The 230,686-nt window shown below is 37.0% G+C and carries 251 protein-coding genes, 1 other RNA gene and 5 other annotated features (2 of these 257 running past the window's edge); of the genes, 45 read left to right on the top strand and 207 right to left on the bottom strand.

Annotation, left to right across the window (positions count from 1 at the left end; translation table 11 throughout):
• The 4 genes from terL to H9635_RS10155 all read right to left on the bottom strand — a co-directional run.
• Nucleotides 1–48, bottom strand: the 5' portion of a protein-coding gene (terL, locus tag H9635_RS10140) for a phage terminase large subunit (protein WP_191700172.1). It extends 1,362 nt beyond the left edge of the window; only the first 48 of its 1,410 coding nucleotides appear in the window; its start codon is at nucleotides 46–48; its stop codon lies beyond the left edge, outside the window.
• A complete protein-coding gene (locus tag H9635_RS10145; RefSeq protein ID WP_225231243.1) occupies nucleotides 45–470 on the bottom strand; it encodes a DNA-packaging protein in 426 nt (141 codons plus the stop codon). The genes terL and H9635_RS10145 overlap by 4 nt, the downstream gene beginning before the upstream one ends.
• 151 nt (nucleotides 471–621) lie before the next feature.
• The gene (locus tag H9635_RS10150; RefSeq protein WP_191700173.1) at nucleotides 622–1,368 is read right to left on the bottom strand and encodes a hypothetical protein; all 747 of its coding nucleotides are present in this window, start codon (nucleotides 1,366–1,368) and stop codon (nucleotides 622–624) included.
• A gap of 106 nt (nucleotides 1,369–1,474) precedes the next feature.
• Complete coding sequence (locus H9635_RS10155) at nucleotides 1,475–2,077, bottom strand: hypothetical protein (protein ID WP_191700174.1); 603 nt, start codon at nucleotides 2,075–2,077, stop codon at nucleotides 1,475–1,477.
• A gap of 628 nt (nucleotides 2,078–2,705) precedes the next feature.
• On the opposite strand from H9635_RS10155, the gene H9635_RS10160 reads away from it, so the two are divergent.
• Nucleotides 2,706–3,335, top strand: coding sequence for a hypothetical protein (locus H9635_RS10160; RefSeq protein ID WP_191700175.1), 630 nt, complete (start codon nucleotides 2,706–2,708; stop codon nucleotides 3,333–3,335).
• A gap of 446 nt (nucleotides 3,336–3,781) precedes the next feature.
• On the opposite strand, the gene H9635_RS10165 is transcribed toward H9635_RS10160, so the two are convergent.
• From H9635_RS10165 to H9635_RS10285, 26 genes are all read right to left on the bottom strand, one after another.
• Entirely contained in the window at nucleotides 3,782–4,360 is a 579-nt protein-coding gene (locus H9635_RS10165) for a sigma factor-like helix-turn-helix DNA-binding protein (RefSeq protein WP_191700176.1), read from the bottom strand.
• Nucleotides 4,361–4,564: 204 nt separating this feature from the next.
• Nucleotides 4,565–4,816 (bottom strand): hypothetical protein, encoded by a 252-nt coding sequence (locus H9635_RS10170; RefSeq protein WP_225231244.1) that lies wholly within the window; start codon nucleotides 4,814–4,816, stop codon nucleotides 4,565–4,567.
• A 22-nt stretch (nucleotides 4,817–4,838) separates the two neighbouring features.
• Complete coding sequence (locus tag H9635_RS10175; RefSeq protein ID WP_191700178.1) at nucleotides 4,839–5,837, bottom strand: phosphoadenosine phosphosulfate reductase domain-containing protein; 999 nt, start codon at nucleotides 5,835–5,837, stop codon at nucleotides 4,839–4,841.
• Nucleotides 5,837–6,343, bottom strand: coding sequence for a Holliday junction resolvase RecU (locus H9635_RS10180; RefSeq protein WP_191700179.1), 507 nt, complete (start codon nucleotides 6,341–6,343; stop codon nucleotides 5,837–5,839). The genes H9635_RS10175 and H9635_RS10180 overlap by 1 nt, the downstream gene beginning before the upstream one ends.
• A 13-nt stretch (nucleotides 6,344–6,356) precedes the next feature.
• Complete coding sequence (locus H9635_RS19395) at nucleotides 6,357–6,491, bottom strand: hypothetical protein (RefSeq protein WP_263617050.1); 135 nt, start codon at nucleotides 6,489–6,491, stop codon at nucleotides 6,357–6,359.
• A gap of 10 nt (nucleotides 6,492–6,501) precedes the next feature.
• Nucleotides 6,502–6,753, bottom strand: a complete 252-nt coding sequence (locus H9635_RS10185) for a helix-turn-helix domain-containing protein (RefSeq protein WP_191700180.1) — start codon at nucleotides 6,751–6,753, stop codon at nucleotides 6,502–6,504.
• Nucleotides 6,725–6,904, bottom strand: coding sequence for a DUF6011 domain-containing protein (locus H9635_RS10190; protein WP_191700181.1), 180 nt, complete (start codon nucleotides 6,902–6,904; stop codon nucleotides 6,725–6,727). The genes H9635_RS10185 and H9635_RS10190 overlap by 29 nt, the downstream gene beginning before the upstream one ends.
• Nucleotides 6,904–7,410, bottom strand: a complete 507-nt coding sequence (locus H9635_RS10195) for a dUTP diphosphatase (RefSeq protein ID WP_191700182.1) — start codon at nucleotides 7,408–7,410, stop codon at nucleotides 6,904–6,906. Before H9635_RS10195 ends, H9635_RS10190 begins: the two co-directional genes overlap by 1 nt.
• A 2-nt stretch (nucleotides 7,411–7,412) precedes the next feature.
• The gene (locus H9635_RS10200; RefSeq protein WP_191700183.1) at nucleotides 7,413–7,805 is read right to left on the bottom strand and encodes a molecular chaperone; all 393 of its coding nucleotides are present in this window, start codon (nucleotides 7,803–7,805) and stop codon (nucleotides 7,413–7,415) included.
• An 18-nt stretch (nucleotides 7,806–7,823) separates the two neighbouring features.
• Entirely contained in the window at nucleotides 7,824–8,162 is a 339-nt protein-coding gene (locus tag H9635_RS10205; RefSeq protein WP_191700184.1) for a hypothetical protein, read from the bottom strand.
• 28 nt (nucleotides 8,163–8,190) lie between these two features.
• Nucleotides 8,191–8,385: a hypothetical protein gene (locus H9635_RS10210; RefSeq protein WP_191700185.1), complete on the bottom strand. Its 195-nt coding sequence runs from the start codon at nucleotides 8,383–8,385 to the stop codon at nucleotides 8,191–8,193.
• Complete coding sequence (locus H9635_RS10215; protein ID WP_191700186.1) at nucleotides 8,382–8,672, bottom strand: hypothetical protein; 291 nt, start codon at nucleotides 8,670–8,672, stop codon at nucleotides 8,382–8,384. The genes H9635_RS10210 and H9635_RS10215 overlap by 4 nt, the downstream gene beginning before the upstream one ends.
• The gene (locus H9635_RS19250) at nucleotides 8,669–9,064 is read right to left on the bottom strand and encodes a hypothetical protein (protein ID WP_225231285.1); all 396 of its coding nucleotides are present in this window, start codon (nucleotides 9,062–9,064) and stop codon (nucleotides 8,669–8,671) included. Before H9635_RS19250 ends, H9635_RS10215 begins: the two co-directional genes overlap by 4 nt.
• 22 nt (nucleotides 9,065–9,086) lie before the next feature.
• Entirely contained in the window at nucleotides 9,087–9,938 is an 852-nt protein-coding gene (locus H9635_RS10225; protein WP_191700187.1) for an ATP-binding protein, read from the bottom strand.
• Entirely contained in the window at nucleotides 9,910–10,761 is an 852-nt protein-coding gene (locus H9635_RS10230) for a DnaD domain protein (RefSeq protein ID WP_191700188.1), read from the bottom strand. The genes H9635_RS10225 and H9635_RS10230 overlap by 29 nt, the downstream gene beginning before the upstream one ends.
• 13 nt (nucleotides 10,762–10,774) lie before the next feature.
• Nucleotides 10,775–11,476: an MBL fold metallo-hydrolase gene (locus H9635_RS10235; RefSeq protein WP_191700189.1), complete on the bottom strand. Its 702-nt coding sequence runs from the start codon at nucleotides 11,474–11,476 to the stop codon at nucleotides 10,775–10,777.
• 2 nt (nucleotides 11,477–11,478) lie between these two features.
• The gene (locus H9635_RS10240; protein WP_191700190.1) at nucleotides 11,479–12,414 is read right to left on the bottom strand and encodes a RecT family recombinase; all 936 of its coding nucleotides are present in this window, start codon (nucleotides 12,412–12,414) and stop codon (nucleotides 11,479–11,481) included.
• Nucleotides 12,414–12,641 carry a hypothetical protein gene (locus tag H9635_RS10245; protein ID WP_191700191.1) on the bottom strand — a complete coding sequence of 76 codons (228 nt, stop codon included), beginning with the start codon at nucleotides 12,639–12,641 and terminating at the stop codon, nucleotides 12,414–12,416. The genes H9635_RS10240 and H9635_RS10245 overlap by 1 nt, the downstream gene beginning before the upstream one ends.
• Nucleotide 12,642: 1 nt before the next feature.
• Nucleotides 12,643–14,670 (bottom strand): AAA family ATPase, encoded by a 2,028-nt coding sequence (locus H9635_RS10250; RefSeq protein ID WP_191700192.1) that lies wholly within the window; start codon nucleotides 14,668–14,670, stop codon nucleotides 12,643–12,645.
• A gap of 72 nt (nucleotides 14,671–14,742) precedes the next feature.
• On the bottom strand, nucleotides 14,743–14,988 hold the full coding sequence (locus H9635_RS10255; RefSeq protein WP_191700193.1) for a hypothetical protein: 246 nt from the start codon (nucleotides 14,986–14,988) through the stop codon (nucleotides 14,743–14,745).
• Nucleotides 14,989–15,111: 123 nt separating this feature from the next.
• Nucleotides 15,112–15,918, bottom strand: coding sequence for a hypothetical protein (locus H9635_RS10260; RefSeq protein WP_191700194.1), 807 nt, complete (start codon nucleotides 15,916–15,918; stop codon nucleotides 15,112–15,114).
• 1 nt (nucleotide 15,919) lies between these two features.
• Complete coding sequence (locus H9635_RS10265) at nucleotides 15,920–16,066, bottom strand: hypothetical protein (protein ID WP_191700195.1); 147 nt, start codon at nucleotides 16,064–16,066, stop codon at nucleotides 15,920–15,922.
• Between the two features lie 30 nt (nucleotides 16,067–16,096).
• Nucleotides 16,097–16,369, bottom strand: coding sequence for a helix-turn-helix domain-containing protein (locus H9635_RS10270; RefSeq protein WP_191700196.1), 273 nt, complete (start codon nucleotides 16,367–16,369; stop codon nucleotides 16,097–16,099).
• Between the two features lie 197 nt (nucleotides 16,370–16,566).
• Nucleotides 16,567–16,800, bottom strand: coding sequence for a hypothetical protein (locus H9635_RS10275; protein WP_191700197.1), 234 nt, complete (start codon nucleotides 16,798–16,800; stop codon nucleotides 16,567–16,569).
• Between the two features lie 15 nt (nucleotides 16,801–16,815).
• Nucleotides 16,816–17,601: a phage antirepressor gene (locus H9635_RS10280; protein ID WP_225231245.1), complete on the bottom strand. Its 786-nt coding sequence runs from the start codon at nucleotides 17,599–17,601 to the stop codon at nucleotides 16,816–16,818.
• 11 nt (nucleotides 17,602–17,612) lie between these two features.
• Nucleotides 17,613–17,861, bottom strand: a complete 249-nt coding sequence (locus H9635_RS10285; RefSeq protein WP_191700199.1) for a helix-turn-helix domain-containing protein — start codon at nucleotides 17,859–17,861, stop codon at nucleotides 17,613–17,615.
• A gap of 149 nt (nucleotides 17,862–18,010) precedes the next feature.
• Between H9635_RS10285 and H9635_RS10290 the strand changes: the two genes are divergently transcribed.
• The 3 genes from H9635_RS10290 (at nucleotide 18,011) to H9635_RS10300 (ending at nucleotide 20,175) form a co-directional block, all read left to right on the top strand.
• Nucleotides 18,011–18,448, top strand: a complete 438-nt coding sequence (locus H9635_RS10290; RefSeq protein WP_191700200.1) for a helix-turn-helix domain-containing protein — start codon at nucleotides 18,011–18,013, stop codon at nucleotides 18,446–18,448.
• 23 nt (nucleotides 18,449–18,471) lie between these two features.
• Nucleotides 18,472–18,900: an ImmA/IrrE family metallo-endopeptidase gene (locus H9635_RS10295; protein ID WP_191700201.1), complete on the top strand. Its 429-nt coding sequence runs from the start codon at nucleotides 18,472–18,474 to the stop codon at nucleotides 18,898–18,900.
• A 102-nt stretch (nucleotides 18,901–19,002) separates the two neighbouring features.
• Nucleotides 19,003–20,175 carry a tyrosine-type recombinase/integrase gene (locus tag H9635_RS10300; RefSeq protein ID WP_191700202.1) on the top strand — a complete coding sequence of 391 codons (1,173 nt, stop codon included), beginning with the start codon at nucleotides 19,003–19,005 and terminating at the stop codon, nucleotides 20,173–20,175.
• 206 nt (nucleotides 20,176–20,381) lie between these two features.
• On the opposite strand, the gene comGF is transcribed toward H9635_RS10300, so the two are convergent.
• The 6 genes from comGF to comGA are packed head-to-tail and all read right to left on the bottom strand — an operon-like array spanning nucleotide 20,382 to nucleotide 24,003.
• The gene (gene comGF / locus H9635_RS10305; protein ID WP_225231246.1) at nucleotides 20,382–20,834 is read right to left on the bottom strand and encodes a competence type IV pilus minor pilin ComGF; all 453 of its coding nucleotides are present in this window, start codon (nucleotides 20,832–20,834) and stop codon (nucleotides 20,382–20,384) included.
• Nucleotides 20,831–21,124, bottom strand: coding sequence for a pilus assembly FimT family protein (locus tag H9635_RS10310; RefSeq protein ID WP_191700204.1), 294 nt, complete (start codon nucleotides 21,122–21,124; stop codon nucleotides 20,831–20,833). The genes comGF and H9635_RS10310 overlap by 4 nt, the downstream gene beginning before the upstream one ends.
• Entirely contained in the window at nucleotides 21,033–21,584 is a 552-nt protein-coding gene (locus H9635_RS19535) for a prepilin-type N-terminal cleavage/methylation domain-containing protein (RefSeq protein ID WP_191700205.1), read from the bottom strand. Before H9635_RS19535 ends, H9635_RS10310 begins: the two co-directional genes overlap by 92 nt.
• An 18-nt stretch (nucleotides 21,585–21,602) precedes the next feature.
• Complete coding sequence (gene comGC, locus H9635_RS10320; protein WP_191700206.1) at nucleotides 21,603–21,914, bottom strand: competence type IV pilus major pilin ComGC; 312 nt, start codon at nucleotides 21,912–21,914, stop codon at nucleotides 21,603–21,605.
• An 18-nt stretch (nucleotides 21,915–21,932) separates the two neighbouring features.
• Nucleotides 21,933–23,006 (bottom strand): competence type IV pilus assembly protein ComGB, encoded by a 1,074-nt coding sequence (gene comGB / locus H9635_RS10325; protein WP_191700207.1) that lies wholly within the window; start codon nucleotides 23,004–23,006, stop codon nucleotides 21,933–21,935.
• Complete coding sequence (gene comGA / locus H9635_RS10330; protein ID WP_191700208.1) at nucleotides 22,987–24,003, bottom strand: competence type IV pilus ATPase ComGA; 1,017 nt, start codon at nucleotides 24,001–24,003, stop codon at nucleotides 22,987–22,989. Before comGA ends, comGB begins: the two co-directional genes overlap by 20 nt.
• A gap of 189 nt (nucleotides 24,004–24,192) precedes the next feature.
• On the opposite strand from comGA, the gene H9635_RS10335 reads away from it, so the two are divergent.
• Nucleotides 24,193–24,891, top strand: coding sequence for a helix-turn-helix transcriptional regulator (locus H9635_RS10335; RefSeq protein WP_191700209.1), 699 nt, complete (start codon nucleotides 24,193–24,195; stop codon nucleotides 24,889–24,891).
• A 117-nt stretch (nucleotides 24,892–25,008) separates the two neighbouring features.
• Nucleotides 25,009–25,251 carry a DUF2626 family protein gene (locus tag H9635_RS10340; RefSeq protein WP_008404362.1) on the top strand — a complete coding sequence of 81 codons (243 nt, stop codon included), beginning with the start codon at nucleotides 25,009–25,011 and terminating at the stop codon, nucleotides 25,249–25,251.
• 76 nt (nucleotides 25,252–25,327) lie between these two features.
• Here the strand turns inward: H9635_RS10340 and H9635_RS10345 are convergent, their stop codons facing one another.
• Nucleotides 25,328–25,972 (bottom strand): MBL fold metallo-hydrolase, encoded by a 645-nt coding sequence (locus H9635_RS10345; RefSeq protein WP_191700210.1) that lies wholly within the window; start codon nucleotides 25,970–25,972, stop codon nucleotides 25,328–25,330.
• A gap of 171 nt (nucleotides 25,973–26,143) precedes the next feature.
• Between H9635_RS10345 and H9635_RS10350 the strand changes: the two genes are divergently transcribed.
• Nucleotides 26,144–26,320, top strand: coding sequence for a DUF2759 domain-containing protein (locus tag H9635_RS10350; RefSeq protein ID WP_191700211.1), 177 nt, complete (start codon nucleotides 26,144–26,146; stop codon nucleotides 26,318–26,320).
• Nucleotides 26,321–26,413: 93 nt separating this feature from the next.
• Here H9635_RS10350 and H9635_RS10355 read toward each other — a convergent pair whose 3' ends face one another.
• The 4 genes from H9635_RS10355 to rpmG all read right to left on the bottom strand — a co-directional run bounded on the left by H9635_RS10355 (nucleotide 26,414) and on the right by rpmG (nucleotide 29,713).
• Nucleotides 26,414–28,312 carry an LTA synthase family protein gene (locus H9635_RS10355; RefSeq protein ID WP_191700212.1) on the bottom strand — a complete coding sequence of 633 codons (1,899 nt, stop codon included), beginning with the start codon at nucleotides 28,310–28,312 and terminating at the stop codon, nucleotides 26,414–26,416.
• Between the two features lie 321 nt (nucleotides 28,313–28,633).
• Complete coding sequence (locus H9635_RS10360) at nucleotides 28,634–28,834, bottom strand: YqgQ family protein (protein ID WP_191700213.1); 201 nt, start codon at nucleotides 28,832–28,834, stop codon at nucleotides 28,634–28,636.
• An 18-nt stretch (nucleotides 28,835–28,852) separates the two neighbouring features.
• Nucleotides 28,853–29,416 (bottom strand): 5-formyltetrahydrofolate cyclo-ligase, encoded by a 564-nt coding sequence (locus H9635_RS10365; RefSeq protein WP_191700214.1) that lies wholly within the window; start codon nucleotides 29,414–29,416, stop codon nucleotides 28,853–28,855.
• A 147-nt stretch (nucleotides 29,417–29,563) separates the two neighbouring features.
• On the bottom strand, nucleotides 29,564–29,713 hold the full coding sequence (gene rpmG, locus H9635_RS10370) for a 50S ribosomal protein L33 (protein ID WP_008408521.1): 150 nt from the start codon (nucleotides 29,711–29,713) through the stop codon (nucleotides 29,564–29,566).
• A 223-nt stretch (nucleotides 29,714–29,936) separates the two neighbouring features.
• Here rpmG and H9635_RS10375 point away from each other — a divergent pair, with 223 nt between their 5' ends.
• The 3 genes from H9635_RS10375 to H9635_RS10385 are packed head-to-tail and all read left to right on the top strand — an operon-like array spanning nucleotide 29,937 to nucleotide 32,137.
• Nucleotides 29,937–30,386, top strand: coding sequence for a hypothetical protein (locus H9635_RS10375; RefSeq protein ID WP_191700215.1), 450 nt, complete (start codon nucleotides 29,937–29,939; stop codon nucleotides 30,384–30,386).
• On the top strand, nucleotides 30,383–30,874 hold the full coding sequence (locus H9635_RS10380) for an MltG/YceG/YrrL family protein (RefSeq protein WP_191700216.1): 492 nt from the start codon (nucleotides 30,383–30,385) through the stop codon (nucleotides 30,872–30,874). Before H9635_RS10375 ends, H9635_RS10380 begins: the two co-directional genes overlap by 4 nt.
• Nucleotides 30,875–30,931: 57 nt before the next feature.
• Entirely contained in the window at nucleotides 30,932–32,137 is a 1,206-nt protein-coding gene (locus H9635_RS10385) for an MFS transporter (protein ID WP_191700217.1), read from the top strand.
• Between the two features lie 20 nt (nucleotides 32,138–32,157).
• Here the strand turns inward: H9635_RS10385 and H9635_RS10390 are convergent, their stop codons facing one another.
• The gene (locus H9635_RS10390) at nucleotides 32,158–33,009 is read right to left on the bottom strand and encodes a DegV family protein (RefSeq protein ID WP_191700218.1); all 852 of its coding nucleotides are present in this window, start codon (nucleotides 33,007–33,009) and stop codon (nucleotides 32,158–32,160) included.
• A 240-nt stretch (nucleotides 33,010–33,249) separates the two neighbouring features.
• Here H9635_RS10390 and H9635_RS10395 point away from each other — a divergent pair, with 240 nt between their 5' ends.
• Nucleotides 33,250–33,720: a glutathione peroxidase gene (locus H9635_RS10395; protein WP_191700219.1), complete on the top strand. Its 471-nt coding sequence runs from the start codon at nucleotides 33,250–33,252 to the stop codon at nucleotides 33,718–33,720.
• Between the two features lie 384 nt (nucleotides 33,721–34,104).
• Here the strand turns inward: H9635_RS10395 and H9635_RS10400 are convergent, their stop codons facing one another.
• From H9635_RS10400 to cymR, 11 genes are all read right to left on the bottom strand, one after another.
• On the bottom strand, nucleotides 34,105–34,968 hold the full coding sequence (locus H9635_RS10400) for a TIGR04104 family putative zinc finger protein (protein ID WP_191700220.1): 864 nt from the start codon (nucleotides 34,966–34,968) through the stop codon (nucleotides 34,105–34,107).
• Entirely contained in the window at nucleotides 34,958–35,452 is a 495-nt protein-coding gene (locus H9635_RS10405) for an RNA polymerase sigma factor (protein ID WP_191700221.1), read from the bottom strand. The genes H9635_RS10400 and H9635_RS10405 overlap by 11 nt, the downstream gene beginning before the upstream one ends.
• A 111-nt stretch (nucleotides 35,453–35,563) precedes the next feature.
• The gene (locus tag H9635_RS10410; protein WP_191700222.1) at nucleotides 35,564–35,935 is read right to left on the bottom strand and encodes a DUF5071 domain-containing protein; all 372 of its coding nucleotides are present in this window, start codon (nucleotides 35,933–35,935) and stop codon (nucleotides 35,564–35,566) included.
• Nucleotides 35,932–36,513 carry an anthranilate synthase component II gene (locus tag H9635_RS10415; protein ID WP_191700223.1) on the bottom strand — a complete coding sequence of 194 codons (582 nt, stop codon included), beginning with the start codon at nucleotides 36,511–36,513 and terminating at the stop codon, nucleotides 35,932–35,934. The genes H9635_RS10410 and H9635_RS10415 overlap by 4 nt, the downstream gene beginning before the upstream one ends.
• Nucleotides 36,510–37,898, bottom strand: coding sequence for an anthranilate synthase component I (trpE, locus tag H9635_RS10420; RefSeq protein WP_191700224.1), 1,389 nt, complete (start codon nucleotides 37,896–37,898; stop codon nucleotides 36,510–36,512). The genes H9635_RS10415 and trpE overlap by 4 nt, the downstream gene beginning before the upstream one ends.
• A 53-nt stretch (nucleotides 37,899–37,951) precedes the next feature.
• Nucleotides 37,952–38,155: a binding site (T-box leader), on the bottom strand.
• Nucleotides 38,156–38,205: 50 nt separating this feature from the next.
• Nucleotides 38,206–39,573, bottom strand: coding sequence for a hypothetical protein (locus H9635_RS10425; RefSeq protein WP_191700225.1), 1,368 nt, complete (start codon nucleotides 39,571–39,573; stop codon nucleotides 38,206–38,208).
• Nucleotides 39,570–40,211, bottom strand: coding sequence for an ATPase (locus H9635_RS10430; protein ID WP_191700226.1), 642 nt, complete (start codon nucleotides 40,209–40,211; stop codon nucleotides 39,570–39,572). Before H9635_RS10430 ends, H9635_RS10425 begins: the two co-directional genes overlap by 4 nt.
• 158 nt (nucleotides 40,212–40,369) lie before the next feature.
• The gene (locus H9635_RS10435) at nucleotides 40,370–41,029 is read right to left on the bottom strand and encodes a tetratricopeptide repeat protein (protein ID WP_191700454.1); all 660 of its coding nucleotides are present in this window, start codon (nucleotides 41,027–41,029) and stop codon (nucleotides 40,370–40,372) included.
• 63 nt (nucleotides 41,030–41,092) lie between these two features.
• Entirely contained in the window at nucleotides 41,093–42,211 is a 1,119-nt protein-coding gene (mnmA, locus tag H9635_RS10440) for a tRNA 2-thiouridine(34) synthase MnmA (RefSeq protein WP_191700227.1), read from the bottom strand.
• A gap of 59 nt (nucleotides 42,212–42,270) precedes the next feature.
• The gene (locus H9635_RS10445) at nucleotides 42,271–43,416 is read right to left on the bottom strand and encodes a cysteine desulfurase family protein (protein ID WP_191700228.1); all 1,146 of its coding nucleotides are present in this window, start codon (nucleotides 43,414–43,416) and stop codon (nucleotides 42,271–42,273) included.
• A 24-nt stretch (nucleotides 43,417–43,440) separates the two neighbouring features.
• Nucleotides 43,441–43,860 carry a cysteine metabolism transcriptional regulator CymR gene (gene cymR, locus H9635_RS10450; RefSeq protein ID WP_191700229.1) on the bottom strand — a complete coding sequence of 140 codons (420 nt, stop codon included), beginning with the start codon at nucleotides 43,858–43,860 and terminating at the stop codon, nucleotides 43,441–43,443.
• Between the two features lie 131 nt (nucleotides 43,861–43,991).
• Between cymR and H9635_RS10455 the strand changes: the two genes are divergently transcribed.
• Entirely contained in the window at nucleotides 43,992–45,284 is a 1,293-nt protein-coding gene (locus tag H9635_RS10455; protein WP_191700230.1) for a replication-associated recombination protein A, read from the top strand.
• A 46-nt stretch (nucleotides 45,285–45,330) separates the two neighbouring features.
• On the opposite strand, the gene H9635_RS10460 is transcribed toward H9635_RS10455, so the two are convergent.
• Nucleotides 45,331–45,825 carry a GTPase gene (locus tag H9635_RS10460; RefSeq protein ID WP_191700231.1) on the bottom strand — a complete coding sequence of 165 codons (495 nt, stop codon included), beginning with the start codon at nucleotides 45,823–45,825 and terminating at the stop codon, nucleotides 45,331–45,333.
• A 147-nt stretch (nucleotides 45,826–45,972) separates the two neighbouring features.
• Nucleotides 45,973–46,377: an aminopeptidase gene (locus tag H9635_RS10465; protein WP_191700232.1), complete on the bottom strand. Its 405-nt coding sequence runs from the start codon at nucleotides 46,375–46,377 to the stop codon at nucleotides 45,973–45,975.
• Between the two features lie 175 nt (nucleotides 46,378–46,552).
• Here H9635_RS10465 and H9635_RS10470 point away from each other — a divergent pair, with 175 nt between their 5' ends.
• Nucleotides 46,553–48,010: a methyl-accepting chemotaxis protein gene (locus H9635_RS10470; RefSeq protein WP_191700233.1), complete on the top strand. Its 1,458-nt coding sequence runs from the start codon at nucleotides 46,553–46,555 to the stop codon at nucleotides 48,008–48,010.
• A 58-nt stretch (nucleotides 48,011–48,068) separates the two neighbouring features.
• Here the strand turns inward: H9635_RS10470 and H9635_RS10475 are convergent, their stop codons facing one another.
• The 4 genes from H9635_RS10475 to hisS all read right to left on the bottom strand — a co-directional run bounded on the left by H9635_RS10475 (nucleotide 48,069) and on the right by hisS (nucleotide 52,421).
• On the bottom strand, nucleotides 48,069–48,830 hold the full coding sequence (locus tag H9635_RS10475; protein ID WP_191700234.1) for a tRNA threonylcarbamoyladenosine dehydratase: 762 nt from the start codon (nucleotides 48,828–48,830) through the stop codon (nucleotides 48,069–48,071).
• 193 nt (nucleotides 48,831–49,023) lie between these two features.
• Nucleotides 49,024–49,223, bottom strand: a non-coding RNA gene (gene ssrS / locus H9635_RS19485) — 6S RNA.
• A 148-nt stretch (nucleotides 49,224–49,371) separates the two neighbouring features.
• Complete coding sequence (gene aspS, locus H9635_RS10480; RefSeq protein ID WP_191700235.1) at nucleotides 49,372–51,138, bottom strand: aspartate--tRNA ligase; 1,767 nt, start codon at nucleotides 51,136–51,138, stop codon at nucleotides 49,372–49,374.
• A gap of 14 nt (nucleotides 51,139–51,152) precedes the next feature.
• The gene (gene hisS / locus H9635_RS10485; protein WP_191700236.1) at nucleotides 51,153–52,421 is read right to left on the bottom strand and encodes a histidine--tRNA ligase; all 1,269 of its coding nucleotides are present in this window, start codon (nucleotides 52,419–52,421) and stop codon (nucleotides 51,153–51,155) included.
• Nucleotides 52,422–52,506: 85 nt separating this feature from the next.
• Nucleotides 52,507–52,742: a binding site (T-box leader), on the bottom strand.
• Between the two features lie 155 nt (nucleotides 52,743–52,897).
• On the opposite strand from hisS, the gene H9635_RS10490 reads away from it, so the two are divergent.
• Nucleotides 52,898–54,502 carry an N-acetylmuramoyl-L-alanine amidase gene (locus tag H9635_RS10490; RefSeq protein WP_191700237.1) on the top strand — a complete coding sequence of 535 codons (1,605 nt, stop codon included), beginning with the start codon at nucleotides 52,898–52,900 and terminating at the stop codon, nucleotides 54,500–54,502.
• On the opposite strand, the gene H9635_RS19255 is transcribed toward H9635_RS10490, so the two are convergent.
• From H9635_RS19255 to H9635_RS10505, 4 genes are all read right to left on the bottom strand, one after another.
• Nucleotides 54,467–54,784, bottom strand: coding sequence for a hypothetical protein (locus tag H9635_RS19255; protein ID WP_225231248.1), 318 nt, complete (start codon nucleotides 54,782–54,784; stop codon nucleotides 54,467–54,469). The two genes, H9635_RS10490 and H9635_RS19255, sit on opposite strands and share 36 nt — an antisense overlap.
• 14 nt (nucleotides 54,785–54,798) lie before the next feature.
• The gene (locus H9635_RS10495; RefSeq protein WP_191700238.1) at nucleotides 54,799–55,998 is read right to left on the bottom strand and encodes an iron-containing alcohol dehydrogenase; all 1,200 of its coding nucleotides are present in this window, start codon (nucleotides 55,996–55,998) and stop codon (nucleotides 54,799–54,801) included.
• 131 nt (nucleotides 55,999–56,129) lie between these two features.
• Nucleotides 56,130–56,915 (bottom strand): vWA domain-containing protein, encoded by a 786-nt coding sequence (locus tag H9635_RS10500; protein ID WP_191700239.1) that lies wholly within the window; start codon nucleotides 56,913–56,915, stop codon nucleotides 56,130–56,132.
• A 176-nt stretch (nucleotides 56,916–57,091) separates the two neighbouring features.
• Complete coding sequence (locus H9635_RS10505) at nucleotides 57,092–57,313, bottom strand: phosphate-starvation-inducible protein PsiE (protein ID WP_191700240.1); 222 nt, start codon at nucleotides 57,311–57,313, stop codon at nucleotides 57,092–57,094.
• A gap of 252 nt (nucleotides 57,314–57,565) precedes the next feature.
• Between H9635_RS10505 and H9635_RS10510 the strand changes: the two genes are divergently transcribed.
• A complete protein-coding gene (locus H9635_RS10510; RefSeq protein WP_191700241.1) occupies nucleotides 57,566–58,399 on the top strand; it encodes a hypothetical protein in 834 nt (277 codons plus the stop codon).
• Between the two features lie 58 nt (nucleotides 58,400–58,457).
• Here the strand turns inward: H9635_RS10510 and H9635_RS10515 are convergent, their stop codons facing one another.
• The 13 genes from H9635_RS10515 to H9635_RS10575 all read right to left on the bottom strand — a co-directional run bounded on the left by H9635_RS10515 (nucleotide 58,458) and on the right by H9635_RS10575 (nucleotide 70,513).
• A complete protein-coding gene (locus H9635_RS10515; protein WP_191700242.1) occupies nucleotides 58,458–59,021 on the bottom strand; it encodes an NUDIX hydrolase in 564 nt (187 codons plus the stop codon).
• A gap of 116 nt (nucleotides 59,022–59,137) precedes the next feature.
• Nucleotides 59,138–59,566: a GatB/YqeY domain-containing protein gene (locus H9635_RS10520; protein WP_191700243.1), complete on the bottom strand. Its 429-nt coding sequence runs from the start codon at nucleotides 59,564–59,566 to the stop codon at nucleotides 59,138–59,140.
• 84 nt (nucleotides 59,567–59,650) lie between these two features.
• On the bottom strand, nucleotides 59,651–60,874 hold the full coding sequence (locus tag H9635_RS10525) for a hypothetical protein (protein WP_191700244.1): 1,224 nt from the start codon (nucleotides 60,872–60,874) through the stop codon (nucleotides 59,651–59,653).
• Entirely contained in the window at nucleotides 60,867–61,364 is a 498-nt protein-coding gene (locus H9635_RS10530; protein ID WP_191700245.1) for a sigma-70 family RNA polymerase sigma factor, read from the bottom strand. The genes H9635_RS10525 and H9635_RS10530 overlap by 8 nt, the downstream gene beginning before the upstream one ends.
• 103 nt (nucleotides 61,365–61,467) lie before the next feature.
• A complete protein-coding gene (gene phoU / locus H9635_RS10535; protein ID WP_191700455.1) occupies nucleotides 61,468–62,121 on the bottom strand; it encodes a phosphate signaling complex protein PhoU in 654 nt (217 codons plus the stop codon).
• A 21-nt stretch (nucleotides 62,122–62,142) separates the two neighbouring features.
• The gene (pstB, locus tag H9635_RS10540; RefSeq protein WP_225231279.1) at nucleotides 62,143–62,886 is read right to left on the bottom strand and encodes a phosphate ABC transporter ATP-binding protein PstB; all 744 of its coding nucleotides are present in this window, start codon (nucleotides 62,884–62,886) and stop codon (nucleotides 62,143–62,145) included.
• Nucleotides 62,887–62,970: 84 nt separating this feature from the next.
• A complete protein-coding gene (gene pstA / locus H9635_RS10545; protein ID WP_191700247.1) occupies nucleotides 62,971–63,849 on the bottom strand; it encodes a phosphate ABC transporter permease PstA in 879 nt (292 codons plus the stop codon).
• 1 nt (nucleotide 63,850) lies between these two features.
• Nucleotides 63,851–64,795, bottom strand: a complete 945-nt coding sequence (pstC, locus tag H9635_RS10550) for a phosphate ABC transporter permease subunit PstC (protein ID WP_191700248.1) — start codon at nucleotides 64,793–64,795, stop codon at nucleotides 63,851–63,853.
• 123 nt (nucleotides 64,796–64,918) lie between these two features.
• On the bottom strand, nucleotides 64,919–65,884 hold the full coding sequence (locus tag H9635_RS10555; protein ID WP_191700249.1) for a PstS family phosphate ABC transporter substrate-binding protein: 966 nt from the start codon (nucleotides 65,882–65,884) through the stop codon (nucleotides 64,919–64,921).
• A gap of 160 nt (nucleotides 65,885–66,044) precedes the next feature.
• The gene (locus H9635_RS10560; protein ID WP_191700250.1) at nucleotides 66,045–66,458 is read right to left on the bottom strand and encodes a response regulator; all 414 of its coding nucleotides are present in this window, start codon (nucleotides 66,456–66,458) and stop codon (nucleotides 66,045–66,047) included.
• Nucleotides 66,459–66,728: 270 nt separating this feature from the next.
• A complete protein-coding gene (locus H9635_RS10565; RefSeq protein WP_191700456.1) occupies nucleotides 66,729–68,927 on the bottom strand; it encodes a peptidoglycan D,D-transpeptidase FtsI family protein in 2,199 nt (732 codons plus the stop codon).
• A gap of 256 nt (nucleotides 68,928–69,183) precedes the next feature.
• The gene (locus H9635_RS10570) at nucleotides 69,184–69,627 is read right to left on the bottom strand and encodes a universal stress protein (protein WP_191700251.1); all 444 of its coding nucleotides are present in this window, start codon (nucleotides 69,625–69,627) and stop codon (nucleotides 69,184–69,186) included.
• Between the two features lie 127 nt (nucleotides 69,628–69,754).
• A complete protein-coding gene (locus H9635_RS10575; protein ID WP_191700252.1) occupies nucleotides 69,755–70,513 on the bottom strand; it encodes an SDR family oxidoreductase in 759 nt (252 codons plus the stop codon).
• 151 nt (nucleotides 70,514–70,664) lie between these two features.
• On the opposite strand from H9635_RS10575, the gene H9635_RS10580 reads away from it, so the two are divergent.
• On the top strand, nucleotides 70,665–71,243 hold the full coding sequence (locus H9635_RS10580; RefSeq protein WP_191700253.1) for a TetR/AcrR family transcriptional regulator: 579 nt from the start codon (nucleotides 70,665–70,667) through the stop codon (nucleotides 71,241–71,243).
• Between the two features lie 244 nt (nucleotides 71,244–71,487).
• Here H9635_RS10580 and H9635_RS10585 read toward each other — a convergent pair whose 3' ends face one another.
• Nucleotides 71,488–72,093 (bottom strand): superoxide dismutase, encoded by a 606-nt coding sequence (locus tag H9635_RS10585; protein ID WP_191700254.1) that lies wholly within the window; start codon nucleotides 72,091–72,093, stop codon nucleotides 71,488–71,490.
• A gap of 208 nt (nucleotides 72,094–72,301) precedes the next feature.
• Nucleotides 72,302–72,781, bottom strand: coding sequence for a DUF456 domain-containing protein (locus H9635_RS10590; protein WP_191700255.1), 480 nt, complete (start codon nucleotides 72,779–72,781; stop codon nucleotides 72,302–72,304).
• A gap of 131 nt (nucleotides 72,782–72,912) precedes the next feature.
• Between H9635_RS10590 and H9635_RS10595 the strand changes: the two genes are divergently transcribed.
• From H9635_RS10595 to H9635_RS10610, 4 genes are all read left to right on the top strand, one after another.
• Nucleotides 72,913–73,419, top strand: coding sequence for a DUF1189 family protein (locus tag H9635_RS10595; protein ID WP_191700256.1), 507 nt, complete (start codon nucleotides 72,913–72,915; stop codon nucleotides 73,417–73,419).
• A 75-nt stretch (nucleotides 73,420–73,494) separates the two neighbouring features.
• Complete coding sequence (locus tag H9635_RS10600) at nucleotides 73,495–73,833, top strand: hypothetical protein (protein ID WP_191700257.1); 339 nt, start codon at nucleotides 73,495–73,497, stop codon at nucleotides 73,831–73,833.
• Between the two features lie 130 nt (nucleotides 73,834–73,963).
• Nucleotides 73,964–75,073 (top strand): flavodoxin-dependent (E)-4-hydroxy-3-methylbut-2-enyl-diphosphate synthase, encoded by a 1,110-nt coding sequence (ispG, locus tag H9635_RS10605; RefSeq protein ID WP_191700258.1) that lies wholly within the window; start codon nucleotides 73,964–73,966, stop codon nucleotides 75,071–75,073.
• 18 nt (nucleotides 75,074–75,091) lie between these two features.
• Nucleotides 75,092–75,667 (top strand): hypothetical protein, encoded by a 576-nt coding sequence (locus H9635_RS10610; protein WP_191700259.1) that lies wholly within the window; start codon nucleotides 75,092–75,094, stop codon nucleotides 75,665–75,667.
• Nucleotides 75,668–75,726: 59 nt separating this feature from the next.
• Here H9635_RS10610 and H9635_RS10615 read toward each other — a convergent pair whose 3' ends face one another.
• The 6 genes from H9635_RS10615 to H9635_RS19400 all read right to left on the bottom strand — a co-directional run bounded on the left by H9635_RS10615 (nucleotide 75,727) and on the right by H9635_RS19400 (nucleotide 80,901).
• Nucleotides 75,727–76,536 (bottom strand): C40 family peptidase, encoded by an 810-nt coding sequence (locus H9635_RS10615; RefSeq protein ID WP_191700260.1) that lies wholly within the window; start codon nucleotides 76,534–76,536, stop codon nucleotides 75,727–75,729.
• 90 nt (nucleotides 76,537–76,626) lie between these two features.
• A complete protein-coding gene (locus H9635_RS10620; RefSeq protein ID WP_191700261.1) occupies nucleotides 76,627–77,724 on the bottom strand; it encodes a dipeptide epimerase in 1,098 nt (365 codons plus the stop codon).
• Nucleotides 77,725–77,736: 12 nt separating this feature from the next.
• A complete protein-coding gene (locus H9635_RS10625; protein ID WP_191700262.1) occupies nucleotides 77,737–78,531 on the bottom strand; it encodes a M55 family metallopeptidase in 795 nt (264 codons plus the stop codon).
• Entirely contained in the window at nucleotides 78,528–79,211 is a 684-nt protein-coding gene (locus H9635_RS10630) for a M15 family metallopeptidase (protein ID WP_191700263.1), read from the bottom strand. Before H9635_RS10630 ends, H9635_RS10625 begins: the two co-directional genes overlap by 4 nt.
• Nucleotides 79,212–79,564: 353 nt before the next feature.
• The gene (locus H9635_RS10635) at nucleotides 79,565–80,605 is read right to left on the bottom strand and encodes a P1 family peptidase (RefSeq protein ID WP_404828850.1); all 1,041 of its coding nucleotides are present in this window, start codon (nucleotides 80,603–80,605) and stop codon (nucleotides 79,565–79,567) included.
• A gap of 167 nt (nucleotides 80,606–80,772) precedes the next feature.
• A complete protein-coding gene (locus H9635_RS19400; RefSeq protein WP_263617074.1) occupies nucleotides 80,773–80,901 on the bottom strand; it encodes a hypothetical protein in 129 nt (42 codons plus the stop codon).
• A 257-nt stretch (nucleotides 80,902–81,158) separates the two neighbouring features.
• Here H9635_RS19400 and H9635_RS10640 point away from each other — a divergent pair, with 257 nt between their 5' ends.
• The 3 genes from H9635_RS10640 (at nucleotide 81,159) to H9635_RS10650 (ending at nucleotide 84,288) form a co-directional block, all read left to right on the top strand.
• Complete coding sequence (locus H9635_RS10640) at nucleotides 81,159–81,653, top strand: 23S rRNA methyltransferase (RefSeq protein ID WP_191700265.1); 495 nt, start codon at nucleotides 81,159–81,161, stop codon at nucleotides 81,651–81,653.
• A 65-nt stretch (nucleotides 81,654–81,718) separates the two neighbouring features.
• Nucleotides 81,719–81,916 (top strand): CsbD family protein, encoded by a 198-nt coding sequence (locus tag H9635_RS10645; RefSeq protein ID WP_191700266.1) that lies wholly within the window; start codon nucleotides 81,719–81,721, stop codon nucleotides 81,914–81,916.
• Nucleotides 81,917–82,107: 191 nt separating this feature from the next.
• On the top strand, nucleotides 82,108–84,288 hold the full coding sequence (locus tag H9635_RS10650; RefSeq protein WP_191700267.1) for a sensor domain-containing protein: 2,181 nt from the start codon (nucleotides 82,108–82,110) through the stop codon (nucleotides 84,286–84,288).
• 24 nt (nucleotides 84,289–84,312) lie between these two features.
• On the opposite strand, the gene H9635_RS10655 is transcribed toward H9635_RS10650, so the two are convergent.
• The 7 genes from H9635_RS10655 to yneA all read right to left on the bottom strand — a co-directional run bounded on the left by H9635_RS10655 (nucleotide 84,313) and on the right by yneA (nucleotide 89,936).
• A complete protein-coding gene (locus H9635_RS10655; RefSeq protein ID WP_191700268.1) occupies nucleotides 84,313–84,960 on the bottom strand; it encodes an alpha/beta hydrolase in 648 nt (215 codons plus the stop codon).
• 14 nt (nucleotides 84,961–84,974) lie between these two features.
• A complete protein-coding gene (locus H9635_RS10660) occupies nucleotides 84,975–85,538 on the bottom strand; it encodes a DNA helicase (protein WP_225231249.1) in 564 nt (187 codons plus the stop codon).
• Nucleotides 85,539–85,753: 215 nt separating this feature from the next.
• Nucleotides 85,754–87,748, bottom strand: coding sequence for a transketolase (gene tkt, locus H9635_RS10665; RefSeq protein ID WP_191700269.1), 1,995 nt, complete (start codon nucleotides 87,746–87,748; stop codon nucleotides 85,754–85,756).
• A 136-nt stretch (nucleotides 87,749–87,884) separates the two neighbouring features.
• The gene (locus H9635_RS10670; protein ID WP_191700270.1) at nucleotides 87,885–88,121 is read right to left on the bottom strand and encodes a DUF896 domain-containing protein; all 237 of its coding nucleotides are present in this window, start codon (nucleotides 88,119–88,121) and stop codon (nucleotides 87,885–87,887) included.
• A 423-nt stretch (nucleotides 88,122–88,544) separates the two neighbouring features.
• Nucleotides 88,545–88,772: a lactate dehydrogenase gene (locus H9635_RS10675; protein WP_191700271.1), complete on the bottom strand. Its 228-nt coding sequence runs from the start codon at nucleotides 88,770–88,772 to the stop codon at nucleotides 88,545–88,547.
• Nucleotides 88,773–88,945: 173 nt separating this feature from the next.
• Nucleotides 88,946–89,602 carry a YneB family resolvase-like protein gene (locus tag H9635_RS10680; RefSeq protein WP_191700272.1) on the bottom strand — a complete coding sequence of 219 codons (657 nt, stop codon included), beginning with the start codon at nucleotides 89,600–89,602 and terminating at the stop codon, nucleotides 88,946–88,948.
• Nucleotides 89,589–89,936: a cell division suppressor protein YneA gene (gene yneA / locus H9635_RS10685; RefSeq protein WP_191700273.1), complete on the bottom strand. Its 348-nt coding sequence runs from the start codon at nucleotides 89,934–89,936 to the stop codon at nucleotides 89,589–89,591. The genes H9635_RS10680 and yneA overlap by 14 nt, the downstream gene beginning before the upstream one ends.
• Nucleotides 89,937–90,098: 162 nt before the next feature.
• Here yneA and lexA point away from each other — a divergent pair, with 162 nt between their 5' ends.
• Nucleotides 90,099–90,722: a transcriptional repressor LexA gene (lexA, locus tag H9635_RS10690; RefSeq protein ID WP_191700274.1), complete on the top strand. Its 624-nt coding sequence runs from the start codon at nucleotides 90,099–90,101 to the stop codon at nucleotides 90,720–90,722.
• 82 nt (nucleotides 90,723–90,804) lie between these two features.
• Here lexA and H9635_RS10695 read toward each other — a convergent pair whose 3' ends face one another.
• The 3 genes from H9635_RS10695 to H9635_RS10705 form a co-directional block, all read right to left on the bottom strand.
• The gene (locus H9635_RS10695) at nucleotides 90,805–91,500 is read right to left on the bottom strand and encodes a gamma-glutamyl-gamma-aminobutyrate hydrolase family protein (protein ID WP_191700275.1); all 696 of its coding nucleotides are present in this window, start codon (nucleotides 91,498–91,500) and stop codon (nucleotides 90,805–90,807) included.
• Nucleotides 91,501–91,618: 118 nt separating this feature from the next.
• Nucleotides 91,619–92,164, bottom strand: coding sequence for a 5' nucleotidase, NT5C type (locus tag H9635_RS10700; RefSeq protein ID WP_191700276.1), 546 nt, complete (start codon nucleotides 92,162–92,164; stop codon nucleotides 91,619–91,621).
• A 77-nt stretch (nucleotides 92,165–92,241) separates the two neighbouring features.
• On the bottom strand, nucleotides 92,242–92,949 hold the full coding sequence (locus tag H9635_RS10705) for a DNA alkylation repair protein (RefSeq protein WP_191700277.1): 708 nt from the start codon (nucleotides 92,947–92,949) through the stop codon (nucleotides 92,242–92,244).
• A gap of 339 nt (nucleotides 92,950–93,288) precedes the next feature.
• Between H9635_RS10705 and H9635_RS10710 the strand changes: the two genes are divergently transcribed.
• The gene (locus H9635_RS10710) at nucleotides 93,289–93,687 is read left to right on the top strand and encodes a gamma-type small acid-soluble spore protein (protein ID WP_191700278.1); all 399 of its coding nucleotides are present in this window, start codon (nucleotides 93,289–93,291) and stop codon (nucleotides 93,685–93,687) included.
• Nucleotides 93,688–93,780: 93 nt separating this feature from the next.
• On the opposite strand, the gene glnA is transcribed toward H9635_RS10710, so the two are convergent.
• The 3 genes from glnA to H9635_RS10725 form a co-directional block, all read right to left on the bottom strand.
• On the bottom strand, nucleotides 93,781–95,115 hold the full coding sequence (glnA, locus tag H9635_RS10715; protein WP_191700279.1) for a type I glutamate--ammonia ligase: 1,335 nt from the start codon (nucleotides 95,113–95,115) through the stop codon (nucleotides 93,781–93,783).
• Nucleotides 95,116–95,177: 62 nt separating this feature from the next.
• Nucleotides 95,178–95,561, bottom strand: a complete 384-nt coding sequence (locus tag H9635_RS10720) for a MerR family transcriptional regulator (RefSeq protein ID WP_191700280.1) — start codon at nucleotides 95,559–95,561, stop codon at nucleotides 95,178–95,180.
• Between the two features lie 248 nt (nucleotides 95,562–95,809).
• Nucleotides 95,810–97,057 carry a methionine gamma-lyase family protein gene (locus tag H9635_RS10725; protein WP_191700281.1) on the bottom strand — a complete coding sequence of 416 codons (1,248 nt, stop codon included), beginning with the start codon at nucleotides 97,055–97,057 and terminating at the stop codon, nucleotides 95,810–95,812.
• Nucleotides 97,058–97,179: 122 nt separating this feature from the next.
• Here H9635_RS10725 and H9635_RS10730 point away from each other — a divergent pair, with 122 nt between their 5' ends.
• Nucleotides 97,180–97,788, top strand: coding sequence for a trimeric intracellular cation channel family protein (locus tag H9635_RS10730; protein ID WP_191700458.1), 609 nt, complete (start codon nucleotides 97,180–97,182; stop codon nucleotides 97,786–97,788).
• 127 nt (nucleotides 97,789–97,915) lie between these two features.
• On the opposite strand, the gene H9635_RS10735 is transcribed toward H9635_RS10730, so the two are convergent.
• From H9635_RS10735 to gpr, 14 genes are all read right to left on the bottom strand, one after another.
• Complete coding sequence (locus H9635_RS10735) at nucleotides 97,916–98,218, bottom strand: rhodanese-like domain-containing protein (protein WP_191700282.1); 303 nt, start codon at nucleotides 98,216–98,218, stop codon at nucleotides 97,916–97,918.
• A gap of 75 nt (nucleotides 98,219–98,293) precedes the next feature.
• Nucleotides 98,294–98,524: an RNA chaperone Hfq gene (hfq, locus tag H9635_RS10740; protein WP_191700283.1), complete on the bottom strand. Its 231-nt coding sequence runs from the start codon at nucleotides 98,522–98,524 to the stop codon at nucleotides 98,294–98,296.
• An 85-nt stretch (nucleotides 98,525–98,609) separates the two neighbouring features.
• A complete protein-coding gene (miaA, locus tag H9635_RS10745) occupies nucleotides 98,610–99,509 on the bottom strand; it encodes a tRNA (adenosine(37)-N6)-dimethylallyltransferase MiaA (RefSeq protein WP_191700284.1) in 900 nt (299 codons plus the stop codon).
• Nucleotides 99,502–100,419 (bottom strand): alpha/beta fold hydrolase, encoded by a 918-nt coding sequence (locus H9635_RS10750; protein ID WP_191700285.1) that lies wholly within the window; start codon nucleotides 100,417–100,419, stop codon nucleotides 99,502–99,504. Before H9635_RS10750 ends, miaA begins: the two co-directional genes overlap by 8 nt.
• Before the next feature lie 22 nt (nucleotides 100,420–100,441).
• Complete coding sequence (mutL, locus tag H9635_RS10755; protein ID WP_191700286.1) at nucleotides 100,442–102,322, bottom strand: DNA mismatch repair endonuclease MutL; 1,881 nt, start codon at nucleotides 102,320–102,322, stop codon at nucleotides 100,442–100,444.
• A 13-nt stretch (nucleotides 102,323–102,335) separates the two neighbouring features.
• Nucleotides 102,336–104,954: a DNA mismatch repair protein MutS gene (gene mutS / locus H9635_RS10760; protein WP_191700287.1), complete on the bottom strand. Its 2,619-nt coding sequence runs from the start codon at nucleotides 104,952–104,954 to the stop codon at nucleotides 102,336–102,338.
• Between the two features lie 180 nt (nucleotides 104,955–105,134).
• A complete protein-coding gene (gene cotE, locus H9635_RS10765) occupies nucleotides 105,135–105,704 on the bottom strand; it encodes an outer spore coat protein CotE (RefSeq protein ID WP_191700288.1) in 570 nt (189 codons plus the stop codon).
• Between the two features lie 120 nt (nucleotides 105,705–105,824).
• Nucleotides 105,825–108,011 carry an EAL domain-containing protein gene (locus H9635_RS10770; protein WP_191700289.1) on the bottom strand — a complete coding sequence of 729 codons (2,187 nt, stop codon included), beginning with the start codon at nucleotides 108,009–108,011 and terminating at the stop codon, nucleotides 105,825–105,827.
• 178 nt (nucleotides 108,012–108,189) lie between these two features.
• Nucleotides 108,190–108,627, bottom strand: coding sequence for a RicAFT regulatory complex protein RicA family protein (locus H9635_RS10775; RefSeq protein WP_191700290.1), 438 nt, complete (start codon nucleotides 108,625–108,627; stop codon nucleotides 108,190–108,192).
• Nucleotides 108,624–110,159 carry a tRNA (N6-isopentenyl adenosine(37)-C2)-methylthiotransferase MiaB gene (gene miaB, locus H9635_RS10780; RefSeq protein WP_191700291.1) on the bottom strand — a complete coding sequence of 512 codons (1,536 nt, stop codon included), beginning with the start codon at nucleotides 110,157–110,159 and terminating at the stop codon, nucleotides 108,624–108,626. Before miaB ends, H9635_RS10775 begins: the two co-directional genes overlap by 4 nt.
• Before the next feature lie 74 nt (nucleotides 110,160–110,233).
• A complete protein-coding gene (locus H9635_RS10785) occupies nucleotides 110,234–110,578 on the bottom strand; it encodes a hypothetical protein (RefSeq protein ID WP_191700292.1) in 345 nt (114 codons plus the stop codon).
• 121 nt (nucleotides 110,579–110,699) lie between these two features.
• Nucleotides 110,700–112,529, bottom strand: a complete 1,830-nt coding sequence (gene lepA / locus H9635_RS10790) for a translation elongation factor 4 (protein ID WP_191700293.1) — start codon at nucleotides 112,527–112,529, stop codon at nucleotides 110,700–110,702.
• A gap of 336 nt (nucleotides 112,530–112,865) precedes the next feature.
• Nucleotides 112,866–113,687: a stage II sporulation protein P gene (gene spoIIP, locus H9635_RS10795; protein WP_191700294.1), complete on the bottom strand. Its 822-nt coding sequence runs from the start codon at nucleotides 113,685–113,687 to the stop codon at nucleotides 112,866–112,868.
• 90 nt (nucleotides 113,688–113,777) lie between these two features.
• Nucleotides 113,778–114,806, bottom strand: coding sequence for a GPR endopeptidase (gene gpr / locus H9635_RS10800; RefSeq protein ID WP_191700295.1), 1,029 nt, complete (start codon nucleotides 114,804–114,806; stop codon nucleotides 113,778–113,780).
• A 164-nt stretch (nucleotides 114,807–114,970) separates the two neighbouring features.
• Between gpr and rpsT the strand changes: the two genes are divergently transcribed.
• The gene (gene rpsT, locus H9635_RS10805) at nucleotides 114,971–115,219 is read left to right on the top strand and encodes a 30S ribosomal protein S20 (protein ID WP_191700296.1); all 249 of its coding nucleotides are present in this window, start codon (nucleotides 114,971–114,973) and stop codon (nucleotides 115,217–115,219) included.
• A 139-nt stretch (nucleotides 115,220–115,358) separates the two neighbouring features.
• On the opposite strand, the gene holA is transcribed toward rpsT, so the two are convergent.
• The gene (gene holA / locus H9635_RS10810; RefSeq protein ID WP_191700297.1) at nucleotides 115,359–116,369 is read right to left on the bottom strand and encodes a DNA polymerase III subunit delta; all 1,011 of its coding nucleotides are present in this window, start codon (nucleotides 116,367–116,369) and stop codon (nucleotides 115,359–115,361) included.
• A gap of 243 nt (nucleotides 116,370–116,612) precedes the next feature.
• On the opposite strand from holA, the gene H9635_RS10815 reads away from it, so the two are divergent.
• Nucleotides 116,613–116,786, top strand: coding sequence for a YqzM family protein (locus H9635_RS10815; RefSeq protein ID WP_191700298.1), 174 nt, complete (start codon nucleotides 116,613–116,615; stop codon nucleotides 116,784–116,786).
• Between the two features lie 158 nt (nucleotides 116,787–116,944).
• On the opposite strand, the gene H9635_RS10820 is transcribed toward H9635_RS10815, so the two are convergent.
• The 12 genes from H9635_RS10820 to H9635_RS10875 all read right to left on the bottom strand — a co-directional run bounded on the left by H9635_RS10820 (nucleotide 116,945) and on the right by H9635_RS10875 (nucleotide 126,745).
• Nucleotides 116,945–119,011 carry a DNA internalization-related competence protein ComEC/Rec2 gene (locus H9635_RS10820; RefSeq protein WP_225231250.1) on the bottom strand — a complete coding sequence of 689 codons (2,067 nt, stop codon included), beginning with the start codon at nucleotides 119,009–119,011 and terminating at the stop codon, nucleotides 116,945–116,947.
• Nucleotides 119,012–119,228: 217 nt separating this feature from the next.
• Nucleotides 119,229–119,804 carry a ComE operon protein 2 gene (locus tag H9635_RS10825; RefSeq protein WP_191700300.1) on the bottom strand — a complete coding sequence of 192 codons (576 nt, stop codon included), beginning with the start codon at nucleotides 119,802–119,804 and terminating at the stop codon, nucleotides 119,229–119,231.
• Nucleotides 119,805–119,888: 84 nt separating this feature from the next.
• Nucleotides 119,889–120,524, bottom strand: coding sequence for a helix-hairpin-helix domain-containing protein (locus tag H9635_RS10830; RefSeq protein WP_318245203.1), 636 nt, complete (start codon nucleotides 120,522–120,524; stop codon nucleotides 119,889–119,891).
• A gap of 139 nt (nucleotides 120,525–120,663) precedes the next feature.
• Nucleotides 120,664–121,401, bottom strand: a complete 738-nt coding sequence (locus tag H9635_RS10835) for a class I SAM-dependent DNA methyltransferase (RefSeq protein ID WP_191700302.1) — start codon at nucleotides 121,399–121,401, stop codon at nucleotides 120,664–120,666.
• Nucleotides 121,394–121,747 (bottom strand): ribosome silencing factor, encoded by a 354-nt coding sequence (rsfS, locus tag H9635_RS10840; RefSeq protein ID WP_191700303.1) that lies wholly within the window; start codon nucleotides 121,745–121,747, stop codon nucleotides 121,394–121,396. Before rsfS ends, H9635_RS10835 begins: the two co-directional genes overlap by 8 nt.
• 6 nt (nucleotides 121,748–121,753) lie before the next feature.
• Nucleotides 121,754–122,314, bottom strand: coding sequence for a bis(5'-nucleosyl)-tetraphosphatase (symmetrical) YqeK (gene yqeK, locus H9635_RS10845; protein WP_191700304.1), 561 nt, complete (start codon nucleotides 122,312–122,314; stop codon nucleotides 121,754–121,756).
• Nucleotides 122,283–122,876 (bottom strand): nicotinate-nucleotide adenylyltransferase, encoded by a 594-nt coding sequence (locus tag H9635_RS10850; protein WP_191700305.1) that lies wholly within the window; start codon nucleotides 122,874–122,876, stop codon nucleotides 122,283–122,285. The genes yqeK and H9635_RS10850 overlap by 32 nt, the downstream gene beginning before the upstream one ends.
• A gap of 11 nt (nucleotides 122,877–122,887) precedes the next feature.
• Nucleotides 122,888–123,193: a ribosome assembly RNA-binding protein YhbY gene (yhbY, locus tag H9635_RS10855; protein WP_191700306.1), complete on the bottom strand. Its 306-nt coding sequence runs from the start codon at nucleotides 123,191–123,193 to the stop codon at nucleotides 122,888–122,890.
• A 5-nt stretch (nucleotides 123,194–123,198) separates the two neighbouring features.
• A complete protein-coding gene (gene aroE / locus H9635_RS10860) occupies nucleotides 123,199–124,029 on the bottom strand; it encodes a shikimate dehydrogenase (protein ID WP_191700459.1) in 831 nt (276 codons plus the stop codon).
• 226 nt (nucleotides 124,030–124,255) lie between these two features.
• Nucleotides 124,256–125,359 carry a ribosome biogenesis GTPase YqeH gene (yqeH, locus tag H9635_RS10865; RefSeq protein ID WP_191700307.1) on the bottom strand — a complete coding sequence of 368 codons (1,104 nt, stop codon included), beginning with the start codon at nucleotides 125,357–125,359 and terminating at the stop codon, nucleotides 124,256–124,258.
• Between the two features lie 53 nt (nucleotides 125,360–125,412).
• The gene (locus H9635_RS10870; protein ID WP_191700308.1) at nucleotides 125,413–125,928 is read right to left on the bottom strand and encodes a YqeG family HAD IIIA-type phosphatase; all 516 of its coding nucleotides are present in this window, start codon (nucleotides 125,926–125,928) and stop codon (nucleotides 125,413–125,415) included.
• A 34-nt stretch (nucleotides 125,929–125,962) separates the two neighbouring features.
• Entirely contained in the window at nucleotides 125,963–126,745 is a 783-nt protein-coding gene (locus tag H9635_RS10875) for a phosphatidylserine decarboxylase (protein ID WP_191700309.1), read from the bottom strand.
• 157 nt (nucleotides 126,746–126,902) lie between these two features.
• Here H9635_RS10875 and pssA point away from each other — a divergent pair, with 157 nt between their 5' ends.
• Together pssA and sigK are read left to right on the top strand one after the other, a co-directional pair.
• The gene (gene pssA / locus H9635_RS10880; protein ID WP_191700310.1) at nucleotides 126,903–127,442 is read left to right on the top strand and encodes a CDP-diacylglycerol--serine O-phosphatidyltransferase; all 540 of its coding nucleotides are present in this window, start codon (nucleotides 126,903–126,905) and stop codon (nucleotides 127,440–127,442) included.
• Between the two features lie 85 nt (nucleotides 127,443–127,527).
• Nucleotides 127,528–128,229, top strand: coding sequence for an RNA polymerase sporulation sigma factor SigK (sigK, locus tag H9635_RS10885; protein WP_191700311.1), 702 nt, complete (start codon nucleotides 127,528–127,530; stop codon nucleotides 128,227–128,229).
• Nucleotides 128,230–128,350: 121 nt separating this feature from the next.
• Here sigK and mtnN read toward each other — a convergent pair whose 3' ends face one another.
• From mtnN to H9635_RS10955, 14 genes are all read right to left on the bottom strand, one after another.
• On the bottom strand, nucleotides 128,351–129,043 hold the full coding sequence (mtnN, locus tag H9635_RS10890; protein ID WP_191700312.1) for a 5'-methylthioadenosine/S-adenosylhomocysteine nucleosidase: 693 nt from the start codon (nucleotides 129,041–129,043) through the stop codon (nucleotides 128,351–128,353).
• Between the two features lie 42 nt (nucleotides 129,044–129,085).
• Nucleotides 129,086–129,748, bottom strand: a complete 663-nt coding sequence (locus tag H9635_RS10895) for a YrrS family protein (RefSeq protein ID WP_191700313.1) — start codon at nucleotides 129,746–129,748, stop codon at nucleotides 129,086–129,088.
• 158 nt (nucleotides 129,749–129,906) lie between these two features.
• A complete protein-coding gene (greA, locus tag H9635_RS10900; protein ID WP_191700314.1) occupies nucleotides 129,907–130,392 on the bottom strand; it encodes a transcription elongation factor GreA in 486 nt (161 codons plus the stop codon).
• Nucleotides 130,393–130,744: 352 nt separating this feature from the next.
• Nucleotides 130,745–131,380, bottom strand: a complete 636-nt coding sequence (gene udk / locus H9635_RS10905) for a uridine kinase (RefSeq protein WP_191700315.1) — start codon at nucleotides 131,378–131,380, stop codon at nucleotides 130,745–130,747.
• A complete protein-coding gene (locus tag H9635_RS10910; RefSeq protein ID WP_191700316.1) occupies nucleotides 131,381–132,658 on the bottom strand; it encodes a peptidase U32 family protein in 1,278 nt (425 codons plus the stop codon).
• Between the two features lie 19 nt (nucleotides 132,659–132,677).
• Nucleotides 132,678–133,610, bottom strand: a complete 933-nt coding sequence (locus H9635_RS10915) for a peptidase U32 family protein (protein ID WP_191700317.1) — start codon at nucleotides 133,608–133,610, stop codon at nucleotides 132,678–132,680.
• Between the two features lie 5 nt (nucleotides 133,611–133,615).
• Nucleotides 133,616–134,248 carry an O-methyltransferase gene (locus H9635_RS10920; RefSeq protein WP_191700318.1) on the bottom strand — a complete coding sequence of 211 codons (633 nt, stop codon included), beginning with the start codon at nucleotides 134,246–134,248 and terminating at the stop codon, nucleotides 133,616–133,618.
• A gap of 537 nt (nucleotides 134,249–134,785) precedes the next feature.
• Nucleotides 134,786–135,877: an endolytic transglycosylase MltG gene (gene mltG, locus H9635_RS10925; protein WP_191700460.1), complete on the bottom strand. Its 1,092-nt coding sequence runs from the start codon at nucleotides 135,875–135,877 to the stop codon at nucleotides 134,786–134,788.
• Nucleotides 135,878–136,099: 222 nt separating this feature from the next.
• Nucleotides 136,100–136,612 carry a DUF1292 domain-containing protein gene (locus H9635_RS10930; RefSeq protein ID WP_191700319.1) on the bottom strand — a complete coding sequence of 171 codons (513 nt, stop codon included), beginning with the start codon at nucleotides 136,610–136,612 and terminating at the stop codon, nucleotides 136,100–136,102.
• A gap of 71 nt (nucleotides 136,613–136,683) precedes the next feature.
• Nucleotides 136,684–136,974: a DUF1292 domain-containing protein gene (locus H9635_RS10935; protein WP_191700320.1), complete on the bottom strand. Its 291-nt coding sequence runs from the start codon at nucleotides 136,972–136,974 to the stop codon at nucleotides 136,684–136,686.
• Between the two features lie 148 nt (nucleotides 136,975–137,122).
• Nucleotides 137,123–137,539, bottom strand: coding sequence for a Holliday junction resolvase RuvX (ruvX, locus tag H9635_RS10940; protein WP_191700321.1), 417 nt, complete (start codon nucleotides 137,537–137,539; stop codon nucleotides 137,123–137,125).
• Nucleotides 137,536–137,808, bottom strand: a complete 273-nt coding sequence (locus tag H9635_RS10945) for an IreB family regulatory phosphoprotein (protein WP_191700322.1) — start codon at nucleotides 137,806–137,808, stop codon at nucleotides 137,536–137,538. Before H9635_RS10945 ends, ruvX begins: the two co-directional genes overlap by 4 nt.
• 117 nt (nucleotides 137,809–137,925) lie before the next feature.
• A complete protein-coding gene (alaS, locus tag H9635_RS10950) occupies nucleotides 137,926–140,598 on the bottom strand; it encodes an alanine--tRNA ligase (protein WP_225231252.1) in 2,673 nt (890 codons plus the stop codon).
• A gap of 66 nt (nucleotides 140,599–140,664) precedes the next feature.
• Nucleotides 140,665–140,872: a binding site (T-box leader), on the bottom strand.
• A gap of 54 nt (nucleotides 140,873–140,926) precedes the next feature.
• Nucleotides 140,927–142,075 carry an MFS transporter gene (locus tag H9635_RS10955; RefSeq protein WP_191700323.1) on the bottom strand — a complete coding sequence of 383 codons (1,149 nt, stop codon included), beginning with the start codon at nucleotides 142,073–142,075 and terminating at the stop codon, nucleotides 140,927–140,929.
• A gap of 105 nt (nucleotides 142,076–142,180) precedes the next feature.
• Here H9635_RS10955 and yeiL point away from each other — a divergent pair, with 105 nt between their 5' ends.
• Complete coding sequence (gene yeiL, locus H9635_RS10960) at nucleotides 142,181–142,849, top strand: transcriptional regulator YeiL (RefSeq protein ID WP_191700324.1); 669 nt, start codon at nucleotides 142,181–142,183, stop codon at nucleotides 142,847–142,849.
• A 69-nt stretch (nucleotides 142,850–142,918) separates the two neighbouring features.
• On the opposite strand, the gene H9635_RS10965 is transcribed toward yeiL, so the two are convergent.
• Both H9635_RS10965 and recD2 read right to left on the bottom strand, forming a co-directional pair.
• Nucleotides 142,919–144,130, bottom strand: a complete 1,212-nt coding sequence (locus H9635_RS10965) for a NupC/NupG family nucleoside CNT transporter (RefSeq protein WP_191700325.1) — start codon at nucleotides 144,128–144,130, stop codon at nucleotides 142,919–142,921.
• 342 nt (nucleotides 144,131–144,472) lie between these two features.
• Nucleotides 144,473–146,968, bottom strand: a complete 2,496-nt coding sequence (gene recD2, locus H9635_RS10970; RefSeq protein ID WP_191700326.1) for an SF1B family DNA helicase RecD2 — start codon at nucleotides 146,966–146,968, stop codon at nucleotides 144,473–144,475.
• 161 nt (nucleotides 146,969–147,129) lie between these two features.
• Here recD2 and hisA point away from each other — a divergent pair, with 161 nt between their 5' ends.
• Nucleotides 147,130–147,894, top strand: a complete 765-nt coding sequence (hisA, locus tag H9635_RS10975) for a phosphoribosylformimino-5-aminoimidazole carboxamide ribotide isomerase (RefSeq protein WP_191700327.1) — start codon at nucleotides 147,130–147,132, stop codon at nucleotides 147,892–147,894.
• Nucleotides 147,895–147,970: 76 nt separating this feature from the next.
• On the opposite strand, the gene H9635_RS10980 is transcribed toward hisA, so the two are convergent.
• The 9 genes from H9635_RS10980 to H9635_RS11020 form a co-directional block, all read right to left on the bottom strand.
• Nucleotides 147,971–148,864, bottom strand: a complete 894-nt coding sequence (locus tag H9635_RS10980; RefSeq protein WP_191700328.1) for a manganese catalase family protein — start codon at nucleotides 148,862–148,864, stop codon at nucleotides 147,971–147,973.
• Between the two features lie 66 nt (nucleotides 148,865–148,930).
• A complete protein-coding gene (locus H9635_RS10985) occupies nucleotides 148,931–149,137 on the bottom strand; it encodes a YuzF family protein (protein WP_225223674.1) in 207 nt (68 codons plus the stop codon).
• A gap of 70 nt (nucleotides 149,138–149,207) precedes the next feature.
• The gene (gene dtd, locus H9635_RS10990) at nucleotides 149,208–149,654 is read right to left on the bottom strand and encodes a D-aminoacyl-tRNA deacylase (RefSeq protein WP_191700330.1); all 447 of its coding nucleotides are present in this window, start codon (nucleotides 149,652–149,654) and stop codon (nucleotides 149,208–149,210) included.
• 21 nt (nucleotides 149,655–149,675) lie between these two features.
• Nucleotides 149,676–151,871 (bottom strand): RelA/SpoT family protein, encoded by a 2,196-nt coding sequence (locus H9635_RS10995; protein ID WP_191700331.1) that lies wholly within the window; start codon nucleotides 151,869–151,871, stop codon nucleotides 149,676–149,678.
• Between the two features lie 199 nt (nucleotides 151,872–152,070).
• Nucleotides 152,071–152,583, bottom strand: a complete 513-nt coding sequence (locus H9635_RS11000; RefSeq protein ID WP_191700332.1) for an adenine phosphoribosyltransferase — start codon at nucleotides 152,581–152,583, stop codon at nucleotides 152,071–152,073.
• A 16-nt stretch (nucleotides 152,584–152,599) separates the two neighbouring features.
• Complete coding sequence (gene recJ / locus H9635_RS11005; protein ID WP_191700333.1) at nucleotides 152,600–154,921, bottom strand: single-stranded-DNA-specific exonuclease RecJ; 2,322 nt, start codon at nucleotides 154,919–154,921, stop codon at nucleotides 152,600–152,602.
• Between the two features lie 171 nt (nucleotides 154,922–155,092).
• Nucleotides 155,093–155,467 carry a LapA family protein gene (locus tag H9635_RS11010; protein ID WP_191700334.1) on the bottom strand — a complete coding sequence of 125 codons (375 nt, stop codon included), beginning with the start codon at nucleotides 155,465–155,467 and terminating at the stop codon, nucleotides 155,093–155,095.
• A 114-nt stretch (nucleotides 155,468–155,581) separates the two neighbouring features.
• Complete coding sequence (gene secDF / locus H9635_RS11015; protein ID WP_191700335.1) at nucleotides 155,582–157,855, bottom strand: protein translocase subunit SecDF; 2,274 nt, start codon at nucleotides 157,853–157,855, stop codon at nucleotides 155,582–155,584.
• Nucleotides 157,856–158,068: 213 nt separating this feature from the next.
• A complete protein-coding gene (locus H9635_RS11020; protein ID WP_191700336.1) occupies nucleotides 158,069–158,377 on the bottom strand; it encodes a post-transcriptional regulator in 309 nt (102 codons plus the stop codon).
• Nucleotides 158,378–158,509: 132 nt separating this feature from the next.
• Here H9635_RS11020 and H9635_RS11025 point away from each other — a divergent pair, with 132 nt between their 5' ends.
• On the top strand, nucleotides 158,510–159,979 hold the full coding sequence (locus tag H9635_RS11025; RefSeq protein ID WP_263617090.1) for a putative polysaccharide biosynthesis protein: 1,470 nt from the start codon (nucleotides 158,510–158,512) through the stop codon (nucleotides 159,977–159,979).
• On the opposite strand, the gene H9635_RS11030 is transcribed toward H9635_RS11025, so the two are convergent.
• From H9635_RS11030 to H9635_RS11065, 8 genes are all read right to left on the bottom strand, one after another.
• The gene (locus H9635_RS11030) at nucleotides 159,959–160,600 is read right to left on the bottom strand and encodes a DUF421 domain-containing protein (RefSeq protein ID WP_191700338.1); all 642 of its coding nucleotides are present in this window, start codon (nucleotides 160,598–160,600) and stop codon (nucleotides 159,959–159,961) included. The genes H9635_RS11025 and H9635_RS11030 overlap by 21 nt on opposite strands.
• 100 nt (nucleotides 160,601–160,700) lie before the next feature.
• On the bottom strand, nucleotides 160,701–160,961 hold the full coding sequence (gene yajC / locus H9635_RS11035; protein ID WP_191700339.1) for a preprotein translocase subunit YajC: 261 nt from the start codon (nucleotides 160,959–160,961) through the stop codon (nucleotides 160,701–160,703).
• A gap of 128 nt (nucleotides 160,962–161,089) precedes the next feature.
• On the bottom strand, nucleotides 161,090–162,247 hold the full coding sequence (gene tgt / locus H9635_RS11040; protein WP_191700340.1) for a tRNA guanosine(34) transglycosylase Tgt: 1,158 nt from the start codon (nucleotides 162,245–162,247) through the stop codon (nucleotides 161,090–161,092).
• Between the two features lie 117 nt (nucleotides 162,248–162,364).
• Nucleotides 162,365–163,402, bottom strand: a complete 1,038-nt coding sequence (gene queA / locus H9635_RS11045; RefSeq protein WP_191700462.1) for a tRNA preQ1(34) S-adenosylmethionine ribosyltransferase-isomerase QueA — start codon at nucleotides 163,400–163,402, stop codon at nucleotides 162,365–162,367.
• Between the two features lie 15 nt (nucleotides 163,403–163,417).
• Nucleotides 163,418–164,422: a Holliday junction branch migration DNA helicase RuvB gene (ruvB, locus tag H9635_RS11050; RefSeq protein ID WP_191700341.1), complete on the bottom strand. Its 1,005-nt coding sequence runs from the start codon at nucleotides 164,420–164,422 to the stop codon at nucleotides 163,418–163,420.
• Nucleotides 164,423–164,439: 17 nt separating this feature from the next.
• Nucleotides 164,440–165,060 (bottom strand): Holliday junction branch migration protein RuvA, encoded by a 621-nt coding sequence (gene ruvA / locus H9635_RS11055; protein WP_191700342.1) that lies wholly within the window; start codon nucleotides 165,058–165,060, stop codon nucleotides 164,440–164,442.
• A 203-nt stretch (nucleotides 165,061–165,263) separates the two neighbouring features.
• Nucleotides 165,264–166,046, bottom strand: coding sequence for a phosphotransferase (locus H9635_RS11060; protein ID WP_191700343.1), 783 nt, complete (start codon nucleotides 166,044–166,046; stop codon nucleotides 165,264–165,266).
• A 50-nt stretch (nucleotides 166,047–166,096) separates the two neighbouring features.
• Nucleotides 166,097–167,116 carry a LysM peptidoglycan-binding domain-containing protein gene (locus H9635_RS11065; protein WP_191700344.1) on the bottom strand — a complete coding sequence of 340 codons (1,020 nt, stop codon included), beginning with the start codon at nucleotides 167,114–167,116 and terminating at the stop codon, nucleotides 166,097–166,099.
• A gap of 124 nt (nucleotides 167,117–167,240) precedes the next feature.
• On the opposite strand from H9635_RS11065, the gene H9635_RS11070 reads away from it, so the two are divergent.
• Nucleotides 167,241–167,768, top strand: coding sequence for a transcription repressor NadR (locus H9635_RS11070; protein WP_191700345.1), 528 nt, complete (start codon nucleotides 167,241–167,243; stop codon nucleotides 167,766–167,768).
• 50 nt (nucleotides 167,769–167,818) lie between these two features.
• Here the strand turns inward: H9635_RS11070 and H9635_RS11075 are convergent, their stop codons facing one another.
• The 40 genes from H9635_RS11075 to H9635_RS11270 form a co-directional block, all read right to left on the bottom strand.
• Entirely contained in the window at nucleotides 167,819–169,111 is a 1,293-nt protein-coding gene (locus tag H9635_RS11075) for an FtsW/RodA/SpoVE family cell cycle protein (RefSeq protein ID WP_191700346.1), read from the bottom strand.
• Nucleotides 169,101–169,496, bottom strand: coding sequence for a helix-turn-helix transcriptional regulator (locus H9635_RS11080; RefSeq protein WP_191700347.1), 396 nt, complete (start codon nucleotides 169,494–169,496; stop codon nucleotides 169,101–169,103). Before H9635_RS11080 ends, H9635_RS11075 begins: the two co-directional genes overlap by 11 nt.
• Nucleotides 169,489–170,034, bottom strand: coding sequence for a sigma-70 family RNA polymerase sigma factor (locus H9635_RS11085; protein ID WP_191700348.1), 546 nt, complete (start codon nucleotides 170,032–170,034; stop codon nucleotides 169,489–169,491). The genes H9635_RS11080 and H9635_RS11085 overlap by 8 nt, the downstream gene beginning before the upstream one ends.
• A gap of 352 nt (nucleotides 170,035–170,386) precedes the next feature.
• The gene (locus H9635_RS11090; RefSeq protein WP_191700349.1) at nucleotides 170,387–170,776 is read right to left on the bottom strand and encodes a thiol-disulfide oxidoreductase DCC family protein; all 390 of its coding nucleotides are present in this window, start codon (nucleotides 170,774–170,776) and stop codon (nucleotides 170,387–170,389) included.
• A 10-nt stretch (nucleotides 170,777–170,786) separates the two neighbouring features.
• A complete protein-coding gene (pheA, locus tag H9635_RS11095) occupies nucleotides 170,787–171,659 on the bottom strand; it encodes a prephenate dehydratase (protein WP_191700350.1) in 873 nt (290 codons plus the stop codon).
• Between the two features lie 136 nt (nucleotides 171,660–171,795).
• The gene (locus tag H9635_RS11100; protein ID WP_191700351.1) at nucleotides 171,796–172,251 is read right to left on the bottom strand and encodes an ACT domain-containing protein; all 456 of its coding nucleotides are present in this window, start codon (nucleotides 172,249–172,251) and stop codon (nucleotides 171,796–171,798) included.
• Nucleotides 172,252–172,268: 17 nt separating this feature from the next.
• On the bottom strand, nucleotides 172,269–173,558 hold the full coding sequence (obgE, locus tag H9635_RS11105) for a GTPase ObgE (RefSeq protein ID WP_191700352.1): 1,290 nt from the start codon (nucleotides 173,556–173,558) through the stop codon (nucleotides 172,269–172,271).
• Nucleotides 173,559–173,563: 5 nt separating this feature from the next.
• Nucleotides 173,564–174,088 carry a Spo0B domain-containing protein gene (locus H9635_RS11110; RefSeq protein WP_191700353.1) on the bottom strand — a complete coding sequence of 175 codons (525 nt, stop codon included), beginning with the start codon at nucleotides 174,086–174,088 and terminating at the stop codon, nucleotides 173,564–173,566.
• 276 nt (nucleotides 174,089–174,364) lie between these two features.
• Complete coding sequence (gene rpmA / locus H9635_RS11115; RefSeq protein ID WP_008405208.1) at nucleotides 174,365–174,661, bottom strand: 50S ribosomal protein L27; 297 nt, start codon at nucleotides 174,659–174,661, stop codon at nucleotides 174,365–174,367.
• A gap of 13 nt (nucleotides 174,662–174,674) precedes the next feature.
• On the bottom strand, nucleotides 174,675–175,016 hold the full coding sequence (locus H9635_RS11120) for a ribosomal-processing cysteine protease Prp (RefSeq protein WP_008405207.1): 342 nt from the start codon (nucleotides 175,014–175,016) through the stop codon (nucleotides 174,675–174,677).
• Between the two features lie 16 nt (nucleotides 175,017–175,032).
• The gene (gene rplU / locus H9635_RS11125) at nucleotides 175,033–175,341 is read right to left on the bottom strand and encodes a 50S ribosomal protein L21 (RefSeq protein ID WP_008405205.1); all 309 of its coding nucleotides are present in this window, start codon (nucleotides 175,339–175,341) and stop codon (nucleotides 175,033–175,035) included.
• 14 nt (nucleotides 175,342–175,355) lie between these two features.
• Nucleotides 175,356–175,432: a sequence feature (ribosomal protein L21 leader region), on the bottom strand.
• Nucleotides 175,433–175,477: 45 nt separating this feature from the next.
• On the bottom strand, nucleotides 175,478–176,089 hold the full coding sequence (locus tag H9635_RS11130; RefSeq protein WP_191700354.1) for a site-2 protease family protein: 612 nt from the start codon (nucleotides 176,087–176,089) through the stop codon (nucleotides 175,478–175,480).
• Nucleotides 176,090–176,629 (bottom strand): hypothetical protein, encoded by a 540-nt coding sequence (locus H9635_RS11135; protein WP_191700355.1) that lies wholly within the window; start codon nucleotides 176,627–176,629, stop codon nucleotides 176,090–176,092. It lies immediately after the preceding gene.
• A gap of 117 nt (nucleotides 176,630–176,746) precedes the next feature.
• Nucleotides 176,747–177,544: a septum site-determining protein MinD gene (gene minD, locus H9635_RS11140; protein ID WP_191700463.1), complete on the bottom strand. Its 798-nt coding sequence runs from the start codon at nucleotides 177,542–177,544 to the stop codon at nucleotides 176,747–176,749.
• Nucleotides 177,545–177,631: 87 nt separating this feature from the next.
• The gene (locus H9635_RS11145; RefSeq protein WP_191700356.1) at nucleotides 177,632–178,300 is read right to left on the bottom strand and encodes a septum site-determining protein MinC; all 669 of its coding nucleotides are present in this window, start codon (nucleotides 178,298–178,300) and stop codon (nucleotides 177,632–177,634) included.
• A gap of 92 nt (nucleotides 178,301–178,392) precedes the next feature.
• The gene (gene mreD / locus H9635_RS11150) at nucleotides 178,393–178,911 is read right to left on the bottom strand and encodes a rod shape-determining protein MreD (RefSeq protein WP_191700357.1); all 519 of its coding nucleotides are present in this window, start codon (nucleotides 178,909–178,911) and stop codon (nucleotides 178,393–178,395) included.
• On the bottom strand, nucleotides 178,911–179,828 hold the full coding sequence (mreC, locus tag H9635_RS11155; RefSeq protein ID WP_191700358.1) for a rod shape-determining protein MreC: 918 nt from the start codon (nucleotides 179,826–179,828) through the stop codon (nucleotides 178,911–178,913). The genes mreD and mreC overlap by 1 nt, the downstream gene beginning before the upstream one ends.
• A gap of 12 nt (nucleotides 179,829–179,840) precedes the next feature.
• A complete protein-coding gene (locus H9635_RS11160) occupies nucleotides 179,841–180,857 on the bottom strand; it encodes a rod shape-determining protein (RefSeq protein ID WP_191700359.1) in 1,017 nt (338 codons plus the stop codon).
• A 380-nt stretch (nucleotides 180,858–181,237) separates the two neighbouring features.
• The gene (radC, locus tag H9635_RS11165) at nucleotides 181,238–181,936 is read right to left on the bottom strand and encodes a RadC family protein (protein ID WP_318245204.1); all 699 of its coding nucleotides are present in this window, start codon (nucleotides 181,934–181,936) and stop codon (nucleotides 181,238–181,240) included.
• Nucleotides 181,937–181,947: 11 nt separating this feature from the next.
• Entirely contained in the window at nucleotides 181,948–182,541 is a 594-nt protein-coding gene (locus H9635_RS11170; protein ID WP_191700360.1) for a Maf family protein, read from the bottom strand.
• Nucleotides 182,542–182,646: 105 nt separating this feature from the next.
• A complete protein-coding gene (locus tag H9635_RS11175) occupies nucleotides 182,647–183,246 on the bottom strand; it encodes a translation initiation factor 2 (RefSeq protein ID WP_191700361.1) in 600 nt (199 codons plus the stop codon).
• Nucleotides 183,247–183,406: 160 nt separating this feature from the next.
• Nucleotides 183,407–184,663, bottom strand: coding sequence for a bifunctional folylpolyglutamate synthase/dihydrofolate synthase (locus H9635_RS11180; RefSeq protein ID WP_191700362.1), 1,257 nt, complete (start codon nucleotides 184,661–184,663; stop codon nucleotides 183,407–183,409).
• On the bottom strand, nucleotides 184,660–185,931 hold the full coding sequence (locus tag H9635_RS11185; protein ID WP_191700363.1) for a bifunctional folylpolyglutamate synthase/dihydrofolate synthase: 1,272 nt from the start codon (nucleotides 185,929–185,931) through the stop codon (nucleotides 184,660–184,662). The genes H9635_RS11180 and H9635_RS11185 overlap by 4 nt, the downstream gene beginning before the upstream one ends.
• Before the next feature lie 97 nt (nucleotides 185,932–186,028).
• Nucleotides 186,029–188,671 (bottom strand): valine--tRNA ligase, encoded by a 2,643-nt coding sequence (locus H9635_RS11190; protein ID WP_191700364.1) that lies wholly within the window; start codon nucleotides 188,669–188,671, stop codon nucleotides 186,029–186,031.
• A 57-nt stretch (nucleotides 188,672–188,728) separates the two neighbouring features.
• Nucleotides 188,729–189,112: a binding site (T-box leader), on the bottom strand.
• A 607-nt stretch (nucleotides 189,113–189,719) separates the two neighbouring features.
• Nucleotides 189,720–190,373, bottom strand: a complete 654-nt coding sequence (locus H9635_RS11195) for an alanine racemase (protein WP_191700365.1) — start codon at nucleotides 190,371–190,373, stop codon at nucleotides 189,720–189,722.
• A gap of 64 nt (nucleotides 190,374–190,437) precedes the next feature.
• The gene (gene hemL, locus H9635_RS11200; protein WP_191700366.1) at nucleotides 190,438–191,727 is read right to left on the bottom strand and encodes a glutamate-1-semialdehyde 2,1-aminomutase; all 1,290 of its coding nucleotides are present in this window, start codon (nucleotides 191,725–191,727) and stop codon (nucleotides 190,438–190,440) included.
• Nucleotide 191,728: 1 nt separating this feature from the next.
• Nucleotides 191,729–192,709 carry a porphobilinogen synthase gene (gene hemB / locus H9635_RS11205; RefSeq protein WP_191700367.1) on the bottom strand — a complete coding sequence of 327 codons (981 nt, stop codon included), beginning with the start codon at nucleotides 192,707–192,709 and terminating at the stop codon, nucleotides 191,729–191,731.
• Nucleotides 192,706–193,449 carry a uroporphyrinogen-III synthase gene (locus tag H9635_RS11210; RefSeq protein WP_191700368.1) on the bottom strand — a complete coding sequence of 248 codons (744 nt, stop codon included), beginning with the start codon at nucleotides 193,447–193,449 and terminating at the stop codon, nucleotides 192,706–192,708. The genes hemB and H9635_RS11210 overlap by 4 nt, the downstream gene beginning before the upstream one ends.
• A complete protein-coding gene (hemC, locus tag H9635_RS11215; RefSeq protein ID WP_191700369.1) occupies nucleotides 193,439–194,371 on the bottom strand; it encodes a hydroxymethylbilane synthase in 933 nt (310 codons plus the stop codon). Before hemC ends, H9635_RS11210 begins: the two co-directional genes overlap by 11 nt.
• Before the next feature lie 18 nt (nucleotides 194,372–194,389).
• Nucleotides 194,390–195,217 carry a cytochrome c biogenesis protein CcsA gene (gene ccsA / locus H9635_RS11220; protein WP_191700370.1) on the bottom strand — a complete coding sequence of 276 codons (828 nt, stop codon included), beginning with the start codon at nucleotides 195,215–195,217 and terminating at the stop codon, nucleotides 194,390–194,392.
• 134 nt (nucleotides 195,218–195,351) lie between these two features.
• Nucleotides 195,352–196,710 carry a glutamyl-tRNA reductase gene (gene hemA / locus H9635_RS11225; protein WP_191700371.1) on the bottom strand — a complete coding sequence of 453 codons (1,359 nt, stop codon included), beginning with the start codon at nucleotides 196,708–196,710 and terminating at the stop codon, nucleotides 195,352–195,354.
• A gap of 296 nt (nucleotides 196,711–197,006) precedes the next feature.
• A complete protein-coding gene (locus H9635_RS11230; RefSeq protein ID WP_191700372.1) occupies nucleotides 197,007–199,964 on the bottom strand; it encodes a VWA domain-containing protein in 2,958 nt (985 codons plus the stop codon).
• Between the two features lie 12 nt (nucleotides 199,965–199,976).
• The gene (locus H9635_RS19490; protein ID WP_191700373.1) at nucleotides 199,977–201,425 is read right to left on the bottom strand and encodes an S-layer homology domain-containing protein; all 1,449 of its coding nucleotides are present in this window, start codon (nucleotides 201,423–201,425) and stop codon (nucleotides 199,977–199,979) included.
• A 79-nt stretch (nucleotides 201,426–201,504) separates the two neighbouring features.
• Nucleotides 201,505–203,199 carry a phosphate ABC transporter ATPase gene (locus tag H9635_RS11240; RefSeq protein ID WP_191700374.1) on the bottom strand — a complete coding sequence of 565 codons (1,695 nt, stop codon included), beginning with the start codon at nucleotides 203,197–203,199 and terminating at the stop codon, nucleotides 201,505–201,507.
• Between the two features lie 180 nt (nucleotides 203,200–203,379).
• Nucleotides 203,380–203,553, bottom strand: coding sequence for a YjfB family protein (locus H9635_RS11245; RefSeq protein WP_191700375.1), 174 nt, complete (start codon nucleotides 203,551–203,553; stop codon nucleotides 203,380–203,382).
• A gap of 168 nt (nucleotides 203,554–203,721) precedes the next feature.
• Nucleotides 203,722–204,303 (bottom strand): ribosome biogenesis GTP-binding protein YihA/YsxC, encoded by a 582-nt coding sequence (gene yihA / locus H9635_RS11250; RefSeq protein ID WP_191700376.1) that lies wholly within the window; start codon nucleotides 204,301–204,303, stop codon nucleotides 203,722–203,724.
• Nucleotides 204,303–206,645 (bottom strand): endopeptidase La, encoded by a 2,343-nt coding sequence (lon, locus tag H9635_RS11255; protein WP_191700377.1) that lies wholly within the window; start codon nucleotides 206,643–206,645, stop codon nucleotides 204,303–204,305. The genes yihA and lon overlap by 1 nt, the downstream gene beginning before the upstream one ends.
• Nucleotides 206,646–206,801: 156 nt before the next feature.
• Nucleotides 206,802–208,073 (bottom strand): ATP-dependent protease ATP-binding subunit ClpX, encoded by a 1,272-nt coding sequence (gene clpX / locus H9635_RS11260; RefSeq protein ID WP_191700378.1) that lies wholly within the window; start codon nucleotides 208,071–208,073, stop codon nucleotides 206,802–206,804.
• 408 nt (nucleotides 208,074–208,481) lie between these two features.
• On the bottom strand, nucleotides 208,482–209,771 hold the full coding sequence (gene tig, locus H9635_RS11265; RefSeq protein WP_191700379.1) for a trigger factor: 1,290 nt from the start codon (nucleotides 209,769–209,771) through the stop codon (nucleotides 208,482–208,484).
• Between the two features lie 109 nt (nucleotides 209,772–209,880).
• The gene (locus tag H9635_RS11270) at nucleotides 209,881–210,873 is read right to left on the bottom strand and encodes a DUF3196 domain-containing protein (RefSeq protein ID WP_191700380.1); all 993 of its coding nucleotides are present in this window, start codon (nucleotides 210,871–210,873) and stop codon (nucleotides 209,881–209,883) included.
• 260 nt (nucleotides 210,874–211,133) lie between these two features.
• Between H9635_RS11270 and H9635_RS11275 the strand changes: the two genes are divergently transcribed.
• The 5 genes from H9635_RS11275 (at nucleotide 211,134) to nspC (ending at nucleotide 215,723) form a co-directional block, all read left to right on the top strand.
• A complete protein-coding gene (locus tag H9635_RS11275) occupies nucleotides 211,134–211,592 on the top strand; it encodes a hypothetical protein (RefSeq protein WP_191700381.1) in 459 nt (152 codons plus the stop codon).
• Between the two features lie 158 nt (nucleotides 211,593–211,750).
• Entirely contained in the window at nucleotides 211,751–212,560 is an 810-nt protein-coding gene (gene proC / locus H9635_RS11280; RefSeq protein WP_191700382.1) for a pyrroline-5-carboxylate reductase, read from the top strand.
• Nucleotides 212,561–212,668: 108 nt separating this feature from the next.
• A complete protein-coding gene (locus tag H9635_RS11285) occupies nucleotides 212,669–213,145 on the top strand; it encodes a hypothetical protein (RefSeq protein ID WP_191700383.1) in 477 nt (158 codons plus the stop codon).
• Between the two features lie 158 nt (nucleotides 213,146–213,303).
• On the top strand, nucleotides 213,304–214,533 hold the full coding sequence (locus H9635_RS11290; protein ID WP_191700384.1) for a saccharopine dehydrogenase family protein: 1,230 nt from the start codon (nucleotides 213,304–213,306) through the stop codon (nucleotides 214,531–214,533).
• Nucleotides 214,533–215,723, top strand: coding sequence for a carboxynorspermidine decarboxylase (gene nspC, locus H9635_RS11295; RefSeq protein ID WP_191700385.1), 1,191 nt, complete (start codon nucleotides 214,533–214,535; stop codon nucleotides 215,721–215,723). Before H9635_RS11290 ends, nspC begins: the two co-directional genes overlap by 1 nt.
• A gap of 40 nt (nucleotides 215,724–215,763) precedes the next feature.
• Here the strand turns inward: nspC and H9635_RS11300 are convergent, their stop codons facing one another.
• The 3 genes from H9635_RS11300 to H9635_RS11310 form a co-directional block, all read right to left on the bottom strand.
• Nucleotides 215,764–216,897 (bottom strand): hypothetical protein, encoded by a 1,134-nt coding sequence (locus H9635_RS11300; protein WP_191700386.1) that lies wholly within the window; start codon nucleotides 216,895–216,897, stop codon nucleotides 215,764–215,766.
• On the bottom strand, nucleotides 216,884–217,381 hold the full coding sequence (locus H9635_RS11305) for an RNA polymerase sigma factor (protein WP_191700387.1): 498 nt from the start codon (nucleotides 217,379–217,381) through the stop codon (nucleotides 216,884–216,886). The genes H9635_RS11300 and H9635_RS11305 overlap by 14 nt, the downstream gene beginning before the upstream one ends.
• A 147-nt stretch (nucleotides 217,382–217,528) precedes the next feature.
• Complete coding sequence (locus H9635_RS11310) at nucleotides 217,529–218,992, bottom strand: protein adenylyltransferase SelO (RefSeq protein WP_191700388.1); 1,464 nt, start codon at nucleotides 218,990–218,992, stop codon at nucleotides 217,529–217,531.
• A gap of 204 nt (nucleotides 218,993–219,196) precedes the next feature.
• On the opposite strand from H9635_RS11310, the gene H9635_RS11315 reads away from it, so the two are divergent.
• Together H9635_RS11315 and H9635_RS11320 are read left to right on the top strand one after the other, a co-directional pair.
• Nucleotides 219,197–219,793, top strand: coding sequence for a biotin transporter BioY (locus H9635_RS11315; RefSeq protein ID WP_191700389.1), 597 nt, complete (start codon nucleotides 219,197–219,199; stop codon nucleotides 219,791–219,793).
• 136 nt (nucleotides 219,794–219,929) lie between these two features.
• Entirely contained in the window at nucleotides 219,930–220,379 is a 450-nt protein-coding gene (locus tag H9635_RS11320; RefSeq protein WP_191700390.1) for a universal stress protein, read from the top strand.
• A gap of 104 nt (nucleotides 220,380–220,483) precedes the next feature.
• Here the strand turns inward: H9635_RS11320 and H9635_RS11325 are convergent, their stop codons facing one another.
• Nucleotides 220,484–223,681, bottom strand: coding sequence for a DEAD/DEAH box helicase (locus H9635_RS11325; protein WP_191700391.1), 3,198 nt, complete (start codon nucleotides 223,679–223,681; stop codon nucleotides 220,484–220,486).
• Between the two features lie 165 nt (nucleotides 223,682–223,846).
• Here H9635_RS11325 and H9635_RS11330 point away from each other — a divergent pair, with 165 nt between their 5' ends.
• Together H9635_RS11330 and H9635_RS11335 are read left to right on the top strand one after the other, a co-directional pair.
• The gene (locus H9635_RS11330; protein WP_191700392.1) at nucleotides 223,847–224,317 is read left to right on the top strand and encodes a DUF2975 domain-containing protein; all 471 of its coding nucleotides are present in this window, start codon (nucleotides 223,847–223,849) and stop codon (nucleotides 224,315–224,317) included.
• A gap of 9 nt (nucleotides 224,318–224,326) precedes the next feature.
• Nucleotides 224,327–224,536, top strand: a complete 210-nt coding sequence (locus H9635_RS11335) for a helix-turn-helix domain-containing protein (RefSeq protein ID WP_191700393.1) — start codon at nucleotides 224,327–224,329, stop codon at nucleotides 224,534–224,536.
• 37 nt (nucleotides 224,537–224,573) lie between these two features.
• Here H9635_RS11335 and H9635_RS11340 read toward each other — a convergent pair whose 3' ends face one another.
• Nucleotides 224,574–225,617 carry an acyl-CoA dehydrogenase family protein gene (locus H9635_RS11340; protein WP_191700394.1) on the bottom strand — a complete coding sequence of 348 codons (1,044 nt, stop codon included), beginning with the start codon at nucleotides 225,615–225,617 and terminating at the stop codon, nucleotides 224,574–224,576.
• 20 nt (nucleotides 225,618–225,637) lie between these two features.
• On the bottom strand, nucleotides 225,638–226,153 hold the full coding sequence (locus H9635_RS11345) for a DUF4242 domain-containing protein (RefSeq protein ID WP_191700395.1): 516 nt from the start codon (nucleotides 226,151–226,153) through the stop codon (nucleotides 225,638–225,640).
• Nucleotides 226,154–226,356: 203 nt separating this feature from the next.
• On the opposite strand from H9635_RS11345, the gene H9635_RS11350 reads away from it, so the two are divergent.
• The gene (locus tag H9635_RS11350) at nucleotides 226,357–226,785 is read left to right on the top strand and encodes a winged helix-turn-helix transcriptional regulator (RefSeq protein ID WP_191700396.1); all 429 of its coding nucleotides are present in this window, start codon (nucleotides 226,357–226,359) and stop codon (nucleotides 226,783–226,785) included.
• A 17-nt stretch (nucleotides 226,786–226,802) separates the two neighbouring features.
• On the opposite strand, the gene H9635_RS11355 is transcribed toward H9635_RS11350, so the two are convergent.
• From H9635_RS11355 to H9635_RS11365, 3 genes are read right to left on the bottom strand one after another with little or no spacing between them, the layout of a single operon-like run.
• A complete protein-coding gene (locus tag H9635_RS11355; RefSeq protein WP_191700397.1) occupies nucleotides 226,803–227,564 on the bottom strand; it encodes an ABC transporter permease in 762 nt (253 codons plus the stop codon).
• A gap of 20 nt (nucleotides 227,565–227,584) precedes the next feature.
• Nucleotides 227,585–228,517, bottom strand: a complete 933-nt coding sequence (locus H9635_RS11360) for an ABC transporter substrate-binding protein (RefSeq protein ID WP_191700398.1) — start codon at nucleotides 228,515–228,517, stop codon at nucleotides 227,585–227,587.
• Nucleotides 228,518–228,535: 18 nt separating this feature from the next.
• Entirely contained in the window at nucleotides 228,536–229,300 is a 765-nt protein-coding gene (locus H9635_RS11365) for an ABC transporter ATP-binding protein (RefSeq protein ID WP_225231257.1), read from the bottom strand.
• 224 nt (nucleotides 229,301–229,524) lie between these two features.
• Between H9635_RS11365 and H9635_RS11370 the strand changes: the two genes are divergently transcribed.
• On the top strand, nucleotides 229,525–230,088 hold the full coding sequence (locus H9635_RS11370) for a GNAT family N-acetyltransferase (RefSeq protein ID WP_191700400.1): 564 nt from the start codon (nucleotides 229,525–229,527) through the stop codon (nucleotides 230,086–230,088).
• A gap of 8 nt (nucleotides 230,089–230,096) precedes the next feature.
• On the opposite strand, the gene H9635_RS11375 is transcribed toward H9635_RS11370, so the two are convergent.
• Nucleotides 230,097–230,686, bottom strand: partial view of a phytoene desaturase family protein gene (locus tag H9635_RS11375; protein ID WP_191700401.1) — the 3' end only. Its footprint extends 859 nt past the window's final position; the window shows 590 of its 1,449 coding nt (coding positions 860–1,449); its start codon lies off the right edge, out of view; its stop codon occupies nucleotides 230,097–230,099.

Below are 230,686 nucleotides of genomic sequence, written 5' to 3' on the forward strand. Positions count from 1 at the left end.
TAGCTGCAATAACATTTCAAGTTCCAGTAATTCTGCATCTGTAATCATTTCAACTTCGCCTTCAATTCTTCAATGCGTTTTTGGCGCTCTTCTGGAGTTAGCTGCTGAATAGTATTTGTAATCTCACCGCTATGCTCAACCTGCTGCTTATCGCGCCATTCAGTTGGTTTACGATTCTTTAACCAAAAGATTTGAGCGGTTACATCAGGTTGTACTTCTTTCGTAACCACTTTGGTTACATCTAATTTCATTCCACCATTCTCTAAATCCTCTACTAACTCCCTTGTAACTTCATCATATCGGTAACCTAATGCGCGTTTAAGCAAAGCGTTTTCCACTTGACGGTCTACAATTTCCTTGCCTCTTTTTAAGGCCTCCGAAATCTCCGAATACCTCTTTTTCCACTCATACAAGGTTGAGGATGTAATTCTTATATTTTTAGCGATTTGTTCATCAGTCAAACCATCCATCGCCCAACCTTCAATCTTTATTAATCCTTCAGGTGTGAGCCATTCTTGGTACTTCCCTTTAGCTCCACCTTTATTTACTTTCCCAATGGCATCACCCCCATTATGCTAATTGCTTTGTGAAACAAAAAAACATCCCGAAGGATGCTTAATGTTATTTATTTTTAAATACGTAAAATTCCCCATCTCTTTCTAGTTTATTTTGTTTAACTAGAACATTAAGTTCATTTTTTAAATTAGCTCTAGTGATATTTAACTCTTCAGTTATCCATAATACATCGGTTAATCTAAACTTTTTAACTCCACTAAGGCTATTTTCTATCAATGATCTTATATTATAAGAAACCAATCTATCATTTTCTAAATCTACACGTGAAGTAATTTTATGGATATGTCCTGATATACTATAATTATTTCTGAATTGTGGTTTTTCATAAACTTTTTGAATTCTTTCGCTTAAATTCTCTAGATCCTTTACAAAATCCTCTGAATCGACAGTTGTTGAACCCCCTTCTTCTTTTTTGTATTTTTCTTTTAATTCAGCAACCTCATCGACTAAAGTTGCATTACTACTGTGAATTAAACTCATTGCATTTAATAATTCTTCTTTAAGCGCGCTAATTTCTTGTATACCATCATTAACAGTTTCTAAATTATCTTGCAATTTTTTTGCAGTGTCTTTTATATCAGATACGGTATCTCTTTGTCCTGCCACATCAACAATTGTCATTACAATAGCTATAACAGATAATATTAAAGACGATACAGTTGCTGCTGTACCCATCACGGTGCTAGCATTTTTTGTACCTCCAAATGCAATTACTAAAAAATTGGATATTATTATCACAGCTAAAATAATTAAATAGTATAAATGCACAACACTAATTTTTTTATCCTTCATTTTCCCACCTCATACCAATCTTAAATCAGAATGGAAGGAAATAACAAGATGGAATTTTGATAACAAAAAGCCACGCTCGAATGAACGTGACTTATATCTATTAGAATTATGCGAATATTTCTTTTAAAAGTTTTTCTTTCTCTAATCTCACCATATCTATGACTTTTTGAACTTCATCTGCATTCATTTTATTTAAATAAAATTTATTAGATTTTATTTCTTGCATATCATATGTGCTTAATTCCATTAATTTGATTTTTCTATAAACCGGTTCGCTTACATTTATAGATATATCAACTAATTTTCTTTCAATTACAAACTTATTTACTTCACGTTTTGCAAAATTAAAGTAATCATGCTTTGGTAGGAACTCTTTTGAAACTAATATTTTTTTCAATTCAAGTAAACTTCGTTCTAACTCTTCTGCACGCTCTAATTTTTTGGGTAATCCATTTTCCCTTTCTTTTACACTAGCGTTATTAATAGTAAAAATTACCCCATATAAAGTTATTAACCCTGAAATAAGACCACCAAAAAGCGCCCCAGCATATGTCGAAAGCGAAGGAATCCATATAATAAAATCACCAGTAACGGGAAACAGCTTTTGATTAAACATTAATAAATTTATTAAAAAAGGTCCAAAAAATAATACTACTCCAAATAAAATCATTCCTAAAATAATATAACGTTTTTCTATACCAATCTGCATTACTTTCACCTCTACTACTATTTTACAAAAAATAGAGTGTAAAATCTTTAACACAATTTTGCTATTCTCAAAATAATGCACAAACTAAACTTAAAACAAACAATATGCACTATTGAAAGTCTACTCCAACATAGGTTTAACTTCTCCTCCGCATGAACAAAAACGCTCATAAACCTTCTTTACATTCAAATGCCCATTCCGTGTCCGTCCAGTAGCCTGCCTCTTTAACTGCGCTGGTCTATCACACTTCTCACATTTTAAAGCTGTCATCATAAGCTCACCCCCATTTTTATGTATAGAAAAAGGAGCACCAACGTCCAGTGCTCCTCAGTAAATCTCGAATATTAGCCTCTCATTTTTATTTTGTGGTAAAAATAAGTGCTCTTATATATAGGGTAATCGTATGGCAAGGAACTCGAGCTATTAAGATTACCTTTAAACCCATAACAGAAAGTGAATTTATTTGTTAAAAATCTGGGGTTTGAATTCCAATTTGACTTTTTCCAATAAACTGGTAAAATGGTAAAAACAGGAAAGGTAGGTGTTCACTTTTTATTAGAGTAACTTTTTAAATCCATTTTAGACATCCTTGTTCAGTCAAAAAAAAAATTAGTAGGAGGAATGATTTATGAAATTTAAGAGTAGAATCAAGTATTTTATTGTTACAATTATTTTCGTTCTCTGTTTTAGTACCTTAGGAAGTTTCCCAACATCCGCTAAATTAATTAAAAACGAACAAGAAACTGAAGCCTATAAGATGATTCAAGATTATTACAATGTTGATGAAAAAGAAGCTATAAGAATATATGAAGAAACACAAAAGGCACAAGAGTTCTACAAATTTGATTCTAGTGGTAACATTTACTTTGATGAAGAAAACGCCTTGAGTAAGGGAGTAGATGAGTCATTAGTAGAAGAGATCACAGTTTCAATGGCTTCGTTGGAGAATGAAATTGGAGACGTGAAAAGTTTAGCTTCGTCATGTGATGGAATAAACGCGCTCACTAGTGTACGAGTGTATTTTGATGATTGTGGTACTGATAAATTAGTGATCGGTCTAGCTGGAGTAGCTACTTTAGTTGCAATAGTCGGTATCACTGCTGTAATTTTGGGGATGCCCGTAGTTGCGGCTATGTATGAAATAGCGGCTCTTATAATAGCATTTGGGGCAACTGTGTTGGGTGTGAAAAATAAAGGTTGCGGAGTATATGTGAATTGGGGAACAACTAAGGGCTTATATTCTCAAAAGTGCGACTGAATAAACAGTTGTGATAAACTTAGTTTATTGTTTTTATACGACCATGAAAAGGAGGTAACGAATGGCTAGAAGACAATTTTTGATAACAAACTTGGCTCTGTTAATTATGATTGTTTTCATCTTTGCATGGGCCATTTTTGAAAAAAACGAACTAAGTTTCACTTTGTTTGGAATTAACTTCATAATCATTGGTTTAATAAACTTACTATTTAGTGTTAAGTACTATAAAGAGACGAAGAGAAGATTAGCTGGTGTATATTTCATAATAGCTTTATCTTTTTGGTTGCTATCACTTGTTTATTTTAATTACTAGTTAAAATACAAGATATTTATGTTTATATAGAAGGGGAACCTGATAGTTAAGCTTTGAAATTTTAAGTCAATTAACCTGAATATCTCTAAACATAATTAAAGCCATCCGAAAAAGGATGGCTTTTTTGCTATCTTCAACTTACAAACAAACTCAACTGGCTTCCATTCTGAACATTATAGTGAATTTTCCTACAAGCGCGCTCATAATAACTCTGTACCGTACTTTTACTAACATCCAGCATCTTTGCTACTTTACTAAACGACATAAGCTCTCCTTTAATCGCCACATACACAGCTCGTTCATCTGCTGTTAATCCTTTCAAAGCACTTTTGATTTTCTCTTTAAGTTCATTAGCTTTTTTAACTGCCACATTCACATCGCGCATCATAAAGGTTACATAACTTTGCCATTCCGGTGCATCAACATCTACATCAATAAAATTAGCCTCAATTTTTTCTTTAATCGGCACCAAAAACTCCGGCATCAACATTTCATCATCATTCACATAAGCCATATAAGTTTGCATATGGTACGGATCCATCGGAAATGCGTCCACACGAGTAGCTGCCCGATACTCTGCAGGGTCATAACCTGTTTCCATCCATTCAATTGCCTGTTTTACTTCACGGTATAAATCACCGCTTGTCACGCCCTCAGACTTCATCTGCTTCAACAACTGCTTGTATTCCTCTAATAACTCTGGAAAATACATAAGTTTGCCCCCTTATGCTATAATTTATTTGTGATGGATAAATTACGCAGTAGAGGAAACCGTACCATGGCGAGTGTTACGGTTTTTATTTGTTTATACAAGAACATACGTGCTATAATGAACTTGTATAATTTTGCTGACTTGAGGTGGAAACTCAGGTCTTTTTTTATGCTCTTTTACTACACAATGTGTTCGAATTGTTGATTAGTTAAATCGAAATTCTTCAACGTCTACCACGTCATAGTTAATGCCATTATCTTGTAACCTTCCAATTGCAAATCCATTTGGAAACATTTCTTTTGCTGCTTCAATTGCTTGTTCTTTAGTATCGAATGGCTCGTTTTCCCAAGCGTATTCAATTAAATCTGCAAAAGTAAATTGGTCACTGTAATCCTTGCCTTCTTCTTCAGCTAACATCTGAATAACATCTTTTAAAAAATCGTTCATTGTAGTCATCCCTCTCCTCCACATTTTGTGCTTAATAATTCACTACTTCACTTTCGTAATCTACAAAACAACCACAACCTCCAATATCCCAAATATCACATTGGATTGGTTTCTTTTCCAACTCATTTAGTGTCATTGTCTTGATGTACGAATACGGTTTATTAATTGGCTTTCCTTTGCTGTCGTTACCAAACAACCTGCGTTCTGAAGACAAATAATCAGCATTAGCTAAGATATTTTTTATCTTGTCGGACTTAATCCCAGTTGAAAGAAATGCATAAACATCTTCGAACAAATAATCTTTGGATTTACCAGCTTTAATATGTGGTTGTTTGGTGTAACGGATATATTCACTAATAATGATTTCTTGTTCTTTCACTTCCTGAAAGGTTTTTTCATCCTTCATCAAGAGATTTTTATAATGTCCTTGCCCAGCCTTTACACAACGCCCTTTGCAATTATTATGAACAAAACCCATATCGTACAGCCGTGGTCTACGTATGCTGTATAATTTTAAAATCTCTTCATTGTCAATCACTTCATCAATTAAAGGCATCTGTACATCAAATGGGGCCCAATTCTTTTTAATAGCTCCTTCTCGGTGCATTTCGTCCCAACCGATTCCAAAGTATACGGATGTATTTTCTTCAAACCCGTTACTTAACGGATCGATTAATGCTTTTAAAAATTGCTTGTTGTGCCATTTTTCAATAGCTGGCTTAATTCCTTTTTTAAAATACTTAGCTGCTGGTTCCATCTTCAATTTCTTTGAACAGTTACCAACGCGACTGTTGTATAAGAACCGTTCTTTTGCCATCAACTGGGGTGGCGTTAGACCTACACAATGATAGAGCATAGGAAGTTGGAGTTTGTCGCTCGCTTCGTATATGAATCTATATAAATCTTCATCCTCCCACAATGTGTCGGTAAAATAGAGAACGATATTGTCATTCGGATATCGCTCTTTTACCAAGTGAGCAACTGTAAAAGACGATTTACCGCCACTGAAGAAAATGATGTGATTTTTCATCAAACCGCCTCCAAATAATGCAGCGCGTAACCATCTTTACTTTTCACCTCATGAGCCATCGTTTCAAATTCCTTATATGCAATTGATTTACGTCCACCATTTTCAGCGCGTTCCCATGCCCATTTAAGCTTTTCAAAAGGTAACATGAAGTATTTGTCATACTTACTGAAATAAACGACTAGGAAGGCGACAGCGCCTTTATTTGCCCACGATTCTAGTAATCTAAATTGATGCTCTGATAGATTCTCAAGTGGAAAATTTGTAAGCGACGTTTGCTTTGCATCGAAAATAATCGCTCTTCCGTTATAAATTCCTGAATAGTCCACCCATGTAGGCTTTTCCGTATGCCCTGTAATTTTGTTGCCTGTTTGCTTTAGGATTTTAACTGGTGTAGGAACTTTTCGAATATCCGCCACACCAGCATTACGGTATTTATTATTAGCCATATCGATGATGCGCTCTAAGAACGCACCTCGATTGGCATATGATTTGTTTTTTTGAATCATTGCCCTATCACTCCTACGCTGCTAACTTTTCTTTAGTCACCACCCGATAACCCTCTGCCTTTAAATAATAAATTTCCTCGTTAGTTAAATGCCCTACGATTATTAACTTTCGCCCGTCTAATCGTTTAACCAGTTCGATGTAACGCATAAGCTCCCTCCTAGGCTGTTTTGCTATAAATCTTGTTAATTAGCATTTGAAATTCCTTGTCTGATCCATACACCAATAAATCAATAGAGACTGCGTACACTTTGCACATCTTGGCGACAAACTCGATATTTGGTTTACAAGTTCCTGCTTCAACTCGCCAAATTTGGTTAGCTGAGTAATTAATTTGAAAAGCAACATCCTCAGCAGTTATGTCTAATGCGTTGCGTAATAATTTAAGCCGTTTTGCGATTTGCTCGATCATGTTGCATCACCTCATCAATCGTTACTTGATTGCGCTCAAATTCAGCGTCTGTTAACTCTTGCTGATGTTTTTTGAAGCAAACTGGACCAAAGCCTAGTTCCAAGCTTTTGCTTGTTTTTAGCTGCCTGTTGCAGCGTCCGCATAGTTGCATTAATAACCACTCTCCTGACGTTCGTGGTTGATTCGATTTTTAGCGAAGTAAGCTTGTTCAACTTCGTCCCACGTGAAGCCTAGCTTTTCTGTTAAAATTGCAAATGTCGTGAGAACATCCCGATATCCTTCATCGATTTCATCGTACTCCCATAAACGAATGAAGTATGATGTTAGCGACAAGATTTGTGACGTAATGTCATCGTATACAAGGCCATTTCTTTCACTATCTCCTTCTGGATAAATAATAAGTGGACCACGATGGTGCAATTGGTTTCCGATAACCAGGATAAAACTTAGTACATCCGCAATTTCATCTAGCAATCCTTCTTTTGGTTGCTTATTCACCTTCCAATCTTTAAAACCGCCCCATTCATTGGACATTTCACCGATCTCTGTAATAACTGCTAAAATCATATTTTTTAAATTAACTTCTTCTAGATTTTGTTTAGTAAGAATAAGAGCATCTAATTCTGCCTGCGTCTCAAATAATTTTTGTAAGTTCATCCTTACACCCCCATTAACTGCGCATAAGCAGCTTCATATTCCCTTGCAAACAGCTCTCGCTCGTTCACTGGCTTGTACATCGGTACAACCTTGCAACGCTTCACAATCTCTTGATAAATTGCTCGCTGTACATCCTCATGCGCTACAACACTAAATACTGAACCACACATCATTTGTCCTGATGCAAATAGGGATTGATCCGTATAAACTACGAAATCGATTGAACGAACAATATTTTGGAATCTCCCATCATGGCTCATTTTCAGTGCCAATGGTTGTATTGACTGAATTACGTTCCCGCGGTATTCAAACTGGATGCCTCCTGCTGGAATTTCAATGACTTTATGGTCTTGATTTTCGAAGATTGCGTCTATTTTTAAGAATGCTAGCTTCATTCTCATTGCCCCCTTTGTTTAATATTCTGTGCTTGCAATAAATCCTGGATAAGAATGAGGATTCTTACGAATAACCCAATCGAAAGTTACAAAATAACAATCACCAAATGGTGAATCTGGATGATGTTCAAAACCTTCATTTTCCATTTCCTTCACATCCACATCAGATGTTTCCCAGTACATTTTGTCTGTTAACGGAATCTCGCCATTTTCTTCAAGTGATTCAATAAGTTCATCCATCGGAACTCCTGTATTTTTGTGATAAAACTCTAATGCCTGTTCCTCCGAATAGTGTGCTACCCATTGGAAATCATCCATGCGAAAAACTTTCATTTGCTTTGTTTCAACTGTGTTCATTTTACTTACTCCCTTCAAATTGGTTAGTTTATGCTGCTTGCTCCCCTAAACCGTCACCCCAACGGTCGAAATAATGACACGCTTCCTCTATTGTTTTAAAGCCCTTAACCTTTTGCAATTGATGCATCCAACGATGGAAATCTGTTTTAAAATGTTCATGGCCATATTTGTGATAGCTGACACCGTTTAGCACGAGCATATCGAGTACGAATTGTTCATTCATCCAATCCACTCTCCTTTCTCGTTATTCAAAATCATTTGGACAATACGAGGTATATTTTCGTAAACTTCGCTAGGTGAGCCGTAGCGCCATAATTCACGAACATGTATTAGCTCTTCACGTAATCGCTCAATCTCTATTCGTGCTTTCGCCTCAGCCAATTCAACCCCATCTAATTTCTCCAGCTGCTTATTTTTATCATCCAAGATACGGTCAATTGCCTCGGCTAACTGCGGATCCATTGAATGTAAGTTGTTATTAAAAATCGTGTAGGCTTCAGTTAGTTTCATTTGCTCGACTCCAATTCCTTGTGTATTTCAGCTAACCGCTGCTTGCAACGTGAAATTTCCTCCTGGTCTCCCTGCTGCATAGCATCATATAAACTAGCAAGCTCATAATCTAATTCCAGTTCAAGCACTAGCTTGTCCGATTCCTTTGGTAGCGGTGCAATGTTAACTGTTCGAATAGCCGTTTTTGGTTCCTGGTCTACCTCACAACCATATTTAAGCGCATGACTTAAAGTAGTAACCGATAACTCATTAAGAGCATTCCACTGTGACCATTCGTGCCCGTTATTTATTACGTTTTGATGCATTTTGACTAAAAAGTCAGCATCTCCGTAATGACTAAGCGCTTTGTTGATGGCATCGATTTGTGACTGAGTGAGTTTCATCTTTTCCATATAAGCCTCCATTCAAGAGCGCCTAAGCGCCCTCATTTTGTCCAAATAATAGATTTTCAAATTCACGGTTTTCCTGTTCAGCTTCTTCATCACGAACGGATTCTTCCGGCATCAGTACCTCATAGCACATTTTCTTCACCCGACTGGCGATAATACCTTTAGGGAAGTGTTCCTTTAATTCATCGATTGTTTTGTTAGATGTAATGATAGTTACAGCACCCTTGTCCATGCGATGATCTAAAATGCGTCCAATTAAATCCTCGGTAAAATCCTTTTCGGTGCTCACAGCTAAGTCGTCTATGATTAATACATCTACATTACGGAATGCTCGCAATACATCTTCTTCCGTACTCTCGGAATCTTTTTTATACGTTTTCCGAACCTGAGGCGAAATGTCTGTAGCCTTTAAGAACAACACGCTTTGTTTATGCAATTTGATTAATCCATTTGCGATGCTGCTAGCTAATCGTGTTTTGCCACTGCCTTTTGTAGTGCTGTATAAATAGAGTCCATTTTTCTTGAAGGTTAAAAGCTCTTTGTATTTCTCCACGTAATTAATGGCCATTTGCTTAGCAATTCGTGCAGCTGTTTTGCTTTCTGCTTTTTTATAGCAATCAATCCCGAACCCATGTACTTTTGCTTTGCTGTACTTAACTGGAACACCTGACGAAGTTACTTTGCGTTCAAATTCAGATTGATCTACACATTTACATTTTTCCGTCCACTCAATTTCGTGGTCTTTCATGTAATATTTTGTAGGGTTTTCAATGGCATCTGCTTTTTTCGTCCAGTTAATAAAATGCAAAACACCACCACCGTCACATTCAGCAAAAGCACATTTCTCATTAGGAACCGTTTGTAGTTGAATCCCCATCTGACTGTAAGAAGCCTTTGAGGCGTTCAGTCTGTTGGCGAAGTCGCTCCTCTGCATCAACTCTTGTAGAGCCTTGTTGTCTTGGAATGCCTCCATTTGATTTGCCACCTTTCGACTCTATTTTTTGCTGCCAATCTGCATAAGTTTTTACGTTAAATTCAAGGCGCCAGTTATCTAAGATTCCGAGAATGTATTTAAATGACCGTGCACTCGATGCGCCAGCTTTTATGGCTTCTAAAATTAATGCTGGTTCATAGATCTCCATAGCTTCATCAATTGCCTGGCAATCTCTGAAAGTAGCAACACGAACATTACTTTCATAGAGCTGTTTGATTTCTAAAAAGTTTGGATCCGATAAGACTGACGACTGTCTGTCTTTGTCTTTATTTGTATTATTAGATGTATTATTAAGACCTGTATTATTATCCTTCGCCTTTTCCGAAGGGGGGGCTTCGACATCCCGAATACCCCCTTCGACTTTCCGAATAGGGTCTTCGGTTTTCCGAACACCTTCATTGAAAGTTTCGTGAGCGTAATTCACTCGAATAATTCGTCGTTCAACTTGTTTACTGTTTTCCTTGTAAATTTGCTGTATCGTAATTAAGCCTTTTTCTTTAAGTTTGTTAATGACTTCTGAACAACGGCTTTTACTAAGTTGGAATAGCTTGCCAAAATGTTCATTAGAAGCAAAACAACCTTGCTCATTGTCTAAACTTTTTATTTCAACAAGAAAGATTTTTTCTTGCATTGTTAATGTTTCTGAAAGCCAAATATTAGCTGGAATCCATATGCCCTCGAATCGCCTGTTGTATTGTTCAGCCATTGCCCTAGCCCTCCTATGGAATGTAAATTAATTTGCCCGTTGCCCTTGCGACTGTGTTAAATATCCGTTCCACATTGCTGTTTGAATCCGATAAATGCAGCAAGTGGATTTCTTCAACTTTCGATAAATCATTTGCTTTAAAAAATTCGATTAAGTTTTCCAGTGAAAAGTGAGAGCGCATCACACGTTTTCGCATAACTGGATGTGTGCGGCCACTTTCAACATTTTCATCAAGTGTCTGCTGATCGTAGTTACACTCAATCATCAAATGTGTTAATCCACTAAACTTGTATTTGATATAGTAGGTGTCTGTTGCAAACAAGAGCTTGTCCCCGTTATCCGACTGCAGAAGGAATCCAAGTGGCTCATTTACGTCGTGCTGCACATCGAATGGAAGTACGGTCCATGTGCCAATTCGGAACTGTTCCTTGCTTTTAATGATGCGAATTTGCGCATTATCTAAACCCATGCCGTCTTTTGTGCCCTGAGACATATAAATTGTCATGCCACGCTTTAAACAGCCTTCAACGCCCTTGCAGTGGTCCATATGTTCATGCGATACCAGGACACCAGCTATTTCAGAAGTTTTAAAATCTAGTCCCTGTTGTATTGCTTTAAAGCTTATCCCCGCTTCTAACAGTAAGGCTGTACTGCCATCACTTACGCGATAGCAGTTGCCTTTTGAACCTGTTGCTAATGTTTGAATTTCAATCATTTTTAGAACCCTGGATCATCATCTGGAAATAGTTGTTCTTGCTGTTGTTCCTCAGCTACATCAATTACAGTTTCTTTAGCAGGCTTTTCTTTTTTCGTTTTTTCTACAGGTGCAACATCTATCAATTCTTGATTAGCATTCTCTTCGATTTCTTGTTGAACCGCTTGAATATCGCCCATAGCACGTGGTTCATCTTCAAATTCGTTCTCAGTTGTACGGTTAATTGCATCAAGTAATAAATCACTATCATCAGAAGTGAATAAGAATGCTTTAGATGCTCGGTTAATTACCGTACGTTTTGCCATCTCCTGCGGATACTTATCTTGAACAGATTTGTTATTTGACTGTGACCATGAAGTTAAAATTTCATCCATCGTCATTACTGTTAAAAACTGTCGACCATCCTCATGCTCTACAATGCAATATGCACCTTCAATGTCCTCTTTCTTACCAGTAGCTGCCTTCCAATTAGCTTTATGTGATTTGAAAGCCAATCGACCTTTTTCGTCGTATTCAACTTCAAAATCTTCGCCTTTCCAAATAACATTGGCCCAAATATCTTTAATTCCAGTGAGGCGTTTAATTACTGCCTGCGTACCGTGATATGAACGTTGAAATTGTAACTTTCCGGCATAGTTGATAAAGTAACCTTGTTTTTTGGCAACTGATAAACCTTGAATCGCCATATCCTGAAGAGCAAATGCTACTGAATCTGGAAGAACCTGTTCAATGATTGGTGTTTTATTTTTGAAGTCCACTGCTGTGAGTGTAAAGAATGCCGCTTGCACTGCGTTCTCTACTGAATAATTAGCCGGTAAACTGATTTGACCTAGTTGTTGCATTTCTGTTAATCTAGCAGCTACTTGTGTAACTACTTCATTTGGTTTTTTCTTTGGTTGAACCACTTGATTATGTTGATTAGCTACGGCGTTTGTCATTACTTAACATCCTCCTTTGTCACTTCTAAAAATCCGACTTTCGTCAATTCGTTGAGAGCATTTCGTAAATCCATTGCCTCTGCAATTGTCATTGTTAGGTTTGGTGTATCTTCATGGAAAGGTAAAGCCATAATGATATAATTTGAGTTTTTACCAGAATTTTTTAATACAACGCAATCCTCTGAATCAAAAAATCCACCTGTAATCTGTACAGTTTTGATAGCCATATTAGATAGCCTCCTTCAATTCAATAGGATCTAATTCAACGCGTAACTGCTTGTCCTTCTCGGAAACTACTAAGCTAATTAATTGAGCATCAACATCAATAAATTTCGTTACTGCCTCGGCATTATCTACAAAAATTGGTGCCAGGATGCCGTAATGCTCCGATAATGTATTGATAATGTCTAAGCCTACATTGATTTTTGCCGCGTTATTTAAACCGCTGCCGTATGGTACGCCCTCATACAATGTTTCGCATACTTCGTTAAGGCCGCCGTTTACTTGTTCTTCGAATAATTTGAAGCGAGCATATTTAAACTTGCTGTTGATGCGCTCTGTAAGCATTTCAACTTTCTTACGAGTGAATGTTTCAATTAGGAATAAGTTGCCCTCTAGCACCTCATATTCAGCGGCTAAACGTTGTTGCTCTGCTTCCAACTCTGTAATTCGTTTACGTTGATTTTCAGCATTGGCAAGTTGTCCCAATTCAGCGTTTATAGTGCGCCTTTCTTCCTCAAGCTGACGGATGTTTGCATCAATATCTGCAACAATTTCATTTGCATTCAATTTTGCTTTTGTAATTCCCTCATTAATAGAAGTGATTTGAGCTGTTAAATGTTTATACTGATCAGCTGTCGTCACATCAGGTACTGCTGATTGTGCATGCTGTAATCGCTCGTTAAATTTGGTAAGTTCTTTTTCTGCAGATGATAATTTTTCGTTTAGCTCCTCTGATTTAGAGATAATTACGGTAGCAAGTTTGTCATTAATCGCTTGTACTTGTTCATTAAAATGTTCATTGTGGCTAGCTAACGATTTGCCCTTTGAAGAAATTTCAGCAAGTTTAGCCGTTTTATTTTCATTAAATTGTGCGAGCGCTTCTGCACGTGCTGATTCAAGCTGTTCAGCTGGCAAGGATTGTTTACAAGTTGGGCATTCGCAATTATCTTCATAAGTAAATTCCGTAGCTTTCACCTGTGCGTATTCTTTGCGTAATTCATTCATGATTTGTTCGTTGTTAGAAATTCCGTCCATCATTGTTTTAATTTCGCGTTCAGCATCATTTTTATCCAAATCATTCATACGAATATCCGATTTAATGATTTGAACATTCCCCTGCAGCTCTTGAATACGAGTTTGAAGTTTATAAACCTCTTGCTTGCTATCAGTTTCAAATGTCCGCTTGAAGTCAGCCAACTGCATTTCAAGCTCTTTTAATTTATGCTGCATGTCCAATACTGCCGAACCGTTCGTGACATGGTAACGTTGGTCTTTTAGTCCGTTAATTTCCATTTCTAGTTTTTCTACTTTGGCTTTTAAAGCAGCATCATCCACTTGTACTTCTGGAATCATTTTATGGATCTCGTCAATTCGCACTGGAATCTTTTCTAATTCATCATTAATGTGCTTTTTACGACTAGCTATAATCTTCTTCATATCCTCGATTGATTTTCCGCTAAGGACATCATTTAATTTTGCTAATGTTGAATCTGATGCAATAACATCTTCATCTGAAATATCACCGCAAACGGCTAATAGAATGTTACGTCGTTCTTGCCATTTCACGTTTTCATTAAAGTAAGTTGGTGAAGTTAAAAGTTTGAACACGTCCTCTTGAACAATGGACTCAACCTTTGCGACATACTCTTTTTTGTTAACTGGCACATCATCTACAAAGTGATCAGTTGTATAACCGCCAAATTCTTTGTGAGCTTGGCCACGTTTTTTTGTCCATTTTTCCTTGTAGATTTTTTTTAGTTGGACCTCGTTACCGTCGACCAAGAAAGTACCTTCAACTGTATGTTCTAGGTTATGAACTTTGAGACCTGAGCCGGTTAATGTTTGGAGTGCAAACTTAGAATCGTTGTTACTGTCCTTGTCAAAAAGCAACCAAAGGAATGCATCAAATACTGTAGTTTTACCTGTGGCATTATCACCATAGATTCGAGCATTTTCACGTTTTAAATCCACATCCAACTTACTAATGCCTTTAAAATTTCGTAATTTGATAAAGATTAATTCGATTTTCTTCATATAAATAAACCTCCTGTGATATAATTTCAGAAATAATGTTTTTCAAGACCACTGTTGCTGCAGTGGTTTTTTTCATGCCACGGTAGATTCGATTTCCAACATTACAAACACCCTTACATCGTCTACCATCGCTAACACTTCTCGCATTTGGTCATGGTCTACAACTTGGCAATCGAAGCCGGTTAATTCTGTTGCATCCGATAAATGAACATTTGCTGTCGTATTGTCAAATTTCGTTGCTTCGATACCGATAATCGATTTAAATCCGTACTTTTCAATTACAGCTATAGCTAGTTTTATCTTTTCAATTGCTGACATTCAATCACCTACTTTCCGACGGAATCCCATCAAGCAACCCTCAATTCTCCATGAGGACCGGCTAACCAACCGATTGAGGACTGCTTGACGAGAGCGAGCTATGGGCTCGCAATGTCAATTGAATTAAATATGAACAACCATTGGATCTGTGATAATCTTTAAATTTTCTAAAGGATTTCTAACTCGTTTACTACCAAAAGGTGTATTAACGTCAACCCATGATTTATCCTTTGCAACACGATTAACAGTTGAAGTATTCGCTGGTGTAGGTTCACTGTTCCAATCGACTCTAAACTGAACAATTGCTCCCTTTTTCAATTCTGTTATTGAAGGTACTTGTTTAACGGGACTGCTTTCTTCCCAAGCAATCGGCATAAATATAGTTCCAATTTGTAGCTTTTCTTTAACGAAAATTGTTGCACCCTGCCCCAACGTTCCAAATAATCCATACGACTTCCAGTCACATTTCTTAATACTTGAACCATCACTGAAATTCACACCGCTATCACATTCGTAAGGATCAGTTGAAATCCCCTTACAATTAGGGCAACGATAACCTTGCTCACCGATACTCGCTTTTAAATCTTCTAAAGTATTGAAAATTCGCACGTTATTATCTTTAATTTCAGGCTGGTTACATTCTTGGTAGTAATTCATGTACCAGTAATTACGTTTTTCTTCCCATGCATTTAAAATTTCTGCTGCGTCCATTCCTGTTTTTTCAGCGTAATGATTAGCTCTATCGATAACCCATTTGAATTTGTCGCAATATTTATGGAAACAACTTTTGAAACCCGGTTCTCCATAAGTCCCAATTGAAGCTCTCTCTAAAGGGCACCCATCCGGATTAAAACAACCGCAACTTTTTCTCTCATTACAATCACTTTCAACTGATGCTTTTAAATTTTCGTAACCTGTTGTTCCAATCATTTCATTCTCCCTTTTCTGTCACGATGTGGTATAATCGTGTTAATAGAATTTTTCTAAACTTGCCGTTGATCGTTGCACCGATTAACGGTTTTTTTGTGCCATAAAATACATAGCTTGTAAGCGTTGTTTGACTGTCATGATTCTCCACACTCTTGGTTTAATGCGCATTTTGTCCCCCCTAAAAAATTGATATAACACGTATAAATGCCGGTACTAGCGATAAAGCTTGTGATACGTTTGCAAAAATATCTGTGCCGAATAAAACTACCATTGCTTGAAATTCACAATTTGTTACTTTAACCCATTCTCTAAAAGTGGCAATATCCGTTAACTTACGATTACTCTCAAATTTACTTATGCAGGAACGGCTGCGGTTTAATAAGTCAGCCAGTTCCTGTTGTGTAAACCCTGCCGTTTCTCTGAATCCTTTCAGTATCTTTCCATAGTCCATTTTCGTTTCTCCCCCGTGTTCCAAAATGGAACGAGCCCTTTGATGTTCCAGCTAAGAACACATTTATTTGTGAAATAGAGATATACTTTAATTAGCAAGATAACTTGCTATTGAGCCATTGCCCTGGCTCTCCTAGTTCTGCCGGTTGCCCCCGGCTAAATGGCTTAAGCTAAAGCACCTGCCCGTGCATATATTTTTTAGCTTGGCCATTCATTTAACATGATTTCACGGATAGCGTTACGCGTTTCTTTAGCTAACCAAACACGCTTGCCCCGTGTTTTGCCTCGACGTTGCCAACGTAATATCCGTGGATCGTGTAAAAAATACTCTTTCAACATATCTTCTTTAAATTTAGTAATACGGATTAAATCCTCAATGTCATAAACGAGTTGTTCGTCTAAACTTTCAAGTTCTTCAAGAATTTGAGTCATGAACGTTACCTCCGTTTAATTTGCTCTTTGTGCAAATTCTTTAATTAAAATATCTGTTAAGGCGATTTGCCCTTTGCCTGTAATTAATGTTGTTCCTGTTTGGATGTCACCATCTGTTCGTGCTACCACTGCTGGACGGACACGGAACCAACCTTGCTCGATATATCGCTGTTTAGGTAAATTTCTTTCTGCCCCGTGCTGCTTAATGAGATAACCTTTCTCTCTCAGCCAGGCAATCAGTTTGTTACGCCCGATGTTTATGCCATGTTTTTCATAAACCATCTTTGCAAAAGTTCCAATATTTACTGCGCTATCCGAAAGCGCTACAACCTTACCGAACTTCGTATATGGAGAATCAGCTTCAATTTGTTTATGAAGTGCTTGGTTTTCACGCTTTTGACGTTCCATCGCTCTTTGTGCTGCAAGTAAACCTTTAGCCATGATGATCGTTTCGTCGTCATCTTCACCAGCATGAACATAAGCGCCGTTTGCTCGAATTTCTTTTAAGATGGATTTGACTTGTTTTTTGAACTGCTTTGCAATTGGTTTTCGTGATTGCATTAAGACTTCATAAAGACCATCTTCAGTTAAAAGCCACATCTCTTGAGGACCACCAAGGGTAGAAACAATGTTTCGAACCTTATCTTCCTCGTCAATGCTTTTTAGCATCATGTGAGTAGCTGAATGTTCAATCCAAGTTGCAACATCTTTTGCTAAGAAAAGTGGATTTTCGAAAGAGCCGTACACTGCCAAATCCTTATTTAATACACGTTGTTGGTGAATAATTGCTAATTGATTCATCTTCATTCCTCCTATGCGCTTTTATTACCTTTTGGTAAATCTGTTTCAAAAATAAAAACCTCGTTAAAGGATAAATCTCTATATTCTGTTAAAACGCCAGAAATAAATTTACCACCAGGATTTCGTTTACCATTTAATACTCGATTAACAGTACTATGTGCTACACCAATTTTCTTTGCAAACTCAGCTTCAGTAATGTGATTTTCCTTTAGATAGTTACGTAAAACGCAACTATCTAAGAATACTGCTTGTTTTGTCATTTCTTTCACCTCTTTACCTTTTGGTAATTACCTTATGGCAATAATATATCATTTGTTTTACCTTTTGGCAACACTTTTACTTAAAAATTTTATATTTTATTTCCTTTTGGTAATAATAGTGCTTAAAATGAAATTTAAGGAGGGGTTTTATGACTGAATTTGGCGCTTATATAAAGAAGATACGTGACTCTAAAGGTATGACTCTGAATCAACTTGCTTTATATGCAGAAATAAGCGCTGCCCAATTATCTCGTATAGAAACAGGAAAACGTGGAACACCAAAGCCTCAAACAATCGAAAAAATAGCGCAAGCTTTAAAAGTAGATTATACGGAATTAATGAAGGTAGCTGGATATGTTGATAGTGAATCAGCGGATATTAAGAAAGATAAAATTGAAAATGACATCGCCAAACGCTTAAAACAATTCGAAAAAGAAATAGAAAACAGCGATGGCTTAGCTTTTGATGGTGAGCCGATGTCAGATGAAGCAAAAGAATCGTTACTCGAATCAATGGAATTATTATTTAGACAAACACAACGAATCAACAAGAAATATACACCTAAGAAGTACCGTGATGATGAATAATATTAGGTAAAGCGAGTGATTGCATGTGGATAAAAGAGAAAACCAATCAGTTAAAACAAAAGTACAACACTAGCTGTCCATATCAGTTGGCAAATCATTTAAAAATACATGTCATGCAGCATGATCTTCATCACGAAATCAATGGCTATTATAAATACGATCGTAGAAATCAGTATATTGTTATCAATTCGAAATTGGAAAAGCATACTCAGAAGGTTGTTTGTGCTCACGAATTAGGACATGCGTTATTCCATAAAAATGTAAATACACCTTTTATGAGTCAAAGTACTTTTTTGTCAGTCAGCAAAATCGAACGTGAAGCAAATTGCTTTGCTGCCGAATTATTAATACCAGACGAATCCTTTAGTGAATATGAAACGATTCAAACTATAGCTTCATTACATAAGGTCCCGATTGAATTAGTCGAGCTGAAATGTGAGAAGCTAATTTAATACCTAAAAAAGAACATATATTCCCATTTAAGGGGGTGAGGTTAATAGATTACCATCATTAAGTTAAAGCACCTGCCCGTGCAAATGAATGGGGTAATCAAAATGGCAAGATATAAAATGACAAAAACAAAAAAAGACAGCATCTATAAATATAAAGATGCTGCCGGAAACACAAAATATGCGTATCGTTATAAATTCTATGATAAGTTTCAAAATCGTCAAGAAAAGTCACAACAAGGATTTTCGACTGAGCAAGATGCAGAAAGAGCATTAATCGAAGTGAAAGCCGACATTCTAGATGGGAATCAAAGTTATGTTACATCAGCTAACTACAAACTAATAGATTGGCTGACTATTTGGATGGATGCCAATAAAACTAACTGGCGCATTGGAACTTATGAATTATACGAACGGCATATTAGGCTTCACATTTCACCGTTGATTGGAAAAATGAAGTTAACTAAGATTACCAACATGGTGATGCAAAGAGATTTAATTAATCCTCTTATCGAAAAAGGTTTATCACAGAGGACATTAAAAAGTGTTGGGAGAATTGTTATTGCAGCTCTCAATAGTGCTGTGGATGAACGTATTATCAGAAATAATCCCGTTACCAAACTAGACTATGGGAAATTTAATGGGAAAAAGGATGGTAACTATTTTTCAGAGGAAGAGTTAAAGTTATTTTTAAACTATGTCTATAAAACCGAGCCAACGAGCTACTACACCATCTTTTTAACCTTAGGTATGTCTGGTATCAGAAAAGGTGAATTGGCTGGCTTACGATGGTCTGATATCGATTTTGAGAATAATACGATTACGATTGAGCGAACTCGCGCAAATAAAAAAGTTGGACCACCTAAATCAGATAATGGCTACAGAACTATTTCGATAAACAAAATACTAATTAATCAACTAAAGAAATATAAAGTTTGGTGCATTCAAAATAAATGGGAAAAACAAATGACTGTCGAAAAAGATAGTTATGTATTTATTGATCGTTACAAATTTACTCCTATCAGTGACACTTATGTAAATGATGCATTGGATTATTTATTAGAAAAGTGCACATATGATTTACCGAGAATCACACCACATGGTTTTCGTCATACTTTTGCATCGATTTTAATAGCGAATAAAATTCCGGTTGTATCAGTTGCAAAAATCATTGGAGATCACCCGACAACAGTTATGAATGTATATGCACATTCGCTCAGTCGTGTCGAAGAAGAAACGGTAGAATTATTCAATCATTTTAATATTGGCGAAGGATAAATATAAGTTCTTTTTTTGTGATTTGGGGTACAGTTTGGGGTACACCCTCTCCTGTGCCCTTCTAAACGTAGGTATACCAACGTTTATTGGGAAATTCCAATGAATTATAAAATTTTAATTGTGCAAAATATGCATTTGTATATAAAATGGCAGATCCAGTTACGATGAATAATAAGAGAATTGCCATTAAAAATAATGCCCCTTTTTCATTTTGGATCCAATGGTAACACGAGGGATCGTTCTCTTTCCGTTCCATCCTGCATCACCACTTTCATATTTAGATTATTGCCATCTCCTTCTAGATGCCATTTATCAACGAATGGCAATAGAATCTCATTGCCCCCTTTATTCGACCTTTTCCGTAAATGCAGCTCTGATTTATCAAATACAAATAACCGGTCGTTTGGGTCATTTTGCATTTCAAGCTGCAGTGTGCTGGAATTATATAATCTGCCAGATGCGGAATTCATATTATATTGATGCAAATCATAGACGAAAAACTCCCAATTCACTTCATCCTTCATCTTATGGATTTGCTGGATATCGTTTACCCGAATTAGGATTAGTAAGCTAATCGAAGCGAATAAACCGAAAACAGTTAACTGGAACAGACTTTCCAACAGTGTAAATCCTGCCTCATTTATCCGAGCTCGTTTCATATACATTGCTCCTTTTCCACCTCGTTGTTATCGAACAGTACACAAAGTTGTTGGCCATTATAGGTCCAATGAAAAACAGTTTGATCGATTTCTTGAGTACCGGCTGATTGACCGTATCTTTTATACTTTAACGCACCCATGAAGGCGACCTCAGCGGCATGGGTCTGTAATTTTTGATCTGCTATTTGCTGTTTCATATTATAAGTGAGTGGAATCATTGTTGAAGTCAGGAAAAATAAAATGACGACTGCCAACAGTGTTTCTACAAGCGTTAGGCCTCTCTGTGTCATGAAAAACCTCCTTTTCCAAAATTCTTGCTTTCCCAATATTCACAGAGAATTGATAGGTCACATTTTCAAAATGGTACGTAATTCGCCCAAACGCATGCGCATTTCCTTTCGTATTAAAGCTGAGCCTTGAGTTCGGGGTCGTTATAAATATTTCAATGTTTTTAGGTACCATCTGCTCGTATATAACGCCCTCTCTATTCATTTCCCTTATACGAATTCTACGGCAATTGACGATTTCAAAACTATGCGGATTCTCTTTATCAATTGAAATCAACTGCGTCATTCTTATTAAGAGTTCATTTTGATTCATTAATTGTTTTTCTGTAAAATCTAACAATGGTTTATGTGAAAAAAAGAGAATTGCTGTACTTACCACCATAAAGATTGAGAGGACAACGAGCATTTCCAATAAAGTAAATCCTTTTGCATTCGTTAAAACTGTTCTTATTTTTAACTTCATTTATTATTACCGTGTTAGCTAGCTACTCGAAGTCGAAGCTATCACTTTACCATTCTCAATTTTAATTTGCGTATTATCAGGGCATCGTAAATCTTCTTCCATAACATAGTTCTCTTCTATTAAGTCTGATATGGAACTTGGATATTCTTTATGGTTCAACTTATATGCCTCCACTTGTCCTTGAAGCATTAAAACATAGGCATCGCAGCCTTTTTCATCAATTGACGCGAAATGTTTGGATACATTAGGAATGGTTACTAAAATCAATATAGAAATAATTAACAATACAACAAGCATTTCAACTAATGTAAATCCTTTTTCATTTTTCATCATTTCTTCCACCTTTTCTTAAATAAAATCAATCACATCATACATAGGAATTAAAATACTTAAATAAGCAGCAATGACACACATGGCAATAATGATGAAAAGTAATGGTTGAACAATTGCCAGTAACCGTTCTATAATTTTCTGCAGCTTTTCATCAAGAAGCTCACAATACAAAATTAGTTCCCGCCCCAGTAAACCACTAGCCTCTCCGTGGGCAATAAAATGTTCAAACTTAGGATAAAAATAACCGACAAGCACAACAGCACGCGATAAAGAATCACCAATAAGAATACGTTCCTGTAACGTTTCGGCAATATATGCTATTTGTTTCTGATGCTGTTGGAATTTTAAATGGTCAAATGCATCTTGAAGAGAAATTCCCGCGACCAATAGATTGCCTAAATGTCTTGAAAATTGTCTTGTTAATATCAATCGCCAAAATAGGCTGAAGAAAGGGAGCTTAAATAGCAGATGGAGTTGTATGTCGATGCGTTTCTTTCTTACATAGAAAATAAACGTTATTAGCAGACAACATAAAAAAACACTAACTGCTACGATATAGTCGGGCATATGGAGGAAAAATGCCGACCATTGGATACTTGCTGATTCCTCACCTTGACCGCGCGAAGCTACGACTGAAGCCATATTCGGCAAAAAATACGTACGGAACGCAAAAAACAGCAGGATTAAAAAGGAAAATAACACTATTGGATAAGAAATTACTTTTAACAATTTTAGTTTCGCTTGTTGTTGGAAGGTAAGTTGCTTCGATACTATTTCTATTGCTTCGCTCAATCTACCGGTTACTTCAGCCATTTCTATTGATACTAAATACTGATTATCCAACCGGAGGAACTGAAAAACCTGCGTCACATTCCCTCCATTGTGCAGGATATTCGAAATTTCCTGTTGTACCGGTTCATATTGCTTCACATGATAAGGAAGCAGCATTTCTATACTATGGGCAAATGTATAGCCTTCACTTAATAATGTTGAAATTCGTTGAAGTAATGTAGGGAACTCGGAAGGCTTAATAATTGTTTTTTGAAATAACGGGGTGGTCGGAAGGTTTTTAATGAGAGGTATATTCATAGCCTTCTCCTTTTAATAGCGCCTTTTGTCCAGCTATTGTTTGTTCATAAGGCAGTGTAAAACGATGGCCTTCTATTATAGATTCTATCGCGCTCTGTAATTGTTTATCTGTCAAAAACTCAAAAACTGCTTTATAGCCCTGTTTATCAGTTTCGATTAGACGCTGTGAAATGACAGCTTTAAGCATTTGCCTCATCTCTTCTAAAGAAACAGACAAATCCTGAAGCCGATATAAACAATTGACAGTATCTTTCGCATGAATAGTAGAGATAACTAAATGCCCTGAAAATGCGGCTTCCATCGCAACCTTCGCTGTTTCCTGATCACGGATTTCCCCCAGCATGATGACTTCAGGTGAATGTCTCAATACTGCCTTCAAACCGGCTGAATACGTTATACCAGCCCGTTCATTAACTTGAATTTGCAACAGATGATCCTGTGTACTTTCCACAGGGTCTTCAATTGATATAACATGTCGTGAAAGATGCTGAGCACAGTATTGCAACATTGAATATAGTGTGGTCGTCTTCCCACTGCCGGTCGCCCCACTTATCAATATTAAGCCGCTATCCATACGAGCCAGCCTATCCAGTTGTCGAACACTCTCATGGAAATGACATAATGTTTTTAAGGGGACCGTATGATTTTGACGCAATAATCGAATCGCCAAGCTCTCTTTGTAAAAACTAGAAGGTAATGTGGAAATTCGGAATGCATACATCAATTGGCCGATAAACTTTTGAAACGCACCACTTTGGGGTTTTCGCCTTTCACTAATATCGAGGGATGACAAAAATTTAAAGTAAGAAATCATTCGTAAGGCGAGATCATTGGGAATTTCATTAGTCTTTTCAAACCGGCCATACTTCCTGAGCAATACATCAAAACACTCTTCTCTTGGAATTAAATGAATATCCGTTGCATCAAGCTTTGCTGCATTCGACAAAAGCTCTAAACATTTTTGTTCAATTATAGATTGCTGTTCGATGTTAATCACCTCTTTTAACTTGATATCCTTTATCTACTTATATTATAAAACCGTCTATACAAAATTAATAGAAATGGTGAAATAATTTCTTTTTAAGGTATTTTTTGTATGAATATTAACAATTTCAATGGCATTTCATGTAGAATAATAGAAAAGTAGGCACTTTTATATTATATTTAGCTTGATGGAGGTGGAAAAATGCTACATCCTATTAAAATCACTAGTACATTGGCAGATGAAACTCGATTTTCCATTTATGAGTATATGTTACAATACAAAAAATTTGTATCGGTTCAGGAAATTGCTGAACGATTTAACATTCATTCAAATGTGGCACGTTTACACTTAACAAAGTTGTCAGAAATCGATGCAATTTCAGCGGAATATCTAAAAACTGGAAAAGGTGGACGACCTGGGCGAGTTTATAAAGTTAATGATGAAGGAATTAACCTAAGCTTTCCTAGACGAGATCCGGCTTCTCTAATCCGATGGTCACTCGAACTTATATATGAACTAGGTGACGAGGCATTGGACAAAGCGCGAGATATTAGTTATGAGGATGGAAAACAGTCCATGCAGGTAATGCTCGATGAAATAAAAAGGAAATTCCCTTTAACTTTCGAAGATAAAATTGCCCTGTTAACAAAAAGCGCCAAATTAATCGGCTATGTTCCTGAAGTTATTGAAAATGAACAAACAAAATCCCTTATATTTTCAATTTTCAACTGTCCGTTCCATAACCAATTAGAAAAATACGGAAATATTGTATGCCAACTTCACGAATCTTACTTAAAAGGACAAGTTGATATATTGTTTGGCAAAAATGAAATTTCTCAAGTAGAAAGTATGATGGATGCATGTTCTTTCTGTAAATATAAAATTGCCGTTCACAATTAATGGCAAAAATCACGCGATTGTCACAACTCTTCCATAACTTCCAGTTTACATTATTAAGAAACTTGATTTATAATGGTTAAGAGATTACTCTATTTTTTTGCAAAAGGAGGGAAATTCATGAGCAATATGTATAAAGTTATGGCATTCTGGACTGCTATTTTCGCCGTTATGTTCTACCTTGGTGGTATGAACGAGGTTTCGCTATTATTCGTAGGTAATACAGGTTTATTCTTATTATTAGGCTTCTTAAATCTTTCAGAACGCATGTACATGTACATTTTCGGAGCATATTTAACAGTATTCTTCGCCGGATTCACATATTATACAACTTTCATCCACACACCTGGTGGTGGACACTAAAAAAAACGACCTGCTCTTATTTTAAGAGCGGTCGTTTTTTTATATTAAACTAAATCATACTATATAGAAAATACGCTTAAAATCCGTTTAAAAAAGGATTCGAATTCATTTCTGCTGCAGGAGTCGTATACTCTCCATGCCCCGGATATATAATCGTATCTTCCGGTAACGATAATAATTTCTCATGTATCGATTTAAGCAATACTTCCATTGAACCACCAATTAAATCTGTTCGACCGATACTTTGCTCAAATAACGTATCCCCAACAATAGCAAAGCCATCTTCTTTAAATATAAAAGAAATACTACCTGGTGAATGCCCTGGTGTATGTACAACGTCAATTTTAAATTCGCCAATTGCCAGCTCGCCTTCTTTACGAATAACGTGCGCTTCATCAGGTTTCCCCACTATATAATTTGGTAACTCCGCATATTTCCCTGAACCGTTTTTCAATGGATCTGCTAACCAATCAACTTCCTTTACGTGTACATATAGCGGTATATTATACTTTTCTCTTATAGCATCCACTGCACCAATATGATCAAAATGTGTATGCGTCAATAAAACAGCTAAAGGTCTTAATCCGTTTTTTCGTACCTCACCAATAATGCGTCCTGCTTCTTCACCCGGATCAAAAATCAGACAATCTTTCTCCTTATTGCTTACAATGTAACAATTTGTTTGAACTGGCCCTAAACTATATTTTCTTATATTTAACATCTAATCACCTCAATTCTCATTATACATTTTTTCTTCCTACTAGATAGTGAAAACTAACGTTCAAACAAACGTCATTTTTAGTCCTCGACAAACGAATTGGAAACCTTTACAATAAAAGAGGAATATTGTTGCGACATTTTTTGGAATGTCTTAAAGGAGTGTCAATTTTTTATGAACTTATTAATGGTTATTTTTGGTCTAGTTGCAATTCTTGGCGTAGTTGGCATATTCCAATCAATCAAAGAAAAAAATCTTTTAGCTGTAGCATTCAATGCTTTAGCAGCAGGAGTATTTGGTTGGTTTGTTATCATGACAGTTTTAAATCAAGGCTATCCACCAACACACTAATTGCAATGGGAAAACGTGTCGCTATCTAAGCGATGCGTTTTTTTCTGTAAAGTAAAAAAAGCTGTTCTTGAAATGTTCAAGAACAGCTTTTTGTTATTTATAATTTTGATCTGTTAGTAAATTACCTGTTTCAGAATCATAGAAGCGTAATAAATCGCCATTGATAATCTGATCGGAATACTCTAACTCCTGGGTAGCTCTGTCAATATATGGTTGACAAGCATCGATTTCAATTGATTCGCCTGTAGCACGGTCATAACATACTTCCCCTGCGTAAACTACTTTATCCGTAATAAAACGTCCATCACGGAAGATAACGAAATCTTCATGTTCCTCTGAAAACAAATCTGCACCAAGCTGCATATCTTTAGATGTTTCGATACCTAGAAGGTGCAATAGTGTCGGACGAATATCCAGTTGCCCAGATACATTATCCATCACTTGTCCCTCATTGTCGCCCGGAATGTGAATATATAATGGGACAGCCTGTAATAATGCGCTGTCATAAGGTGTAATTTCTTCTTTATTTAAATACTTTGCCATCGCCTTATTATGGTTTTCCGAAATTCCGTAGTGGTCACCATACATAACGATAATTGAGTCTTCATATAAGCCCTGTTCTTTTAAATCATCGAAGAATTCCTTCACTGATTCATCCAAATAGCGAACCGTTTGGAAATAGCGATTCAATGTACCAGAGTTTGAATCATATTCTGGAATCATTACATCTTCCGGATCCAAGTAGAATGGATAATGGTTTGTTAATGTAATTAATCTACTATAGAACGGTTGTGGCATTTCCTTCATCAATGCTGCTGATTGTTCAAAGAATGGAATATCTTTTAATCCCCAGTTTACTGATGTTTCTTCTGTTACTTCATATGACTCAATATCGTAAAATTCATTTAAATTAAACGATTTGTAAATCATATCACGATTCCAGAATGATTTATTGTTCGCATGCATAACATTCGTGAAATAGCCATTCTCCCCTAAACGCTCTGCGAAGGAGTTATACGTATTTTCACCATGTGTAAAGAATACCGCTCCACGACCTAGACCATATAACGAGTTTTCAAAGATAAACTCAGAATCGGATGTTTTCCCTAATCCTGTCTGGTGATAAAAATCGTTGAAGTAGTACGTATCTTTATCCTGTGTTAATGAGTTCAAGAAAGGTGTAATAACTTCCCCGTTCATTTCATTATTAATAACAAAGGATTGCAATGATTCTAATGATATAGCAATGACATTACGTCCTTCATACTTGCCGAACATTTGGATATTTGGCTCTGCCTGATTGGCACGAATATAGTTGCTCACTTCCACAAGTTCACTACCGTCTGCTAAAGCACGTTGGGCAGATGATTTAGATTGTACATACACATCATATAAATGATAGTTATATGTTCCGATATTCTTAACTAATAGCTCACGGTCAAACGCACGCGTCAATAGCTGTGGACGTTCTGTTTCCGCTAACCCCAAATTCAAAAATAATACAGCTGCTGTCATAACGAAATATGCTTTACGTGCATCTTTGCGAATTGGCGTGAATTCAACAGATTTAGGCATAAGCTTAAGTGCAATTAAAATAATCGCTACATCGACGAAATATAAAATATCCGTCCAGTTAATAATTGCAGCCGCAGATGTTCCCAGCTCTCCGAAGTTACTTGTTTGAAATAATACCGGTAATGTGACAAAGTCATTATAAAAACGGTAGAACGCTACATTTCCATATAAGACGAATGCCAGTAATATACTACCGCCAACGATAAAACGATTTCGTGCCTTTGGAGATTTTAAAAATAATGCCAATCCATAGAAAAATAACAAAAAGCTTAATGGATTGATGATTAAAATTAATAATTGCATTGCATTCTCTATTTTCATATCAAAACTTGTTTCATAAACAATTACAGTTTTAATCCATGTTGCTATTACGGCAATCGCTAATATCGAATGTTTAGGCCATTTAAAATCTTTCATCTCCTATACATCCTCTCTTTACATATTCAAATTTTTAAATATATTATTTTATTTGTGTAAATTCCAACGTGAAACAAAATATATCTTAAAGCTTTTCAGTCTAATACGCAACAGTATTCTGTTGGGAAAATTATGAAAGTGCAGTTTGAAAATACACTATTAGTTAGTACGTATTAGAAACGAAAAGGTTTCGTAAAATATGAAAACAGCGGTGAACTTCCGCTGTTTGACTAAGGGTATAATTGAGTCAGAAACGTTCAAAACCCCTAGTTACACAAGCAGTCCGGTAAACGTTACCTATTATTATACAATAAATAAAGTTTATTTTCCTGCTTTTAGTCTTTGCTCTTCTTGACGTAAAATTAACAACGCCATCTGAAAATCTTTAATATCCAAAACATTCGTTTTATATAATTCCTTAATTTCATCTTCCATCAAATATAGATCACCAATACGGTCCTTAGTGTAAATGTAGATTCCGTATTGTTTCAGTAATCCAATTATGTCCAACATTGACTTCATTTGTCGTTCCTCCAACATTTATCCGCAAATTATGCGCTCTTTGTCTGTAAGTAGTATATGTACCGGTAGATCATGTGATTCTCTCGGCACTTCATTTAAAAGCTGTTCATCAAAAGCGAGGGAAATGCGCTTTCCGCTGTATCCAACTAAAAATCGGTCATAATAACCGCCACCAAAACCAATACGGTAGCCTTGACGATCAAACACTACACCTGGAACAACTATCACGTCTATTTCCTCTTTTTCAACTAATTGTGTCAATTCTGGGATTGGTTCTAAAATGTTTTTGTATGCCCGTTCCGTCTCAGCAAAGCTATCTATTTTGTAAAACTGCATCGAACGGTCCGCCGGGTTGCATTTTGGAACGACAACTTTCTTATTTAATAGCCAAAATTGCTCGATTATAAACGTAGTATCTACTTCAGGTTGATTCGATAAAGTAAGCCCAATGGTACTAGCCTTTTTAATAGAAGGTTCTTGTAATAACTGCCGGGCTAAATTGAATGAGCGCTCACGATATGTTTGATAAGACATTCGTGCCAAATTTTCCTGAACATGTTTACGATAATCCCTTTTATCCAACTAATCCCCCTACTTTCTTCATATAGGTTAACAGTTATTATCATAGATCAATTTTAAATCCATCTATCATAAAAACGTTCAACAATGTTCGTATGTTCCAAGTAAAAAGCCAAAACCCACAAGTGGTTTTGGCTAACTGAGCGATTATTACTTTGTTTCACGGTGAAGAGTGTACTTCTTCTCGCGAGAGCAATATTTTTTAAGTTCAAGACGCTCTGGATTGTTACGCTTGTTCTTTTTTGAAATGTAGTTACGTTCGCCGCAGTCTGTGCAAGCTAAAGTAATGTTTACGCGCATCATTAACCCTCCCACTCTAAATTAAGAATATAAATTTATTTGAGCATGATTTATACGACTTACCTATTATAACACACTCTCTCAAAAAATCTAGTATGATTTATTATTAAGTTTTACTATGCTAAAATAAAGGTAATTTGTAATGAGGTGGAAGGTTTTTATACAAACAAGACATGTTTCATTACATCTTCAATAAGATTAGTAATAAAATGGAGGACTACATATGGAACTTTCTTCGATATTAATGATTGCAGGAATTATCGTCATTATCTTATCGTTATTTTTAAAAGATAAGTCCGTTCAGGTTGAAAAAGATGTAGAAGAATTATCAATTAATATTTATCAGGAAACAAATGCTTTAAAACGCCGAATTAAACTACTGGAGGAAGAGTTGCTGGTAGAACCGAATTTCCAGGTTAAGCATCCTGAAGTCGATAAACCCGATGCTTTTACTTCTTTTCAGAAAGTGGCTGCTCAAATCAAGACAGGTCAAAGCAGTTATACCCAATCCGACTTAAAATCTGAAAAGAACAATAAGCCAATTAACGGCATTTTAGTAAGTCAGGTTTTGGCATTAAACGGTCAAGGTTTATCAATTGATGAAATCAGTAAACTTTCCACTTTATCACATGCCCAAATCCAGTCGATTTTGGCAAACGGAGGGAAACAATGAAAACCTCGTTGCGAGCATTTGGAATTGGTCTATTTGTGGCGGGTGCAAGCATCGCTTTAGTTGATTTATCTTCTGGTGAAACCGAATCCAAACAAAAAGACATAGCACTATATGAACAGCAGTTAAAAGATTATGAAAATCAAATAACCTTGTTAACCGAACAATTGGACAAGCAAAATTCTCACAAAGATGAAAAATCTGAAAATCAAACAGCTGAAAAAACAAATGATTCCTCTTCTATAAATGAAGAAAAATCGAATACTGAGAAAGTTACCGAAGCGACGATTTATATATATGAAGATGTTTCCATTTATACAATCGGACAGCAGGCAGAAGATTTTGGCATTGTTGCAAATGGACGCGAACTTGAGCTGTTTTTATCCAAACCGGATTATGCGCGCTCCATTCAAAAAGGTGCGTTTGATCTAAGTTCTGACATGACAATTGAACAAATCGCTAAAGTATTAACAGGACAATCAATTGAATAGCGAATACGAAAAGCTGTTCTTTATATTCAGGTCAGCTATTCATGATTGGGGGGTATTATGGATTACATAAAAAAAGGAACGAAAGCATTTACAATGACGAATATCGCTCTATTTTCCGCGGGCTTTATTACCTTTGCAAATCTTTACGTTACACAGCCACTTCTGCCCCAGTTTTCGAAAGACTATAATGTTTCCCCTGCTACAGCAAGTTTGTCGCTATCTGCAGCTACTTCAGTCCTTGCATTTAGCCTTATACTTTTCGGTTCATTATCCGAAGCATGGGGACGGAAAAAGTTGATGACGATTTCGATTTTTGCAGCATCTTTCCTTACTTTCGCATTGGCTTTTGCACCTAATTTCGAGGCAATTCTTGTACTGCGAATTCTGCAAGGTTTTGTATTTGCAGGTGTTCCCGCTATTGCGATGGCTTATTTAGGAGAGGAAATGGATCCCACAAGCTTTGGAGCTGCAATGGGGCTTTACATAAGTGGCAATGCTGTTGGAGGATTATCTGGTCGTATCATTATTGGTACAATGTCCGACCTTTACAGCTGGCAAATAGGAATGATTGTTCTTGGTGTATTAAGCATTATTATAAGTTGTTATTTCGTCTGGGCACTTCCGGAATCGAAACATTTCAACCCACGCCCATTACAATTTAAACTATTATCAAAAACATTATTTCAGCATATTAAGAACAAAAAGCTCGTTTTATTATTTGGAATTGGTTTCACATTAATGGGCAGCTTTGTCACAATGTACAATTATATTGGATTTAAATTAGTCGAGCCACCTTATTTATTAAGTATGACAATTATTAGTTGGCTTTTTATCGTATATCTAGTCGGGTCATGGAGCTCTGCCTGGTTCGGCAGCTTATCCGATACATATGGACGTCAAAAGGTTTTATACAGCGGTATTCTTATTATGCTGACAGGGGCCCTTTTGACATTTCCGGTGAGTTTAACTTTAAAAATTATTGGTCTTATTATTTTTACATTTGGTTTTTTTGGGTCCCATTCTATAGCGAGCGGTTGGGTGAGCCAGTTGGCAGAAAATGACAAAGCGCAGGCCTCTTCCTTATACTTATTTGCGTATTATATGGGCTCTAGTATAGGAGGGACAATTGGAGGATTATTTTGGTCTAAATACGGCTGGATAGGAACGGTAACTTTTATGGTATCTTCCCTATTAATTACTTTGATTTTCGCTGTCTTAATTCATTATTTATATTTGAATAACAAAAAAATGCAGGACATCTAAATGGATGCCCTGCATTTTACTTATTCACGTACCCAAGTTAAACCTAATGTTCCTTCGCCCGCATGAACACCTACACATGCAGATAATGGCGTTGGCTTAAATATAATAGTAGGAAACTGCTCTTCCAGTTCCTTTTTCCACTCAATTGCTCCCGTAAGATTGTTACAATGTATAACTGCTACTTCTTTTACAGGTGATTTCTGAATGGCACGTTGCAGTTTTTCGATTACGGCTTTTTTTGCACGCTTATCAGCACGAACTTTTTGTGCTACTTCTACGCCGCCCTCTTTATTATATTCAATGACTAATTTAATATTTAATAAATTACTAAGAAACATAGCTGTCCCTGAAACTCGTCCACTTTTATGCAGCTGGTCTAAACTCGCTGGTATAAAGGCTAGTTCTGCATTTCCACGCATTGCTTCAATTTTCTTCACGATCTCTTCTGGTTCCAGGCCGTCTTTTTCAAGTTCCAATCCTAACTCCAACATGTATTGCATTGGATAGGAGCCAATTTTTGCATCGATAACAAAATTTTTAAATCCTGCCTGCTCAGCTGCCATAGGAGCACTTAATACTGTTCCTGATAATTGCTCGGATGTATGAATGGCAATTGCACAATCATAGCCTTCCTGTTTTAATTTTTCATATAATGCTACATGCTCACCAAAAGCAGGTTGGGATGTTTTCGGATGTGCTTTTGCATTTTTTAATTTATCATAAAATTCATCATGTGTCATATCAATTGTTTCGCGTAGTGCGCCTTCTTCAAATACAATATTTAATGCAAGCACATGTATGTTATGCTTCTTTATAAATTCCGGCGATAATAGTGCTGCTGTATCTGTAACCCATGCAATCTTTTTTGTCATTCTAAATCCCCTTGATGTATAAAATTATTTACTCAACATAATGTAAGCGCAAACATATTTCCCACACAGTGACAACTGTCACGTTTTACTTAATAAAATTTACCGTTCGACATTTTTTCGACAAAAATTTTATTTTATTTTTATACTCCGATGAAATGGATTATTTTACATAATGGCATTTTTTACGTACGATAATAATACAAAATTTAATATGAATAGTTTTTTAGGAGGAGAATATTAATGAATATTTATGACATCCCTGTTAAAACAGAAAAAGGGGAACAATATGAATTAGACCGCTATAAAGGACAGGTAATGATGATTGTCAATACTGCGAGTAAATGTGGCTTTACGAATCAATTTTCACAGCTTGAGGAACTTTATGAAAAGTATAAAGAGGAAGGATTTGTCGTACTTGGCTTCCCATCCGATCAATTTAAGCAGGAATTATCTTCAAGTGAAGATGCTGCCGAATTTTGTCGCATGGACTACGGCGTAACTTTTCCAATGCACGAGATTATTAAAGTGAACGGTGCGGACGCTCACCCATTATTTAAACATTTATCTTCAGAAGCAAAAGGACTTTTAGGCCAATCAGTTAAATGGAATTTCACGAAGTTTTTAGTCGATCGGGATGGAAACGTCATTAAACGTTATGCACCACAAGATTCCCCGACAAAAGCAGAAAACGATATTGCCAAATTACTTTAACGTGTAAAAGCAGCCGAATATTTGAATTCGGCTGCACAGATTGTCGACAAAAGGTCTCGAAAAACCTTTTGTCTTTTTATTATAAATTTTAATTAGGTGCTTAGCAGGAACAAGTTGTTCATGTTCATAGAATTTATTGCTAGTCATCGTTCGTACCTCGCTTTATTTAAAGGGATGAATAAGTTGATTGGAATGGAGGGACCGTGACTCCACCGGGAACCGCACGTGCGGAAGATCCACTAAATGGTGCCTGCCGCTCTTGGCACCATTTAGTTAGCTGGAGCCGTGCCCGGGGAAAGCATCGGTCCCGGAATGGAAATCAACGGTTTTAAGAGTTTGTCTACAGTCTCAGCAGCCGAATATTTGAATTCGGCTGCAGTTTTTTTAAAACAAAAACTCTTCTTCCTTTTTTAAATCCAGATATAATGGCATAATCACCAAACATATTACGAGTATAAAAATAGCAACACATAGAATATTCAATGGAAGCGGTAAGCCAAAATAAGGCGAGAATATTAAAGTTGCCGTTGTTTGCATCGTTAATACCCCTATTATTTGACGGTATTTTTTTGTGTAAAACAATTTTTCATTACATGATGGACAATGCAATTCCATTTTAAAATGCCATACCATTTTAATTTGCTCCTTTTTTGAAAATGAATGGCTACAATGCGGACAGTATATAGTACCGGATGTATTGCGGGCAAAATAAAATGAAAGTAAGATTTGAAAAATAATAATTAAGATGAAAATACTAAACTTCAGCCACTGAATGTCCAATTCTAACATCTGAAGTATTCCACCTATTGCAGAGATGATAAATGGCGCAATAAAGATAAGCACATATCGCCAACTATAAACCGTTTTTCGTAATTTAAGTATTTTCGGTTTTTGCCATCGCCTCATCGTAAAAAATACAATTGTCGCGAGAATACCATTAATAATTAGCAATACACTAATAATGGCTACATGTTTGCCTCGTCTTATTAATTCAGTTAAATGTTCTGTTTCATAACTATCTGTTACTGGCTTAGATGCTTGATTGATAGGTGAAACAAAATCATCATTACTAATTAGGTACAAAAAAAACAATGCTGTAAAAACAAAAACCGGTGCAATCACCATTGTCCAATTCACCTGACGTTTCGGGCGTTTTGAATGAATAATCGTTTGATTTATATTCTTCTTCTGTTGTTCCGTTAGTTGCAGCTTACTTAACTCTTTTTGCCATTTTTCTTTATTCATCATTCATCACCTCCATACTTAACTTTGGCCTTAACTTCGCCCTTGCACGCTGTAAACGTGATTTAACCGTCGATACCGCCAATTGTAATAACTCTGCTATCTCGATAACTGTCATCTCTTCATAATAATAGAGCAATAATACTTCCCGATCTTTGACGGGTAAGGCAAGAACTGCAGCAGTTACTTCCCCTTGTAACTCCTTCTCTACATAAATTTGCTCAGCACCCTTTTCATATGGTTGAAACAACTGAAAAATAGCAAATTTCTTGTTCTTCCAGCTTCTCAAATAATCATAGCTGCGGTTTATCGTCATTTTTACTAAATATGTTTTAATCGACGCCTTCTGTTCAAATTGATCCGATTTATGATAAAAATTTAAAAATACGTCCTGGACAACTTCTTCTGCCGCTAAGCGATCCTTCGTATATATAAAGGCAATTCGGTACAAATAATCACTATATGTATCAATAAGCTGCTCAATATTCACTTGCCGCCCCCCTTTCAACCTTATAGACGTATCTAATTTAAAGTTGGACTCATTTTCTTTTTAGTTTTTTAAAAAAAATCACCTAACCAGATGTCTGATTAGGTGAATGTTTTAGGGTTCGAAACTTTGTAATGCTTCTTTTGCAGCTTCAATATTATCTTCATTAAAGGGAGTTTCCTCCATTGCAGCAATCTTCTCTACTGCATCTGCCAATACAAGCTTTGAATAAAACGGTAACTTCGGTACAATTCTTACTAAGCACCAGTAAATCCACATATCATCGTCTCCACGGAGAACCTCTTCAACAAGTGGAGTTATCTCATTTGGATACCGAAGCAATAGTTCGACCATTGGCTCAGCTACCGGCCAGTTCATATCCTGAACCCACTCAAGCAGCTGTGGCAATATTGGGATGACCAATTCAGCATCTGCTTCTTTTAACTGTTCCACTGCGGCTAAATCATGTTTATCTTTTGGAATCATACACGTACCTCCACCTCTTCAAGAAATTTCCTCATCATATCGGAACCAAGCTTAGTTCCGATAGACTCAGGGTGAAACTGTAAACCGTATACAGGATACTTACAATGTTGAACTGCCATTATTTCCTCATCATCCGCGCTTATTGCAACAATCTCAAAATCCTTATGCAATGTTTCTTTTTCGATAATAAGCGAATGATAACGCATCACTTCAATTTCCTCTTCAAAATGTTCAAACAAACCTTTCTTTTCAAATCGAAGCTTGCTCGTTTTACCGTGCATTATATTTTCCGCCCTGCTCACTGTCGCTCCAAAAGCTTCTCCAATAGATTGATGACCTAAGCAAATACCTAAAATCGGAAACTCAGAGTATAACTGTTGAATCATTTCAATTACAATGCCCGCTTCCTTAGGCTCACCCGGACCAGGTGAAATAACAATGGCTTTCGGTTTCATAGAACGAATATCATTAACTGTTACGGTATCATTCCGGACAACTTTTACATCTTCACCTAACATTGCAATTTGGTGATACAAATTATACGTAAACGAATCATAGTTATCGATAAGTAAAATCATTTGCGCACCTCCAACAATGCCTTTGCTTTATTAAGCGTTTCTTCGTATTCCATCTCTGGCACTGAGTCATACACGATCCCGGCACCTGCCTGGACATAGGCTTTTCCATCCTTTACAATCATTGTCCGAATCGCAAGTGCCAAATCCATATTTCCTGAAGTAGATAAATAACCAATTGCTCCAGCATATATGCCGCGCTTACGACGTTCCAAGTCATTAATAATTTGCATCGCCCGGATTTTCGGAGCTCCTGAAACTGTTCCAGCTGGCAGGCTTGATGCAAGAACATCAACTAAATGTGCATCATCTCGCAATTTACCAGACACTTCAGACACGATATGCATAACGAATTTATATTTTTCGATTTCCATATATTTAGTCACTTGCACTGTTCCGATTTGTGCAACACGTCCAACATCATTTCGCCCAAGATCGACTAACATTTTATGCTCAGCAATTTCCTTTTCATCCTGTAAAAGAGCTGTCGCCAATGCTTCATCTTCTTGTGCTGTTTCCCCCCGAGGCTTTGTTCCTGCGATTGGATTAGTTGTCACAATCCCATCCTGAACTTTTACCAGGCTTTCGGGTGATGTCCCTAAAACCGTATAATCATCAAAATCGATATAAAACATATATGGAGATGGATTGGACGTACGTAATTTCCTATATAGTGTAAATGGATTTTCACTGTATTCCGCCTCAAAAGTTTGAGATAAAACAACTTGGAAAATATCACCTTTACGTATATGTTCTTTCGCCGTTTCCACCATTTCGATAAAGCTGTCCTTTTCAATCGTTGGAGTGAATTTCACTTCAACCGGGTTATTCGGTGTTAACTGCGTCGCTTTAGTAATCATTTGTTCAATTACATCCACTTTTTGCTGCAATTGTTCAGCAGAATAGCCTTTTTCAAAAAGATCGAGGGCAATAATCGATACCTCCTGCAATAAGTGATCAATTACAATAAAAGTTTCGTAAAAATATACATGAACATCGGGCATATTATATTTATCGCCTACAATTTCCCCTATGTTTTCAAAATGGAAGGCTGTTTCATAGCCGAAGTAGCCAATTGCTCCTCCGAAAAAGGCAAACGGAAATTGCTCATTACAAATCGGCAGTAATTGTTTTAACTTTACCAGCACAGGCAGCCGCTCGGTTTCCAATGGCTCGTCATGAATCTGGAATGTACTCGTTTCTCCATCGCCTTTTAGCCCCCCTACAGGATTGAACGCAATAAACGAATAGCGCCCATTATGTTTAAATTTAGCATTTGATTCAAATAATACTTTTTTCGTTCCCTGCACTGATTCATAAATGGAAATCGGTGTATGCGTATCTCCATTTATTTTCTTTACTACATAACTTCTCATCTCAACTACCATGCTCATCTCTCCTCAACTCAACTAAAAATGCATACAAAAAGGCCCTTTCGCTATTAAAGGACGAAAGAGCCGTGGTGCCACCTTTATTGACTAAAAAAAATTTAGTCCACTCAAATCTCGTAACGTGAGAGCTACGGCACGACATTTCCTTCGTGCAGCTAGAAATCCCATTCATAAAGTGCGTTTACTAACTTCCACCGACCGTTAGCTCTCTGGAAAACAAAACTTTACTACTCTTTTTTCATCATCGCTTTTACTATACGTTATATTGTAAAGCTTAACGATATTTTTTTCAAACTATTTCGAATTAATTATAAATATATAATTGACCATGTGACTTTGCATAATAAAGATTGGCATCCGCATAAGCGGCCAATTGTTCATACGTAGCCTGATCTTTAGGTAATTGGTTTGAATGAATAAATCCGAAATGTACAGGAATTTCCATCATGCCCAATGTAGAATGTACTACTGAAGATTGAAGCTTTTCTTCTAATTCCATTAACAGTTCAAAAAATTTCGGTTCGGATATATCTTTTATAAAAGCTTCCCCTTCATTCTTTGAAAGGACATTTACTTCTGCATTATGTTTAAAAATGAAATGATAAATTGTTTCAAACATTGTAAACAGCAAATGTTCAACGAATTTATCACCAAATAAGCTTTCAATTTCCGTTGTTATGAAGCACCAATGAATACAATACAATGATTCATTATTTTGAATTGCCTGTTCAACATGTTGTACGATTAATTCTTTTGAAATGACCTTCGGATACTTTATAGAAAGGGCGGAAACATCCTCATCAATAAATAAATCAGATAACAAACTTTTTACATTATTTGCGTCCAATGGTTTACGGTTAGAATTTTCAATGATTTCACGCAGCTCATTTGTATATTGAAATGTATCATACAGTTTAAAGGTTTTAATATGGTAATCCACCGTTATTAAAAACATAATATTTTGCTGATTTTTGAATTCAACGTAAGCCTGTTCAAATAATAAAGTGCTTTTCTCTTTTTGCCCCATGTTGAATGCTAAAATAGCTTCAGCAAATAAAATCTTGGCGTTATATAAACTGTGTTTGTTCTTTAAAAGTTCTACAAATTCCTGCTTCACATTTTGATACCCCTCATTATCTGCTATTGTAGCAAAATAATAGAGCGCACCTATATAACCTTTAGCAATTGTTAAATCTTGTATCGGAATCTTATTTTTATAAAACTCCGCTAGACTAATCGCTATTCTTGCTTTCTCAAATTGGTTTATATGGACTAATTGGGCAGCGAAATTATAATAATTAATAGAAATTAGTTCATAGGAGTTTAAATAATGCGCATATTTAATTGATTTTTTGGTCGCATCAATTGATTCATCAAAGTTTTTAACAACTACTTGTAAAAGACTGTATAAATAGTAAAAATACATTTTATTTTCATCTTTTCCATATGTTAAACATAGCTTTTCATAGTCATTCATAACGACGAGGAATTTCTCATATTTACCAGTTTCATAATAAGCTGATGCTAAGTACTCATAACAAATAAGCGCCTCATCATAACGTTTTTCTTCAAGTGAAATCGGTAATGTTATCGTGCCAAAGTGAATTACTTCAAAATAGTTCAGTTCTCTATACAGACTTCTTAAATGTTCTACTTGGTTTGATATAATCATGGCACACGACCACCCCAATCATTGATCAATCCGAATACAGCTTCATACATTTTACTAGCCTCATCAATTGCCTGCTCTAATGTCCAAGCCAATGGTATATCGAATTGTTGTTTAATTTCCTGCAATTGCGTTACTACATTACTTTGCAACGTAGCTAATTGTTTTGGATAATTTTCATATTCAATGTATTTTGTATCATAAAAAGGCCTTAAACTTTTATGGCTGTATCTTTTTAATTGATTAAAATTTTGTAATACCTCTTCATTTAATGCCATTTTTTCATTAATAAAACTATCTAATGTATTATAAATATGTATTGCACATATAAATGCTAATTTCGTATTTTCATAAAGAGCTAGCTGAACATAGCGTTTTATTTGAAAGTTTTTAATGATTTCCAATAAAGAATTCCGATAAGCATATATCATCGTATTTTCAGGATTGGATATACGGTCAATCTCTTCATTTGATATTAAATACCAAATATCCAATATAGAAACAGATCGTTGATAGGATTCTTCAACAAACGGAAGGATTAGTGTAAATAAATCAAGTTCATCTATTAATTGTTGAAATTCATACAACTTCTCATCAGAAATTAAAAACATACAATCTGCTTTATCTACTTTAGCCTGCATGTCAAATCCCCACCTCAAATTGTCAGTTTAATTCATCATATCATATATGTATTATTAGTATATATTTCATTTATTTATCATTATAGAGTCAAAAAAAAGTGAATGAAAAATACTTTTTCATCCACCGCTTACTTATATTTTGTATAAAATTAAAAATTTTAATTTGAACGTTGGCAAATCATATCATATAAATATTTTGCTTGATCGAATTCAGGCTGTAATGTATAAGCTTGTTTTAAATGATATTTTGCTTTGTCTGTATCTGTTGTTGAAACTGCATATAATACACCCAAATTATAGTGTGCATCGGCATTATTCCAATCTTCTTCAATTACATACTCCAGTTCAGGTTTTGCAAAGTCAAACATTTCTAAGGAACATAGTAAAATACCATATGATAAACGAATTTGCAGATCATTTGGGGCAAGCTCTGCTGCACGCTGCATGAAAGGCAATGCCAACTTAAATTGCTGTTCACGCTCAAAACATTTCGCCAACATATAATACGCATCTGCTCCTTCAATACCAAAATCAATCGACTTTTGATACAGTTTTGCAGCTTCCGTATAACGCTCTGCTTCATAATATAGATTTGCTAAGCCATAATATGCCGTGGCCGCTTTTTCATCAACTGTTATCGCTTTTTGGAAAAATCGTTCTGATCTTTCGATATCTCCCATAGCTGCAAGGAGTGTACCAAAATTCACATAACCAATTGCATCATTTGGATTTGATTCAATTGCTTCGGTAAAAGCTTGTGCAGCTTCTTCATAGCGCTTCTCCTGGAATGCTTTAATTCCAATTTCATTATAGTTTATATCCATTATTCCACCTCAAAACAAAAGTATAGACGCTCAATTATTATGAACGTCTACCGTAAATTACCCTACATATGTTAACTTTTCGCTATTTTTAAACACGCCATCGATTGTACCGCCACCTAGGCACTCTTCACCATCAAACAGAACAACAGCTTGTCCTGGTGTGATCGCTCGAACAGGCTCGGCAAATTCAATATAAGCTGTACCGTCTTCACGCATCGTTACAGTTACCGGTGAGTCTTCCTGACGATAGCGGAATTTAGCCGTGCAGTTAAACGTACCTGTTTTCGCTTCACCTGTAAAACTCATTTTTACAGCAGTCAATGCATCGGAATACAGTGCATCATGATGGAAGCCTTGGCCAACATATAATACATTGCGTGTTAAATCTTTACCTACAACAAACCAAGGTTCGCCGTCTCCGCCGATTCCAAGGCCGTGACGTTGACCTAATGTATAGTACATTAAACCATCGTGCGTACCTTTTACTTCACCATCAAATGTTTCCATATTGCCTGGCTGTGCAGGAAGATATTGGCTTAAAAATTCTTTAAAATTACGTTCACCGATGAAACAGATACCTGTTGAATCTTTTTTCTTCGCTGTAGCTAAACCTGCTTCTTCCGCAATTTTACGAACTTCAGGCTTCGGTAAATGTCCGATTGGGAACATAACCTTTTCCAGTTGTTCTGAAGTTAACTGATTCAGGAAATACGTTTGATCTTTATTATTATCAATGCCTCGAAGCATTTTCACACCGTTTTCGTCATGTGCTACACGTGCATAGTGGCCTGTCGCTAAATAATCCGCGCCAAGTGCCAGTGCATGTTCCAGGAAGGCTTTAAATTTAATTTCTTTATTACACATAACATCCGGATTTGGTGTACGACCTGCTTTATATTCTTCCAGGAAGTACGTAAATACTTTGTCCCAATATTGTTTTTCAAAATTGACAGCATAATATGGAATGCCGATTTGGTTGCATACTGCGATTACATCATCATAATCTTCTGTTGCAGTACATACACCAAATTCATCTGTATCATCCCAGTTTTTCATAAAAATACCGATTACATCATAGCCTTGCTGCTTTAATAAATAAGCGGCAACTGATGAATCTACTCCACCACTCATACCGACTACAACTCTGATTTGAGATGGATCTCTTGTTTCTACCATTTACTATTCACCTTTTCTTAGACAAATCGCGTAAAAGGCGCGAAGTCTTCCTTATATATTTACGAAGTTAGTCGTTTCACAATTTCAGCAGTACGCTTCCCTGCTTCTCGCACTAACTCATCTGTTAATCCTAACCCAAAACTGAAACGAATGGAACTACGAAGCTCAGGCGCATCTTGCCCAAACATTGCTACTAGTACATGCGAAGGATCAATCGAACCTGCTGTACATGCCGAACCACTCGATACAAGTACTCCAGCCATATCCAGGTTAATTAAAAATGACTCTACATCTGTCCCTGGGAATGTCACGTTAAACACATGTGCCAACACGTCTGTTTGATGACCATTTATATGGAAATCGATATTTGCCTCCCTGAACTGTTCAATTAAAATATTTTTAAAACCATTATATTTTTCTTTGCGTTGCTGAAGCTCTTCTTCCACTATATCCGCTGCTTTTGCAAACGCAACAACAGCAGGTACATTTTCAGTTCCTGCACGACGCTTCTTCTCTTGGGAGCCACCATACAGTATACTCGAAATTTTCACACCTGTTTTTGCATATAAAAAACCGATGCCTTTTGGACCGTTCATTTTATGTGCAGAAACGCTTAATAAATCAATATGAAGTGCTTCAACATCGATTTTCTCTAATCCAAACGCTTGGACGGCATCAGTATGGAATGTTGCTATATGATTTTTTAAAACTTCTCCAATTTCAGCGATTGGCTGAATTGTACCAACTTCATTGTTGCCATACATAATTGTTACCAATATCGTATCTTCACGCAAAGCAGCCTTTACTTGATCTGCACTTACACGACCTGTGCGATCGACAGGTAAATAAGTCACGGTAAAGCCTTCTTTTTCAAGCTTTTCACATGCATGTAAAACTGCATGGTGCTCTATTTGAGTTGTAATAATATGCTTACCTTCATCTTGGCGGGCATATGCAGTACCAAAAATGGCCATATTATCAGCTTCTGTACCGCCACTTGTAAAAATTATTTCAGACGATTTCGCATTGATTTTTTGAGCCAAGCTTGTTCTTGCCTCATCCAATGCTTTACGCGCCCGTCGTCCTACTGCATGAATACTTGATGCATTTCCACTTTCCTCCGCCATTGCACGGGCCATCACATCAATAACTTCCGGTGCTACTGGTGATGTGGCTGCATGATCGAGGTAAATTGTATTTTTCAAACTAACTAACTCCTTTAAATAACACTAAATGTAAAACATATAGCCATCAGTTACTTCATTATTTGTATATTTCGCTAAATCTTCAATTGTAGTTGTGTCCAATACATTTTTTACAGCATCCCGGATGCGCATCCATAATTCACGTTGGGGAGCCTCTTCATTTTCAATTCCTTCGACCGGTTGGATCGGACCTTCCAATACACGAATAACATCTGCAGCTGAAATTTCGTTTGGCTTATGTGCCAGCATATAACCGCCGTAAGCGCCACGAACACTTTTTACAAGTCCTGCATTACGGAGTGGTGATACTAACTGCTCCAAGTATGCTTCAGATAACTCTTTGTCTGCTGCAATTTGGCGCAATGGAATCGGTCCTCCTCCATATTGTTTAGCAAGTTCTATCATTATTGTTAAACCGTAACGACCTTTTGTTGAAATTTTCATTGTCACACCTCTATTTTCTAGTCCATTTATAACGTCTATTATACCATAACTCCTTTTAAACCACTCGGAAATACTTTATTATAAATGATATAAAGTTTAAGTTCTATAAAAAAGTAAAGGAGCGAACAATTGTGCAGAACGAACCGCTCGCCTATAAAATGAGACCTCGCACCATTCGGGAAATTGTCGGACAACAAAATATTATTGGTCCACATACTCCACTTTTTAAAATGATTGAAAAAGACCATATTCCGTCTATGCTGCTTTATGGTCCTCCAGGAGTAGGAAAAACTTCTATCGCAAATGCCATTGCTGGTAGTACAAAGCTCCCTTTTTTTGCTTTAAATGCAACTCATGCTGGAAAAAAAGATATTGAACAAGTTGTAATGGATGCACGAATGAGCGGAAAGGTCATTTTGTTTTTGGACGAAATTCACCGCTTCAACAAATTACAGCAGGATACATTGTTGCCACATGTTGAAAACGGCTCGATTGTCCTTATTGGTGCAACTACTGAAAATCCATTTCATGATGTCAACCCTGCCATACGCTCAAGATGCGGAGAAATTTTACAGTTGGAACGGCTTACAATTGAAGACGTGAAACAGTTACTATACATGGCACTTGAAGATAAAGAACGTGGGTTAGGGAATGAAAAAATAGAAGCAACAAATACACAAATCGAGAATATTGCGAATGCTTCCAACGGTGATGCGAGAAAAGCTTTAACATTGCTTGAATCTGTATATTATGCATCAGATGAAGTTGATGGCGTAACAAGCTTAAATGATAATGCGATAGAGGCGCTCGCTAAACGCATTGGAGTTTTTGGTGATAAAGGTGGCTCAAATTTCTATAATTTATTATCAGCCCTTCAAAAGTCAGTGCGAGGCAGTGATCCAAATGCAGCATTATACTATTTGGCCCATTTATTAGAAAGTGGAGATTTAATTGCAGTGTGCCGACGACTTCTCGTCATGGCATATGAAGATATCGGCCTAGCAAATCCAAGCGTTGGTGCACATGTCCAGGCTGCCACAGAGGCAGCGGTGAAGCTCGGTTTACCTGAAGCCCGTATCCCACTAGCAACAGCTGTAGTGGAAATGTGCCTTTCCGACAAATCAAATTCAGCATATAAAGCGCTTGATAAAGCAATCGCTACAATCCATGATGGCAAAACAGGCGCCATACCAAACCATCTTAAGGATGCACATTACGCGGGTGCGGCTACCCTCGGTCATGTCGGATACAAATACCCGCACGACTCCCCGATTGGTACATTTGGCGGCTGGGTTCAACAGCAATACTTGCCGGATGAACTAGTCGGAACAGAATTTTATCACCCTGTCATTGCAGGGGAAGAAAAAAGAATGGCTGCCATTTATGAAAAATTAAAATCATTTCACAACAATACGAAAAGTTAATTTAAAAAGAGCCATTTTCAGTTTAGGTGAAAATGGCTCTGTTGTTTTATTGGTAGGTCTTTGTAAAAGTATAGAATTTCTCCATGCAGTTTTCTAAATTTTCAGCAACTTGCAAATCTACTTTTTGTTGACCATTTAATTGTTGGATACTCTTTTTAATTTCGGAAATCAATTCTTCGTTATTTTCTAAAAGTGCATTTGGAATACAGCCTGCGCTAATATGATAAAGCTCAATAACATGTGCGCGTGCGTCCACATCATCCTCTGCGATTAAATTCGAATGAGCTAAACCAGTAAAATAGAGAAGTTTTGAAGTAATGTCCATATATAATGTCCAATAAGTAGTTGATGGTGGCATTTCTCCATTATTTTTTTCAATATAATTATTAAAATTGAAAGCTACCTTCTGTAATAACTCGTCAAGCTGCTCATATGCCTTAGACCAGTTTGGCTTTGTATCAATATTATCAAAAACGATATTATCCATTTTTAATTGTAAACTCGGTAAGTTTAACAATTCATTCTTCATTTCGATTGTCATTCTAATGTCCTCCTTGCATCCCCATGCATTATAATCAATACGTACCTTAACTATAACAAAAAAAAGGTATTATACGGCAAAAACGAAGAATTAGCGCAAATCCTGCCATAATTTTGCCATAATTAACCCCTTTAATAGAATATTATGTCATTTGCCACCCAAAGATTCATTCTTCAAACGGGAAAAGTACTTTTCATACAATAGCATATCTTCTGCACATGATGATATAGGTTGTATTTTCATCTTTCCTTCTTCAAATACTTTAATTGTTTGATTTGAACTATAAAAAACCCATTTAAAAGGTGTAATCCACAAATTCAAGTTACTTTCATCATTTTCAAGAAAAAGTTGTTTTTCTCTTATGATTTTTGCCATCTTCCAAAACCCTTCACTTAATATGTAACTTTTCGATAAGAAATCATACTCGGGTTCTACAATATGTTGCGTATCATAAATATGAATCTGCTTCAAATCGGCGTCAATCGCAACCTCCACTGTTCCCACCACATCGTATAGATTAAGCCCGCGGTACTCCAATTGCTGAATTGGCATTGTGTTAGCCCCCTTTCACCTATCTCCTTATTATTTTATCACAATAATAATATCCAAAAAGTATTAATGAATAACGATTCAAAAAGACGTGACATTGTGAGGAAAATACTGTATATATTATATCAAAGCATGTAATTTGTTACAAAATAACGACATTTTATGGAAAGGTGATTTTATGATTCATCAATTAAATGCAAAAGATTTACATGAAAAAAATACTATTTTAATGATTGTCTATGGGATGGCTGCTTTCTTAGGCGGTGTGGCACAACTTTTTATCGATCGTCCCATTGGAGTCGCTCTATCGTTAATTATCCCTTTGACTATTACACTATTATGTTACTTTATTCAAAGAAAAGTAGTTGCATTGCATCCTTATTTTCCATATGTCGTTATCATCGCATCAGTCTTGACTGTGTATGGTACAATCATTACCAATAAAGTAACATTAGCCACAATTATTTTAAGTATTTTTGTACTAATTTTAAGTAGTGTCCACAATCGGATTAAAGTTCTGTGCGCGGGATATATTGCCTCTACTCTTGGTTTGGTATTTAATTTCACAATGGATACTGAAGGTTTTGCCGTTGATCCAGCAAATGTTTTCGTAGTTCAAACTTTAATGTTTGTCGCTATTCTTCTACAGGTGCGACAAAACAAAAAAATGTTCAATAATATTGAAAACTATATGACTCAGGCAAACGAGCGCGCTGTTCACGAAGAACAACTGCATCAGCGTCTGGAATCTTCCGTTCAAGGTATCACATCAAAACTTGAGCTTATAACTGACAGCACTAATCAATCGAGTGCTGCACATCAACAAATGTTAGCATCACTAAAAGAAGTGAGCATCGGGGCACATAAACAATCCGATCACGTTCAATCTATTGTTGAAAGTACGGAGTTAACGCATAGAGAGCTACATTCCATCGTTTCCGAGCTCAACAAGATTGTTACTGAAGCAGAAGATGGAAGTGTGAGTGCAGTAGAGGGAGTTAATTCCATGACAAAGCTCAAGCAGGAAATTGATCAGTTTACTGCATTTTTCAATGAACTCAATACAACATTTATGTCTTTATCAGATAAAATTAATGAAACGAATCAGTTCGCTTATTCAATTCATAAAATTACGGAACAAACAAACTTATTAGCATTAAATGCCTCCATCGAAGCTGCACGTGCAGGGGAACATGGAAAAGGGTTTGCGGTAGTTGCCCAAGAAATTCGTAAATTGGCAAGCTTGACAGATGATACTGTATTAAAGATTGATGAAAATTTAGCACAGGTCAATTCTTATAATAAACTTGCACTTGATCGATTAACACATGGTTTAAACCATGTCGAAACACAAGTGCAAATGATTGAAAGCTCGAATAATACTTTTACAAATTTATTTAAAGCTATGAACAATTTACAATTGAATTTAACCCAGTTTTCAACGAGCGTAAAATCGATCGAAAAAAATGGGGAGTCGGTACAAGTTGCGACAAACGAATTTGCGACAATAATCGAGCAAAGTACTAGCTCCATCGATCAACTATGCAACGTCTTAGAGAAAATTACTAAAGACCAGACTGATGTAACAAAAAATATTGAAGAAACTTATCAACAAGCATTAAAAATAATTCAATAAGGACGAAAAAGGCAGTGTTGAAAAGTCAAATTGACTTCCACACTGCCTTTTCCTTATATTACCCTTGAACGCGGTTAATTTCCACATCTTTCAAAATGGTATTAATCACCCAGCTGGCTGAAATTAATCCAGCAACAGAAGGTACGAATGCATTTGAAGAAGGTGGTAATTTTGCTTTACGAATCTCTGCTTCAGGCTTACCCACATATTGCGCGACATCCGGACGCACAACAATTGGTGATTCATCTGAAAATACTACAGTTATGCCCTTTTTGATCCCCTCTTTACGGAGCTTAGTACGAATTACTTTTGCAAGCGGGTCTGTATGCGTATTCGAAATATCAGCAATTTTGAAACGTGTTGGGTCCATCTTATTAGCTGCACCCATGCTCGAGATAATTGGAATATCACGTTTTAGACATTCTTTCATAATATGAATTTTGTACATGACAGTGTCCGATGCATCAATAACATAATCAATCCCCTGTGCAAAAAACTCTTCATACGTTTCTTCCGTATAGAACATATGCATATCAATAACTTCGCATTCCGGGTTAATATCTGCAATGCGTTCTTTCATAACAGCCGATTTGGACTTCCCTACTGTTGATAAATACGCAACTAATTGACGGTTTACATTTGTTATATCGACATTATCTTTGTCGACTAAAATTATTCGGCCGATTCCACTGCGTGCACATGCTTCAGCTGCAAAAGAACCCACCCCTCCTACTCCTAAAATTGCGACTGTTGTATTTTTTAATTTTTGTAAACCTTCTGTACCAATAGCTAGCTCATTTCGTGAAAATTGATGTAACATCTAATTTTACCCCTCAATCTTTATCATTCTACTAGGCATTATAACGACAACAATTCTTATATGCAAGCGACATATTAAAAGTGTACTAGTGTTAAGGCTGATTTAATTTACTTTCTTTTTAAATAGGATCGAGAACTTTTTAACAAAAAAAATACCCTTCCAACTTATTAGTCGAAGAGTAGATAAATTAAATACGAATCCCAAATGTGCCGTCTTGCTAAAAAACATCGTTTTGATCCCGCATGAATAGCAAGGGGGTGCACTAGTCGTAGCTTTAAACGTCCCGCTCCAATGGGGCATGTTTGCGGCTACGGTAATAAGTAGCTCCCAACGATTTAATGTTCGGTCAAAAGTGTTAAGTAACAAATTTAGCGACGAACACTTTAGGATTCGTGTTAAACAAATATTAACACCAAATTTCTGATAATTCAATTAAAATATCAATTTTTAAAGTAAAATATTAAAAATGTACTATGTTAATTGAAATATTTAGAAAAACCCGGCAATTTGAAATTTCTTTTCAAACTGCCGAGTTCTATTTTTATTTTTTTAAAGCTACACGAAGACTTAACTCTTCAAGCTGTGCATCTGAAACTTGTGATGGAGCCTCTGTTAATAAACAGCTTGCCGTTGCTGTTTTAGGGAACGCAATTGTATCACGTAAGTTAGTACGGCCTGCAAGCAGCATTACTAATCGGTCAAGTCCCATTGCTAATCCACCATGTGGAGGAACACCGTAATCAAACGCTTCCAGTAGGAAACCAAATTGAGCGCGTGCCTCTTCTTCAGAGAAGCCTAGTAGTTCAAACATTTTCGCTTGTAAATCCGGCTCATAAATACGTAATGAACCACCACCAAGCTCATAACCATTTAATACGATATCGTATGCTTGTGCACGAACTTCTTTAGGGTTTGTATTCATTAACTCCAAGTCTTCATCGAATGGACGTGTGAATGGATGGTGTGCTGCATAATAGCGACCTTCCGCCTCATCGTATTCGAATAATGGCCAATCAACTATCCATAAGAATTCGAATTTCGACTCATCGATTAATCCTAATTCTTTACCTAGTTTTAAACGTAGCGCACCAAGTGCATCTGCTACTACAGAAGATTTGTCTGCAACGAATAATAATAAGTCGCCAGCTTCTGCTTCTGTTGCAGAGATAATGCCGTTTGCCGCTTCGCCTTCAAAGAACTTCGCAATCGGACCATTTAAGCCTTCTTCCGTTACTTTTAACCAAGCTAAACCTTTTGCTCCATAACGACCTGCAAATTCGCCTAATGCATCAATGTCTTTACGAGAGTAATTAGCAGCTGCACCTTTTACATTAATCGCTTTAACTTCTCCGCCATTTGTTACAGCATTTGCAAATACACCGAATGCAGAATCTTTTACAATGTCAGAAAGCTGTTTTAATTCTAATCCAAAACGTACGTCTGGTTTATCTGAACCGAAACGATCCATTGCCTCTTTATAGCTCATACGCGCGAATGGAGTTACAACATCAATTCCCTTCACGTCTTTCATAACTTGAGTTAACAGACGTTCGTTCATTTCGATAATTTCATCCATCGATAAGAATGAAGTTTCGATGTCAACTTGTGTAAACTCTGGTTGACGGTCTGCACGTAAATCTTCATCACGGAAGCAGCGAGCAATTTGGAAGTACTTTTCAAAACCACCTACCATGAGGAGTTGTTTAAATAACTGCGGTGATTGAGGTAACGCATAAAATTCACCATCATGTACACGAGATGGCACTAAATAGTCACGTGCACCTTCCGGAGTTGATTTTGTTAAGATTGGTGTCTCCACTTCTAGGAACCCTTCATTTTGTAGGAAGTTACGAATCGTACGTGTTACATCTGAACGCATTTTGAATGTGTCATACATTACTGGACGACGTAAATCTAAATAACGGTATTTTAAACGTAACTCCTCCGACACCTCTACATTATTATCAATGGCGAAAGGAGGGTTTTTTGCTTCATTTATAATTGTTAACTCAGAAGCTACCACTTCAATTTCGCCTGTTTGCATATTTTTATTTACTTGGGAAGCATCACGTAAAACAACTTTCCCTTTTACTTCGATTACATATTCATTACGGATTTTTTCCGCTATTTCTAATGCACCCTTTGCCTGATCACCGAAAACTACTTGTACGATGCCTTCACGGTCACGCATATCCACGAAAATTAATCCGCCTAAATCACGTCGTTTTTGTACCCATCCTTTTAAAACAACTTCTTGCCCTGCTTCTGCAGCTGTTACTAAGCCACATGCATGTGTTCTTTGCGCCATTGTTATTCCTCCACCTATTTGTTTTCTAAAACGTATTGTACTAGCTGACCAAATTCAACTTTTGTTTGATCACCAGTTGCCATTGTTTTTACATTTACTACTTGCTCTTCTATTTCCGTCTCACCTAGCACAATGACAAATTTTGCTTTGGCACGGTCCGCTGCTTTCATTTGTGCCTTCATTTTACGATCTAAATAATCCATATCTGCTGAAATGCCTTTTGCACGGAATGAACTTACAAGCTCAACTGCTTTTAGCTTTGCTTCTTCCCCCATCGCCACTACATACATTTCCAAATCATTTTCCGTGGGAAGTTCAATATTCTTTGCTTCTAACGCTAATAATAAACGTTCAATTGAAAGTGCAAATCCGATACCAGGTGATTCCGGACCACCGATATCTTCAACTAAACCGTTATAACGACCACCACCGCATAGTGTCGTAATTGATCCAAAACCTTCACCTGTAATCATAATTTCAAATGCAGTATGGTTGTAATAATCAAGACCACGAACTAAGTTTGGATCCACTTCATACGAAATACCCAATACATCTAAATATTGTTTTACTTTTGTAAAGTACTCAGCTGATGAATCTGTTAAATAATTTGTTAAAGACGGTGCAGTAGCCATTGCCGGGTGTTTCGCATCTACTTTACAATCTAAAATGCGTAAAGGATTTTTCTCTAGACGGCTTTGACAATCGCTGCAAAGCTCTCCAATAACCGGTGTGAAATGCGCGATTAATGCACTTCGGTGTGCATCACGTGTATCTTTATCACCTAATGAATTAATAACTAATTTTAAATCTTTCAAACCAAGTGTTGTATACACATCCATCGCTAGTGCCATTACCTCTGCATCTATTGCAGGATCAGCAGAGCCGATTGCTTCAACACCAAACTGTACGAACTGGCGATAGCGCCCTGCTTGTTGACGTTCATAACGGAACATTGGACCTGTATAGTAAAGCTTGACCGGCTGATCTACTTGCCCAAACATTTTGTGCTCGACATATGCACGTACCGCCGAAGCTGTTCCTTCTGGGCGTAATGTTAACGAGCGATCCCCTTTGTCCGTAAACGTGTACATTTCCTTTTGTACGATATCTGTTGTATCGCCTACACCGCGTTGAAATAATTCTGTCGCTTCAAACATCGGTGTACGAATTTCGTTATAACGATATTTATCACATAAATCTCGAATGACACGCTCTACATACTGCCATTTTTCTGATTGACCCGGTAAAATATCCTGTGTCCCTTTAGGTACTTTAAAATTCATTAAAAGCACTCCTTTCATAGTTGACCAAACTGTTCGCGAGCTGAACAAAGAGAAAATAAAAAAAGCTCCCGCCCCTTGCAAAAATGCAAGGGACGAAAGCTTGTATACTCTTCCGCGGTTCCACCCTAATTGATGTATTGCTACATCCTCTCGTATTCGGATAACGGCCGATTCCGTCTTCCCCTACTAGAAAAAATTTTTTCGAGGAAACGCCTCTCAACTGTTGTTCACATGTTACTTACTGTAGGAAAGATTACAGCCTATGTCTTTCCCTCTCTTTTCAGCATTGGCAACCGCTACTTTTTTGGTCATTGGCAATGTTACTTTTGTTAAATTAACACTAATCTTAATGATGTCATGACAAGTTGTCAACCATTTTCAATAAAACGCTATATTTTTTGTCATATTTCCTTTTATAATAGAGAATATATGTGAAAGTATTGTAAAATTACAAATCCCACTAAAAGGAGGAAGCTATGAATAAAAGAAAAATATTAATAGGTCTATCACTTTTATTACTATTTACAAGCATTTTTCCGTATAATTTTTCCACTAGCCAAGTGGCGGCAAATGGCGAGCAATTATTTGTAAAAGCAGAAAAATTATATTTGCGTGAAGGTCCTGGTCTTTCCTATCCTGTGCTTGAAACATTAAAAGAAGGAACAGAGCTGCTGTCGATAAAGAAAGAAGGCGATTGGCAACATGTCAAATATGGTGAGATGGAAGGGTGGGTTGCTGCGTGGCTAGTCAAATCGGCCGACAGTAGATCTGCTGCCAAATCCGAAAAAACTGTTATTGCTCAAGTAAATGATTTAAACCTTCGAGCAGGTCCATCATTATCTTCTCCGGTACTAACAAAGCTTTCTTCGGGGACAGAAAGTAAGTTTTTACATCAAGAACAAGATTGGATTCAAATTCAAAATGGAGAACTGGTTGGTTGGGTATTTGAAAAATATGTGACGATTAAAGAAGAAACAATACTAGAAACACCCTCTACTCCTTCAAATAACAATGAAGAGTCGAATGTAACGCCTCAGCAATTTGATCCAAATACATTTACCATCAATGTAAATGCCGTAAATATCCGAAAAAAGCCTGATCTAACTGCAAAAAAACTTGGGGTGGCAACAAATGGTCAGCAATTCAAAGTAATTAGCCGGGATCATAACTGGGTTGAAATTGAATATAAAAAAGGCGCTAAAGGTTGGATTTATAGCTTTTATGGAACATTTACAAAACAGCTGAAATCTGAACAATCTTCTAAAAAAGAACAAACAAATAACTTTGTCACTGTAATTTATAACGGGACAAATTTACGTGAATCTGCATCAACTTCTTCAAATGTTGTGACTCGTGCAGATGCTGGTAATACATATCCGATTATAGACAACGAAGGCGATTGGTATAAAATCGCATTAAATGAAGAACGAACAGCCTACGTTGCAAACTGGGTTGTAACTGAGAACAACAACGCAACAGGTCAAACTTATCAAAACCATGAAAATCAATCGGAAGATCGGAAAAAAGGGACTTTAAAAGGCGTAACAATAGTACTGGATGCTGGGCACGGCGGAAATGATCGCGGAACTACAGGTGCTCGTGGAACAGATGAAAAAGATATTAACATTATGACAACAGAATTGCTCAGGTCTAAGCTTCAGGCTGCTGGTGCAAATGTTGTAATGACACGTGAGTCGGATGTGTTTGTCGACTTGCGAAAACGTGTCGCTGTGTCACACCAGACAAATGCCGATGCATTTATCAGCATTCACTATGATGCAATTGAAGATAGTTCAGTTAATGGTTTTACAACCTATTATACGAATAGCTATCAGCAGGAGCTTGCCGAATATGTACATGCAGGCCTCGCATCCAAAGTTGATCTAAAAGATCGTGGAGCACGATTTGGTGATTACTTAGTGCTGCGTGAAAACCGTCAAAATGCCATTTTATTGGAGCTGGGCTATTTAAGTAATCCATCCGAAGAACGTGCAATCACTACAGATTACTACCGGGAACAAGCAACACTTGGAATTTATCAAGGTTTACTCAACTACTTTGATGCCCAGCTTGAAATGTAACAAAGTGAAAATAGGGGCCGGGACTGCAGTAGAAATTTCATTAGATAAGGAAAAGACCCTTATTAAAAACGGATACTTTAAAAATTGTTTGGAATGGAGGGCAACTCCAGCGGGAACAGCAAAATTTATTTTGCGACGAGTAACCGCAGGAGCACCGACGCCTGAGACTACAGGCTCAGGCCGTGCCCGCGGAAAGCGTCCCGGAATGGAAATCAATTTTTTATGCCAGCAAAAAAACGCCATTTCTCTCAAGGAGAATGGCATTTTTAAGTTATGTCCCATTCGCTATTTTTTTATTATTCCTGAATTATTTGATACAAATAAAACAATTCTTCTTCATTTAAAATTCGTGGCACAGGATACAAAGGGTTCGCCTCCTGTATAGCACGCTCTACCATTACCGGAACATCCCTGTTGATAATCCCCTTTATTTTTGAAGGTATATTCATTTTCCGATTTAATGCTTCTATCTCCTCAATAAATAGCTGGGCTTTTCTTTCATCATTATCGGTAATGCTCCCTATCCCTACTATATTAGCAAGTTCTGCTAAGGGCTTTGTTGCACTTTCTCCGTAAAACCGAAGGACGTGCGGTAAAATTACAGCGTTTGCAAAGCCGTGGGGAATTTGATAAAAGCCACCTAATGTATGTGCGATTGCATGAACATAGCCAACATAGGCACGAGTAAATGCTAACCCTGCTAAATAGGAGGCGCGTTGCATTTCCGCGCGCGCTTTCATATCTGAACCATCTTCATATGCCCGTAACAAATATTTGAAAATAAGAATAACAGCTTCGCGGGCATATTTTCTCGTTTCCTCTGTATTACTTTTCCCTATATAGGCTTCTACAGCATGTGTTAATGCATCCATCCCTGTTGTAGAAGTAATATGTGGCGGTAAATTAACCGTTAAAACGGGATCCAGAACGGCATAATGCGGTATAAGTACAGGATCCATAATGGCAAACTTTTCATGTGTATCACTATTTGAAACAACCGCTGCAATCGTTCCCTCACTTCCGGTACCGGCCGTTGTAGGAACAGCAAAAAATGGTGGCATTTCTTTTCTTACTTTAAATAAGCCTTTCAAATCAGGAATAGACTTTGTAGGTTGTGCGATACGAGCCGCGACCGCTTTTGCACAATCCATCGGCGACCCTCCTCCAAAGGCAATAATTCCCTCACAATCATGTAGATAATAAAGTGCCAATGCTTCCTCAATATTAGTGAATGTCGGATTAGGCACAGTTTTACTGTAGATGACGAATTCAATATTTTGCTCATGCATTTCTTCTAATAATGAATCCATCAATTGGAGCTTATTAATCCCTTCATCTGTAATAATCAGGACAGTCTTCAAATTTAACTTCTGGATAAGTACCGGTAATTTTAATATACTGTTTTCGCCTTGCAGTAAATCAGGCTTTCTCCAGTTCATCAGCTTCATACCCATACGCATCGAACTTTGAAATGTTCTACAATAAGCTGTATACATCGTAACACTCCATTTCTCTCTATTTATGTACCCCTCCATTTAATATTCAGCATTCCTGCTGGAAATTCCTTGCTTTCCATAAATATTCCCAAATAAAAAACGAACCCTTTTCGGATTCGTCATTTCAATACTTATTCATTTGCAAAAAATACTTTATCTGCAAATGGTATAGGCTGTACTTCAAAATCAGCTTCACTCATTGCTATTACAGAAACATCTACAGACAGCTCGTGTAAACGCTCCGTGAAATCAGATTCAATGAAAGGTTGGAAATCATTAAATTGATTGTCTGTTATAATCATTAAATCACGCTGATTATTGATTATATCTTTTGAGAATAGTTCAAGTACCTTTTCTAAAGCAGGAACGATTTGTGTAGTTCCATTTAAGTGTTTGTATAAAAAGCGTTCAAATAACGAAACATCCAGAGTTCCATTTTTAAAGAAAAGAGGTTCAGCAGTTGTATGACTGAACGGAAGAATGATTAAATCTCTCTTTTGCAAAGCACAAAGATTAAACAGGGGCATAATGGTACCTTTACTAAATGCTTCATATTCACTCATTGAATCAGATTGTTGGATCATTACAATCATAGGTGAGTAAAGTTTTTCAAGTTCCTCAAACGGTACAAACAATACATTACCACGAGAAACTGTTCGATTTTTTAATAGTAGTTTTTGCTGTTCTGTTGGGAATAAAAAGTCTTTATCCTGTATTTTAGGCATTGTTGCCTCTACTTCTTCAATCATTTCTTCAAGCGCGATGGATATTTCAATTACTTCTTTAAATAATGGTTCGTTTTTAAATTTAGCGAAAAGTATTTGTTGCTGCTCTTCTTCCAAAGCTTGAAAAGATGCATTACGATATAGAAAATGAAGAATTTCATCGGTTAAAATAGGCCTATGTTCTTTTGTCATGCGAAACTCCTCCATCTGTTTTTCAAATCAATATCGATAGTATAGCGAAAAACAAAATGAAAAAGTAGTAATTCAAACTGACAAAGTCCAACAAATTTTTGGTTGTGTGAACAGCCCATGTCCATAAAAAACGACATCCATAATTGAGGATGTCGCGCCATACATAAAGTATGTAATTATAATTTTTGAGTTAAACCGTGTAATGTATCTTTTAACTCGCGATCATGATTTGAAAGCTCAACTAAGTTAGCTAAGCGTTCATGCAAAATTGGACGCTCAATTACTAATTGCTCATCTAACACTTGAACTAATAATTCAAGAAGCATACGGTTTTGAATTAATAATGCTTCTTCCACACGATCAGGATTAATTGTATATTCTTTCACTTTTTTTGCCATTTAAAAACAGCCTCCCTTTTGTTTATACAACGTTATTTTAGCATATGCTTGTTTAATTTTGTGTATTTATTTCAAAATCATAGAGCCATTCAGACATTTTTAGTAATTTTACAGCAAACAATACATAGGCAAATTATTCCTAATGATATTTATACATATGCTATAATTACTTTTACCTATAAAATAGGTATTTCTATTAATCGGCGTTAGCTTGATGAAAGGAAGATTAATTTGCTACAAAATATTCCTCAAATGGATTACGAAATTCGTTTAGTGAAACAGTTATTATCGATCCGTTTTTTACGACCATTTAACGGAAAACTGGCGACTTCCCGGGCCATTTCAGATGATACATACGGCTTCGTAACTGAAGATAGCCTATGCCGGGAATGGTTATTATCCATTTATAAAAGTTATTCATTTTACGAAGGCTTTGAGACAATGGAAGATTGTCTCTCATACATCTACTCCACAAACTATGACAATGAATTATATCGAGTCATTAAATTTAATGATCAATATTATGCCGTTGTTTATGAAAATTCGCAGCATCAACAAGTAATTGGGAAGGATATTTCCTATTATGCGAAAAATAATTTATTTTTATGTTCAAAACGTCCCCCATCAAACTTAATGGTAAGAGATCGTAGTAAATCATCAGCTATTCCTCTCATATATTATGAATTGAAAGCCTTCGATCCCACGATAGCAATTTACAAATTAATAAGCAATCATCATGCTGGTTATATTGAAGTTTCATTTGATGAAGATATAGAATATGCTGTTTTGCTAGGGGTAACCTTTAAAGATGTTTGGTATCGATGTGATACACCGCACGCCATTGCTCATAATCGAGCTATTTTAAATCTCTATTTTATGAAAGGTCATAATTTGACTTTGTTCGGAAAATATTCGAAAGCAATTGCGATCAATCCCTTCCAGCGTCTCATCTATTTACAAAAGGGGCGAATTGAGCCTTTCCAAATGGATGTAGAGGATTTTAGAAATCAGCAGCGGCTCCTACCTTACCGTGAAGTTCGCAGATTTCAGGAATTTATAAGAACAAGACCTGTTGATTTAATTTAAAGCCTTGGTAGTGAAAAAGATGTGCTGATTGAATGACCAATCAACACATCTTTTAAATTTAACCTTCTATTTTCTTTACTTTTTCTATTATCTTTTCGTAAATAGGTATCATATGCTGCTCAGAACATTTTTGAGCAACTTCATCGATGGCAATCCATCCTACAGCACTGTTTTCATCGGGTTTTGATTGGAGAGTTGCTTCATCAGACACTTCAAATACATAAGTTGCGTTAAAATGTAAGTGGGCTGCCACATATTTTCCGTTTTTCATATGTCCAATTACCGGCAATATATCCAGGGAAATGATTTCTTCTTGAATTGGATTCACTTCCGTAAGGCCCGCTTCTTCCATGAGTTCCTTTTTTGCTACATGAAATAAATTCGGATCCCCATCTGCATGACCGCCAGTCCATCCCCATGAATTATAAATATTATGATAAACCATTAAAACATGTGTACGGGCAGGATTAAATACAAAAGCGGAAGCAGTAAAATGCAACACTTCATTATTTCGTGTGAGTACATCCGATAATGTAACCATCGCACGCAGCATAATATCCTTATCCGTTTCTTCTTGTTCATTAAAAGGTACATATAATTGTATTTGGTCATGTAAATTCAAAATGGTTTCCCCCTATTAGTTTCCCTTTTCTATATTGTAAGGGATGGAAATATAAAAACATAGCGAAAAGGAGCGCCTAAAATAAAACTTTAGACACTCCAACAAATATTTTTAAATTAAGAAATCAATGATTTAACAACTTTTGAAATGGTTGCGCCATCTGCTTTACCGTCCAATAAAGGCTTCGCAATTTTCATTGCATCCCCCATATTCATGCCAGTTACAATACCGGCTGCCTGAAGTTCTACAACAATTTCTTCTTCTGATAGTTGTTTTGGTAAGAAGCTTTTTAAAATCTCTAATTTCGCTTCTTCTTTTTCGATTAGGTCTGCACGGTCCGCTTGCTTTGCCCCGTCCAGTGACTGATTCGTCTGTTTAATTTCACGGTTAATGATTGCCGTTTCCTCTAGCGGTGTTAATTCAGAGCCTTTTTCTTTTTCGGCTGAATCCAATGCAGATTTTACAAGTGTTAAAACACCTTTAGCCAATGTGTCCTTATTTTTCATCGCTTGTTTTAATTGATCAAATACAATTGTTTTTAACATGTTTCAAACTCCTTTGAATTTATAAGTAAAATTCCACTTATTCGTATTGCCTTTATTGTAACATGTATCCAAGTAATACATGAATTATTTAGTTAGGAATGGCTGAAGAAACTCTTCTATTTTTTCCGTTCTCCCTTGAGTAACTTTTGCAATTTTTGCTTCACCATAAGGTACGATTAATAAATTCTTGTAATCGTTTTTGAAAATAGTATATGTTTTTCCACCTGCTTCGACAATATATAGCGGTTTTGAAAAGTTATTAACAACCTCTTGAAATTCCCATGAAACATCGTCTAAAAGTTCATTCCACTGTGCTACATTTATTTGTGCTAACTGGATTTTTGGAATCATCTTCGAATCCTCCATCGGTAAAATTACTTCCAAACCTTCATTCAGAGCATTCGCTGAATTTTCACTATCTGATCTGTATACTCTACCAATTGATACTTTTACAAAATCTCCCATGTCAACAGGAATTCCATCTAAATTTACAATCCAGGATTTAAATTTCCCATCTTCTAAACGGTACTTTTCCTCTTCTGATAAACCTTGAAGTTCTTCAAACGTACTATTTTGAATAAAGAACAGCATATTGCCTTCAATCGCAGCAATTACACCTGACTTTGGCACTCCTATTGTGTTTCGATGATTTACATTGTACTTTTTTTGAAGTGTATAGTATTGTTCCTCAAAATGTTTCAGCAAATAATGCTCAGCTAACTGATTCGTATAGCTAGTAACAAAATCAGGAAGCATCCGGGGATTATCCTTTAGCCAAATTAGATTTAACTTTTCAACAAAAATATTATGGTCAATTAATTTAGGTCTCACGTATTGTTCATATTGTTCAATTGTCAAATTTACTTTAGATAAACTTTGTTGAAGTTGCTTTTTATTCATAATCTGATCAGTTAGATTTTTTCTCTCTGAAATTTCCTGTTCTGAAACATTTAAATTATAGCTTTTTGCCAATTGTTCTACACCAATTATTCTAACATATTTAGTAAAAGCATTTTCTTTATGAAACTCTGTTATTTCATTATCGGAAGTAGTCATCATTTCTATGCCGACAAAATAATCGTATAAATAATCATTGTAAAACATATTGTCCGCTTGTCTTTGGTCAACTTCATTTGGAAATAGCAAAAGGGCTACTGTGAAGAAAAGTACGACAACAAAAGCTGGGATAATGATGATTTTACTGTATTTCTTTTTGCTTTTTTTATATAGCACTGTATTTTTCACAGCCTTTTCACTTTCGGATAAATCTCCTGCAACTTTAATTAACGCTTTTTTAAAATCATTCATGACGTAGTACCTCCCATTCCCCTTCAAGTACAGGTCGTAACTGTTCCCGCCCACGCTTTAATCTTGTTTTCACTGTATTTTCGTTAATTTGTAATAAATCTGCAACTTGTATAACCGACATTTCTTCATAATAATACAAAATAAGCGGTTCCCGATATTTTAGTGGTAGCTTTAAAATGGCTGCACCAATGTTAGAGCGCTCTTCTTGTTGTACGATATGATCATGGTCAGAAGTTTTCATCCACCATTTCGTTTCAAATTGTATTTTTCTATACGCCCAGCTTTTTAAATAATCTTTGCTGCGATTCACGGTCATTTTAGTTAAATAAGCACGAAGTTGGCCTCGCTCTGAATAGTTGGATTGCAAAAATTTAATGAAAACATCTTGCACAATATCCTCTGCTGCATGTCGATTTTTAGTATAAAAATAGGCGATCCGCAATAAATGCGTACTGTAATCATCTACAATTTGCTCGATATTCTCATTCATTTTACGCCCGCCCCCTTTCTAACATTGTAAACGATTGCCAATTAGTTGACGTTTCAAAAAACAAAAAAAGTATAAGAAGTTTTTATCTCCTTATACTTTAAAATTAGTTATTCAATTCATAATGCTTGCCTTTTAAGAGATAGAATAAATGCTCTGCAATATTTGTTGCGTGATCTGCTGAGCGTTCAATACAGCGGCATACATAGGATAAGCTCGTTATTTGGGCCACTTGCTCATTGGAAACCTTTAGTTTCATTAAATTGCTGATTGTATTGCCGGTCAACTCATCAACCTCGTCATCAAGCTTTGCGATTTCTTTAGCTTTTGTCGTATTTTCTTCCAAAAATGCCTCGGTAATTTGTCGCAACATCGATATCGATTTATGGAACATTTCCTCGATTGGTTCAATACTCGATACAAATGGTTCTTTGCCGATTCGAATAGTTTCCTTTGCAATATTGACCGCATGATCTCCTATTCGTTCCATATCGGCTGCTGCTTTAATCACTACAATTAATCTGCGTAAATCAGTTGCCACAGGCTGTTGCTTTGCAATAAGTAAAATTACACGATCATTGATTGTTTCTTCTAACCGATTGATTTTGAGATCTGTTTTTATCACTTGAAGGGCTAAGTCGATATCTTTGTTCACAAAAGCTTTAAATGCAGTTTGCAATGAATCTATGCTTAAATCACAAATTTCCATTAAATCCTGCTGCACAGCAATTAAATCATGTTCAAAACGCTCCCGTATCATATTCACTTTAAACCCCTTCCCCTATCCGAATCGACCTGATATATAATCTTCTGTACGCTGATCTGACGGTGTGGAGAAAATCGTATCTGTTCGATCGAATTCAATCACTTCTCCGTTTAGGAAGAATGCCGTTTTATCTGATATACGTGCTGCTTGTTGCATATTATGTGTGACAATTACGATTGAATATTGTTCTTTCATTTCCTGCACAAGTTCCTCTACTTTCAATGTAGAGATTGGATCAAGTGCTGACGTCGGTTCATCCATTAAAATTACATCTGGTTCAATCGCTAAGGAACGAGCAATACAAATACGCTGTTGTTGACCACCCGATAAACCATATGCATTTTGGTTTAAACGGTCTTTTACTTCATCCCAGATAGCTGCACCTCGTAATGACTTTTCTACAATTTCATCTAAAATCTTTTTATTTTTAATACCGTGAATCCGTGGACCGTAAGCAATATTATCGTAAATTGATTTTGGAAATGGGTTTGGCTTTTGAAAAACCATGCCGACTTTTGTCCGTAGTTCTTCCACTTCATATCCATTCCCGAAAATATTACGTCCTCTATAATTGATTTCACCTGTTGTACGAACAATAGGTACAAGCTCTACCATTCGATTTAATGCTTTAATATAGGTAGATTTCCCGCACCCTGAAGGACCGATAATCGCTGTCACTTCATTCTCCTGCATATTTAAATTAATATCTTTCAATGCATGATGCCCACCATACCATAAGTTAAAATTATTCGATTGCATTACAATGGATCTGTTATTTTTTTCGTGCACCGCATGCTGTGTTCCATTATATTTAGTTAAAATTTGTACCATTCTACTTCACTCCTAATAACGTTTTTGGAACTTATTCCGAATAAAGATTGCGACCGAGTTCATCGTCAATAGCAAAACCATCAAAACAATAATGCCCGCTGATGCGACATATTGGAATGCTTCCTGTGGACGTTTTGCCCAATCGAAAATTTGCATGGGCAATGCCGTAAACGTATCCAAGTAGCCTGTTGGCAAGAATTGTAGAATTACAGGAATACCAATTACGACTAATGGAGCCGTTTCCCCAATTGCACGAGATAAGGCCAAAATACTGCCTGTCAAAATACCAGGAATCGCCGCTGGGAGAACTACACGAACAATGGTTTGCCACTTTGTCGCCCCCATTCCAAATGAAGCTTCCCGCTGCTCATTCGGTACTGCTCGGATTGCTTCTTGAGCCGCAACAATAATAACTGGCAGAATCAATAAACTCATCGTCAAACCAGCAGCTAATATACTTTTTTCAAAACCGAATAATCTAACGAATATTGTTAATCCAAGTAAACCGAATACTATCGAAGGAACACCTGCTAAATTGGAGATATTTATTCGAATAAAATCATTTAGTTTATTTTGCTTCGCATATTCTTCTAAGTAAATTGCCGTACTTACGCCTAAAATAATCGATACAGGTGCCACAACGCTCATCAGCCAGAGCGAGCCGACTAAAGCTGCTTTAATTCCTGCATTTTCGGGAATGCGAGAAGCAAAGTTTGTGAGAAAATTTAAATCTAAAAAGCCAATTCCTTGAGATATAATCCGGTATAACAGCATTCCTAATGAAACGAGGGCAAAACTTGTGGCAATAATAAAAATTACCTTCCACATTTTATTTGAAATGAGACGTTTATTCATTCGCTTCATGACTAGGTCTTCCTGTATATAGCGCATTTTAATACTCCTCTCTGAAGCGTTTTGAAATGTAAGTTGCAAGCAAATTCATCGCCAAAGTGAAAATAAATAATGTGAATCCTACCGCGTAAATTGAGTAGTAAATTGTCGTGCCGTATCCCGCATCACCTGTTGTCACTTGAACAATATAGGCTGTCATCGTTTGAATGGAATCTGTAAATCCAAAGTCGAATTTTGGTGTAGATCCTCCTGCTAAAGAGACAATCATTGTTTCTCCTATTGCACGGGAAATACCTAGGACAATAGAAGCGATAATTCCAGATAATGCAGCAGGCAATACAATTTTAATTGCCACTTCGAACTTTGTGGCACCTAAGCCTAAAGCTCCTTCGCGAATTGAACGGGGTACTGAGCTCATCGCGTCTTCCGACATGGACGTAATCATTGGTAGAATCATAATTCCAACAACAATACCTGGACTGATAGCATTGAAAATTTTAAGATTCGGAATAAGTGTTTGCAGAATTGGGGTAATAAACGTTAAAGCGAAGAACCCGTAAACAATTGTTGGAACACCTGCAAGCACCTCCAAAATAGGCTTTATAATTTTTCGGACACGTACTGACGCATACTCACTTAAAAAAATTGCTGCACCTAACCCAAATGGTACCGCTACTAAAATTGCGATAAATGTAATTTTAAAAGTCCCTATTATTAACGGTAAGATTCCATACAATGGTTCCTTTCCAGAGAATGGCAGCCACTCTGTGCCGAATAAATAATCTATTATCGACACGCGCGAGAAAAACTCTATCGTTTCGAAAATTAACGTAAACACAATCCCAAACGTTGTAAGAACTGAAATCGTCGCTGCCAAAAACAATCCTTTAGGCACTAATTTTTCAATTACTTTCTTTCCTTTACGATTGCGTGATCGTTCGATTAATTGCTGGACACTTACTTGCTCCTGTTGTTTAAGAGCCATGAACGAAAACTCCTTCCAGTAGTCATCTATACACTTCACTTTTTAACCATGTAGTTAACACACAATTTGAACTAAAAAATGTGAGGGGCATGAGAGCCACCCCACACTATTTGTTCTGTGCACTTATTTTAAACCTTCCAATACTTTTAAACTTTCATCATACTTTTCGGACGGTAAACTTACATATCCAACAACTTCCGCCATTTCACCAGCATTTTCTAATGTAAACTTAATGAAATCATAAGTTGCTTCATTATCTTTTACCGCACTGTTTTTCACGTAGATGAACAGTGGACGTGACAAAGGAGAATAGTCACCTGATTCAATTGTGTCATTCGTAGGCTCCACACCATTTACAGTAACAACTTGCAACTTGTCCTTGTTTTCCAGGTAATAGGCATAACCGAAGTAGCCAATCGCATTTTTATCTGCTGTAACGCCTTGTACCAATACGTTGTCATCTTCAGATAATGTTGCAGATTTTACAATATCTTCACCATCTAAAATTACTTCATCAAAGTAATCGTAAGTTCCTGAATCAGATCCTGGTGAATAAAATACTATTTCTTCTTCAGGCCAAGTTGGATCGATATCTGACCACTTTTTAGTAGATCCATCTTCAATCCAAATTTGCTTTAATTGTTCAATTGTTAAATCTTTTGCCCATGTATTTTCCGGATGTACTACTACCGATAAACCATCGTATGCCAATTCAAATTCTGTGTATTCTACACCCGCATTTTTAAGCTCTTCCACTTCCGACTCTTTAATTGGACGGGAAGCGTTAGAGAAGTCCGTTTCTCCATTAATGAATTTTTCGAATCCGCCGCCTGTACCCGATACACCAACTGCCACACGTACATCTTTTTGTACTGCTGCGTATTCTTCAACTAATGCTTCTGTAATCGGAGCAACTGTTGACGAGCCATCGCCTACTACGTTACCGGATAATTGTGCACTGCCTGACTCAGCCTGTTCTGTTTGAGTTTCTGCTGATGTCGAAGCTTCATCTTCTTCCTGGCCACATGCTCCTAAAAGAATTGCTGAACTAATTAAAGCTGTTGATGTTAAGTACTGCCACTTTTTCATTTGTAATTCCTCCGCTTGTTTAATAAATGTTTTTTCTTACAATTCCAACTATAATGAAAATTTGTTGAGCGCATATATTTCGTTCGTTAATTGACCGTAAAGCTTTGTAAACAAAAAAGACAATTTGCAGTATCTTTCCGCAAATTGTCTCATTTTCTTATTATTGAACTTTTTTTACATTCTTTATGTTAATTAGTTTAACAGGATGTTCCGTAAATGTAGATTTATCCTTTTTTGTCTTTACAGTATGTACATGCAATAAAATTGTTTTTGCGTCTTTCGGATTCGCATAGCCTTCAAACGTTACATTGTAAAGTACTGTGCCGTCTCGTAATGTAACAGTAGCTTTTTTTGCATCAACTAGCTCCTTTAAAAAAGGATATGCTTTTACATTTCGTTCTCTTTCTGCTCGTACTAGCCTAGGTTCTAATAATAGTAGAAGCCCTTCAAAAATAACAATGTAAATTACAGACATTAAAATAATTAACCAAGGTGGCATGTCCATAATGGCTAATATAACTGCATTACTTAATGCACCAATAATAACTACTGTATGCATAATCTTTTTTTTCATTTTATATTTCTCCTTTAAAAAAGAACCTAGGACAAAACGAAAAATATCTATTTTTCAAAGAAAAAATAGATATTTTTCTGCTTCTGCCAGAATTGATTTCCGTTACGGGGACGCTTTCCGGGGGCACGGCCTGAGCCTGTAGTCTCAGGCGTCGTGCTGTTCCCCCAGGAGTAGCCCCTTCACTCCAATCAATTCATATAATATCGATTTCTTAATAAGAGCATTCCCCTTATACAAAGAAATTTCTACTTATGTCCCAGCCTCACTTTTTTATTCATTTACTGTTTCAACTTCTTCATCTTCATCCAGTTTTTCGTCCGAATGCTTAATAATCGATTTTTCTACTTTACTAGAAGATAAACCCTCTTCGGCATATTTTGTTTTTAATTCAAAATAGGAATCGACTAATTCTCGAGCTGTTAAATTTGCATGTGGCAAGTAGTTATTTTCAAAGATTGTAGTTGCCCAAGGATAAATGATGGCATAGGCAATTTCAGGGTCTTCAAATGGTGCATAGCCAACGTGTACAATATTAATCGTATTTGTTCTCCATTTTTCTCGTTGTGGCCCATAATAAACTACCTCTGCTGTACCAGTTTTACCCGCTCCTGTATAATCGGCTGTTGCAAATTGACGTTTAGCCGAGCCATTTGTTCCAAAGTATACCCGGCGCAAACCTTCTTGGACATGAGCAATTTCTGATTCACTGTTCTCAATTTTATTTAATATCGTTGGTGAAACTTCTTCAACTACTTGGCCTAAGTATTTACCATCTTTTGAAGGATTACGAATCTCTTTCAGCATTCGTGGTTGAATACGGTACCCACCATTTGCAATTGTGGAAATATATTGCGCTAACTGCATCGTTGTGTACGTATCAAACTGTCCAATAGCTAAGTTCAGCAATTTCACATCCGTATCAGGCTCTGCCTGGTACCCAACTGTTTCTCCTGGCAAGTCAAGACCTGTTGGCACGCCTAAACCGAATTGTGCATATTCATTACGAATCGTTTGCAGCGTTCCTGGAGCTAGACTAAAACGCATACCCGGTGAATAAGTACGCCCGCCAATCCCCATCGCAATTTTGAACATATAAATATTAGAAGATCGCTCTAATGCAGTTAAATCATCTAATATGACACTACCGTGCTTATTAAATAGTGTATTTAATGTAATATTCCCGATACGCATTGGAGAATCGAGCATCCTTGTTCCTGGTTTTATAATTCCTTCATTATAACCCATTAATACAGTTGCTGCCTTTACTGTTGACCCTGCTTCATAGGCAGTAGTAAACGTACCATATGAATAATCGACAATATAAGGTTTTCCTGTTTCTTTATCTTTTTCTATTTTTTTACCTACAACAGATAATAGTTCCCCTGTTTTTGGGCTCATCGCCACTAAGAATGCACGGTCTAATAATTCCGACCCTCTTTTTGATTTTAAATCAAGTAACTGACGTTCTAAAATTTCATCCGCTTTTTGCTGAAGTTCTACATCTAATGTAGTGACTAAATCTTTCCCTGGCAAACCATCGAAAGTCGTTACAGTCTCCACTACTTGACCTTTTTTGTTCGTAATATTTTTTACTACCGATTTTTCACCTTGTAAAATTTCCTCATATTGAGCTTCAAAATAACTCTCGCCTACACGATCATTTCGAGAATAGTCCCGTGCTAAATAAAAGTTCAGTTTTGATTTTGGGACACCTTTACTTGGTACAGTTGTACGCCCTAAAATAGCTAAAGGTGATTGGCGAACACGCTTCCAATCGGTTGTTGTATTCACACCAGGTAAATCAGCCAATTGTTCAGAAACTCGTGCAAATTCTTCAGGTGTAACATTTTCTCCTTTAATAATTTGTGGAGATAAATTATACCCTGTCATCATTTCACGGTAAATCGCCAGAACTTCTAAATCAAACTCAGTAAGTTGCTCAAGCTCTTTTTCTGTAATACGATCACGGATTCGACGGTCGAATTCTTGGTTGATTTCTTTCGTCTCTAGCTCTTCGTTTTCATTTCTGAATTTTGTCATTTCCTCTTGTGATACTTTTTTTAGCGCAGCTTCCTGGTTACGTATAATCCAAAAATCCAATTTATCTCGATGTGTTACTTTATCAGTTGGCTGATCGATTAAATTTGCAAGCTTTTCAGCTATTTCAAGGATTTCAGCAGATTTTGTCGTTTGCATTTTTGTATACGTAATTGCGTTTTCAGGCTGATTATCAACTAATATGCGCCCATAACGGTCAAAGATCCTCCCCCGCGGTACACTCGTATTAACACGCACTTCCTCAGTACGTTCCAATTCACGCACATAATCTTCACCTTTAACAATTTGTAAATACCCTAGACGAAAAATTAGTACAGAGAACAGAACAAATATGGAAAAGAAAAGGATGTTCATCCGAAATGTTAAACTTGACCTTTGCTTTGCCTTCGGATTTTGCTGACGATTTGGCATAATTTTGCGCAACTGAAACTCCCCTTTCTTGCTTTATGTAAGTTGTACATGAATGCTTAGTCATGCCTTTTAGTATAACACTGAAAACCTATTGAAAAAAGACTTCAGATTTATATCCTTTATCTTTTAGACGGTTCTGTTGTCGTAAAGTTTCATAGGAAAAGATGGAGGCTTGCTAAAGGTCAAAATGACATTTAACATAGCCCCTCTTTGCAAGAATTATCCAATAGTGAACCCTTTCTTGACGCTAGAACAATTATCGATTTCTCACAACAAGTACATCACATTTTGCAGTTCTTACAATTGCTTCAGATACAGAACCTAGGAAGAATCGTGCTACATCACCTTTACCAGTGGCACCACAAATAATTAAATCAATTTGCTTTTGCTTCGGGATATCCCTAGCTATGATGTGCTTTGGTGTCCCATACTCCATTATTTTATAAGTTCTGTCGAATCCCAATTTTACGGCAACTTCTTCATACCCATCTAGCATATCCTTCTTACTTTTAGTATATTGATCTGCTAAATCAAAATTGTATCCTTCTGAAAATGCAAAGGAGCGAGTATCAATTACATGAATGATATACAGTTTACTGCCGACATTATTGATTGCAACTTGCACCGCTCTTTTAAATGCAATCATTGCTTCATTTGACCCATCCACAGCAACCAATATATTTTTGTACGTCATGCTCATTTATTCATCACCTCTTTACACTTTATTCATGCACAATTACTTTATATGTACTTTCCTAATCAAAAGAGCGTTTTAAATAAAAAAAACAGCTCTGAAACCGAAGTTCCAAAGCTGTTTAAAATAATTATTAGTAAGTTGTCCAGCCTGCATCAGCTGTAATAATCTGGCCATTAATGAAGCTTGAATCCTCTGAGCCTAAAAATACTGCTAAGTTTGCAATTTCTTCTGGATTACCCACACGTGGAATCAATGCAGAACCTTTCTGTTGTTGCCCAGCACCGTACTGGCTTATATTTTGCATGGATTGTTGGATATTCGTCATAACCGCACCTGGAGCAATTCCATTAACACGAATACCTGACTGTGAGAACATGAAGGCTGTATTTTTCGTTAACCCTACAACCGCATGCTTTGAAGCTGTATATGCCGCACCAGCCCGACCACCGTTTAAACCACCTGCGGAAATATTGTTTACAATGACACCATGACCTTGTTTAAGGAACATATCTGTCGCAATACGCATCGATTTCATTACAGATGTTGTATTTACCGCAAAAATCATATCCCAGCGAGCATCAGTAATTTCATTTACTGGTTCAAAACCATCCATAATTCCAGCGTTGTTCACTAAAATATCCAATTGGCCAAATTTTTCGATTGTCGTATCAAATAATTTTTGTAAATCTTCATCTTTAGTTACATTTGTTGCAATGGCAAATGCTGTACCACCATTTGCAGCAATTTCATCTGCAACAGTTTTTGCGCCTTCTTCATTCATATCGGAAACAATTACTTTTGCACCTTCTTTAGCATATGCTTCAGCAATTGCCTTTCCCATACCAGATGCAGCTCCTGTAACGATCGCTACTTTATCCTGTAATTTCATTAAAATCTCTCCTTTAAAATTCAAGTTATTGTACATCTGTTCAATAAAAATTATAATTGAAAGAAAAAAAACGCACAAACGACAGTTATATGAAGTTTAGTTTATTATTCAACACTTTTTGAAATTTATGTTCATTAAAGGGGAAAATATTATGGATTTACGTGTAAAGAAAACACATGACAATCTACAAAAGGCATTAATAATACTATTAAATCAAAAGTCTTTAGAAAATATTTCGGTTGCAGAATTATGCCGTATTGCCGAAATTAACCGAGGAACATTCTATTTGCATTATAAAAATGTCCACGGTGTATTCGAACGCTATTTTAACGAAATTGTGAAAGACTTAAAATTTTCTTATGATTTTCCATATGACATTACAAAAGATAATTTAGCCATGTTAACACCTGAAATGATTCAAATTTTTCACCACGTCAAAAAATATGAAGCTTTCTACCGTATAGTTTTTGATGAAAAAACACCGATGCTTTATTATCATAAATTGTTAGAGACGATTCGCTCGTTCGTTATGGAATCACATACAGAAGAGACAGGGCATATGTCCAAACAGCAGCTTGAATATTTAGCAAGCTATACCGCAAACTCTATTATCGGATTACTCCTTCAGTGGCATAAAGAAAATTATATTCTCTTACCGGAAACTTTGAATCAATATATTTATGACTTTCATCGTTTAAGAGAGGTATTGCAGAAGAAAATAAAAAGTTAACTAATTTGAGAGAGAAAATAAAAAACACATGGGAAGATTAAATCTTCCCATGTGTAAATTTATAGAATATTTTGCACCTGTCGCTTCACTTTCGGTGCAGTATAAACATTTGCACCTGTCGCTTCACTTTCGGTGCAGTATAAACATTTGCACCTGTCGCTTTGCTTTCGGTGCAGTATAAATATTTGCACCTGTCGCTTCACTTTCGGTGCAGTAATAATTAAATTTGAGTGGTCAAATTTAATTATTTAGCTGCTTGGAATTTTGCTTCTACTACGTCCCAGTTCACTACGTTCCAGAATGCACCGATGTAGTCTGGACGACGGTTTTGGTAGTTTAAGTAGTAAGCGTGCTCCCAAACGTCTAAGCCTAGGATTGGTGTTTTACCTTCCATTACTGGAGAGTCTTGGTTTGGAGTTGAAGTAACAGCTACACCGTCACCTTCAACGATTAACCAAGCCCAGCCTGAACCGAAACGAGTTGTTGCAGCTTTAGCGAACTCTTCTTTGAAAGCGTCGAATGAACCGAATTTAGCGTCGATTGCTTTAGCAACTTCGCCTACTGGAGTGTTTGAACCGCCTGGAGCGATTAATTCCCAGAATAATGTGTGGTTAGCATGTCCGCCACCGTTGTTACGTACAGCAGTTTGTTTGTCAGCTGGTAAAGCATCGATGTTAGCGATTAACTCGTTGATGTCTTTATCAGCGAATTCAGTACCTTCTACTGCTGCGTTTAAGTTTGTTACGTAAGTGTTGTGGTGTTTAGAATGGTGAATTTCCATTGTTTTTGCATCGATATGTGGTTCTAATGCATTGTAAGCGTAAGTTAATTCTGGTAATTTGAAAGCCATGTTTTTATTCCTCCCTGGAACATATAATTAATGTTGATTACAATACTAGGTTATCAAAAAATGATTCGTCATTCAATCAAAAAAACCGTAATAATAACATTTCAGCCTTTTGACCGAAACCATCTATTTCTTGCTTCACCTTTGTCTGTAACCTTTTCATTACTAGTGTAAGCGATATAAGTTCGTATTTACAAATATTTGCTCTTCCTTAAATCGCAATAATAAATAATACAATCATGACTACTTGTATAATCCCTTTTGTAACAACAGAAGTTAAAAATCCTACTACAGAGCCAATACCTACTTGAATGGCCTGCTGTAAATTACTGCGTGTAACAATCAGCTCTCCAATAACAGCTCCGATAAAGGGTCCCGCAATAATACCAGCGAATGGAATGACGAATGGTCCTATTAAAAGACCGATTGTGCTCCCCCACATCCCTGCTTTAGAGCCACCAAATTTTTTAACTCCCACTAAATTGGAAATCGTATCAGCGACAAATAATAAAGCTACAAATAATAGTTCAATTAACCAAAACCACCAAGGCAATTCACTGAAGCCGTAAAATAAACCATAAACAATGAACCCTCCTAGTAAAAATATGACAGAGGGTATGATCGGATATACTAAACCAATAAAAGCGATGACAAATAAAGCTATAATAAGCACCCATGCAATGATATCCATATGTTCACATCCTTTTAAAAGTATATTCACAAATTATACGAAAAAAGTAACGAAAAGATTCAATTTTACTTTATCAAGTTCAAATAACGTTTTGTTCATGTTAAACTACTGTTTAAAGGAGCCTCATACATATGAAAATTTCTCACATGCAACTATTTATTCATAGCTTAACTAACCCTAAAAAATTAGGACCTTATCGAATTCTTTCAATAGGAAAAGTAATGCAATATGCCTTTTTAATGATTGCGCTAGTAACGGCATTTTCTTTCGGTCAGTTTATTAATGGCGGAACGGACGAAATTTTCAGTTATTCTGAAATCGAACAGTATGCCCAGGATGTGCAATGGATTGTTTACCCTATTGCTATTATTTTTTTATTCGTTTTAAATACTTCAATCTATTTTGTTAAAGTAAGTCTATTTGCGCTTGCAGGACAGTTCTTTATTAAACCGATGAAGCGTCGCGGAGAATATCGACAAGTATGGCGGACAGCTGTATTTGCCAGTACTTGGGGAACATTTATAACGATGTTCGGTAACCTATTCCCCATTTCCCCTACAGTTGCTACCTTAATTAGTATATTTATTACAATGCTGTTTATTATAATTGCCCTAACGAAATATCCGATCGAAAAATAATAAATTCTCCTTATGAATCATATAGTTTAACAACTTGTTTTTGTGAGTTAAATTGTAGAGATAAGGAGGATTTTTTTGCGCTTTTTAATAGCTTCCATAGTGCTTTTATTAATTGCTTTTGTCATTAAAGTAGATTTACAAGAAGGCTCTCTGCCCTTAGCATCCTTTTATGCTTCTTCCATACCGTCGTGTGATGAAATACCGCAAGAAAGCTATGTTGTCGTAAAAATCCAACAAGGCGATACAATTTACAGCCTATTCTCAGCAACGCCCTCTCCCGTAAAAACAACTTTCCCTGAACGACTTGCACATTTCTATAAATTGAACCCACATTTGAACCTACAGCCACTAGTTCCGGGTGATACGGTATTCGTTCCAATCATCTCTCATGCGAAAGAAAATTGCACAAATTGAATTCTTAACGTTTCTTCCTTGTTCTTCTTTTCATACACTGATAAAATAAGGAACAGTGACGGCTTACATATCGTTATATCATTTAGGTGATATAACAACATTAACAAGCCTGAGAAGGAGAGAATTTTTCATGAGTGAAATCGTTCACCGTACGAAAACGCGTCCTGTACGTGTCGGTAACTTAACAATTGGTGGGAATAACGAAGTCATAATACAAAGTATGTGTACGACAAAAACACATGATGTCGAAGCAACTGTTGCTGAAATTAAACGTTTAGAAGAAGCTGGATGTCAGATCGTACGTATAGCAGTACCGGATGAGCGTGCAGCTGATGCAATACCGGAAATAAAAAAACAAATCAATATACCTTTAGTTGCGGATATACACTTTGATTATAAATTAGCATTAAAAGCCATTGAAGGTGGTATTGATAAAGTTCGAATCAACCCGGGTAATATTGGTCGTCGCGAAAAAGTAGAAGCCGTAGTAAATGCTGCTAAAGCAAAAGGAATTCCAATTCGTATTGGTGTAAATGCCGGTTCTTTAGAGCGTCATATTCTTGAAAAGTACGGCTACCCTACTGCAGATGGTATGGTTGAATCTGCGTTACACCATATCAAAATTCTAGAAGACTTAGATTTCCATGACATAATCGTATCAATGAAAGCGTCTGACGTTAACCTTGCGATCGAAGCGTATGAAAAAGCTTCGAAAGCATTTAACTACCCACTACACTTAGGCATTACTGAGTCTGGTACATTATTTGCCGGAACAGTAAAATCCGCTGCTGGATTAGGCGCGATTTTATCTAAAGGTATTGGTAATACTTTACGTATTTCTTTATCAGCTGATCCTGTTGAAGAAATTAAAGTTGCGCGTGAATTATTAAAATCATTTGGTTTAGCTTCAAATATGGCAACATTAATTTCATGTCCGACTTGTGGTCGTATTGAAATCGACTTAATCTCGATTGCCAATGAAGTGGAAGAATATATTTCTAAATTGAGTGTTCCTTTAAAAGTAGCTGTACTTGGCTGTGCTGTTAACGGCCCTGGTGAAGCTCGTGAAGCGGATATCGGTATTGCCGGTGCACGTGGCGAAGGACTTTTATTTATGAAAGGTAAAACAGTTCGTAAAGTACCAGAAGAAACAATGGTGGAAGAACTGAAAAAAGAAATCGATAAATTAGCTGCTGAAATGGTTGCAAAGCGTGAAGCAGAAGCAAATGCCAGCGTGTAAAAGAATGGAGCAATGGAAATGACAAACTTAAAGCATCGATTCGGTATTGATATTGACGGGACAGTTACATGTCCTGCCACATTAATTCCACATATTAATAAACAATACAATATTAATATGACGCTACAGGATGTAACGGAATATGATTTTTTAAGCGGATTTCCATATCCAGTCGATCGAGCTCAATTTCAGGCCTGGTTTCAAGAAAATGAACCTCGCCTGTATGAAGTGAGTGAACTGGCTGCCGATGCGCATCGTATTTTGTCAGCATGGCAAAAACAATATGAACTTTATTATATTTCGGCACGTGGGGAAAATGTTTTCGATATCACAAAAAAATGGTTTGAAAACTATAAAGTACCTTATGATCATATCGAATGTATCGGTAGTCACAACAAAATAGAAGTGGCAAAAAAGCATCGCGTAGAGGCCTTTTTCGAGGATAAACATGATAATGCTGTGGAAATTGCCGAGGAACTAAAAATCCCTGTAATTCTTTTTGATACCCCGTACAACCAATTGAGCGTACCGAATAACGTTATTCGTGTTTATAATTGGACAGAAGCAAACGAATGGATTCAAAAGAACTTTTAAAATACATCACATGTTTAGAGGCGAGTTAAAAGCAGATACTTTTAACTCGCCTCTTATTTTTAAAATATACTCCCATATTCAGTAATCGTCGTGGCCAAGTCTTGGCGGTACTCTGAATGCTGTGGGTTTAAACTATTGACGTTCACTTCATTGCCACCTAGAGAAGAATGTATATACAAGTCTTCGCCGATATACATTGCTACGTGGCCAGGGAACATAATTAGATCGCCAAGCTTTAGTTCAGCTTTTTCGATTTTGCGAATTGGGAAGCCATCCAATATTTTTGCATCCCGGTAAATGTATGCACCATTCAACATATATGCCATAGATACAAGACCTGAACAGTCGATGCCTAGAGGAGATTTCCCGCCCCAACGATATGGTGTACCGATATATCGAAACGCGTCCTGAACAACTTGCTCACGGAAAGCCAATTCATTTGTCGTATATACTTTCACACGCTTTTGAATCCATTGGGAACGGACATAACCAACTTCACCTGTTACTAACCGTACCTTTGTCCAGGCAGGATCCAAATCTGCTTCCTTCAAAACTTGAATAAACGCACCGAGTGTTAACGTAATAATTTTACTGCTTTGAATTTTCGGCCTTGTCAGTACATCGGCAAAGTTTTGAATTACAACATAATTAGCATCAATCCACGTCAGTATATCTTCACTTTCCATGTGTAAATTCGTTTTTAATGTATAGCCTTCATAGCGATAAAACGTTCGAATTTTCACCCAAGTATCATCAATATCTTCTAACACTTCAACTGGCATCCCATATAACGCTTCATCGGTTAACTCCGTATTTATATCTGTACTTTTGTGGATATTGGCTATCATTACCTTCACTACTGCGTTCATTCAAACTATCTCCTCCCCGTTTCCCTATTATTTTCTCGAAAAATATCGATGGGATTCCTTTAGTCGAATAAGGCTATTTCCTTTTTATACCTATAGTGTTTTTTTATTGGCTATAAAAGCCTCTATTAAAAATCCAATTCCTGAAGCATCGCTCATTTGAATGTTTTCTCCTTCAAAGAACGGTCCCCCTTCGATAGGATCCTTAACACATAAGCTCGGTCCGTCTAAATCCACCATCGTGACATTTTTGTTTGCTGCTGCAAAATGTGCTGCGGCGCTCACACTGATTTTTGTCTCTAGCATACAGCCAATCATACATTCCACCCCATTGGCTTCTGCAATAGCATTAATTTGCTGTGCTTTTGAAATACCACCAGTTTTCATCAGTTTAATATTTATTAAATCCGCAGCACGCTTCTCAATCACTTCGATTGCTTGCTTAGGAGAAAACACACTTTCGTCTGCTAAAATATTCGTATACGTTTGATTCGTTACGTATTGCATTCCGGAAATATCACTATAATGAACAGGCTGTTCAACCAGTTCCATATCAGCACCGCGATCTTCTAGCTGACCGATAATTTTAACAGCTTCTTTCGGTGTCCATCCTTGGTTCGCATCGACACGTAACACGACGTCTGGACCGACAGCATTTCGAATAGCTAATATACTATTAACATCACTATGTGGATTTTTCCCTACTTTAACTTTTAAAATGGAAAAACCACGTTTAATAGCCTCTAAGCTATCCTTCACCATCTCTTCCTCGTCATTCACACTGATTGTAATATCTGTCGTAATCTTACTTCGATAGCCACCGAGCAATTTATACAAGGGTGCATCGTATTTTTTTGCCCATAAGTCGTATAGGGCGATTTCAACAGCTGCCTTTGCACTCGTATTTTGATACATACATTTATCGATCCGATCACAAAGGAGTGCGATCTCATCAATTTCGATTCCAATAATGAGTGGCGCAATCACTTCTTCAATCGCATAGCGAATTGATTGAAGTGATTCTCCTGTAATAACATGCGTTGGTGCTGCTTCCCCAATTCCAATATATCCATTGTCCGTATATATAGTTACGACGATGTTTTGTATATTATATACAGTGCGCAATGCTGTTTTAAAAGGTGTAATAAGGGGTGCTTCAACTAAGCCAACATCAACTTTTGTAATTTTCATAAACCATCCACCTTATGTTAAAAACTGCAGCAGTCGAAGTACCTCAAAATAATCTGTCGTTTCAAACTGCACGGTATTGTGCGCCTTAAATTTTGCGCCGGGATAAAATGAATTACGATATGCTTTTATATGGTCTTTATATATAATCTCCACATTAAACTGTTGAGGTAATTCGATTTGAAGCTTACTGCGTTCAATCTTCATTGCTACTTCAATCAGTCTTTTCGTTTCTTTTAATGTCGTTTGTGGACTTACACTAATCGTTGCATGACCAATTCCCTCTTTTGTTGCAAACGTTACGATCTCGTCATTATAGCGGGCGATGTGCTCTGTTAATGCTTTATCGCCACTTACAAATGCTACTGGCACGCCATGTAGTGCTGCGGCATATGTATTAATTAGAAACTCACTTGCATATTCACCGTTGATTTTGACATCTGCCAATAAGCTTAACGTATGGGCAAGCGGGTTTTTTTCACTTCCGCCCTCACTGTGATACCCGATAAAAATGGCACGGTCAAAGCTTTCATCCAGTCCAGCGACCATACACATCGGCTCTTGTGTCCAACCGCGAATTATTTTTACATTTTCCGGTAAGTTTTCAATTAAAATATTCCGACCAGAATCATGTGCATCTTTCAGTAATATTTCAGTCGCACCCCCGGCAGTTGCACCCTCTATCGCAGCAAGCACTTCTTTTGTCATTTGCTGCTGAAATTGTGCATAGTCGGATGTGTTTAGTTCTGTTTCACTCCAAACAGTCGTCCCTGTAATTCCTTCGATATCTGCGCTTATATATACTCTCATCTGAATTGATACTCCTTTAGTTCATTCTGTTCAATAGTGGCGATAATTGGTCCGTACATACATTGGTCTTTATATAATTTTCGCGCCCACGCTCTATTTCCATAATCATAATGCCACCACTCTTCTTCGTAATTTTGAAATCCTGCTTGTGTCATGCAATGAAACAAGATTCGCCGATTAATATGCGCTGCTTCATTTTCCGAACGATGCTTTTCAAAATAAGCGGTAGCCGATTTTTCTTCAGTCGCATCAAATGCTGTACCTAAATCCAATGGACGTCCTTGCTCGTCGCCTAACGTTAAATCAATTGCCCCACCTGTTAAGTGCGGCGAAGGAGAACTGTTTTCCGTGCTTGGAAATGCAACATACTTCAACGTCTCAAGTTCAAGTTGTTCAGCCGTCCAATGTGGATGTTTTAATCTTATTTTATTTTTAATGTCGTTATATAAAAACGACTGAACTTGTAGTGGGCGAAACCCATCGTATAAAATAAAGCTCATCGTTTCCGGTAAAAGTTGAAGTGCTTTAAATAATTTACTAGCAGCTTCCCGACGCAAATATAGCTTACTCAAGCTATCCGGAATACCTTTCAAAAAATATTGCGGCTCAATATACAATTTATTTGCTATCGGTTTAATTTCCACTAAAGGCTCCCCGTTTTCCAGTAAATCTGGAATCATTTCCGATGCAGTCTTTATGAATATTGGAAATAAATAATATATCTTAGTGGATACCTCCTACCTGTTAGGACTTCATATGATTTCCTAAAATAATTTCGATATGAAAAATACTTCCCAAAAATAATATCTAAAAATTTAGAGTTTTCAAACTTCTAAGTATAAATTTAAAATATCACATATATTTCGATAGTGAAAGTTTTTTCTTGAAAATTTGCTAGTAGTTTACTAATCGTGCAAAAGAAGAAGATTTCCTTTTTCCTGACATTTCTCCTCATTATATTTGTTTTTTTAAAATAAAATGCCTTTCACAGAATAATAATGTGAAAGACAAATCAATGTAGATTGCATATTTATTAAAATATTAATTTTTTTACTATATGATTATTTCTCCCAGTTGTTGTTTCAGCTTGTGACATTGAATTAAGTATCGCCTCTTCTGTAGCTTCGGCCGCTGCCATGAATAATGAGTTCATTACTTCTAGGTCATCGCGTAATTGCTGGCGTGTTTCTAGAGTATCATCGTAATGATGTTGGATTTTTCTCGCAGTTGTAAATCCTATTACGATATCCCCACTCCCGTTTGAGAAATGGCTCCCTGTACGGCCTAATCCGATACCGCAACGTTTAATTACACGTTTTAGCTGGCGGCTGCTAAGAGGAGCATCTGTTGCGAGTATTATAATAATCGATCCGTCAGTCGGACTCATTGTCGGTTCACTGCTGTTTGCAGTATTGGTGTAGCGTCCCTTCAAGAATTCGTTTGCCTTTCCAAAATTACTTAATACGAGGCAGCCAACCATATATTGCTTTTCATCAGTATCATTTACGATACGTGATGAAGTGCCAACGCCCCCTTTATGACCAAAGCACATCATTCCTTTCCCTGCCCCAATTGCGCCCTCTTCGGCACGATTGTTCGAAGCACTATGTATCACCTCTATGGCATGCTCAGGTTTCACAGGAAAGTGACGAATTGAATTTAAATGACTATCATTACATTCACCAACTACTACGTTCACTGTCCCGGTCGTTACTCCAATTTCTTCATTATTTTCAAGTAAATATTGGAGTGTGCCCTGTGTAACGTTTGCCACACCAAAAGTGTTTGTGAGCATAATTGGAGATTCCAAAACCCCTAGTTCGTCCACTTGGACTAGACCAGTTGTTTTTCCATATCCATTTAATACATAGCTTGCTGCCGTTACTTTTTCGCGAAACACATTTCCTGAATGCGGTAAAATGGCGGTTACCCCTGTACATGCCGCATCTCCCGAATCATTTATTGGATAATCCAGTGTAACATGACCGACCATTACTCCTTCGACATCCGTAATGCAATTTTTATTGCCTGTATTTAATTGCCCTATTTTAATGCCCATATCACGTACTTTCATTATCATTGCTCCTTTGTATTGGACTTTTTATAAATCTATCGTAATAATAATTTCCAAAAAAGGATAGCAAAAATAAAAATACACTACCCAGTCTTAAATAGGGAGTGTATTTTAAAGTCCATTCAAAATGAATACGCTATTATTAAGAACGAACGTGTAATTAATTTTTATAATTCAAGAATCCCTCTCGTCCAACGATCTACAAAAGTTTCAAATGTAATACCGTACCGGTTATATACTTCATGATAAACAAAATAACTACCAAGTTTTTCAAGTAACTCATCGTCGATTCGCATCTCCAACACTCACTTTCCACTTTTTTCAAAACTACCTATTCGATATACTATTCATTTATAAACTATTGTGACCCAACTTTAAGCACTGTATACATGAACAGATATTGAAATAAAAAATTTATATTTCCAAGCAAAATTCCTCTTCAATTTCTAATTACAATCTGTTGCAAATATTTCACATTCTACTACAAAAATGATGCGTTTCCTTTTACACATTTTAGTAAAATGATAGTAATGACAACATTGGAGGGACTCTAATGAGAAGTTCTATATTATTTTTATTTACAGCAATTTTGTTAGCGGGTTGTGGAGATACGATTGGTGATATTAAACAGGCGGCAGCTGGTATTAATTCTAAGGCAAATGAAGCCGCTACTGCCATATCAACTGATGTGCACTCCATCCGGGCAGTTGAAATGGAGTTCGACAATCAGACTTTTACAATTAACGACTTATTTAAAACTATATTACGCGATGTGCAATGGTATTATGACGAAAACGGGAACGAGCAACAATTAAAAATAACAGGTACATGGCAGGATAATGGGCTATTTGCAGAAGAAAACTTTTCGGAAATCGAGAAGCAACAATTAATTGAAAATAGTGAAATTGAGGTCATTTTGTTTTTCCAAAATGGTGTGATTGATGAGGAAAAAACAACTGTCACTATGTCTCAAAATAGACAAACAATTATTGACCAAAAAGGCACCGAAGCCCTTCTCAATTTCTACACGATCTACACGAAAAATTAATATTTTGTTTACTCTTTCATGTTAAGGGAAATAGACATATGTAAATACTTTTAGGAGGTTTTACTATGTCAAATGGATTTTCAGATAAAATAAAAGGTACAGGCAACAAACTAAAAGGGGAAGTAAAAGAGTCAGTCGGACGTAATACAAACGACCCATCCCTACAAGCTGAAGGAAAACGTGACCAAGTAAAAGGTAAAGCACAAGAAAAAATCGGTAATGCAAAAGAGAATATCTCCAATAGAATGGACAATAGAAAATAAAGTCCTAATTCTAGAAACTAGTAATTTTCCATTACTAGTTTCTTTTTGTTTTGCATCCATTTGTTTTATTCAAACAGGAAATAAGGCTCAAGTAGAATAAAGTTTTTATATATTACAATAATTATACTTTCTATTTATAGGAAATTTGTTATACTTTAAGTAAATCTTATAACTAAAAAGGGGAAGTAATTATGACAATTGATCAATCTATACCCCTATCAAAAGATCGATTATTTAATTGGTTAAAAACCTTAAGTAACCAACTTTCGAAAGGAACGCTCCTCATTGACATTAACGATGAGAATCTACCCATTCTACATGCAAATCCATATTTTTCAAAATTAACTACATTTGAAAACAAACAAGTCATTAATCAAAATATCAACATTTTAAACGGCAAAAGAACAAATGAAAAAACAATTGAAGATTTAAATTTACATTTAAAATCCGGTTCTCCAAAAAAATTAACAATTTTACATTACACTAAAGAAGGTTCTGCCTTTTGGAATTCGATTACCCTTCATCCTATCAGGAATGATGAAAAGATCATTCAATACGTTTTATTAACATGCGAAGATACAACAGAAGAAACATTAAATAAAATGATTTATAAATTGGAGCACGAAGTATATCAAGCGATCGATAATGAGAATAACCTGCAATCGATTTTGAATTTAATTTCGGAAAAAATTGAACTATTTTATATTCGGGATGTCTATTGTACGATTCATTTATACAACAAGAACTATGAGATTAAATCTATGGGTTCTTATAAATTACCAGAGTACGTAATTAATAAACTAGATCTTCTTGAGATTACACCAAATTCCAGCTTTAATAAGAGCGCTGTTTACTTAAAAGATTTTACAGCTACTCCACTGTACGCAGATATTTCAGAAAATTACGAATTGGATGCGCTTAAAGGTTCCTGGACAAAGTTGATTTTGACACCACAAAACGAAGTTAGCGGTATCTTAACATTATTTAATCAGGACAGTACGGAATTAAAACAAATTGATATTAATTATTTAAATCGTTTGACTCTGCTTATTCAACTTGCCATTAAATATGCAGAACAGAAAATCCAATTGCGCCATTTAGCTTTTTATGATTCAGAGACTTCTTTACCTAACATACATTTTTTTAAAACGCACTTATCTGAATGGTTAAATACAGGTGAATTAGGTTTTGTAGCAATTATCCACCCTACCGAATTTAACAAAATCGTGGATTTATATGGGCGTAACGCAGGTGCTGACCTATTAAGTCAATTGGCCAACCGATTACGCGAGTATTTAGCTGTAGATGATGTGCTCATTTCACGATTCTCAAATTCCATAGTTCTAGGGATAAAAGGAGAAATTGGTTTCACAACTTATTACCAAAAGATTGATCTACTTACCCTTATTCCTTTTTTAATTGATAATAACGAAACTTATATTACATTAAAAATTGGCTATACAACTTTTGATCAATCGTTGACAGTAGATCAAATTATCCATCAGTCAGATATTGCCTTATCAAAAGCTCGTAACCGAAGCGGCAATAGTTTTGAGGTTTATGAAGAGAACAGTACAAAGCAACTGATAGAGGAAATGGAGATTATCAATCAATTGGCATATGCGCTACACCACGAAGAATTTGTAGTATATTTACAGCCAAAAATTAATTTTACTACGATTGAAGTGGAAGGTTTCGAGGCACTGTCCCGTTGGAATTCAAGCAGACTCGGTTTCATTCCACCAAATAAGTATATTCCAATAGCTGAAGAAACCGGAAAAATAAAAGAGATTGATCTACTGAACTTTAAAAATATACTTATTTGGCTACAAAAACGTCTGAACAAGGGCAAAAGAATATTGCCTGTATCCCTTAATATTTCTCCGGATCATTTTTATGATCCACTATTTTTGGAAAACATTCAGAATACGTTTAACCAATTCCATGTTCCACCACAATTTATTAAACTCGAAGTAACAGAGAGTATTGAATTAGTCGACTTCAAGAGAGCAAAGGATATTTTAGATCAATTAAAGGCAATTGGTATTGAATGCTCCATCGATGATTTTGGTGTAGGTTTTTCTTCCTTAAGCTATTTACCTCAATTGCCTTTTTCTGAAATAAAAATTGACCGTAGCTTTGTTAGCTCAATGGATGAACCAGGTATGTATGCAATAGTACAAACGATTATTCTACTTGCAAAAAATATTAAAATGCGAGCGATTGCTGAAGGTATTGAAACTAAGGAACAACTGGCTATGCTTCAGCAACTCGGCTGTCCTGCTGGTCAAGGTTACTATTTCTATAAACCGATGTCGATTAGTGATGCGGAACAATTATTAGACACAAAAAAAACAGCTGACGAGAAATAGTTTTTATTTCCATCAGCTGTTTTTTTAGTTTAAATTATTTGGCAAATCTTCAGATAAAAATGCGATTAAATCGTGTATGTTTTGCTCACTGACACCATGACCTACCGGATATGATTTAAATGTAACTTTCGTGCCATAGTCATTGAAGAAACGGACTGCATGCTCAGCCCATTCAAACGGATAGTCGTAGTCATATTCACCATGTGAAATGAAAATCTTAGAACCATCCATCGTTTTTTTACTATACTCAAGTGCAGCAAACTCAGGTAAATAGCCACTTAACGCTGCTGTACCACGAATCGTATCTCCCATTACCATTGCAAGGGATTGTGCCAATGCTGCTCCTTGATTAAATCCAACGACATAAAGTTGTTGTTCATCTAAATTATATTCTTGAACAGCTTCTTTAATAAATGCTTCAATTCCTTTTAATACTTTATCAAAAATAGTACGGTTTGGCTTACCTTCTTCTTCAAATGTATAAAAAGCATAGCCAGGTCGATGTTGAATAGGGCCTTGCAAACTAAAAATGTGACATTGCGTAGAAAACGAATTAACTAATTGTAATAAATCGTTTTCATCACTTCCTAAACCGTGCAATAAGAAGATTGCAGGTTTTTTCTCTGTATTCATCACAGGGGCTTTGTGTAAATAAGTAAATGGTGTATTCATTTTTATATCTCCTTTTAAGAAAGCGTCATTTTATTGACGATTTGGTCGGTAAAATAAGCAATATAACCGTCCATCGTTTTTAACGTTTCGTCAATATCACCTTGTGCTAAAAGTGTTGCTTTATTCGCACAAATTAATGTTAAAAAATCGACGCGTAATCCATGCTCCACAGATGCATATGCATAATCATAAATTACATCTGCATCTTCTACTTTTAATGCTTCATATTGCTGATGGAAAGCTTTCGTATAATCATCCATCTTTTCTGCTACACTGTTACGAATCTGCATTTGATGTACCATTAGTTCATTTTCAATATATGATACAGTCGGTAACTCCCCAGCAGTAAATGTAGCACGAACAAGATCTGTCCATGCCATTTTATTTTCAACGAAGTAAGCCATGTTTAACATGAGCCGGTCATAAAAGTCTATTGTTGAAGTGGACGATTCTCGTTTATCATTAATATTTTGTTGGATAATCTTTTCAAATTTTTGGGGATCTGCTTTACTGGATAATAAAAATAATGCTTTTTCTATATATGTAGCAATGTCCTTTTGTATATTTTCGGCTGTCATAATCAATCACTTCCTTAATCTATTGGCTTCTTTTTTCATTTACTATCGTACCATTCCTCATATAATATCGCACGTATCCAATACATTATACCTGGGCAGTTTGCATCGGAAATATGTAATTTAGTATGTTCTTCTAAAATAACCGGGAATGCACACGATAAGAAGTTAAAAAAATGCCACTTGGTCTAGTAGACAAGTGACATTTAAACTTTAAATTAAAGTGCTTTTACTTTAGCAACTACGTTTTCTACAGTGAAGCCATATTCTTTTATAACAATCTCTCCAGGCGCTGATGCACCGAATTTATCAATTGCTAGTACGTCACCTTCAAAGCCAACATATTTATGCCAACCGAATGATGAACCCATTTCTATTGCTAAACGTTTTGTCACAGCTTTTGGCAATACTGATTCCTTGTATTCCTTAGACTGCTCTTCAAAACGGTCCATTGACGGCATTGATACAACAGACGCATCAATTCCTTCTTCTAGTAGTGCTTTTTTAGCATTTACAGCCAATCCTACTTCAGAACCCGTTGCAATTAAAATAGCATCCGGTGTTTCTTTTACTGATGCAGCAACGACATAGGCACCTTTTTCAACACCTTCATATACAGCATCTTTCGCTACATCCAATACCGGTAAATTTTGACGAGATAAAACTAATACAGTTGGAACTGACTTACTTTCTAAAGCTAATTTCCATGCTGCAACAGATTCATTTGCATCTGCCGGGCGAATAACCGAAAGATTTGGCATTGCACGCAATGATGCTAAATGCTCGACAGGCTCATGAGTAGGGCCATCTTCCCCTACTGCAATAGAATCGTGTGTAAATACATACGTTACAGGCAAGCCCATTAATGCTGATAAACGAATTGCAGGACGAACATAGTCAGAGAATACGAAGAATGTACCGCCAAATACGTTTAATCCTCCGTGTAATGCCATACCGTTCATTGCAGCACCCATTGCAAATTCACGTACACCAAACCAAATATTACGACCTTCTGGGGTATCAGCGAAGAAATCACCAGCGCCTTTAATCGTTGTTTTGTTTGAACCTGCCAAGTCTGCAGAACCACCAAAGAATGAAGGAGTAGTTTTTGCAATGGCATTGATTGCATCACCAGAAGATGAACGTGTTGCTACAGCAGTGCCAGCTTCGTACACTGGTAATTCAGAAGCAAAGTTTTCCGGTAAATTGTTTTCCATTGCATTCACGAATTGTGTAGCTAGCTCCGGATATTCATTTTTGTAACTTTCGAACAGTTCATTCCAAGAAGCTTCCGCTTGTACACCTTGTATTTCGCTTGCCGCTTTAAATGTTTCGTACACTTCATTTGGTACGAAGAATGACTCATGTTCCCAAGCATATGCAGCTTTTGTTAAAGCAACTTCATCAAATCCAAGTGGTGCACCATGGCAATCCGCTTTACCTGATTTATTTGGAGAACCAAAACCGATGACAGTCTTAACTTCGATAATTGTTGGTCCGCCCGTATTTTGTTTTGCTTTTTCAATCGCTGTATTAATTTCAACAATATCAGTGCCATCTTGAACTTTTAAATAATTCCAACCATAAGATTCAAAACGCTTTTGGATGTTTTCTGAGAATGACTTTTCCAGATCACCATCAAGTGAAATATCATTTGAATCATATAGCACAATCAACTTATCCAATTTTAAGTGTCCTGCAAGTGAAATCGCTTCTGCAGCAACACCTTCCATTAAATCACCATCGCCACATAGCGCAAATGTATAGTGGTCTACAATATCTAAACCTGGCTTGTTGTATGTTGCAGCTAGATGACGCTCAGCCATTGCCATACCTACTGACATCGCAATACCTTGCCCTAATGGACCTGTAGTAGCTTCAACACCTACTGTATGACCATATTCCGGATGTCCTGGAGTTTTAGAATTCCACTGGCGGAAATTTTTTATTTCTTCCATCTCTAAACCATATCCACCTAAGTGCAATAAACTATATAAAAGCATTGAGCCATGTCCAGCTGATAATACAAAGCGGTCACGATTGAACCAATTTGGATTTTGTGGGTTATGACGTAATTGCTTCGTCCATAAAGTATAAGCCATTGGAGCTGCACCCATTGGTAAACCTGGGTGACCTGAGTTTGCCTTCTCTATTGCATCGATTGATAATGTACGGATTGCGCTAATTGCTAACTGATCCATCTGTTGTGTCATTGTGTGACATCCTTTCTCGTACGATAATTCTACATCCTATAGTTTAGACAAATTCCCCTAAGAAAACAATCTTTTCTAATTGAGTTTATTAAAATATGTCATACTTTATAAGAAATGTGTCATATTATTAAACATTCTAATTTAGAAAGTTTTTTTGCGATTTTATTTGTTTTAATTTTTCTGGCGTTACATCATTGCCTTCTTCATCAATCACTTTCATATGTTCTATCGTATCGCGCATAGTCGAACGGAATGTGTCTAAATATTCCTTGCGGAGTGCTGTACGTTCCTTTGCTAATTCTTCCGTTAACTTTCCTTCTTTTGCTAATTTAGAAAGCTCATTAATTCGAGCCAATTTTTCTTTTGATAACATTTCAATCTCACCTTTCTACATACCAATAATACAAAGGTATAAAAAAAAGACTGGAAGGGCAAGTAAAAACGCTTTGAAAGTAACTACTCTTACAGCGTAAAAACATTGAAATAATAAGGTTTGAGCTAAAAACACGACATAACTTTACTATGTAATGCATTAAAATTGAGTTTATAATCACTAATTTATTCCTCATCACTATAAAAAAGCGATTTTTCTGATGCGTGAAAAATCGGTATCCGTCCGGGTACGCTTTCCATGGGAACGACCTAAGTCTGTCGTCTTAGACATTGGTTCTCCTGCGATTACTCGTCGCAAAATAAATTTCCCTGTTCCCATTGGAGTCGGACCCTTCCCTTCAACCAATTTTAAATAGAGTCAATTTTTTTCATACATGCTATGCTCACTACAGAGCTTTTCTACTTAAGTCCTAGTCGCCTCATCTAAAATAAATGCAAATTTTTCGGTATTGTCATCTGCTTCAATAATAATGCCAAATACAGTAACGGCATCATTATTAACTTCAACATCAGTAAGCTTGTTAGTCATCCTTTCAAAAACCTTAGAATTCATTTTAATTTTTTTTACGTGCTTACCTTGTGAATTTAAATAGTCCAGATCTTTACGAATTTGTTCTAATAATACGTCCAAAATATCACCTCCTAAAACTTTAATACCTTCTGATTCATATCATTCCACAAACTAAATAAATCATAATAAAAAGCCACGCTCAAATGAACGTGACTCTTCTGTAATACTTTAGTTAATTTTTATAATTGCTATAGAATTCCTGTAATTGTGTTGCGATATTCTTAAGGACAATTTTAATCTTCAAAATGCTCCATATATTCAATATATCGTCTATGTACTGTTGCTTTACTTATGGGTATACCCAAGCCTGATATGGTAGTGGCTATTTCAGCAAACGTTAAGCCTTTTTGACGGAGCTGAACAATTTCTTCAACTGGTACATCCTTTCGTTCGCGACCTTCAATATTCCCACGGTTTTTTAAATTATTTTGGGGTTGATACCCATTTTCTACTGCTCGACGCATTCCACGACGAATTTTAGCATTGTGCATACGACGCTGATACTCTTCAACTACAGCCAATATTTCAAGCAGCATCGTATCCATCTCATTTAATACTACAGGACCAGCATCATTCAATGTATAAACAGTCGCTTCGTATTTTTGTAATAGATGGAGAACTGCCATTCTTGCATTCCCTCGTCCTAAACGTGTTTCATCCTGTACAAATAACGATTTGATTTTATTTTCCCTCATATAATCGAGCATATCCAGTAATCCATCACGTTCCACGTCATAGCCGCTATGTTGATCCATAAAAATCTCTACTTCTTTAAAACCGAATGCGCCTGCATATTTCGTAAGTTCCTCTTTCTGACGCAGCAACGATGTTTCTTGCGCACTTTTTTCGGTACTGACACGGCAATAAATAACTGCTTTAGTTTTTGTCATTATTATCTCTCGCTACCTTAATTGTCGACACATCGGATGATTCATTCAACTGAACAATATATTGGGCTTCCTTTTCAACTGGTACAACCAATATTTGTCCTGAAACAACTTTTCCATCTCGTAGACCATTTTCTTTTTTCACTTTGTTTATCCAATCATGTGTTGCCATTTTACCACGATAATGGTCTGCAAGCGACCATAAAGTATCTCCTTGTTCGATAGATACTTGTTCGTATAATTCTATATTATCGTCTTTATGGAATATTAATACCAATAATAGAATAGAAAACATGAGAAACATTGATGTGAAGCTGTTTAATTTAATTTTTTTCATAATAAATACCCCTCTTTTCGAATATACGTTCGGAATGTTTGTTCCCATAATAATACGAACATATGTTTTTGTCAACCGTTTTTTCGAACTTATGTTTGCATTCGTGTTCGCATACTGCTATACTTACACTAAGAAAAATAGCATGATAAAGAGGTGAGTTAGTTGACACAAAAAATTTCCAAGCGACAAGAAGCTATTCTAACTTTTATAAAAGAGGAAGTTCGTTCAAAAGGCTATCCGCCTTCAGTTCGTGAAATTGGAGAGGCAGTAGGTTTAGCTTCTAGTTCAACTGTCCACGGGCATTTAGCTCGATTAGAAAGTAAAGGGCTTATACGTCGCGACCCTACTAAACCGCGTGCCATTGAAATTTTAGATCAAGAAGAGCTATCAATAGCTAAGCAAGGTGTAATTCACGTACCATTAATCGGTAAAGTTACAGCTGGTTTACCTATTTCAGCTATTGAAGATATCCAAGAATATTTCCCGCTGCCCGATGCATATGGATCATCAGAAGATGAGTTATTTATGCTTGAAATAATGGGTGAATCAATGATTGAAGCAGGCATATTAAATGGCGATTACGTTATCGTCAAGAAAACTTCTACTGCAAGCAATGGAGAAATTGTTGTTGCAATGACCGAAGAAGATGAGGCGACTGTGAAGCGTTTCTACAAAGAAAAAACTCATTTCCGTCTACAACCTGAAAACAGTTCAATGGAGCCGATTATTGTTAATCAAGTATCAATTTTAGGTAAAGTAGTAGGGCTATATCGAAATATTCATTAATTAAAAGCTTGCCATTCTAATAGAATCGGCAAGCTTTTTCTTTTTCAAACAAAAAACCCAGCCGAAATCGACTGGGTCCTCCTTAATTTTTACATGCATTTATAAAACTACTAAATAAACGTTGTGCGTAAATATCACCGTTTGGTGCCAACTCTTCAGGGTGCCACTGTACAGCCACACAATATGGATGGGATTCGTGCTCTATTCCCTCAATTATACCGTCTTTTGCAACAGCCGATGTGATCAGACCTTTCCCTAATTTCCCTACTGATTGGTGATGGAAAGTATTCACACGAAATGATTCTTCTCCAAAAATAGCTTTAAACTTTGGTGTTTTCACATCAACAGTGTGGGCTAATTCTCCGCGCTTGGATGGTTGCTTATGTTGGACTATATTTTCCACCTGTGATGGAATATCCTGAATAATCGTACCTCCAAAGGCTACATTCAAAATCTGCTGTCCTCGGCAAATACCTAGAATGGGCATTTGTCTTTTAAATGCTTCATTCATTAATAAAAGATCACTGTCATCACGCTTTCGTACTACACTCCCGATATTACGATGCGGCTCTTCATTAAATAATAACGGATCGATATCCGCACCACCAATTAATACAATACCATCAACAATATCCAATAAAGCCTCAACATTGCCTTTCGTCGCATTCGGAATACAAATCGGAATTCCCCCTGCTTGTTCAATTGATGTTAAATAGACATTATTAATATCCATTTTCTTGTCAAAGTCATACATCGTTAATCCAATAATCGGCTTCATTTTCTATCCCCTTAAAGTTAAAAAATAATTCAAATATTTTAAATTATACTATTATATCGCCTTAAATGACTACAAAAATTTACAAATAAAGGGACTGCTAAATGCAGACCCTGTTTGACTAAACAATTTCAAGTTGTTTTATAAAATATTCCTTAATTTCTTTCCAATTATGGACGCGTGTATATCCTTCTTCCGCCCGATTGTATGGCATTGAATACAATAGTCCTGTTCCTTTAAATGCCGCAAGTTGTCTTGGACTGTCGTCAATTAAATAATCGGCATGTATAACTGCTTTATTTCCGCAAAATACAATATTTTGTGTTTTGATGAATGGAAAATGCTTGATTAGCCAATCATATTTGGCTGTGAATGATCCCGGTACATCCATTGCAGCAGTAGCTATAAAGATTTCATAATGCTCCTGCAGCTCCTGAATGACTTCAATTGCATCTTCATCTAGTAAGTCCAAATCACGGAAATAATCTGGCTCATTTAATAGTGCAAATAGTTTCTTCGCATCTTCACGTGGTAAATCACGCTGCGTAGTTAATAAAAATTCCTCGTCCGTAAAGGAAGTGCCAAAATTCTCATTGTAAGTAATACGTAACTTAGAATAAAAGTCAGCTAAAACCTGGTCCATATCAATCGCAATACTTTTCTTCATGTAATTTCCTCCTTGAAATTTCCTAATTTAAGTTTATACAATTATATCGTGAAATAACAAGGTATTACTCTCTACAACTAACAACGAACATATTTGCGTTTAAATCCGATACGCCCTTTTTCACCTTGCTTTACAATTTCTGCATACGCGTGTACTTTTCCAGGCTTTTTTCCTTTATGCTTAATTTCTACCTCACCAATATCCTCTGCTATTTGCAACGCCTCATTATGTAATGGCTTAAAAGAAATACCGACAGTCATTACAAAGTTATTCATCGCAACTTGGGTACGTAGTGGTACTAGGTGGATATTTTGTTTTACCTGTTCAAGCATTTCCTTCATTTTCTGAACTGAGAACTCCTCATCTTTTCTATTACCGAGGAGCCAGCAATAACAATGCCAGCCAGCAGACATTTTCAGCTCTTCTCCACTTGCAATCCATTTATCGCTTACTTGTTGGGCAATTTCAGATTCCGCTAATGTAACTGCAACAACATAATCAGATATCATATAAAAATAGGCCTGCTCAATCCATCGATTATAATCTGCTTCCGACATTGCTTTTGAATCTGCGATGATTCCGGCAAAATACATCGCATCATAGTTGCCAGTTGCATATAATTGTTCAGCAAGTTCCTGGTTTATTTTGATTTGCTTAACATATGGTTTCATCGAGCCAATCGTTACACCAAATAGCGGTTCCTTTGCTCCGTTAGACATGTAAATTTTTTTCGTTCGTTCTTTCCCTAATTTTTCTAGTTCATGTATTATCATATTGAAATCCATATTAATCTGCTCCTTTAATCTGGATGTAAAACGTTTTTTTAACCTGGGCATAAAAATTCCTACTTACCATATATCATCTTCAATTAAATGTACATAATAACCATTGTATAGTTTTTTTCTCTCATTTTGATCTTTTTAAAAAATGTTTTATAACTGAATTTCAAGTAAATCTTTATAGCTCTCCTCTACATCTTCACTATCCTATATTAGTACCTGCATTAGTATGTAAATATGAATTCAAGATAACAGATAAAAATCCCTTTTATCATTTAAAAGTAAATATATTCCATAGAATAATAAAACAACCTCTGAACAGAATAAATTCAGGAGGTGATATTCATGAAAAACAAAAACATGAATACTGAATTTGGGATGGAAACAGACGTTAACAAGGTTATTAAGCAAAACCAGCAGGCTGAAGCTAAAAAGCAGCAAGCTTCTGGTCAATTCGCTAATAACGGTTTACAAAAAAGCCCTAGTTCAATGAACGCGGAATTTGGAATGGAGACCGATGTGAACCAAGTTAAAAAGCAAAACCAACAAGCTGAAGCTAAAAAGCAGCAAGCTTCCGGCTTATTTGCTAATAGTGGTTTACAAAAGAAACTTAGTTCAATAAACGCGGAGTTTGGAATGGAAACAGATGTAAGCCAAGTCAAAAAGCAAAACCAACAAGCTGAAGCCAAAAAGCAGCAAGCTTCTGGATTATTTGCAAAGAATCGTTCCCAAAACGGTAAATAATTGAATATCATCCCCATACCGGCAATTAATATTGCCGGTTTTTCTCCTTAAAAAAGAAAAAAAGCGTTGGGACAAAACGCCCCAACACTACTATTAGTACATCTTCATATATTGATCGCGTTCCCACTGATGAACAGTTGAACGGTACATATCAAACTCGATTTCTTTTGCTTCTTTAAAGTTTGCATAAATGTGGTTGCCTAATGCTTTTTGCACAACCTCGTCTTTTGATAGTAATGTTAAAGCGTCGTCTAATGCTGCTGGTAAATTATCGATACCGTTTGCTTTACGCTCTTCTTCGTTCATTACATAAATGTTACGGTTAATTGCTGGTGGTGGAGTTAACTTTCTACGAATACCTTCCAAACCAGCCTCTAAAATAACTGCCATCGCTAAATATGGGTTTGCCGATGGATCCACTGAACGAACTTCTATACGTGTTGAAACTCCACGAGAAGAAGGAATACGGATAAGCGGAGAACGGTTTTGCGCTGACCATGCTACATAACATGGCGCTTCATAACCCGGTACTAAACGTTTATAAGAGTTAACTGTTGGGTTTGTAATTGCTGTAAAACCTTGTACGTGCTCAAGTATACCTGCCATAAACTGCATTGCCGATTCAGATAGACCTAATTCAGTAGATTGATCATAAAAAGCATTCTCTTTTCCTTTAAATAAAGAAACGTTAAAGTGCATTCCTGATCCAGCTTCACCGAATAAAGGTTTTGGCATGAATGTAGCATGTAAGCCATGCTTACGAGCAATTGTTTTAACAACTAATTTGAATGTTTGAATATTGTCACAAGCCGTAATGGCATCAGCATATTTAAAGTCAATTTCATGTTGGCCAGGTGCAACTTCATGATGTGAAGCTTCAATTTCAAAGCCCATTTCTTCTAACTCTAACACGATGTCACGGCGGCAATTTTCACCAAGGTCTGTTGGTGCTAAGTCGAAGTAGCCACCATGGTCATTTACTTCAAGACTTGGTTCACCTTTTGAATCTAACTTAAATAGGAAAAATTCTGGTTCAGGTCCTAAGTTGAAGTTAGTGTAACCTAACTCTTCCATTTCCTTCAATACACGCTTTAAGTTATTACGTGGATCACCCGCAAATGGAGTACCGTCTGGATTATAAATATCGCAGATGAATCGCGCTACTTTCCCTTTTTCGGCAGTCCATGGGAAGATCATAAATGAATCATAATCTGGGTATAAGTACATATCAGATTCTTCAATACGTACAAAACCTTCGATTGAAGAGCCATCAAACATCATTTTGTTATCCAATGCTTTATCTAGTTGGCTTACTGGAATCTCTACGTTTTTAATTGTCCCTAAAATGTCTGTAAACTGTAAACGAATGAATTTTACTTGTTGTTCTTGTACGAGTTGCTTAATATCTTCTTTTGTATATTTACCCACTAAATTCCACACTCCTATAATTGTTCAGTACCGATTTTTATCAAATTTATATAATTTACACGCTATTGATAAAAGCGTGATAAATCCCCTTGTCGAAGAGATGTCTTTTGCATGCGCTGAGCTTGTCGCATCTCTTCACGCAAAATTTTACGTAAATCTGAATCCGAAATAACTTCTTTACTCGCCTGTTGTATTGCTGGGTCATTTTTCATGTCAAATACTTTCTTTATACCTGCCATATTAATACCCTGTTCGAGCATATCCTTAATTTCCAATAAGATATCGACATCGTTTAATGAAAACATTCGACGATTACCTTCTGTACGGTGTGGCTGAATTAAATCATGCTCTTCGTAATAACGGATTTGTCTGGCTGTAAGATCCGTTAATTGCATGACGATACTTATCGATAATAGTGGCATTGAACGTCGAATTTCACTACTCATTTAATTCACCCCCTTACCGCTATATTACGACTTGTTACGTACATTGTCAATTATATGTTAGAAAAACTGACATACGTTGTATAAATCAGCATTTTACATACTAGACTTAGAGAAGTGACCATCACAAATTGAACAGACTATATACTATTACCCTAAATTCTATAAAAACAGCGTGTATTTTAAATATTTTCCTAATATTATTATTTAATTAAAAAAATCGTCCATAAAATAGACGATTTTTTTTAAAATTAAGTTAGTTTTTGGACAGCTGCGCAAATCGCATATTTAACATGTTCATATGTTAAGCCGCCTTGGACAAAAGCTGTATATGGAGGACGAATTGGACCATCAGCAGTTAATTCAATGCTTGATCCTTGAACAAATGTTCCCGCTGCCATAATAACGTCATCTTCATAACCGGGCATATATGCAGGTTCCGGGGCAAAATGAGCATTGATAGGAGAAGCTGCCTGAATTTCACGACAAAACGCTACCATTTGTTCTGGAGTCCGGAATGCTACAGATTGAATTAAATCTGTTCGTACATCCGTATAATGAGGAGATGTCGTCATTCCGATTTCTTCTAACATTGCCGATGTAAAAATCGCACCTTTTAAACTTTGCGCAACAATATGCGGTGCCATGAAAAACCCTTGATAAAAATCTGCTAACGTATTCAATGATGCACCCGCTTCAGCACCAATACCAGGTGAAGTCATACGGTATGCGCATTTTTCTACTAGATCTGCGCGTCCTGCAATATAGCCGCCTATTTTTGCAAAGCCCCCACCAGGATTTTTAATTAAAGAACCAGCCATTAAATCTACACCTACTTCTGTAGGTTCAAGCAACTCCACAAATTCACCGTAACAATTATCAACAAAAATAACTGCATTCGGTGCAATTTCCCTAATTTTTAAAACCATTTGTGAAATTTGTTCAATTGTAAAGGATGGACGTGTTGCGTAGCCTTTTGAGCGCTGAATTGCAATCATCTTTGTATTTTCGTTAACTGCATTTTTCACACCTTCCCAATCGATTTCCTTATTTCCGATTAGATCAACATGGGAATAGCCAATTTTGTAATCCTTTAATGATCCCGTATCTTTTTCGCCGCCGTCGACGATTGATTGAAGTGTATCGTAAGGTTTCCCGGTAATATAAAGAAGTTCGTCACCAGGTCGTAGAATGCCAAATAAACTTAATGTTATAGCATGTGTGCCAGATATAATTTGCGGACGTACAATTGCTGCTTCCGCTCCGAAAGTTTCCGCATATACACGCTCTAAATTGTCCCGACCCTCATCATCATAACCATATCCTGTAGAAGGATGCAGATGAAAATCACTTACTTGATTATTTCGAAAAGCAGCTAGTACTTTTTGTTGGTTAAAAAATGCGCGGTCATCTACTTGTTGATGATAAGTACGAACCTTTTCTTCAACTTTCGTCGCTAGCTTTATAGTTTCTGGTGTTAATAATGATTGAAATGCCATGATTTACTGCTCCATTCTGTTCAAACTGTAACTATTATACCTTAAAAAAATTAGTTTTGACGAATGTTTGAAAAACTGCTATCCTCATGGCGATAGTATTAGTTGGATTGGGAGAGATGAATATGGCTTGGGAGGTATTCAGTGTTATCGGGACCATAGCATTTGCAATATCAGGCGCAATTGTAGCTATGGAAGAAGAGTACGATTTATTTGGAGTTTATATATTAGGAATTGTTACAGCTTTTGGTGGGGGTGCAATCCGTAATATATTGATTGGTTTACCAGTTTCGACTTTATGGAATCAGGAAATGATGTTTCAAATTGCACTAGCTGCCATTACCATTTTCTTTTTAATACCGAATCACTTTATAAAACATTGGAATCGTTGGGGAAATGTAACCGATGCAATTGGATTGTCTGCTTTTGCAATTCAGGGCGGGATGTATGCTGTCCATTTAGATTTGCCCCTTGCCGCTGTTATCGTAGCAGCAGTATTAACAGGAGCTGGTGGTGGTGTTGTACGTGATCTTCTTGCTGGAAGAAAACCGATAGTTCTACGTCATGAAATATATGGGGTTTGGGCTGCATGTGCCAGTTTCTTACTTGGGCTTGAAATCTTTAAAGGTGATATATTTTTGTATATCTTATTTGTCCTAATTACTGCTTTGCGTATTTTATCGTATACAAAGGGCTGGGGATTGCCTTCGAAAAAAATAAGCATAGTAAAATAAGCAAAATAAAAGCTGTATCAAAAGTCAAATTTACTTTTGATACAGCTTTTTTAGTTGGAAAATATGTGCGGCTACAATTGAAAGAGGGCGTGTCCTAAATGACTGCTAAACATTCCCCTGTCAATTATTACTTGAATTCCAACTCTCCGTCATAGGCCATCATTCCGCCTTCGAGATTCGTTACATCAAAGCCTTTTCCCTCTAAATATTCACAAGCATTCGCACTACGAACGCCACCTTTACATACAACTATATATGATTTTGAACTATCCAATTCATCTGTACGTTCCGGAACAGAACCAAGTGGAATATGTACTGCACCCGGGATCATTCCGTGCTCCACTTCAAAATCTTCACGTACATCGATTACATTCAAATCTTCATTCGCATCCAATAAATTAATCAGTTCATCTGTCGTCATTGTTTTCATTATAATTCCTCCAATACTAGTACCATCTTAGTCATTATAATCAAACAATTAATATTGCGCTACCGTTTAGCCGGATTACTCTTCTTCATCAAGTAATGCAACATTTTTGGCAGGAACAAAAGTAGAAATGGCATGCTTGTAAATTAATTGCTGCTTCCCTTCTGATTCCAGTAAAACAGTAAAATTATCATAAGATTTAATTAAGCCTTTTAGTTGGAAACCATTCAGTAAAAATACCGTTACAAAAGTATTGTTTTTGCGTAAATTATTTAAAAACGTATCCTGCAAATTCAGTGATTTCATCATCGTCTAATCTCCCTTACCATAGTATACATGCAATAGTTAATTATTCGTTATTCATGTAAGATTTACCTTTTAAATTTAAAATATTTTAGATTATACTTCTAACGGCATCCCAATCATTTCCAATCCAAGAGATATCCATTTTATTTCGGAAGTATGTCAATTGGCGTTTAGCGTACCTACGGGAGTTTTGCTTAATTTGTTCGATTGCTTCTTCAAGTGTTACTAAACCATCAAAATATGCATACAACTCTTTATAGCCAATCGCCTTAATCGACTGTACATCCCGGATACCCGCATTATATAATGCTCGCACTTCTTCAAGCAGACCAGCTTTCATCATCAAATCTACACGTAAATTTATACGTTCATATAATTTCGCACGGTCCATGTCCAGTCCGATAATTAAATGATTGTATAGGGGAATATTACCGCGGTTAAATTGCTCTTCTGCGCGGGATACACCGGCAAGCTCTGCCATTTCCAATGCACGAATGACGCGTCTCGTATTATTCGGATGAATTTCTGCTGCAGAAGCTGGATCAATTATTGCTAATTTGGCGTGCATCGCTTCTGGACCTAATTTCTCCAATTCCTCATAATATTTAAGACGCGCTTCTTCATCGACTTCTTGTTTTGTAAATTGAAAATCATAGAGTACTGACTGTACATAAAGTCCCGTTCCCCCTACGATAATTGGCATTTTACCGCGGGCTTGAATTTCTTCAATTTTCCCTCGGACTAGCTGTTGATATTCTGCTACGGAAAATGCTTCTGTAGGTTCTTTAATACTTAACAGATGATGTGGAATCCCTTCCATTTCATCAACAGTGATTTTTGCTGTACCGATATCCATATGGCGATAGACTTGCATTGAATCCCCATTAATGATTTCCCCATCTATTTCTTTTGCTAAACGTATGCTCAACGCTGTTTTACCAGATGCTGTAGGGCCAATAATGGCCACTACATCAATTTTATTATTCATCTTTTAACCACCGTACTATTATTTCCATTACTTGATCCTTCTTTTTTTCATTTAATATTTCATGTCGCATTCCTTCAAGCAAATGTACCTTCACATGCTCCAGCCCAGCGTCCACAAGCTGTTTACCTGTACGCAGAACACTTTTCCCATTTTCATCTGCAATCGGGTCAAGTGTACCGCTTATGAGCAATATTTTTAAATCAGGACGAATGCGTGCATTTTGATTTTTGTTTTTTAACGTAAGAATCCCACCGGTTAAATCTGAAAAAAATTGGTGAGTCGCGATAAAACCGCATAAAGGATCCTCAATATACTTTTTCACTTCGTCTTCATCAGTAGTGAGCCAGTCAAAGTTTGTTTTTGGATTTTCTATGTGCCGGTTAAAACCTGCGAAACTAAGCTTATGCATTAGGAGACTTTGTTCTTTTGCGCCTTGCAATTTCACTAATTGACCTGCAATGGCATGACCAGCTTCATGTAGTAATTTTGCAGAACCTGTACCGCTCAATACTAAGCGTTCAATCATTCCGCTATGTTGCTGTATGAAGCGTCGAGCAATAAATGAGCCCATACTATGGCCAAATAAAATTGGACGACCTGTTGTTTTTTCTGTTAAATTTGCGAGTATTTCATATACATCCTCCACTACACGTTCAAAACCATTCTGATCACCATAATAACCGGGCATACCATTTTTTTGTGCTGTATATCCGTGACCTCGATGATCATGGGCTGTTACGAAATAGCCTTCTTCACAGAGTTTTTCGGCAAAAGCTTCATAGCGTTGACTATGCTCGGCCATTCCATGCAAAATATGAACATGCCCCATCGTTACTTGGTTTGGTTTAAAAGTGCGCACAAATATATCGTGCCCATCTGACATTGTTATAAAGAAAGATTGCTGTTCCAAAAACTCCACCCCTTTTAGGAATTTACATTACTCGTTTGAACATTTTCTCGACTTCATATGATGTAAAATGAATTAAAACAGGGCGTCCGTGTGGACATGTAAATGGATTATCTGCATTTCGTAAATCCTTAATCAGTCTTTCCATTTGCTCTTTATTTAAAAAATGATTTGCTTTAATGGACTTTTTGCAGCTCATCATAATCGCTGCATCTTCACGTAATTTTTTGATATCGGTTTTTCTAGCTTTTAAAACTTGCTCGATCAATTCTTCAATAACTTCCTGCTCTTCCCCTTTTGGAAACCACGTCGGATATTCTCTTACAACAAATGAAGAAAGTCCAAATTCCTCTAAATAAACGCCCACTTCCTCAAGGGCTTCTTTAGATTCTTTTAAACGCAATGCCTCATCTGCAGCATAATGGAAAGTTAAAGGCATCAGTAATGTTTGACGTTCATTTGCATTTACTTCTCCCACTTTATCCCGGTAATATTCATACTTTATTCTTTCTTGTGCGGCATGCTGGTCGATTAAATAAAAGCCGTCTTCCATTTGTGCCACTATATACGTCCCGTGAATTTGACCGACAATTTCAACATCCGGAAAATGGCGTTTTATTTCAGGTTGAACAATTGGCTGTTCTTCCTCGGAAGGTATTGATTCCATAAATGGTTCTGCAGGTAACTCCGTCTGGGACATCTCATCATAAGTATCTTCGTATTGTACGGAATCCTGATTTTCTACTGAAAGCGGGGCATACGGTTCTTTTACGACGGATGTATCGCCCGATAATCTTTCCACAATAGAAGTTAGCTTATCCTCATCAAATACTGGCTCCGATGCTTTTACAGGATTCCAAATATTCATCTGCTCTTGTGCGGGACGAATTGGCTTTTCCTTTTTTTCTGCCAGTGGAATCCGAATTTCTTCCCGAATAGTTAAGCGGATTGTATCTTCAATTAGCTTTAATAGCTCTGGTTCTTTACTTAAGCGAACTTGATGCTTTGCAGGATGAACATTGACATCGGTTAACTGTGGGTCTCCTTCAACATAGAGAAGCACAATCGGGAAGCGCTCAATCGGTAAATACGTATGGTATGCATTAGTAATCGCCTTTTGAATAACAAAGTGCTTGACCCATCGCCCATTGACGAACAATGACATATAGTTTTTTGATGCACGGGTTACTTCAGGCAGGCTGGCAAAGCCGTGAATTTTATAATCGTTATTACTAGCTTCAAACGGCAGCATTTTTTTTGCATGATGTGCACCGTATATTGCTGCTAATACTTGCTGTACTTGACCTCGTCCATTTGTTTGAAGCAATGTTTGATCATTATGCACCAATTTTATGGCGATCTTTGGGTAGCCGAGCGCTATTCGGTTAATAAAGTCAATTGTATGACCGAGTTCAGTTTGAATGGTCTTTAAATATTTTAGTCGAGCCGGTGTATTGAAAAAGAGCTGGGCTACTGTAATATCTGTCCCACGACGCAGTGCAGCAGGTTTATGCTCTTTTAAATGTCCTCCTTCTAAATATAAATGCACACCACCCTCACCATCGGATGTCCGTAATGTTAATTTAGAGACAGAGGCTATCGATGCTAATGCTTCACCGCGAAAGCCGAGTGTTCTGATTCTAAATAAATCCTGCTCTTTTTCGATTTTTGATGTGGCATGCCGTGAAAAAGATTTAAGTGCATCTTCTTCATCCATTCCACTACCATTATCTATTACCTGAATGGAGCTAAGACCAGCTTCTTCAAGAAAAACTTCAATCGATGTACTACCCGCATCAATTGCATTTTCAACTAATTCTTTGACGACGGACGAGGGACGTTCCACTACTTCACCGGCGGCAATTTTATTGGATAGCCACTCATCCATTATTTGAATTTTCCCCAAAGCTGTTCCCTCCTTATTTATTTCCTAAAAGCTTTTGTTGGAGTTCGTATAGTAATGTCATTGCCTGCATTGGTGTCGTTCCCATAACATTTAATTTTGTTAATGCATCAAGCACTTCTTGCTGCTCTGGTGCTATAGCAGGCTCCTCAGAAATTGAAAATAACGAAAGCTGCAATTCTTCGTCTGTCTGTTTTTCAGGAGGCTGTTCCACAACGGCTGGCGTATGTTTAAGATCACTTTTAGATGGTTTTTCCGCCGTATGTGTCGCTTCAAACTGCTCAAGTAAAATACGGGCACGCTGTAAAATAGCTTCAGGCATTTCTGCAAGTTCTGCTACATGTACACCGTAGCTTTTATCAGCCGCCCCTTTTTTTACTTTGTGTAAAAATACGACGCGTCCATCTTGTTCTGTTGCACTTACATGAACATTTTGCAATCGAACTAGTTCGTTCTCTAAATCAGTCAACTCATGGTAGTGGGTTGAAAATAAAGTATTTGCCCCTATTTCTTCATGGATATATTCCATCATTGCCTGGGCCAAACTCATACCATCATACGTTGATGTTCCGCGTCCAATTTCATCAAACAGCAATAAACTGTTCTTCGTCGCATGTGTAATAGCATGCTGTGACTCGAGCATTTCAACCATGAATGTCGATTGTCCTGCTACTAAATCATCCGCTGCCCCTATACGTGTGAAAATTTGATCGGTAATTGGCAATATCGCTTCATCTGCAGGTACGTAACATCCAATTTGCGCTAATACTACAATTAAGGCAACTTGACGCATATACGTACTTTTCCCCGACATATTTGGTCCGGTAATAAGCATCATATTTTTATCATCTGTCAATATGCAGTCATTTGGTACATAGCTTTGTTTATTAAGCATCTTTTCTACGACAGGGTGTCGTCCTTCAATAATTCGCAGTCCGCGCCCTTCATGAAATTCAGGTTTGGTAAAACGATACTTGTCTGTCACAGCAGCAAAGCTCATCAAAACATCAAGCTCACTAATTTCCGCCGCTAATGCCTGAACACGTGGAATAAAAACCTTCAAACGGTCACGCAATGCAACAAATAAATTATATTCAAGTGCTAAGCTTTGTTCTTCTGCATTTAAAATTAGTGCTTCTTTTTCTTTCAGCTCTTCCGTAATAAAGCGCTCTGCATTTGCTAAAGTCTGTTTTCGTTCAAATCGGCTTAAATCCGTATTATTTAAATGAGACTTTGTAATTTCGATATAATAGCCAAAAACACGATTATAGCCTATTTTTAAATTTTTAATACCTGTTATTTCACGTTCTTTCTGTTCGAGCTGAGCTATCCAATCTTTGCCGTTGCGCGATGCATCGCGATATTCGTCCAACTGTTTATTGTATCCATCACGTATCACATCACCTTCCTTAATCGAAATCGGAGGATGATCCGTAATTGCCTCTGCCAATAGTTGTTCAACATCATCACAAACATCCAGCTTTTGCCCTAGAATGCTACATTTTTCATGACCACTATTAATTAATTTTTCTTGAATTTTTGGTACTTGGCGTAGAGATTCCCGCAGTTGGGCTAAGTCGCGCCCTCCAACAGAACCAAATGCAACACGTCCCGCTAATCGCTCCAAATCATACACATTTTTTAATAATCCCGTTAATTCATCGCGTAAAAAGAAATCCTCTAACAACTCGGTTACAATTGATTGACGGGATTCAATTGCCTTTTTATTAGCTAATGGTTGGTGTAGCCATTGCTTTAATTTTCGTCCACCCATTGCTGTAACGGTTTCATCCAACAGCCATAATAGCGTGCCTTTTGAATCTCCACTACGGATTGACTGTATAAGCTCTAAATTACGTTTGGAATTAGTATCAATTCGTAGAAAGTTGTTTGCCTCTGTATAATTAAATGGCTGGATATGGGATAAAGAGCGCATTTGTGTTCGTTCCACATATTGCAATAGCCGTTTTGCCACTCCTTGCAGGTTGGCCGGCAAATGATTCACATATTGCGCAGCGCGTACTCCTTCCATTTCCTCCGTCTCCAATGATAAGACAATACCCCCTGCCTCGGCATATTCCGCCAACAGTAACTGTAGCTGCTCTGTAACAATCACTTCTTTTATTGCATAAGATTGTACTTGCTGAATTAATTGTTTCGCACTGCCTTCAATTATCGAACAATTAGATTCACCTGTAGAAACATCTAAATAAGCAAACGCAATTTCGGTCTCCCCTATACTTTCTGCCGCTGCAATAAAATGATTTGACTTGCCATCAAGCGCTTTTCCTTCTGTAATTGTTCCTGGCGTAATAACTTGGACAACTTCACGTTTTACAACACCTTTTGCATGTTTTGGATCCTCTGTTTGTTCACAAATAGCAACTTTATAGCCTTTTGCTACGAGTGTTTCAATATAGCCCTGTGCAGAGTGATGTGGAACCCCACACATTGGAATCGGATTATCCGTATTGCCTGCACGTGCTGTTAATGTAATTTCCAATAATTGCGATGCATTTATAGCATCATCAAAAAATAATTCATAAAAATCGCCTAAACGATAAAATAAAAAAGCATCCTTATAATCCTGCTTTACGAGCATGTATTGTTGCATCATCGGTGTATATGTAGTCATGTTTATTTCCCTCACTTGCTAAAACTTGTACAAGTATTATACCATTAGCCTCGTAATTTTCCTTGTATACGCAATGAAAAAAGGATTGTTTGAAAGAAATCTTCAAACAATCCCAAACTGTCCAGCCTATAATGCTGATAATGTTCGCTCTTTAATAAGTGAGTTTTTTAATTAAATCGTTTATGAGAATGACGAGGATTCATAGTCTCCACTAGACGAACTAGATGAACTAGACGAGCTGGAAGATGACGAACTTGATGGCTGCTGTGAGCTTTCCTCGTAAGACCAATCTTCCTCATAGTCAAGTGGGTGTACATTAATGACTACAGTTGTTTCACCGATAATTTCCACTAAAAATTCGCGTTCGATTGTTACTTGGAATTTATCCCCCTGCTTCGTAATTACAGCCTCTATACAATTTGGTTGCTGTAATACACGAGTTTTCACATCATTTGAATCGACTTCTTCTCCATCACGGAATGACAGTTTAATACGATCCTTATAAGTGATTGTTTCTGTATGAACTGCCGTTTTTGAATGGTTGCTATAAGCATACCACACATTCACATCGAACTTCCCTGTCACATCAACAAATTTACCATTACGCTTTGCTTGATAATGATGATTGATTACCCAGCAACCTAAAATGCTTGTTGGCGCATTCGGTGGACTGAGCGTTTCAACACATTCGGTACGCTTTTTCCCTTTCGCTATAACTGCTTTTGTCACAATTTGGCGTAAACGCTTCACCGAACATCTCTCCTTTCTTCAACTACTCGATTTATTGTATGCGGCAGGTGCCTAAAGGGTGAAATGAGTTTTTACAAAAGAAAAAACTACTACAATGAAGTATTGTAGTAGTATCTTTCACTAGTGTACGGTCATTTGGTCTGCCAATAAGTCATTGATTTGCTCAATAGGCATTGGTTTATAATAATAATATCCTTGACCAATATTGCACCCTAACTTTTTTAATTCGTTATGTTGATCTTCAGTTTCAATGCCTTCAGCTACAGAAATCATATTCAAGTTGCCTGAAAGCTGGATAATCGTTTTAATTACTGCATTCATCCGTGGATTGGATAGATTATCGACGAAACTTTTGTCAATTTTAATTTCTTCAAAAGGCAACTCTTGCAAGTAACTGAGGGATGAATACCCTACCCCAAAGTCATCAATTGAAGTTGCGACACCGTATTGTTGCAATTCATTGATAATTTTTTTTGCACGTAAAACATTGTCTAACTCGACACTTTCGGTAATTTCAAATTTTATATATTTAGGATCAATACTATATTTTTTTATGAGCGCTACTGAATTTTCTACAAACGATGCATTATAAAAATGACTCGGCGAAATATTGATCGATACTTGATACAATTTAAGTCCCGCATCAAGACGGTTTTTTTGCCACTGCAATACTTTCCGGAAAATTACCAGATCTACTTTATAAATATTGCCTGTATTTTCTGCGACAGGAATAAACAAAGCAGGTGAAACGAATCCAAGCTCTGCTGACACCCAACGCGCCAGAGCTTCAAAACTTTCAATTTCGCCAGTTCTTATGTTGACTTTAGGCTGGAGTACCGGGAAAAATTCACTATTCTTTATCCCTCTTGAAAAATGAGATAGTACATTCATTTCCTGCTCTACTGACTCGATTAAACTTTGGTTAAATTTCTTAATCACTGTACCGTTTATTTTCAGAGCACTCGATAAAGCCGTGTCCGCCCGGTGAACTGCTTCTGTTAATGTTACTTGAGGGCTATAGATAGAAGTTCCGACTTTTAATGTAACGTACACTTCTTTTCCGTCAATATAATAAGGATCCGATAATATTAAATCGACTTCCTTCTGTGGAATACTCATTTCCCGAAGTGATAATCGTGTTGCTACAATAATAGTGGAATGTGTATAACGTGCAATTATAGAGTCCTCAAATGTCGATAAACTTTGAATTCGGTTTGCTAACTGACTTAAAACTTCATCTCCACCACGTCGTCCATATAAATCGATTATCGTTTGATATTCACCCGGCTTCACAATATATAAGTGACCTGCATTTCCTTCAGCAATCATTTCATTTAAGATGATTTTAAATCTTTCAAAATTGTTTAACCCTGATGCAACGTCCTGATAGGCAAGTCGACGAATCGCTTTTTTTTGATCAAAGTACTTCATTGCTAGCGTTGCAATTGGTGCAATACGGTTTAGAAATTTCAAATCGATATCTTTTGGCTCTATATGTTGTTTAAAATACATCGTAAATATTCCGATGATTTTGCCTTCCATATTTAAAATAGGTTCGCCCCACAATGTTACAATCTGGTGTTTCCTCATTAAATCACGATATGATTCATAATATTCAGACTTAGCTATGTCTCCTAAAATAACCGTTTTATGTAATCGCCCCATATCTCCAGTTCTAATTCCCATTAACAAGGCATTTTCATCAAGCTTATTTAAATCATTGAACAAGTCTCCATATATCTTCAGCGAACGTTCATTATCGTCCCTGAGCACAATGGAGCAATAGCACTCTTTCCAAAAGGTTGTTGCAACCGTATCGCAAATATTCCCCATTACACTTTCAAGCGTTCCGCCATTTTCCAAACTAAAATAAACATCGCGCTCTAGTTTAATTAACGACTCTATATTCATCGAATCAGTCACATCTCTTAAAGTGAGCACGCAATATTGCAGTTCTCCTTGTGGATTGCGCATCGCTAAGTGACTTACATCACTCCAAAATGAAGAACCGTCTTTCCTATAAAGAAAGGATGAAGTTTTAAATGTAACACCTTTTTCAATGCTCTCCTGAATATCCTTTTCATTTAACAGATCCGTATGCTGACCATGGAGAAAAGAAAGCGTGGAACCAATCATGTCAGTTTCACTATATCCTGTCATATACATAAACATATGATTTACATATTCAATAGTAAAACTTTTTTTTGGATTAATAATCATGACCGCTGAATCAAGTTGACTAGCCATCTGACATAACCAAAAAAACAATTCATCATCACTTAAAATTCGTTTATCAAATTCATTCATAGACAATGTCCTTCCTATTAGTTACCACTTACTGAACAGTATATCAAAATACGTTAGGAATATCGACGGATTTTCTTCCCAATTTATGTTTATAATTTAGCGCCAATCATTTGAACAAAAAGAAGGGGGCTGTGTTAAAAGCTAATTTCACTTTTAACACAGCCCCCTCATATTTAATTTAAGAACAAGAGCCTGGAGTACTGTTGCGTACTTTTGAACCAGTCTCGCCTTTTAATAAATCTCCGCCCGTTGTAGCAATAACTTCGTCTGTAACATTGTTCGCAATGGCATTCGACACGAGTTGCAATAAACCGTTTACCTCAGTTTGAGATTGTTTAAATTGTTGAACAACTGGTAAATCGTCAATTTCTTGTTCAATACCCGTTATTTTGCCTTCAATCATTTTTAATGCTTTTTCTTTCCCCAAATGCTGGAAGTTTACTGCCTGCTTCTGTAAAGTTTTTAAAGATGCAATTTTTTCACGAACAAATTGATTTTCATTAATTTGCTCTTCTGCTTTTTTGAAAAACTCAACTTCTTCTGTATTGGCAATCATATGGGCAATTTCTTTTGCTTTTTCAATAATTTCGTCTTTAGTATACAATTTTGTTGTCATTTTACAAATTCCACCTCTTCGATTACTTCTTCTACAAACTCACCTAACAATGAATATGATTTTGCTTCTAAAATCTTCACTTGTACAAGCTTACCTATATACTTTGGATCTGCTTTGAAGTTTACAAGACGGTTTTTTCGTGTATAACCAGCTAAAACATCATCCCGTCTTTTACTGCTACCTTCAACTAAAACTTCTACTGTTTGACCTTCTAAATCTTTTAGCGCTTTAGCAGAATACTCTCCTACAACTGCATTAAGACGTTGTAAGCGGTCTTTCTTCTCTTCTTCCGTTACATTATCTGTCATTTTTGCTGCAGGTGTACCTTCACGTGGTGAATAAATATACGTGAATGCCATATCAAAACCTACTTGGCGATACAAATCAAGCGTTTCCTGGAACTGTTCTTCCGTTTCGTTTGGATATCCAACGATAATATCAGTCGTTAATGTTACACCTGGAATCGCGACTTTAATTTTATCTACTAATTGTAAAAAGTGCTCACGAGTGTATTTACGTGCCATGATTTTCAAAATCTCATTCGAACCTGATTGGACAGGCAAATGGATATGATCCACCAAGTTACCACCTTTGGCCAGTACTTCGATCAAGTGATCATCAAAGTCTCGTGGATGACTTGTTGTAAAGCGAATACGTGGTATATCGATTTTGCGAAGTTCATCCATTAAATCACCTAAACGATAGTCGATGTCGTCAAAATCTTTCCCGTAGGCATTTACATTTTGACCTAGAAGCATAATTTCTTTATATCCTTGCGCTGCCAAATCCCGCACTTCCTGAATAATCTCATCAGGTCTACGTGAACGTTCTTTGCCGCGCGTATACGGAACTATGCAATATGTACAGAATTTATCGCAACCGTACATAATATTTACCCATGCTTTAATTGAGCCTAAGCGCTTCTTCGGAAGGTTTTCAATTACATCGCCTTCTTTTGACCAAACTTCTACGACCATCTCTTTTGACATGTATGCATCGTGTAATATATTTGGCAGACGGTGAATATTGTGTGTTCCAAATACCATATCGACATGTTGGTATTGTTTTAAGATTTTGTTGACGACGGATTCTTCTTGCGACATACATCCACAAACACCAATTAGCATTTCTGGATTTTTACGCTTATATTTTAACAGGAAGCCAAGCTCACCGAATACTTTATTTTCTGCATTTTCTCGAATGGCGCAAGTATTTAGCAATACAACATCAGCCTCTTCGATTAATTCAGTCGGTGTATAGCCAAGCTGCATGAAAATACCGGCCATTACTTCAGTATCATGCTCATTCATTTGACAGCCGTATGTGCGAATATAAAACTTACGGTCTTGTCCCATACCTATATACTTTTCATCAATATCAAAATCTTTATGATATTTCACTTCTTCTTTACCGCGTTTTTTTGCATCTTTAAGTGAAGGAGCAGTAAATACTTTTTCAAAATATTTACTATAGTCTTTTTCTTCCTTAGGTTGCTTAATCTGCTGACTAGCTAGTCGTTGTTCCTCATTCATCGACCCAGAGCCCCTCTCATTTAATACATTTACTCATTTCATCATTATAGCGAATTGTTACTAGTTCCGACAAGTTAGTCCATGAATTGTTTATAACTATTTACATCATTCGTCCGCAAAATTGTAAGAAATGTGACACTTAACTTTATTACTTGTGTCCATTCCATTTCATAATTTGCTTCAAATTGGTGTTTTGGCAAACGTAAAACATCTTGAAACACTGTTTTTGCATCAAGCTCATGCTGTGCTAAATATGCCAGAAAAGCCAAGAACAGCTTATGATCCTCTAACTGTAATTCTTTATTTTCTATTAGGGCATCCACTCTGCATGCAGGTGAGTTGGCCCGCTCGAACAGTTTCGCCAGTTCGCCCTCAAGTTTTTCGTTTTTATATTGTAGAAAGTTTAAAATGTCCGTCATAGCATACAGCCCCATTTTAAAATTGGATTTCATTTCCTTCTTACTGTAGCAGATTAGTAAATATTTCTCATCCAAAAAGCAAAAGGCAGAAAGATTGCTCCATCTGCCTTTTAAAAAAACATTATTTACTATCATCCATTTTCAGTACCGCCATAAATGCTTCCTGTGGGACCTCTACTGAACCTACTTGTTTCATACGTTTTTTACCTGCTTTTTGCTTTTCAAGTAGCTTACGTTTACGCGAAATGTCACCACCGTAACATTTTGCAAGTACGTTTTTACCCATTGACTTAATTGTTGAACGGGCAATAATTTTTTGACCGATTGCTGCTTGCACGGGTACTTCAAACTGTTGACGAGGAATTAGTTCTTTTAATTTCTCTACAATCACTTTTCCGCGCTCGTAAGCGAAGTCTTTATGCACGATGAAACTTAGCGCATCGACTTGTTCACCATTTAATAAAATATCCATCTTGCTTAATTTCGATGGTTTGTATCCGATTAATTCATAGTCAAATGATGCATAGCCTTTTGTATTGGATTTCAAGAAATCGAAGAAGTCGTAAACAATTTCAGCTAATGGCATCTCATAAACGATTTTAACTCGGCTATCATCAATGTAATCCATACCTGAGAAGTTTCCACGTTTTTTCTGACAAAGTTCCATAACTGCCCCTACGTAATCGTTTGGCACCATTATTGTTGCTTTAACATATGGTTCTTCAATTTCGTCAATCTTTTGTGGGTCCGGCATCATTGAAGGGTTATCGACTTTCAATACTGTGCCATCTGTTTTAGTTACTTCATAAATTACTGAAGGAGCTGTTGTAATTAAGTCAATATTAAATTCACGTTCAATACGCTCCTGAATAATTTCCATATGGAGAAGACCTAAAAATCCGCAACGGAAACCGAAGCCCAATGCTTGAGATGTTTCCGCCTCATATTGAAGTGCTGAGTCGTTTAATTCTAATTTTTCCAATGCTTCTCGCAAATCATTATAGCGAGCTGTATCGATAGGATAAAGACCGCAATATACCATCGGGTTTAATTTACGATAGCCTGGTAGCGGCTCTGTCGCTGCACGACTGCCAGCATAAGTTACAGTATCACCAACGCGTGTGTCCTGTACATTTTTGATTGATGCAGTTAAATAGCCTACATCGCCTACAGTTAATTCAACTTGAGGAATCGCTTTTGGTGTATGAATGCCCACCTCGATAACTTCAAACTCGGCACCGGTTGCCATCATTTTTATTGTATCGCCGGCTTTTACTGTACCATTTACGATACGAATGCTGATAATAACCCCTTTATAAGCATCATAAACTGAGTCAAAAATTAATGCTTGTAATGGTGCATCAGGATCGCCCTGTGGTGCCGGTACTTTTTCAACGATTTGCTCTAAAATATCCTGGATTCCAATACCAGCTTTTGCAGATGCAAGTACTGCTTCAGATGCATCAAGCCCAATAACATCCTCAACTTCCTGGCGAACACGCTCAGGATCTGCAGCCGGTAAATCGATTTTATTGATTACCGGTAAGATTTCCAGGTCATTATCCAATGCTAAATATACATTTGCCAATGTTTGTGCTTCAATTCCCTGTGCTGCATCCACAACTAAAATGGCACCTTCACAAGCCGCTAACGATCGCGACACCTCATATGTGAAATCGACGTGACCAGGTGTGTCGATTAGATGGAATGTATAGATCTCACCATTTTTAGCATTATATTTTAACTGTACGGCATTTAATTTAATCGTAATTCCGCGCTCGCGCTCCAAATCCATTGAGTCTAATAGCTGTGATTTCATTTCACGCTGTGTAACTGTTTGTGTTGATTCTAAAAGACGGTCTGCTAAAGTTGATTTCCCGTGGTCGATATGTGCAATAATCGAGAAATTTCGGATATTTTCTTGACGTTTTAAACGTTGTTCTCGGTTCATGTATAATTCCTCTCCTAATTAGAAAAAACACCTGAGCCCATTATGGGTTGGTGTCACTACGTATGTAGATTATCATCCATTTACTTTTCTACTAAAATACAGCCTCTATATCCATCAAATTTGAAAGTAATGGAACAATAGAGGCTTTCTTAATTTAAATTATACTATGAATCGTAGTAAAACGACAACAGCGAACCTTCAACTGCCATAGGAAAAACGCATTTCGCTCACACTATTGCGAAATGCGCTTTTACATATTTGAGCAAGGAGTAGTGTTTAAGTTCCTTTTAAGAATGTACTACTCACTTTCATTTTATAAAATTCCCTCTAAAATAATTACACCGCCGCTTCAACAAATGCAAGTCGGATGGCCTGCGCTAATATAGCCATTGTTCGGTGAAGTTCTTCTTCCGTATTGTCAATACCGCCAAGTTCGATCAGCAACATATTCGGTGCAAGATCCTGGTTATAAACACCATTCACATGATCCCCTTGTTGTTTTAATATGCCGCGTGAAATACCAGGTAACATGTTATTTAACTGTTTATCCAGCATTGTTGCATACGCTAAATTTGCTTCATATGCCGGGTGTTCCGCCCCCACGACAAATGCCACTTTTGCATAGCTTTCCTCATTCACTGTATGTGTAGTAGCCTTTTTCGGAACTGCATCACGATGAAAATCAATTACCAGTCCGTATTCACGCTCTTCCAAATATTGTTTTAATATAGGGCGAGCAACTTTGTAGGCTTGAGGTAACCTTGCATCCACTAACTTCATTTCGTTCATTACATCAACATCGACAACATGTGGTGTAATTTCATTTAATTCGAAATAATACTGCATCATTTGCTGTAACGAGAAAATATTCATTTCCTCATCATATACTGCCTGCATCCCTTTAGTCTGTTTAACAATCGGCTTATACGACTCATGAGAATGTGTAAACATGAGTAATACATTAAATGGATCTGGATTATATGGCGGTTCTTCGACTACAATTGGTAGCGGTTCTGCTGCAGCATAAACGACGTGTGTATTTTCAGATTTTTTTGTGGACATTTCATTATTTGGAAAAGGGAATTGCCCAATAATAATAGGCAGTGAAAATAAAAATAAGAACAATAATGAGAAGCGTTTTAGTTTCCGCAAACACATCACCCTTTCTCCAATACAATATGGGGAAAGAGCAAAACTTAGAACGTATAACTAGTTTTTAGTGTATCTAAAATTTATTCTTTTCTAATTTTAAGTAGATTGTTTTTGCTCTATCCATTTAAACAAACTTTCCCCTAACAAAAATGCATATTGACTCAGCCAAAAATCAACTTCTTTTGGTGTAACCATAAGTCGTTCAGGATGGGTACTAAATACTTCTTCAAATAATTGACGACGATCTTCTGTCGGCCAAGTCGCCCATTGTCCAAAAATCGGCTCCACTTTCGATAAATCCACTTCTTCATTCACAGGTGTCCAATTTGTTACAGATAACTTCCCGGAAGGTTTACCCTTTTCTTGTATTTTTGCTGCGATTGACCTGAAAGCAACATCAATTGCATCTGCAATTAATATCGGTGCTTCTACAACTGTTGGAATTCCGATAGCTGTTACAGGTACACCTAGAACTTCCTTTGAAATTTCTTTTCGGTGGTTACCTACACCCCCACCAGGATGAATACCAGTATCCGTTAATTGAATAGTTCTACATAAACGTGCACTGCCACTTGTTGCAAGTGCATCAATTATAATTACTAGCGATGGCTTTATTTTTTCTGTTAAAGCATGAATATAATCACTCGTTTCAAATCCTGTTTGTCCCGTTACGCCTGGCGCATATAAAATAAATTTAGGCTCCTGCAGTTCCGATTGTTTTTTATGCATTGCATCAATAGTATATGGACCAATTGCATCTGGTGTAATCGTCTTATTTCCTAATCCTATGACTAAAATTTTTGATTCTGCAGTAATTTTTAAATCTTTATGCAAGTCATGTAAATAATGGATTAGTGATTCCTGTAGTTGCGAAAAGCCATGTTGGTCTTCCGAAGTCAACGTAGGTATCGATAATGTAATATACACTCCTTGTTTTTTACTAATTTGCTCTTGCCCAGCCGCATTTACTTCAACCTTTGTAATTTTTACTCGGTTTTGTTGCGACTCCTCCATATGAACGCCACGTTCATGCTTTAATTTTTCCTTATCCGCCGGGGTTTGTTGAAGCAGTACTCCAGCTGTTTCATCAATTAAATCTGTGCGATTCCAATCTACTTTTTTCATAATTGCACCTCCACATTCCAGTTTGTTCAAACTGTCAAGTAAATATTCTTTGCATTTATGTATTGCAATTCTTTCAATCCTTTGGTAGAATGATTTTTGTTGTATTGACACATGAAACAGTGAGAAAATACTCATCTCGTACCTAAATCTAGGAGGTGAAAGAAATGCCAAACATTAAATCTGCTATTAAACGTGTAAAAGTTAACGAAAAAGCAAACGCTGCTAACGTACAAGCAAAATCTGCTATGCGTACTACAGTTAAAAAAGCTGAACAAGCGATCGCTACAGGTGCTGAAAACACTCAAGAATTAGTAGTTGCTGCTTCTAAAGCATTAGATAAAGCTGCTTCTAAAGGTCTTATTCACAAAAACGCGGCTTCTCGTAAAAAGTCTCGTTTAGCGAAAAAAGCTTAATTGTAAAGTTATAAAGCCAACTGCGCATTTGTGCAGTTGGCTTTTTTCGTATTATATAATTAGTTTTATAGAACGCTACTAGTAGAATCCACAAGTAGACGGGTAAATCTTACTTCAAAAAAATATATAAAAACTTTTCCTATAGCTTTCTCAATAAAAATAGTTCTAAGTGGCGTTCGCGATTGCCACCTGTGGTTTTTAGTTGAAGATCAACCTCAGCCAGACTGTACAGTGCTTGGAGTAATCGTTGATCCGTTGGACGGCTTCTTTGATTCGAAATAATTTGGACACGGTAAGGATGAATTTTTAGTTGCTTTGCAATTTGTTGCTGATGATAGCCCTTTTTTTGCAAATAGAAAACTTGTGTCATTGTACGAATATTACTTGCAAGTAATCCAACGAGTTTGATCGGTTCTTCTTTTTGGCGCAATAAATCATGATAAATTTTAAGTGCCTCTTCCTGATTATGTTCCAAATAGGCATTCAGCATTTTGAAAGCATCATGTTCAAGTGTCTTCGCTACTAAATCTTCCACAAGTTCACGTGTAATTTCCAACTCTTCCCCTAAATATAACGCCATCTTTTCTATTTCCATTTGTAGTTGGAGCATATTAGGCCCCACCATTTCAAGCAATTTCACGATTGCTTCATCCGTAATGGCTTTCCCATGAATCCTCGCTTCATTTTGCACCCAAACATTTAAATCATTATTTTGAGGTGTTTGCGCAAGGATAACCGTACATTTATCCTTCATAAGCTTCGTGATTTTTTTTCGTTCATCCAATTTTTCGTATGGAGCTATAAATACCGTAATTGCAGTATCGGTAGGATGCTCGAGCCAGCTTTCAAGACGTTTTAAGTCATGTTCAATCTTTTCTTTTCCTTTTTCAGTTGCTTTTAAAAAAGATGTATTTTTGGCGATTATCAGTTTGCGTTCTGAAAAAAACGGGATTGTGTCCGCTTCATCAATGACATAATCTATCGGTTGTTCATTTAAATCAAAGGTCATCACTTCTGCTTCTTCCTCTTTTTGAAGTGCAGATTTCAATTGCTTTATTGTTTCATCTATAAAATAAGATTCTTCTCCTACAAGCAAGTAAACCGGTGCGAAATTCCCTTTTTTAAAATCCTGCCATATTTTTGTTATCATCTGGGGAACCTCCTTTACTTTCGTATTTCTTAGTATAACATTTTTTAATTAATTGAGAATGTACAGATTCGCTTACAATCCTACAGAACAGGAAAAACAAATTAAAATAACAAGCTAATTACTTTGTGGACTTTTCTTGAAATTTACACTTATTATTATCACCAATAAAAGGAATAATTAGCATTTCATATAGCATTTTTAATTAGATTATTCTATAATGATTGAAGATTAGGAGGGATACTTATGGCAGGACATCAAGATCCAAACTATGTAACTGAAAACCCATTTGAAGGTCGTGGCCGTGCGATGAAAGGCAACGACTTCCCAGATGCTGGTTACGGTTTCGTAATTGGTGGCGGTTTCTTTATTACAATTTTTATCATTGCAATTATTGTAGAAGCAGCTACACGTATGTAATCCTAAAATGGAGTGATTTCTATTATTTACATAGAAATCACTCCATTTTTATAGTTCATCACCATAAGTGGCTTTAGCACTGTCTTGCCGTAGCCCACCAATCCATCAACTGAAATTTTATTAGAAAAGCAACCCCATGTTATGGTGATGAGCCACTTTTATTGCAAATAAATTGAATTCGATTTTTCTATTGCCATCTCACCTTTTTTTATCGTTACTTCTATCGTTCCTTCCATTCCAGTTGTTACGTGTGGGATATTGTATGATTCAAAACGATTTACTACATCAATATGCGGATGATTGTACCGATTGTTTTCCCCAGCCATAAACACTGCAAATTTCGGGTTTGTCAGCGCAACAAACTCTTCAATGCTTGAAGTTTTGCTCCCATGATGACCGGCCTTTAACAAATCAATATTCCTTAGCTTTTCTGTATATAGTTGAATTAATTGCTGTTCCCCTTCTTTTTCAAGATCTCCTGTAAACAGTGCCTTATACTGATTATGCGTTACCAGAATAACAAGCGAATCATTATTCCCTTCGTATTCAATATCAACAGGCCATAAATACTCAAACGTCGTCGTACCAACATTCCAGTAATCCCCTGCCATCTTTTCGATAAGTTTTGTATTTGTATTCTTCAGTTCCTGTAAAAAATCATTCATTACAGGCTTTGAAATAGAGCCTGGCGTCACATGTACCTCTTTCACAAGCACCTCTCGCAGAACCTCTTCAGCCCCTTCTACATGGTCGGCATCGGCATGAGATAATACAAATGTATCAATTGACTGTATGCCACGCCCTTTTAAATAAGGTACTACTATTTGCCGACCCACCTCATATGGCGTTTGACGCTCTTTCCATTTCTCCTGATCAAATCTTAATAACCCTCCTGCATCAATCACTATAACGGATTTCCGGTAAGGTAATTCAATAACAATGCAGTCTCCCTGCCCTACATTTACAAAGGCAATTTTTAAATCATTATGCCAATAGGACTGAAAATGGAAAAGCAATGCAGGCATTACTAAAAGTAAAATTGCTTTTAATATCTCTTGTTTATCAAGGAAATAGAAGGTAATGAAAACAGAGCTGTACAATATGACAAGCCATATAATCGATGGTTTTCCCGGGTTCCACATTTGGACAATCGGCTGTTGAATGAAGAAGATGAAGTTTGTAAGTGCTGTTCGCAATGGCTCATATAGGTGAAAAATAATAGAATCAAACGGGAGTGGCAAAAACGTAAGAATTAAAACAACAAGATTAATCGGAAGAATTACAAAAGAAAATAGTGGCACAAAGAAAATATTCGCTATAAAAGATGAAAGACTGATTTCAAAAAAATGAAACAGTAACAGTGGGTAAACGAGGATTTGACATACAAAGGTAATAAAAAATGATTGAACCAAGAAGTTAGAATACCGCGCTAAAATTCGATTCGAGTAGACTAGACTGTATGTAGCTAAATAGGAAAGCTGGAAACCTACTTGAAAAATAATACCGGGCTCCAATAGGACAAAAATGATAAAACTTATTGACAGGGCGTCATCCATTGGAATATTCCACCGTAAATACCGAGCAAGCATGATAAATTCCACAACACTTACCGCACGCCATATTGATGGAGCACCTCCTGCTACAACCGCATACATCGGTAATATGGCAAGAAGCAGAATTGTGGCTGGTTCCCTACGAATGCCCAAACGTAATAACAACTGGAAAAATAGGAAAGAAACGAGGGCGACATGAAGTCCTGAAATCGCAAATAAATGTGTAATCCCTAACTTTTGGTACGCTCTATTTAATTCATCATCGACATTATGTTGTAAACCGATTAAAAGGGCCTGTGCCTCAGCAACAAGCGAAGGAGGGAATGTATCTTCAATATGGAGCCTCAATCGAAAGCGTTGGTCATATAAAGGCTGGAACAAAGAGTTTTCCTTGTCCACAAAAGTTAGATGTTGAATTTCGATAATTCCTCGGGCATTTTTACTTTGTAAATATCGACCCATAGAAAAGCCATAGCGGTGTGCGGGAATAGATGGGGATACTTGCTCTCCGGCAACAAAAAAATTCGTACCAGCGAGTTGCTGGGCTTCCAGGAGCTGCTTTTCCTGTTCACTTTTTATTTCGTAGGTTACATATAGCTTTTCGCCCTCTTCATTGGTCATAAAACCTCGCAGCATAACACCGTTAATTTTGTATTCATCAGACCATGTCAAGATTGCGGGAAGTTCTACCGGCACCAAAAGCTTGTTTACTTCTTGGGTGAAAAAAAAATAACTCACAACGCCCGTAGAAAAAATTAAGACAAGATGTATTTTGAGGAAACGCTTATAATGACAAAATAACAACAATATAACTAATAATATAAGTAGCCTTATCGATTCAAATGCAGCAATTGCACTAATACAAATCGACAAGGCATAAAATATCCACTTATGCTTGAACAAGTTTACCAAATAAAGCATGCATCTTCTCCTCTAAAGGGAGCAACTGTTCATTACTTGCACCTAACTCACGAAGCTTCTCGAGCATTTCAAATGTTAAGGCAAACTTTTCATCTTGCAGAAAATCTATTTTTGCTTCATCGAATGGGATGTGCTGAACATGGACATCAGCCTTCTTGAATAGTTCCAAAGCATATACATTATTTTTATAATCTTTTGCATAGTACACGTTTTTAATTCCTGCTTGAATAATCGTCTTCGAACAAGGTAAGCATGGAAAATGCGTCACATATAGGTCCGCCCCATTTGCTGGTGTACCATATTTCGCACATTGCAACAGCGCATTCGTTTCAGCATGGACTGTTCTGACACAATGATTGTCCACTACATAGCACCCTTCTTCAATACAGTGTTCATCACCGGAGATTGAACCATTGTATCCACCGGCAATAATACGCTTCTCTCTCACAATAGTTGCCCCTACTGCAAGACGGGCACATGTACTTCTTAATGCAAGTAAATGGCTTTGTGCCATAAAAAATTGATCCCAAGTAATTCGCTCCATATGATAACCCCCAAAATTTATATCACTTATCAGTTTATACATAGTTCCAACCATTCGCAATGTATGATTTTTTGAAATTTCACTTTATTTTACATCAATTAAGTCCTTTAACTGCTCAAATGTTTTATCCCCGATGCCGGTTACCTGTTTTAAATCATCTACTTTTTGAAAATTTCCGTGTTCTGATCGATGCTGAATAATTGCACTAGCTTTTGAAGGTCCTACGCCAGGCAATTGGGTTAACTCTGATTCAGTTGCTTTATTTATATTGATTTTCCCTGAGCTGTTACCACTGCTTGTAGAATTTGTTTCCGTCATTTGCAGAAGCAGTTCCATTTCTTCCAATGCATCTTCACTAGAATTAGGAATATAGACAACCATTTCATCCTGTAATTTTTGCGCATGGTTAATAAGTATTGGATTTGCATCATCCGTATAGCCCCCTGCCGCTTCAATTGCATCGACAATTCGCTGCTCTTCTGACAAGGTATAAACACCCGGATATTTTACTGCGCCTTTTACATCAACAATAATTGTTTGTGGAGTGTCTTCCAATTCTGTTTCCGGAATATTTGGAGTAGAGCCAATAGTAGCCATGGCCATTTGGTCAATTGTTTCAATCGTGGCACTGTTCGAGGAATCTTGAATAAAAAAGAAATAGACAACTATTACCGCAAGTACACTACCAAAAATAGTGATTTGCTTTTTATACTTCTCCACAAATGGCTGCAAATTAAAAAACACCCTTTCATAAAGAAGGTTTTATATATGGAGCTTACTTCCACTATACAAATTTCACTTCTTTATGAAAAGGTATTTCATCTAAAACTGCCGAAACATTCTTTTTCGGGCATTTTATTTATTTTACAGCACGGATAAAAATCCGTTCACTTTCTTCAGTCGGCTCGGCTTTTGTCCAATCAGCCGAAACCTCGACATGTGAGAAACCAATTTCTTTTAGCCAAATAACATATTGTTCATAGTTAAAAGTTCTTTGAAAGTGTTCTTCATCAAATCGTTCATATAAACCATTTTCTGTCTGTAAGAAAAATGTCATTTGATGATAGACTGAATGTGGATACTCCCCATGCTCTGTATGCCATACATAGGAAATATCTCCGTCATCATACGTAAATGGACCGTCTAAGAAAATAGCGTCCATCTTATATAACGAGTGCACATCAAAAAATAATTGTCCTCCAGTACGAAGACTTTCAAAAATCCGTTTTAATGTTTCGATGACTTGATGTTCTTCTTTTACGTAATTAATCGAATCTATTGGAATGATTGCCACATCCAAGTCACTGAAACCGTCTAGTTCGTCCATCGACATTGCATAAAGTGGTATTGTAACCCCATTGACATCCATACGAGCACTTGCAATCGAAAGCATTTCCTCAGATAAATCGATACCTGATACATTGTAGCCTGCTTGATGCAATAATAAAGCAAGTGTTCCAGTACCACAGCCAATATCCAATAAATTTTTATAGTTCTGTGCAGGGGCATGCGATTGAATCCACTCCACATATTCCGCGTACGGGATATCTGTCATCAATTCATCGTATACTTCTGCAAAACGCTCATAACTATTCATTATCAGCTTGTGGTGCGTCTAATTGTGCTGCATCTCCCCATAAACGCTCCAAGTTATAGTATGCACGCTCATCTTTGTGGAAAATATGCGCAACAACATCCCCCATATCAACTAAAATCCAACGAGCTGTATCAAAGCCTTCCAATTTACGAACAGTGTAGCCCGCTTCTTCAGCTTTTTCTTTAATTTCTCTTGCAATAGCCTGTACTTGGCGTTCTGAACTACCTTCTGCAATGATGAAGTAGTCAGCTAATAAAGAAATCCCCTGCATATTTAGGGCAACAATATCTTCCCCGCGCTTGTCATCTATTGCTTTGTACGTAATATTTAATAACGTTTCATTCATGTATGTTTATTCCTCTCTCATTAAAAAGTTATAGCATTCAATTGATACAGGGTAAATTGCCTGTTGTGATGAAACTAAAAAGCTGAGGGTATGAGTTATACATGCCCGGAATGCATCATCCAAATTAATGTTTGCATCGGCTCTTAGTTTTTCTACACCATGAAATTTACGGTTTGGTTCAATCATATCTGCCACAAAGATAATTTTTTCAAAAGTTGTCATATCCGCTCGCCCAGTTGTATGGTAACGAATTGCATTTAAAATTGATTCATCATCAATATGAAATTCCGTCTCTGCAATCCATGCCCCGATAGGACCATGTAAAATCTCAGCGTCCCAATCAAGTAAGCGAGGATCCAATTGCTGCTCAATCACAACTTTTTTCATCCATTCGACATCTGCATATTTCGCAATATCATGTAAAATGGCTGCAATTTCCGCTTTTTTCGGATCTTCCTGATATTTTTCGGCTAAACGAATCGCCGTTTCCATAACACCAATCGTATGAAGATACCGCTTTTCGGGCATTCGCTCTTTAATTGCTGCTAATAACGTCTGACGATCCATACAAACCTTCCTCTCGAATATACTGTTCAACAGCCTTAGGCAATATAAAATGCAAATTGGCCTTATGTTGCTGTAATCGGTTTCGAATATAAGTTGAAGAAAGGTCTATTTGGGGCGCATCAACCATGTGTACATTATAAGACGTTTGCGCTTCACTGCCTGGACGCTTCACTCCTACAAACGTCACAAGCTGCATGAGCTCGTCAATCCGATGCCATGTAGGTAATGAATCAATCATATCCCCACCAATAATGAAATAAAACTCCGTTAGCGGCTCACGCTCACGCATAGCTTTAATCGTATCGAATGTATAGGATACACCTCCACGGTCCAGTTCAAAGGTCTCCACATGAAAATAGGGGATTTCTTCAATTGCCAGCTCAACCATCCGAAGACGCTGTGCATTAGTTGTAGAACTCAACTTATCCTTATGTGGCGGCTTTGCATTGGGCATAAAACGTATTTCCGCTAAATCGAGGGCAGCATATACTTCATTGGCCATCATTAAATGTCCGATATGCGGTGGATTAAATGTACCGCCAAAAAGACCGACTTTCTTCATTTCGCTTCACCTTATTTCGTAGCTACTTTTGGTAATACGATTTTTTTGTTATTGCGTGATTCTTTATATAAAACAACTGTTAATCCGATAAGTTGGACTAATTCTGCGCGTGTTCCTGCAGCAAGTTCTTCTGCCACAACATTTTTATCTTCTTCACAGTTATCTAAAATACGTACTTTAATAAGTTCGCGTACTTCTAATACATCGCGTAATTGTGCAAGCATTGCATCATTTACGCCACCTTTCCCAACTTGAAAAATTGGATCTAAGTGATGTGCCTCAGCACGTAAAAAACGTTTTTGTTTACCTGTTAACATAAAATTTAATTTCCTCCTAATTGCGCCGTCAAACGGGCAATCATTGCATTTGTATTTGGATAATGGCCTAACCAATATTCGTAGGCAATCGCTCCTTGATGCACGAACATGCCTAAACCATTAACAATTGTCGCCCCTTTTTGCTCAGCCGCTTGCAAAAATGGCGTCATTAATGGATTATACACAATATCTGCAGCAATTGCGCCTGCAGGGAACTTTTCAAGCGAAAATGGCAAAGCAAAGTCGCCCGTTGACATTCCTGCCGGTGTTGTTTGAATAAAAATTTGGAAAGCATCTAAGTTCTTTTCTGCGTGTTCCAATGAAATAGCCCGCCCCTCAGACATCTCATCTATAATTTGCTGTGCATTTTCAACCGTACGATTGGCAATAGTAATGTCCGAATAGCCTATAAGCTGTAAAGCGAATGCGATGCCACGTGCTGCCCCGCCTGCGCCGATTAATAAAACCGGTGCATCACGCTTATTTGTGCCAATTACTTGCTCTAATGCTTTCACAAATCCCGGACCATCTGTATTATAGCCCTTTAGTTTCCCTTCAGCTGTACGAACGACAGTATTGACCGCGCCCATCTTTGCAGCGAGTTCATCAAGTTCATCCAAAAAGGGAATAATTGTTTGCTTATGCGGTATTGTTACATTCCAGCCACTTGTGCCCAACAGCTTGAATGATGCTACAGCTTGTTGTAAATGTTCAGGCTTCACGTGTACCGGGATATAAGCCGCATCCACATTCTCTTCTTCATACCATGCATTATGCATTTCCGGAGATTTTGACTGTGCAATCGGATCCCCAATAACCGCAAACCACTTTTTCATCATCTTTTCCTTCTTTCCAGCTACCATTTCATTTACCACAAAGTATTAGCTTCCGTCATTAAATGCCGTTGATTTCCATTACGGGTCGGACGCTTTCCGCGGGCACGGCCTGAGCCTGTAGTCTCAGGCATCGTGCTTGTCCCGCTGGAGTCGCCTCCCCTTCATTCCAATCAACTAACTTTGAATAATAAAATATCAACCTTAATTAGGTGAAGAGTCCATTCTATCAAATTAACGATGGGCGAATGAATACTTCTACCCCTTTTGGAGCATGAGCGGCTACAACTACATTTGCATGCTGTACCGTTACCCATCCTAATCCTGAAATGACCACATCTGTTTTTGCTTCTTTAATTGAGAATTCGTGGCGTACTAGCGGTGGTAGTTGGTCAATATGCTTTGTAGTTGGTGGAGCCAATAATTCACCTTTATGTTCTTCATATAAGCTATCTGCACGTTCCAGCTTCGTTCTGTGAATCGGTAAATCGTTTGCTGCATGTATTGTAAATGCAGAACGTTCGCCTTGAATAAAATCAAAACGGGCAAGTGCGCCGATAAATAAAGTTTGTCCTGGATTTTGCTGATACACTTTTGGTTTAATTTCTTTTTTTGGCATAATATATTTCAATTCGCTTGAATCAATATGGTGGGCCATTTGATGATGATTAATAATACCTGGTGTATCAAATAACGATGCACCGTCATCCAGTGGAATTCCAATCATGTCCAATGTTGTTCCAGGGAAGTGAGATGTTGTTATAATTTCACCTTCCCCTGTAGCCTGCTTAATTATACGGTTAATGAATGTTGATTTCCCCACATTTGTACAGCCAACAACATATACATCCTTGCCGTTGCGGTATTCTTCTATCGCTTCTACCACTTCCTGCATGCCCATTCCTTTATGAGCCGATACAAGTTTTACATCAATTGGCTTAAGCCCTAATGCCTTTGCTTCACGCTTTAGCCAATTAATTACTTTCTTTTCCTTCACCGATTTAGGTAAAAGATCTGCTTTATTTGCCACTAAAAGTACAGGATTGTTACCTACAAAGCGGTGCAAACCAGGTAACCAGCTGCCATTAAAATCAAAGATATCGACGATTTTTACGATAAGACCTTCCTGTTGTCCAAGACCATTTAAAATACGTAAAAAGTCGTCATCTGTTAAGCTGACTGGCTGAATTTCATTGTAATTTTTTAATCGGAAACAGCGTTGGCAAATAATCATTTCCTTTTCTAGAGAGGATGCAGGGGCATACCCTAATCCATTTTTATCTTCTGTTTGAATCACTGTTCCACAGCCAATACATTGTGGCATTTCGTTCATTAACTATTTCCTCCTAACTGGTATTGCAAAAACTATGCAACTTGGGCTACCTATTAGTCTTCCCAAGGGTACTTTCCTTTTCTTCTTAAATCATTGTAAACACGGCGTTCTACAAAACGGTTAAATTTTGTAACTAGTCCGTCTGAGTTCGCTACTGGACGTACTAAAAACGTATACAGTTTCTGACGCTTCGCTCCCATTACATCTGTTAGTAATTGGTCTCCCAACATCGCTACTTCATGGCGACGCAGACGTAACTGTACAAGCGCCGCATAATATGCCGCACCTAAAGGTTTTTTTGCCCTGAAAATAAAAGGGATACCATGAGGTTCTGCAAATTGTCGAACGCGTGCTTCATTATTATTTGATGCAATAATAATTTTGATCCCTGATTCACGCATCATTTCAAACCATTGCACAAGCTCATCTGTTGCATCCGCACGATCCCATTCCACTAGGGTATTATCCAAATCCGTAATAATTCCTTTAATGCCTAATTCATTTAATTTTTCTGGCGTAATCTCAAATACACTACGAATAAATTCATCTGGTAATAAAAAGTTGTACAAAGCCGTTACCCCTAACTCAAAATTTATTTACTCATTATAACATAGTAGCAAATGCTTCTCCCATTTTTATCTTCGCACCGATAGTAACATTCTCAGTAAATTCAACCGCATTCTGTTCAAATAGCATAACAACTGTCGATCCGAAAGAAAAATAGCCGACTTCTTCCCCTTTTTTCCACTGTGTTGAATTGTTTGTAAGTTTAATGGAATTCACAAATGTTGCGCCTACTTTAATAAAGGCTGTACAAAAATCTTTTTCATAGTTAATTTCACTTATCATACGATAATTATGACTGATTGGTTTTTTCCCATATTGTAAGCCCATTTGATTTACTGGATAGGATTTCTTCCCCAAAATGTATTGACGCTTAATGACACCATCAATTGGACTATGAATACGATGATAATCTGCAGGGCTTAAATAAAAGACAATATATTTGCCTTTACTATACCTTGTAGCCTGTGTTTCATTTCCCAATAAATCGACTAATGAATACGGCTTATTTTTAACTGAAAACATCATACCATCCGTAATATCGCCAAATGCCTCCAATTTCGCATCAACAGGACTTGCAAATGTATTTGTCCGTATATCTACAGGGCGAACCTCACCTTTCAGCTCACGAACAAAAAAATCATGTAAACTTGTAAAATCTTTTGGCGATTTTGAAACTTCCTGTATATTAATTCCGTATATATCACTATAACTACGAATAAAATTTTTACTTATACGTGATTGAGCAACATGTTGTAATACTTTCGAAGAGAGCTTACCGTTTGATAGTTCTATCAAATTGCGGTATAATTTTTCCTTCATTCTGTGTCCTCCCATTTATAATAAATATGGAATAAAGATAAATTATATAATGTATAGGCGCTCAAGGAAAGGTATTATGCAGAATTAAACTATTACCTTTTTTTCTAAAGAAGAAGTATAATAGAGTATAGCCGATGCGCAAGGGAGTGTTTTACCAATGTTTTTACTTCAAAAAGTGGATTCAACATTAAAAAAGATAAAAGCAAATGCTGCAAATATTATTACAATTACAAATATGTCATTTGGTGGTGCCGCTATTATGGCAACATTAAATGAATACTATAGCTACAGTGTTTTATTAATTTTTATTGCTGCTTTTTTAGATCGTTATGATGGGAAAGTTGCCCGCAAATTTAACCAGGAATCAGAATTAGGAAAACAGCTTGATTCCATGGCTGATATTATATCCTTCGGTGTTGCCCCAGCCTTGTTAATGTATGAAATGGTATTAATGAATGCGGGGATTGCGGGTATGATGATGCCGGTGCTATTTATAGCAGCTGGTGCATTAAGATTAGCACGTTTCAATGTAATGGATTCGACTGGATACTTTGTTGGGTTACCGATAACAGCCGCAGGTACATTGCTCACGTTCTCTTATTTCTTTACAAATTCTTTATCCGAAACATTTTACCTAATTTTATTCCCGGTATTAGCACTACTGATGGTAAGTACATTTACATTAAAAAAAGTGTAAGAGCAAAAATTGGCTCTTACACTTTTTTTCATTTCTCCGCAAAATTTATCATATACTGTCGAAAAGACGAAAGGATGTTTATTGCTTGAGCGGTTTTGTGACAGCATTGCTTCAACTTTGGCTTGAGCTTCCCGCACTATTGGGCTATTTAAAAGGGCAGACGTTTTATAAACCTTTATCACGTGAGGAAGAAGAAGAAGTCATTAATCGCTATATTAATGGCGACGAAAATGCACGTGTCGAACTAATCGAACGTAATATGCGCTTAGTTGCCCATGTCGTAAAGAAATTCCATCCCCCTCATGACTTACTGGACGATTATATTTCCATTGGAACGATAGGTCTTATGAAGGCAGTAAGCAGTTTTACACCCGAAAAAAAGACCCGCCTCGCTACCTATGCAGCTCGTTGTATTGAAAATGAAATTTTAATGCATTTGCGAGCTCAGAAAAAAGTGCAAAAAGACGTATCATTATTCGAACCAATCGGAGTCGACAAAGATGGACAGTCGCTGCAAATACGGGATTTACTTCAGCTGGATGAACCTTCAACAGTTGAAAAAATTGAGTTACGGGAAGATTTCGCACAGCTGTATCGTTATTTGGATACGTTAGACCCCCGTGAGCTTGAGATTATCTCTTATCGCTATGGCTTACAGAATTTTGACCCGCACACTCAAAAAGAAATTGCAAAGCGTCTCAATATCTCGCGCAGCTATGTTTCCCGCATTGAAAAGCGTGCGCTTATTAAGCTTTACCAGCAATTTAAACATAGTGAAAAAGAATAAGTTCTTTTCTACGAATATATAGGAATACCGAAAACATTGATTTTTATTGACCGCTAATTAAAACTGCCTAATCCTTTATTAGCGATTAGGCAGTTTTTAAATATCTCGGTAGATTAATTACTTATAATTTTGTAATGGCATTTAACACTACTTCTGTCGAGTGCTTTGCTGCAACAGGTAAAAACTCATCAAATGACATACCCGATTCTTGTCCAGCAATATCGGATAATGCACGAATAACAACAAATGGGGTGTTGAACTGATGGCAAACTTGCGCTACTGCAGCTGCTTCCATTTCCACTGCTTTCATTGTTGGAAAATCTTTCCGAACTGCTTCAACACGTTCAGGATTGCTCATAAACACATCGCCTGAACAGATGAGACCAACACTATAGTGATGTTCCCCTACTTCTTTTACAGCTTCTTTTGCGACTTCCATTAAGCTTTCGTCTGATTTATACGCTGCCGGCATACCCGCCATTTGACCGATTTCATAACCAAATGCAGTTACATCTACATCATGATGGCGCACTTCATCAGAAATGACAATATCCCCTACATTCAAAGCGGCATCAAAGCCACCTGCAGAACCTGTATTAATTACAACCGTCGGATTAAATTTCTCCAATAAAATCGTTGTTGACATAGCTGCATTTACTTTTCCAATACCGCTTTTTAACAGGATAACTTCTTTTCCCTCGTATGTACCTGTTGTGTATTCACTGTTTGCAATTGTTTCTGTATTCGTATTTTGTAGAGCACCTCGTAATAATTCCACTTCCTGCTCCATTGCGCCAATTACTGCAATCTTCATTTGTTAATTCCTCCAATAAAACTATTTATTTAAATTATATAGTTAAATTCCTTCTAGGGTGTTCAGCACTTCCACTTGAGTAGGCTTCCATCCTTCATTGTCAATCCATTCAATACTTACCCGATATTTTTGTTCCTTATCCATTGATGTCACAACAGCAATTGCACTTTTAGCATTTCCGTTATTATTTACACGTAATACTATACTGTTGTCCTGCTCCAATTCAATTACACTGAAGATTGCCTTTAGCTTTTCCTCATAGTCAATATGCCCTTTTTCGAATGTGGATACATGTTCACCTGTTTGTGCAGTTGGATACACTGGCCAATTTGGATTTGTAATTACTTCTTGTACGGCTGGGTTATTGGAATTACTTACTGTATCCTCAGTTTCTTCAGGTAATGAGTCCGCGTCATTAGATGCATCTTCATCCTCTTCCTTAACAACTTGCCCATCTTCATCTACTTGTCCATCTTCTGCAACTTCCGATCCATCTGCAACCGAATTAGCTGGCGGCTCGTCTTGCTGTGCTTCATTATCAGGTGCTGGATCCCTGGAAATAATAAAAATCAATGTCGCAACAATTAATACAGCAACAATTGCGATCAGGTAGTTTAGGCTTTTATCCGCTTTTTGAAATTTCGATTGTTTTGCTTTTTGTTCCGCATACTGTTGTCGTGTTTGAAATCGCCGTTTACGTTCCATACCAATCTCCTCCTATGCAAGATTATTTTAGCATTAGAAAAACAGATTGTGCACTAAAAACATACGAAAGAAAATCATTTCCGGAATTCCTTACATACCTTCCATTCATTGCCACAAAAGAAAAGCAGCTAGCGATTTCAATGCTAACTGCTAAGAAATTATTTTACTTCTAAAATAACAACTTCCATATCTCCGCCTGGTGTAGTTAATTTAACTACATCATCAACATGTTTTCCCATTAACGCCTTTGCAATCGGTGAATCATTTGAAATTTTACCTTCCATCGGATCAGCCTCTGCAGAACCAACGATCGTGTATGACTCTTCAAAATTAGCACGCTTTCCGTTAATTAACTCATCGAATGTAACAGTTTTCCCTAGGGAAATAGAAGTTGATGAATCATCTTCTGTAATAATTACGGCATTGCGAAGCATTTGCTCGATTAACGAAATTCGTCCTTCCACAAAGCCTTGCTCTTCTTTTGCTGAATCATACTCCGAGTTTTCCGATAAATCACCAAAGCTACGAGCTGTTTTTATACGCTCTACAACTTCCGGACGCTTAACTGTTTTAAGTGTGTTTAGTTCATCTTCTAATTTTTGCTTTCCTTCAAGTGTCATTGGATATTGTTTTTCATTTGACATTATTCCCACTCCTTAGTAATAACTTGAAAACGTTTACTTTTCTACGTTTTTTCTCTTCTGTATTAGCGTTCATAAATAACAGAAAACCCGACTACTAGTTTACAGTATGTGTAAATTACTTCTTTTAGAAGAGATTTACACTGCAAATACTAGCAGCCGAATTTCATGAATACTTATTTATCAATCAATAAAGTTTCGGCATAAACTACGTCCAGATTTTATTCAAGTTCACTCGAATAACTTTCTAAAAAAATCTGTGACATTGCCATTTACTAACTTTTACATCCACCAATTAAAAATATGAGAGTTGTATAAAGTAAAATGTAAATATTGTAAATACTACATCATCATATTACAAGTTTGCATCCGTTTCAAGAATTGTTTTTATTTTCGTAACCATTAAGTCAATAGCAACGTTGTTATCTCCACCTTCTGGAATGATAACATCGGCATATCGTTTCGTTGGCTCGATAAACAGATTATGCATTGGACGAACTGCTGTTAAGTATTGTTCGATAACAGAATCAGCTGTACGACCACGCTCTTTAATATCACGCTGAATACGGCGGATAATACGTAAGTCCGAATCCGTATCAACGAATAATTTAATATCCATTAAATCGCGTAAGTTTTCATCTTCCAATACAAGAATCCCTTCGACTATTATAACATCTCTTGGCTCTACATGTATTACATCGGCCGAGCGTGTATGTTGAACATAGTCATACACCGGCTTTTCTACCGGCTGATAAGACAATAGCTCATTAATATGTTGGATTAATAACTGATTATCAAACGCAAGAGGGTGATCATAGTTTGTATTTAGACGCTCTTCAAACGTCATATGACTTTGATCTTTATAGTAATAATCCTGTTCGATTACAACTACCGAACGATCTTTAAAAACATCATATATTGCACGTGTTACACTCGTTTTACCTGAGCATGAGCCACCTGCGATCCCGATGACAACTGGTCGCTTTGACATTTAGTTATTCTCCTTTCGCATCATATCAAAGTGCGATAATGAGCGATCTACTTTAAATTTTACAATTTGCAGTGGGTGTCGGGCAACATCAAGTTCATTGCCGTCTTCATCCCATATTTGACCAACTGTCATTTTGAATGTTTCCATATTTGGACCGAAAAATTCAACCGTATCTCCCGGTTTGAAATAGTTTCGTTGTTCCAGCGTAACCATTTGTGTTTCAGCATCATAATCCATTACAAATCCTGCGAAGTCCCAGTTCATTTTATGTGAATGGAAGCCGAACATTTGCTGTTTATAACTTGGTTCACCTTCAAAGAATGATGAAGCTGTTGCACGGTTTGCACAGCGTGCTAGCTCTTCTAGCCACTCTTTTTCAAACTTGAAATTTTCCGGGTCAGCACAGTAGGCATCGATTACTTTGCGGTATACGGAAACTACAGTGGCTACATAGTGAATTGATTTCATACGGCCTTCCACTTTTAACGAATCAATGCCCAGTTCAATCATATGAGGGATAGATTCAATTAACTTCAAATCTTTTGGACTCATTGCGAAAGGTGCTTCACCTTCGTTAAATAATGCCACTTCTTCACCGTCATTGTTCTCATATAAATCATAATCCCAACGACATGATTGACAGCAACCGCCTCGGTTCGAGTCACGTGCTGTCATATGGTTGGAAAGCGTACAGCGTCCTGAATAGGCAATACACATTGCACCGTGCACGAATGCCTCGATTTCAATGTCTACCTCCTCTTTCATTTTGCGCATTTCTTCCCCGCCTACTTCACGTGCTAAAACTACTCGTTCTAAACCTTCGTCTTTCCAGTACTTTACAGCTTTCCAGTTCGATAAAGATTGCTGTGTCGACAAGTGGATTTCTAAACTTGGCGCTGCCTTTTTACAAGTTTCGATAATTAGTGGATCTGCAACGATAATCCCTTTAACACCGGCACCCTCGATTGCTTGTAAATATTCTTCCAGCCCGTCCATATTTTCATTATGGGCAAAAATATTTGTCGTTACGTAAATAACCGCGCCGTATTTGTTGGCGAACTCAACGCCTTCCTTCATTTCCTCGATTGTGAAGTTACCCGCATTTGAACGTAAACCGAATTCCTGACCACCGATAAATACCGCATCTGCACCGTAATGTACGGCTACTTTTAATTTTTCTAAGCTTCCTGCTGGTGCAAGCAGCTCAGGCTTTTTCGTAATGACTGTTTTTCCGTTAATTGTTTCACGGATTTTTTCGTTTTGAATTAACTGTAGCATGTTGCCTTCGTTCTCCTTCCTAGTAAACTGTTTCTTTGAAGATGAAGCCAGTATCCAGTGGGCGTAACGCTGGCTGAATTGCTTCCACTTGCTCAAAAAGGGCTGATTTAATATCGTCATATGCATCTTCGCCTTGTTCAAAGTACGTATCGATTGCTTGACGGTAAAGATTTGTCACTGTCACAACATAATCAAATGATTGGAGAACACCATCAATTTTCAATGAATCTATTCCTGCTTCAAATAATTCATTCAGTTCTTCGATAATGCACATATCATTTGGAGAGAAAATGTGTGTCCCGTTTAAATCTTCATAAATCGGGTATTTATTTTTACGTTCTTTATCATGTAAAAACATATTTTTATTTTCTTTGCGATTTTCAATTTGCATCGCTTCATCACGGTATAAGAAATAGTTCCCTAATAGTGAACGCTTTGATTGGAACATACAAGTCATTCCGTGCACTTGCACTTCAATTTCATGTTTTGTATTTTCTTTGATCTCAATGACTTCATCAACAGAAAGTTCACGGGCAAGTACAGCACGCTTACTGCCACGTTCGCCCCAATAATTCACTTGGAAGTAATTTGTCGCTGTCGTTTCAGGGTTCCAATGCAATGGAATAGTAATACCTAATTCACGTACCGCTACGATAACCGCCGGATCACCAAAGATGAGTGCATCGACGCCAATACGTTGCATTTCTTTTAAATATTCATCCAGTGCATCTAAACGGTCATTATGAAATAAAGCATTGACAGCTACATACACTTTTTTATCTGCAGCATGGATTAATTTCGTAGCTTCTTCCACTTGTGCTACTGTAAATTCTCCAGCCAAACGCAGACCAAATTTCTGTTCACCAATAACGAAAGCATCTGCTCCTGCATCAAGTAATGCAGCCACATGCTCAACGGATTGGGGAGTAAGTAATAATTCTGGTTTATTCACTCTAATCACCTCTTCAAACAAATTAACAATCCATCACCGACTGGGAAAAAGGCGCTCGTATAATCCGGGTGCGACATAATCCAATCTGAGAATGTTTTTAAATTACGAATCATTGTTCTCTTTCTTCTAGGCACTTCTTTTATATCTAAATTTGAAAGCCCATGCATGTACATATTATCGATATATAATACCCCACCCGATGGAACGAGTGGCGCGTATTTCTCGAAAAACTTCATGTACTGACCTTTTGCCGCATCAATAAAAACAGCATCAAAAGTAGTTGGAAGCATTTCCGTATCTACCTCTAACGCATCACCTTCAATTATTTGTATACGGTTTGCCGCCTCTGACCTTGCAATGAACTCTTTAGCATATTGAACGCGTGATTCATCCCGTTCAATTGTCACAATCTGACAATCAGGCAATGCTTTCGCCATTCGCAGTGCAGAATAGCCAATGGCCGTACCAATTTCCAAAATAGCTTTCGGTTTTTGAATACGCAATATTTGATTCAATGATTCAATTCCGGCAAGCTGCATAATTGGGACATGATGTTGTTTTGCGAAGTTTTCCATTTCTACTAATAACTCATCACGCTCAGAAATGAAGGAAGCAATATAAGCGTCTGATAATTCCATTCTTCATTCTCCCTTTACCTGGTTGTTTACGCATATCTTATATCCATAAGAAAAAAGACGAAACGAAGATGTTTGCGCCTACAAAATTGTTATATAAGGACAAAAAATCACAACTTATAATAGCATGAAAAGAAAAGGAATGCGAACAATCTTTTCTAAAAACCATCATTAGAAGGAATTCAGAAGCCATTCGATTACTTTTCTTCTAATTAACGGACTCTTCACCATAACATGGGGGTGTTTTTCTAATAAATTTTCACTTAGTTGATTGGTGGGCTACGGTAAGGCCGCGATAAACCCACGTGATACGTGTCTATAACACTGCCTTTATTACCGTTTGAGAGGCCCACCAATTCCAAAATTATGCTCTCGTTATAAAGTGAAGTAAAAAACACCTAATCAAGAACGTAGTACAACGGACGCGCGCTTCAAAAACACTTGCTTCAACGCGTTTGCCCCGTAGCACAACAGAACGCACTTCATTAGAAAATCTTATTTTTTTAATTTTGACTTCCTCAACTTATGGTGATGAATCAATTAACGCAAATACTTCTCAATATTTGCCAAGTGCTCATCATATGATTTTGCAAAGTGATTCGTACCTTCTTTATCTGCCAGGAAGTATAAATAATCGGTTTGTGAAGGATTTAAAGCCGCTTCAATAGATGTTTTCCCCGCCCCCGCTATCGGTCCAGGAGGTAATCCTACATTCTGGTACGTATTATACGGGTTGTCCACTTCTAAATCTTCATACAACACACGATCCTTATGTGAACCTAAAGCATATAAAACAGTCGGATCGGTTTGTAATGGCATATCAATATCCATACGGTTGTAAAATACACTAGCGATTGTTTCACGGTCAGTTTGCGCTGTTGCCTCTTCTTCAAGTAATGATGCAAAAGTCAACAATTCGTGCACTGTCATTTCACGTTCTTCCAAAATCGGTGTATATTCCGAAACAATTGTGTTCATCGAAGTGAGCATTGTATTTACAATTTCTTCAATCGATGGATTTTCTTCATAAAACGGATATGTTGCAGGATATAAATAACCTTCCAATGCATGGCGAATATTTTCATTTAAAATATTTTCTGTTAATAAATCTGGATATTCAGTCATTAACTGCTCTACATAAGCAACGTCCGTAACTTTTTTCATGAAATCTTCTGCTTTATGGGGTGTATTTTTCTGTATGACGCCTGCAACCTGCTCAAGTGTCAATCCTTCTGGAACCGTCATTGTAAATACCGGCTCTCTATATACTCTACCCGTTTTCAAGCTTTCAATAATTTCATCCAATGTCATTGATTGTGTTAAAGAATAGTCACCAGCCTGGAATGCAGATTCATTTTTAAATTTTGTATAATATTTAAAAATCCTCGCATCTTTAATGATTCCCTTTTCTTCTAGAATGCTTGAAATCAAAGTAATCCCGGAACCCATTGGAATTTCAACTTCAATTTCCTTATTTGATTCTGGATCCATTGGTTCTAATGCGGATGTAACATAGTTATAACCTGAGTATCCTGCAATCGCGATAATGATGAGAACGACAAGTGCGATGATTCCTACAATTTTTCGCACAGTTTTAACTTCTCCTTTACGCTCATTCATCTTATTGAACATTTCCTTTTTTGAATTTTCATCTAGCACGGGAGTCCCCCCTTTTTCTCTTTCATATGATACATAAATTTCACTTCCGATACAATAATGAACAATGAATGTTGCATGTTTTGTATTTTATTAGCGACGTTTTAAAGAGTAAAATGTTCTTTTTCGAAATATATTAATAAACTAACAGCACTATAAAAAAACCTAACTAACGAATAACGTCAGTTAGGTTTTGGATTAATTTTGTGATAATGAGTTTAAAACTTGCTCGACCATTGCCCACTCAGCATCGGTTTCGATTGGTAAAAGATCTTCTACTTCACCATTTTCACCAGGAATGTACGCAGAAGCGAATACTTCTTCCAGCTGTGGTTCACCGTCTTCTAAAGTAGCGTAAAATAAATAATTTTTCCCGTCATTTTCGAAGCGATGTAAAATTTGGCACATAATTTCTTCATCATCATCATTCGTAATTGTGAAGTAATTTGTTTGATCCGCACCAAACTCAGCCATTACGGTATTCATTACTTCTTCTACCATCGCCCACTCTTCTTCTGTTTCAATATCAGAGAAGCCGCCCATCTCGCCATTTGCATCCAAAACATAACGCAATGCTGAAATACCAGCCTCTTCATCACCAACTAGCGTAAACAGTACATATGAATGTTCATCTGAATCAAAATTGAATATAACGCGGCATTGTTGCTCCCCGCCATCTTCTGTTTGTAAAATAAAAATATTTTCTTCCATTAAATTTCCTCCTAAATAATAAAACAGAGAAGGCTCGTCACCCACTCTGTTTTTTTATAATATCGAATGAATTATTCTTCTTCGCCTAATTCGTCTTCAATTTGGTTTAATACTTCTTCGATTAAATCCCATTCTGCTTCAGTTTCGATAGGCGTTAATTCGCCATCTTCACCATTTTCAGCAGGTACGAATGCAGATGCAAAGATTTCTACAGCTCCATCTTCATCTTCTTCTGCCCCTACTAAAGAATATAACACGTATGATTTACCGAATTCTTCCGAATCAAAAGTGTGTAAAATTTCGCAAAGTTGTTCATTGCCGTTTTCATCGACTACAGTAATATTGTTTTGTTGTTCTGACATGAAAGTCACCTCTTCATTAAATTTAAGTATTGCCGGTTGTTGCTTCGTATATTATACATAAAGCCATTGCATTTAAATACAAATAAGCCCTAACAAAAGCAACATTGTTAGAAAAGCTCAAACTAATTGCCTTGATTGAATAGAGCGTTTAGTTTTTACTGTCTAAATAACCTTGTAAAATCATGACCGCAGCCATTTTATCAATTACTTGCTTGCGTTTTTTTCGGCTAACATCCGCTTCAATAAGCATGCGTTCAGCAGCCATCGTCGTCATACGCTCATCCCACAGTTTGACAGGAAAACCGAAAGTATCTTCCAATAACTTTTTATAGTTCTCAGAAGCTTCCCCACGCGGACCGATAGTATTATTCATGTTTTTTGGATAGCCCACAACGAATTCAGTAACATTGTGTGCCTTTACAAGTTCGTTAATACGTTCAATCCCAAACTTGCCTGCTGCTTCATCAATTTTTATTGTTTCGATTCCTTGCGCTGTCCAACCGAACGCATCACTAATTGCAACGCCGACTGTTTTCGAGCCGACGTCTAAACCCATAATCTTCATTTTTCTGCCTCAGCATTCCTTCTAATATAAAACTTTACGAGCTCCTCTAAAATTTCATCGCGCTCCAGCTTGCGGATTAAATTACGTGCGTCCTGGTGGCGAGGGATGTATGCCGGGTCACCAGATAATAAATACCCTACAATTTGGTTTGTTGGATTATACCCTTTTTCCTCTAAAGCCGTATACACCTTCAGCATCACTTGCTTTACTTCTTGTTCCATAGATTCCTCTGGAAAACTAAATTTCATCGTTTTATCGAAAGAACTCAAGACCAGCACCTCGCTTTCAGCAATAAGGAGATGGAGCATAGAAGCCCATCTCCATTTTTATCATTATAACTTATTCCCGCAAGCACTTCAAATATGCTAGTAGTAAATTTTAGATGTTTAGAAAGATTTTACTTTTTCATAGACTCCATTTAACGCTTCTTCTAATTTTGAAGCATCTTTAGCACCAGCCATCGCCATATCAGGACGACCGCCACCTTTACCGCCACATGCTTCAGCAACATCCTTTACAATGTTACCTGCATGGTAGTTACCACCTACGATATCTTTCGTTACACCTGCACATAGCATTACTTTATCGCCATCTACTGCACCTAGTACAATTACAGCTGCCTGCATTTTTTCTTTTAAGTCATCCATCATTTGACGCAATTGATTATTATCTTTTGCATCCACTTTTGTTGCAAGTACTGTTACGTCACCGATTTTTTGTGCTGCATCCAATACTGCGCCCGCTTGTGCATTGGCAATTTTTTGTGATAATGATTCATTTTCACGTTGTAATTGTTTAAAGTCTGCCTGTAGACCTGCTACACGTGTTGAAACATCTTTTGGATTTGCTTTTAATAGAGCTGCTGCTTCATTTAAAATAGCTTCTTCTTCTTTGATTGCTTCATACGCCGCTTTACCTGTTACAGCTTCAATTCGACGAGTACCTGCACCGATACCACCTTCAGAAACAATTTTGAAGATACCAATTTCCGAAGAACGACTTACATGCAGTCCACCGCAAAGTTCAATCGAATAATCCGAAACAGCTACTACACGTACAACATCACCATATTTTTCACCGAATAGAGCCATTGCGCCCATTGCTTTTGCAGAATCGATATCCATCTCCTGAATTACAACTTCGATGTCTTCCCAAATTTTTTCATTTACTGCACGCTCTACTTGTGCAAGTTCCTCTTTCGTTGTTGCACCGAAGTGAGAGAAGTCAAAACGTAAACGGTCAGGTCCAACGTAAGAGCCTGCTTGTGCTACATGGTCACCTAATACATCCTTTAAGGCACGGTGCATTAAGTGTGTTGCTGTATGGTTTTTAAGGATTAATTTACGTTTTGATTCATCTACTTTCGCAGTAGCCTCATCCCCAACATTCATTTCACCTGATTCCACAACAACAGTGTGTAACGGTTGACCGTTTGGCGCCTTTTGAACATCTTTAACAATGGCAGTAAATCCGTCTGCTTCAATAACTCCAGTATCAGCAATTTGACCACCCATTTCAGCATAGAATGGTGTTTCAGAAAGAATAATTAATGCCTCTTCACCTTCATTAGCCGTTGTCGTTTCTTGACCATTTACAACAATCGCAGCAATTTTTGCTGAAGCTTTTAATGCATCATAAATAAATGTTGATTGCTGTTTTAAGTTTGAAAGTACTTCGTTTTGCACTTGCATAGAATCAACATCTGCACGCGCGTTACGAGCTCGATTACGTTGTTGTTCCATAGAAGCTTCGAAACCATCATGATCAACTGTCATGCCAACTTCTTCTGCATATTCTTCCGTTAATTCGATTGGGAAACCGAATGTATCGTAAAGACGGAATGCATCCGGCCCAGGAATTACAGTTTCACCTTTTGCTTTTTGGCTCTCCACTACTTCGTTAAAGATTGCCAGACCACCATCAAGTGTTTCATGGAAGCGAACTTCTTCGTTTTTAATAACACGTTGAATAAATGCTTCCTTTTCTTTTACTTGTGGATAGAAATCTTGCATAATCTCCCCTACAGTCGGAACTAATTCAAACATAAACGGCTTTTCAATACCGATTTTTTTCGCATAACGAACTGCTCGACGTAATAAACGACGTAATACATAGCCTCGTCCTTCGTTTGATGGCAATGCTCCATCACCGATTGCAAATGCTACTGTACGGATATGGTCAGCAATTACTTTGAATGGTGTATTAATATCTTCTGCTGAACCGAAGATTTCTTTTAAGTCAACTTCGTGCGGGCGTTTGTATGAGCGGTTAGCAAAGCTTTCCGTTTTTTCAATGATTGGCATGAATAAATCTGTATCAAAGTTCGTTGGTACATTTTGTACAACAGAAACGATACGTTCTAGACCCATACCTGTATCAATATTTTGCTTCGGCAGTGGCGTATATGTTCCGTCAGGATTGTGATTGAATTGAGAAAACACTAAATTCCACACTTCTAAATATCGCTCATTTTCCCCACCTGTATACATTTCTTCTGGAGGTGCCCCAAAACCATACGCTTCCCCACGATCATAGAAGATTTCTGAGTTCGGACCAGATGGACCTTCTCCGATATCCCAGAAGTTTCCTTCCAAACGAATTAAACGCTCTTTCGGAATACCGATTTCGTTGTGCCATACATCATAAGCTTCCTGGTCTTCCGGGTGAATAGTTACTGATAACTTTTCTGGATCAAAGCCCATCCATTTTTCGTCCGTTAAAAATTCCCAAGCGTAATGAATTGATTCTTTTTTAAAGTAATCCCCGATTGAGAAATTCCCCAGCATTTCAAAGAAAGTATGGTGACGTGCTGTTTTCCCTACGTTCTCGATATCATTTGTACGAATTGATTTTTGTGCATTTGTAATACGTGGGTTATCCGGAATAATACGTCCGTCAAAATACGGCTTTAATGTCGCAACTCCCGAGTTGATCCATAAAAGTGATGGGTCATTAATTGGCACTAATGGTGCGGATGGTTCAATATGATGTCCTTTTTCTTTAAAGAAATCAAGATATAGACGACGAATTTCAGAACCTGTCATTGTTTTTGTAGTCATAATTATATCCTCCTGTAATGTTTTTGAGGTACGATGAATTGGGCACAAAAAAAGCCTTCATCCCGGTAAAGGGACGAAGACTGTTATCTCGTGGTACCACCCTAATTTATAATGCATAAAGCATTATATCTCAAGTGCTTATAACGTAAGCATACGGCAGGTATTAGCTGCACTCTGGAGTAGCTTTCCGTAATTTTCGCGGAGATTTTTTCAGCCAAGAAATCTCTTTCTGCTCACGAAGTCCAATACGTACTTGTTCCATCATCGTTTTCATTAATATATGTTCTTCATTATAAAAAATTGACTACGTGCTGTCAATCCGCATTCCTTAATAATTAAAACGATTTTTCGTCAATAGTATCAATACAATAGCTGGTACTGTACAAATAACCATTCCTAAAAATGCCAAACTAGGTTCAACTTCATACAGAGCTCCACCTAAAAGCGTTAAGATCGCAGCACTTAAACTCATTGCAAGCGCAGAATAAATCCCCTGTGCATTCGGAATTTGTTCTTTCGGTAAGGCTTGAGAAATGTAGCGGATAAATGCGTAATGCGCCATTGCAAAGGACAATGCATGGAGTGCCTGTGACACAATAAACATTGGCATATTTGGAAAAGCGTATATCAGAATCCAACGAACAGTCGAACCAATCGCTGCCAGTAACATTAACGAAGAAGGCTTCCATTTCGTTAAAAATGTATCCGCCTTTAAAAAATAAATAATTTCAAATAATACGGCTACATTCAATATCATTCCAATATAAAAAGGATTTACATTTAACTCCTGTAAATATATATATCCATAGTTATAGTAAGAGGCATGAGCTCCTTGAAGTAAGATCACTACAAATAATACGACGATGAAACTTTTTACATCAAAAAGCCCTCTCATCGATAATGTTTTCCCAGTTTCTTTAGGGGGAGCTAAACTCAATACATTAGGAGCAGGCATGAGTTGAATTGCTAATAATGCAGTTAAACCGAAAATCATCGCCCATAAAATCATTTGCTCGCCGTATATTCCCGTAATCATACTAATAATTAATACAGCAACTACATAGCCAAATGACCCTAGTGAACGCGCCTTTCCATAATGAATTCCACCTTGCTGCATTAATGTCGCTGCGCTACTTTCCACTGCAGGTAATAATGCAGGATACAATGCACTAAAAAGCATCGTCATGATGAATAAGCCTACAAAAGAATCGATTGGTACATAAAGTAGTGCAGTTACTAAAGACGCCACTGTGAAGAATATGAGTACATTTTTATTGCTCATTATTTTTGAAACATACGGGAAAATAAGGATTGTCGAGATCGCTCGTGCAACTAAACCAAACCCCATAATAATACTCGCATCTGAAACGGTTAAACCTTTGTCATTAATAAGCCAGCCTGTCCAATAAGGCAAAAATATACCCCACGTAATAAAGAACATAAAAAAATTCTTTGCCAGCCAACGCTGATTGTTCATAATAATATAGCCTTCTTCCATTCTTATAATGTTGAATAATAGCACGACAATTTGTACAATAATGTGAGATATCTCATATTTTATATTAAGGAGTTGCTTTATAATTTGAGAAAGTTATCACTAGAAGAAACTAAACCTTATATTGAGCAATACCCTATTTCTCAATATTTTTCATTTGATATTAATCCTTTTATACAAGTTTATGAATTTGATAAAGGGGAGTATATTTTTCATGAGCATTCCTTTCCCGACTATTTGTATTACATGATTGAAGGAAAAGCAAAATTATATGTTACACATAAAAACGGGAAAATTTCTCTAATTGATTTTATAACATCTCCTACATTTATGGGAGAAATGGAATTATTAAATGCAGAACGTTACTCAAAAGGCATCCAGACCGTTACAACATCCATTTGTTTTGCAATTTCCATCCGTGAAGTGAAAGAAAAATTATTAGCTGATCCGGTATTTTTAAAATTGCTCTGTCTTTTTTTAAGTCAAAAAACTATGGATATGACAGCCAAATATACTCAAAACCAGGCTTATCCATTAGAAAATAGACTGGCATCATTCATTTTACTATCGTCTGATAAACAATTCTATAAAGAAAAACATACAGAGGTATGCGAATATTTAGGGGTATCATACCGACATTTATTATTTGTTCTGGCACAATTTTGCGAAGAAGGATACTTAACGAAGAAAGATCGGGGTTATGTCCTAACAAATCGACAAGTACTAGAAAAGCTTGCTAGCGAAATTACTTACTAAAAAAAGACTGTGCTAAACTAACTTTTAGCACAGTCTCCTATACAAGAACTTCTTATGTTTTAAACAATTTTACATAAACATACCTGCAATAGCAGCTGATAATAGAGACGCTAACGTACCTGCAGCAACTGCCTTAATCGCAAGCTTTGCAATCATTGGTCGTTTATCTGGTGCCATACCACCTAAACCACCGATTAAAATACCCATTGAGCTTAAATTAGCAAATCCGCATAGCGCAAATGAAATGATAATAGCTGTCTTATCCGAAAATTCACCAATCACAGGACCGAAGTTAGAATACGCTACAAATTCATTTAAAATTAATTTTTGACCAATAAATGAACCGGCGCGAACTGCTTCATCCCAAGGAACACCGATTAAAAATGCCAACGGAGCAAATACATATCCTAAAATTCCTTCAAGTGTTACATTTTCAAAACCGAATAATCCTGTGATTCCACCTAAAATACCATTTAATAAGGCAATTAATGCGATGAAACTTAATAACATTGCCCCAACGTTTACTGCCAATTTTAAACCGTCAGATGCACCAGATGCAGCAGCATCAATAACGTTTGTCGCTTCAGAGTTACGCTCTAATTTAAAGTCATCTTCATTTATTTCTTCTGTTTCAGGAATCATTAATTTTGCCATTATCAATCCTGCAGGTGCAGCCATGAAGCTTGCCGCCAATAAGTATTCTAGCGGAACACCTAATAAAGAATAACCGATCAATACAGAACCTGAAACCGATGCAAGTCCACCAGTCATAACAGCGAACATTTGTGACTTTGTCATTTTATTTAAAAATGGACGAATAACAAGCGGTGCTTCAGTTTGGCCAACGAAAATATTTGCTGCAGCATTCACTGATTCTGCTTTTGTTGTGCCTAACACTTTTGATAAAAAGCCACCGATAATTTTAATGATAAATTGCATAATCCCTAGATAGTAAAGAACAGAGATTAAAGAAGAGAAGAAAATAATAATCGTCAATACACTCATTGCAAAAACAAATCCGACATTATTCGGATCTGCTAATCCGCCAAATACGAAGGAAATCCCTTCATTTGCATAACTTATTAACTTTTGTACCCCTTCAGAAAGTTGCATTAATCTTTCACGGCCATATGACCACTTTAATACGATAAATGCGAAAACTAGTTGTACAATTAAACCTGATATAATAATTCTCCACTGAATTGCTTTACGGTTATTTGACAATGCTATAGCAATCGCTACGATTCCAACAATACCTATGATTCCCCAAACGAAATCCATGTTTGCGCACCTTCTCCTTTAATTTTGTAAACCTTTTCATTTTACATTATTTGACATCAAACTTCGGACATCATATAAGTTTTTATTATACTAACATAATCACATACATATTATTAATTAATAGTTTCTTTAAAAACTTCTGACATTTATATTTTGCGACTTTAATGCTTAAAAGTGTTATGTCGTAATTCCCTTAACTTTTTATTATATTTTAAAAACATTTCCCTTTTTCGATGAAGATAAACAATCCACATTTTATAAAGCATTTTGAAGTCAAAAAAACTTTAATAAAACAAAAAACCAGCTATTTTCATTCAGAAATGAAAAAAATAGCTGATTTTATTATTCATTAAAATCATATGGAGAAATGTCATTCATGCCTATTAATGGATGAATATACGGTGCAGTTTCCACTGTTAAATGATTCGGTAATGATTCTCCGATTTTATGTGAGGAGGTAGTATTTAATAGACCTAACTGTTCAGAAGATGTTTTTGATTGTTTTTTTTCACTAATTCCTTCTGTTTTTACCTCTTTTTCCGGTATTTCATTTACTTCCTGTATTTCTGTAATTTCAGGATCAAGTCGAGCCTTTAATGTTGTTAGTCGTGTTAAATCATCATTTTTGGCTAACCCATTCGCTAATACATCCGGCTCGCCACATAAAATTAAAAAGTTTTTTGCGCGTGTTATTCCGGTATACAGTAAATTTCTACGTAGCATTTTAGAGTAGCTGCGAACTACCGGCATAATAACAGTTTGAAATTCCGAACCTTGGGATTTATGAATTGAACAGCAATAGGCCAAAGTAATTTGATTTAAATCCGCACGTTGATAGGTAACTTCAATTCCATCATAACTTACGATTAATAAATCCTGCTTTTCCACTGTTTCCTTTGCCCGAATAATGGAAATCACTTCACCCATGTCACCATTAAATACATTATTATCCGGCTGATTGACAAGCTGGAGTACTTTATCACCGATTCGGTATATTGTATCCCCAAAAACAATTTCCTTTCGTGTTCCGTCATTCGGATTAACGAGCTGTTGTATTTCTTTGTTCAAACTATCAATACCAGCCGGACCTTTATACATTGGAGCAAGTACTTGAATGTCACGGATTGCCTGCCCTTTAGCAAGAGCACCTTTCACAATTTGTGTAACAACACTTGTCACTTGTGCTGTTCCGGCTTGTATGAACGAGCGGTCCGTAGTTTTGGCTGTTAATGTTTCCGGAACGGTCCCCTTCTTAATCTGATGAGCCATTTCAATAATCGTAGACCCCTCTGCCTGCCGGTAAATATCGGTTAATTCCACTGTTGGAATTTGTTTGGATGCAAGCAAATCCTTTAATACTTGTCCAGGTCCTACAGGTGGCAATTGATCCTGATCGCCTACAAATACTACCTGTACATCTTCATGAAGCGCTTTAAGCAACTGATGGGCAAGCCACGTGTCTACCATTGACATCTCATCAATAATAATAAGACGACCGACAACTTCACGCTCCGTTTCCTCATCCTTTTCCTGACCATTAAATCCTAATAAGCGGTGAATCGTCATCGCTGGTAAACCTGTTGATTCGGCTAACCTTTTTGCTGCCCGACCAGTTGGTGCTGCCAGGACAATAGGAAATGGCTCTTCTTTTTCCGCATAAGTTTTTGGATTCAATGATAATCCATGAAGTTCTGCATAAACTTCGACTAAACCACGCACAACGGTCGTTTTCCCTGTACCTGGACCACCTGTTAAAATCATAACGGCAGAGTTTAGAGCGGTTTCAATAGCCAGTGCTTGCGTAGGTGCATATGTCACATCATACTGTTCTTCAATATCACCAATTGCTTTACGAATTTCATCACGCGAAAAATTCTCTGCTTTTTTATTTTTTTCTTTGAGCTCATTTATCTTGCTGGCAATGCCGACTTCACTAAAATACAGAGAAGGTAAATACATACGAGTTTCTTCACCGCAAATTTTTGATTCTTCCCGCATTTCAATTGCTGCCTTCGAAATTGCCTCGTATGGAATTTCAATACGCTGACTTTGCTCAAGCATTTCTTTAACCATTGGAAGAACCATTTCTGCATCCAAGTAGACATGACCTTCTGATAATGCTGCATTTGTCAGTACATGAAATATAGCCGCTTTTATACGGTCCGGGTGATTTCCCGTTATCCCTAGCTTCGCACCAAGTTCATCGGCACGAATAAAACCGACCCCTTCTACTTCTTCAATAAGCCGGTAAGGATTTTCTGTTAATAAACTTAAGGTTTCTTCCCGATAAGCCTGATATATTTTCATACCAAGCTGTGGTCCAAATCCCCACTCATTGAGGCGAACCATTACCCTCTCTAACCCTAAATTTTCTTCGATTGTTTGACGAATGAGCAACTTCTTTTCAGCAGATAAACGAGGAACCGCATCAAGTGCATATGGATCTTCTAATATTTTGGTTAACGCATCCATACCCAACTTTTCAACAATTATTTCTGCCGTTTTCCGGCCTACCCCTGAAAATAAGTCGCTTGATAAATAATGGACAATGCCTTGCTCTGTTGTCGGTACTTCTTTTTCAAAAGTTTCAATTTGAAATTGCATCCCGTATTTCGGATGACTTTTCATTTGTCCGGTGAATCGATAGAGTTCATCGTCTACTAACTTCGGAAAATAGCCTACGACAATAATTTCTTTTTCATCATACTGAAGGTTTGTTTCTTGTATTTTGACACGAACAATGGAGTACATATTCGTTGTATTATGAAAAATTGTTACAATAGGTCGACCTAAAATAAATAGCTTATTTATGTCAAACAAATTTAGATTTTCCGCCATTTTCATGCCACGCTTTCTAATAATTGTATGCTCATTTTATCATACACGCAGCGCCCTGTCTTACTATATAATGCATGACTTGTCCCGTCTGATTTTTCTATTAATTTAGCACACTAAAATGTTATGATAGGAATAGATTTCAAGAGAAAGTAGTGAAGAACATGAACTTTAGACCTTGTATTGATTTACATGACGGGAAAGTTAAGCAAATTGTCGGGAGTACGCTTGGATATGATAATAAAGAAGTCATTGAAAATTTCACATCGGATCAAGATGCCTCGTATTTCGCTTCATTATTCCAGCAAAACAAACTAACAGGCGGACATGTTATTATGCTTGGTCCTGGGAATGAGGAAGCAGCAATTTGTGCATTACATGCATATCCAAATGGACTGCAAATTGGTGGCGGCATTACTGCAGAGAATGCACAAAAATATATCGAATCCGGTGCATCACATGTCATTGTCACTTCATATATTTTTCACGATGGATTGCTTGATCTAAATCGATTGGAAAACTTAGTTGAAAAAATCGGGAAAGAACATCTAGTCCTTGATTTAAGCTGCCGCAAGCGCGATGATAAATGGTATGTAGTAACAGATAAATGGACAAAATTCAGTGATTTTGAAGTAAATGCACAATCGATAAAAGACATTGAAGCATATTGCGATGAGCTGCTTATTCACGCAGTGGATGTTGAAGGAAAACGCGGAGGCATGCAGGAGGAATTAGTACGTGATTTGGCTGAATGGACAACGATTCCAACGACATATGCTGGAGGAGTTCGTTCGCTGGATGATTTAAAAAAGTTTGAAGCCATTTCAAACGGTAAATTACATGTAACGATCGGGAGTGCACTGTCCATATTCGGTGGGGATTTGGATTTCCAAACAGTTGTTAATTACTGTGAAGGCATAAGTGAATGACGTCAAAAAAATATGAAATAATGTGAAGAAAAGGCTGTTATAGGAAGTTGTTTACTTTCCCAAAACAGCCTTTATTTTATATATTGGACATGAGTCGTTTCGCAATCATCTGAAATTCTTCCGGACCGATTCCCGGAGCAAATTCTTCCGGTAATTCGTCTAAATCCGGCATTTTTGCACCCTTTGGCATTCCTTCCTCTACAATGAGGGGAGCATTCGTCCATGGATGTGGTCCTTTCCAGATTTTATTGATATCCTGATAATCTCCTACGTAATTCCACGTAAACAGTACATTTCCATATCCGCGATCTTCATACTTCCGCGCATGATCAAATACATGATTATCAAGGCTAGGTATCGGAAGCATCTTCGTTACATCCAATCCTGTTGCCATCTCAATTGCTTTTGCATAAGCAACAACATGTGTTCCGCCGCGTACTAATAAATAGCCGATCATTTCACGTGCTGTTGGATGATCAGTCATTTCATATACACGCATTTTATGAGTTCGTGCTCCACATTCCAAAAAGAAATTATGCAGTAAATCAAGCACTAAATTTCCACTTGAAAATACATATTCGCCATTCCATGGTTTCCCCATCGAATCTACAGGTAAAGATGTTTGTGCAGATGCAATAAAACTTTGTGTATTGCGCATATTTTTAGCGTTCATCATCGGAGCAAGATTCGGGTTTCCGGAAAACGTTGTATCCTTGCTTAATAAATTGATGGTAGTGGCAACGAGTTCAACATGTCCAAACTCTTCTGCTGTAATACTCGCAACTAAGTCATAAAAAGGCTTTAGTTTTTTCTTTCCTCGGAAGTTGAACGACTGATACATATAGTTATTGAGAGTCGACATCTCCCCGAATTTCCCGCCTAACAGTTCTTGTACAGCACTCGCTGCATTTGCATCACCATATTCAACTTGTGGTAAATCAATTGCTAAACGATTAACGCGTTGAAACAATAAAGCACCCCCTAATTGTCATAGTAAGCTTATGACAATTAGGGGGTGCATAGACCAAATCATACTTTATTTTTTCAAAAACGGCATAATCGATACAATTTTATCAATCCGAATATAAAACGGTGTTTGGCAAACATCAAGCACAATATAATCTGGACAGATAGCTGCTAGAACTCCTTGTTGAACTCGATTCCCATCTTGTTGTACCGCAACCATTTGACCTAAATAATTTTGAATTGCTTCCAACCAATAAGCGTTAGGAAAAGTACTCATTTGAACCAAAAAATCACTCCTTTGTATGCATACTGTACAATATGCTTTCAAGGAGTGATGCGTTCATTGATTATTTAGCTTTCGACTCAATAGTAATTGTAACTGGTCCGTCATTAATAAGTGCTACATCCATCATTGCACCGAAAACGCCTGTTTCAACATGTAAGCCATGTGCTTTTAATTGTTCATTAAAAGCATTCCATAAAGGCTCAGCCTGCTCTGGTCTTGCTGCTTCCACGAAGCTCGGTCGTTTTCCTTTACGTGTATCAGCATATAAAGTAAATTGGGAAATGGATAAAATGTCGCCGCCAACTTCCAGTATAGAACGATTCATTTTCCCTTCATCATCTTCCCAAATGCGCAAATCAGTAATCTTTTTTGCCACATAGGCAATATCCTCTTCTGTATCGCTATGTGTAATGCCGACTAACAGCACGTAACCTTTATCAATGGCACCAGTTTTCTGTCCGTCCACTGTTACCGAAGCCTGTTTTGAACGTTGTAGTATTACTCGCATAACATAACCTCTATCTATAAATTAATTAATGACACGTTGTACCGAATAAATATCCGGAAGCTGCTTTATTTTCTCCACTACTCGATGAAGCCCTGAAATATTTGTAATCGCTATTGTTAAATGGATCGTAGCAATCTTTTCACGATCAGCTCTACCTGTAACTGCTAAAATATTTGTTTTCGCTTCACTTACTGCGTGCATCACATCATTTAAAATACCAGGACGATCAAACGCAGAAATCTCGATATCTACCGGATAATCTTTGCGTATTTGTGTACCATCATTTTCCCATTCCACTTCAATAAGACGTTCTAAGTTGCCATCTTCCTGAATATTAGGACAATCAGCTCGGTGTACTGATACACCTCGACCTTTTGTTATAAACCCGACAATATCATCACCCGGTACCGGCGTACAACAGCGTGAAAGACGAATTAATAAATTATCAATCCCTTTAACAATAACACCAGATTCAGTACGTTTTTTAGGTGTAGGATTGTTCATGCTTTTAACGATTTTTTCGAGCGCTTCTTCCTGTTCACGCTCTTTTCGCATCTTCTCAGCTAATCGGTTGACGATTTGTTGGGCTGTAATCCCGCCGACACCAACAGCTGCATATAAATCATCTTCATGTGTATAGTTAAATTTATCAATAACGCGTTTAATATTTTCTGGAGTTAAAACTACCTTCATATCAAACTCTTGTGCTTTTATTTCTTTATCTACAAGCTCTTTACCTTTAATTACACTTTCTTCACGCACATGCTTTTTGAAAAACTGTTTTATTTTATTTTTTGCTTGAGAACTTTGGGCAATCTTAATCCAGTCACGGCTTGGCCCAAATGATTGCTTTGAAGTTAAAACTTCCACAATATCCCCTGTTTTTAATGGAGTATCAAGAGGCACCATTTTGCCGTTAACTTTTGCACCGATTGTTTTATTTCCGACTTCAGAATGGACACGATACGCAAAATCGATTGGGACAGAGCCCGCCGGAAGTTCGATAACATCCCCTAATGGCGAGAATACATAAACCATATCTGAAAATAAATCGAATTTTAATGATTCCATAAATTCCGCCGCATTTGATGATTCGTTTTGGAATTCCAGGATTTCGCGGAACCACGTTAATTTTTGGTCTATATTTTCCTTACTTCGCTCGACTGTTTTGCCTTCTTTGTATGCCCAATGTGCGGCGATACCAAATTCAGCAATTTTATGCATTTCCTTCGTACGAATCTGCACTTCCAATGGATCACCATATGGACCAATGACCGTTGTATGCAAAGATTGATATAAGTTTTGCTTTGGCATCGCAATATAATCTTTAAATCTGCCAGGCATTGGCTTCCATAATGTATGGATAATACCAATAACTGCATAACAGTCTTTAATACTATCGACCAAAATTCTTACAGCCAATAAATCATAAATTTCATTGAATTGCTTCTTTTGAAGAACCATTTTCCGATAGATGCTATATAAATGTTTTGGACGACCATAAACATCCGCCTCAATTTCAACTTCCTGAAGTTGCGAATTAATTTCATCCATTACATTGTCTAAATAGGCTTCACGCTCATCACGCTTTTTCTTCATCAAACTTACTATCCGGTAATATTGCTGGGGATTTAAATAGCGTAATGCCGTATCCTCCAGCTCCCACTTCACTTTCGAAATTCCTAAACGATGCGCTAAAGGAGCAAAAATTTCCAGTGTTTCCTGTGAAATGCGACGCTGTTTTTCAGCCGGCAAATGTTTCAATGTTCGCATATTGTGTAAACGGTCTGCCAGTTTAATTAAAATGACACGGATATCCTGAGCCATAGCGACAAACATTTTTCGATGGTTTTCTGCCTGCTGCTCTTCTTTTGACATGTATTTAATTTTCCCAAGCTTCGTTACACCATCTACAAGCTTGGCAACTTCTTCACTAAATTCATTCACTAAATCTTCACGTGTTACGTCTGTATCTTCTACGACATCATGTAAAAATCCAGCGGATACTGTTTCAGGATCCATTTGCAGTTCTGCCAAAATACCTGCTACTTGTACTGGGTGAATAATATATGGTTCTCCAGAGCTACGGAACTGCTCTTTATGGGCTTCTTTTGCTACCTCATATGCTTTTACAACAAAGGTAACATGTTCTTCGTTCATATAAGATTTGACGAGCTCGAAAACATCTTCGGGCGCCAATATTTGTTCTTTCGCCATCATTAGTCCACCTGTTCTTTTAATTTTCGCAATAAGTATAACTTCAATTGTATAAAAGATAGCTACTAAATGTAAAGACACGCGGTCATTTAGTTTTGCAGAAAGTCGAAATTTGTAGAATTATTGAACAGCTATTAGCAATTAATTTCATTGAAAAAAAACTATCTCACATAAACATGCGAGATAGTTCGATAATAAATTAATATTGAATTAATGTTTTAATCGGAACAGATCCGATTTTGTTACGACCATTTAATTCTGTAAGCTCAATAATAAATGCAGCGCCTACAACCTCGCCGCCTAATTGCTCAATTAAGCGTACAGTTGCTTCCACTGTACCACCTGTTGCAAGTAAATCATCACAGATTAAAACCTTTTGACCTGGTTTTACAGCATCGTTATGCATTGTTAACGTATCTGTGCCGTATTCCAAACCGTAATCTGCAGAAATGACTTCACGAGGTAATTTACCTGGTTTACGTACTGGTGCAAAACCGATTTCTAAAGCATAAGCTACCGGACAACCGATAATAAATCCGCGCGCTTCTGGACCAACAATAATTTCTGCGCCAACTTCTTTTGCATATTTAACAATTTCATCAGTTGCATATTTGTATGCAGGACCGTTATCCATGATTGTCGTAATATCTTTAAAGCTGATGCCCTCTTTCGGCCAGTTTTCAACTGTTGTTACGTATTGTTTTAAATCCATTCTTCCTATGTCCTCCTCAAGAACTCAATCGTTCATTAAACCATTGTTTAAGCTCGCTGTATGTAGCATATACAAGCTTCTGCTCAAGCTCGATTTGTTGTGAACGCATTTTATATGACGGGGCTTCTGACAATGCTTGTTTTGGTACATTTTCATTTACTGTCGTCAGACCATTCTCTATTGTAACAAATCCTAGCTCAAAAAACACTGTTGTCATAAATTTAATTACTTCCATATTTAGGCCAATATGTTCCGACAATTTCTGGATATGCTCATTTAAGTTAAAAGCAGGACGTTTTTTTAAGAAGCCATAATACCATTTGAAATGATCTCGTGTCGGCATTCCGTTAAAATAAGCAGATTGATCCGTATGGAAATGTGCATAAATCCGTTCAATCTGTACTTTATTTAGTATTTTCTCCAACAGTAAAAAGTTTTCAGGTAAATCAAGCAAAACAATATTTTTATGAAGCGTTAAGGGATTCACCTCATCTGTAAAGTGTATAATCTCTTTTGGAATCGCTTGTTCAAAGTGATCTTTCGTCTGTTTAAAAAACGCAATAAAATCCGTTTTTTCAATATTGACCTTCGCTACCCAATTGCTTGTTTGACTTTTTCCACGATAGTCATATAGTTGCCACTCATTAATACGTACATCCTGGACCATAAATTGCGGCTTTTTATTACCTTGCCACTCATTAATTTGTAAATCCCCTACTAAAGATAAAGCGATGCCATAGGATATTTCGTCATGTAAATAACCTTTATTAAAACCGATTGCATCTAATGAATTGTAAGCATCCTCCAACTCCATCTTCAAATGATTTTCAGCTGACCCAATTTTTCTAAGCGATTTTGCTTTCACATTTTGAATAGCAAAAATCGGTTTTGGAAATTCCGTACCAAAAGGCGCTAATTTACGTATTTCCTGTATTGCATCAACTGTAATTTCATTTAAATCAATAGGAACATCAATTTGCAATTTTTGTACCAGTTGCTCCTCCGATAAACATGCTTTAGCCTGTTCATTTAAACGTGTTCTCAAAGCTTCGACATGTTCAATTGGCAATGTCATACCTGCTGCCATCGGGTGTCCACCGAAATGAGGTAAAATATCGCGATTTTTCGCCAGTTCATTGTACAAATGAAACCCTTCGATACTACGGGCAGAACCTTTTGCAATTCCTTTTTCATGATTAATGGAAAGAACAATAGTCGGGCGATAATATTTTTCCACTAATCGGGAAGCCACAATACCAACAACCCCGGGATTCCATCCTTCTCCAGCAACTACTAAAACAAGCGATTGTTTTAAGTCCTCATTATTTTCAATCATAGAAATCGCTTCATTGCTAATATCCTCAACTATTTTTTTGCGTTCAGTATTTTTATCATTTAACTGTTTTGCAAGGTCATTTGCCTGCAGCGGATCTTCACTCATTAAAAAATGCACACCTGGCTCTGCACTTCCTAAGCGACCGATCGCATTTAACCTAGGACCAAAATAGAATCCTACAGTTTCTTCATTAATCTCTCTTTGATTGGTTCCTGACGCCTCACACATTGCTTTTACCCAAGGGTTTGTAGACTGTTGTAACGCTTGGAGACCTCGCTGTACCAAAAAGCGGTTTTCCCCGACTAGAGGTACTAAATCGGCAATCGTCCCAATTGCTACATATTCAAATAAATGATCAGGTATCTCGCCATATAAAGCATGCGCTAGCTTAAAGGCTACCCCCACTCCAGCAAGCTCTCCGAATGGATAATGTCCTTCAGGTATACGTGGATGAATAATAACATTTGCGTCTGGTAATACATCCCCTGGCTCATGGTGATCAGTAATGATAACATCCATCCCGAGCTCCCGTGCTACTTTCACTTGTTCGATGCCACTAATACCATTATCGACAGTTATTATTAAATTTACGCCATCTGCATATGCTTTTCGGAAAAGTTCTTCATTTGGACCATACCCATGTGTAAATCGATCAGGAATAACAAAGCTTACATCTGCCCCTATATCAAGTAAGGCATTCATTAACACAGTCGTACTTGTAATACCGTCCGCGTCATAGTCTCCATATACTAAAATCTTTTCCCCGTTCTCTAATGCATCTTCAATACGAGTAATGGCTTCTTCCATTCCCGCCATTAAAAAAGGATCATGGTACTGGCTTTCATCAATTTTTAGTAAGGAGGCTGCCTGCTCTGAATTTTCACAGCCTCTTGCAATTAAAATTTTTGCTGCGATAGATGAAATATTTAATTGTGAACTTAGTTGTTTAATTAGTTGTTCATCTTGTTCCTCTATTTTCCAAACTTTTTGTGATTGTATCATATATATTCACTTCCTCATGCAGTACATTATACCGAAAATCACGTGCGTTTCCTAAAGATAATTTCGTAAAATACCATTCTAATATAGGGTTTAGAAGAGATAAATTTACACTTAAAAAAGTGCTACCCAAAAGTTTATCACTTTTAGATAGCATAACATTGAAGAATTCCATTATTTTGTCCATTCTTTATTTGTATCATATTCAACCGGAATTTCTTTTACTTTTAATGTAGATTCATCACGCTTACGTAATTCTTCTTTTAAACGTAGAATTTCAGCATCCTTTTCATTTAACAAAACACGTGTATCATCCAGCTCTTTTTTCACTAATTTTGATTGACGCTTGCTCCCTAACATTCGAAATGCCGAAAAACAAAAGCTAATAATAAATCCGACTAACACTGATCCTAAAATCACTAAAATTAATGGCCAATTGGCTTCTCCGAAAATATAGTTTACCGGGACACTGTCTACATTTACCGTAGCAAAAATAGCGATAATAATAGCAAAAATAAGACCTATAACTAATGTCCACTGTATTTTCATAAAATGCCCTCCTTTAATGGTGTATCCATTAAAGGTTATTCCTTATATCGTTTTAACCTAAACAAAAAGCATGCAATTTTGTCTTATAAACAAAATTGCATGCTTCCAATACTATTATACTTGTGGCTCGTCTGAACCCCATTGTTTTTTCTCTTTTTTCACTACAGATGTACCTTTTTTGTCCATCTCACGGCATTTTAGAGAATACCAAACTTGTGTTGCAATACAGATTGAAGAGTAGATACCCGTAACTAAACCAATTAATAAAGCGATTGAGAAGTTCTGAATTGAAGGGGCACCTAGGAAAATAAGCGCCAAGACAACAATAATAACTGTTAAGACAGTATTGATAGAACGTCCCATCGTTTGACGAAGTGATTTATTAACGATAACTGCCAGCTCTTCTTTTGATGTAATTTTTTCTTGACGATCAATATTTTCACGAATACGGTCAAACGTTACAATTGTGTCGTTAATAGAATAACCAACTATTGTTAATACTGCTGCTATAAATGTAATGTCTACTTCCAAACGTAATATACTGAAAATCACGACAATAAAGAATATATCATGCAATAATGACACAATAGCACCAAGACCCATACGCCACTCAAATCGAACTGCTACATAAATGATTATTCCTATTGCAGCTAACGCTAAAGCATACATTGCATTTTTGGCCAGCTCTTTACCGACTGTAGCGGAAACCGTACTTAAGCTTGGCTCCTGACCAAATTGCTCATTTACCTGCGCTTTGAAGTCCAGTACTTCTTGTTGAGAGAAGTCTTCTTTATAACGCATTACGGCAACATTTTGCTCATCCCCGGAAATAACTACATCTTCATTTGCATACCCAATCTCATCTAAGTAATCGATAACTTCCTGTTGTGTTAATGCTGTATCTGATCCAATTTCCACTCGTGTACCTTGAGAGAAATCAATGCCGAGATTCAGCTTAAATACACCAAGTACTATAATACCAACTACTAAAATGATTGAAGACAACGCGTAAAACTTTTTACGGTTTCCAACGAAATCAAGTTTATCGAATTTTGTTGATAATTCTAATGATGTAGTTCCTTCTTTAAGCGAATGCTGTTTCGATTTACTAATACCAAACCATGCTGGATTGTTAAAGTATCCACTGTTAACAAGTAAACCTTGCAACATGCGAGATCCCCAAACAGCTGTTACGAAAGATAATAAAATCGAAATAATTAATGTAGTTGCAAAACCTTTTACAGAACTTGTCCCATAATAGAATAAAACTACAGCTGCAAGCAGCGTTGTTAATTGCGCATCGATAATCGCAGATAAAGATTGTTTGGAACCCAATTTATATGCGTCTTTAACAGTATGTCCTACACGTAATTCTTCACGAATACGCTCAGCTGTTAAAATATTTGCATCTACAGCCATACCAATACCTAATACGATGGCAGCAATCCCTGGTAAAGTTAATACTGCATTAATTCCGTTAAATACGATTAAAACTAAATAAGTGAAAACTGATAACGTAACAATCGAAATAAAACCAGGTAAGCGGTAGTACAGTAACATAAAGATGAAAATTAATAATACGCCAATTACTCCAGCCAGTACCGTATCATTTAATGCGTCTTCACCAAACTGAGCACCAACCGATGTTGAGTATATTTCTGTTAATTTTACAGGTAAAGAACCTGCATTTAATACAGATGCAAAGTTTTTCGTTTCTTCTACTGTGAAGTTACCCGAAATCATAACATCTGTTGTATTTAAAACTTGCGTTACTGATGCAGCTGATTGATATTTCTGTTCGCCAGGCGGCTTTTGACTTTCTGCAGCGTATGAATCTACGCCCTCTTCAAAATCCAACCAAACAACTAATAGGTTATTCGGAGCACCCATGCTCATTACTTTTTGAGTAACTTCAGCAAATTTTGATGCATCTTTTAAAGTTAATGTTACGATTGGCTGATTTTGCTGGTCAAATGACGCAGCTGCGCCACCTTCCTTTAAATCCGTCCCATCGAGTAAAATATTATCGTTTACATCACGGAATGTTAAATTCGCTGTACTTGATAAAAGCTCACGGGCAGAAGCTTGATCTGCTAAACCTGCAAGCTGTACACGAATTCGGTCTTCTCCTTCAATTTGAATGCTTGGCTCACTAACCCCGAATGCATTAATACGATTGTTTAATGCAGTTGTTGTATCTGCCAATACACTTTGTGTAATGTTTTGTCCATCCACAAGAGATTCCACTTCATACAGTACTTCAAATCCACCTTGAAGGTCCAAACCAAGCTTTACGTCGTCTAAAACCTTCTCTACCGTTGTGCCCATCCCTGTAAATAGCAATGCTACTACTAGGATAAACGTAATGATACGGTTTGCTAATTTCATTAAAAAATCCTCCTCAATATCACAAGAAAAGCACTGTGATGTAAAACGTAAAAATAACTACAAAAATCTATGTATCTATAGCACAAATTTTTTATCGCTTTCTAAAAATAACATCGATACTTTAAAAAGCGCAACACTCTCATTATGAAACAGCTTGTGGAAACTGTCAAATTATTACTAGATAATTTGTTTTTTATACTATCTCTTTTATCCCTATTCCTTAAGAGGATGGAATAACCCCTGAAGCTCTTCTTCCGAAAGTTTTAAATTTAATTCATTGCGTTTGAAATCGCTAATTTGCACATAATTTAGTACTTCTGAAGCGGTAGTGCCAAAAATGCCAGACGTTAACTCATGTAATCGTAAGTTCTGCACATCTTGTTTGCGCCAAACTTTGTCGACACAATATTTCCATAAATCCTGTTCTGTTAGAGCATCATATCCATAGTAATGGAATTCCTCAATTTTGTTCGTCAATATAAGCTGAACTTTTTCGTAAAGACTGAAAAATGGAATTTGCATTTCGATCACTCCTATACTTAGGTTTTAACTGCGATTAGTATTGCATACTTTATTGTATCTGAATGAAATTAAATTGAGAAGGGAGAATATTGAAGTTATTTGGGCTCATTTTTAAAAGGAACATTATTTTTAATGTTTGTCATATTCATTTCTAAATGTCTTGGGTTTATTTACAGAATGCAGTTTATGCGTATTGCTGGAGAAGAGGCTGTCGGACTTTATATGACAGCTTATCCGACCTTTATTTTTTTCATTTCTCTTATTCAATTAGGTATTCCCATTGCAATTTCTAAGCTAATTGCAGAATACTCCGCAAAAAGAAAAGTTGAACATGTTGCAACAATTATGAAAACGGCTATAAAAATTTCTGCTATTTCTATTATTTTATTTAGTCCATTCGTTTATTTTAGCATCCCGTATATTGCAAAAGTGCTATTACATAATGAAAATTTGATTTTCACACTTTATATTAGCATATTCACAATTCCTATCGTTGTATTTTCAAGCTTGATAAAAGCATATTTGCAAGGCTTAGCAAAAATTGCTCCTACTGCATGGGCACAGCTTCTTGAACAACTTGTTCGAATCGGTCTAATTGTTGTATTATTACCGTACTTTATTTCTGAATCACCTGCCATAACAGCAGCTGCAGCAATGGGTATTACAGCAATAGGTGAAATCTTTTCTTTATTATTTTTGGCTTACTTCTATAAAAGGTCCAGTAAAGCATTTAAAAAAGGCAACAGCAGCGGTTCGTTTGCAAAACCGATTTTTAATATTGCGCTTCCATCAGCAGGCAGTAAATTATTCGGAACATTTACATGGTTTTTAGAGCCGATTATATTCCTAAAAGCCCTAACTGTTTCTGGTTTAGCAGCAGGTGCTGCTACAACACTTTACGGAATTATTTCGGGTGTTCACATACCGTTGCTACTATTCCCGGCATTTATCCCAGCAGCTCTGGCAATTGTCCTCATCCCTGCAGTAAGCAGTGCTATGGCCAGCGGTAATTACACATTGGTGAATAAACGGGTGACACATTCTTTAAGACTGTCTTCATTAATTGGCTGTTTAGCCGCCTCTTTATTCTTTTTGCATGGAGATGAACTGACAATGGTTCTTTTCCATTTAGAAGAAAACCGTGGCTATATGAAAATATTGGCACCAATTTTTTATTTTTATTATATTCAAAGTCCGCTTCATTCAATTTTACAAGCAATCGATGAAGCTCAGGCTGCTATGATGAATTCCATTTATGGCGGTATTGGAAAACTTTTCATTCTGTTTTTCTTGGCATCACAGCCATCTATTCAGGAAAAAGGGGCAATTATCGCCATTGGTTTTGGCGTATTAATCACGTCTTTCCTGCATATTGCCTCCATTAAGCAACAGAAGAAAATCAATGTTGGCTTTAGATTCTTTTTCCTGCCTTACGGTATTTTCATCATTACTTGCATTGCTTTGCCATTGTTCACGAAAGGCATACCGTTATTTACTAGTTGTTTCGTTACTATTGGTGTCGTAATGTTATTACTATTCATTACAAAACAAATTCGAATTAATGATTTCCATTACATCCGATCAATTTTTTCGCGCTCGTAATTGGACAAACCACTTTTCATTTTCATACGTACAATAAAAAATGTCCCTTATATTGGGATATCCATTGACTAATAATTCATGCACCAGCCATTCTTCATCTTTTCCCATTATTTTCAAATGTCTTTTATCAACATAACCATCCAGTATTAATGGCAAAATAAATCCACCTTGATCTTTTTTGTAAACAGATAATTTACCGGACTGTTCCAAAAATGCATAGGCTACATCCTGTACAGAGCAGACTCCCTGTTCACGAAGCTGCTGGAGCAGATCATCTAGGTTGTATCGCTGTTTTTTCATTTCAGATTCACAAATCCAGCCGTCTCTAATGACCATTGTAGGATCGCCTTCAATAAAGTCACGTAATCGTTTATTTTTTAATATAGACCAAGAGTTTAAATACTGAATTAAAAACAATAATATAATTGGTAATATTGCTTTTGAAAACTCTCTATGTATGTCATCTAGTGCAAGTGCCGCAACTTCAGCCATCAATACAAAAATCGCCAAATCAACAATGCTTAGCTCACCAACTTCACGTTTGCCCATAAGTCGAAATACAACAAGTAAAATAATATACAAAAGAACTGTTCGTATAATAATAATCATATAATCATTCATTTCGCTCACCTCTTTCTTACATTTTAGCTTGTACAAAAATGTAGGAAAGATACAAAAAGCTTGCGGAAAATTAACATTTCCGCAAGCTTTTTTCATTCGTTTAAACTGATTCTACACGACCAATTGCTTGGCGCTCAAATTTCAAACGAGTATTTCCGTCAACTAATAAATAAACAACCGTATCTTCAATTGCATCTACTTCTCCGTGTAAGCCACCTACAGTAACTACTTTATCTCCACGTTTTAAGCTATTTTGCATTGTTGCTGTTGCTTTTTGACGTTTTTGTGCTGGACGAATTAAAATGAACCACATCGCAACGAACATTACGATAATAGGTAAAAATTGTACTAAGCCTTCCATTCTTAAATTGCCCCCTTTCTCTATCTCTTTCTCACTTACCTAGTATAGTATAGAATTGTTAAGTTTTGCTCAAAAAAACTCTACTTTTTCTAAAAAATTATATTAATTTTCGGATTTCGAACATATTATTAGAAGTTTTTTGCATTTGGTTTGTTATAACCATATTTTTCGAAAAATTCTTCTTTAAAATCACCTAAACGGTCTTCACGAATCGCTTGGCGTACATCTTCCATTAATTTAATTAAGAAGCGTAAGTTATGGTATGACGTTAAACGTAAACCGAATGTTTCTTCTGTACGTAATAAATGGCGTACATACGCACGTGTATAGTTTTTACATGTGTAACAATCGCAATTTTCATCGATTGGCGTAAAGTCTTTAGCGTATTTTGCATTTTTGATGACCATACGTCCTTCAGAAGTCATGAGTGTACCATTACGTGCAATACGTGTTGGCAGTACACAGTCGAACATATCAATTCCGCGCATTGCCCCATCAATTAGAGAGTCTGGTGAACCGACACCCATTAAATAGCGTGGTTTATTTGCCGGCATCATTGGTGCAGTAAAATCTAATACTTTATTCATAATATCTTTCGGCTCACCAACAGATAAACCGCCGATTGCATAACCTGGGAAATCAAGCTCTACTAAAGCTTCAGCAGATTTACGGCGCAACTCTTCATATTCCCCGCCTTGAATAATACCAAATAGCCCTTGCTCGTCTGGACGTGCATGTGCTTCTTTACAGCGCTTTGCCCAACGTGTTGTACGATCAACAGATGCTTCCATATATTCATATGTTGCTGGGAATGGTGGACATTCATCAAATGCCATCATAATATCAGAGCCTAGATCATTTTGGATTTCCATTGCCTTTTCCGGAGATAAAAATAGCTTGTCTCCATTTAAGTGATTACGGAAATAAACGCCCTCTTCTTCAATTTTACGGAACTTTGATAAAGAGAATACTTGGAAACCGCCTGAATCCGTTAAAATAGGACGGTCCCAGTTCATGAATTTGTGTAGGCCACCCGCTTCTTTTACAATATCATTTCCTGGACGAAGCCATAAATGATACGTATTAGATAAAATGATTCCTGCATTCATTTCTTTTAATTCTTCAGGACTCATCGCCTTCACGGTAGCTTGTGTACCAACGGGCATAAATGTCGGTGTTTCAAATGAACCATGTGGTGTATGGACAATCCCTAAACGAGCTCCTGTTTGGGCACATGTTTTAATTAATTCATATCGAATTGGTACTTGGTTTGTTGTTTCTGTCATAATAAAAAATCCTCTCGTTTCTAAAGTAAGAACACTACTTCGAATGAAAACACCTACCACTGTTGTAGTAGGTGCACACAAATAATAATTGTATCGATATGTTACCTGAATTGCAAATTACTTCCCTGGTCGAATGAACATTGCATCTCCAAAGCTAAAGAAACGGTACTTTTCTTCAACTGCTTTTTCGTAGGCATTCATAATTGTTTCTTTCGTAGCAAGCGCACTGACAAGCATGACTAATGTTGACTTCGGTAAGTGGAAATTCGTAATAAGACCATCAATTGCCTTATATTCAAATCCTGGATAAATGAAAATATTTGTCCATCCTTGTGATGCCACAATTTTCCCATCATTTTTTGATGCCACAGTTTCAAGGGTACGAGTAGAAGTAGTTCCTACCGAAATGACGTTCCCTCCTGCTTGCTTCACACGGTTAATTGCAGCTGCAGCTTCTTCCGATACACTATAAAATTCTGAATGCATATCATGGTCTTCAATGGAATCAACACTTACAGGGCGGAATGTACCAAGCCCTACATGCAATGTGATGAACACGATTTCTACACCCTTTGCTTTTATAGCTTCTAGTAAAGGCTCAGTAAAATGCAGTCCCGCTGTCGGTGCCGCTGCAGATCCACGTTCCTTTGCAAAAACTGTCTGATAACGTTCCTGGTCGTCCAACTTTTCACGGATATATGGTGGCAAAGGCATTTCACCCAGTTTATCCAGGATTTCATAAAAAATGCCATCATACGTAAATTTAAATGTGCGTCCGCCATGATCTAGTTCGCCAGTACATGTTGCAGTCAACAGTCCATCACCAAATGTGACAACCGTTCCGACCTTTACACGCTTTGCAGGTTTAACTAGCGTTTCCCATTCATCCTCATTTGTTTGCTTTAATAGTAATAATTCTATATTGGCACCTGTGTCTGCTTTAGTCCCCATTAACCGAGCCGGCAGCACCCGTGTATCGTTTAATACGAGACAATCCCCTGCTTTTAGTTCATCTAAAATATGAGCAAATGTATGATGCTCAACTTCCAAAGAGTTTGGGTTAACGACCATTAAGCGGCTCGCTGTACGGTCTAATAATGGTGTTTGGGCAATTAATTCTTCTGGTAAATGAAAATCAAAATCTTCTACTTTCACGGTCATTACTTCCTTCTATTCTTTTTGTGCCGGCGGATAACCGAAATGGTCGTAGCATAGGTTTGTAGCTATCCGACCACGTGGTGTACGTTGAATAAAGCCAATTTGCAATAAAAACGGCTCATACACATCCTCAATTGTAATTCTTTCTTCTCCGATGGATGCTGCTAGCGCATCTAAACCAACAGGACCACCACCGAAACGTTCAATCATCGACTGCATCAGTTTATGATCTATATGGTCAAGTCCTCTTGGATCAACTTGTAGAAGCTCCAATGCTTGCTTCGCCAAATTGTGCGAAACAACACCGTCTGCTAATACTTGTGCATAATCACGAACTCTTTTTAATAAACGATTTGCTATTCGTGGTGTTCCACGGGCACGTCTTGCAATTTCATAGGCCGCTTGTTCATTTAATGCAACCCCAAACAATTCGCCCGATCGAATAACAATTTCCGCCAGCGACTGTTCATCATAATATTCCAGTCTCGCCAAAACACCAAAACGATCACGAAGCGGTGCAGAAAGAGCGCCTGCTCGTGTCGTCGCACCAACAAGTGTAAATGGCGGCAACTCTAAACGAATCGAACGTGCTTCTGGACCTTTTCCGACAACAATATCCAGACAGAAATCCTCCATGGCTGAATATAGTACTTCCTCAATAGCACGTGGCAAACGATGAATTTCATCAATAAAAAGTACGTCACCTGCTTCGAGAGAACTTAAAATTGCTGCTAAATCCCCTGGTCGTTCAATCGCCGGACCGCTTGTCATTTTTACGTTTACATTCATTTCATTAGCGATAACGATAGCTAATGTTGTTTTTCCTAAACCTGGTGGACCATAAAGGAGTACATGGTCAAGACTTTCCTGACGTAGCTTAGCGGCTTCGATAAATATTTTAAGGTTTTCCTTCACTTTATCTTGACCTATGTATTGCACTAAACGCTGCGGTCTTAAAGAAAGCTCAAATTGCTCTTCGGCATCTGTTGCTTCACCTGAAAGTACACGGTCTGACATGTTATCTCACTCCTTTTTTATTTCAATTTCAACAATAGCTTTAATGCCTGTTTAATATAGGCATCCGTCGTCGTTAAACTTTCATCTTCACTTAATTGTGGTTTAACCTTATCCAGTTCCTTTTCGGAGTAGCCTAATGCCAGTAGAGCAAGCATTGCCTCCTGAAGTTCATGTTCATTTGGATTAACACCAAATAACGGCAGCTCATTTTCTGCGCTCGGTAATTCCACCGAATCAAGCAGCATATCGAGCTTTCCTTTTAAATCCAAAATCATTTGGCGTGCTGTTTTTTTACCTACACCAGGGAATCGGATTAAAAATGCTTCGTCTTCCATTTCAATTGCCTGTATTACGGAAGTAGGGTTCCCACTAGCTAAAATCGCCAGTGCACCTTTTGGACCGATACCTGATACTTGAATTAGTTTTTTGAATAATTCACGCTGCTCCAAACTATTAAATCCATATAAATTTTGTGCGTCTTCCCTTACCTGCAAGGACACAAATATTTGCTGATCGCTTGCTGAAATTCGGAATGCATATGGATTGGGAGTAAAGATCATCCAGCCAATGCCTTGTTGTTCTAATACAATATATTCTGGTGTAACTCTGGTTACTTGTCCTTTTAAATAATCATACATCGTTCATCCCTCACTTTTCTCGATTTATTATAGCATACGAAAAGGTAAGTTACCGAACGTACGTTGCTTTTATTCGAGACTAACAGCCATGCGGATACCGATTTCGATTTTATGCATTTTTAAATACAAAAAAGACTGTCCTATAAGACAGCCTTAAGTTTATCATATTCTTTATCTTGTATCACAGAATTATATGCTACAATTTAATTTTGCAAAATTTCAATTTGTTCTGCTAAAGAATCTTTATATTTAAGCCACCCATACACAATTGATTGGATGAATGGATAGCAGGCAATTTTTTGTCGGTCGCTTAATTTGAGATAAAATAAACATTCCCTCAAAATTTCATTAGGGTAATTCAAATAATGAAGCTTCGGCTGAACAATCTGTAAATAAGGATGATCATTCATTACCTGCTGTAAATTATATTTAGTTTGTGGCATTACGCGATGAAGCCATAAAATAATCTCATCTGATGCTTCTCCTAAAGAAGCTAAATCAAAATCAATAAGCTTTACTTCTTCACCACGTAACATCACGTTATGATGAACGACATCCCCATGTAAAATTGTCTTAGTTTCAGAAGGTACAGTCCTTTGCGCCATTGTATTTAACGCATAGGACGCATGCTTAACTAATTCGTCATAATTGTTTTTTAATAAGCGTCTTAGCTCTCTTTCATTTGCAATAAAGCGTTCGAAGCGCCTCATCCACTTCTCCGGCATTCGGTACAATGAAAGCATGCCTGTTTCATTCCAATTAATTTTTTCATTGGTTTCATGCAATTGTTGGAGCGCATAAATAGCAAAATACTGATGTTCAAACCGCTTATAATCAACACTTTTCCCATCAAACCATCGTTGTTTTAAAATATTTGGCTCTTCATTTTCTTCTACAGGAATATGATATGGGAATTGTATATTTTCAAGCTCACGATGAATCATTTTCACTTTTTGTGCAATAAATCCATCTTCATAATACTTCATAAAATAAGACCCTTTTTGTGTATCCCACTTCCAGCAATTCTCTTTTATGACTATTGACATGACTTCGGCGGTTGTGGCATCGGTTGCATTTGAGGCATCATACTTGCTGGATAAGGCATCATTTGTGGGTGACAGCAAGGGTTTTGTTGGTGCATCATATAATCAATTTCATTATAGTAATGGTTTACTAATTGCTCTTTATCCGGGCAATGGTTTCTTTTTACTGAAGACTCATCTTGATAGATTGGCTGCATTTGCATATGCATTGGATGTTCCATATGCATATATGGTTGCATTTGCGGATGCATATACATTGTTGATTCCATTGTCATGTGCTGACATGATGGGCACACCGGCATTTGATGCATCGGCATTTCCATTGGCATTCGATGACATGACGGACAAACCGGCATTTGATGCATCGGCATTTCCATTGGCATCCGATGACATGACGGGCAAGCCGGCATAGGACGCACTGGCATTTTATGGCATGAAGGACACACTGGCATTTGAGGCATTGGCATTGGCATCGGCATTGGCATTGGGTGAATAAACTGTGGCTGATGTTCGAAGACTGGTTGCTGCGGCTGTGGTTGTGGCTGTGGTGGTTGTTGAATGATAATAGGTTGTTGTGGCATCATCTGTGGCATATAGACGGGTTGTGGTTGTGTAATATTGTTTTCAAATGTTGGTTGTACATGAACATTCGTTTGCCAATTTGGCATTGGCATCGGCATTGGCTGAGGAGTAGGCTGCAAATAAATGTCCCCTTGCCAAAGTGGCTTTTGTGGCTGCGGCATAGGTACCGGTGTTGGAACGGGTGCCGGCATTTGAACGGGTTGCTCTTTCACAGGCTTTGGCTGCTCCTTCACTACTTTTGGCTGTTCCTTTACAACTTGCTTCACTTCTTTTTTCTGCACGGAATCTGGTAAATATATTTCCATCCCTGGAACAATATAATCAGGGTTAGCTAAATGTGCATTTAATCTTTTTAAATCTTCAAAACCAATCGCATATTGCTTTGCGATTTTCCACAAAGTATCTCCCTTTTGAACAATATGAACGCGCACATCTTTCCTCCTTTTCTCGTAATAGCATATGCATAAATTGTGCTATTGCCACAATGTTCACAGTAAGTACACTATAATTATGATAAGATGTAATGTAACTGGTATGCTAATTGAGGTGGAATTGATGAAAAAATTATTAGGCGAAGAACGCCGTCTAGAATTGCTTGCATTATTAAAGAATGCAGTACAACCGCTAACAGGTACAGAATTAGCAAAGCATACAAATGTTTCGAGACAGGTCATTGTAAATGATATGAATTTATTAAAGGCACGAAACGAGCCTATTGTCGCTACAAGCCAAGGTTATATTTATATGCATAACGTACAACAAACGCGTATACAACGTAAAATTGTCTGCATGCATAATGCAGAGGAAGCAAAAGAAGAGTTATTTATATTGGTCGATTGTGGGGTTATGGTCGAAAGCGTTATTGTCGAGCATCCGGTATACGGAGAAATTACCGCTTCGATTATGGTATCAAACCGCTTGGAAGTGGAGCATTTTGTAAAACGGGTTCAAGAAACTAATGCCCTTTATCTTTCTGCATTAACGGACGGTACACACTTACACGTCATTAGCTCGACTTCTGAAGAAAGCTTGAATCTGGCCGAAGAGAAATTACGTCAGCGGGGCATTTTAATCGAAAACTAATAAATACAGCTTATTCAAAAAGACCTTGTCTAATGAATAAGCTGTTTTACTTATGAGTAGTTCTGCTGCACACCACTCCCGATGAATGTCTTCCGGCGATACACGCTAAGTGCAATACCGATGACAAATGAGTTTAGGAGAAGAGATGTAAAACCGTAACTTATAAACGGAAGCGATAATCCGATAATCGGCAACCAACCAAGAATCATTGCCACAGAATATCCAAACTGCATGCAATAAAAAGATACTGCTCCGATTACAAGCAATTTGCCATATGAACGGGCTAATTGTTTTGCTTTCCAAAGTATACGAATTGCGATGGCGAATAATATCGTTACGACAGCAATTCCTGCAATGTAACCAAATTCCTGGATAAGCTGTACTAAAGCAAAATCTGTATGCCCTTCCGGAATATATCGGATCGTCTCTGCCCCAAACCATCCAGCTTCATTTAATGCATTTTTGATTGCCAAATAAACATAGCCTTCCTGTGTGGCATAGCTTTCCGGATTCAGAAAAGCATAGATACGTACAAGCTGGTAATAATGCAGCTGCGGAGTAATCAGAAACATTGTACTAGCGATTAGGCCTATCACAGTTATACTTGTCATAATTTTCGATTTTAGCGAGTAGTCACTTAAATAAAACAAAATAGTAACGACCCCTGCATAAATAAGGGCTGCTGTCAGATTTGGCGCACTTAAAATAAACCATAACGGCACAACAAATAAGACGATTAACTGCCAACTTCTAAATTTTTTCTGTGTAAAAAAGCCTGCCCAAGCAACGAGCAGCAATGGTAAAACGGTCCAAGCCTGAATCTGTACCGGCCCTACCATTAAATAGCTTTGCCCAGAAACCATAGCTGTCGGAAAATAATTTAATATCATTAACAAAATAAGTGCACCCAAATATATAGCTAGACTGAAACGCTCCAGCTTCCGATAATCGATATACATCAGTGCCGCAATCAATATGGCGGCACAAAGAAGGTGTACCCATTTGCTTCGAATAAAATAATCAGTCATATCTGCCCCAAAAATAACGGTACTATCAAATGTTAAAATCGGGATAAAGCTTGCCCCTAATAGAAGTGCAACTAAACTAATTAACAGCCAATCGACTTTGGGCCGGTGAATCTTGTCCATCGATTTTCCGAGTGTGGATGGTGAGCCCATTTCATCAATTGCTTTTCGTTCCGCTTCATCGGGTGTATACCCTTTTTCTAACCAGGTATTTTTCGAATGTCCTATATGGTGCTTTAATTCATCATATACATGTACCTGAGCTTCTTTTGAACGAATAAAAGCTGTTACTTTATTTAAAAAACGTTCACTCTGCATGCATACGCACCCCCAATAGCCGCTCCTTCAATGTCAGTTTGATTTGTCCCTCTTGCTGTAATTGTTTTTTTCCGGTCTTCGTTAACTCATACCGCTTAACGCCGTCCGTCCAATTTGCGAGCACAAACCCATTCCTTTCCTGTTCATGAAGAATTGAATAGATGATTCCCTCATTATTGATTACATCCTGTATTCCCCTTACATGCAGTAATTGCGTGATTTCAATACCGGACTTTGATTCAATTAAAAGTGATAAAATTACCCTTTTCAACTCATCGATGTTTAACTGTCGTTGGACATTTTCTTTATGCTGCTCTGTGAACTTTGTGCTGGAAAATGCGGTGCGATCCATCGCTTTTTTCAAATTTTTTAAACGATCATCCATTTTCTTCACGCTCCAGATGTTTTTTTAATAGCTGCTTTCCTTTTCGAAGCCTTGTTTTTACCGTGTTTTCACTAATTTGCAGTATTTCGGCCATTTCCTTCATCGTCTGATCTTCGTAATAGCATAAATAAATAACTTCACGGTATTTGACTGGCAGTGTCATGACCGCCTTGACTAAGTTATCATCTTCCTGCTGCTGTATGACTTCTTGTTCAACGGAAGTACCGCTTTCTACTTGCATAAAGACTTCATCGTCTTTTGCTTCGACATTTTTGGCATACCAGCTTTTCAAATAATCTTTTGAATGGTTAATTGCAATGCGCCAAAGCCATGTTTTTAACGATGAACCATATTGAAAAGAAGGAAGTGCCTTGTAGCATTTCACGAAAATCTCCTGCGTTAGATCCTCGGCAACCGCGTTATTATGTACATATTGCATGACAAGCTTTAATACGTCTTCTCCGTAATGTTGCATTAATTCATCTATAATCGCTTCATTTGATAATTTAGCGGTATCATTTATTAAATAACTTTCCACAGAAATACCTCCTTTCATCAATTAGACGAACCCCGTTTTTAAAAAGTTTGATTTAATTACAATTAATTAATAGGATACTGAATTAAGTAGTACGCGGGAAATTCTAATATATTTATAAATCTTCTAATATAATTTTATTTTTTCTAATAAAATCCCGATTTTCTAATAAAACGTCCCATTGTGCTAAAATGCAATGACTTTTATCTAATATCTCCGTTGGATTTGCTAATATCCAATCATCATTTTCTAATATCCCACAGCAATGTTCTAATATAATGAGGGAAGCATCGCATTATTCCGCAGTTTAAACATAAAAAAAGTGCACCCATTGACGCGAGTGCACAACTTCATTTTATAAAAATCTTTTTCGCTGCTCTGCTGATGGTAGCATGCATGCATCTTTTTTACCGAACCATTTGTAGCGGTTTTTTGCAACGAACCGATAGACAATATCCCTCAGTGGTTTTGGCACTACAATGAAAATATAGCACAGCTTCCAGAGGCCAGTTAGATTTCGTGCAATTTTAAGCGCTGCTGTCGATTCAGTAAAGTAATTATCCCCTTCAATCAATACAATGCTGTCCGTCTTTTCGGAGACACCAAACTTTTTCAACATGTCAATCCCGCTATCACTTTGAAGTGAGGTAAACTTAAACAATGTTTTCGGATCACGCTTTATAATAAATTGAACACTTGCATCACAGAAGTTGCATTCTCCATCAAATAGTATAAGACGTCTCAAGATCTCCACCTCATTCTGGTGTTACATAAGTAAGATATGTGCCGAGTGACTTCACTGTGCAGCCAAGAGCCTTAAGCTCCTCCAGAGCACCTTTCATCATCGGTTCCTCTTCATCGTCTAGTATATCAATAATAAAGAAATAATTCCCGAGTCCTGTTTTTAATGGTCGTGATTCTATTTTACTTAAATTTATTTTACGCCATGCAAATACAGATAATACTTGATGAAGCGCACCGGACACATCTGTCGGTAATGTAAGCATAAATGTTGTTTTCGGCTGTGATTGTAACGGTACTAAACCATGCTTTATATTTTGCTTTGATAATACAAAAAAGCGCGTATGATTAAAATGGAAATCATGAATATTATGTTCTGCAATATGTAGGTTATATTTTTCAGCTGCTGAAAGGTTGGCAACGGCTGCAATACAGCGATCTTCGGTTTGCGAAACAAGCTCGGCAGCTGCTGCAGTGGAAGCATATGGTGTTTGCTTCACATTGCCATGTGTGTAAAATAAAAATTTATGACATTGTGCCAATGCATGTGGATGTGAATATATTTCTTCCAGCATCTCTAAATTTTCAGCGAACTTTTTATTTACCAATAAATGCTGTTGAATTTTTGACATTACTTCAGCTGTTACAAATAGCTCTGCTTCATGATATAAATAGTCAATTGTTAATGGCACGGAACCTTCCAATGCATTTTCTACAGGTACAACCGCTAGCTCGACTTTCCCCTCCGATACAGCTTCAATACATTCCGGAATTGATTTATATGGAATATGCCAATCATGCGGGTATAAACCCTTTGCAGCTAAATATGTAAAAGATGCTTCTGGACCTAGATAGGCAATTCGTTTTTCCCATTTATTTTCTGACATAACGTGCACCTCAATCTCAAGTTCTAAATTTTCTGTTAAATGTTATTATAAGAAAGGACTGTCCATTTGCCCTAGCAGATTGGACAGCCCTAATTATTTGGTTATTCCTTGGTGCAACTGCGTAAAATTCTAGAGGTTAAAATGCACCTGAGCTAATAACTTCAGCCGATTCAATAAATTCAAGATGATTTAAGCTACGAATGAGTTCATCCAACTCATACGACATACTTGTAACGTCCAATGACAACGTAACATTTGCACGCCCTTGAATCGGAATTGTTTGGTGAATCGTCAGCACATTGCAATGTGCATCCGATACGGTTTCTAGTAATTTGGCAAGTGTACCTTTACGATCTTGCAGTTGAATGAACACCGTTAAAATACGTTCTTGCACAATCGAATGGAAAGGAAAAACAGCATCACGATATTTATAAAAGGCGCTTCGAGATAAATCAACCTCTTTTACCGCATCCCAAATGGAAGTAACAGAGCCTTTTTGCAATAATTGTTTTGCTTCTAACGTTTTTTGCATCGCATCTGTCAATACATCCTCACGCACTAAATAATATCGTTGATTAGCTACGTTTTTCATCGTCATCCCCCACTTAATTAATCGACAAAGTCAAATTCGAATTCCATTAGACGTACTGTGTCACCATTTTGGGCACCACGTTTACGTAATTGCTCATCGACACCCATCGCACGTAGTTGGCGGGCAAAACGTCGAATACCGTCTTCACGACTGAAGTCAGTCATTTTGAATAAACGTTCAATTGTGTAACCTGAAAGTACATATGCACCATCATCATCACGTGTAATTTCGAATTCGCTGCCTTGGCTTTCATGTTTGTACATTACTACCGCATCCGACTCTTCGTCCAATACATCATGCAATAAGAATTCTGGTGTTACTTCTAGAAGATCGGCAATTTCAAATAGTAATGGCTTTAAACCTTGACGAGAAACTGCTGAAATTGGGAAGATTTTTACGTCTTCTCCTACTTTCTTTTTAAACTCTTCCAAGTTTTCTTCCGCATTTGGCATGTCCATTTTATTGGCAACGATAATTTGTGGACGTTCAAGTAAACGTAGATTATATTGTTCTAACTCGTTGTTAATCGTTACATAATCGTCATATGGCTCGCGGCCTTCCATCCCAGACATATCGATTACGTGTACAATTACTCGTGTACGTTCGATATGACGTAAAAATTGCATCCCTAAGCCCACGCCTTGGTGCGCGCCTTCAATTAAACCTGGTAAATCGGCCATTGCGAATGAACGACCGTCATCTGTTTCTACCATTCCTAAGTTCGGTACAATCGTTGTAAAATGGTAAGCACCAATTTTAGGTTTTGCTGAAGAAACAACAGATAATAATGTAGATTTTCCTACAGAAGGGAAACCAACTAAACCAACATCAGCCAATACTTTTAATTCTAGAATAACTTCTAATTCCTGACCTGGTTCACCTTTTTCGGCTAATTCCGGTGCTGGATTTGATGGTGTAGCAAAACGGCAGTTACCACGTCCGCCACGTCCTGCTTTAGCGATAATAGCCTGTTGACCATGTTCAACTAAATCGGCAATGACTGTTTTTGTTTCAGCATTCATTACAACTGTTCCTGGTGGCACTTTAACGATTAAATCTTCAGCACGACGACCGTGCATCCCTTTACTCATCCCATGCTCTCCACGTTCAGCTTTGAAGTGGCGTTTGTAGCGGAAGTCCATTAACGTACGTAAACCTTCTTCTACTTCAAAAACAACGTTACCACCACGGGCACCATCGCCACCTGCTGGACCACCATTTGGTACATATTTTTCACGGCGGAAGGCAACCATTCCATCTCCACCGTCTCCACCTTTAACGTAAATCTTTACGTGATCGACAAACATTTCTTTCACTCCTCATGCATGTGAAGGACATATTTCCAACTTGTATTCGTTTGTTCATATGTGTCCACACCAAAAATATTCTGTTCTATTGAAAATAGCGACTGTTCCCATTTTCCCGTTAAATGAAATGAAATATTCCACTTATTTTCTTTTGTTTCGATACTTAACTGCAATTTGTGCTCTTCATATGGATCAAGCGTGTCATAAACATGAATAATTGTGTTTTCCAAGTATTGAGTAATAGCTTCATCGTACTTGCTTTCAACTGGGGCATTTACATCGCTATCCATTTGAAGCTGTATAGCTGGGAAACGCCATTGTACTGTATGAAGCCATTCCATCGTATTAGGTAATTGAAGTCGATTGATGTTCGAAAGCATCTTACAATGCTCTGACTGTTCAAAAATCACTTTTTTTGCATCGTCCACTCGACCTAAATCTAAATTCATTTGAATCAAATGAAGATGATTTAAAAAGTCATGATTTGCATAGCGTAACGCTTCAGTTACAGTTAATTTTGAACCAGCCATTTTTCCACTCTCCGTTTTCCAGTATCGTTACTAGTATAACAAGTTTCACATCTATTTTCCTTCTATTCATCTGTTCCTCAAAAGAATGACATAATCGATACTTAAGAAAATTTCAACCATTCATATCAATTATACTTAGCATAATTGCCATCGGATTTAGCTATATGACGTATAGCGAATCAGTTAGCCTTTTTCTCCTGAACCATGACACCTGTTAAAAAAGGTGAAAAAGTGAAAAAAAGGACTGCAATAAATGCAGTCCTTTCATTGCAAGAATTATGCTTCTTGAGCTGTAGGGTATACAGATACTTTTTTCTTGTCGCGACCATAGCGTTCAAATTTAACAACGCCGTCAACTTTTGCGAATAATGTATCGTCACCACCGCGGCCTACGTTTGTACCTGGGTAAATTTTTGTACCGCGTTGACGGTAAAGAATTGAACCACCAGTAACGAATTGACCATCAGCGCGTTTAGCACCAAGGCGTTTAGACTCAGAGTCACGTCCGTTTTTAGTAGAACCTACACCTTTTTTAGATGCGAAGAATTGAAGATCTAAAGTTAATAATAACATCCTGTTCCACCTCCTAGATCATTTTATATTTCAATTCGATGTATTCTGAATAGCTCGCAGTCATTGTATAGAACTGTGTAACCATTGTGTTCAGAATAACTTGTAATTTAGCGTCTGTTTCATCATTCAGTTCAGCTTGTGGAACAGTTACTTTTAAGTAACCACCTTCAGCACCTTGTTCGATCTCAGGAGTAATTCCTGTAATTTGTGGGATTGCGTTTACTGCACCAAAGGCAACAGCAGAAGCACCTGCACAAACTAAATCACGACCATAGATATCCGATAAAGCATGTCCTGAAATTTCAAATCCATAAGATTTACGATTTTCATCACTATAAATAGTTACTGTAATCATGTCCATCACCTACTTATTAAGCGTTGATAGCTTCAACTACTAATTTAGTGTATGGTTGACGGTGACCTTGCTTACGACGGTAGTTCTTTTTCGCTTTAAGTTTGAAAACAGTAATTTTCTTTTGCTTACCTTCTTTAACAACTTTCGCTGTTACAGTAGCGCCAGCAACTGTTGGAGCTCCAACTTTAACTGTTTCTCCACCTACGAATAAAACTTTGTCAAAAGTAACGATTTCGTCAGCAGCCACACCTAGTTTTTCAACATAGATTTCTTGACCTGCTTCAACTTTGATTTGTTTACCACCAGTTTCGATAATTGCGTACATTAAAATGCACCTCCTCTTAGACTCAGACTCGCCCGGAATTGCAGGTGACCATAAAAGTACTTAAACCTGTTCAGCGCGGTTGCAGTAGCACGGGTGCTACAAACAATAACATTCAAATACTACCACATCTAAAATATCAAGTCAACCTATTCATTACTATTTTTTCAAATGCAGAACGGTATTTTCGAAATTTCCAATCGCCTATTACTTTGGTCCATAAAAAGAGACCAATGATTGTTAATGACAATGATTGCGGCAATAAATATAATAGTACGATAATTATTACCGTAAGTAAATAAAAAGAAGCCGTTAAATAAAATTCGAAAATTTTAGAAAACGGCCGCCATTTTAATAAGCTATAGCAAAATATTCTACCACCATCAAGAGGCCAGATTGGAATGAGGTTAATAGCTAGAATAAATAGTTGAACTTCTATTAACCTCTCACTGAGCATAGGAGGCAAAAAAACACTGACGAAGATTCCAATGCACGTTGCAAGTGGTCCCCCTAATGCAATAATAATGAGCTGATTGTAGGATAAACGCATCTCATCCTTTATCGTCATTTCTCCGCCGTACGGAACAATTTTACATTGTGTAATGTGCGCTCCGACTAATTTCGCTGCGATAAAATGACCTAATTCATGAAATAATAACGAGACAATAATAACAGTATAAAACGCAATATCCCCATACAAAACAATTGATAAGAGCAGTAACAAAAATAATGGGTGAATCGAAATTTTCATTTAGATGGACTTTTCCTTTAGCCAGCTAATCGTTTCTTCCATATTCAAAACTTGCCCATTTCTCTCAATTTGCACATACAGTTTTCCGGCTTTTTTAGTTGCAACAACCATCCCTTTACTTACAGTTGTGTAGGGTAATACATAAAAATCATCGACAAAGCCAAATGTTACTGTGTCCCCTGTATCATATACAATTGAAATTGCTTTCCCATTATATTTTGTATGGCCAGTAAAAACAATTAGACCATCAAACAAGGCATTTAATACAAAAGGTTCATCATAAGCGAGTAAAAAACCATCGTTAAAGCGATCAATCGTCTGGAAAAGTTGTAATTGATTAATTGATATATCTGCACTTACAGGGATTTGTGTTTCATCCTTTGACAGTATATTCACTACTGCCTTTCTCATCATGACTAAGTCATCCGAGCTATATACGATGGAATGAATAACACGTTTTGTAGATATATCCCCATAATAATTACAGCCATAAATAATCACAAAGACGACGCTCGCGATGAGCCATTGCCATTTTTTCAAGCTCACCATCCAATCTTTTTGAACTATTATATGTCATGAATGACATTTCAATTCAAGAAAGCTCTTAATAGAAAAAGCTGTATGGAATAGTTCGATACATTCCATACAGCTTACACTTTATTTGAATAATGATTTCAATTTAGCAAATACACCTTTTGGCTGGTCATCTTCCAGACTCATTAATGGTACAGAGTCCCCTAAAATACGTCGGGCAATATTGCGATAGCCTAATGATGCTTTATTATTCGGATTCATTACAATTGGCTCACCCTTGTTTGAAGAGCTAATCACATCTTCACTATCGACAATGATTCCCAATAAATCAATCGATAAATGCGTTGTAACTTCCGTAATATCCATCGCATCTCCGTTCGTCATTAAGCTTTTACGTATACGGTTAATAATAAGCTTAGGTGGTTCAATTGGCTCCTGCTCAAGCAAACCGATAATACGATCCGCATCCCGCACTGCTGAAATTTCAGGTGTTGTCACGACGATAGCGCGATCCGCTCCAGCAACAGCATTGCGGTAGCCTTGTTCAATACCTGCAGGACAATCAATTAACACATAATCAAATTCCCGCTTCAGCTCATCTATTACGATCTTCATTTGTTCCGGGTTTATCGCATTTTTATCTGTATTTTGAGCAGCAGGCAATAAGTATAAACGTTCATCTACTCGCTTATCTTTTACTAACGCCTGATGCATTTTACAACGGCCCTCGATTACATCAACTAAATCATAGATAATACGATTTTCCAGTCCTAAAATCACATCTAAGTTACGTAAACCTATATCCGTATCCACTAAACAAACTTTCTTGCCTTGAAGTGCCAATGCAGTTCCTAGGTTTGCCGTAGTAGTCGTTTTACCTACGCCACCTTTCCCTGAAGTTATAACGATTGCTTCTCCCACATTAGCGGCCCCTTCCTTATATAAGGTAGCATCTTGAGTAATTGCATCATCAATATTCTTAGAGAATAATAATTCGTCTTCACTCATTTAGCTTCCTCCTTTATATGTTGATAAATTCGGTCGTATATTTCTTAACTCTTGGATTCTATCATATGCAATTATGTCATTTTCTCCAAGATATGCAAATATTTGATGAGTATGGTCTAATATAAATTGCGATTCATTTGTCATGACCTCAACATGATTACCAATTAATACATGTGTAGGTTCAAAATGAGAGGCGTAAACAATCGCTTCATCATTTCCATTTACACCAGCGTGCACTATTCCTTTTAGCTTACCCGCAATATGTACATTACCGCCTGCTTCAATTCTTCCATTCGGATTTACATCGCCCAAAACAAGAATATCTCCCGTTACGCGTAGTGTTTGTCCAGACCGAACAATTCCTACGTATGTTTCAAAGCGATTTGTTTCAAACTGTTTGAAACTTTCTTCCATCGTAATGACATCACTTTGAATGTTTTTTACACATAACTTTTGATGCTCTTCAACAACTTTTGTAAGCTGGTCTTTTTGCTCGGGTGTACAGTAACGTTTTCCTAAGTGCAATTGTACATCTATTTTACCATCAAGATGTCCTTCTGTAACTTTTTTCTCAAGTTCTTCCACTAATTCGGAATAAGAACATTGATCATCCAAACGAAGGACCAATCCATCTTTAGTTCCTTTAATATGGATAAATTGTTTTTTCATAGCTTTTCAAGTCACCTCGCGCTACATAATGGTGAAAAGAAACAACCGAATCCAATGTTCGAGTTGTCTCTTCATCACTTGTTTTACAATGCTTATTGTGCACGTTGAAATACTCGAGCGCTAATACAATATTTAAACGCCCATGCAAGCATTATTAAAAATAATAGATTCCCTATTGTTGTAGGAACTAATCGATTTACGATAAACGGCTGAACTGCCATTGTTGTAAACTGTATAATATAGAAAAATTCATATATTACAAATTCAAAAATAACCATTAATAATAAAGCCAAAAACATTGAAAATACTAAATGGGGATGGACACGCTTCACACACCATGCTGCAATATAGCAAACCGCCGGATATAACACCATGTACAAACCAATAATATTAATATAGAATACATCAAAACATAATCCAAAAATAAGACCATAAATCATGGCTTTTTTACGACTATAATAAATGGCTAAAAAGATTAAATATAAAATTAAAAAACGCGGAATTAAATAGTAAGTTTCCTCACCTAGCTGCAAGGGGGAAAACATAGCTAACCCAGATTCAAATAAAAACAGCAAAATCCCTACAAACACTATTAAAAACCGAGCGAGCATTATTCATCCCCCTCAACTTCCACAACCGGTTCATTCGTTAAATCTTCATTTGTACCAGACCCATCTGAACCGTCTATCGAAATTGTGTTACGTTTGGCAATAATAACATGATCTAATATTGAAAAGTCCGCTGCCGGTTTTACATAGGCCATTTTCGTCAAGCCAAAGTCATCTGTCGTCACTTCTGTAATTTCACCGATCAAAATACCTTTCGGGAAAATCCCGCCTAGACCAGAAGACAATACTTTACCGCCGACATCAAGATCTATATTGGAATCGATTCGTTTTAATAGTAATTCGTTACGTTCATCGTCATACCCTTCTATTAAACCATGAATTTCTTTATTGTCTTCATCTACTACAATAGCAGATACACGATAATTTTCATTGTTTGTATAAAGTAGCTCTACTTCTGACGTATAAGGTGTAGCAATTACAATTTTACCTATTAGACCACGAGAAGTTCTAACCGCCATATTTTTTTCAACACCATGTGCTGTACCCTTATTTAATATAATTTTCTCTTCCCACTGATCAGGGTTTCTCGCAATGACCGTCGCTTGAATCGGATCGAAATCACGCAAACTTTCCTCGATTGATGCGAGTTCACGCAATGAAGAATTTTCGGCTTTTAAAGTACTTACTTCTGCCTGCAAAACGGCAAAATCTTCAAGGCGCATTTTTAGGCGCTGATTTTCTTCATACGTATTTAACAGCGAATCAATATTGCTAAAAATACTTGTTATGTAATTAGTCGGCTTTGCGACAATCGATTGTGCAAAGCCAACTGTATCTTTAATAATTTGCTCGGGTAATGTTGCGTTATGACGATCACGTAGAGAGAACCCAATCAATGCCACAAGAAAAATAACACTTACTAAAAGAATAATTAATTTTTTATTTGAGAAATGTGGCACTGCGAGTCCTCCTTATTTCACTTGTTGCGAACGAATTAAATCAATATTATCCAACGCTTTACCTGTTCCAATTGCTACACAGTCCAGAGGATTTTCAGCGATAAATACAGGCATTTTTGTCTCGTCACTAATTACTTTATCAAGATTGCGTAATAGTGCGCCACCGCCTGTTAGTACGATTCCGCGCTCCATAACATCTGCAGATAATTCAGGAGGAGTTTGTTCCAAAGTTTTCTTCACGCCATCCAGAATTACAACGATTGCTTCATGTAAAGATTTTGAAATCTCACTTGAAGTAATTTCAATCGTTTTAGGCAGACCTGTTAATAAGTCGCGACCACGAATTTCCATCACTTCGTCAGGACCTTCAGCAAGTGCTGTACCAATTTCCATTTTAATGCTCTCCGCTGTACGCTCACCGATTGTTAAATTATATGTCTTGCGGATGTAGGCAATAATTGAGTGATCCATCGCGTCACCACCGACACGTACCGATTCACTAGTTACAATACCACCTAGAGAAATAACAGCCACTTCTGTTGTACCACCGCCGATATCTACGACCATAGAACCTGTTGGCTCCCAAACCGGTAAGTTAGCACCGATTGCAGCTGCAAAAGGTTCTTCTATAGTAAATGCCTCTTTTGCGCCAGCTTGACGGCTTGCATCAATAACAGCACGTTGTTCAACAGATGTAATACCATAAGGAACACAGATCATCACATTTGGCTTTTTCCAGTTAGAGCCTGATGCTTTCATTGCTTCTCTTAAATAATATTGAATCATTGCAGTTGTAATTTCAAAGTCAGCAATAACGCCATCTTTCATTGGGCGAATTGCCACGATAGAACCTGGTGTACGTCCGATCATATTTTTTGCATCATTACCAACAGCAACAATGTCACCTGTTTTTGTATTCTTCGCTACTACTGATGGTTCTCGTAATACGATACCTTTTCCCTTTACAAATACTAATGTATTAGCTGTGCCAAGATCAATCCCGACATCTTTATTCCCTAATCCAAACAAATTAAGTACTCCCTTTCTTATAAAACAATTTCTATTTATGATGTTACTAAAATCATACGCTCTATTATAACGAATTACATCAAATAATTATAGTGTCATATGCTCCTAATCTCGACTTTTGTCGAATGTTTTTTTCTATAACACTACCTTACTATTGTATTTCTATTTTCGCTTTGAAACAAATAAAATTAATATGTAAGATTTAACAAAATCACCACATCCATATGACGAATATAACAAATAAAAGTTGCATAGGCGAAATATGTCGATGAATCATTAAAATATATAATAATTGTTATTGTAATGTAACATTCCCTATATTTCTTTCTCATCATTCTCATATTAAAAAGACAAACGTGCACTTACGTTTGTCTTCCCTATCAAAAGTATCCTTTTTCCTTCATGCTTATGAACTGATGATCACCGATTATGACATGATCAAGCAAATCAACGCCGACAATTTTACCTGCCTCATACAGTCGTGATGTAACATCTACATCTTCCGGACTAGGTGTAGGTACCCCGCTAGGATGGTTATGAGCACAGATGATTGATGCTGCTGAACGTTTAACGGCTTCACGGAAAATCTCCCTAGGGTGAACAATGCTTGCATTTAAACTTCCAACAAAAATTGTTTGTTTATGGAGCACTTGATTTTTAACGTTTAAAAATAGGCACACAAAATGCTCCTGCTGCAATGATGTCATATCTTGCATTAAAAAGGTAGCAGCATCTTCAGGAGAGCGTATAGTAAAACGTTCCTCTAAATCTTTTGTTGCAAGCCTTCTCCCTAGTTCAATCGCGGCTAATAATAATACTGCCTTCGCTTCGCCAATTCCTTTAATATCCATAATTTCCTCAAGTGTTGCATGTTTTAAATTATGCAATTTCTCAAAGTTTATCAATACCCGATTGGCGACTGTTAGTACCGACTCTTTCTTTGTACCTGTTCCTAAAAGAATTGCAATAAGCTCTTGGTTCGACAGACTTTTTGCACCTTGACGTATAAGGCGCTCACGCGGACGGTCTACTTCAAGCACATCATGGATTTTTAAATTCAACAATGGTGTTCCAGTCATTGACATCACTCCTAAAAGGTTAGTTTTAGTAGTTGCAATGTAAGCATTTTTTGAACTAACGATGCAATCGGTAATCCGACGACATTGTTATAATCTCCCTCTATGCGATCCACGAGCATGGCGCCACTCGTTTGAATCCCATATCCCCCTGCTTTGTCAAATGGATCTCCTGTCTGCACATAAGCTTCTATCATTTGTGGAGAGACCTGTTTAAAAATAACTGCAGTCCTTTCAACAAATGTATGCTCTGTTCCATCCGCTAAAATAATCGCTACTGCCGTCATCACTTCATGACGATTGCCCGCCAGCTGCGTTAAATGTTGAATCGCTTCTTCTTTTGAAGTAGGTTTGTGTAATATTTGATCATTAAACACGACAATAGTGTCCGCTCCAATAATGCACTTATCCGGGCATTTTTTTGCAACATCACGTGTTTTTAAAAGCGCTACTTCTGTTACATATTGCTGGACTGTATTTGCTTTGACACTTGTTTCCACTACATCGCTTGTGACAATAGTAAAGGGAATATTTATCATTTGGAGCAATTCTTTTCTTCGTGGTGATGAAGAAGCTAAAATAAGTTGTTCGTTCGTAGTAAAATTCATTTCCAATCCTCCTATTATCTATAGTAACCGACAATAGGAAATTTGAACATTGTACTGCCGTGGATACTTTTCATTAAAATAGACTATTTCTAGCGTTTTTCTATATTAAAATGTTACTTTAAGGCAATCTAGACGCTCATAATAATTTAAAAACATATGCAACCGAATAATATTGGGGTTAGTTGAAAGCTTTGAAACTTCCGATGCCAGCCCAATCCAGTCCGTTGGCACAAGTTGTTCATCAATTGTATCAGTTTGTTGACCTGTAAACATTTTCGTATCTTTCAAAGTAATTGGAAGCTGGAGTTCAGCATTATTAGGACAACTGCTTGCAATTGTTATACTTTTATAAAATCCACTTGGTATTAACGCTAATGCAGCATCGACCTTCGTTGTATCAAGACGTGACCAAACAAAATACTGCTCGTCCACTTTCACTACAGCCGCTTTATTTAAAGTAGGGTAAGTTCCTAAAAATTGAGCTGCGCTATCAAAATTTGAGAAAACGCCATGTTGTAATGCAAAATATTGCTGCTTCACTTGCTGTTGTTCCTCTGTTGTTTGCACTGTCGGAATAGTTTCTGCAACTTCTTTTTCTGTTGTTGGTAATTGTAAAATAAAAATAAATACTAGGACGCCAGCAAGCCCTGTAAGACTTCCAATGAACATTGCTTGGAAAATGGCATTATTCTTTAAAGCTTTCATATTTGCTACAGCTCCATCTCTTTTTAATCAACCATAGCAAAATAGACATAAAAAAGGGCGAGACTGCTGTCGTCTCCCCCTAAAAATGTTTCGCTAATATTCTTCTTTATTTTCACTCGACCATAAAGAAATAAGATCAAATCGAAGTTTATTAGCAAAATCATATGATATTTTTACATTTTTGTCGAATCTCGCTTAACAAATATAATGAGCCGGTTACAATTCTAACCGTATCACCTTTCACTGGCTCCGTTAAAATCTTAACTGGGTCGTTAATAATATATTTATTCTTAGCCTGGCTTAGTTCAAAAATAACCGATGCTTTCATCGCCCGTTCATTTTGGATATCGGCAAAGTAAAAAGCATCTCCGACTTCCTCTAATAGTTTTAAAATTGATTGGACATCTTTATCCGCAAGTAACCCTACAAGGAATTCAATTCGTTTCTTAGGAAAATGCTCTTTTATTGTTGAAACCAGTGATTGAATACTTGCCGGGTTATGTGCACCATCAAAATAAATATTTGGCAGGACTTGTTCAAAGCGACCTGCAAGAACAGCAGTTTTTATACCAAACTGAATTTTACTCTCATCAAGCTCCAACTGGAATTTTTTCGCCACTTCCATAAAGGCAGTAATGGCCAAAGACATATTTTGACCTTGATGTGCTCCTAAAAGCTGACGCTGTAAATTTCCGAATTTCACTTCGTACACCGTATTTTCGTAAAGTTCGGAACCGTTTGTTTTTGTAACGGTAAAATGTTGCCCATAACAATATAACGCTACGTTTTTTGCTTTGGCTTCCTGTACAAAAATATCCTTTACATTATTAGTCATTTCCCCTATTACAGCAGGGCAGTTATCCTTGAATATCCCTGCTTTATGGCGTGCGATACTCGTCAATGTATCACCTAAAAATTTTGTATGTTCCAATGCAATACTCGGGACAACCGAAACAATAGGTATAACTACGTTCGTGCTGTCTTCTCTTCCACCCATTCCTGCCTCGATTAAAACTAAATCGGGCTTTTGATCGGCAAAATAAAGAAAAGCCACGACCGTCAATAATTCAAAATCCGTTAATTTCCCGCTTAGCCCCGCCTCAGCCAAGTGCTGAAACAAACGATCCATTTGATCTGTAGAAATAGGCTCCCCATCGATTTGTATTTGATCATGCACATCTACAACGCAAGGTGACATAAACTTTCCTACCGACAGTCCGTGAGCCCGCGCTATTCCTTCTACAAACGACAATGTAGAGCCCTTTCCATTCGTACCGGCAAAATGTACGACATTTAATTGCTTTTCAGGATGTCCCAATAAAGTAAGTGCCGATTCAATTGCCGCTAACCCTGGCTTAATTATTTGTTCACTTTCCACTTGCCACCGCTCTTTATAAAGGTTTAATAACGGAATCATGAAATCCACCCTTTCTTTACAAATAGACTTCGTACTTCAGCGATGAAATATAAAGAGCCCGTAATAACAAGCAGTTCATCCTCCGCTAGATTTGCCTTTTCTGTTTCAATCAACTGTTGCCAATTCGGATTCATAAACTTCTTAGCATGGTTACTTTGTTCGAAAAGCTGATTCGCTGTTGCAGCGCGCGGTAAATTTATCTGAGTAAAATGCATCTCAGCAGCGAATTTATCCATTAATTCAATACTGAGAGCATGGTCTTTATCTTGTAATGCTGCGTAAATAAACTTTACTTTATGTTGTGGGGCAACCTCTTTTATTGTTTCGACTAATGCCATGGTGCCTTCAGAATTATGTGCACCGTCTAATATGATATTGCCAGTCACCCTTTCAAATCGACCATCCCATTTCGCATCTTGAAGGGCTTGTTTTACTTTTTTTTCATCAACAGATGGCAAGAACAATTTCACTGCAGTAATTGCCAGTGCGGCATTTTCCTTTTGATGCTCACCGACCATAGCCATTGTTATATTGCTAATATTTATATCCGATACATAGTTGAAATTCGATTTTTTATTGTTTTCAATATAAAATTGCTCATTTATCAGATAGATTGGTGCATGTAATTGAATCGCCGCTTCTTTAATCACCGATAATGCTTCTTTATTTTTTACTCCTACAACTACAGGTTTCATCGTTTTTATAATCCCGGCTTTTTCTGCTGCAATTTCCCCATAACTTTCACCAAGCATATCTGTATGCTCTAATGAAATTGTTGTAATGACGCTTACTTCCGGTAGGACAACATTAGTCGAATCCAAACGCCCTCCGATTCCTGTTTCAAGCAAAACGACATCTACCTGTTGTTCTGCAAAATATTGCAGGGCAAGGAGTGTCATAAACTCAAAGAAGCTCGGAAACTTACCGTCCAATTTTTCTTTAATTACTTCACTCAGCTGATTCGCGATATTTAGAAAATCTTCATCAGAGATTTGGTTTTTATTTATAGTCACCCGTTCATTTGCTCGTTCTAAATGAGGAGAGATAAAAGCACCTACCGTTAAACCATGCGCCATTAAAATTTCACGTGTCGCATTTAAAGTAGAACCCTTTCCATTCGAACCTGCAAAATGAATAAATTTATTTTTTTTCTCCGGATTGCCAAGTGCATTTAAAATCATTTTGGCTGACTGTAAAGGTTCTCCTTTGTATTGGCTTGCTTTTAATTGAAAAATAAAATTTGTACACTGCTCAATCGATTGAAACATTTAATTTCTCTCCCTAGTAAGGCTAATATGTAATCAGTTATATTATAGCGAAATAAAAAGAAAGAGGCACCGAATTCCGGCACCCCTTTCGTATAAATTACATGTTTTTTAATTCTGCAATACGTTTTTCAACCGTTGCATATTTCGCTTCATAGTCGGCTAACTTTTCACGTTCAGTTGCTACTAATGCTTCTGGTGCCTTTGATACAAAGCGTTCATTAGATAATTTACCAGAAACTAATTTCACTTCTTTTGCCCACTTTTCAAGCTCTTTTTCAAGACGTGCAATTTCTTCATCAATATTGATTAAACCTGCAAGCGGCATGAAGATTTCTGCGCCTGATACAACTGCCGACATTGCTTGTGCTGGTGCTTCAAGCTCTGTACCAATTGTTAAGCCATCAGGGTTACAGAATTTTTCGATGTAACCTTTGTTCGCTTCAAGAACTGCTGCAATACCAGCATCTTTTGCCGAAATCGTCATCGCTACTTTTTTGCTCATCGGTGTATTTACTTCTGCACGAATGTTACGTACTGAACGGATAATATCCATTAACAGCTGCATATCGCCTGCTTCTGCCGTAAAGTTGAATGTTGGGTTTACAGTCGGCCATGCAGCTACCGTAATAGACTCCCCTTCATGTGGCAAGTGCTGCCAAATTTCTTCTGTTACAAATGGCATGAATGGGTGCAGTAAACGCATTGTATTGTCTAAAACATAGGCAAGTACTGAACGTGTTGTTAATTTCGCTGCTTCATCTTCACCGTATAATGGTAGTTTCGCCATTTCGATATACCATGAACAGAAATCATCCCAAATGAAGTTGTATAGCTCACGTCCTACTTCACCGAACTCATATTTATCAGATAAAGTTGTTACACGGTCGATTGTTTCATTCAAGCGTGAAAGAATCCATTTATCCGCTGTTGAAAGGTCACCTGTTAAATCAATTTGCTCATATGTTAAGCCTTCCATGTTCATTAACGCAAAACGAGAGGCATTCCAAATTTTGTTTACAAAGTTCCATGTAGATTCTACTTTTTCTGTAGAGTAACGTAAATCCTGACCAGGAGAAGAACCTGTTGCCAAGAAGTAACGTAGTGAGTCCGCGCCATATTGACCGATTACATCCATTGGGTCAACACCATTTCCTAGTGACTTAGACATTTTGCGACCTTCTGCATCACGTACTAAACCGTGAATTAACACATCTTGGAATGGGCGTTTACCAGTAAATTCTTTACCTTGGAAAATCATACGGCTTACCCAGAAGAAGATGATATCATAACCAGTCACTAGTGTGTTTGTTGGATAGTAACGTTTGTATAATTCTGCTTCTTCATTTGGCCAATCCATTGTAGAAAACGGCCATAAAGCACTTGAGAACCACGTATCCAATACGTCTTCATCCTGTGTCCAGTTTTCTTTGTCGGCTGGTGCTTCCTTACCAACATAAATTTCGCCTGTTTCATTATTGTACCAAGCTGGAATTTGGTGCCCCCACCATAATTGACGGGAAATACACCAGTCATGGATATTTTCCATCCAACGGTTATATGTGTTTTCGAAACGGTTTGGCACGAAGTTTACTTTTTCATTTTCATCCTCCTGCATTTTTAATGCTTCTTCTGCAAGTGGTGCCATTTTTACGAACCATTGTTTTGAAAGATATGGCTCTACTACTGCATTTGTACGCTCAGAGTGTCCTACTTGGTGTGTATGCGGTTCAATTTCAATTAATACGCCTGCCTCTTGTAAATCGGCTACAATCTGCTTACGGCACTCGAAACGATCCATGCCAGCATATTTACCGGCTAAATCATTCATTGTACCATCTTCGTTCATTACTAAAATACGTTCTAAATTATGGCGATTCCCTACTTCAAAATCGTTCGGGTCATGTGCTGGCGTCATTTTTACGACACCTGTTCCAAATTCCATATCTACGTAATCATCCGCAACGATTGGAATTTCGCGACCTACGATTGGAAGGATAACCGTCTTCCCTACTAAGTGTGCATAACGTTCATCGTTTGGATGTACAGCTACACCTGAGTCACCTAGCATTGTTTCTGGACGTGTAGTTGCTACACGTAATTTTCCAGAGCCATCTGCCAATGGGTATTCCATATGGTAAAATGCGCCTTCTACTTCTTTATGAATTACTTCGATGTCAGAAAGTGCAGTTTTTGCAGCTGGATCCCAGTTAATAATACGTTCACCACGGTAAATATAGCCTTTTTCATACAGCTTAACGAATACTTCTTTAACTGCTTCTGATAAGCCTTCATCTAATGTGAAGCGCTCTTTTGAGTAGTCAAGACCTAAACCAAGTTTTGCCCATTGCTCACGAATATGGGAAGCGTATTCTTCCTTCCATTCCCACGTCTTTTCCAAGAATTTCTCACGGCCTAAATCATATCGTGAAATGCCTTCACCGCGTAGTTTTTCTTCTACTTTTGCCTGTGTCGCAATACCCGCGTGGTCCATACCCGGCAACCAAAGCGCATCATATCCCTGCATACGTTTCATACGGATTAAAATATCCTGTAATGTTGTATCCCAAGCATGACCAAGGTGTAGTTTCCCTGTTACGTTCGGTGGTGGAATAACGATAGAATACGGCTCTTTATCGCTCGTTGGATCTGCTTCAAAAAACTTACCGTTTAACCACCATTCATAGCGGCCGGCTTCTGTTGACTTTGGATCATACTTTGTTGGCATTGTAATTTCCGTCATGATGAATCTCTCCTTTTCAAATACAAGTTGAATAAAATAAAAAACTCCCTTCGCCTAAAAAAGGACGAGGGAGTTAATTCGCGGTACCACCTTTAATTCCGAAGGGTTTAGTCAAGCGCTCGCATACTTTGTCACTTGCCTCTCTCAGTCGCTCATGAACACTATGTTCAATTCGCGTCTTCGCTCGGCTACGTTCCTCGTCTGACAAGCGCTTTCTTTAAACCCTGTGATTTAAATGTCAAGCGCTCGCATACAATGCGGCGTTACTATGCCCAATCGGCACTTCATTCGATAACGGTGTCTAACCGGAACTCAGCTACTGCTATTTCACTAAGTCAGCTCCTAGGCTACCTTCTGTAAGTATGATGTAGAAACTTTTCAGCTACTGTTTCCTCTCTGCACATCATGTTCATACATACTCTTCCTATTCAACGCTTCAAATATATAGTTAAAATAATTCTAAGCTGTTTTTTATGAAATTTCAAGTATCATATTCATTATCGGAAAACACTTTTTTTAATTTCTAAACATATACTATGCAAAAGGAGTTTGGAAATTGCGAAAAAATTATAACCCTTTCTTATTACCTCCATGGTTACGAAAATTCCGATTTTACATGAGATATTGCATTCTACCGCTGACAATTTTCCAGGCAATACGTACAATACTCATTCCGACAACAGGCGATATCATATTATTAGCCATACTAATTTTATTTTGCTACTTATTATTGACAGATTTTATTTAAGTCTGGTTTGTTAAACAAAATAGGCTAGGACAGAAGAAATTTCATTGGATAAAAGAAAAGACCTTTATTAAGTAAGGAATATTTTAAAAATTGATTGGAATGGAGGGCGACTCCTGCGAGAATAGCAAAATTTATTTTGCGACGAGTAACCGCAGGAGCACCGACGCCAGAGACTACAGGCTCAGGCCGTGCCCGCGGAAAGCGTCCCGGAATGGAAATCAATTTTAATGCCAGCAAAAAAAGTTCCATTATTCTCCCTGAGAATAATGGAACTTTTGGGTTATGTCCCAATCCCTTTTATTATTTTTTTAATTGAATTTGGACACGGCTGTATGCATCTGCTAACTGCTCCAAAAAATCAATCTCTTCTGCTGGAAGATGTTGAGCCTGTCGTTGCACTTCCTCATGAAATAAAATATGACTTTCAACCTCTTCTTCCTGTTGGTCTGAAGTAGCCATATGCTGAATTGGCTCGACAGTTTCTTCAATTTCCTGAATTACTTCCACTTCCTTCTCCGCTTTTACTTCCTTTACCTCATCAATTTTCTTAACTTCTTCTATTGCTTGTACTTTTCTTTCCACATTACAATTAACTTGCCAGCTACATGAACAGTACCCGTTATTTGGTTCTAGTTTTATTTCATTTATTTGCAGAGAAACCTTTTCAATCTGATCATTTGGGAAATCAACCGAAAAAGGCAATGCATATTCAAAATAGCCGTAATCCTTTTCTATATCGATATGCTCAATATATATGCCTTCCTCTATTTCCTCCTCTCTCGCTTTATGGTCAAATTGTATATTTCCTTTTACTACATAAATACCTCTTATCACTACAGAATCCTCATTAAATTCTTCATGCCATTTCGGTTCAACTACTATTTTTGAATTTTGTTGAATATTTCCTAATTGCTTCGGAAATGTAAACATTTCATTCATATGCCATTGTTGCATAAAAATCCCCTCCCTACGCTTACATTATGCATAGAAAGGGGATTTATGAGTTTATTAAGTAAGATTATCTTGCTAATTTAGCAAATACATGATGGAATGCTTGCACTGTTTTAGCGATATGTTCCTCTGTATGCGCTGTTGAAATAAACAATCCTTCAAATTGAGAAGGTGGTAAGAAAATGCCTTCTTCCGCCATTAATTTAAAGTATTCCGCAAATAATTCTAAATCAGAGCTTTTTGCTGTTTCAAAATCAATTACATCTTCATTTGTAAAGAAGAAACCGATCATTGAACCTGCACGATTAACAGTATGTGGAATATTATATTTCGTTGCTGCTGCACGGAAACCTTCTTCTAGTTGGTCACCTAGCTTACGGAAATATTTATACGACTCTTTATTTAAACGAGATAGTGTTTCATAGCCAGCCGTCATAGCAAGTGGGTTGCCTGATAATGTCCCCGCTTGATAAATCGGACCTGCAGGAGCAATTTTCTCCATAATTTCACGTTTACCACCAAACGCACCTACTGGTAAACCACCACCGATAACTTTACCTAAACATGTAAGATCCGGAGTTATACCATAGTATTCCTGTGCACAACCGTAATCGACGCGGAAGCCTGTCATTACTTCATCAAAAATCAAAAGTGTTCCATTTTCCTCAGTAAGCTTACGCAAACCTTCCAAGAAACCTGGTTGAGGTGGTACAACCCCCATATTTCCTGCAACAGGCTCTAAAATAACAGCTGCCAGTTCTGAACCAAATTTTTCAAATACTAATTTTGCAGACTCTAAATCGTTGTATGCAACTGTTAAAGTATTTTTCGCAATATCTGCCGGTACACCAGGAGAATCCGGTAAACCAAGCGTTGCTACACCTGACCCAGCCTTAATTAAAAGGGAATCACCATGCCCGTGGTAAGAACCTTCAAATTTCAAAATTTTATCGCGTCCTGTATAACCACGTGCCAAACGTAATGCAGACATCGTTGCTTCAGTTCCAGAAGAAACAAAACGAATCATTTCCACAGAAGGTAGACGATCCATTACAAGCTTTGCCAATTTGTTTTCAGAAAGCGTTGGGGCACCAAACGATGCACCTTTAGCTGCCTGGTCCTGAATAGCAGATACTACTTCAGGATGTGCATGTCCTAAAATTAACGGACCCCATGATAATACATAGTCAATATATTCATTACCATCAATATCTTTAATAACCGCGCCTTTGCCCGATTCCATAAAAATCGGATCCAAGTTTACTGATTTAAACGCACGTACAGGCGAGTTTACTCCACCTGGCATTAAGTCTACAGCTTCTGTAAATGCTGCTTTCGATTTTTCATAACTAGTCATATTATTTTTCCTCCAGCCAACGACAAACGTCTTTTGCATGATACGTAATAATTAAGTCCGAACCTGCACGCTTCATACCTAATAATGTCTCAAGTACTACAGCCTTTTCATCTATCCAGCCATTTTGTGCAGCGGCTTTTACCATCGAATATTCCCCTGAAACGTTATACGCAACTACTGGCACAGGGAAGGTATTTTTCACATCGCGAATAATATCCATATATGCTAGTGCTGGTTTAACTATAAGGAAATCTGCTCCTTCTTCTACATCTGAAGTTGCTTCACGAATTGCTTCCATTCGATTTGAAGGATCCATCTGATACGTTTTACGGTCACCAAATTGAGGAGCGCCTTCAGCTGCTTCACGGAATGGACCATAATAGCTTGATGCGTATTTCACTGCATATGACATGATCGGTATATGCTGGAATCCTGCTGCATCTAATCCTGCACGAATTGCCACAACAAAACCGTCCATCATGTTCGATGGTGCTATAATATCAGCACCTGCTTTCGCTTGAGAAACAGCAGTACGAGCCAGCACATCAAGTGATGGATCATTTAAGACTTGCTCTCCTTCAATTACACCACAATGACCATGGTCAGTAAATTCACATAAACAAGTGTCTGCTACTACTAAAAGATTAGGGTGACGCTCCTTAATTAAGCGAGTCGCTTTTTGAACAATTCCGTGGTCATGGTAAGCGCCGGTACCTACAGCATCCTTTTCAGCCGGAATACCAAATAGAAGTACCGCCTGAATACCTAACTCAACAATTTCATCCACTTCGGCAGCTAACTTATCCAGTGATAATTGAAATACACCTGGCATAGAACTAACAGGATTTTTAATATTTTCGCCTTCAATAATAAATAATGGATAAATTAAATCTTCTTTTTGTAAGTATGTTTCTTTTACTAGGGCACGCATCGCTGCACTTTGACGTAGGCGACGGTGACGCTGGAAATAAAGTTCTGTCATTTTTTCTGTTCCTCCAGGATGAGCTGCTCAATAACAGCCTGCATCGTATAGATTTTCGGTTGTACAATTGGTTCCACCCCATATTTAGCAAGGGCGGACGTTGTCACATGACCAATTGAGCCAAATTTAACATATCGCCAGTCCACATTCGGAACAATATGCTCAGCATAAATGTCAACTGCAGATGGACTTGCAAAAATAACAATTGGTTCTTCGTGTTCAAGTATGCATTGTTCAAGCTCTTGTAAATAAGTTGTACAAGGACGTGTTTCATAAACTGTCCATTCGTCTGCACCAGTGCCATCATGTATTGTACTTTTCGCCATCGAGCCTCGTAAAAATAATGCACGTTCTGTTGGGTCCATAACAAATTCCTTAACGAATACATCGGCACTGTAAACAGTCGGCATAAAGTGAATTGAATAGCCGTGCTGCTGTAAAAGTGTAGCTGTTTTTTCTCCGACAGCTGCGACTTTTATAGACGATGGGATCTTTATTCTACTGCGCTCACACTTATTAATAAAGCTTGTCACGGCATTTTGACTCGTAAAAATTAACCATTGATACGAGTCGAGGTTAGCCGTATATATGCTATCTTCATCCGAAACTATTTCAGCAGTTTCGATTAATGGATAATTATATACTTTCCCACCATGTTGCTCAATTAATTGCTGTACTGACTGTACAACAGATGAACCTGTAATAATAATCGTCTTTCCTAAAAGAGCATTACTCGGCATCAAGCTCAGCCTTTACTTTTTGAATTAAATCAAAGGCGCCCTGCTCTGTTAATTTTGCGGCAACTGCTTTACCTAATTCATCAGCATTTGTGCCCGTTAATGTTTCTTTATATGTCACAGAAGCATCTGGTGCTGCTACTAAACCTGTTAAAGTAAGTGTTTCTCCATCCGCTACTGCATAGCCTGCAATCGGAACTTGGCAACCGCCATCCATTGCCGCTAAAAATGAGCGCTCTGCATGTGCTGTTTTCCACGTTGTCTGATCTGTTAGTTTCGCTAATTGTTCAAGAAGCTCTGTATCATCTGCACGACACTCAATACCTAACGAGCCTTGCGCAACTGCTGGTAGACAAATATCTGTGTCTAAATATTCAGTTACGACATCATCGCTCCAACCAAGGCGTTTTAAGCCAGCTGCCGCCAAAATAATCGCATCAAAGCCTTCTGTTTTTAATTTGTTTAGGCGCGTGTCCACATTTCCACGAATCCATTTAATTTCTAGGTCTGGACGCACGTGTAATAACTGGGCGCTTCGGCGTAATGAGCTTGTACCGACAACTGCCCCTTTTGGTAAATCGGCAAATTTCACATGACCGTTTGAAATAAAGGCATCGCGCGCATCTTCACGCGGTGGGATACAGCCGATTACAAGACCTTCCGGTAATACTGCCGGCATATCCTTCATAGAGTGCACTGCAAAATCGATTTCCTTATCAAATAAAGCTTGTTCGATTTCCTTTACAAAAAGACCTTTACCCCCAACTTTAGAAAGCTGAACATCTAAAATCCGATCTCCTTTTGTGACAATTTCCTTTACCTCAAAATCAAAAGGAACGCCTGCAGCCTTTAATTCATTAATGAACCAATTTGTCTGTGTTAATGCTAATTTACTTCTACGAGATCCTACAATAATTTTTCTCAATATACTCCGACCTTTCTGTTAAACCCATAGATGGAAATTTGATAGTTTGCTGCCAAGGAAGAAATTAATGACGACGAGCAGAAATAACCCAACATGCACTTGTGCATAAGTCGTCCCAACTAACCTACCTCTTCGATGCAGCAAGAAAATAATTAAGTAAATAACGGATACGATGAAAGAGCCTAAAATTTTAACATCAAAAATAGAAACATTCTCTAATGTTAAAAATGCCCATTCCAACCCTAAAATTAAACTTATAAGCAGCAATGGAATTCCGATTATTGTCGATAGATTAATCCATTTAACCATTTGTTGCAAACTTGGCAATCTTGACCACAAATTATTTAATTTTTTCCGCTTTAAGATTCGATATAAAATTATATATAGTAGCGAAAAGACAAACGCCACAGAAAAAGCGGCGTAAGACATAATCGCAAAGCTAATATGGATCAATAACATTTCCGAGACTAAAGAATCACTCACAATTTGAGCGTTTGATTGAGGTGCAAATAAATGGATTGTCATAAATATAAAGCTCAATACATTTATAAAAAATACCGGTAAGTCGACACGGGCAATACAATGTAGCACGATCGACAGCGTAGTTAGAAGCCACGCATAAAAGAATACACCCTCATACAGAGACAAAATTGGGAATCGTTTTGTTTCGAAAATAAACAATACAATAAATAATATTTGCAATATCCACACTATCGAAACAAACCAAAACGCAACACGTCTGAATTTCACATTTTTATAAAGATAATCAGTAAAATACAGTACGATACAAAGCCCGTAGAGAATAATCATGAGCTCATATAATCTTGTCATTACTAGTTCTGTCATATGCACCCTACTCCTGTTTAAAACTAAAACCCACTTATGAAAAAAGCGCTTTCGGTATCTATGATTTTACCATATAGATACGAAAACGCTTATGTTCATTTGGTAAGGCTCAATGTCTATTGGCTATTGTTCAATTAATAAGTTAAACCCGGACTTAAGTTTACTTCTTTAACTTTTTTGTTGGAAGTTGGTTTGACAACATGCATCTGCTGTACTTCTTGCTGCACTTCATCTTCAATCCCGAAAATTTGTTGGAATAGTGCTAGCTGTGCTTCTGCATCTTTGTCATTGGCAAGCTCTTTTGCTTGAAGAATCGGTGTTTTCAGCAACTGATTAATAATTGACTTCGTATGTTTATTAATTATTTTACGCTCACGTTCCGTTAAGTTTGGCATCTTATTTTCAATGCTCATCATCGTTTCTTCCTGTATAGATGACGCTTTTTTACGCAATGCAGAAATAACCGGAACGACACCAAGCGTATTAAACCAATCTTTGAATTGTATAATTTCGTTATGAATCATCGTCATAATTTCATATGCCGCACGCTCACGCTCCGCCAAGTTCGCTTGTACAATTCCTTGTAAATCATCAATATCATACAGGAAAATATTCGGTACATCGCCAATACGCGGATCTAAATCTCGTGGTACTGCAATATCGACCATAAATAATGGGTCACCCTTACGGAATTTTGCAACGTCCTTCATTAGATCGTAATCAATGACATAATCTGTTGCTCCTGTAGAACTGATTAAAATATCCGCTTCTAAAAGAGTACATTGTAATTCATTCATTGCTTTTGCCTTACCATCGAATTTCGATGCTAAATTTTGGGCTTTTTCAAATGTACGATTAATAACCGTTACTTTACCTACACCGTTGCCATATAGATTTTGAATCGCCAATTCACCCATCTTACCTGCACCTAAAATTGCAACATGTTTATTTTGTAAAGAACCGAAAATTTTCTTTGCAAGTTCTACGGCTGCATATGAAACAGATACAGCATTTTCACCAATCGCTGTATCACTATGGGCGCGTTTAGCAAATGTAACTGCTTGTTTAAATAACTGGTTGTAAACGGTTCCAGTAGTACCAATTTCTTGACCTTGTAAAAAGCTCTTTTTAACTTGTCCTAAAATTTGTGTTTCGCCCAATACCATCGAATCAATACCAGCCGTTACACGGAATAGGTGGTTTAACGACTCATCCTCTTCATAAATGAATAAATGATCCTCGAATTGCTCCATTGGGATGTTAAACCAGTTAGCCAAAAATTGTTTAATATAATAGCGGCCAGTGTGTAATTGATCAACAACCGCATAAATTTCTGTACGGTTACAAGTAGAGATAATTACGTTTTCTAATATGCTTTTTTGCTTTTGTAGCGCCTCCATAGCATTCGGAAGATCCGATTCGATAAACGATAACTTTTCACGAATTTCTACTGGCGCTGTTTTATAATTCAAGCCTACTACTAATGTATGCATGAACCTCTACACCTCACACGTTCTAATTCATAGATTCTATTGTAACATAAAGGTAGCATGACTCACGTTTAGTTTGTGAACATGCTATGAAAGTATTTGCTGAATATGATAAATCAAATCCTCTTTTCCGATTTTTGATCGGTAAGAGTTAAAAAATTTTTTGCTACGATGATATATACCCTAATTTCAAAAAGTTAAATTAGAATTATTCTAATGTAAGTTTAACAAAGTTCGACATAGATTTCAATCATACAAACCGAAAAAGAAGCTCACTTATGCAATGAGCTTCTAATTTGTCACATATTATGAATTTTTGTCGCGATAACGTTTCCTGATTCATCTAGAGCTTGGAATTCAACTTCTACGTATAAATCAAATTCAGGGAATTCATACAATTGCGGTCGATGCATAAAGCGCGATGAACCACGTTCAGGTAAATCATAACGCACATCTCCACTAGGCGAAATAAATACGACACGCACCGCTTTTACATTTTCACAGCCTGTATTTACATCCGCGAGAATTGTTACACGTTCTTCTATACGTACATCTGTACGATTAAAGATTGTGTCCCCTACTAAACAACTATTATTCAAAGTTGGAGTTTTACATAAAATCGTAGTAATAATCGATTGTAAAGAGCCATGTAAATTCTCGATTGTTGAAATGTTTTGATACGTACCTTTTGTTTCAGATGATATATCTTTCAATAACTTTTCATTCACAGTTGTGTATGAGCCAACTGAAACAGTATGAATCGCAATTCCCTTTTCTTTTGCCATTCGGATAACCTCATCTAAGCCATTACTATTTGAATAGCCATCCGTTACCAATACAATTGCCTTATTTGTATATTGATTCGTAGTGAAATTATTCACTGCCGTTTTTAATGCTGATACAATATTCGTCGAACGATTCTCATTTTTATAGCTCAGTAAGCTATCAATACCTGAAACGATTGCTGCTGTATCTGTTGCTTCATGGTTTGAACGATTGCTGAATCGATACACATGACTCGGATTCGCTCCAATTTGCTTCACCGTCTGTTTCACTTTGTCTGCTGTATAGTTTTTCGCATCTCGTACTTTCATCGATCCTGAATGATCTACAACAAACATAACTTCAGATTCAACTGCACATAAATTATTTTCAAAACGTGGATTTGAAAATACAGATTGTGTAACAGTCGTATTTTTCAGTCCTTGAAAAACTTTATCATAGCGTGGATCCAAGTCAATCAATCGTGCTTTTACCTGTGAATTGCCGTATAGAATATCATCAAAGTATACAACTGCAGATCCGCGGCTACCTGTGTTATTATTGTAGTCTTTTGTATTTGTATCAAATGATACAACACGAGTTTTCCCATTGAACGATACTTCTACTGTTCCTTTATAATCAGTAATAATAACACCACTTGGCGCTACTAAATTGACAATAACTTTTGTATATCGATCCATGCCTTCCGGACGTTGTTGTAATTCTTTCCCTGCCTGTAAAACGGCAATTTTTGATACAGCTCCTTCCAGTTTTCCGATTAGGTCTGCATAATCTTTTCGCAGTAAATTTTTATCGATTTGTCCTAAGCGATCGTACATTGCTTTTATTACTTCGACCGATTCTTCATGCGCTAATGTAATTTGATCTGCAATCGGTAAAAACTTGCCTGTTAAATAAATAATGACAGCATGTAGCATAGAATTGAAGGGAACTGTATCTTCTTCACTCATAACGCCTTGAAGATCGTATGTTGCTCGTCCTTCATTATTTACTGTGTACATTACTTTCGCATTTCCTAGACCGCCCCATGAAGATTCATCTTTCGGTCCTTCAATCATATAATCTAAAATTTGTTCAAATAACCAAACAGAAATAATTTGGCCTTCTAATTTCAAGTCGGCATTTCCGTATTGTATTTCCTTTGAAGTGACTTGCCCTTGTGTTAACTTACCATCGGATGTCGTATAAGATTCCCATTTAGAGCCTGTCATTACTTTTATATCTTCGTCATAATCGGTAATTGTAATAATCCCATTTGGTGTATATGGTACAGTCGTTGTTCCAACTACACCTTGTGGTAAAGCTGGCAATGGTTTTACTCCAGGATCAACCGTACCGCCGTTCCATTCTGTCTGCTCTGGATCAAACACTTCATACGTGATGCGAAGCTCTGCTTTTGGTACATATCGCATCGATACTTCAATGACTTGATTTTTATATGTGTGGTATTTCTCCGTTGGATTGACCATTTCAAAGCGAATCGTATCAACTACCGACTTTGTAAGTGCCGGTGCTGTCACATATACATTTAACTGAGGGCCATCTGTATATACTACTGTCGATTGTCCACTTGTACTCGTGTTCGTTTCCGATACTTTCGCTCCAGCTACAGAGGTAACTTTAAACGCAAGCGATTCATCATATGAAATGTCATTGCCATAGCTATCGCGCAAGTTAATTGTAATTAAAGAGGAATCCAGACCGTTGGCAGTAAGTTCTTCTTTTGCTACTTTAATGTCTTTTACAGCTTTGTAAACGTCCGGTCTAGTCGTTTTATCATCCGGATTTTTGCCTGGCTTTGTTGGAATGGTTACCGTTCCATCTTTACTTTCAATAAAGTTTGTTGGCAACGTTATCTTATTATTGTCCTTACCAGTAGGAGCGCTTGATAATCCTTCTATAGCCATTTTCCCTTGCTGATTAATTCGATACATAAAAACGGCCATATCTCCTCGGTTAATATTGCGGGTCGGCTTATAATCTTCAAATGTGCGCTTACCAGATGTTCCAGTAGTAATTTCATTCATATATAAATATTGAACTGCTTGTACTTCCGATAAATCTAAACCATTAACTGCTGCATATAAGCGGGCAAAATGACCTCTGGAAATGTTTGCATTACGCTTTGATGGATTGTCTGCTCCATATAGCGGTATATTCAACTCACTGTAATATTCATATAACATATCCTTATTGTTCGTATTGAAATGATAATTACTATCCAACTTCGCTAAAAACTGAAGCATTTGCCATTCCATAACGAGAGTGCCAGATTGGAATTTGTTCCCGCCATATAATTGCATATAATCCTTGTCTACTGCCCATTTAGCCGCTTTATATTTCGAATTAGATTTAGCAATATCCGAAATTTGCTTGTTTGCTGCTTCCACCTCTATCGGACCAAATGGAAAAGCTAAAGAGAGAACTAGAAGACAAGATAGCAACATCGCCATTAGTTTCTTCATTTTATTCATTTTTGCAACTCCTTAGTTAAAGAACAGAATATTGTCACGGTAGTTTTCTTTTAAATCGTTTTCTAAATAGCGTAAAAATCGTTCAATGATTGCCGAAGATTGTGCACGTGTTAACGTATCTTTCGGATTAAAATAACCGTTGCTGCCGGACATTAACCCTAACTGTGTCGCTACATATACGGCATCTCGTGCATAATCTGTAATTCTGTAGTCATCTTTATAATCCGTTGTATAGCCTGGATCTGGTGCTTTTCCTTCTAAACCAAGGGCACGTACTAAAATTGTCGCTGCTTGCTGACGTGTTAAAAATCCATCAGGGTCAAAAGTATTCGGTGTCGTCCCTTTAATAACCCCTTTATTCACTGCTGCAACTAAATAATTGTGATCTTTCGTAGTGCGCTTTACATCTTTAAAAATGGTCGGCTGGGAAGTAGGACGGCGATTGTTTTGCTCTTCCAATACACGCAGGTCTATTGCTTTACCGATTGCAATGGCAAAGTCTAAACGTTGCACTGGTGTATTAGGAGAGAAGAAGTTGGATTGATCCTCCAAAATCCCAAGCGAATATAATTTTTCAATTTGTTCACGTGCCCAATTTGTTGATAAATCACGGAATTTTGGGATCTTCAGCATTTCTAGCTTTGGCATATAGTCAATGCTACTTGCCACTTTTCCTCTTCCGGCAGGTAAATCGTATTCATATTCAGATAATGAATCTGCCGAGCTAACTGTTTTATAGTTGCCGTTAAAGCTGGATAAAGTAGCATCACTTTGATTGAAGTCCAAAGTGCGTGATTTAGCTGTAGAAACTTTGTTTTTTACCGTTCCGATTGAGCCATCTTCATACACAATTTCAAAATCGGTAATTTGAGTTTCAGTGGCACCCCAGAAGTTTTCATATCCTTCATTTCGGCTGCTTGCCTCTACTGTAATTGTTTTTGTTACTGCATCTTTTCCTCGACCTGTCGATTCGGTATATGTTTTACGGGCAATCGCTTCTCCAGAGTAATAGTCAGATGCTGGACGCTTGTCTGTAATTGTACTTTTTGAAAGTTGGTAATCCGCTAATGTAAATGTACGGTCACCAATAGTAATTTTTTCTGTAAATTTTGTTACGCTACCAGTCGCTGAACTTTGACCGACCTGGTCATAGTTTGTTACATCATATGTATACGTAAAGTTTCTCGTTAATTTTTCTCCACTTGGTCCTGTTAACGTAAATTTATATGTTTCAGTTAATTTACCTTGACGCTCTGTTTTGTTTACAGAAACGTTTTTATTAGTTCCCGTAAATTTAATTGGTTTCCCTGTTAAAAAGAAATACTCTTCGTATTCATACTCATTTTTAACTCCACCTGTTAAATCGATTGACTGGGCTGAACTACTCGACGGGTGGACGAGTAGTACTATAATTAAAAATGAACATGCTGCTACAAAGTTTAAGTTAAACTTTTTCCTCACAAATTCGTCCTCATTTCCTTAAATTATTCCGCAAAATAGTATTGGCATGTGAGAGGCACATCCCACATGCCTTATCAGTTTAGTTTATAAGTAGTACATACACATCAGATGTCGAACGTGCAACAGCTGTTACTTGACTTCCTTTATTAATTTCCTCAATATCAACCACTTTTCCATCTTTAACAATCATTGCTTTGGATAAGTCTAATGTAAGTGAACCGTATCGGAAGTTCCAATGGCCGTCGTTCCCCCACTGGCTACTATTAATAACTGAAATCTTTTTCGTATTGAAGTTCACCGAGCTTACTCGTCCTGTCAAAGTTAACGTTGCCAATCTTTCATTTGGAACAAAGTGAATGCCTTGAATATGTCCATCCTTTACATAGAAGTATGCATAATAAGGATTTGGCGAGTTTGTATAATTATCATATAAATCTAAGTCCAATTCAGGTATTACTTTAAATTGCTTTGTCCCATCCAGTTCAGATGCAATTGTAGAATTGCTGTATCCAAATTGGGAAATTTGATTATCTGAACTCCAGAAATGATTATCAAAACGTTGCAAATCAGATAAGTCCACTTCATATGCGTATAAATCTGCGACATCTATTCGGCCAAAGTAAAGTTGGTATTTTGATAAATTCGGCGCTAAAAACGCATCATTTGTAACATTTACAATATGCGCATAGTCACTTTTCGCACCACCATCCGTTAATACAAAGGCTGTTGTAGAAATAGGTTTTTGTGCTAAATCCAATGCGATTAATCCTTCAGGTTCTACTAATCGACCGTTGCGTATTAAAATCGATCCATTATGATAATTTAATTTCTGTGTATTTTTTAATTCCAGCACATTTACACCAATATTCACACGATTAATTGGTTGATAGAATGTACGTTCATTTTTGGCTAATACAATAATTTTATCGATAACTTCTTTATTAAACTGTTCTTTTGTTACAAAATAAATATCGCTGTTGTTATAGTTTTTCAATTGATTTTTTGATATTTTTTTATTCCCTGCATAAATGGTTGTATTATTAGTAAAGTTGAAAGTAGCCTTTGTTTTTATGTTTCCAGTTCCGAAACGCCAATTCAATAAAGTATGGGCATTTTGAACATTTATTGTATTTTTATTAGTATTTACCGTATTTAAATTTGCTTTGTATAAATCTGCAACCATGTTGGCTGTACTCATAATATTAATCTCGGCAATACGAGATGTATTGGCTGTAGCAAATTTTAAACGTACACGGTCCCCTACATATAGGGTACTAATATCTACAAAAGATTTCCCTTTAAACACTTCTGTATTATTAGTTACAGTAAACGTTTTCGTCGATGCCCCATCTACCTTTACGCGGACTTGTAGACCGTTTGGATCGATTTGGGTAACTACACCTGATATTTGTTTACTATTTTCAACAATTGAACCGTCCCCGTCATTTGTAGAACCGCGTAATTCAGTGATCTTACCTGATTTTAGTTTAATCGTGACATTCATACCCGCTTTAAAACCAGCTATATTTGTCAGCGTATTATTAATATAGAATTTACCTGTATTTGAAAGGCTTAATGTTGCTGTTTTTCCAGAACTATTTTTTAAAGTGACGCTTTTTAATGTACGCGTCACCGTTCCATTCTTATCTTCAGTTTCATTATAATTTGCTTTCATAAAGGTATATGTAGTAGATGCTTCAGCTTGTTGACCTAGCGGTAGAATTGCTAAAGCAAGTGTAATTGCTGTCAACAGTGTTACTATTTTTTTAAGCAATTGTTTCTCCTCCTCATTCATTACTTCCCTTAATTTTTATTTCAAATAGTCTTACTTAACCTCATTTCTTTCAATTCATAATTAAGCACTCTTTAATTTGTATAAATTTACAAATAATACTGCATTAACTATTTAAGTTTACCAAATTACCTAAGTGTTCGCATCGTAAGTCTTAATTAATTAAATAGAGATATCAACTGAATGACCTAGAGTTGGGTGAGATACATTCGTTACTTCTATTAATTGTTCTATGCTTTGTTCTTGAAATTCCATCGATTGTTTTGTAACAGCTATTGAAACATTTTTCATTAAATCCGCTTGTTTCATCGAGATTGCTAAAGCTGCGATATCCATATGTAGCACCTCCTACAATTTTTATCGACAAATCCATATTAATATCAAGTAATTATTATAATTTTGATGAAGGTAACCTTTTAATTAAAGCGAAGGGATGTTTGACTTTTAAAAATTTATAAACAAAAAAGAACAACTCCGAATTTAATCGAAGTTGTTCTAATTTAATTACATACGCGATTCAATTTCAGCCCATGCCTCTTCGAAGCCAAGACCTTTCTCTGAAGAAAACACGATTAATGGATCCTGTTTATCCATTTGCAACGTTTCTCGCACATGCTTTTTATGCTTATCCCATTTACCTTTCGGGATTTTGTCAGCCTTTGTCGCTACTACGATAACAGGAATATTATAATGCTTTAAGAAATCATACATCATACAGTCATCATTAGTGGGATTGTGACGAATATCAATAATTAATACAACGGCTCTTAATTGGTCGCGTCCCATGAAATATTTTTCAATCATTTTTCCCCATGCTGCACGTTCTGATTTTGAAACTTTTGCATAGCCGTATCCTGGAACGTCAACATAATAAAGTTGCTCTTCAATTTTATAGAAATTCAACTGTTGCGTTTTACCAGGCTTTGACGAAATACGTGCCATTGCTTTACGGCCAATCATACGATTAATAAACGAAGATTTGCCGACATTTGAACGACCCGCTAACGCAAATTCAGGTAGCCCGTCTTCCGGGAACTGTTCTGGTCGGACAAAACTGCCGATCATTTCAACGTTATGGACTTTCATTACTTTTTAAAACCTCCATCTAGTGCAAGAGCAAGAACTTCTTCCGCCTGTGACACTAGTTTAAATGTGAGTTGCTCACGAATTGTTTCTGGAATATCATCAATATCACGCTCATTGTCTTTCGGGATAATAATCGTCGTTAATCCTGCACGGTGAGCACTTAAAGATTTTTCCTTTAGGCCACCGATTGGTAATACCCGACCTCTTAAAGTTACTTCCCCTGTCATCCCAATTTCGCGTTTAATTGCTTTTCCAGTTATAGCTGAAACGATGGCTGTTGTCATCGTTATACCAGCTGAAGGACCATCCTTTGGCACTGCGCCTTCTGGAACATGGACGTGAATATCATGTTGATCAAAATAATCTGAATCAAGTCCTAAATTATCTGTTAATGTACGGACAAATGATAGTGCAATTTGTGCGGATTCCTTCATTACATCTCCAAGCTTCCCTGTTAGGATTAGTTTTCCTTTACCAGGTGTTAATGAAACCTCAATTTGTAAAGTATCGCCGCCAACAGTAGTGTAAGCAAGACCTGTTGCAACACCTACTTGATTTTCAAGCTCTGCTTGTCCGTAACGGAAGCGATGTTTGCCAAGCATATCCACTAATACTTTGGAGCTAACAGTCACTTTTTTCTTTTCACCTGAAACAATGATTTTTGCAGCTTTACGACAAACAGTTGCTACTTGTCGCTCTAATCCACGAACTCCTGCTTCACGTGTATAATAACGAATCAAATCCGTAATTGCTTCGTCTTTTATAACTAATTGAGCTTTCTTTAAACCATGTTCCTTCGTTTGTTTCGGAATTAAATGGTTTTTCGTAATTTCAATTTTTTCATACTCCGTATATCCGGCAATATTAATAATTTCCATACGATCAAGAAGTGGGCCAGGTATTGTGCTTAAATCATTTGCTGTTGCAATGAACAGTACATCCTGCAAGTTATATGGCTCTTCAATGAAGTGATCGCTAAACGTATTGTTTTGCTCAGGATCCAAAACTTCCAACATTGCAGCAGAAGGATCACCACGGAAATCATTTGACATTTTGTCAATTTCATCAAGTAAGAATACAGGGTTTGTTGTACCTGCTTTTTTCATTCCTTGAATAATACGGCCTGGCATAGCACCTACATACGTACGACGGTGACCGCGAATTTCCGATTCATCACGTACACCACCAAGTGAAACTCGGACAAATTTACGATCCAAGCTCTCTGCAATGGAACGTGCCAAACTTGTTTTACCAACACCTGGAGGTCCTGCTAAACAAAGAATAGGACCGCGTAATGAATTCATTAACTGACGGACTGATAAATATTCCAAAACACGCTCTTTTACTTTTTCTAAACCGTCGTGATCACGATTTAAAACTTCTTCAGCGTGAGCAATATCGATACGGTCTTCCGTTTTCTCTGTCCAAGGTATTGAAACAAGCCATTCCAGATAGTTACGAATAACACCACTTTCTGCACTTGCAGCAGGCAATTTTTCATAACGATCAAGCTCTTTTAACGCCACTTTTAATGTGGAATCAGGCATGCCTGAGCTATCAATTTTTTTGCGAAGGTCGGCAACTTCCCCTGTTTTCCCTTCACGATCACCAAGCTCTGTTTGAATTGCTTTCATTTGCTCACGTAAATAATATTCTTTTTGCGTGCGCTCCATCGCTTGCTTCACTTTTGTACTGATTTTTTTCTCGAGATTTAAAATCTCCTGCTCATCATGTAGACGAATCATTAAGTGGTCTAAACGTTTCTTAATGTTAGTGATGTCTAACACTTCCTGCTTCTCATTAATTTTAAATGGTAAATGAGAGGCAATTACATCCGCTAATCGACCTGGTTCTTCAATATCGAGAACAGATTCGATTGTTTCAGTTGTAATTTTATTTGATGATTTTGCATATTTTTCGAAATAAGATAGAACTGTACGCATTAAAGCTTCTGTTTCGGAATCTTTAAATTGATCGTCTTCAAATATTTCCAAATCTGCAATTGCAAATTTTTCAGCATCTTTGTAACTTACCATTTCCGCACGGTTTAAACCTTCAACCAATATGCGTAATGTGCCGTTTGGAAGCTTTAGCATTTGTTTAACTTTCGCTAAAGTACCCATTTTATAAAGATCTGATTTTACGGGTGAATCAACACGTAAATCCTTTTGAGTTACTAAAAAGATTATACTGTCTCCAAGCATCGCATGTTCAAGTGCAGCAATGGAACGTTCTCTACCAACATCAATATGTAAAACCATTGTTGGGTAGACAAGAAGTCCTCTTAACGGTAAAACTGGCATATTTGATAATTTTTTTGTCACGCGGGTATTCACCTCCATCCAAATCTTAAAAACAACCCGCATTATAAGTATGTGTCAGCTATTCATAAAATTTTCATCCAACCAATATGTATATCCTTTTTGTAAGAAAAAGCTGACTTTGGACTTGCTTAAGAAGTCTAAGTCAGCTACATAATTGGAAACATTCAGCAAAAATTATGCTGAGGTTTTTTCGTTATCATCTTTTTTCAATACTGAACCATCATCCAAAATTAATTTTGGCTCTGCTTTATCACGAATTGTCTCTGCCGTGATGACACATTTTTTAATGTCTTCACGTGAAGGTAATTCAAACATAACGTCCAGCATTGTTACTTCGATAATAGAACGAAGTCCACGAGCACCTGTTTTACGTTCGATCGCTAATTTTGCAATTTCAACTAATGCCTCATCTTCAAACTCAAGCTCAACATTATCCAGTTCTAGCATTTTTTGATATTGTTTTGCCAAAGCGTTTTTAGGCTCTGTTAAAATTTGAACTAACGCATCTACATTTAACTGCTCTAACGTTGCCAATACTGGTAAACGACCGATAAATTCTGGAATAAGTCCAAATTTCAATAAGTCTTCCGGAATTAATTGGGACATGATAGAAGCATCTTCATCAACACCGTTATTTATAGTAGAAGCAAATCCGATTACTTTCTCACCTTGACGACGTTTAATAATCGTCTCGATTCCATCAAACGCTCCACCAACAATGAAAAGAATGTTTGATGTATCAATTTGTAAAAACTCTTGGTGTGGATGCTTACGACCGCCTTGTGGAGGAACGCTAGCTACAGTACCTTCTAGAATTTTAAGTAAAGCTTGTTGTACACCTTCACCTGATACATCGCGTGTAATTGAAGGATTTTCAGATTTACGAGCCACTTTATCAATCTCGTCAATATAAATAATCCCTTTTTCGGCACGCTCAATATCATAATCAGCAGCTTGGATTAATTTTAAAAGAATATTTTCAACATCCTCACCAACATAACCTGCTTCAGTTAAGCTTGTTGCGTCAGCAATCGCGAATGGTACATTTAAAATACGTGCCAATGTTTGAGCAAGTAAAGTTTTACCGCTACCAGTTGGGCCGATTAAAACAATATTTGATTTCGATAATTCAACATCGTCAATTTTCGAATTTGAATTAATACGTTTATAGTGATTATAAACAGCAACTGCCAAAGCTTTTTTTGCCCGTTCTTGTCCGATAACATATTCACCTAATATATTTAAAATTTCTTTAGGCTTCGGAATATCTTTGAACTCAATTTCCTCTTCGATTCCTAGTTCTTCTACTACGATCTCTGAGCAAAGCTCGATACATTCGTCACAAATATATACGCCTGGTCCTGCAACCAGTTTACGAACTTGTTCTTGTGGCTTACCACAAAAAGAGCATTTTAAATTGCCTTTTTCATCATTAAATTTAAACAATTTGGTTCACCCCTATTCAAGCAACAATCTTACAAGATTCTAGTTGTTTTATCAAATAAATTGATTGCATATTGTTACTGTCTTAATTTATGTCTTATGAATTTCACGTTAGTGCTTTAACATTCATTGGATTTTATTGTATCTTTTTCTCCACAAATATTCAAATACCCTAACAATTATATGTATGTATTCAAATCACATTTAACCTATATTATCTTTTTAAATTTTTAAGTGATAAAACAAGGCACGGAAAAACCGCACCTTGTTAAAATTTTGATTTAATTTATTTATTACTAGCTAACTCATATATAAAAAGATGGTAGCCCAGTGATTAAACTAATAATAATCGACAATGTTAATAGTTAGCCATGGTTATTAAACAAAGTACGTTTCAATAAATTAAATAAATTAGTTAGTAATTTTAGCGTTTTCAACTAGGAATTCAACTGTTTTTTGTGTACGGATATCGTTCTCAAGAACTTTTGTTCCGCCTAAAGCAGTTAAAATTTGGTCATTTGACATACCAAATTGTGCAGCCATTTTTTCAAGCTCAACATTGATGTCTTCTTCAGTTACTTCAATATTTTCTGCTTGACCAATCGCTTCCAACACTAATGTTACACGAACACGGTTTGCAGCTTCTTCAGCCATTTGAGTGCGTAATGCTTCTTCGTCTTGACCAGAGAATTGGTAGTATAAATCTAAGTTCATACCTTGCATTTGTAAGCGTTGACCAAACTCTTGTACCATACGGTCTACTTCTGTGTTGATCATACCTTGTGGAATTTCAACTTCTGCATTAGCAGCTGCTTTTTCTACAAGTTCATCACGTAATGATGCTTCAGAATCAGCTTCTTTGTTAGCTAAAGTAGTTTCTTTTAATTTTGTACGTAAAGCTTCTACTGTTTCAACTTCTGGGTCCATTTCTTTTGCGAACTCATCTGTTAAGTCAGGTAATACTTTAGTTTTTACTTCTTTAACTGTTACTACGAATTTCGCTTCTTTACCAGCTAATTCAGCAGCATGGTACTCTTCAGGGAAAGTAACTACAACATCTTTAGTTTCGCCAGTTTTAGCGCCTACTAATTGCTCTTCGAAACCTGGAATGAATGATCCAGAACCGATTTCTAATGCGTAATCTTCACCTTTACCACCTTCAAATGCTTCTTCGCCTACGAAACCTTCGAAATCGATAACAGCAGTGTCGCCTTCAACGATTGCTTCATCTTCTTTGATTTCAAGTTCAGCTTTTTTAGCTAATTGAGCATCGATTAAAGATTGAACTTCTTCGTCAGTTACTTCTGTAGCTTGTTTAGTTACTTCTAAACCTTTATATTCGCCTAATTTTGGTTCTGGTTTCACAGTTACTGTTGCAGTGTAAGTGAAGTCAGTACCTTTAGCGAAGTTTTCTGTACCAGCGATTTCTGGGTAATCAACTGGCTCAATACCAGCTTCATCTAAAGCAACTGGGTATGAAGAGTTGATAACGATTTCTAAAGCATCTTGGTAAAGAGCTTCTACACCGTACATTTTTTCGAATACATTACGAGGCATTTTCCCTTTACGGAAACCAGGTACGTTAATTTGTTTTACTACTTTTTTAAAAGCTTGGTCTAAAGCTTTATCAACTTCTGCTGCTTCTACAGTAACAGTTAATAAACCTTCGTTACCTTCTTGTTTTTCCCATTTTACTGACATATATATTACCTCCAAAGTTAACATTCGTTTGAATAAACAAACTCGTCATATATATTGTTTGACAACCATTTTAGTATAACATAGATGAACAATGTTTCAACTTTTTTCACTACTCTTGTAAATCTGATATTTTTTCTATGTTCTGTAAAAATTCTACTATTTCACCGTTGATTTCCACAGTTTCACCAAACATGGATTTAACAAATTCAATATAACTTAGTGCAACATCCTCGCTTCGGAAAATAGTCCATTCGAACGGATAAAGGACAATGGCATGCTTAGCCATTAATTGCTGCACAAACTCCAGTGTAGAGGGTTCTTGTAATAGTGTTTCCGTTATAATCGCTGCAATTTCCTCATATTGGGGCATTTTTGTTGGCAAAGGTAATTCTGCCGGATTGATCTCCCTTATCATGTTAAATTTAGCTATATTCAAATCCAGATTAACTTCCTGTTCCACCAGCAAAATAAGCAACAAACTTTGAATAAAAGGGTGCACATTTTCTGATTCAATAACGGCTTTAATTTCTGTTATATATGGACGAATATTCATTTCAGGCAGCTCATTTATCAACATCAGCTGTTCTTGTACAGATAACTTCAGGAACTCACTTGCGATAATATCAAAATTCTCTTCAATATCGGCTAATGGAGGAGACTGTAACTGAGATTCCTGGTTTTCTGCTATATGCGCATTTAAGTTTTTTAAACGCTCAAACTTTTCGACTTCATGCTCTGGTATTAACTCTTCATCAAACAATGATTCAATAATTTTCTCCACTTGTTTAAATTGGCGCAATTGCATACAAATTGTTAAGTAAAGTTCCATCACTTCAAAATACATACTTGGACCAATTGCCAATAGTTCTTCACATATTTGTTTTGCCCTTTCAAAATTTTTTACTTCATATAAAGAATAGGCAAAAACACTAAGTGATAATTCATCCCCTTCTCCTAATAGCAATGCTTGCTCAAATAATTCATTCGCTTCTTTATAATGGAACGTCTCGGCTAAATGTTTCGCTTCATTAAATAGTCGATCTACTGTACCCGGAAATAAAATTACTTTTCTTTTGTTTGTGTTGTTACTGTTTTCTTTCATCGTAATCACTCCATTGATGACAAAGGTAATCTTCGCATCCTTTATCAATTGCACTTATTTTAACGTTGTTACCATATTTCAACAATATGTTCACAAAATTTATACTTATATTAATTTACAATACTAAAAAAAGTTATATACTAAGTACTAGTATTTTTGAAATTCTCGCTATTATTTAAGGCTCTAATTCAATATTCCCATTCTACTTAGTAAATAATCGTAGTAAAAAACATCCACTATTCATAAAAGGAGTGTCTATTATGGTAGTACTATCGGAAAATGTACTGCTACATTTTAAAAATCGGTTCGAAAATTCATTGGAAAAGCTGCCGATTAGTGTAGTAAGTCGAAGTACAGCAATTGTAAACGATGTAGAGTATCCAGTAAAATTTGATTTCATAACGGAAACGATTGTTGATTATAAAGGACAAAGCGTAACTACTTATATTATTGAAATCGAAGGAACAATTCCAGGGACGATTAAAATTGGATCCATCACGGTTTTACCTCAGCACATACACCTTACCTGTGAATACGAAATTTTAACGATTACAAATAATGAACTAAAAAAGTTAGTAACAAATGATAAGCCGTTGTTATTATACAGTGAGTGGCTATTAGAAGCGATCGAAAATGAAATATTAGTCTTGGAAGTAAAAGCCGACAATGATCAACTAGTCGACTGGCCTGTCGGGATTAAAAACGCATATTTTTTATAAAATAATAGAGTACATAGCATTCACCATCTTCCTTAAATAGAAAGATGGTGAATTTTTTTGATCTTTTTTGCTGATAATACGTTCTATTTGCATTGAACTTTCAGTGCTGTATACTAAGCGCTATGCATATTTTTAATGAATGAAAGTGGGATATATTTATGAAATTCGGATTTATCGGTCTTGGAAACATGGCCAACGCGATTATTAATGGAATGATTACAAGTGGACAATTTAATGCTACAGATGTATATGGGATTAATCGTAGCATCGAAAAAACAGAGGCACTCATCAGCCAATATGGGATCCAAACTGCAGATTCAATAGAGCATCTCATGTCACAAGTAGATGTCGTTATTATTGCAGTAAAGCCTCAAATGTTTGATCAAGTAATTCCAGCAATTCAACAAAATTTAAAGAGCAATCATATTGTTATTTCGATTGCTGCCGGAAAATCACTTGACTATTTACATCGTGAGCTTGGGGTACAGACGCCTATTTTCCGTGTCATGCCTAATATAAATTCAACTATTGGCGCATCTACAAGCTGTTTTTCAACAATCATAGGAAATGACGAACAAAAAGCTATTGTTGAAAAGCTGTTTGCTACAGTAGGAACGATTGATGAACTTCCTGAAGAATTATTTTCAATATTTACTACGATTGGTTGCGCCTCCCCGGCCTTTACTTACCTGTACATTGATTCGTTGGCACGTGCTGCTGTCCGCGAAGGTATGCCAAAAGATATGGCACTTAAAATTGCAGCAAGTTCTGTATTGGGTAGTGCTAAAATGGTATTACAATCTGACTCCCACCCATGGCAATTAATCGATCAAGTATGCTCTCCAGGTGGAACGACAATTCAAGGTGTCACATCCCTGCAAGTGAACCATTTCGAAAGTACAATATATGAAGCAGTTGATGCCGTTACAAACCGCGATACTGTTCTTCAAAAGCAAACAGTTAAATAGTCTATTACCTAGTGAAATCAAATTTCACTAGGTTTTTTCATCTTGCTTTACTTTTTTATCATAGTATAATTACCTTTATTTAGTAAATCATTCAATAAGAGGTGTATCATGACTTTAACGTTGCGAGTCTTAGCCATTATCCTATTCAGTTCCTTTCTTATTTCCGCTTCAAGTGAAGCAGCAACCGGTGAAAAAGGGCATGCACTTCAATACCAATATGAAATAATAGAACAAAACGATAAAATTTTTTGGAACATTCAGTTTGAAGATCAATTTCTGCAGATTAAAGAAAGTGAAAAATCTGCTGAAGCCTTGTTGCAGTTCAGAAGCTTGATTGAACAGGCTACAAGTAACGTTCTACCATTAATCTTTTATAGTTGCTTTATATTATTTACAATCGTTTTGACAGTAACATTCATACTAACTAAACCAAAGCGCTTAAAACACCCACTCTATTTGAGTTGCGTCTTCATCTCTTGCCTGTTCCTGTTCAAAAGTTATTCCTACTATGAAATCCTTCAGCATACTAAAGCTAATTTACGCTATTATTATCTATTGCTTGAAATGATTAATTCTTCTCATTAACATGTAAAACAACTATGTTTTGCATGTTTTTATAATTATCTCTAAAACTTGTAAAAAAATACGAGAACATAATTGCTAAGTCACGTACTATTCTATATAATCAATCTTGTTTCAAATTGAAACACAATTAAATTATAGATTGGGAGCGTGACAAGAAATTGGGTAAAGCATTGATTATTGGAGCTGGCGGTGTAGCTAGCGTTGTCGTACATAAATGTGTACAAAACTCAGAAGTATTCGAAGAGATTATGATCGCAAGTCGAACAAAGTCTAAATGTGATGCTTTAAAAGAAAAATTAGATGGTGGAAAAACGATTATTCATACAGCACAAGTGGATGCGGATAACACCGAGGAACTAATTGACTTAATCAATGGATTTAATCCAGATGTGGTGATCAATGTAGCTTTACCATATCAAGACTTAACTATTATGGATGCATGTTTAGCAACTAAGACTCATTATGTAGATACAGCAAACTACGAGCCTTTAGATACTGCTAAATTCGAATATAAATGGCAATGGGCGTATAAAGAACGTTTTGAAGAAGCAGGCATTACTGCGCTTCTAGGTTCAGGTTTTGACCCAGGTGTAACAGGCGTATTCACAGCGCATGCACAAAAGCATCATTTCGATGAAATTCATTACATCGATATCGTTGATGCTAATGGTGGAGACCACGGACTTCCATTCGCAACAAACTTCAACCCGGAAATCAACATTCGCGAAATTACTGCGAACGGTCGTTTCTGGAAAGATGGCGAGTGGGTTGAAACGGAGCCTTTAGAATATAAAACAGTTTATAACTTACCGGAAATCGGTGAAAAAGATTGCTACCTTCTATACCATGAAGAATTAGAATCTTTAGCGAAAAACATTAAAGGTTTAAAACAAATCCGCTTCTGGATGACGTTTGGCGAAAAATACTTAACACATTTAAACGTTCTAGAAAATGTAGGTATGACTTCAATTGAGCCAATCGAATTCCAAGGACAAATGATTCAGCCAATCCAATTTTTAAAAGCTGTTTTACCAGATCCAGCAACACTTGGACCTCTTACAAAAGGTAAAACAAACATCGGCTGTATCGTTCGCGGTATTAAAGACGGTAAAGAAAAAACTTACTATGTATACAATGTATGTGATCACCAAGAATGCTACAGAGAAGTTGGCTCACAGGCGATTTCTTACACAACTGGTGTACCGGCAATGATCGGCGCTATGCTTGTAATGAACGGCGAATGGCAAAAACCAGGTGTATGGAATGTGGAAGACTTCAATCCAGATCCATTCATGGACGCTTTAAACAAATGGGGCTTACCATGGCACGAAACTGAAAATCCTGAATTAATCGACTTAGAATTCACTTCTAACGGAGTAACAAAATAATGGCTGATGTAAAAATGAAGAAGCCTATTATGGAGGAAGCTTTAGCAGAAGAAACGGGCATCGATTGGTCACAGGCTCCGTCTCCGGCATTCGTAGTTGACGAGCGATTACTCGAGCGCAATTTAAAGCTATTAAAATCTGTACAGGATCGTACAAATTGTGATATTTTACTTGCACTTAAAGGGTTTTCAATGTGGTCAACATTTCCGATGGCGCGCAATTATTTAGCTGGCATTACGTCTTCTTCATTATTCGAAGCACGTCTTGGCTATGAAGAATTCGGTAAGGAAGTACATGCTTATGCCCCTGCTTATGCAGAACATGAAATTGATGAATATTTAACATATGTCGACCATATTGTATTTAACTCTTTTGATCAGTTAAATAAATATAAAGACAAAGTGTTGAATCATGAGAAAAATATTTCAATCGGCTTACGTGTAAACCCGGGCTATTCAGAGGTGGAAACACCACTTTATGATCCATGCTACATTAATTCACGTTTAGGTATCCCGTTTGAATCATTCCAGCCAGATGAGCTAGACGGTGTGGAAGGTATTCATTTCCACGCTATGTGTGAGCAGGGTGCGGAAGTGCTGGAACGTATTTTAGTTCATTTTGAAGAAAAATACGGAAAGTACTTACACCAGATGAAATGGATTAACTTCGGTGGTGGTCATCATATTACGAAACCGGGTTATAACGTAGAACTTTTAGTGTCGTTAATTAATCGTATTCAGGAAACATATGATGTGAAAGTAATTTTAGAGCCAGGTGAAGCAATTGCACTGAATACAGGTTATTTAGTAGCAACAGTGCTTGATATCGTTCATAACGGTATGGAGCTTGCAATCGTAGACTCTTCTGCTACTTGTCATATGCCGGATACGCTTGAGATGCCATACCGCGCACATATTATCGGTTCTGGTCAACCAAATGAAAAAGCATATACGTACCGCTTAGGTGGTATGACATGCTTAGCTGGCGATATTATTGGAGATTACTCATTCGATGAGCCACTTAAAGCAGGCGACAAAATCGTCTTTACTGACATGGCCCATTATACAATGGTAAAAACGCATATGTTCAACGGTGTGAACTTGCCGAGTATTTGCACGTACAATGATGAACAAGGAATAAAAGTTATTCGTTCATTCCAGTTTGAAGATTATAAAGGTCGCTTATCATAAGAAAAAGCAGAAACGTTTTATTGCGTTTCTGCTTTTTTCTTTATTCAAGCGGAATATAAATAGGCCGACTAAACGATGGCTGCCATATTCCTTGCTCATTTTTTTCCATTCTCACTTCTGCAGGTAATCCATTTTCCCCAGTATAAACCACCCAGCCTTCTGTTTCTGAGCGCACTTCAAAGGTTGCCTTTTCTATACCATTAAAGCCACTTGCAATCATTAAACGATTTAGTTCTGGTGTATATAACTGTTGACGGACAGCTTTTGTTGTTTCATAATACTGCTTTACTTCAATAGTGTGTTTATTTTCAACATTTGTAAAAAGGGCTTCATATGTTTCATAATCTTGTTCACTTTCACTTAATAAAAACATTTTTGTAATCGCAATGGGTGAAATACCACGCAAGCGTTCCAAATCATAATCCGTTTTAAATTCCTCATAAACAGCTTGTTCTTCAGGTGTCAATGTAAGCGCTAATTCATCTGGAGCATAAATAGCAGTCACCTTGCCGGCTAGTTGAGTATCCTTAATTTTTAATAATTGCTGATGGTCTTCTTTATTGTAAACAAGCAGCTCGTCCTTAGCGGTATCTACCGTTTCATTGGCAAAAGGTGTGAATTGTATACCCCACTCATAAAAATAATACGGGTTTTTAAAGGGATCTTTCTGTTCTGCCTCCCCTATTTTCTTTCCAAGCCCTCGGACAGTTAATATCGTACCATTTACTCGAATTTGCCCTTCATCCATTGTCACCGAATCATTCGCTAAACCGAGCACTGTTGATACAACGATTCCCTCAGGACCGTAATATGCTACATAATCTCCATATGTAATTTTGGCCTCTTCGTCTATCACCATCCGAAAGCCATGCAGCATCCATTGTTCACCTAGTAGATACGCGGTTTTGGGTTTAATCACCTCTAACGCAGTAACATCCTTAATAATTGGCAATAGTGGATCTCCTTCATTCGCTGTCTGGACACTTTGCTTTGGGGCGAACTGAGCATATACTATCATTCCAATTAAACAGCACATTGCAACAGAAACCGATAGTACTTGCCAATTGCGTTTTTTCGGCTTTCGCTTCGTCTGTAACAATCGCTGCTTGAGCTCAGTTGTATAAGGTGCATCCTGCTGCAATTCCCGCTTCAGCTGATTTTTAAATTCCTTCATAAAATAGCGCCTCCAATTCCTGATCATTTTTTAAAAGCTCTCTCGCCCGACGAATTCTTGTACGAACGGTATTTTGTGAAACCATGAGTAAATCAGCAATTTCTGATACCTCAAATTCCTCATAGTAAAATAAAATAATGACCTCACGATAATGAACAGGCAAGGCGAAAATATGTTGTTTTAATGTTGTGAAAGCTTCTATCTCTAAATATGCTTGTTCACTTGAAGGTACATTTTTACGGATTGGTATTAATTTTGTTAGAAGTGCTTTTCTCTTTTGTTTGCGTAGCTCATCATGACAACAATTAATCGCTATACGAGTTAAATAGGTTTTCAGTGAAGCTTCACTACGGAAATTTTCTTTATGTAATAGAAACTTCATTAAGACGTCCTGTGTAATTTCCTCTGCAATTTGACGATCCTTTACGTATAAATAGCTAAAATGATATAAATATTCTCCATATTGTTCTACAATTTCCTCCACCGACCACTCACCTCTTTTCAATTCTACAACTTAGACGTTTGCTTTTTAAAAAATTGTTCAAAATCTTCCATAATAATTTCTTCAAGGCTAATTATGATACAAAAAAAGAGCACGGTTTCAACTTTAACGTTGTACCGCGCTCGATTTTTATGTGCCGCAATAGCTGACAAATGGTGGTTCTTCATCTGTTGGCGGCTGTGTATATTTTGAAAACTGTTCATTTGTATCATAGGGATTTGATAAGACTTGAAGCATTTCGGCAAACATTGAAGGATTGCCTGCAATAAATTCTTCTATAGCTTGTTCTACTAAATGATTTCTTGGAATTACGGAAGGATTAACCGATTTCATCACCTGTAAAGTTTCTTCTTTTGTCATGTCCTGTTGATCAATACGCTCGAACCAGGCTTTTTCCCATTGTTTGAACTGTTCTGATTGGAATAATTTATTGTTTGGTCGTTCTCCCTCTGCCAATGAACGAAACGTATTCGTATAGTCCGCTTCATTGTATTCCATTAACTGAAGCAAATCGTTAATAAGCTGTTCATCCTGATCACCCGGATAGAGAAGTCCGAGCTTTTCACGCATTTCACTATAATAATGTACTTCATAAACAGAAGGGAATTTTTCTAGAATACCTTGTGCTAAACGAACCGCCTCTTCTTCATCCTCATGAATTATTGGCAATAAACTTTCTGCAAATCGTGTTAAATTCCAAGCAGCAATTGCAGGTTGGTTACCATAAGCATAACGTCCTTGAGTATCAATTGAACTAAATACAGTAGATGTGTCATACGTATCCATAAAAGCACATGGACCATAATCTATTGTTTCACCGCTTATTGTCATGTTATCCGTATTCATTACACCGTGAATAAAGCCAACACTTTGCCATTTTGCAATTAGTGCCGCTTGCTTTTCTAATACAGTTTCTAATAATGCAATATAAGGATTATCTACTTTACGAATCTTAGGATAGTGCCGGTCTATCGCATAATCCGCTAATGCTTTTACGTCAGACAATTCTCCAAATTGAGCTGCATATTGAAATGTACCGACGCGCAAATGACTAGCCGCTATACGGGTTAAAACAGCACCATGAAGTGCTTTTTCACGATAAATAACATCCCCTGTTGCAGCAATCGCTAAGCTACGTGTGGTAGGAATTGAAAGTGCATGCATCGCTTCGCTAATAATAAATTCTCTCAACATTGGACCTAATGCCGCTCTTCCGTCTCCCCCTCGTGAATACGGTGTGCGCCCTGAGCCTTTTAATTGAATATCATAGCGTTCCCCATCTTTTGTAATATGCTCGCCAATTAATAGTGCTCGTCCATCTCCTAACATATTGAAATGGCCAAATTGATGTCCCGCATATGCTTGGGCAATTTGCGCTGCCCCTGAAGGCATTTCATGTCCGGCTAAAATTGCCGCCCCTTGCTCTTTTAATTCATTTGCATCTAAATCCATTCTATCTGCTAGCGTACGATTAAAAAGGACAATCGCTGGTGCAGTAACTTTATTTGCCGCTATCTCGGTATAAAACATTTGTGGCAAATTCATATAACTATTATCAAAACGAAAACCAAAATTGTCTTCTTTTTCTGTCATTGTTTTTCGCCTCATTTCTTTTAGTTGATACATTTATTATAAACCTTTTAAGATTAGTTAACCAAAATCCGGTCTTTTAAAACGAAAACTGTAATCTAGTCTCATTTTAGTTAACCAAAAATAAATTTTAGTTGACACAACTCGTTTTACATTTTATATTTACGTTAACCGAAAAAATATTCTAGTTAACAAAGGGGTTAGAAAATGGAAACCGTTCACAAAACACAAACCTTTAAAACAGTAGATTTAATTTACAGTGCTTTGTTTGCAACATTAATTATGATTGGTGCAAACATAACATCATTTGCACCATTCTTAACAGTGGGTGGTGTACCAATTACATTACAAACTTTTTTTGCTATTTTAGCAGGATTAGTTCTAGGATCTAAAAAAGGAGCCATTGCTTGTACTGTATACATGGCTATTGGACTTGCTGGTGCACCGGTGTTTTCAAAATTTACAGGTGGCTTCTCAGCAATTTTGCTACCGACATTCGGTTTTATTGTTACATTTATCGTTAGTGCCTATATTGCCGGTAAAATCGCTGAAACATACAAAACTAGACTTGCCTATATTATTGCGGCAGTTATAGCGATGGCTATTAATTATATTCTAGGAACAACTTGGATGTATTTTGCTTATACATTATGGGCAGCGGCGCCAGAAGGATTTTCCTACAAACTGGCTTGGTTATGGATGATTCCACCGATGCCAAAAGATATTATTCTAGCTATTTTTGCAGGATTCTTTGCTTTCCGTATTCAAAAAGTTTTAAAGATCCTTCCGATTAAACACTCGTAAACAGTTGGAAATGTGGAGAGAAACTGCTTTTTGCTGGACACATTTATCCTTTTTTATACAATATTTTGGCGCCATCATTATACCGAAATCTATTTATTTGATATAATTTATCATATTGATAAAGGAGGAATTCCGTATGGCAAATCATTATCAAAATATCGTTGTGGCAGTAGATGGCTCTGAGTTAGGCGAACTCGCTTTTCAAAAATCAATTGATGTAGCAAAACGTAATATTGGCTCGACTTTACATATCATCCACGTAATCGATACAAGCTTTTCCGCATCTTTTGATATGCTTTATGATAATATGGTCGAATTAGTCCGTAAGCACGGTGAAGTGTTATTGGACCGCTATGAATTAGAAGCAAAAGAAGCTGGCATTGTAAATGTTAATAAGATTTTAACTAAAGGTACTCCGAAAAATGTTTTATCCAAAAAGCTTTCAGAACATGCGCCTGCAGATATTATTATTTGTGGTGCAACAGGTTTAAATGCAATGGAGCAAATGTTCATGGGCTCCAGTACTGAAGCAATCGTCCGACATGCAACTTGTGATGTATTAATTGTACGTACACCTATCAAATAGGAAAAAAGGTTATGAGGCTAATTAATGTCCTCATAACCTTTTTAAATTATGCACGATGCGAACTTACTTTTAAAAGCTCCTCTTACGTGAACATATGCAAAAAGTTAAATCATTAAAATTTCACGGATGTCTTGCTCGGTTAATCTACTGTTAGACTGGTCATCTCCATCCAAAATATCGGAAATGAGCAGTTTCTTTTTTTGCTGAAGTTCACTCATCTTTTCCTCTATCGTCCCATTTGTAATAAGTTTGATAACTTGTACAACTTCCTTTTGTCCCATTCGATGCGCACGGTCAGCTGCTTGTTCCTCTACTGCCGGGTTCCACCATAAATCATATAAAATCACGGTATCTGCCCCTGTTAAATTCAACCCTGTTCCTCCTGCTTTTAACGAAATTAAAAACAAATCGCGCTCTCCATTATTAAAAGCATTGCAAAGAGTTACACGCTCCTCTGATGGAGTTTGACCATCCAGGTAAAAATACGATTCCCCACGCTTGGATAGCTCAGTTGCAATCATTTTCAGCATTTGCGTAAACTGCGAAAATATTAGCACACGGCGACCTGATGCTTTCGATTGCTCCAACAGGTGAAACAACTGCTCAAATTTTGCAGAACTTCCTTTATAACCTTCGACAAATAGGGCCGGGTGACAGCAAATTTGCCGTAGTCGGGTTATGCCCGCCAAAATTCGAATACGATTTTTATGAAACGTCTCTTTGTCTAAATGTTTCATTGTATCCACCCGTAACTTTGCCAAATACGCTGCATATAACGCTTTTTGCTCGGGAAAAAGTTCCGTTTTTTCGATTATTTCCTCTTTTTGAGGAAGCTCGTTCAGCACCTGTTCTTTCATACGGCGCAACAAAAACGGTCGAACTCTACGTGCAATATCTTTCCGTTGCATATGTCGGAACTCTTCTAGCTCCCGGAATAGCTGAGGAAAAACAACGCGATAGATTGACCATAATTCGGACAAGGAATTTTCAATTGGTGTACCCGTTAAGGCAAAACGGTTGGTCGCGTTAATTTTTTTGACTGTACGTGCCGTTTGAGTTACCGGATTTTTAAATGCCTGTGCCTCATCAAAAAATACCGTATGGAAATGTTGTCGTTCATAAAATGATATATCACGTCGCAATAACGGATATGTTGTAATTACAACATCTTGTTCTTCCATTGATCGCAGTAGGGCCCTTCTCTCTGACACATCCCCATCCACAACAATTGCTTCAACTTCTGGAGCAAATTGCATGAACTCATATAGCCAATTGTAAGAAAGTGATGATGGACAAACGATTAATACAGGTTGTTTATTCGCACGGACTATTTCTAATTCGGACAAGATAAACGCAATACTTTGAATCGTTTTGCCAAGTCCCATATCATCTGCAAGTACACCGCCAAATCCATAATTGGAAAGTAATTTTAACCAATTGTAACCATGCTTTTGATAATCTCTAAGAATAGATTGTAGACTTGGCGGAACTTCGAACGTTAGTGATGCTGGATTTAACAATTGTCCGGTAAATTCTTTAAACGATTGTTCCGCTTCAAAAATTGTACTCTCTTCAAATTGCTCCAAAAACGGCAAGCTATCTAAAATCGGCATGTTAAACGTTAATTCGTATTCATCATCTTGTGCTGGAATGGCTCTTAAAAAGCGCTGAATTTCTTCTATTTCCCTCGTTTCCAATGATAGCAATGCTCCATCTTTCAGTCGGTAATATTTTTGCTTCACTTTAATAGCCGCTAAAATTTCTTTTATTTGCTTATTCGAAACCCCATCCATTTCAAATTTAAATTCAAGCCAATTTGTCCGTTCTTTTTGTACATTTACTCGAATTTTAGGGAAGTTATTTTCTTTTGCAATACGTAATTTAACAGAATTTGTTGCATAAATTTGAGCGAGCTTTGTTAATTTCGGAAGTTGGTGAAATAAAAAATTATATTCGAGCTCCTCATTTTGCATATAGTAACCGCCATCTGTTTTCGTAAATCCACTTTCATCCATTAACGCTAAAATAGTTGACTCCTTTTCAATATCTCGAATAATTAGCACTTCATCCGATATATCATATTCACTTAATGGTTGAATAACAAACTGCCCATATTGAAACTCCAAACCTGCAAGAAAGCGATTATTCACACGATCTAAATAAACATTCGCAACTAATGGTGTTTGCATTTGCTGTAATGAAAGGGCTCTATCCATTGTAACGTTACCGATCTTTTTCAACTTCGGAATAATCTGCTCTAAAAAGTAGTTCCAATGTGATTGCTCGATTATTAACTTGGATTGCTGTTGAAGTATTTTCTTTAATTCCAATAATTGCGTCATACTTTCATCGCTAATTTGTGTCATTTCTCCATCAAACAGTACTAAGTGATAACTACGTAGTAAGACCGTTCGTTCAATTCCTTCTATAGTAAGCTCATAATGCTCATCTTTTTCATTGATGAAAAAATGAAGCGCTGTAGGTCGAGCTAAAAGTTTGACCCCACTATAGCTTTCATTTTGATAATTGACTGAAACATCTTCTATTTCCGAGAGTAATGAAGCAAAGTGATGCCATGATGAAGGCGGAATGATCAATAGATGTTCTTTAAATTGGATTGGCTTATTTTGCGTAGTTTCTATATATAATGCATCGTCTTCTACTATTTTGATAAGGAGCTGTATCATAGCATCGTGCTGTGTTTCGAAGCAGAATCGCTCAAAGTTATAAACCGTTCTTTCTGAAATCCGGTATGACTTTTTATTTTTAATATGTGTTAAAAAATCACGAATAGATAACACCCGTTCCCCATTTACTTGGAGTTGGATAGCAAAAAGTGTGTCACCTTCTATAGATTGGACTGGTGTCAGCGAAAAGTGCACATCCATTATTTCTCGCTTTTCAAAATGGCGTTGCTGACGACTCGTTTGTACTTTTGGCTCTTTGAAAATAGAAAGAAAGCTATTTTCAAAATCTAAATTCTGCTCAATAGGAATCGTATGCGAAGAAGGAGATGTTTTTTTATTACGATTTAAAATAGCAATAAGCACCGCCGCAACATGTTGACAGCTTTTACTGAAGCCCTCTAATGTCGGGCAGCTACAGGAGGTTTTAAACTTACCCGTAGTCTCTTTTTCCACACGGACAATGAATTGTTCTGTACTTTTCACAACCGCTTCTCCGAAAATATCCGTATATTGCAGGAAATTCACTTTACCTGTTCGATAAAAAGTCTGTCCTTTTTTAAAAGAAACGGTCCCGCATAGATCTTTTATCTGATTTTCTGAAAGTTTAATATCCATGCTGATCCCCCTTTTTCTTTTTAGTTCATTTTCTCATGTACCACATTGAAATACTAGCTCCAAGCAATTCATAGAAAAAACATTCACCTTTCAATACATATTTATTGTAATTCGATAAATATAATCTTATTATCAATATACAATTAAAATAGCGAGGTGGAATTTATGAAGCGTGAAACAATATTTTTAAAGGTTGCCGTCGTTATAATTGGTTTACCGATTGCTGCAGTGTTATCGTATTTAGCTTATGATTTGATTTTCGTTCCAAAAACGAAGGCCTTTTTATTGTTCATTCCAATGGTAGCTGTTATGTATCTCTCTGCAATACCTTATTTTATTGCTCTTTTCCAAACGACAAAATTATTAAGCTATATTGATCAACAGCTTGCTTTTTCCAATTTATCGGTAGAAGCTTTAAAAAAAATCAAGCACTGTGCGATTGCAATCAGTGTATTGTTTATTGTAGATTTACCGCTTTTATTTCGTATTGCAGATATAGATGATGCACCCGGAATCATGTTATTTTCACTTATTATCATTTTTGCATCAATCGTCATCGCTGTGTTTGCAGCTGTTCTACAAAAGTTGTTAACACATGCGCTAGTGTTTAAAGCTGAAAATGATTTAACGATATGAGGTGAAAAGATGACGATTATTATTAATATAGATGTTATGCTGGCGAAAAGGAAAATGAGCGTGACCGAACTTTCTGAACGGGTCGGCATTACAATGGCGAATATATCTATTTTAAAAAATGGCAAAGCAAAGGCCATCCGCATTTCTACATTAGAAGCAATTTGTGAAGCGCTTGATTGTCAGCCTGGGGATTTGTTGGAGTATCGAAAAGAAAACTAAACTAAAAAAGGGGGCTAACTGGATAGCCCCTTTTTACTTAAGTAAAATTTGATTTTATTTTTTCTAAATGGCGGACAGTTGGCGTTAAATTTGCAAAGAAGTATGCTTCACGCAGTTTGCGGGAAGGTACGCTACCAGCTACATAGCCCGCTGCACCATTATGAATCATATTTGCCTGCACTGCAGCTAATGTATCATGGACTGCCTGTAAACGCGTATTTACTACATCTTTTAGTGTTAAATTGCTTGCTAATTGAGTTAATTCCGCTTCAATTCTTTCATGATGGCTACGTAGTTCAGTTGCCTGTACTTTCAAAAAGTCATTACAGCCGTTTTGCTTTGCTTTTACTTTCTCTATGCCATCAGCTGCTGCAGCTATAACCCCGGCACCAAGCGGAACTTGGTAGTAAATGAATGTCGGTCGTATAATATCGCAAAATGCCTTTGCATCCTCCGATATAACAAAATCATTTGGAATAAGGACATTCTCAAATTTACAAGTATACGTTGCACTTCCATTTACCCCGATAAACCCAAGTCGTTCGGTCATTTCCAAACCTGATGCATTTGTTGAAACGAGCACCATCACTTCCCGTGTATCAATTGTAGCAATCGCACCAAAATAATGGCGCTTCCCTAAATTCGAAACAGCTGGTAATGTCCCGTTAATAATATAACCTGCTTCTGTCTTTTCGGCAGTTAAATGAAGCTTCTCCAAACCAGAATAGTATTTCATTGCATTTGATAAGCCTGTTGCCCCTAACTTTACGCCATTTTCTAATTGAGGCAACACATCATTTTTCAAAAATGGATTATCACTATTTCTTAAGTAAGTTAATGCGGCTAGATGGCACCAAACACAAAATGCTGTCGTCATACATACTTTTGCTGTTTCACGGACAACTGTCGCTTCATCTACTAATAAACTCGATTGATCTTTATTTGCCGATTGGAAAAATCCAGCCTCGCCTAATGCTAAAATATAGCTTTCTGCATAATGTGCCTGCTCATCGACTTTCTTTACTAAAGGTTTTAATTTCTCCTCGATGATTTGCGCTAATAATTGTTTGTTCAATGCCATTCTCTCCGCATCCTTTCCTTTTAGTCCGATAATTCCGTTAACGATGTAATCGGTGTTTGTACTGCTTCACGTGCACGTTTTACAGCTGCTTCGTCTGGTGCATCATAGAAGCATAAGCACTTTGTCATATCTTCACATACATACGTACGAGAGAATTTTACATCAGGTACTTCTTCATACTTTACAGAGTTTTTCTTTTTGCGTTCCAAATATTTTTCCATTGTAATTTCAGCAGGAATTTCCCACTCAACTAAATAATTTACTTGCTCGCCGCCAGCTTTTACTTCATCTAATTCTTTACCGATTAAACGAACTTCCTTAATTAAGTCGATGGAAACACCTTGTGATTGTAAAGCTTCTTTCGCTGTTTCTTCTTCCGTTGCTTCAATAATAAAATAGCCACGTGAAAAATCCTTCGCTACTTGTACTTCGATAACCCCTACATTTTTTGTTGCATGCACTTTATCTACTAATGCCGAAAATGCCTCTTTTGAAGATACTTCATTAATTGTTGATTCTACTAAATATAAACTCATTTAAATTCCTCCTAGTAGTTAATATTAAATTTCTCTATATTCAAATAGGCGTCCAATTAGATCGCACTATGAATATCAATAATTAATTGCACCTATTTGTCATGAGGTACATATTTTTGAAAATTTCAAACCCCTTAAGTTAAAAAAATTAACTCGCTTTGCATAAAATTAATGTTTATACTAAGTACGAAGGAGGCATAAGCATGAAAACTCGTTATGATTTACCTTGTAACATTGCACAAACATTAAATATTCTCGGGGATAGATGGACACTTCTAATCATCCACGAACTTCTAATAGGTGAAACAAATTTCAATGATATTAAGCTCAAGCTACCCGGACTTTCGGCAAACGTTCTTTCCAATCGTTTAAAGGAATTAGAAGAAGCCCATATTGTCCAAAGCGAACTTTATGTTGCTCATCCACCTCGTTACCGCTATACATTAACCGAAAAAGGCACTGCCCTGGAGCATGTATTTAATGCGATGATTATTTGGGGAGCTGAGCATCTTGAAACTTGTTATAAAGAAATTGTCGATCCTGATGAAAACCGGGTAGAAATTGGTTATTATTCTACTAAAACGGGTGAGCGAATCGATAATATTCATATACGCCCTATAAAAACTGTCTAAAACTTTTTAGGCAGTTTTTATTTTGCACCGCCCCAAATGCGATTGACCCAACTTTCAAAATAATGAATGCCTTTATCTAACGCTAATCCAAGAACCCCAATGACAACGATACAAGCCATTACTAAATCAAGACTTAATGAATTTCTTGCATCAATAATTAAAAAACCTAACCCTGATTGCGCACCGACCATTTCACCCGCTACAAGGAAAATCCACGCAGAACCTAACGCCATATGCAAACCATTTGCAATCATCGGGAATGATGCCGGTAATACAATTTTCCGTAATGTTTCAAACGGGCTCATTTCAAAATTGGAGGCAATACGTAAAAACGTTTTGTCAACCTTTTTGACAGCAGATACGGTCGATAAAAGAACCGGGAAAAAAGCAGCTATAAAAATAATAACAATCGCGGGCATATTGCCAATGCCAAACCATAATACGATAAAAGGCGACCATGCAATTGGAGAAACCGGACGCAATACTTGAACAATTGGGTCCACTACTTTCCATACGAGCGTCGATCTACCTAGTAGAAGACCTAAAATGATAGCCACAATTACTGCTGCTAAGTAACCCGAAAAAAATCGAAATAAACTAATTTGAATATGAGCAAACAAAGAACCATCCGAAATGATTGCTAATAATGCTTCCCCCACTTTTAAAGGCGGAGGGAAGAGTGCTGCCTGATGTCCACCGATCAAGATGGCAAATTGCCAGAAGATAAGAAGCAGTATAAAGCCAATCGCAATCGGTGACAGTTTTTTCACTATGGCCATAATATCCCTCCGTTCCTCTATTAATTTACAAAGCTAGCATCAACAAAGTCTTCATAGGATGGTGGGTCATCAGATAATCCCATTTCCATTAATGCATCACGTAAAATAGCATAGCTTTCTTGTTCAATACTTAAATTGTCATATGAAATCCAATCAAGAGAAATATCCAACACATTTTGATCCACTGTTAAATATTGCCCGACCACTTCATGCATATGTTTGTCTTTTCCTTGTGCAAGCTCTCCACCTGCTACATAGTCATTAACAAATTTGTCGGCTAATTCTTTATTATCTTCAATAAATTTACCTCGCAATACTAAGCCACAATCGATGGAATCTTTCCATATTTCTTCTGACTGATACAATACCTTACCATTCTCAAGAGCTACAGAAATCGCTCCAAATGGCTCAGCTACAACATAACCCGCAATTCGCCCTTCTGCTAAAGCTGCCGGCATTTCTGCTGGCGGTAGTTCGATTACATCAACTTCATCATAGGCAATGCCATGTTTTTTCAGCATTTCATACAACAAAATATTATGTGTGGAAAACCTGCTTGGAATTGCAAAGGATTTTCCGACTAGCTCTTCAACAGAATTAATATCATTACCTGCAATTAAAACATTGCCATCACGGTGACCGAGTGCCACTGCTTTTAAATCAATGCCTTTTTCCTTTGCATTCATAGCTAATTGGATCAGTACAGATGCCCCATCAATTGCTCCCGTATTAAGCGCATCCATTAGTTCTGGCCAAGAACCAAACTTTACTAGTTCTAAATTATAATCCTCATAGTTCTCATCATTCTGCATATATAAAGGCACTGCATGTGTAATTGGTAAATAGCCAATTTTTATTGTTGGTTTTTCCCCATTGACTGCAGAATCATTATTTCCGCATGCAGCTAAAAATGTAACGAATAATATTGTCATTAATAAAAATAGCTTTTTCATCCACTAACCCCCGTTAGATTAAATATTAAATTCGATCGTTGCTTTTTCGTGTGTAAATTGGAACTCATTAAAAATTAATTCTCGATAATACTGAAAGTCTGCATCAGCACGATTTCGTTCCTTTGGTAGTTTCAATACAATTTCTTTATGAATCTCCCCAGGATTTGGCTTCATTATTAAAATGCGGTCTGCTAAATAAATAGCTTCATCAATATCATGCGTTACTAACACAATTGTCATCTTTTCTCGATGCTGAATTTGCATTAATTCATCCTGTAAATAGTATCGTGTAAATGTATCGAGCGCGCCGAATGGTTCATCCATTAAAATGACCTCTGGCTGCATTGCTAAGGCACGTGCAATAGCAACTCGTTGCTGCATCCCACCAGATAATTCACTAGGTAAAGCATTAGCCCGATCCTCTAATCCAACCATTCGCAAATAATGTAGAGTTCTTTCAGATATTTCCTGCTTTGATAAACTTATATTTTCAATCCCTAACTCTACATTTTTCCGGACAGAGCGCCATGGCAGTAACCCATAGTTTTGCATCAGCATAATACATCGCTTACTCGGTTTCTTGACAGGTACTTCATCGAGCAAAATTTGGCCGTTGTTTACCGCTTCAAAACCGCCTATACAATTAAGTAATGTACTTTTTCCACAGCCGCTTTTGCCTAAAATTGCGATAACTTCACCTTTTTTTATATCGAAAGAAATATCCTGCAGTACTGTCAGACCCTGATCACCATAAGACTTACTTACATTCCTAATATCAATCATTACTGATGACAATTACCATTCACCCCAATGCCGATTATTCAACTCGGTTTTATATTATATGAGTTATATTATTATACTTACTTAAATAAAACAACCTTATTTTCCAATTTATTTTTATTTTCTAAAAAATTGTCGGTTATTTTATGAATATAATATAGAATGGAACAATATATAGTTATCTACATAGTGATGGAAGTTCATTTAAAAAGTGAGGTAGAAATAAAATGAAAAAAGTGAAGTTAGTTCCCCATGATCTTCGATATGCGAAAGAAATACATCGTTTATCTCAGGCACCCGAAGTAAAAAATGCACTTGGTTTACCTACTCAATCCATAGAAGATACGGAAAATTTTATTATTAATAATTTAATAGAGGAATCTGAAGGAAAAACGGTTTCTCGTGTAATTCTAAATGAGGAAGAAAAATTAGTTGGTATTACGACACTAATGTTTATTGACCAACATAAAAAACATTGTCACATTGGTAGTTGGATTGGTTTTGAGTTTTGGGGGCTTGGCTATAATTTGCCATCTAAAATCGAAATTTTAAAAATCGCATTTGAGCAGTTGCAATTAGATGTTGTGTTTGCAGGTGCGCGTACTGTTAATATCCGTTCACAGAAAGCACAGGAAAAACTACCGTTCATCTCATTAAATGTAGAACAACAATTTCAGGAAGAGCATTTACTATTGGAAGAGAGACAAAAACAGCCCTGTATTTTAAATGCAATTTTAAAAGAAGACTATTTAAATTATTTATACATTACACAAAATGGTCAGGAAAATTAGAGGTAACTCTAAATTTCCTGACCATTTTCAGCTATATATTTTTTAGCTACATTCATGCCCCCCAGCGTGACGAGCGGAGACCCTCCTCCAGGATGTACTGTCCCGCCTACAAAATATAAATTTTTCAGTTTGGCATGCCGATTACTCGGTCTAAAAAAGGCAGATTTTACTGAATTGGATGCAGCGCCATATAATGCGCCTCGAAATGCATAAAATTCCTTCTCTAAATACTCGGGTGTTATTACTTTTCCCTCCACAATAGCATCTTCGATATCAAGACCAAGTTCCTTTAACTGTATAATTATTTTTTGACGATATTGATGTGAATCGATTTGTAAAGTTCCCTTTTTCGTTGGTGGGGCATTTACTAAAATCAGTAAATTATCTCCACTTGGTGAAATGGAACGATCCGTATACGAAGAATTACAAATATAAATTGTGGGATCTTCAACGTAGTGATCTGAAAAGAGTGCGTCAAACTCCAGTTCATAGTTTTCAGGAAAATAGACATTATGATGATGCAACCCTTCAATCCGTTTATTAAGTCCAAGCAGTATGACAAATGCTGAACTGGATGGCTGAATATCTTTTTTAACTT

This window comes from Solibacillus faecavium (assembly GCF_014836905.1).
In the GTDB taxonomy this organism is placed as follows: domain Bacteria; phylum Bacillota; class Bacilli; order Bacillales_A; family Planococcaceae; genus Solibacillus; species Solibacillus faecavium.

What these genes read in the sequence shown, in the direction of transcription:
- H9635_RS10145 (WP_225231243.1), bottom strand. Translation starts at nt 470, where the DNA reads ATGGATGGTTTGACTGATGAACAAATCGCTAAAAATATAAGAATTACA.
- H9635_RS10150 (WP_191700173.1), bottom strand. Translation starts at nt 1,368, where the DNA reads ATGAAGGATAAAAAAATTAGTGTTGTGCATTTATACTATTTAATTATT.
- H9635_RS10155 (WP_191700174.1), bottom strand. Translation starts at nt 2,077, where the DNA reads ATGCAGATTGGTATAGAAAAACGTTATATTATTTTAGGAATGATTTTA.
- H9635_RS10160 (WP_191700175.1), top strand. Translation starts at nt 2,706, where the DNA reads ATGAAATTTAAGAGTAGAATCAAGTATTTTATTGTTACAATTATTTTC.
- H9635_RS10165 (WP_191700176.1), bottom strand. Translation starts at nt 4,360, where the DNA reads ATGTATTTTCCAGAGTTATTAGAGGAATACAAGCAGTTGTTGAAGCAG.
- H9635_RS10170 (WP_225231244.1), bottom strand. Translation starts at nt 4,816, where the DNA reads ATGACTACAATGAACGATTTTTTAAAAGATGTTATTCAGATGTTAGCT.
- H9635_RS10175 (WP_191700178.1), bottom strand. Translation starts at nt 5,837, where the DNA reads ATGAAAAATCACATCATTTTCTTCAGTGGCGGTAAATCGTCTTTTACA.
- H9635_RS10180 (WP_191700179.1), bottom strand. Translation starts at nt 6,343, where the DNA reads ATGATTCAAAAAAACAAATCATATGCCAATCGAGGTGCGTTCTTAGAG.
- H9635_RS19395 (WP_263617050.1), bottom strand. Translation starts at nt 6,491, where the DNA reads ATGCGTTACATCGAACTGGTTAAACGATTAGACGGGCGAAAGTTAATA.
- H9635_RS10185 (WP_191700180.1), bottom strand. Translation starts at nt 6,753, where the DNA reads ATGATCGAGCAAATCGCAAAACGGCTTAAATTATTACGCAACGCATTA.
- H9635_RS10190 (WP_191700181.1), bottom strand. Translation starts at nt 6,904, where the DNA reads ATGCAACTATGCGGACGCTGCAACAGGCAGCTAAAAACAAGCAAAAGC.
- H9635_RS10195 (WP_191700182.1), bottom strand. Translation starts at nt 7,410, where the DNA reads ATGAACTTACAAAAATTATTTGAGACGCAGGCAGAATTAGATGCTCTT.
- H9635_RS10200 (WP_191700183.1), bottom strand. Translation starts at nt 7,805, where the DNA reads ATGAAGCTAGCATTCTTAAAAATAGACGCAATCTTCGAAAATCAAGAC.
- H9635_RS10205 (WP_191700184.1), bottom strand. Translation starts at nt 8,162, where the DNA reads ATGAACACAGTTGAAACAAAGCAAATGAAAGTTTTTCGCATGGATGAT.
- H9635_RS10210 (WP_191700185.1), bottom strand. Translation starts at nt 8,385, where the DNA reads ATGAATGAACAATTCGTACTCGATATGCTCGTGCTAAACGGTGTCAGC.
- H9635_RS10215 (WP_191700186.1), bottom strand. Translation starts at nt 8,672, where the DNA reads ATGAAACTAACTGAAGCCTACACGATTTTTAATAACAACTTACATTCA.
- H9635_RS19250 (WP_225231285.1), bottom strand. Translation starts at nt 9,064, where the DNA reads ATGGAAAAGATGAAACTCACTCAGTCACAAATCGATGCCATCAACAAA.
- H9635_RS10225 (WP_191700187.1), bottom strand. Translation starts at nt 9,938, where the DNA reads ATGGGGATTCAACTACAAACGGTTCCTAATGAGAAATGTGCTTTTGCT.
- H9635_RS10230 (WP_191700188.1), bottom strand. Translation starts at nt 10,761, where the DNA reads ATGGCTGAACAATACAACAGGCGATTCGAGGGCATATGGATTCCAGCT.
- H9635_RS10235 (WP_191700189.1), bottom strand. Translation starts at nt 11,476, where the DNA reads ATGATTGAAATTCAAACATTAGCAACAGGTTCAAAAGGCAACTGCTAT.
- H9635_RS10240 (WP_191700190.1), bottom strand. Translation starts at nt 12,414, where the DNA reads ATGACAAACGCCGTAGCTAATCAACATAATCAAGTGGTTCAACCAAAG.
- H9635_RS10245 (WP_191700191.1), bottom strand. Translation starts at nt 12,641, where the DNA reads ATGGCTATCAAAACTGTACAGATTACAGGTGGATTTTTTGATTCAGAG.
- H9635_RS10250 (WP_191700192.1), bottom strand. Translation starts at nt 14,670, where the DNA reads ATGAAGAAAATCGAATTAATCTTTATCAAATTACGAAATTTTAAAGGC.
- H9635_RS10255 (WP_191700193.1), bottom strand. Translation starts at nt 14,988, where the DNA reads ATGTCAGCAATTGAAAAGATAAAACTAGCTATAGCTGTAATTGAAAAG.
- H9635_RS10260 (WP_191700194.1), bottom strand. Translation starts at nt 15,918, where the DNA reads ATGATTGGAACAACAGGTTACGAAAATTTAAAAGCATCAGTTGAAAGT.
- H9635_RS10270 (WP_191700196.1), bottom strand. Translation starts at nt 16,369, where the DNA reads ATGGACTATGGAAAGATACTGAAAGGATTCAGAGAAACGGCAGGGTTT.
- H9635_RS10275 (WP_191700197.1), bottom strand. Translation starts at nt 16,800, where the DNA reads ATGACTCAAATTCTTGAAGAACTTGAAAGTTTAGACGAACAACTCGTT.
- H9635_RS10280 (WP_225231245.1), bottom strand. Translation starts at nt 17,601, where the DNA reads ATGAATCAATTAGCAATTATTCACCAACAACGTGTATTAAATAAGGAT.
- H9635_RS10285 (WP_191700199.1), bottom strand. Translation starts at nt 17,861, where the DNA reads ATGACAAAACAAGCAGTATTCTTAGATAGTTGCGTTTTACGTAACTAT.
- H9635_RS10290 (WP_191700200.1), top strand. Translation starts at nt 18,011, where the DNA reads ATGACTGAATTTGGCGCTTATATAAAGAAGATACGTGACTCTAAAGGT.
- H9635_RS10295 (WP_191700201.1), top strand. Translation starts at nt 18,472, where the DNA reads ATGTGGATAAAAGAGAAAACCAATCAGTTAAAACAAAAGTACAACACT.
- H9635_RS10300 (WP_191700202.1), top strand. Translation starts at nt 19,003, where the DNA reads ATGGCAAGATATAAAATGACAAAAACAAAAAAAGACAGCATCTATAAA.
- comGF (WP_225231246.1), bottom strand. Translation starts at nt 20,834, where the DNA reads ATGAAACGAGCTCGGATAAATGAGGCAGGATTTACACTGTTGGAAAGT.
- H9635_RS10310 (WP_191700204.1), bottom strand. Translation starts at nt 21,124, where the DNA reads ATGACACAGAGAGGCCTAACGCTTGTAGAAACACTGTTGGCAGTCGTC.
- H9635_RS19535 (WP_191700205.1), bottom strand. Translation starts at nt 21,584, where the DNA reads ATGAAGTTAAAAATAAGAACAGTTTTAACGAATGCAAAAGGATTTACT.
- comGC (WP_191700206.1), bottom strand. Translation starts at nt 21,914, where the DNA reads ATGAAAAATGAAAAAGGATTTACATTAGTTGAAATGCTTGTTGTATTG.
- comGB (WP_191700207.1), bottom strand. Translation starts at nt 23,006, where the DNA reads ATGAATATACCTCTCATTAAAAACCTTCCGACCACCCCGTTATTTCAA.
- H9635_RS10335 (WP_191700209.1), top strand. Translation starts at nt 24,193, where the DNA reads ATGCTACATCCTATTAAAATCACTAGTACATTGGCAGATGAAACTCGA.
- H9635_RS10340 (WP_008404362.1), top strand. Translation starts at nt 25,009, where the DNA reads ATGAGCAATATGTATAAAGTTATGGCATTCTGGACTGCTATTTTCGCC.
- H9635_RS10345 (WP_191700210.1), bottom strand. Translation starts at nt 25,972, where the DNA reads ATGTTAAATATAAGAAAATATAGTTTAGGGCCAGTTCAAACAAATTGT.
- H9635_RS10350 (WP_191700211.1), top strand. Translation starts at nt 26,144, where the DNA reads ATGAACTTATTAATGGTTATTTTTGGTCTAGTTGCAATTCTTGGCGTA.
- H9635_RS10355 (WP_191700212.1), bottom strand. Translation starts at nt 28,312, where the DNA reads ATGAAAGATTTTAAATGGCCTAAACATTCGATATTAGCGATTGCCGTA.
- H9635_RS10360 (WP_191700213.1), bottom strand. Translation starts at nt 28,834, where the DNA reads ATGAAGTCAATGTTGGACATAATTGGATTACTGAAACAATACGGAATC.
- rpmG (WP_008408521.1), bottom strand. Translation starts at nt 29,713, where the DNA reads ATGCGCGTAAACATTACTTTAGCTTGCACAGACTGCGGCGAACGTAAC.
- H9635_RS10375 (WP_191700215.1), top strand. Translation starts at nt 29,937, where the DNA reads ATGGAACTTTCTTCGATATTAATGATTGCAGGAATTATCGTCATTATC.
- H9635_RS10380 (WP_191700216.1), top strand. Translation starts at nt 30,383, where the DNA reads ATGAAAACCTCGTTGCGAGCATTTGGAATTGGTCTATTTGTGGCGGGT.
- H9635_RS10385 (WP_191700217.1), top strand. Translation starts at nt 30,932, where the DNA reads ATGGATTACATAAAAAAAGGAACGAAAGCATTTACAATGACGAATATC.
- H9635_RS10390 (WP_191700218.1), bottom strand. Translation starts at nt 33,009, where the DNA reads ATGACAAAAAAGATTGCATGGGTTACAGATACAGCAGCACTATTATCG.
- H9635_RS10395 (WP_191700219.1), top strand. Translation starts at nt 33,250, where the DNA reads ATGAATATTTATGACATCCCTGTTAAAACAGAAAAAGGGGAACAATAT.
- H9635_RS10400 (WP_191700220.1), bottom strand. Translation starts at nt 34,968, where the DNA reads ATGATGAATAAAGAAAAATGGCAAAAAGAGTTAAGTAAGCTGCAACTA.
- H9635_RS10410 (WP_191700222.1), bottom strand. Translation starts at nt 35,935, where the DNA reads ATGATTCCAAAAGATAAACATGATTTAGCCGCAGTGGAACAGTTAAAA.
- H9635_RS10415 (WP_191700223.1), bottom strand. Translation starts at nt 36,513, where the DNA reads ATGATTTTACTTATCGATAACTATGATTCGTTTACGTATAATTTGTAT.
- trpE (WP_191700224.1), bottom strand. Translation starts at nt 37,898, where the DNA reads ATGGTAGTTGAGATGAGAAGTTATGTAGTAAAGAAAATAAATGGAGAT.
- H9635_RS10425 (WP_191700225.1), bottom strand. Translation starts at nt 39,573, where the DNA reads ATGATTATATCAAACCAAGTAGAACATTTAAGAAGTCTGTATAGAGAA.
- H9635_RS10430 (WP_191700226.1), bottom strand. Translation starts at nt 40,211, where the DNA reads ATGCAGGCTAAAGTAGATAAAGCAGATTGTATGTTTTTAATTTCTGAT.
- mnmA (WP_191700227.1), bottom strand. Translation starts at nt 42,211, where the DNA reads ATGGTAGAAACAAGAGATCCATCTCAAATCAGAGTTGTAGTCGGTATG.
- cymR (WP_191700229.1), bottom strand. Translation starts at nt 43,860, where the DNA reads ATGAAAATTTCAACAAAAGGTCGTTACGGTTTAACAATAATGATAGAA.
- H9635_RS10460 (WP_191700231.1), bottom strand. Translation starts at nt 45,825, where the DNA reads ATGACAATCGAAATGAAGAATGAATTGTTAAACTTACCGAGTTTACAA.
- H9635_RS10465 (WP_191700232.1), bottom strand. Translation starts at nt 46,377, where the DNA reads ATGCCAATTCAGCAATTGGAGTACCGCGGGCTTAATCTATACGATGTG.
- H9635_RS10470 (WP_191700233.1), top strand. Translation starts at nt 46,553, where the DNA reads ATGATTCATCAATTAAATGCAAAAGATTTACATGAAAAAAATACTATT.
- H9635_RS10475 (WP_191700234.1), bottom strand. Translation starts at nt 48,830, where the DNA reads ATGTTACATCAATTTTCACGAAATGAGCTAGCTATTGGTACAGAAGGT.
- aspS (WP_191700235.1), bottom strand. Translation starts at nt 51,138, where the DNA reads ATGGCGCAAAGAACACATGCATGTGGCTTAGTAACAGCTGCAGAAGCA.
- hisS (WP_191700236.1), bottom strand. Translation starts at nt 52,421, where the DNA reads ATGAATTTTAAAGTACCTAAAGGGACACAGGATATTTTACCGGGTCAA.
- H9635_RS10490 (WP_191700237.1), top strand. Translation starts at nt 52,898, where the DNA reads ATGAATAAAAGAAAAATATTAATAGGTCTATCACTTTTATTACTATTT.
- H9635_RS19255 (WP_225231248.1), bottom strand. Translation starts at nt 54,784, where the DNA reads ATGGGACATAACTTAAAAATGCCATTCTCCTTGAGAGAAATGGCGTTT.
- H9635_RS10495 (WP_191700238.1), bottom strand. Translation starts at nt 55,998, where the DNA reads ATGTATACAGCTTATTGTAGAACATTTCAAAGTTCGATGCGTATGGGT.
- H9635_RS10500 (WP_191700239.1), bottom strand. Translation starts at nt 56,915, where the DNA reads ATGACAAAAGAACATAGGCCTATTTTAACCGATGAAATTCTTCATTTT.
- H9635_RS10505 (WP_191700240.1), bottom strand. Translation starts at nt 57,313, where the DNA reads ATGGCAAAAAAAGTGAAAGAATATACAATTAATCCTGATCGTGTGGAA.
- H9635_RS10510 (WP_191700241.1), top strand. Translation starts at nt 57,566, where the DNA reads ATGGATTACGAAATTCGTTTAGTGAAACAGTTATTATCGATCCGTTTT.
- H9635_RS10520 (WP_191700243.1), bottom strand. Translation starts at nt 59,566, where the DNA reads ATGTTAAAAACAATTGTATTTGATCAATTAAAACAAGCGATGAAAAAT.
- H9635_RS10525 (WP_191700244.1), bottom strand. Translation starts at nt 60,874, where the DNA reads ATGAATGATTTTAAAAAAGCGTTAATTAAAGTTGCAGGAGATTTATCC.
- H9635_RS10530 (WP_191700245.1), bottom strand. Translation starts at nt 61,364, where the DNA reads ATGAATGAGAATATCGAGCAAATTGTAGATGATTACAGTACGCATTTA.
- phoU (WP_191700455.1), bottom strand. Translation starts at nt 62,121, where the DNA reads ATGATACGGGAGCGTTTTGAACATGATTTAATTGCTGTGCAGCAGGAT.
- pstB (WP_225231279.1), bottom strand. Translation starts at nt 62,886, where the DNA reads ATGCAATCGAATAATTTTAACTTATGGTATGGTGGGCATCATGCATTG.
- pstA (WP_191700247.1), bottom strand. Translation starts at nt 63,849, where the DNA reads ATGCGCTATATACAGGAAGACCTAGTCATGAAGCGAATGAATAAACGT.
- pstC (WP_191700248.1), bottom strand. Translation starts at nt 64,795, where the DNA reads ATGGCTCTTAAACAACAGGAGCAAGTAAGTGTCCAGCAATTAATCGAA.
- H9635_RS10555 (WP_191700249.1), bottom strand. Translation starts at nt 65,884, where the DNA reads ATGAAAAAGTGGCAGTACTTAACATCAACAGCTTTAATTAGTTCAGCA.
- H9635_RS10560 (WP_191700250.1), bottom strand. Translation starts at nt 66,458, where the DNA reads ATGAAAAAAAAGATTATGCATACAGTAGTTATTATTGGTGCATTAAGT.
- H9635_RS10565 (WP_191700456.1), bottom strand. Translation starts at nt 68,927, where the DNA reads ATGCCAAATCGTCAGCAAAATCCGAAGGCAAAGCAAAGGTCAAGTTTA.
- H9635_RS10570 (WP_191700251.1), bottom strand. Translation starts at nt 69,627, where the DNA reads ATGAGCATGACGTACAAAAATATATTGGTTGCTGTGGATGGGTCAAAT.
- H9635_RS10575 (WP_191700252.1), bottom strand. Translation starts at nt 70,513, where the DNA reads ATGAAATTACAGGATAAAGTAGCGATCGTTACAGGAGCTGCATCTGGT.
- H9635_RS10580 (WP_191700253.1), top strand. Translation starts at nt 70,665, where the DNA reads ATGGATTTACGTGTAAAGAAAACACATGACAATCTACAAAAGGCATTA.
- H9635_RS10585 (WP_191700254.1), bottom strand. Translation starts at nt 72,093, where the DNA reads ATGGCTTTCAAATTACCAGAATTAACTTACGCTTACAATGCATTAGAA.
- H9635_RS10590 (WP_191700255.1), bottom strand. Translation starts at nt 72,781, where the DNA reads ATGGATATCATTGCATGGGTGCTTATTATAGCTTTATTTGTCATCGCT.
- H9635_RS10595 (WP_191700256.1), top strand. Translation starts at nt 72,913, where the DNA reads ATGAAAATTTCTCACATGCAACTATTTATTCATAGCTTAACTAACCCT.
- ispG (WP_191700258.1), top strand. Translation starts at nt 73,964, where the DNA reads ATGAGTGAAATCGTTCACCGTACGAAAACGCGTCCTGTACGTGTCGGT.
- H9635_RS10610 (WP_191700259.1), top strand. Translation starts at nt 75,092, where the DNA reads ATGACAAACTTAAAGCATCGATTCGGTATTGATATTGACGGGACAGTT.
- H9635_RS10615 (WP_191700260.1), bottom strand. Translation starts at nt 76,536, where the DNA reads ATGAACGCAGTAGTGAAGGTAATGATAGCCAATATCCACAAAAGTACA.
- H9635_RS10620 (WP_191700261.1), bottom strand. Translation starts at nt 77,724, where the DNA reads ATGAAAATTACAAAAGTTGATGTTGGCTTAGTTGAAGCACCCCTTATT.
- H9635_RS10625 (WP_191700262.1), bottom strand. Translation starts at nt 78,531, where the DNA reads ATGAGAGTATATATAAGCGCAGATATCGAAGGAATTACAGGGACGACT.
- H9635_RS10630 (WP_191700263.1), bottom strand. Translation starts at nt 79,211, where the DNA reads ATGATTCCAGATTTACTGGAAAACGGGGAGCCTTTAGTGGAAATTAAA.
- H9635_RS10635 (WP_404828850.1), bottom strand. Translation starts at nt 80,605, where the DNA reads ATGAAAGTACGTGATATGGGCATTAAAATAGGGCAATTAAATACAGGC.
- H9635_RS19400 (WP_263617074.1), bottom strand. Translation starts at nt 80,901, where the DNA reads ATGCGAATCGACGATGAGTTACTTGAAAAACTTGGTAGTTATTTTGTT.
- H9635_RS10640 (WP_191700265.1), top strand. Translation starts at nt 81,159, where the DNA reads ATGAGAAGTTCTATATTATTTTTATTTACAGCAATTTTGTTAGCGGGT.
- H9635_RS10645 (WP_191700266.1), top strand. Translation starts at nt 81,719, where the DNA reads ATGTCAAATGGATTTTCAGATAAAATAAAAGGTACAGGCAACAAACTA.
- H9635_RS10650 (WP_191700267.1), top strand. Translation starts at nt 82,108, where the DNA reads ATGACAATTGATCAATCTATACCCCTATCAAAAGATCGATTATTTAAT.
- H9635_RS10655 (WP_191700268.1), bottom strand. Translation starts at nt 84,960, where the DNA reads ATGAATACACCATTTACTTATTTACACAAAGCCCCTGTGATGAATACA.
- H9635_RS10660 (WP_225231249.1), bottom strand. Translation starts at nt 85,538, where the DNA reads ATGACAGCCGAAAATATACAAAAGGACATTGCTACATATATAGAAAAA.
- tkt (WP_191700269.1), bottom strand. Translation starts at nt 87,748, where the DNA reads ATGACACAACAGATGGATCAGTTAGCAATTAGCGCAATCCGTACATTA.
- H9635_RS10670 (WP_191700270.1), bottom strand. Translation starts at nt 88,121, where the DNA reads ATGTTATCAAAAGAAAAATTGGCTCGAATTAATGAGCTTTCTAAATTA.
- H9635_RS10680 (WP_191700272.1), bottom strand. Translation starts at nt 89,602, where the DNA reads ATGACAAAAACTAAAGCAGTTATTTATTGCCGTGTCAGTACCGAAAAA.
- yneA (WP_191700273.1), bottom strand. Translation starts at nt 89,936, where the DNA reads ATGAAAAAAATTAAATTAAACAGCTTCACATCAATGTTTCTCATGTTT.
- H9635_RS10695 (WP_191700275.1), bottom strand. Translation starts at nt 91,500, where the DNA reads ATGAAGCCGATTATTGGATTAACGATGTATGACTTTGACAAGAAAATG.
- H9635_RS10700 (WP_191700276.1), bottom strand. Translation starts at nt 92,164, where the DNA reads ATGAAGAAAAGTATTGCGATTGATATGGACCAGGTTTTAGCTGACTTT.
- H9635_RS10705 (WP_191700277.1), bottom strand. Translation starts at nt 92,949, where the DNA reads ATGGATTTCAATATGATAATACATGAACTAGAAAAATTAGGGAAAGAA.
- H9635_RS10710 (WP_191700278.1), top strand. Translation starts at nt 93,289, where the DNA reads ATGAAAAACAAAAACATGAATACTGAATTTGGGATGGAAACAGACGTT.
- H9635_RS10720 (WP_191700280.1), bottom strand. Translation starts at nt 95,561, where the DNA reads ATGAGTAGTGAAATTCGACGTTCAATGCCACTATTATCGATAAGTATC.
- H9635_RS10725 (WP_191700281.1), bottom strand. Translation starts at nt 97,057, where the DNA reads ATGGCATTTCAATCATTATTAACACCAGAAACTATAAAGCTAGCGACG.
- H9635_RS10730 (WP_191700458.1), top strand. Translation starts at nt 97,180, where the DNA reads ATGGCTTGGGAGGTATTCAGTGTTATCGGGACCATAGCATTTGCAATA.
- H9635_RS10735 (WP_191700282.1), bottom strand. Translation starts at nt 98,218, where the DNA reads ATGAAAACAATGACGACAGATGAACTGATTAATTTATTGGATGCGAAT.
- hfq (WP_191700283.1), bottom strand. Translation starts at nt 98,524, where the DNA reads ATGATGAAATCACTGAATTTGCAGGATACGTTTTTAAATAATTTACGC.
- miaA (WP_191700284.1), bottom strand. Translation starts at nt 99,509, where the DNA reads ATGAATAATAAAATTGATGTAGTGGCCATTATTGGCCCTACAGCATCT.
- mutS (WP_191700287.1), bottom strand. Translation starts at nt 104,954, where the DNA reads ATGACTACATATACACCGATGATGCAACAATACATGCTCGTAAAGCAG.
- H9635_RS10770 (WP_191700289.1), bottom strand. Translation starts at nt 108,011, where the DNA reads ATGAATGAATTTGATAAACGAATTTTAAGTGATGATGAATTGTTTTTT.
- H9635_RS10775 (WP_191700290.1), bottom strand. Translation starts at nt 108,627, where the DNA reads ATGACAACAAAATTGTATACTAAAGACGAAATTATTGAAAAAGCAAAA.
- miaB (WP_191700291.1), bottom strand. Translation starts at nt 110,159, where the DNA reads ATGAATGAGGAACAACGACTAGCTAGTCAGCAGATTAAGCAACCTAAG.
- H9635_RS10785 (WP_191700292.1), bottom strand. Translation starts at nt 110,578, where the DNA reads ATGACGGACATTTTAAACTTTCTACAATATAAAAACGAAAAACTTGAG.
- lepA (WP_191700293.1), bottom strand. Translation starts at nt 112,529, where the DNA reads ATGAACCGAGAACAACGTTTAAAACGTCAAGAAAATATCCGAAATTTC.
- spoIIP (WP_191700294.1), bottom strand. Translation starts at nt 113,687, where the DNA reads ATGTGTTTGCGGAAACTAAAACGCTTCTCATTATTGTTCTTATTTTTA.
- gpr (WP_191700295.1), bottom strand. Translation starts at nt 114,806, where the DNA reads ATGAAAAAAGTAGATTGGAATCGCACAGATTTAATTGATGAAACAGCT.
- rpsT (WP_191700296.1), top strand. Translation starts at nt 114,971, where the DNA reads ATGCCAAACATTAAATCTGCTATTAAACGTGTAAAAGTTAACGAAAAA.
- holA (WP_191700297.1), bottom strand. Translation starts at nt 116,369, where the DNA reads ATGATAACAAAAATATGGCAGGATTTTAAAAAAGGGAATTTCGCACCG.
- H9635_RS10815 (WP_191700298.1), top strand. Translation starts at nt 116,613, where the DNA reads ATGGCAGGACATCAAGATCCAAACTATGTAACTGAAAACCCATTTGAA.
- H9635_RS10825 (WP_191700300.1), bottom strand. Translation starts at nt 119,804, where the DNA reads ATGGAGCGAATTACTTGGGATCAATTTTTTATGGCACAAAGCCATTTA.
- H9635_RS10835 (WP_191700302.1), bottom strand. Translation starts at nt 121,401, where the DNA reads ATGAATAGTTATGAGCGTTTTGCAGAAGTATACGATGAATTGATGACA.
- rsfS (WP_191700303.1), bottom strand. Translation starts at nt 121,747, where the DNA reads ATGAATGAAACGTTATTAAATATTACGTACAAAGCAATAGATGACAAG.
- yqeK (WP_191700304.1), bottom strand. Translation starts at nt 122,314, where the DNA reads ATGGATCGTCAGACGTTATTAGCAGCAATTAAAGAGCGAATGCCCGAA.
- H9635_RS10850 (WP_191700305.1), bottom strand. Translation starts at nt 122,876, where the DNA reads ATGAAGAAAGTCGGTCTTTTTGGCGGTACATTTAATCCACCGCATATC.
- yhbY (WP_191700306.1), bottom strand. Translation starts at nt 123,193, where the DNA reads ATGTTAACAGGTAAACAAAAACGTTTTTTACGTGCTGAGGCACATCAC.
- aroE (WP_191700459.1), bottom strand. Translation starts at nt 124,029, where the DNA reads ATGAAAAAGTGGTTTGCGGTTATTGGGGATCCGATTGCACAGTCAAAA.
- yqeH (WP_191700307.1), bottom strand. Translation starts at nt 125,359, where the DNA reads ATGAACGAAATGCCACAATGTATTGGCTGTGGAACAGTGATTCAAACA.
- H9635_RS10875 (WP_191700309.1), bottom strand. Translation starts at nt 126,745, where the DNA reads ATGAAGGAAAAATTATACCGCAATTTGATAGAACTATCAAACGGTAAG.
- pssA (WP_191700310.1), top strand. Translation starts at nt 126,903, where the DNA reads ATGTTTTTACTTCAAAAAGTGGATTCAACATTAAAAAAGATAAAAGCA.
- mtnN (WP_191700312.1), bottom strand. Translation starts at nt 129,043, where the DNA reads ATGAAGATTGCAGTAATTGGCGCAATGGAGCAGGAAGTGGAATTATTA.
- H9635_RS10895 (WP_191700313.1), bottom strand. Translation starts at nt 129,748, where the DNA reads ATGGAACGTAAACGGCGATTTCAAACACGACAACAGTATGCGGAACAA.
- greA (WP_191700314.1), bottom strand. Translation starts at nt 130,392, where the DNA reads ATGTCAAATGAAAAACAATATCCAATGACACTTGAAGGAAAGCAAAAA.
- udk (WP_191700315.1), bottom strand. Translation starts at nt 131,380, where the DNA reads ATGTCAAAGCGACCAGTTGTCATCGGGATCGCAGGTGGCTCATGCTCA.
- H9635_RS10910 (WP_191700316.1), bottom strand. Translation starts at nt 132,658, where the DNA reads ATGCTACAGTTAATTCAAAACGAAAAAATCCGTGAAACAATTAACGGA.
- H9635_RS10920 (WP_191700318.1), bottom strand. Translation starts at nt 134,248, where the DNA reads ATGGAATTATCAGACGCTTATATTGCTTCCTTCATTTCTGAGCGTGAT.
- mltG (WP_191700460.1), bottom strand. Translation starts at nt 135,877, where the DNA reads ATGTTCAATAAGATGAATGAGCGTAAAGGAGAAGTTAAAACTGTGCGA.
- H9635_RS10930 (WP_191700319.1), bottom strand. Translation starts at nt 136,612, where the DNA reads ATGGAAGAAAATATTTTTATTTTACAAACAGAAGATGGCGGGGAGCAA.
- H9635_RS10935 (WP_191700320.1), bottom strand. Translation starts at nt 136,974, where the DNA reads ATGTCAGAACAACAAAACAATATTACTGTAGTCGATGAAAACGGCAAT.
- ruvX (WP_191700321.1), bottom strand. Translation starts at nt 137,539, where the DNA reads ATGAAGATTATGGGTTTAGACGTCGGCTCGAAAACAGTCGGCGTTGCA.
- alaS (WP_225231252.1), bottom strand. Translation starts at nt 140,598, where the DNA reads ATGACTACAAAAACAATGACAGGTTCTGAAATTCGTCGTCTATATCTT.
- H9635_RS10955 (WP_191700323.1), bottom strand. Translation starts at nt 142,075, where the DNA reads ATGAACAATCAGCGTTGGCTGGCAAAGAATTTTTTTATGTTCTTTATT.
- H9635_RS10965 (WP_191700325.1), bottom strand. Translation starts at nt 144,130, where the DNA reads ATGGATTTCGTTTGGGGAATCATAGGTATTGTTGGAATCGTAGCGATT.
- recD2 (WP_191700326.1), bottom strand. Translation starts at nt 146,968, where the DNA reads ATGGCGGAAAATCTAAATTTGTTTGACATAAATAAGCTATTTATTTTA.
- hisA (WP_191700327.1), top strand. Translation starts at nt 147,130, where the DNA reads ATGAACTTTAGACCTTGTATTGATTTACATGACGGGAAAGTTAAGCAA.
- H9635_RS10985 (WP_225223674.1), bottom strand. Translation starts at nt 149,137, where the DNA reads ATGAGTACTTTTCCTAACGCTTATTGGTTGGAAGCAATTCAAAATTAT.
- dtd (WP_191700330.1), bottom strand. Translation starts at nt 149,654, where the DNA reads ATGCGAGTAATACTACAACGTTCAAAACAGGCTTCGGTAACAGTGGAC.
- H9635_RS10995 (WP_191700331.1), bottom strand. Translation starts at nt 151,871, where the DNA reads ATGGCGAAAGAACAAATATTGGCGCCCGAAGATGTTTTCGAGCTCGTC.
- H9635_RS11000 (WP_191700332.1), bottom strand. Translation starts at nt 152,583, where the DNA reads ATGGATTTAAAACAATACGTAACAACAGTTGAAAACTGGCCGAAAGAG.
- recJ (WP_191700333.1), bottom strand. Translation starts at nt 154,921, where the DNA reads ATGATACAATCACAAAAAGTTTGGAAAATAGAGGAACAAGATGAACAA.
- H9635_RS11010 (WP_191700334.1), bottom strand. Translation starts at nt 155,467, where the DNA reads ATGAAAATACAGTGGACATTAGTTATAGGTCTTATTTTTGCTATTATT.
- secDF (WP_191700335.1), bottom strand. Translation starts at nt 157,855, where the DNA reads ATGAAATTAGCAAACCGTATCATTACGTTTATCCTAGTAGTAGCATTG.
- H9635_RS11020 (WP_191700336.1), bottom strand. Translation starts at nt 158,377, where the DNA reads ATGCAAATTCCATTTTTCAGTCTTTACGAAAAAGTTCAGCTTATATTG.
- H9635_RS11025 (WP_263617090.1), top strand. Translation starts at nt 158,510, where the DNA reads ATGTTTGTCATATTCATTTCTAAATGTCTTGGGTTTATTTACAGAATG.
- H9635_RS11030 (WP_191700338.1), bottom strand. Translation starts at nt 160,600, where the DNA reads ATGAATGATTATATGATTATTATTATACGAACAGTTCTTTTGTATATT.
- yajC (WP_191700339.1), bottom strand. Translation starts at nt 160,961, where the DNA reads ATGGAAGGCTTAGTACAATTTTTACCTATTATCGTAATGTTCGTTGCG.
- tgt (WP_191700340.1), bottom strand. Translation starts at nt 162,247, where the DNA reads ATGACAGAAACAACAAACCAAGTACCAATTCGATATGAATTAATTAAA.
- ruvB (WP_191700341.1), bottom strand. Translation starts at nt 164,422, where the DNA reads ATGTCAGACCGTGTACTTTCAGGTGAAGCAACAGATGCCGAAGAGCAA.
- ruvA (WP_191700342.1), bottom strand. Translation starts at nt 165,060, where the DNA reads ATGTATGATTATTTAAAAGGACAAGTAACCAGAGTTACACCAGAATAT.
- H9635_RS11060 (WP_191700343.1), bottom strand. Translation starts at nt 166,046, where the DNA reads ATGAAGTATTATGAAGATGGATTTATTGCACAAAAAGTGAAAATGATT.
- H9635_RS11070 (WP_191700345.1), top strand. Translation starts at nt 167,241, where the DNA reads ATGAAAAAATTATTAGGCGAAGAACGCCGTCTAGAATTGCTTGCATTA.
- H9635_RS11075 (WP_191700346.1), bottom strand. Translation starts at nt 169,111, where the DNA reads ATGCAGAGTGAACGTTTTTTAAATAAAGTAACAGCTTTTATTCGTTCA.
- H9635_RS11080 (WP_191700347.1), bottom strand. Translation starts at nt 169,496, where the DNA reads ATGGATGATCGTTTAAAAAATTTGAAAAAAGCGATGGATCGCACCGCA.
- pheA (WP_191700350.1), bottom strand. Translation starts at nt 171,659, where the DNA reads ATGTCAGAAAATAAATGGGAAAAACGAATTGCCTATCTAGGTCCAGAA.
- H9635_RS11100 (WP_191700351.1), bottom strand. Translation starts at nt 172,251, where the DNA reads ATGAAAAACGTAGCTAATCAACGATATTATTTAGTGCGTGAGGATGTA.
- obgE (WP_191700352.1), bottom strand. Translation starts at nt 173,558, where the DNA reads ATGTTTGTCGATCACGTAAAGATTTACGTTAAAGGTGGAGACGGTGGA.
- H9635_RS11110 (WP_191700353.1), bottom strand. Translation starts at nt 174,088, where the DNA reads ATGGCTGGTTCAAAATTAACTGTAACTGAAGCGTTACGCTATGCAAAT.
- rpmA (WP_008405208.1), bottom strand. Translation starts at nt 174,661, where the DNA reads ATGTTATTATTAACTTTAGATCTTCAATTCTTCGCATCTAAAAAAGGT.
- H9635_RS11120 (WP_008405207.1), bottom strand. Translation starts at nt 175,016, where the DNA reads ATGATTACAGTAACTATTTATAGTGATGAAAATCGTAAATCTTATGGA.
- rplU (WP_008405205.1), bottom strand. Translation starts at nt 175,341, where the DNA reads ATGTACGCAATTATCGAAACTGGTGGTAAACAAATCAAAGTTGAAGCA.
- H9635_RS11130 (WP_191700354.1), bottom strand. Translation starts at nt 176,089, where the DNA reads ATGAAAATTTCGATTCACCCATTATTTTTGTTACTGCTCTTATCAATT.
- H9635_RS11145 (WP_191700356.1), bottom strand. Translation starts at nt 178,300, where the DNA reads ATGAAAAAACAATTTATCCATATTAAAGGAACTAAAGATGGATTGGTC.
- mreD (WP_191700357.1), bottom strand. Translation starts at nt 178,911, where the DNA reads ATGCTCGCTCGGTTTTTAATAGTGTTTGTAGGGATTTTGCTGTTTTTA.
- radC (WP_318245204.1), bottom strand. Translation starts at nt 181,936, where the DNA reads ATGACTGGAACACCATTGTTGAATTTAAAAATCCATGATGTGCTTGAA.
- H9635_RS11170 (WP_191700360.1), bottom strand. Translation starts at nt 182,541, where the DNA reads ATGAATTTTACTACGAACGAACAACTTATTTTAGCTTCTTCATCACCA.
- H9635_RS11175 (WP_191700361.1), bottom strand. Translation starts at nt 183,246, where the DNA reads ATGAAAGCTTTAAAGAATAATGCCATTTTCCAAGCAATGTTCATTGGA.
- H9635_RS11180 (WP_191700362.1), bottom strand. Translation starts at nt 184,663, where the DNA reads ATGATTCCGTTATTAAACCTTTATAAAGAGCGGTGGCAAGTGGAAAGT.
- H9635_RS11185 (WP_191700363.1), bottom strand. Translation starts at nt 185,931, where the DNA reads ATGTTTCAATCGATTGAGCAGTGTACAAATTTTATTTTTCAATTAAAA.
- H9635_RS11190 (WP_191700364.1), bottom strand. Translation starts at nt 188,671, where the DNA reads ATGACGGAAATTACAATGCCAACAAAGTATGATCCAAAGTCAACAGAA.
- H9635_RS11195 (WP_191700365.1), bottom strand. Translation starts at nt 190,373, where the DNA reads ATGCAACAATGGCATATGAATGAAATGTTTACATTTCCGAAGCAATTA.
- hemL (WP_191700366.1), bottom strand. Translation starts at nt 191,727, where the DNA reads ATGACTAGTTATGAAAAATCGAAAGCAGCATTTACAGAAGCTGTAGAC.
- hemB (WP_191700367.1), bottom strand. Translation starts at nt 192,709, where the DNA reads ATGACAGAACTTTATTTCCAGCGTCACCGTCGCCTACGTCAAAGTGCA.
- H9635_RS11210 (WP_191700368.1), bottom strand. Translation starts at nt 193,449, where the DNA reads ATGCCGAGTAATGCTCTTTTAGGAAAGACGATTATTATTACAGGTTCA.
- ccsA (WP_191700370.1), bottom strand. Translation starts at nt 195,217, where the DNA reads ATGACAGAACTAGTAATGACAAGATTATATGAGCTCATGATTATTCTC.
- hemA (WP_191700371.1), bottom strand. Translation starts at nt 196,710, where the DNA reads ATGCATACATTAGTAGTAGGCTTGAATTATAAAACAGCGCCAGTAGAA.
- H9635_RS11230 (WP_191700372.1), bottom strand. Translation starts at nt 199,964, where the DNA reads ATGAATAAAATGAAGAAACTAATGGCGATGTTGCTATCTTGTCTTCTA.
- H9635_RS11245 (WP_191700375.1), bottom strand. Translation starts at nt 203,553, where the DNA reads ATGGATATCGCAGCTTTAGCAATCTCGATGAAACAAGCGGATTTAATG.
- yihA (WP_191700376.1), bottom strand. Translation starts at nt 204,303, where the DNA reads ATGAAAGTCCATAACGTTGAAATGATCGGCAGTTTTGTCCGACCAGAA.
- lon (WP_191700377.1), bottom strand. Translation starts at nt 206,645, where the DNA reads ATGGAGGTGAATACCCGCGTGACAAAAAAATTATCAAATATGCCAGTT.
- tig (WP_191700379.1), bottom strand. Translation starts at nt 209,771, where the DNA reads ATGTCAGTAAAATGGGAAAAACAAGAAGGTAACGAAGGTTTATTAACT.
- H9635_RS11270 (WP_191700380.1), bottom strand. Translation starts at nt 210,873, where the DNA reads ATGAAAGAAAACAGTAACAACACAAACAAAAGAAAAGTAATTTTATTT.
- H9635_RS11275 (WP_191700381.1), top strand. Translation starts at nt 211,134, where the DNA reads ATGGTAGTACTATCGGAAAATGTACTGCTACATTTTAAAAATCGGTTC.
- proC (WP_191700382.1), top strand. Translation starts at nt 211,751, where the DNA reads ATGAAATTCGGATTTATCGGTCTTGGAAACATGGCCAACGCGATTATT.
- H9635_RS11285 (WP_191700383.1), top strand. Translation starts at nt 212,669, where the DNA reads ATGACTTTAACGTTGCGAGTCTTAGCCATTATCCTATTCAGTTCCTTT.
- nspC (WP_191700385.1), top strand. Translation starts at nt 214,533, where the DNA reads ATGGCTGATGTAAAAATGAAGAAGCCTATTATGGAGGAAGCTTTAGCA.
- H9635_RS11300 (WP_191700386.1), bottom strand. Translation starts at nt 216,897, where the DNA reads ATGAAGGAATTTAAAAATCAGCTGAAGCGGGAATTGCAGCAGGATGCA.
- H9635_RS11310 (WP_191700388.1), bottom strand. Translation starts at nt 218,992, where the DNA reads ATGACAGAAAAAGAAGACAATTTTGGTTTTCGTTTTGATAATAGTTAT.
- H9635_RS11315 (WP_191700389.1), top strand. Translation starts at nt 219,197, where the DNA reads ATGGAAACCGTTCACAAAACACAAACCTTTAAAACAGTAGATTTAATT.
- H9635_RS11320 (WP_191700390.1), top strand. Translation starts at nt 219,930, where the DNA reads ATGGCAAATCATTATCAAAATATCGTTGTGGCAGTAGATGGCTCTGAG.
- H9635_RS11325 (WP_191700391.1), bottom strand. Translation starts at nt 223,681, where the DNA reads ATGGATATTAAACTTTCAGAAAATCAGATAAAAGATCTATGCGGGACC.
- H9635_RS11330 (WP_191700392.1), top strand. Translation starts at nt 223,847, where the DNA reads ATGAAGCGTGAAACAATATTTTTAAAGGTTGCCGTCGTTATAATTGGT.
- H9635_RS11335 (WP_191700393.1), top strand. Translation starts at nt 224,327, where the DNA reads ATGACGATTATTATTAATATAGATGTTATGCTGGCGAAAAGGAAAATG.
- H9635_RS11340 (WP_191700394.1), bottom strand. Translation starts at nt 225,617, where the DNA reads ATGGCATTGAACAAACAATTATTAGCGCAAATCATCGAGGAGAAATTA.
- H9635_RS11345 (WP_191700395.1), bottom strand. Translation starts at nt 226,153, where the DNA reads ATGAGTTTATATTTAGTAGAATCAACAATTAATGAAGTATCTTCAAAA.
- H9635_RS11350 (WP_191700396.1), top strand. Translation starts at nt 226,357, where the DNA reads ATGAAAACTCGTTATGATTTACCTTGTAACATTGCACAAACATTAAAT.
- H9635_RS11355 (WP_191700397.1), bottom strand. Translation starts at nt 227,564, where the DNA reads ATGGCCATAGTGAAAAAACTGTCACCGATTGCGATTGGCTTTATACTG.
- H9635_RS11360 (WP_191700398.1), bottom strand. Translation starts at nt 228,517, where the DNA reads ATGAAAAAGCTATTTTTATTAATGACAATATTATTCGTTACATTTTTA.
- H9635_RS11365 (WP_225231257.1), bottom strand. Translation starts at nt 229,300, where the DNA reads ATGATTGATATTAGGAATGTAAGTAAGTCTTATGGTGATCAGGGTCTG.
- H9635_RS11370 (WP_191700400.1), top strand. Translation starts at nt 229,525, where the DNA reads ATGAAAAAAGTGAAGTTAGTTCCCCATGATCTTCGATATGCGAAAGAA.